A 230,686-nucleotide genomic window follows, 5' to 3' on the forward strand; every position below is an offset into this window, starting at 1 on the left:
TGTTGGAATTATCGAAGGAGATTTTAAGAATACACAACTTACCATTGATGCATTTACGGAAGATAGGATGTTTGTAGTTGCTTCTTCTCATCACCGTTTAGTTCAACAAGATAGTGAAGCGGAAATTTCTGAACTAGAAAAAGAAAGGTGGATCGTCCGCGAAATAGGATCAGGAACGAGGGAGGCAACAGAAAAAGTCTTTCACTCCATGTCAATTGACCCAAAAGACATCATGGAATTCGGTAGCACCCAGTTGATAAAAGAATCAGTTGAATCAGGACTAGGTATTACCCTCCTGTCCCATTTAGCTATTCGAAAAGAATTATCAATGGGCCTATTAAAAATCGTTCAAGTAAAAGGTACCCCTTTTAAAAGGGAATTCTCAATTGTATTGCGAACATCATTTAAAACAAAAGCTTTAGAAGTATTTATCAATCTGTTAAAAGAAGAACGAACTTAATCGACGAGTATGTAAAGGTGGAAAGGTATTTGACATAAGGGTGATTAGTAGAAATAATCAAAAATTCCGCATTATGAGCAATTGCAATGATAAGAAAAATGAATATTTTTTTGAGTATGCCTTTAAAGCCGAATGAGCTTGAAGATTCCCTTCATAAGCTGATGCAAGCACGCCAGATATATAGTCTAAAATCACAAAAAGAACGAGCATATGCAAAAGTGGAGTCATCGAGCCGAATAAATAACTTATCAATCCACCTAAAAAAGCGGTTCCCAACTTATAAACTAATGAGATTTGTTCCATCATGTCCTCCTAGATAATCGTGTGAGGTTTCGTTCTTAATATAATATGGTTTAGACATGAATGGGATTGAGCCAGGGTCTATTGGAGAATAATATTATTTATTTGAACGAATGAACATAAAGTAGCTATGAAAGTTAATTATTTATCCATAAAATGTTTTTAAAAAATCTATTTAAGAATTTGGAGATAAAGGTAACATTATTTACATTCTTTACTAAAATTTTTTTGATTAAGTCTTGATTTATCGATGTGAAGCAATTACTATAAAAGTAACAAAAAACGGAAGGGTGACGATGAAACAATGATCAATTAATCCTATTTTTAAGAAAAATTCGTTAGAAATACGATCTTTTTTTCTGGATAGGATTAGTTTGTACATTTTTCATACAAGCCAATAAGATCATTGTGTTCCTTCTGATAGGGATATTATGCCATTTTGACATTGTATTGTACTGCCTCCTGTCCAGATATTTAACAGGAGGTTTTTATTTTGGAAAATAACATTTCATCGGGCGCGTCACCTAAATTATTTAGTAATCGGGTTTTTCAGGCTATTATCGTTTCGGGGTTGTTTTTACAAATAGGAATTTGGGTAAGGAATTTTGCGGTACTGTTATTTGTCATGGAACAGACAAATGGTGATCCATTTGCGGTATCCATGATTTCTGTAGCGGAATTCGCTCCTATTTTTATTTTTTCATTTATTGGCGGGACGTTTGCTGACCGTTGGAATCCGAAAAAAACAATGGTTTGGTGTGATATTTTAAGTGCTATTTCTATATTTGCCGTACTCTTAACGCTTTTATTCGGAACTTGGCAAGTGGTATTTTTTGTAACGTTAATCTCGGCGATTCTATCCCAATTTTCGCAGCCTTCCGGAATGAAATTATTTAAATTGCATTTGCCAGAAGAACAAGTTCAGGCTGGAATGTCGGTCTATCAAACGATTTTTGCTGTATTTATGGTATTAGGCCCTGTTATTGGGACGTTTACCTTTCAATCCTTTGGAATAGAGATATCAATTATGATGACAGGCATAGCCTTTTTACTTTCAGCTGGTGCACTCGCATTTCTACCAAAGGATTATAAATTGGAAGAGAAAGAAAGAGAATCAACATTATGGCAAGAAATGAAAAGTGGCGTTAAATATGTTTTGAATAAGAAGGAATTAAGCTTGTTAGGTTTATGTTTTCTAGCTACAGGTCTTGGGTTAGGATTTATTCAGCCTCTTTCGATTTTCCTTGTAACTGAACAATTAGGCTTACCGAAGGAAAACCTTCAATGGTTGTTTATGGTCAATGGGATTGGAATGATATTAGGCGGAGCAGTTGTCATGATTTTTGCCAAAACAGTCGCTCCTCAGAGACTAATCACCTTCGGAATGCTTGTAAATGCGATTGGTCTAGCGGTCATGGGATTATCAACAAATCTATGGCTAACATTAACAGCCGAATTTGTAAATGGGTTAATGTTACCTTGTATTCAGATTGGTATTAATACGATGATTTTGAAAAGAACAGAAGGGGCTTATATTGGTAGGGTCAACGGAATCTTAATGCCGCTGTTTACTGGTTCGATGGTTTTAACGATGAGTATGGCTGGTATAGTAAAAGAACAATTTTCCTTGGTTGCTGCTTTTGAACTAGCGGCAGTTTTGTTTATCATCGGCATGTTTTTCATTTTGCCATTATACAATCAGAAAACGGAAGTAAAACCGGAGAAACTAATCTCCCAAGACTAGTTTGCTTATTAATAGAAAAACAAGGGCTGTACCTGTAGTTGGGAAATAACCTGACTAGGGGACAGCTCTTTTCCTATTATTTAGCTATAAATATTACTGAATTAATTATTCAATTCTAGATTAAACAAACTGATTGACTTAACAGAAAAAAAGGAGTAAGTTTTAATAGTTCAGAAATGAACTATTCATAAATAGAAGATTGGTGACGTGAAAATGGAAAGTGAAAATCAACAAAACATGCGTTCAGTACTACTCATGCGTTCATTTTGGAACGTGCAGAAAAACATGATGCGATTTGTTCAAAAGACAGCAGTAGAGAATGGGCTATCTGTTCCACAATATGCGGTTTTGATGTGTATTGCACCTTATAAGGAAATGACGCAAAAGAAACTTGGAGAGCAAACATTTCTACCAAAAAGTACACTTAGTCAGGCAGTTGATGGACTCGTTCAAGCAGGCTGGCTAGGTCGAAAACAAGTAGAAGGCAATCGGAGGGAGATGCAATTAACGCTTAGTGATAAAGGAGAAACCTTTTTAAAAACGATCCATCGGCAAGAAGGTGGTATTCACCAAGTTTTCCAAGCTGCTACTGAAACGCTAACTGAAAAGCAGGTTGAAGAATTACTTAAAACGCATCTTCAAATTACAACTTATTTAGAAGCGCAGGCAAAAGAACAAGGAGAGTGCACGAAATGATTAAAATTCTGAAAAATCTAGCTTTTTATAAGTGGATTGTATTAGCGGTTTTCGGTCTAATCTTTGTTCAATCAATGTCTGACCTCTTTTTACCTACGCTAATGGCAGATATTATCGATAAAGGGGTCGTAGTAGGAGACACGCCTTATATTTGGAAAATTGGTGGGTTTATGATGCTCGTAGCAGCTCTAGGGGCTATTGCCTCTGTTTTTGCAAGCTACTATTCAGCAAAAGCTGCAATGGGGCTTGGGCGCGATCTTCGTCGGAACGTCTTTAATAAAGTTGAACAATTTTCACTACAGGAATTTGATGAAATAGGAACGGCGTCATTAATAACACGGACAACTAATGACATTACACAAGTCCAACAAGTGGTTATTATGATGCTTCGTATGGTTGTTAGTGCACCGATTATGTTAGTCGGTGGAATCATTATGGCTGTATCGAAGGATGCTAAATTATCACTTGTTATGGTTGTTACAATGCCTGTATTGATTGGTTCGGTACTACTTATTCTCTATAAAGGGATGCCACTGTTTCAAATGGTGCAAAAACGATTGGATCGGTTGAATCTTGTTGTACGAGAAAATCTAACTGGGATTCGTGTCATTCGTGCCTTTAATCGTGAAACAGAAGAGAAAGTACGTCTAAATAAAGCGAATAAAGACTTGACTGATGTCTCGATTAAAGTAAATAAAATCATGGCGTTTATGATGCCTGTGATGATGCTCGTTATGAACTTGACTGTTGTTGCTATTATTTGGTTTGGTGGGATTCGTATAGATAACGGCGGCATGATGATTGGAGATTTGATGGCATATATTCAATATGTCATGCAAATTATGTTCGCTTTACTTATGGCATCTATGATGTTTATTATGGTTCCACGTGCTGCAGTATCAGCAAAACGAATTAACGAAGTACTTAACATGAAACCAGTCATCTTAGATGAAGGGACAAAAAGGGCGGATCTTGAACAAGGTACTCTTGAATTTGATCAAGTAACATTTAGTTACCCAGGAGCAGAAGAACCTGCGTTATCGAACATCAGCTTTACCGCAGGCCCTGGTGAAATTACTGCAATTATCGGTGGAACAGGTTCAGGAAAAACAACGCTCGTTAATTTGATTCCGCGTTTTTATGACATAACGAGTGGAACAATTCGTGTCAATGGTGTTGATATACGCGAGCTATCACATGAAGAAGTTCGTTCGAAAATTGGTTACGTGCCACAAAAGGCAGTCCTTTTTACAGGTACGATTGCGGATAATATTCGCTTTGGAAAAGAAAATGCAAGACAGGATGAAATGGAACACGCAGCTCAGGTTGCACAAGCGGCAGATTTTATTGGGCAAATGAAAGACGGCTATCAATCAAATATCGAGCAAGGCGGATCGAACGTATCAGGTGGCCAAAAACAACGTCTGGCGATTGCGAGAGCCCTTGTTAGAAAACCTGATCTTTATATTTTTGACGATAGCTTTTCTGCACTAGATTATAAGACTGATGCTAATCTTCGTGCGGCGCTTAAAGATGAAACAAAAGACGCAACGGTGTTACTCGTTGCTCAACGTGTTAGTACGGTCGTTGACGCAGATCAAATTATCGTTTTAGATAATGGGCACATTGCAGGTATAGGCACACATAAAGAGTTGCTTCAAACAAATGATGTATATCGAGAAATCGTCGAGTCACAGCTTTCAGAGGAGGAGATTGCATGAGTAAACATAAAAAACCTCAAGGTGGCGGACCGATGGGACATGGTCCAGGCGGCGGCAATATGATGATGATGGGACAAAAAGCAAAAGATTTTAAAGGAACGCTCAGACGTCTCTTAATGTATTTAAAACCGCGTCGCAATCAATTAATCGCTGTATTCTTCTTTGCAATCTTAAGTACAATCTTTATGATTGTTGGCCCGAAAATCATGGGGACAGCAATTACAGAATTGTTTGAAGGGGCATATAGAAAGTTTCAAGGAGTACCAGGAGCATCCATTAACTTTGATAAAATTGGTCATATTCTTCTACTATTGGCGGGGCTGTATGTCATAAGTAGCCTGTTCAACTATATACAGCAGTACATTATGTCTAGTGTTGCGCAAAAGACAGTGTATGATCTCAGAGAAGATGTCAATAAAAAGCTTGAGAAACTTCCGCTCAAATATTTTGACGGACGTTCGAATGGAGAAACGCTCAGCCGCGTGACAAATGACATTGATACAGTCGGAAGCACGCTTCAACAAAGTTTGACGCAGTTTATCACATCAATTGTTACGATTATTGGGATTATCATTATGATGCTGTCAATTAGTCCTGTTTTAACTTTAATAGCGATTGTTAGTTTACCGATTTCCATTTTTGCAATTCGACCTATATTAAAAAGATCTCAAAAATATTTTGCTACTCAACAGCGAACACTTGGGCAATTAAATGGGCATATTGAAGAAATGTATACTGGTCATCAAGTCGTTAAAGCATTTGGGCACGAGAAAAAGGCTGGTGCCCAATTTAATACAGTTAATGAAGAATTGTATGAAGCGGGACGGAAAGCTCAGTTCATATCTGGTATTATCATGCCAATGATGATGTTCATCGGGAATCTGAGTTATGTCTTAATTAGTGTTGTCGGTGGGATTTTAGTGACGCAACGTGCGATTTCAATAGGTGATATTCAAGCATTTATCACCTATTCTCGTCAGTTCACACAGCCCATCACACAAACAGCTAATATCGCAAACGTTATTCAGTCAACGGTCGCAGCTGCTGAACGAGTATTTGAATTACTCGATGAAAAAGAAGAAATCGAAGAAAGAACGACAGCTCATTTAGCGAGAGCGCAAGGTGCTGTCACTTTTGAACATGTGGACTTCGGATATGCCGAAGACCTATTAATTAAAGATATGAACATTAATGTTTTACCTGGACAAACGGTCGCGATCGTCGGACCGACTGGCGCTGGCAAAACGACCATGATTAATCTTTTGATGCGCTTTTATGAGCTAAATGGCGGAAAGATTACGATTGATGGTCTTGATATAACAAATATGTCTCGGAACGATCTTCGAAAAACCTTTGGCATGGTGCTTCAAGACACTTGGCTTTTTAATGGAACGATTAAAGATAATATTGCTTACGGAAAAAGTGGTGCAACAGACGAAGAAATTTTCGCAGCCGCTCGTTCGTCCCATGCGGATCACTTTATCCGGACACTGCCCGATGGATACGAGACAATCTTAAATGAAGAAGCTTCGAACATCTCACAAGGACAAAAGCAGCTTTTGACAATCGCAAGAGCCATCCTTGCAGATCCACCAATTATGATTCTAGATGAAGCAACATCGAGCGTAGATACGCGAACCGAAGTCTTTATTCAACAAGCAATGAACCATTTGATGGAGGGACGGACTAGTTTTGTGATCGCCCATCGACTATCAACAATTAGGGAGGCTAATTTGATTCTAGTGATGGAGCAAGGGAAAGTGATTGAGCAAGGGACTCATGTAGAACTATTAGAGGGCAATGGTTTTTACGCAGATCTTTACAACAGTCAGTTCTCTGAAAAAGAAGTAGGATAAGTAAGAAAGGGCTCATTTCGAAAGTGGAAATGGGCCTCTTTTGATCAAAGAGGGATATAGACTCTATGCTGCAGAAGCAGATATTAAATTTTTTATGAATAAAATTGCAAAATGAACTAATAAAAATGAGAGGAAAATAATTGACAATCAGTAATGAAGCAAATCATTTAGATGAAGAGGATGTAGGTCTATTATTCAACAGATTTTATACAGCAGATCAACCACGGTCAGGGAATGGGACCGATTTAGGTCTTTCAATCGCTAAAAGCCTTATGAATAATATGAACGGAAAGCTTTCTGCAGAATTGAAAGGGAATCAATTATTTATGACGTGTGAATGGATGCTAAAAGCGTAAAGAAGCCAGAAAAAGTCTGGCTTCTCTTTTTTTACTGACCAATCGGGCCTGATCGCTCCGGTAGCCATTCTTTATAATAAGTGGGAAGTGTATCATCGGAATGCATCTGGGCATGGCCACTATCTAATAGATGTAATGTTTTATCATGACTTGAAACGGCACCCATAATCGGTGATATCATTGTATTAGGCACGAGGCGGTCATTTTGACTTGCAATGACTAATAAATTCGCTTTTATTTTATTTAGTTTTGCTTTTTTTTCTCGAATTTTAAGTGTTCCTTTAATTAATTTGTTGCCAATTATGAGATCATGCGTCATCTGCTTTACTGTTCCTGCCGTTAGTGGAATATGATCTTTTGTCCATGCATTAAAACGCCGCCATCTTTTCACATATTCTTGATCATCCGCCCGATATAATAAGGAAAATAAAGGAGACACATAAACGGGGGAAGTCATCAGTCGCAAACCGGACTTAACAGCTTTAGCTGGTAAAATTTGAAGTACATCCAATATTTCATCAAATGAAACTCTTCCTTCACGCAGTGCTTCAGTCCATTGATCAAACTGAGGTACTGATTCGAAATCGATTGGAGCAACTGTTAAGATTAAATTTTTTATTGGCTCCTCTGCAATTGCAGTATAGATGGCAGCCAATGTACCGCCTATACAAGATCCAAGCAAGGTAATTTCTGTTGCACCGGAATGTCTAAGAACTCGCTGTACCCCTTTTTGAATATAATCCAATATATACTCATCTAAAGAAATATTTCCATCTTCATATCCAGGAATTCCGAAGTCTAGTAAATAGATGTCATATCCTTCTTTACCAAAAGCTTCTATTAAACTATTACCAGGACCCAAATCAAAGATATAAGGACGATTTATTAATGAATAAATGATAAGAATTGGTACATTATATCGTTTTTTCTTAGCTGGATAATGCCATAATGTAGCCTTATTTTTTTTCCAGACGGCTACTCTTGGAGTCATCCCTATTTGTGGCATGTCTTGATTTTTGATGTCTAAGAAACTTTGCAATCTCGATGCTTTTTTCGGATTAGATTTTCGCTTTTCCAATTAAATTCCCCATCTCATTTGCATTATCTCCAGAAAAGAGGGAAGTTAGTAAAATCTTTTTTAGTCGTTTTCTTCTTTCCTCTGCAGATGTTGTGTTATTAGCCATGTTAATTTGAGGGTTATTTTGAAAAAGGGAAGCCAGCGTTTCATCTAATTTATCGAGTTTTTCTTCAAGTTGAACGGTCATTTTAGCAATATTGGCAATATCTCTTTTTGTTGGGAAATTAAGAGCGACGGACAACATTTCTATATTGTCTTGGTTTTTTTTAATTTGAGGGGCAATTTGATTAGAGTATAAACTTGCGAGTTCAATAATTTCTTTTTTATTCAATGAATCTTGAATTTTCTTATTAATCCTTCGTTCTGCATTGGTTCCATGTTTCTTCAATTCATAATAAGCATCCCTTTTTTTAGCCATTATGATCTTCCTTTCCTTTAATTTACACGAGTGCTGAAATTCCACCATCGACAACCAATATATGTCCAATCATATAATCAGATGCTTTTGATGCAAGGAATATGGCAGCACCTTTTAGATCCTCTTGATTACCGAAACGTCCTGCTGGCATATTTCCAAGAATATCAAAATTTGTTTGCTGGATAATTTTTTGTGTGATTTTTGTAGGGAAGAAACCAGGGGCAATCGCATTTACTTGTATCCCATGTCTTGCAAGTTTGACGCCTAAGTCTTTAGTAAAGGTAATCACTGCTCCTTTACTTGTGTTATAAGCAATAGTGTCTAATAATTCAGGGGCAGTACCTCCAAATCCATTCACAGAGGCTATATTGATAATTTTTCCAGATTGCTGTTTGATCATGACTGCTGCGACTGCTTGAGAAAATAAGAAAGTACCGGTTACGTTAACGTCCATTACTTTTTTCCATTGATGTTCTTTAAGATCAAGCACAGGAGATACCCAGGATGTACCGCTATTGTTCACTAAAATATCGATTGAACCAAACTCTGCAACAGTTTCACTTACTACATGATCAATATCAGCTTTTTTTGTAATATCACATTGAAAAGCAAGCACTTTAACACCGATTTTACTAAGTTCTTCTTTGGCTTCCTCACACGCTGTAATGTCGCGAGAAGCAATTACGATATTGGCACCAGCTTCAGCTAAGGCACTCGCAATCTGTAACCCAAGACCGCGTCCTCCCCCTGTAATAATAGCTGATTTTCCAGTTAAATCGAATCGATTCATCTATAAACCTCCAATCCTTTGCATTTCTTAATAGTATAGACAAGCACACCCCTAAGTGTGTGTATAAATAACCATTTAACCCCCGCCAATTTTTTATCTGGAAATATGTGAAAAAAACTTGATGCAAAGGCAGTAGATGACATTACGCTCTTAAAGATAGATACACAACTATTGCAATATGTGTAGTGAAAGGCTAATGTTAAAGAACGTAGAAGCCAAATATACATCAGTGTTGCACAGACAATTTCAGATGAAAAATATTAGAAACTTTTAGATCCAAAACCAAATCATGTCGACGATTGAAGGTGAGAAGATGAAGGGGATCGTTTTATTTGATGGGGAATGTAATTTTTGTGATAAAAGTGTGCAGTTTATCATCAAACGTGATCCAAAAGGGTATTATAATTTCGCATCACTCGAAAGTACATTAGGGCAAGATCTTTTAAAAAAGTACAAACTTGATTCAAACATGGACAGCTTTGTCCTTATAGAACATAATAAAGCCTATGAAAAGTCCACAGCTGCACTTAGAATCACCAAAAATTTAAGATGGTGCTGGAAATTTCTTTACCCTTTAATTCTTGTTCCTGTACCACTTCGAAATTGGTTATATGGGATGATCGCGAAAAATAGATATAAATGGTTCGGCCAAAAAGATCAATGTGTAATTCCTTCTCCAGAAATTAGGGAGCGATTTTTAGATTAATGGGGATGAGAAAAAGCAGACTAGTCGTGAACCGCACCTCCAATTGTTAGACACAATCTAACAATTGGAGGTGCGGTTTTTTATGACAAAGTTTAAGTTAGAACTAAAATGGATGCTTGTAGTATGCTTTAGAAGCTGAATTGAAAGTGTGATAGAAATCCTCGTTAGTTTTTTTTCAAAATCCCATTCTCGCTTACATCTTTAAACTAAACAATTGTACCTCAAGCTATTTGATTAAGCTCTTCTAAAAAACACCAATCCTTCATTTAAGCAAAAATCTTGAATGTCAAAGAAGGTCAAGGTATAATAAGGTCAAAGATAGTCAAAGTCAATAATTGATATCCTAAGGAGGAGTACAAAATGTACTGTGAAATTTGTCAAGATAAACAAGCTAATATTCAAGTTCATATGGTTGTCAACGGTCAGCAGCATGATGTGAAATTGTGCTCCACTTGTTATAAAAAAGAATCAAGTAAATTATCAGCGATGAATGGGGAAATGCCTCCATTCAATCCAGATTTCTTTAAAGCATTCAATCAACACGCAAATCATATAAATAGTCATAATCAAGCTACGAAACAAACGGAATATAAAGGCGGAGGATTACTGGACGAATATGGCCGAAACTTAACGGATGCAGCAAAAGCTGGTCTTATTGATCCAGTCATCGGTAGGAAAGAAGAAGTGAAACGTGTTATTGAAATATTAAACCGCCGGAATAAGAACAACCCTGTATTGATCGGAGAGCCAGGAGTTGGTAAAACGGCGATTGCTGAAGGATTGGCCTTGGAAATTGTAGTTGGGGATGTTCCGGTAAAATTACGAACGAAAGAAGTGTATACACTTGATGTTGCTTCGCTTGTATCCAACACGGGAATACGTGGACAATTTGAAGAACGCATGAAACAGCTAATTTCTGAATTGCAGGATAGAAAAAATGTCATCTTATTTATTGACGAAATTCATCAAATTGTTGGTGCTGGTTCTGCAGAAGGCTCCATGGATGCTGGTAATATACTAAAACCCGCTTTAGCACGTGGCGAGCTTCAGCTTGTCGGTGCGACAACTCTATCAGAGTATCGAAAAATTGAGAAAGATGGAGCTCTTGAACGTCGTTTCCAACCGATAACTGTTAACGAACCAAGTATTGCTGATGCGATAACGATTTTACAAGGACTAAAATCAAACTATGAAAACTATCATGGAGTTGAATACAGTGAGGCAGCGCTTAAAGCAGCGGTTACGCTATCACATCGTTATATTCAAGATCGTTTTCTTCCAGATAAGGCGATCGATTTAATGGATGAAGCAGGTTCAAAATTGAACTTAAAGATAGAGGTAAGGGATCAAGAGAATATTCAATCCCGTTTGGCGCAAATTTTCCAAGAAAAAGAACAAGCACTTAAAGAGGAAAATTATGAAGATGCTGCTAAATTACGAGACGAGGAAGAAAAACTAGGCAAGCTCCTACAAAAAGAAAATCCGGAAAGACCAATTGTCACAGTAGAGGACATTCAAGCCATTATTGAGCAAAAAACCGGCATTCCTGTCGGAAAATTACAGGAAGATGAACAGCAGAAAATGTTACATTTGCAAGAAGAACTAGCGAAGAAAGTCATTGGTCAGGAAGAAGCTGTGAAAAAAGTAGCCAAAGCAATCCGAAGAAGCCGTGCTGGATTGAAATCAAAAACACGTCCGATTGGTTCCTTCCTTTTTGTAGGGCCTACTGGCGTTGGGAAAACCGAACTTTCAAAATCACTAGCAAGCGAGTTATTCGGTTCTAAAGATGCGATGATACGACTAGACATGAGCGAATTCATGGAAAAACATAGTGTATCAAAACTAATTGGTTCTCCACCAGGTTATGTAGGGCATGAAGAGGCTGGACAATTGACCGAGAGTATTCGCCGTAAACCGTATAGCATCATTCTTCTTGATGAAATTGAAAAAGCTCATCCTGATGTGATGCATATGTTTTTACAAATATTAGAAGATGGACGCCTAACGGATAGTCAAGGGCGAACCGTTAACTTTAAAGATACAGTCATAATCATGACAAGTAACGCGGGTGTTAGTGAAACGCGAAATGTCATGGGCTTTGGAACTGGCACTCCTCTTGAGGAAGCAAGTATTCTGCAATCACTCGGCAGCTTCTTTAAACCTGAATTCTTAAACCGTTTCGACAACATCATTGAATTCGCTGCACTGAAAAAAGATGACCTATTGCAAATTGTTGACATATTGTTACAAGAGCTGTATGAAACAATTGAAGCACAAGGTCTTTCAATAGAAGTGACAGAAGAAGCAAAAGACAAAATTGTTGATCTCGGATATCATCCTGCTTATGGAGCACGCCCTCTTCGCAGAATGATTCAAGAACAACTGGAAGATGGCATTGCAGATTTTATATTTGAACAACCTGAAGTAAAAAGCTTTAAGGCAATTGTAGAAAATAACAAAATAAAAATTGTGGAAAAATAAACAATGAACGAGGATGTCCCATAATGAAAGGGCAGACCCCACACCTCCTATATATCGATTATAAGACATGTAAATGCCAAAATAAGCGGAATATAGAGAGTAAGGTCAAGCCACTTTTGCGGTATCCTCGTTTTTTGATGCAAAAAATTAGTCTTTTATCGCACTTCTAACATCATACAGCTCTAAATCAATATCCAATGGCAACTCGAGTGCAAGTTTTGCCAATTGATACCCAATATAAGGTCCCATTGTCAGTCCTGAAGCTCCCAGGCCATTTGCGATGACCAAACCATCCCAGCCTGGAAAAGGGCCGATAATTGGAAGGAATCCAGGTGTAAACGGACGGAAACCAACCCGTGCTTCCAAAAATGTACTATCCGATAAACCAGGAGCTATATCCAATGCTTTACCGATAACTTCCTGCACCCCTCCTGCTGTCAAGCGTGAATCATACATCTCCATGTTTTCATGTGTAGCACCTACCACAATTTTGTGATGATCAAAAGCAAGCATATATTGGTCATTTGGCGGCATAACGACTGGCCATCTACTTGTATCTGCTTCTAGCAGTTCTAGATGAACAATTTGAGCTTTTTGGAAGCTTACTTGAAAGTGAATCCCTAGAGGCTCTAACAAGTGATTGGCCCATGCACCAGCACAGACAATCACTTTATTTGCTACCATATTCTCACCATTTACTTGAACTCCAATAACTTGCTTTCCTTCAAATTGAAGAACAGCATCTCCAGAAATAAGTTGCGCTCCATTTTTTTTTGCCGCCCGAAGTAATGAATCTCGAAGTGAACGTCCATCTACTCGAGCCGCTCCACTGACATGTAGAGAAGCATATTCCTCAGATAGTGGAGGAAAACGATGATTTGTTTCAGTTTCAGACAGTTTAATGACTTCGCCGATTTCTGGTGCATCCTCTTTTCTTGTTAATGCACGTTTTTCCATGGCATTAATTTTTTCTTCATCCTTATGTATACTAATAGCTCCAACGCGTGCATAACCGGTTTCTGTTTCACCGTCTTTTGTTAGGTCGTCAATTAATTCAGGATAGAAACGCGCTCCTGACTTCGCGAGCTGATACCATGCTTGATTGCGCCGTTGAGATAGCCAAGGACAAACAATTCCTGCAGCCGCATCTGTTGCTTGACCACGATCTTTGCGATCGACAATGATTACTTCTGCACCCATTTTTACCAGTTGATAAGCGGTCGATGCACCTAGAATTCCAGCTCCAACAATAATAAATCTTTGCATATAAACCATCCTTTTCTTACAAATTCAATATTATTATATACCTATTAGTTGGAATCCTGCAGTTTGATTCGAAAATCATTCCGTTTCTCGTGTAAAGTATTGTATAATCAGTTGCAAGGTTACAGCGACACGAGGAGGATTACCATTTTGATAAAAAACAAATTAGAACAATATATAGCGGCAGAATTAAGCAAGGGTGATACAAAGAAGATTGAATTATACAAGGAAGAAAAAGAGTATGCTAAAACACATCAATTGATTGATCCAAATATAATTCAAGTAGAAGAGAAGAATGCTGATTTGCGTTTTATTGACGTTTATATTGAAAGAAGCGATAAAGAAACAGAAGATCTCATTGCAGAAGAAAACCATTCTTTTTTAACTCAAACTATTGATTATCTGAAAATAAATCGGAATGAATTTATGTATGTTGAGTCCACTTCGTTCGATTTCATTGGGGTTGAATCCGTTTCACTTGAACTTGATGATGTTTTTGGTACATACGATGTGATGCTTGGTTTAAAGCAACAGAAAAAAATGGGTCCAGTAATTAAGGATTTATTGGGGAACCATCTTGGTGATTCAACGTCTTTTGATTTACTATTCAACCAAGGTGAAGGTATGTGGGATCTGAATTTTTCATTAAATCATCTATCTGGTTTTAAAGAGTCACTATCTATTGAGAAAGCACTTCAACTTATATACCATTTCTTATTTACATTAGTAGAAGAAGTCGAAATGGCAAAGTAAAAGAAAGATTGGCTATATGGAAAAAGAGGGATTTGTTGATACAATTTTTGTTTTCTATCCCCATTAAATATGAAAAAAACAGCCTCATTTAAGGCTGTTTTTTTCATATTTAAAAAGGTAGGTCAACCTGTTCTTTCTGTTTGCTATCTAAGGAATCAATAAATGTGCGGATAGTTTTCATTGAATATTGAAATACAGGGCTTTGAATAAACGTATAAATAAATGTCATCACAAACACTGGTCCACCTAGAATAAACCCAATAATCAAAACTAAAGTTTCTACAACAATCCTTGCACGACTTACCGATAAGCCAGTTTTATCAGACACCGAAAGCATAAATCCATCCCGCGGACCTGCTCCAAACCTGCAAGCTACATACATCCCGCCACCAATTCCGGTGATTGTAACACCAGACACTAGAATTAGCAGATTCAACCACAAATACTCAGTTGCATGGGGAAGTATATCAAGCCATAAGAAGAAATCCATGATTGGTCCAATAAGTAATGCATTAAAAAATGTACCGACACTAATATATCTTCTATCAACAAGAAAAACAACAAGTACTAGCATAAGACCACAAATTACATTCCACGTTCCAATCGTCAAGCCGAACCGTTGAAACATGGCAACATTAAGTACTTCCCACGGGTGCAAGCCGAGAAATTTGACATTGACTGCAATCGCATTCCCCAATCCAAATAACGTTAAGCCCAGAAAAAAAATGAAATAGCGGAAAAGCCGCAAACCCATTATCTCACCTCTAACTTGTATATATATCTATTTACTTTAAAACATCAGAAGGAAAAGAACAAGAGATTCACGAACTAATATTTGAATTATATAAATAATTGAATTAATTTAAAAATTAACCAAGCTAATTCCACTATTGATAAATCACACTTAGTGCTTAATACTCTTTCTTTAAGATGAAATCTTGTAGCAATATATACCTAGATAAAATGTGAATTGCCGAAAGTCTTTACCTAAAGGTTTACCTTAGAATACCTTGGGGAAATAGGGAAGTAACACATACTTAAGGGGTTGGAATGTTCATGACACTTAAAGTACTTATACTCAATTGTACATTGAAAAAAAGCTCTAAAAAGTCAAATACACTCGCATTGGTTAAAGAAGTGACTACCTATTTCAATGGTAAAGATATTGAAACGGAAATCTTAAGACTTGCTGATTTTAAGATCGGCTATGGAATTACACATGAAGCGGTTGATGCCGATGACCAATGGCCAGAAATTTTCGAAAAAGTGAAGGAAACGGATATCTTAATTATTGCGTCTCCAATATGGCTGGGGGAGCAAAGTAGTATTGCAACTGTAGCAATTGAAAGATTATATGGGGGAAGCAGTTTAACTAACGAAAAGGGACAGTATCTTTATTATAATAAAGTAGGCGGAGTAATTGTAACTGGGAATGAAGATGGTGCTAAGCAAGTTTCCAGATCGATTATTTACGCGCTTTCCCATATAGGTTTTACAATTCCACCAAATGTAGACACTTACTGGGTTGGGGAAGCGGGCCCAGGACCATCATTTATCGAAGCTAAAGGAAATCAAAATGAATTTACCAAACAGCATGCGAAAATCATGGCTTATAATCTTTATCATTTTGCTAACTTGCTAAAAGAACACCCGATACCTGTTGAAGGGAATGTAATAAAGTAAAACTTCAATCAGTGGGGGTTTTACTGCCCGTTAATGCGGGATAAAAGAATAAGAAAGTTTGAATTTTAAACAAATCAGGACAAGCAACCTAAAAAGGAGCCATATGATGATTCAATTTTTAAATGTAACAAAGAAATTTCCAGACGGAACATGTGCGGTCGATAATCTTAATCTTAACATTAAGAAGGGGGAGTTTTTGGTATTAATTGGACCAAGCGGCTGCGGTAAAACTACAACATTGAAAATGATGAATCGACTAATTGATTGTACGAGCGGAACGATTACGATTGGAAACAAGAACATTACGAAGTATGATGTGAATGAACTTCGTTGGAATATTGGATATGTTCTACAACAGATTGCCCTATTTCCACATTTGACTAATGGAGAAAATATTGCCATTGTACCAGAATTAAAAAAGTGGAATAAAGTAAAAATTCAAAATCGTGTGAATGGATTATTAAACATGGTAGGATTAGATCCTAAAGTATATCGAGATCGTAAACCTATGGAATTATCAGGCGGGCAACAGCAGCGGATCGGTGTTGCCCGGGCATTGGCCGCAGATCCAACTATCATACTTATGGATGAGCCATTTAGTGCACTAGATCCGATAAGTAGAGAAAAGCTTCAGGATGATATGATAAATCTTCAAAGAAAGATAAAGAAAACCATCATTTTTGTAACACATGATATGAATGAAGCACTTAAGCTTGGTGACCGGATATGTGTGATGAAAGAAGGGAAAGTGATTCAAATTGGAACACCAAAAGAACTTATCAACAATCCTAACAATAATTTTGTAAGGGAATTCGTTGGAACGAAAAATGAACAAAAAAACGACAGTATCAATCTTGAAAAAATCGCTGTCCCCCTATTTGATGATTTTTTTACAAACTTAGAAGATGCCATACCCGCAATTCATTCTTTACAAGATATACTCGAACGCTTAACTGCCAATGAACAGCTATCTATAGAGAAGGATGGCGAGATAATTGGTATGATAAACAGGAAAATCATCATTGAATATTTGGCAGATAAATTGGGAGAAAGAGGTCAAGGAAATGAATAGATTTATTGATGTTTTTATTGAAAGGAAGGGACAGCTATTACACTCTTTGATTGAACATATGCAAATTTCGTTTATTGCACTCTTTTTCTCCTCCATCATTGCTATACCTCTTGGAATTTACTTGACAAAAAAACAAAAACAAGCTGAAGCGATTATAGGTATATCAGCCGTTCTTCAAACGATACCATCACTCGCTTTACTTGGCCTGTTAATTCCACTGTTCGGAATCGGCAAAGTACCAGCGATTATCGCACTTGTTGTTTATGCATTGCTTCCAATTATCAGAAATACATATACAGGAATTAAAGAGGTTGACTTAACATTACTTGAAGCAGCAAGTGGAATGGGAATGAATAGAAGAAAACGGTTAATTAAAGTGGAGCTTCCACTGGCAATGCCTGTTATTATGGCAGGAATCCGAACAGCAATGGTATTAATAATTGGGACAGCTACACTTGCAGCACTCATTGGAGCAGGTGGTCTTGGTGAAATTATCTTGCTTGGGATTGATCGAAATAATATGTTTCTCATTATATTGGGCGCTGTCCCAGCAGCACTACTGGCGATTTTTTTTGATGTTCTTCTACGTAAGGTTGAAAATCTAACTTTCAAAAAAACAGTTACAGTAGTTGGAGCGATTGTGGCTACGTTTTTCTTATTAACTATTGTACCTTTAGCATTTCAAGAAAAAGAACATACGAAAACAATCGTGATTGCCGGGAAACTAGGTGCTGAGCCAGAGATTTTAATTAATATGTATAAGTTACTAATCGAAAGTGGCACAGATTTACATGTAGAACTACAGCCTGGCCTAGGGAAAACATCTTTTGTCTTCAATGCCTTAAAATCAGGTAGCATTGACATTTATCCGGAGTTTACTGGAACAGCCATTTCTGAGTTTTTAAAAGAAACGACCGTGAGTACGGATAAAACTGAAGTATACAATCAGGCGAAAAAAGGAATGAGTGAATCATTCGATATGGAATTGTTAAAACCGATGAGCTATAACAACACCTATACTCTGGCTGTGCCTAAGAAAACGGCAGATACATATAAGCTTGCCACCATATCTGACTTGAAAGATGTTCAGCAGAAAATCAATGCAGGTTTCACTCTAGAATTTGCAGATCGCGAAGATGGCTATCTTGGTATCCAAAAATTGTATAATATCACATTTGAAAACGTAGTTACAATGGAGCCAAAACTTAGATACAGCGCGATTAAAAAAGGGAATATTAACCTTGTAGATGCCTATTCAACAGATAGCGAATTAAAAGAATATAGCCTTATGGTTTTAGAGGATGACCAACATTTATTTCCACCTTATCAAGGTGCGCCATTATTAAGAAAAGAAACAATGCAAGAGCATCCAGAAGTTGTCAAATTGTTAAATAAGCTCGCAGGGAAAATCACGGATGGCGAAATGAGAGAAATGAATTATAAAGTAAATGTAAATGGCATCACCCCTCAACAAATAGCAAAGGAATATTTGAAAAAACATGGTTTGCTTAAGTGAAATTTTCCAGAAAGGACCTTCATTTTACCATGATGAGAGGTCTCTTTTTATGAAAAAATAGTACGAAACTGAACAGCAATAATAGACTTCCATTTTTAAATTTGAATTAGATTATTAACAATAAGATTTGAAAAATATATTATCTATATTTTCAGAATTATGTTACAATATTGGTAAACATAAATAAAGGAGGAAGTTTAAATGACTGAAAACTATGAAACGTCAATTCTTAATTATGAAAGCGTTCTCAGTGAGATCATTAACAAAATGGAAGAAGTTAGAATAAGATTTAAGAGAGCCGCTGTTCCTTACGTAAAGGAGTGGATGGGACATACAGCGAGAAATGAAATTAAAGAAAATGCAGAATTAGCAGAAAAAATTGGAGAAAAAAGACTAAAAGAATTAAAGTCTGAAGTTAACGCTTTAATTGAAAGTGCTGTTAGTATAGTTGATGTACATCTTGACAATAATTCTATTTGGTGGCATTTAAATGATCAGCAGGATAGATCATATTATGAAAATAACAGAATCCCTGATGATATTGAAAAAGCAATTAAATATATATTTGGGCAATTAGGAGTTGTTCTTTCCAAAGATGGATTTATAAATGTTTCATCTGCTATCGGACAGCATAAATATAAAGCGTGGATTGAAAGTGGAAATAAATATCTGGATGAGAAACCGATATTCCCGTATGCAATAGTTATCCCCCAAGACATGAAAACTATTTTTATTGAATACCAAACGCTGATAAGGTCAGCACAAGAAAAAATAAAAACAATTGAAGCGCTGAAAAAAGAACAAAAACAAACAAAAGTTGCAGCTCTTTGGGATTCACTTTAAAGATATTTAATAAAAAACTACATAGGTAGTGTATAAATGTAGTGTATAAAAAAATATAAAGTGAAAATGCAATCGGGCTTTAACGGGCAGTTTACACTACCTTGATTCCTCTAAGCCTTGAGGTTAGGGAAATACTGCCCGTTAATGCGAGATAAATAACTATATATAATCTATTGAATATGAAAAATTTAGAAACAGCACATTTAAGGTGTTGTTTTTTCTTTTGCAGAAGTCTTTTTGATTGGTTTTCGGTCTTGTTTTATACAAAAATATAAGTATTTTTTAATTTCCGACCCTCTTCGTTTGAATCTTTATTCACTTTTTGTTAAGGTAAACAAGTACTTCCGGGTTACACAATTAGTAAATTATGGACTAACCCAAACCTAGGGAGTAAAAATAACCATTATATATCAGTTGATGTATGCTGTATCTGCTAGTTTCCTCAATTGTGATTGTACCTCTTTTCCCTACTCGAAATGCTCATTTAATCACAAACTTACTTAAAGCAAAAATTGCTTACGGGAATCTTTTTTTCAATTTTGGTGTCTAGCGCAAGCAGCTGACCTCTCGAGTCGCGTCAAGCAAAGCCTTGACGGCAAGCACAGGATCACCTGAGTTCGTCATTCTCAAAGACGCGGTATTCCTTAGTCGAAATATTAATCGAAGCATGTGGGTCAGAACGAAGGAGACATAAGGAGGTGGCACTTAGCGCTTCTTCTATTATCTCGAGTGTGCTGACTTCGACGTCTGAATGGATGTAGCAATTCCTAGTCGAAGTTTCATATAGGCGCTTGCACGTTTTATGATTAATCATCATAAAACGAGAAAAATTCGGCAAAACTGAATACGATATGGGCAACTATTAGAATGAGGTGACTTGATGAATCCGTATGTAGAAGTCAGGAATGTCTCGAAAATATTCGGCAAATCTCCAAAAGCAGCCATTGATTTATTGAAGCAAGGCAAATCAAAAAAGGAAATTTTGAAAGAAACAGGTCAAACTGTCGGGGTTAATAATATTAATTTCGAAATTTACCCCGGTGAAATTTTCGTTATTATGGGGTTATCAGGAAGTGGGAAATCCACTCTAATTCGCATGTTTAATCGATTGATTGATCCAACAATTGGAGAAATCTTGATTGAAAATGAAGATATTGTGAAGATGAATGCAAATCGATTAAGAGAAGTAAGGCAAAAGAAAATAAGCATGGTCTTTCAAAATTTTGCACTATTTCCTCATAAAACGATTTTGGAAAACACCGAATATGGGCTCGAAATTCAAAAAGTAGATCCCAATGTTCGTAAAGAAAAGGCGATGAATGCGCTTGAAGTCGTTGGCTTAAAAGGGTATGAAAATCAGCTTCCATCACAGCTTAGTGGTGGAATGCAACAAAGGGTAGGTCTTGCACGGGCACTAGCTAGTGACACAGATGTTTTATTGATGGATGAAGCTTTTAGTGCACTCGATCCATTAATTCGTAAAGACATGCAAGATGAATTACTCGAAATACAAGAACAATACAAAAAAACGATTATATTTATTACTCATGACCTTGATGAAGCGTTAAGAATAGGTGACAGAATTGCCTTGATGAAAGATGGCAGTGTCATTCAACTCGGTACACCTGAACAAATAATGATGAATCCTGCAAATGAATTTGTTGAAAAATTTGTGGAAGATGTGGACTTATCCAAAGTATTAACGGCATCACATGTTATGAAACGTCCAGAGAAAATCGGTGTAGACCGAGGACCAAGGGTTGCACTGGAAATTATGCGAAAACAAGGATATTCCAGCATATTTGTTGTGGACCGTAAGCAGAAGCTATTAGGGGCGTTGACTGCCGAAGAAGCACGTCAGGCAATTGATCAGAATCAATCCATTTCTGAAGTGATGACAACTGATATCCCAACCGTTACAGAAGATTCATTACTTGTAGATCTTATGGACGTGATGGCAACCTCAAGTCTACCGATATCGGTCATAGATGCAGAGAATAGAATTAAAGGGATTATTATTCGTGGAGCTGTAATAGGTGCTTTAGCGGGTAATAAAGATTCTTTGAACGAGATGGAGAGTGATTGATTAAATGAATATGCCGAAAATTCCCCTAGGAGCTTGGGTAGATTCTCTAGTGGATTGGATAACGATTGCATTTGCTGGATTATTTTCTCTTATAACCAGTGCGATTGAGGGGCTATTAAATTTCCTAGTGGATGTAATGAGTGTAGGACCTTCTATCGTATTAATTATTGTCTTTACCCTTTTGGTTGCATATACAAGTAGATGGCCTTTAGGAATCTTTACGTTAATTAGCTTACTATTGATTGATAACCTTGGTTATTGGGAATCAAGTATTCAAACACTTGCAATCGTAATATTATCAGGATTTCTCACCATACTGATTGGGATACCAATCGGAATATGGTGTGCGCAAAGTAATACAGTGAGAAAAATTATTACACCCATTTTAGATTTTATGCAAACAATGCCTGCATTTGTTTATTTAATTCCATCCATCTTATTTTTTGGAATTGGCGTCGTGCCCGGGATTATCGCTTCGTTCATTTTCGCGATTGCACCGACAATCCGCATGACCAATCTTGGAATTCAAGAAGTACCTAAAGATCTAATAGAAGCATCGGATGCATTTGGTTCGACTAGTAGTCAAAAATTATTTAAGGTCCAATTACCATTGGCAACTCCAACGATTTTAGCAGGGGTTAACCAAAGTATCATGCTTGCTCTATCAATGGTTGTTACTGCTTCATTAGTTGGAGCACCTGGACTTGGAGCAGATGTTTACAGAGCTGTAAGTCAAATAAATGTAGGGCAAGGCTTTGAAGCTGGATTATCCATAGTCTTCATTGCAATTATTCTCGATCGTATTACGCAGAACTTGCGTAAACCAGCGTTTGAGCATATTATTAGCCGAAAAATTGTCATATTAATTTTAGCTGTACTTGTGGTAATCGCAGCATTATTTGGCACCTTTACAAAGGAAAATGCTGTAAAAGGAGATCCAAACAGTATTGGTGGGCAAACGAATTATAAAATTATTGGTATTGAACCTGGGGCTGGAATAATGAATCAGTCTAGGGATGCAATAGAAAAATACGGATTGGATGATTGGCAACTTGTTGAAGGGTCATCGGCGGCAATGGTTGCAGAATTGAAGAAAGCCTATAATAAGAAAGAACCAATCATTGTTACTGGATGGTCACCACATTGGATGTTCTCAACATACGATTTGAAATATCTCGAAGACCCCAATAATTCTTATGGTGGGGCCGAAAACATTAATACAATCGTTAGAAAAGGACTCCAACAAGATGCACCGGGCGCTTATACCATTCTCGATCAATTCGTTTGGAAAACAAGTGATATGGAAGAGGTGATGGTTGATGTTACTGGAGGTATGGACCCATCTAAAGCTGCTGAAAAATGGATCAATGCGAATCAAGATAAAGTAGCTGAATGGACAAAAGGTGCTCAAACAGGAAATAGTGAAAGTATCAAACTTGTCTATGTTGCCTGGGACACAGAAATAGCCAGTACAAATGTGATTGGCAAAGTTCTTGAGCAAAATGGCTACAAGGTTACACTAAGTCAAGTTGAAGTGGGACCAATGTTTGCTGGTATTGCCAATGGCAGTGCCGATGCAACGGTTAGTGCGTGGCTACCAAGTACCCATCTCGAATATTATAATACTTATAAAAATAATTTCGTTGACCTAGGACCCAACCTTAAAGGAACGAAGACGGGCTTAGTTGTACCAAAATATGTCGATATTAATTCTATAGAAGAATTAAAATAAAAAGATCAAAATATCTAATAAGGTAAGAGTCAGACCCGCAATCAAAATATACAGCTCAAATTGGGAGTTAGTACCGCAAGCGCTGTGTATGGAGAACGTGGTCTGACTCTTTTTTTTTGTAAATCATATTAAGAAGGAACAAAGAGGAGAAACCCTTCATTAATACGGATTTTAACTTATTCTAAGAAAGTATATATTTCAATAACTATCTCGACAGAATATACACTATGTCCTTAATCCCTAAATAGAAAAAAATAAATAATTTTATATTTAAGAACATTATTCCAATCCGCTAATATTTAACGCTACGTACATAAATATAAATGTCATTTTTTCACCTTTTCGTAATGAAATTTCCTATGTTAATTACTATATAAATAAGGCATGACATGTGACAGTTTTCAGCAAATAAAAAATAAAGAAAGTGCTAAAGTTGAGCCAATATCTTGTATAAACATTAACTAGAAGCAATTTTATAAGGGGGAATGAAGAAATGAATTCGAAATCAGAAGAAATAATTCAAAAAACTTCTGAATATGGTGCCAATAATTATTATCCGCTGCCAATTGTGATTTCATATGCACAAGGAGTATGGGTAAATGATCCAGAAGGTAAGCGTTACATGGATATGTTGAGTGCTTATTCGGCGGTGAATCAAGGGCACAGACATCCTAAGATTATTCAAGCTCTAAAAAAACAAGCAGATAAATTAACTTTAACATCACGAGCCTTTCATAATGATCAGCTTGCACCGTTTTATGAAAAAGTCGCAAAATTAACTGGAAAAGATATGATTCTACCAATGAACACGGGTGCTGAGGCAGTGGAAACAGCAATTAAAGCAGCAAGACGCTGGGCTTATGATGTGAAGGGAGTTGCAGAAAACCAAGCAGAAATTATTGCTTGTATCGGAAATTTCCACGGAAGGACAATGACAGCTGTTTCGCTTTCTTCAGAGTCAGAATACAAAAGAGGATTCGGCCCTTTACTACAGGGAATTAAACTGATTCCATACGGAGATATCGAGGCACTAAAGGCAGCAATCACCCCGCGAACAGCAGCTTTTATCGTTGAACCAATCCAAGGTGAAGCGGGTATTATCATCCCACCAGATGGTTATTTACAGGAAGTTGGCAAAGTTTGTAATAGAAATGAGGTATTATTTGTCGCAGATGAAATCCAATCTGGTCTTGGCCGGACTGGGAAGATGTTTGCGTGTGATTGGGAAAATGTTACCCCCGATATGTATATTTTAGGAAAAGCACTAGGAGGAGGCGTATGCCCGATTTCATGTGTAGCGGCAAATAAAAATATTCTCGGCGTATTCAATCCGGGATCACACGGTTCAACATTTGGAGGAAATCCACTTGCATGCGCTGTTTCAATAGCTTCACTTGAAGTCTTAGAAGAAGAAAAACTATCTGAGCGTTCATTGGAGTTAGGATTATATTTTAAAGAAAAACTCCAAGAAATTGAAAATCCAATCATTAACGAAGTGCGCGGTAAAGGTTTATTCATTGGACTTGAGTTAACGGAATCTGCACGTCCTTTTTGTGAAAAGTTGATGGAATCGGGACTATTATGCAAAGAAACACATGATACAGTTATACGATTTGCTCCTCCTTTAGTGATTTCACAAGAAGAGCTTGATTGGGCTATTGCCAAAATCCAAAGTGTTCTTTCAAAATAATTGGTTTTCAAGAAGGATTAAACTAGAGTAAAATCGAATAATTTACTAATCAATGAAGTACCATTCCCATTCAATATAACCCTAAAGAAATGGGGGAGAATGCATATATTAATTTCTCCCCCTTTCCTTTCTATTACGAACGATTATGATGGTCTTTATGACTAAGCTTGTTTGATAAGGAGAATTAAAATGAATAAAAAAATTACGATTATTGGGATGCCGATGGATTTGGGACAAATGAGACGGGGAGTAGATATGGGGCCAAGTGCCATTCGCTATGCTGGCGTGGTAGAGAGGCTTAGTGGTTTGAATTACGAAGTCCATGATACTGGAGATATTCATATCGGCCGACCTGAAATGAGCATTGATCAAGATTCAAAACTACGAAACCTAGAATTAATAGCCGAAAAGAATGAACTTTTAGCCAAAGAGGTACATAAAGCAATTGAAAATGGATCTTTTCCATTAGTATTTGGCGGCGATCATAGTATTGCAATTGGAACGCTTGCTGGTGTCTCTAAACATTATGAAAATCTTGGCGTCATCTGGTATGACGCACATGGCGACTTGAATACGGCCGAAACATCACCTTCAGGTAATATTCACGGAATGCCGCTAGCTGCGAGTCTAGGATTTGGACATCCTGCACTAACACATCTTGGAGGGTACGCGCCTAAAATCAAGCCTGAAAACGTTGTGATTATCGGTGCTCGCGCATTGGATGAAGGGGAAAAAGAGTTAATAACAGAAAAGGGGATCAAGGTGTATACGATGCATGAGATAGATCGAATCGGCATGACAAAAGTGATTGAAGAAACAATTGAACACTTTAGAGGTCGAACAAATCATGTTCATCTTTCACTAGATTTAGATGGTCTTGACCCAACCGATGCCCCTGGAGTCGGAACACCAGTTATGGGAGGCATTTCTTATAGGGAAAGCCATTTAGCTATGGAAATTTTGGCGGAAGCAAGCATCATAACGTCAGCAGAATTCGTCGAAGTCAATCCAATTTTAGATGAGAAGAATAAAACTGCGGTTACTGCTGTAGCATTGATGGGTTCGTTATTCGGTGAGAAGCTTCTATAAAGTAAAAATAAGCGAACGACGTTTTTTCATCATACATTCTTAAAAAATAATTACAGAACCTAATTTTCTATGCTGCATAGATTGGAGATAGGCATCAACAGGTATCGCCATGATGAATAATGGCCAATTTTTAAAAGCAAAAGAAACATTGATCGGAAGGCTTTTTACATTGGGAGGTACTGTATTATACCTTATAGGTACTATAATTATGGTAATCGTCGCATATCTAGCTTATGATAAAATCGTATAACAAACATTTTTAATAGTAAATCACCGACCTGTTCCTTAATCGTTATTCTTATGTAAGATACTGTTCTAATCATTTGACAAATCTGCGCACTTACTAATTTGATAACCTAATTTCATTGCAAGCATAAGAGGCTGATTCGTGAGTCAGCCTCTTTATTATTTAAATATAGTCAAACAATCAGTATTTTCTAATGATCATTGGATACATATCTTACAGCTCTCATTTGATTAATAATATGGGTAGTTCGGATCGCCATAGTATTGATACCCACCATCATACGGATAGCCGTACCCACCATCATACGGATAGCCGTACCCACCATAGCCGTACCCACCGTAATAAGGGCCGCTTAATAAGGAACCAGCAACCAATCCTCCGAGAAAAGGAGCTCCGAATCCAAAGCCGAAAGGTCTACCGAATCCAAACCCAAACGGCCTTCTAAATCTTCCAAATCCACCAAACCCGTGTCCAAAACCTCCAAACCCGTGTCCAAAACCTCCAAACCCAAACGGTCTTCTCAAGTCATTTGCATCCATATGATTTATTAATTCAGTATTCATAATGGGCCTCCTTTTTTCTAATTCTCTATAAAATATGTTTTTACCAATAAAGAGTGATAATAATCCTATCCGAGAGAAACTTATTGATTTTATGCAAACTTTATATTATTATGTTTGTTGAGAGGTAAACATATTTTAAATATGTTTACAAATAACCGAAATTCGATTGGGTGTGTTTAAATCATGGATATTTCAGATTATTTTTGGAACGCGTCATTAGAAGAACTTAAACGGGGGTATATTCAAGAGTCTGATTCTTACATATGCCTGTTATGCGGTGAGAATATTGAAAAAGGGATTATTTACCCTCACGAGGGTATTCTTTATGAAGCAAAAAGGTATATGCGTATTCATATCGAAAGTACCCACCAATCAGTATTTAAATACTTAATCGGGCTCGATAAGAAACTGACAGGTCTTACAGACCATCAGAATCATCTCCTTCATCTATTTTATCAGGGAAAAAGTGATAAAGAGGTTCAAGGTGAGATGGGTATTGGAAGTACCTCTACGATTAGGCATCACCGTTTTGCGTTGAAAGAGAAGGAACGTCAAGCAAAGACCTTTTTAGCAATCATGGAATTACTAAAAGAAAAAGATCAATGTGCTCCTGCCTTTATCCCACCACATAAAACAGCCAAAATGGTCGATGATAGATACGCTGTTACGGAAAAGGAACAACAAGAAACCATTAAGAAGTTTTTACCTGAAGGGTTAAGTGGATGTTTAAAGAAATTTCCGCCGAAAGAAAAACAACGACTGATTGTTCTTCGGGAAATCACAAAACGATTCGAAAGTAATGTGATCTATACTGAAAAAGAAATGAATCAGCTTTTAAATGAAATTTATGATGATTATGTCATCATCAGAAGATATTTAATCGAATACGGCTTTTTAGATCGAAAGTCAGATGGAAGCCAATATTGGCTAAAAAAATAACGAAAGAATGCGAGTGAATACAAATGGATCGTAAAAAGGAACTAAAGCAGCTATATAAAGAAACACCAATCGAAGCTGGCATTTATCAAATTAAAAATAGTAAAAATGAAAAGATTTTTATCGGAAGTACTAGAAATTTTAAAACGTTAAATGGGGTAAAATTCACTCTGGAAACAGGTACACATAATAACAAAGTGCTTCAAGAAGAATGGACGCAATTTGGAAACTCCGCTTTCAGTATTGACATATTAGAAACACTCAAAAAGAAAGACGACCCATATTTTAACGAAAAAGAAGCATTGTTAGAATTAGAGAATAAATGGTTAGAACATCTTCAACCGTATGGAGAACGAGGATATAACTCCAAGAAATCTTGTTAATAAAGTACAACTTTCAAATGAAGCTGTTTGTAACAAACAGCTTCATTTACTCATTTAATTATCAAACCTTTACTTTACTACACTTTTTAGGGTATCCCCTTATAAAGCACAAGCAAAATACAAGATTTCAAGTAATTTAATTGCGATTATACAACTTTTTCATTATTTTTGTACTTCTTCCGATATGCATATGTAAGAATTAAACTAAGAACGACAATAAGTATAATAACGTAAATGCTATATTTTGCTAGAAAGAATTCAACCTTTTTCCATTCCTTTCCGAGCTTTGTCCCTAAAGTAATAAAGGTAAAACACCATACAATGGCTCCAGTATAGGCATACACAGCAAATTTTTTGTAGGAAAGGCCGTTTATACCAGCCAGATAAGCGGTAACGTGACGGACTCCGGGAATAAAATAGCCGATAAATAGGAGAAAAGGTCCGTATTTCAAAAATAATAACTTCGTTTTATTAATCCTTTTTTCTGTAAAATGAAATTTAGGTCCGTATCTTCTTAAAAACGGAAAACCCAATTTAATCCCTAATAGATAACTAATCGAAATCCCACCGATTGCACCTGTAACTGCACTTACCAAAGTAGCAATGTAAGACAATTGATCGTTAAAAACTAAATAACCTATATATGTTAAAAGAACCTCATCTGGTATTGGAAGTCCTATTATCCCTCCCATTAAAGCTATTATGATACCCAAGTACCCAAAATGTCCTAGAAGATACATCAAATGCTGCATCATGGATTCACCCACCTAGTATTGATAATAAGGAATTGTTACAAATCAGCTATCGAATACATTCTAAAAATGATAAATTTCATCATCAAACAATAGACAGTCCTGCTTTAGTATTACATTCCGTTTTTGACTTGTAAACAATTAGTTAAATGGTCATACTAAATCCGATTGGGATAATAATGGCTGTTATAAAAAAATTCTTCTTTTTGAGGAATGTTTTCCGGATCTTTGAACAACATCTACAAGTAGAAAAACGAGGCTGTCCAAAATATATTTTTGGCAGCCTCGTTTATTATTCTCTGTAAAAAATAAATAGATATGCTAAAAAGAACGTTCTATTTGACGTAGCAAATAGAAGATATTACGATAAGAAAATAATACAAAGTCTATTTTACTTCCATATAAATAAGGGGAGTAGCGGTTGCAATAAAGAATTTTAATCCCGAATTTATTGATAGCTTACATGAGTTGCTGAGAGATCTTACCGAATTTTTCGGACGTTGTAACTAGGTAATCGGTTATAGCGTCTTTTTGAATATTCTTAGAAACTAGCGATGGAAAGGAGCTGTCTTTTATTCAATATAATGAACTTGCCGCCAGTGTTCAAATAAAATCTGCTAAAAAGATGCAAGTACTCCTCGATTATGATCAAACATTAACGTTAATTGGAAAAGGGAAAAGTGCATACGTATTCAGAATACAACAATCAAATAAAGCAATAAAGATATTTTATCCTAATTACGTACACATCGCTATGGAAGAGGCCAATATATACAGAAAAATTCAACATATTCCTTACTTTCCATCTTTAACTGAAGCTGGTTCCAATTACTTAGTCATTGATTATATAGAAGGGGAAACGTTTTTTGAATGTTTAACAAAGGGTATATCCATTTCTGAAGATCATGTAAAAGAAGTTGACCTTGCTTTGCGATTAGCTAGACAAGAAGGGTTGAATCCATCTGATATACATTTGCGAAACATCTTTCTCACATCGGATAAAGAAATCAAAATAATCGACGTAGCTCGATTTAGACAAAATAAAACATGCAGGCAGTGGGGAGACTTAAAAAGAGCGTTCCACCGCTTTTACAAAAAACGTTATTTTCCAAAGAAAATCCCAGAATTCATTTTGAACACTATCGCTGGTCTTTATAAAAAACTATTATTATAACAATGAATATTTTCAACAGTACTGCTTTTTAGCAAGTGCATGATATCCGCTTATAGGAGGGAAGCATCAAGCAGTTTTACTTAACTTTCATAACTTGAAGAGACCGGCTGTCAATAGATGACACCCTAAATGATCTCTAAAAATGACATATAAACTAAAAAAATGAGCCTTTAGAATCGTTTCTAAGGTTCATTTTTCCTTCTACACATCTTTAGTTTTTCTAAAAAGTCACTTATTCAGCAGTCACCCCTCTAAGTAGGATTTCTTTTTTCCATCATAAGAAGATGTTGAAGCACTCTCTAATTTTCTCAAAACCTTTTTATATTTTTTCAAAGAATAAACCCACCCCGTATAGGAATCCTTGCATTTTAATTCAGTGGAAATAAACACAACAGCTAGATAAGGAAAAAATTTATTGTTGCGAAAACGGAGATCTTTCCAATAAACAAAGGTTCCGTTTTCCTTTTTGTGGATAAAAGGATAGGCGAAATTCGTGCTCGAAAGAAAATCTGATACGAGACTGTCATTCATGCTTTCCAAAATCAATTCAGAGTCTATCTGTTTTTTCTGTAGTGTATGTTCAATAACAAGACTTTTTCTGGAATATTCACCGAATAAAAAATCATCCTCTGTTTCTATTAACAAGTCCCAATAAAGGATCCTTGCTCTTGGCATGAGTTTAATGCGAATTGCATTTTGAAAGTGGTCTTGCAAATATCTTTTGGTGCAGCTGGCATAGACCGTGCGAAGAAATAGATATAAAAACATCAGCAAGTATATGATGATAAAAACTCTTCCTGCTTCATAAAAAGGAAGAAGAAAAAATCCAGTAATATGAAGGTATAAAATATACGGATCTACTAACGGTATCGAATCAAAGGAAATCCATTTTATGGAAAATGGACGGATAACTTGAGTTCCATACACATTAAATAAATCTAAAAAGACATGTAAAATCACAGAGAGAAACGTCCATAAAAACAAATGTGAAAAGGATACTTCTGAAAAAAAGAAATATATAGATCCAGAAACGGTGAGTCCCCAAAGTGGTAGTGCTAGTAGTGAATGCGACCACCCTCTATGATGGCGATAATAGCTGCTATTTCCTTTTAATTTATAAACATAATCAAAATCAGGCGCGTTTGAACCGATCACTGTACCAATAAGAATTGCGTATGATAACGTTGGATTGTCAGCCACCATTGGATCAATATGTGAGAGAGCTCCTAAACCTAAGCCAATGATAATATGTGAAGTTGTATCCATTTTCATACCTCCTCAGCGAAGTATTAAATCTTGCTGTTCGATCTGATTGATAGCAAAATCGGTGATAAGTGTGGAAGATTGTGACTTATGAATTATATGTAGTGCCTTTTTCATCCCTCTCGCCAATTCTTCATTACTTGATAACTCATGTACTTGCTTAACCGTTTCCAATATAGTGTGGGAAACAAGAGCCGCACCATTTTCCTCAAAATGCCGAGCGTTTTCCCCTTCTTGTCCAGGCACAGGATTATAAAGAATTAATGGAATTTGCAATGCTGTGGCTTCAGTAAGGGTTATACCTCCTGGTTTTGTAATAAGGCAATCAGATATTGCCATAAGCTCATGGACCTTTTCTTCATATCCGAATAAACGAAAAGACTTGGGAAACCGAAGAGCAAGCGGCAGAAGCTTTTCGTACAAACTCTTGTTCTTTCCGCAAATTGCCACAATATGATAGGAAGGGTTACACACTAGAAGCTGGCAAAGTTCTTTTACGTTTTTTAAAACGCCTAGGGCTCCTGCAAGCACCGTAATTACTTTTTTATTCTGGTTGAGATGGTATTTTTGATAGAAAACTCTCTTATCAAAAAACATTTCAAATTCTGGACGAATGGGTATCCCGCTTACTGTAATACATTTTTCCTGAATGTTTTGATTTAATAAAGTGCTTTTAACCGATTCGGAAGCTACAAAGTAATGATCAATTAATGGATTTATCCAATAAGGATGAATGCAATAGTCCGTTATGATCGTGTAAGTTGGAATGAGAAATCCAGCTCTTTTGCTAAGAAAAGGTGCCGCATGAAGAGGGAAAGTAGTAATAATAAAATAGGGACGATGTTCGTTAATAAGTTCTTGCAACCTTTTTCGACCTAAATATCGAGAAAATTGAGAGAGTCCTTTAGAATTTACTTTTTTCGTCCCATAATAAAACCATTTGTAAAAAGAGGGTCTATAAGAAACACTTTTGACAAGTAAGGATTGAGTAAATGTAGAGAATGCAGGATAAGACTCACCGAATAAATCAGATACAATAGGATCGAATCCTTTTTGTTTAAGTTTTCTTGCAATGACATTAGCAGCCTGAAGATGGCCATTCCCATAATGGGCTGTAAGGATCAAAGCGGAAGGATGTCGCAAAACTAAAACCCCCTCTTGTTTTTTTTAGAATAACATGGCTTTTTTAAGGAAATATGAAGGGACAAGTAGGTTTTGTAAAGGAAATGAAAATATTTGATTAGATTAATGTGGAAGTTACGGATCAATAGAACTTCGTTGCTAAATCCGTAAAATATGAATGTAGTTCTTCATTCGAATTGATTCTTGATTGTAAAGGATGTCCCATAATGGGTAGAACAAGAAATATAAAGTCATGTAAATATGAGTTTGTATTTCTTGCATAGGGGCTAGATATTTAAATGTTTTTTATGTGAACTCACTTTCAAACCAACAGTGGAATATCCTAGACAACACTTTCGTGGAAGTAAACTTTACTTAAGATTGGGTATAATTAAGATCCCAAATCATACCGAATGAGTCTTTTACTTTTGCAAATTTCGCTCCCCAGAAAGTGTCTTGTAGCTCCATAATGACAGTACCTTTTTGTATTAGTCGTTCATAAATTTTTTGAATTTCTGCTTCATTCTCTAACTCAATTGTCAATGAAATGTGATTTCCGATTTCAACTGAATTACCGGGAAATGTATCCGAAACCATGAAAAATAAATCATCTTTTTTAAATTGAGCATGAATAATGCGATCATCAGCTTCTGGTGGCGTTGGGAAGTCTGCTTCAGCATAGGTTTGAATACCTAAGATTTCACCCTCAAAAATCTCTTTATAATAATCTAATGCTTCTCTAGCATTTCCGCTAAAGTTAAGATATGGCGTTATCTGTTTCATAATGACCGCTCCTTATTTTTGAATTTTTACGTATTCGTTCAATAACGAATCTTTTACACCAGCGTCATCTTAAAAACACTAATGCTTTTTGCTTTTAAAAGTAAATTCAATTCCCAAAGTTAGACTTCCTGGAAAAATAGCACCTTCACCTGTACATTTTTCCCTGCATAATACCATTATAACAACTACAATAACAGAAGCACCAGAATGCACGTTCACGCAGTGCATCTTGCATTAACGTGTAGTAAAACACCAACCGATTGAAGCTTCACTTTATATTGCTCCTTCAGATAGTTAGTAAACCATTATTAATTAATGCTTTAGAATTTACAAAGATCAATGACATTGAGAGGATAGGCATTGGTGTGCAAGAGTAAAATCTCCTTTTGAATATTCCTAGTAACAGAAGATTTGCTTTTGTAATTGAATGAGAAATAAGTAATTTCGAACAATATATTATATTTGATATATTTTTTATACGTAGTATACTAAGTATATAAACATGATGTTTTCAAAAATTAACATTAATGGGGATTTTGATGGTTTAATAATACATCATTTAACCTTTGCTTAAATTGGAAAGCCCATTTTTGGAAATGAGTATTTTTAGTGACTTTCATATAAAAAGGAGATTGGAAAATGGCATACTTATTACAAGTTGATTTTAAACATGAAGGACCTTATGGGGATGAAATGGCAGATGTTTATTCTGATTTAGCTAAAAGTATCAATGAAGAACCAGGTTTTCTTTGGAAAATATGGACAGAGAATCAGCACTCGAATGAAGCAGGCGGAATTTATATTTTTGAGACTAAAGAAGATGCTGAAAAATATGTAGATAAACATACAAAACGATTGAGTGGTTTCGGAATCACAAATGCGAATATGAAAATTTTTGAAATTAATGACAAGCTTTCTCAGATTACTCAATCACCTTTAAAATAACCAACTAAGGCACCAATTAAGGAAGATAGTAACCGAACCCATTTGTGTGAATACAAAGAACTCTAAATAAGATAAGAGGACACTCGCAAAATTATCTAGCTAAGAATTGATAAACAACCTTCATATACTTGATTGCAATGTGAGAGTTGGCCCATTTGCTTTTGATTAGCCATATCACAAAGGTATATAATTATCTAAAAACCTTGGCCTGCACTTCGGACCAAGGTTTTCTGCATAAATGGCAGATTTTCGTTATCTATTTCATATTTAATTAACTCAATAGATTCTTTTTATGTCTTTATCACTAATATAAGGTCGTATTTCATAAATAAAACATAACTGTTACTTCAGGGAGATTTCAAAATGCTTTCTCTCTCTTGAATACCACAAGTTCATATCACTCACTTCTACATAATAATTCCCATAAAAATCACTCATAATTTAATAATTCAAAGGATTTAAGCTGTTATAAAATCTTTATAACGTAATTCGTTTTTGAGGTGAAACGAACAAAAATAGTCCTCCCATGATCCTGCTCTAATTCAACCATACATTCCCTTTCATAACCTCATCATTCCATTATGATACTTACTGTTTATTTTTTAAAAAACTATATGTCGTACAATCAAAGAATCTTGATTATACGATGAGATATATCTTTGTGAATTTTAATAATGGACTTCCAAAATATTAAAAGGTGTACAGTATGTATTGGGTATATATGTAAGATTTATATAATAATAATATTGAAGGGTTTAAAGATTAAATGGCGCGATACCGTGAAAAAAATTTAGAATTATTTATGTTAGCACATTATATTGATGTACAAGCGATATTTTCCGATACAAAGACATATTTACGGAACCAAATACTCAATCTTGGAGGTAATGTAAAATGACATTTGTAATAACTTCACCATGCATAAAAGAGCTTGCAGCGGAATGTGTAGATGTATGTCCAGTAGATTGTATTTCAAAAGGTGATAATCAATATTTTATTGATCCAGATATATGTATTGATTGTGGTGCTTGTGAATCAGTTTGCCCTGTAAAGGCTATATTTTATGAAGATGATGTACCTGAAGAAGAAAGTGAATATATTCAAAAAGCAAAATCATTCTTTGGAACTAAATCATGATAAGTGAATACTCGCGTAACACCAAACATGAAAAATTGACAATAATTTGAAGATCAAATAGTAAATATTAATTAAGAAAGTAGCTGTTTCGAAAAGTAATATTTTTTCGGATCAGTTTTTTTGTATTTTTGGTCTATATCAATAATACCTTATCCTTTTTATGTTTCAATTAAGTTGTTATCCCTTTTTAATAAAACTTATTTGTTATGTAACTTCCTAGAAATAAAACTGAAAAAAATCATTGGTAATATTTTAAGAAGTGGTTTTTTTATGGGATATATTGTGAATATTCGAGGGGGAGAAAGATGGAGTCACACATAAAAAATGCTTTAAGCGAGTGGAAAAAAGAAATTAGTGAATTATTAAATGTGATTGAAAAAGAATATGAAGAAGTTAAACGTGAACTTCAAGTTTATTCTTATAAATTCAATATTACTAAACAAGTAGTACAATCTACTATTAATGATGAAATTATTCGAGACATACGCGATCTCTATCATAAGCCCTTTGAACAAAAAGTAAGCCAATTGAAAGAATCCATAAAAGAACTGGAAGAAAAGAAAAAAGTATTTCAGATGTTTGTTGATAAAATTGAAAAGGTATGTAAAAAAGAAGAAGAAAAGCCTTATGTTTCAGTCATATAAGTAAAGTAGTAGGAATTATTTGTATTACTGAAAAATATTTTTAAATGGGATATCTAATCGTTGAATCTTATCTCCTAAAAAACACGAATTCTTCTTTTGCTCGTATTTGCGAAAACATGTGATAGACAGTTGATTCAACAGTTCTTTTAGTTGAGTGAGGATGTCCCAAAAGGGTCAGTCCCTTTGGGTCATCTTCACTTGGTCTTTTCAAATATTTAGAGGAACATTGATACGGTACAAAAGGGAAGGATTAATCTATTCCTCTTAGTTTGTATTTTGTTTAAATACATAAATATCTTCAGCTCCCAGTGCTTTTGAAATAGCACTCGTCAAACTGTGTGATCCCTCTGCATCATGTCCGGCCTCCCATAGCATCATTCCACCGAAACCATGATCAAGTGCTAACTTTATTTTCTTTTGCACGGTCTTGGCACCATTATAATGGTATGTCGTTCCATTCATATTCACGGTATCGTGTTCAGCATTATCTGGATTATTTTTGATGATTGCCGCATAGGTGATCTGCTTAACGGAAGGATCTTCTGGCTGAGCATAAAAGGGAACGCCCAATACAAGTTTTTCTTTTGAAAGATTATGAGTATCGAACAGGCTAGTCCAATAGTTTACGATATTCTCATTAAACGGGTAAGGAGACAAGTTGGCAGCGTCATACCCACCATCCCACTGACCGTCATAAGCCATAATATTTACATGGTCGACATATTCGAACATTGATGGTTCATACAGGACACTATTGATTTCAGCACCAGTAACACTGTTCACTTTAGCTTGAACTGCAGTGGACAGTTCTTTATTTTTATGATGAAGTTTATCACTTAGTTCTTTGATGAAACTAGCTAGATGTTGAGCATCTTCCAAAGAACGTGGGTGTTCAAAATCGATATCTATGCCATCTAACTTTTCCCGGACCGTTATACTCACAAGCTCATTGACAAGTTTATATCGCGATGTCGGGTTAGCAATCGCCGTCTTAAAATACTCATAGGATTCTCCACCCTGGATGTGAAACCATCCGCCTACGGCTAGCATAATTTTTGTATCATGCTCATGCGCTTTTGTCGCCATTATCCGTAGGTTATTCAAAGCCACTTCTCCATTAAGCAAAAGACCACCGTCCTTTGTCGGATGGGCGAAGGAGAATATAATATGTGTCAAATTGTCGTAATCAACCGCATTTGGATCTCGAAAATCCTGAACATAGCCAATTAACACTTTTGCTTGTTCCATGTCTAATCTGGGCATTTGCTTAGGTTCCGGCTTTATTGCTGATTCGGTTGCTTGTTTCATTTTCAAGTTTTCTTGCTGATTGTTAGTAGAAAATAATATACCTGCAAAAAATCCTCCTGTGAAGGCTATGACCAATACGAGAGCAAGAAGGAATTTAAGATTATTCATAGATGTATACCTCCCCATACTTATTCAACATAAGAATTGTATCAAGAAAGTCGATAAGTAGGGGATGGTAAAATCAAACATAACATATTTTTAGAGTAATAGAAGGAGTGTAAGCGAATAGGAAAAAATGAAATGAATTATACAATATAATAAAATTCGTTTTTAATCTTGCACGTTATTTAAGCAAAGCATCCGCCCACGGAGTATATGCTGCAGATTCAGATACTCATTATCCTAAATATTTAGGTGTTTCTAGTGTTGAACAATGATAAATAGAAATGGACAATAGCATTGTATCTAAGATTGTCTATACCTTCTTAGAACTCATTAATGGGTTGCGCTCAATTTGGTGTATCTGCTATAGAAAAGAGTGTTTCCAATAACTAAACAACACGGTACTACTAATAAGGGGATTTTGCCTAGATTTTAAAATTAGGCTATGTTAAACAATATTGTTGATAAAACGATTTTGGTCTCATTCTTCTGAAACCGCAGTTTCAGAAGAATGAGACCAAAATCAAAAACATTATAAACATAGCCTAAAAATAAATAAGCTCGGTCATATTAAACAGGAGTCCTAGCCTTTTTCTTAAGATTTTAGCTGCCACCATTTTTTCTTCTTTTCTTTAGTTGCTGCGGCATCACGATAGGTTGATATCATCACTTTAAAGACCTCTTCAATTTTTTGTATTTCACCTGTCGATTGTTTTAGTTCATTAAGAGATTCAATTAAATCATCCTGTCTAGTATCGAATGATTGCGTGATATGTCTTATATCATCCTTTGCTTCATTAACTGTTTGAGAAACTTTTTCTAGTACATTCTGATTCTCTATTTCAGCAACTTTTACAGTCAGATCCATTCGCTTTGAAAGCTTTTCGAAAGTAGCTTTCGAATCCTTCACAATGTCACCAGAAAGGGTTGCGAATGTTTCAGAAGTACGTTCCGAAGCTTTCATAACCATTTCCGAAATTGCATGAACTTCCACTTTTCTCTTATCATCAGATCTCTGAATTGATTTAGAAATATCTTCAACAGTTTGAAAGGAGGCGTTTATAAACTCATTTTTGATCTCTTCAATGAGTACATTACGGCTTACCACCATCTCATTTTTGATTTCTGATAATAGATTCTCCTTAAATGTTTCCAAAGCAGTATTAAACTCCAGCATATTGTCTGTCTGACGACTCTGTGATGTCTGAATGGATATCTCTTCTGCTGGCTGAATCGTCATTTCGAACGATTCGGAAGTAGGTTCCGAATCGTTTTTTATATGTTTTTTTAATAATGAACGAATCATCCCTTTACTTACATCTTGTTCACGCATCTCTTTTATTTTATTAAGCAGTGTGATCTCTTTCTCTGTATAATATCTAGCACCTTGCTTCGTACGAGGAATAATAAGAAGACCTTGTAAATCTCTTTCCCACTGTCTAATTGTCCCTGTTGGAATATTTATTTGCTTCGAAACCTCATTAATCGAATAGGCTCTTAAAATCTGACTATTGTTCATATCTCCATTCCTTTCTATTTTGCAACTTAATTTGGGCTAATTTAAGTTATATTCTTTATTGTGGTTCTCTTTTTCCTGCTACATGACAAAAGCTTTCAAAAGAAGGGCAGATTCAACAAAAAGCGTTGATTTAATGCGAAATTCGCCGCTTATTTTCATCAAAAGGGCCCAGATTAGAAAACATTTATAACCAATCAATTCATCAGACATAATAAATTTGACATAATTGACCACCACTTAAACGACCACCTGATTTAAGCAGATGATCGTTTAAGAAGGGGAATATTAAGAAACATTTTTCATAATAATGCAGGAGAATGAGGAATGGAATAAACATTCGTCACACCAAAAATAAAAAAGTGGCCCTCTGTTTTTCGTTTAGCAAATGGGGATCAGCCACGCTTTGACCAACTATAAAAAGAATAGATTAGAGTTAAATAGAGGGTATATCCGATCAATGAATAAATATGCTTCCATGAAACGCTATGAACAAAAAGACCATAGACTTCCGCTTGTTTTTCACCAACAGACATTAACATACTAAAAATGATAATGAGCCCTGCTTTTTTCCATGCGTTCACTTTATTACAGGCATAAAGAAAGACACTAATTAACAAGGGGAGGCCAATCAAAGTAAACACTATATTGATTGAAAAGACCGTTGACATGGGCCTAATAGGAAAGGAATAGAAGCCTTTTCCTATAAAATATAGATCGAGGTACGTTCCTAATAATGAGCCAAGCAGGACTGATGGTAGGAAATTTGAACTATTATTAATCCAAAAGGGAAATCGCCTTTTTTGTGATTGCCGCGAACTCAAGTCTTTCGAGTGTTTTACAATATTCATGTTTAATCTCTCCAACTGTATTTTCTTTAGAATTGATTAAGTAATAGATTATCCGCCAATCTTTGTACCAGTCAGCAATTCCTGCACGTATATGCATTCGATTCTTCCATACAAATATTAGTTTAGGACTATAGAATCTCGTTGAACCTGGTAACAGTTGGCATGATTTTATCCTTGTTTTCAATAGTCTACTTGGAGTTTCTTCATCTACGTGATTAAATATATGGGGCCAATAATCCATTCTAGAACCAGTATGAGGAGTTGAATTCGCCCATTTTTCTGTCATTTTTAAGCGCTGGTCATCACTAAACAAAATGGCATACAATTGTTTCCCTAGTATGATCCGCTTATGTAAATTCTCAAAATGATGTAGCGTTTGGCCAGCTACCTTCACCGTCCCATCCACTACATAAGGAAATAGAATATGATTCAAGGAAAGGAAATCCTGTAATTTAAATTCTAATTTGCTGAAAACTTCTTTTTTAAAAGTAGGATTTTCAAGCACTCTTGATTCTAGATAGCTTTGTTCATTAATGATAAGACTAACAGTTAATATATATGGATCATGTTCACGCCAAAAATGATGCCAAATCGTTTCCATAAAAGTTGACACGTGTAAATGCTTTAACAGATAAAATAAGTTCTGTCCGTTTTTTTTACTTTCTTCATATACCAAAAATTGCGGGAACGCATCTTGAAAAATCAGCCAATTTCCTCGTTCTAAAAATGTGAAAAATGAATCCGCCTCATTTTTTGTCAATAGTCTTGGTAGTAATCCACCTTTTAAATCCGTCATATTCCATCCGCCATTTCGAGAAACCATATGTCCTAAAAAAGCCCAATGGATTTCCGGATGCACATTATAAAAGTCAAGATAGGCTTTCGTTCTTGTGACATTATTTTTATTCAGAATAAATGTTTGAGCTTTGATTTTCTGGACAAGAGCTGTTTCTTTCGGTGAAAGATTTTCATCTTTGAAGGATTTTTTGCTTTTATTCTTCAATTCTTTCTTTAGTTCCATAAGAGGTTCAGGGAGTATTACTTTTTTCTGATTCATGATCTTATTCCAAATGATCATTACCTCCTTGGGCAAATTCACTCGAACATCTATGAATATATAGCTAATGTGGAATGTTTAAAGGTAAGGAATGGATATAGTAGTAACCTGAGGGCTGGCATTCTCCCGATAGATCGTGGAATTAGCCCTTGAAAACCGGAATATCCACTAATTGTTATATGATCATTCTATTAAGGTCATTAGAAATTCATGATGAAAATTTAATGAAATAGCTTACAGAGCGGGATTTAAAGCAAACAAGAACAAATGCTTTTTTATGATGAACTCGCAGGGAACTAACATTAGCTATAGAAATATATTACGCTAGTGATAGCTAAGCATATAGTGATGTTGAACTATTGGTTATCATTGAGTTATAGGGATTCAGACGAATAGATTCGTTTGATTATACGGAAACTCCGGATTTATCTACAGTAAATGAATGAATTTTCTTGGGTACTAGGATAAAAACCGAACGAATTCCCTTTTTTTATAAAAAAAATTCGTTTATAATGATTTAAACTAGACAGAGGGGGAAATTCATTTGTATCAATCAAAAAAAATCCTTTTATTAGGATCAGGTGAATTAGGAAAAGAAGTCATCATTGAAGCGCAAAGGCTTGGCGTTGAGACGATTGCTGTTGACCGATATGAACATGCACCTGCTATGCAAGTGGCTGATCGAAGTTATGTGATTGATATGTTAGACCCACAGCAAGTTCGAAAGATTGTCGAAACTGAAAAACCAGATTTGATTGTACCGGAAATAGAAGCCATTGCTACATCTGAACTTATTAAATTGGAAGATGAAGGCTTTCGTGTAATTCCTACAGCACGAGCGACCATGCTAACGATGGATCGCGAAGGTATTCGTCGCTTAGCTGCTGAAACTCTTAATCTTCCTACTGCTAAATATGAATTTGCCGACACGTATGAAGAATTTGTACAAGGGGCACAAGAAATCGGTTTTCCCTGCGTGATAAAGCCTCTTATGAGTTCTTCAGGGAAAGGGCAAAGTGTTTGCCGCTCTGAAATAGAATTAGAAGGATGCTGGAAGGTCGCGCAGAATGGAGGCAGGGTACAAAACGGAAGGGTGATTATTGAAGAGTTCATTCATTTTGATTCGGAGATTACACTTCTGACTATACGTGCTGCAAATGGGACAATGTTTTGTGCACCGATTGGCCATATTCAGAAAGATGGTGACTATATAGAGTCCTGGCAGCCACATGATATGACGGAACAACAAATCCAAGAAGCTAAAAAGATTGCCAAAACCATTACGGATGAGCTTGGGGGATATGGAATATTTGGGGTAGAACTTTTCCTTTCGGGGGATCATGTTTATTTCAGTGAGGTATCTCCGCGTCCGCATGATACCGGTTTAGTCACTCTTGTTACCCAAAATCTATCGGAATTTTCCCTGCACGTTCGAGCGATTTTAGGATACCCAATCCCTACAATTAATCAGGTTACACCTGGTGCCAGCCGTCCGTTAAAAGCAGCAGAAGAATTAAATACTTACAAAATTGGTGGGTTAGATGAGGCGTTAGCTGTACCTAATACAGAAGTTCGAGTATTTGGAAAACCAGTAACAAAGGTTGGTCGCAGGGTTGCAGTTGCTCTAGCTACTGCAAATAGCACAAAAAAAGCGCGGGAGAACGCGAAACAAGTATTGGATAAGTTGAATGTCCTAAAGTAGTTTGACATTAGAGAAGACACAAAAAACGCGCTAAATAAAAAAGCAAGGTTGTGGCAAGATCCAACTCCTTCAATGAATAACCAATCATTGAAGGAATTAAAATCATATAATATTAATAGAATCCAATAACAAACAAATACTATAGTTTGCTAATACATTAGATATCCCCAAACATGACAGTCAAAGATAATCTGGAGGTCGCCCCCAGAGTGTTGAAAAAAGAGCCATCCAGTATAATCTAACAACGAAGTGCTGAGCTTCTGGAGAAAGTTGGGCTCTTTAATCGGGCAACGGCTTACCCAGCAAATCTTTCGAGCGGCCAAAAACAAAGGATAGCCATTGCCCAAGCTCTTATAATGAACCCCGATATTCTACTGTTTGCTGAGCCACTTCTGCCTTGGATCCGGAATCTATCGGAGAAGTCCTGCAAGTAATGAAGCACTTGGCTGCAGAACCCATGACTATAATTGTAGATATCCATGAGATGGAGTTCGCTAAGGAAGTAGCAAACCGGACCATTTTTATAGATAACGGGGAAATTATCGAATCAGGACATCCAGCCGATTTGTTTACGAATCCTCAGTTCGACCGAACTAAAGCCTTCTTAAACCGTAGTTTGAAATAAGAAGATAATGCTCATCTTGAACTAATTTTTGCTGCTGTATTGGGGATTTAATTATGCCAACTATCCAGCTGTTTTGCCATTTGATTAGATTAATAAAAAATAATGGACTCTTTAGAAAAGTAGAATCTCTTTATTACAGAAATTCTGCGTTTTTCACCTAATAAAGCCTCTAAAATTATTTTTAGTGTAAAAAATAATTGGTGTCTTGTGTTAAAATATATAAATAAAGGAAAAGGGTAGAGATCCTATTTTTTAACTGATATTTGTGTACTACATATAAAGGTGTTTAGATTAATCATATAAAATGTCAGATATTCTTTCAAAAAGATTGAAAGCGCTTTTATTTTTTGATAATCTTTATTAAACATACATAGAGTGAAAATTCAGATAATATTTAAAATTTAATAGCTGGAGGTCATCATACTTGGATGAAATTTTAATTGTTGAAGACGATGCAGATATTCAGAAGATTTTATCAATGAATTTATCACTTGAAGGGTTTGCCTATACGATTGCTTCAACTGGAATGGATGCTATTAAAAAAGTTCGGGAAAAAACACCAGATCTTATTCTTTTAGATATACAATTACCCGATATGAATGGAATTGATTTATGTCAGCAACTGAGAGAAATGACAGCCGTACCCATCCTGTATGTAACCTGTAATAATGAAGATAAGGAAAAAATTCTTGCTTTTGCAATGGGGGGCGATGATTATATTGAAAAACCCTTCAACTCAAGAGTTCTAATCGCCCGCATTAAAGCCCACTTAAGACGAAATTCAATTAATCACAATCAAAATACGTTGAAAAAGCAAATCACTTTTGATGATATCGTCATCGATCTATCAGCTCGGGAAGTAAAGCGAAATGGACAAGTGATTGAATTAACAGCAAAGGAATTTGAATTGCTTACTTTTTTTGCCCAGCATCCAAATCAAGTATTTTCAGCGGAACAGCTTTTAAATCAAATTTGGGGATATGATTCGTTTAGTGAGAAAAGTACGATTATCGTTCATATTTCAAACTTGAGGAAAAAGATTGAGGATTATCCAGTAAACCCAGCCTACATTATTACAATGAGGGGGGTCGGCTACAAGTTTGTTCAAACGTCCATTTAAGTTAAAAAAATCCCACTATTTTAAAATATTAGCATTTACAACAATGATCTCTTTTATTCCCTTTGTTATGATCGCTGCATACAGTATGTATCAAGGAAGCAATCTATCAAATCAAATTATGAAAGATCAAATAGCCAATACCAAAAAAGAAGTTTTATCACAAAAACTCTTGTATTTACAAAAAGAAACTCAAAATTTGAATACAGATTTGCACAATCTCGAAAATACATTAAGATTAATTCAAAAACAAGCTGAAACTATTTATAGTCGGCCTAATCTAGCTCTTTCAAATGAATTACATGTAACGAAGGGAAAAGAGGGTTACTTGTGGGAAACATTTGACGATAAATATGAAAAAACAAATGTTTTTATTAGTTCGAGATCAAGCGATTTGGTTGATACAGTAACAAATGAACTGAAAATAGCAAAGCAACTTGAACCATTGTTCGTTCAAACGATGGAAAATGAAACGATGATCAATGCCGTATACTTAGCGTTACCTAGTTCTTCTTGGTTATATTATCCGTTTTTAGACGTTGAGGCTGCCATTTCTTCAAAAAAATTTGCACCTAATCTGCGTTTTCAAGATTATGAATTTTATACAGTTGCTTTAAATCCACAACGGAAAGTAAAATGGACGAAACCTTATATATGGTCGGCTAAACCTATGGGGGATGTAACGAAAGAGGATTGGCTAATATCAGTCGGGGCACCCGTTTATTTGAATTCCGTCGAATTTAAAGGAATGGTAGGTCTAGATGTACCCATTGAAAACATTACAAACAAATTAATGGACGTCAAATTCAGTGAACCAAACGCCTTTGCCTTTTTAATTGATGATAAAGGTAATTTTATTTCGGGACAAACGAAAGCAGAGGGGATCGAGGAGAACGTACCCCTTATGAATAGCGCTATAAAAAATAAAGAAGGCGTCTTGCCAATAACCTATTCCAATTCAGAAGCGTATCTTTTATCTTCATCATTAAATAACGGATGGCGTCTCAATTTTATCATTTCAGAATCTGATATTGTCGAACCAATTGTCAAAAGTACAGAGGCACAAACGAATAAGCATATGCTGCTTTTTTTATCTCATCTTTTAGTATTTTTACTTTTCGGAATCATTATTCTTTTATATATGACCTACCGTTTTTCACGAACAATCACCCAACCAATTGATCAATTAACTACTGCGCTAAGAGAAAGTGCAGACGGCAATTTTGTGAAAGAACTTCATATTGAGCAAGAAGATGAAATTGGTAACTTGGCGGTAGCGTTTAATTTTATGAACCGAAAAATCCAAGAATTAATTGGGGAATTAAACTTAAAAGCTCATCAACTGGAAGACAAAGTGTTAGAGCGAACGAAAGAGTTGGAAAATGCTAATGAACGGTTAATTAACACAAACCAACAACTTCAAGAATCTGAGAAACGGCGAAAAGAATTTATGTCACAGATTTCTCACGATTTAAAAACGCCATTAACGTCCGTAAGAGAATACACGGAAATCTTAGTTAATCATCAGCTACTTCCTGAAATCCAGAAAAAAGAAATTATGAATTCCATACTACTACGCAGTAATCATATTATCCAATTAATTAATGACTTATTTGATATGAACACGGATGATGATGGAGATTACGTAAAAGAAGTCATTCCGTTTGATTTCTTGATAGAGCAATCGTTAAACATGATTGCGATCCGATCAGAAGGGTCCGATATTGAAATTACTAAAAACTATGAAGTAGGTTCATTGTTCATTTTTGTTGATCCTAAGAAAATGAATCGCGCCTTTATTAACATTTTAGAAAATGCCATTAAGTATTCAAAATCAAAAAGTGGTAAGAAAATTAAAATAGACATTTTTGCCTACCAACAAAATGAAAACTTGATTATTAAGTTCAAAGATTACGGAATTGGTATATCGGAAAATAATAAAGAAAAAATATTTCTTCCATTTTTTAGAGAGAAAAGAACAAGTACCGAAAAAATTCAAGGAAATGGATTAGGTTTGCCTATCGTTCAAAAAATTATTACCCTACACGATGGACATATTTTAGTAGAAAGTAAAGTAAGTGTAGGAACGACGATTACGATTGTGCTGCCATTAGTAGAGCTATCAGACTTTTAAGCAATATAAGTAACTATTTAGCAAATGGAGGGAAATGCCCATTACATTAATACAAAATGTGACTTTAGAACAACATTAAGTTTTTATTCCGACAACAAACGTTGAAACATTTAACAAACTAGATTTCTTGTTTACAATTGACGAATTAAGGGTGCCCAAATAAAAAGGTTAGATTCACATTTCCTATATATCGTTTATTTAACGCGTGATAGCATACTAAACGGTTTATAGAGTGTGAGGACAGGCTTTTTGGGACACCCTATTTTTTTGTTTAAGTGTTCGATATCATTTCATCCGTCGACATGAATCCTGTAAAATAGCGAAAATTCATGAGGAATTTTATATTTTTTGGAATTTATTGAAAATTTATCGTTAGTTTAGATTGACTTTAGGATAACTTTATAAATAAATATTATGATACATGTATAGAAAAAAGTTACAGCCAAGAAGAGATGCACAGTTTGAATGAAACGAACGCTACTATCGTAATTCAGATTATTTGACCGTTCGTTATGTAAACGCTATCACGTATAATCATCATTCATTCTAGAACAATTAGAAATACATTTTGTATGCAGGGAAGAAATGATTGTCGCTAACAAACAAGAGATAAACATAATGCCGGAGCAGTTGATCAATTCGTGTTAAAGACCAACTATAAAGTTATATTTGACGGTGAAAGCACTGGAGTTGCTTATTGTTAGCAAATCGACTGACTTAAACCTTCAATTCTATAAATGAACTGTTAGGAGGCGGATATGTGGAAGTCATTTATGTAAATGAAAGCAACAGGCATTTGTGTCTAGCAGAATCTGAACCAAGTGCAATTGCTTTAGGATTTTTTGATGGGGTTCATCTAGGTCATCAACAAGTTATCAACGAAGCTATAAAAATCGCTGATGAAAAGCAACTACAACTTGCATGTATGAGCTTTTTCCCCCACCCCAAAGAAGTGCTTAAACGAGATAAGAAAAAAATTCAATATTTAATGCCGATGATTGCTAAACAACGGATTTTGAAAAAGTTAGGTGTGCAAAAGTTTTACATCGTGGAATTCGATCAAGATTTTGCTTCATTAACACCAGAGCAATTTGTACAAAAATATCTCCTTGACTTTGGAGTAAAGTATGCAGTTGCTGGATTTGACTTTACTTATGGTCAATTTGGAGAAGGGAATATGGATCGAATAAAAGCGGACTCTAACCACATCATTGAAGGAATAAAAGTAAAGAAAGTGGCAATTAATGGTGAAAAGATAAGTTCTACTTTAATAAGAAAGTTAATTTCTACGGGAAAAATGGACATTGTTCACCGTTACTTAGGGGAGCATTATCAAATCAAAGGGCAGGTTTTTTCAAATAAAAAAAGTGTTGAAATAGTACCGAGTCCTTATTATCTACTTCCTCCCCCTGGAGTATATGAAGTAATTGTTTCAAAAGGGGATGAAACAGACAAACAAGTCGTCTTAGTCACCCAAGATGCTACTAAAATAATTTCTCCTGCTCATAGTAAACGAATATTAGAGAACCAGGAAGAAATTCATATAAGCTGGCTAAAACGTTTGTCTCCTGGATCGTTCACGTTTTTGGAGCAACAGCCTAAACATAATTTGATGAATAAACCGGTTATTACTTCCGGGCTATTATAAAATAAAAATAAAAAATAATGGAGGTACAAAAATGAGCACAGAAACTACATGGTTAGATGAATTGACGTATTTAAACGATAAGCCAGGTGTGAAGGTCATTAAAGCAGGGACATATAAAAAGAAGGAGTTAAATAAAATTCTTGGTGTTCCAAATCTTGAAAGCCAAATTATTGATGTTCCGGTTTGCACAGATAAGCATGGTTTACAAATGGGTTACTTCTCTATGCAAAATTCAGAAGATTTCGAATTCACGTACACATTTTTAGAAATAAAAATCGTCTATAGAGGGAAAATAATTGTTCGTGACGAGCAAGGGAAAAAGTATATCGCTGAAGAAGGAGATGTATTCGTTTTCAGCCCAACTACAACCGTTATATTCGACGGTGAAAGCGATGGAGACGCTTTTTATACCGCACATCGTCAGCCTGAACCCTCGTTTATCTAAGTAATAAAAATAGTGAGTAATAGAATTTGAATATATGATAATAAAAAAACTGATAGGAGTGGATATATATGTCCCAACAAACAACAGAAGCAAAAAACTATGATTATTTGAGCAAAGCACCTGGTTTCCAAATTATTAAAGCAGGCACTTACCAAAAGAAAGAATTAAATGGACTGCTAGGAATCCCAGCACTAAAAAGCCAAATTATTGATGTTCCTGTTACATCAAAAGAAAATGCCATTACAATGGGATACTTCGATATGCAACCAGGTGAAGAATTTGAATTTGTATATGAATTTTTAGAGGTGAAATTCGTCATCAAAGGGCAATTTATCTTACGTGATGAACAAGGGAAAAAATATGTAGCAAAAGCAGGAGATGTCGTCATCTTCACGCCTAATGTACCGGTGATTTTTGATGCTGAGAGCGATGGAGAAGCTTTCTATACAGCCCATCGTATACCTGAACCATCATTTTTGTAAAACATGCTGGAACATAAATAAAAAACAGTATGACCCCAACTGAATAACGTTTAAATATTCTAATTTACCTTAAATGAAAAAAGGGGGGATCCAGCGATGCATACAGTCAATGCCATGAGCTATCAGGACTTTGACTTTGAATTAGAAGGTCAGAAGGTACTGTTAGAAGATATTTTCCCGAATTTCAATGAATATGACCGCGTTGGAGTGGTCGTAAGAGAAACAGGTGGCGGAACTGGTGCGAGTAGTTTACTAATGTCGGCACTTACAAGATTTTATGATTTTTTTCGACCTAATCTTGGTGTTGAGCCTGGGCAACAGTTTATTTATCCCGAGTTTTTTATCTTCCATGTAGGGAAGCTGCATATGACCCATTATTGGATGGATATTTGGCCGCCACATAAAGAAATTGTCGTTGAGGATGATCCTGAACAAATTTTAGAAGCGATTAATGATCGCGGCATTACACGGTTGCTCGTGGAAGACATTACGCCTATCCAACCTATTTTTTTAAAAGAAACATTAAATAGTGCGAAACATCGAATTGTTAGTGCATTGGCCTATTCTCCGACAGGTCGTGTTGAAAATAGCGATATCCAGATCACCAGTTGTGAAGCTGCAGAAAAAAATGTACTTGACACTATCAAAATTTCAGAAGACCTTTCGAATGAAGAAATGGCTCTATTACTAGAACGACGGAACTCACTTAAAACGAATGGGCGTGTAACTGAAACATATCGCCGCATCGAAGTATCCAATGCTTTGAACATGCTTACTCAAAATACTGAACCGGGTCCTACTACACGAAGCTATTTTAAAATGCTTGAAATGGAAGATGAGATTTCGAAAGACAAAGTCATTTAATTGAATCTATACCTGTATTAATCTACATCCATATTAAATCATACGGATATCCTATTAATTTAAATAAAAATTGCTGAGGAGTGAAGAATCATGTCAGTTTCTAACACAGTATTAAATGAAGGTATTATGCAAATTCCAAGCTGGTGGACTTGCCCTCCAGGTTATGAAGAATTACAAGCGAAGGCACACGCACTTGGAAAAAGTGAATTGCTAGAAAGAGCTGCAATTTCTGATCAGGAAAGCCGCTATCCTCGTGAAAGTATAAGTAAAATTGCTGAAGCAGGATTTGGCGCTGTTACCCTTCCGAAAGAGTATGGTGGACTTGGAGCTGGACTTACTGGTTTTGCCGTATTATCTGAAAGTTTCGCACAATATTGTGCATCTTCAACGATGTGTTGGGTTATGCATACAGCTGCTGTTCAAACACTATTTTCAGCTGGTAACGAAGAGCAGCGTCAGCGTTTTATTCCTGATGTTCTTCGAGGAAAAATCGGCGGGTTAGCTTTTAGTGAACCAGCAACTGGAAGTCACTTTTGGAATGTAGTTAGTGAAGCCCCGCGTCTTGGTAATGGCTACTCATTGAATGCCGATAAATCATTTGTTACAAGTGCTGGAGAAGCTGATTGGTATGTCGTGGCGACAACGTATCCAGAAAGTACAAATTCTGATAAATTAATGTTCTTACTTGTAGAAAATGGGCAAGAGGGGATTACGCAATTTCCATTCTCTGCAATGGGACTTCGCGGAAATTCTAGTGGACCAATGAAATTTAGAGATGTATATGTCCCGGCTGAAAACCGTCTCGGCAGTGAAGGCGGGATGAATTATCACAATGATAATACAATCGATCCACTGTTTTTATTAGGAACAGCTGCTTGTTGGACTGGTATTGCACAAGGTGCTCTTAATGCAGCGATTAATGGTGCGAAGAAAAAGGTTCATGCTGATACCGGAAAATCAGTAGCTAGTTATCAAGTCATCCGTCATGAATTGGCGAAAGCTCAAATCATGGTGGACAGTGCAAGAAGTATGCTTTATCGAACAGCCGAAGGTCTGGACAAAGCTATTGCAAATGGGACGCCACTAGGAGAATGCCTATTCCCAATTTGGCAATTAAAAACTCATGCAGCTGATATCGTTATTCAAGTAACGAACCAAGCGCTACAAGTTTCAGGAGGAAGAGGCTATTTGACAGGTCAAGTAGAGAAATATTTACGTGATGGTCGCGCTGGTGCAATAATGGGACCTACAAATGAAATTTTACGTGAGTGGATTGGCAATACATTAATCGATGTTCCATGGTTTGAGTAAATTATAGACGAAATTAAATTTCTATTTATATACCAGGACCGAAACGAAGTGGTTTGGTTCTGGTATATACCTCTTTTGAAAGGGTATGGCCCATTTCATCCTAAAACAATTGACATCATCTCGGTAAAAATGGCACTGGGATTCCGTAAGTTTTTCGTTTATTTGTTATTATGAGTCAAATACTTCCGGAAAAATTTTCTGAATATTTTGTAATTTTAGCTTTTGAATAACCAAAAAATATCAAGAGCATTTGTTATGAAAGTCGAAAGATGGTACAAGTAAATCCTTGTTTCCGCTAACTCGGCATATGCCAACAGGATTATATTAGTATAGGGAGGATATTTAGCATGAAGTTACTAGGGATATCAGGAACAATTACTGGATCGAAACCACGAGTTGTCGTTCAACAAGTATTAGACGAAGTAAAGCGAAACAACCCGGAAATTGAAGTAGAATTGCTTGATTTGAAGGATTATAATATTCAGTTCTGTGATGGCCGTAATCCGTCATCGTATACGGGAGATACGAAGAAAGTGATCGATATTGTTTCCACAGCAGATTTTTATATTATTGGTACTCCAATTTTCCAAGGTTCTATTACTGGCGCTCTTAAAAACTTATTCGACTTAATCCATCCGAAAGATTTTCGCAATAAAGTAATGGGCTTTATTGCTACAGGGGGAACATATCAACATTATTTAGTCATTGAAAATCAATTGAAGCCAATTGCCGGATATTTCCGTGCATTTGTTGCACCAGGATTTGTTTATGCTCATAATGACCATTTTAGTCCTCAAAATGAACTAGTTGATAAAGAAGTATTAGAACGTGTGACCGCTTTAAGTGAAGAAATCGTCCTTATGCAGAAAGCACTAAAAGCTTCAAAGAGTGCTATTCAATATAATTGAATGGCAAGTTGAGGTGATCAAACATTAAACGAATCATTAATGAAAAAAAGAATGAACAACGTGTAGAATAACCTCTTTTTTCTAAGTATTCAACTAGGGAAAAGAGAGTTTTTCTTTTTAGAAACATTAACTATTTAGGAATAGCCGAAACAATGATTTTCTTGATTATTAAAGTGTTAAATGTGCAATTCTTCTCGACTGAACTTAGCCTATGGAAGTTGTTGAATATACGTATAGTTTCTTAGATGATAACGGTAATGAATTTCAGCGAACATTAGGATATGTAAATGAAGCTGGAATCATTTCATTAGGAGGAGCATTTATGAGTTTAGTGGATATTGCTAGAACTAAACACAAAGAGAAGACAGTACGTTTGGGCTTTATGTGGGCTTTATGGGCAGCCATATTGTGGGGAGCATGGTATGTACCTGGATCAGCAATTTGGTATGAGTTTCCTTTCGTTTCCATGCCATTTCAAACAAATTCTGAATACGTGACAGCGGCAGCCGTGATAGCCGGTTTAAATGCAATCGCTGTTTTATTGTTTATGTTTGTGTGGACAGGCGTTTTAGGTAAATGGAAAGATTACGGACGGACGATTGTTCAGTTTAAAAAAGTGACGAAATGGTATTTTGTAGCCGCAATTTTCGGCGGACCGATGGCTATTTTCGGAAGTTTTTTAGCGATCGGCTTTATTGGCGGTGTTTTTGCGGCAGTAGCAGCATTAATGTATCCCATTGTAGGTTCTATACTAGCGTACAAATGGTACGGGGAAAAAATAACTCGAAGGGCTGCTATCGGGATCGCCATGATTATTATCGGCGGGATCGTCGTATTTGCGCCTGGTATTTTAGGTGAGCTGAAAGATAGCTCAGGCGCTTGGTTAGGATACTTGGGCGGATTAATGGCTGCCGTTGGCTGGGGAATTGAAGGCGCCATTGCTGGACGAGCACTGGATGTTACAGATCCTGATATTGGCTTAACACTTAGATTTACGGGTGAAGTTTTCTGGTGGGTAGCAGTAATCTTTCCGCTGTTTATCCTATTTGGTGATGTGCCCATTGTGCCAATGATCGCAAAAACGATGACATTGTTACCGATAACTTGGCTGCTTTTAGCCGGCATTACATTTGGTTTTTGCTACGTATCATGGTACAAGTCCTTCCCATTAATTGGCGTTGGAAGAGGCCAAGCAATCGGAGACTTATATGGAATCTTTGCCATCATTTTTATCAGTATCTTCACACTTACCCCGCCAGAATGGAATTTCGTTTTAGGGGCGCTAGTTGTTATTATAGGCGGGTTTGTCATGTTTACTGAAAAACGGGATGTACTAGAAGTCATCCGTACCGTACCTTCAGACAAGAAAGAAAAAGAGGAGGCGATATAAATGCCGAAAATCCACATTAAAGGAAGGATTCTACAAATCATACGTGAGCATACGATGGAAAGACCAGACAAAGGAATATGGGATTATGATATTGCCAAGCAAATTCTGAAAGAATACGGGTTGGCTGGAGCATATGCCTTAGGGAATGTCCGAGTAACATTAACTGATTTGTTTTCAGGAGCGCTTATAGAAACCATTGATGAAAAGTTAGACAAGGGTGAGCACTTTAGTAAGGGTAAGTTATTATTTAAATATTCTCTTACAAGCTTCGGTGAAGCCAGGATGCGTGATACAGGAATCATTTAACTAACTAAGGAGTGGATTATATGCCTGAAATGAGCGAGTTTTGGGGCTTTGAATTAGCTCCATATATTTCGATATTTGGAATAACTGCCTTGGCGCTATTTTGTCTATTTACAGCAAGGACGTATGTGAAGAAATTATGAATGGTTATTGATGATAGATAGTTAGATGGCTTCGAGTATAAAAACTCGAGGCCATCTTCTTTTTCTGAAAAAATACCTTTTTATTATCTTACTATAAATTGAATAGATATTTTTAAACTGTTTTCTATTTCACTATGGTAACTCCAAATGAATATCCAAAATAATAGTTATGTTTTGTTATTTTAACCACAATTTGATGAAACAGTTCTTACTGGTCAAAAAATACTCATAATAATTTATATTTGTAGCTTTACAAAAAGGTTTGATCATTTAGAATTTAACTATACTAGCTCTACCATGTCGATATTCACAAACGGATTGAAGCGTTAAGGCAGCAACAATCACAAGTACCTACACCAAAAAAAGTTAAGCGAAAAATAAATGGGAGCAACAAGGATGCCCTTATTGAATCATTGAAACGAAAGATTAAGAAATTAGAAGATGATAATAAACAACTTAGAGAGCAATTAAAGTTTGCTTATGCAGAGGTTTATTATGGTGAGAACGGTGCTCTCCATCCCTGCTTGTTCAACAATCGGGTCATTTTTCGGAATAACACTTAATGAATTGGATATTTATGTTAAAATATAGAGAGGCTAGAATATATAAATAAGGGCTGAGCTGAAATTAAAAAAGTTATCTTATGGTTATCGATTGTAAGTAGTTTATTCATAATATTCCTCCAGTTTTTTCAATGGGAACTTATTGAGATATTTACACCATTTATGATGCCAGAAGTAAAAAAGTTGTCCATATTATACATGATGACTAATATGGACAACTTTTTATATTTTAGGTCTTGATAATTTACAAAGGTTATTTTTTAGTCATGCTTTTTATTGAGTTTTTGGTTTCAGCTGATAGTTTTCAAATTTCAATCGTGTATAAGAAATAATGCCGGACAATAAGAAGAAGCTGATAATCGTTCCTTCTCGAATATTGATTGGTAAATTGTATAGTAGTGATATTGTTATTGATAGAAGAATGGAGAATAAATCGACACAATATCTGTATTGAGAGAAAGTGAGTTTTGTTAATTCGGCTATTCGTAAACATAAACTTTCAATAGGAAAAGGAATAATATCTAATGATAAAATAATGCCTATTGTTCCACCGGCTAGTATCGCACCGAATATAAATAGTCCCATTCTTACTAAATAATTCTCTATGTGAATCATACCGAAAATAGTATAGAGGAAAAAATTAATAACCATTCCAAAGAACAAGATGGAAATGAACATCAAAGTAAATTTTCTAAAATCCTTTTTTTCGCATAGGCAGATATAACCGATTAGAAAAATGAGATTTGCAATGAATGTAATTGTGCCAACTTTGATGGAAGTACATTCAGATACGGATAAATTCATCGCATTAAAACTGCTTACTCCAACATCTGCTTTTAATGTAAGACTAATGCCAATAGCACTTACTATATAAAGGAGAATCGATTGAATTACTTTTTTCATGAATATTCCTCTAATAAGTCTATTATTTGCATTAAATTTGGTATCGTATATGTGCTCTTAGGTGAACCTGATTTAGGCATGATTCTCTTAGGATTAAACCATACGCAATCAATTCCGACATTGATAGCTCCCTGAATATCCGATGTTAAACGATCACCTATCATTAAAAATTCTTCTTTACGATTTATATGCAGGGCATCAAAAATATAGTAAAAGAAATGGGGATTCGGTTTTTCATAACCAATTTCTTCGGAGATAAAAAGTTGTTCAAAATATCCTTGTAACTTGGCATCTCCTAATCTTTTTCTTTGAGTCTTTCCTACACCGTTTGTTCCAATATATAATTTATAATCTTGCTTAATTAAAGCATTTAATAATTCATGTGCATGGGTAACGGTCTTATGTCCTTGGTTTAAATGCTCACGGTACATGGCTTCAACTTTTGTTCCGTTTTCATCTATATGAAATTCCTTCAAAAAAAGTGAAAAACGCGTTGTCAGCACGTCTTCACGAGAAATCAAGCCTTCCTCTAATTGATGCCATAATTCATCATTAATGCGCTTATAACATGCTATGGTTTGTTTGTTATCGGGCAACTCGTATTGCGTAATCATTTGTCTTAAAGCCTTTTCTTCTGAATCTTGAAAATCAAGTATCGTATCATCTAAGTCAAAAATAATATGTTTGTATTTGTTCATTCCTATCCACCTCTTGGTAGTAATATATCGAAAGGAAGAATATAATAATAGGAGATATCTCATATTGAGGTGATAAAATGAAAAAAATCAATTTGAAGGATTACGCTGAAAATTTTGTAGATATATATAATGATATTCAAGAAACTTTTCCGAAAGCAGTTTTACATCAGGCTTTTATTTGTAAGTTTTCTTCTAATGAATATATAGTGCGTTTTGATGAAGATATTCAGTACTTATTTTTATTATTGGATGGGCGGGCAAAAATATATATAGTACACGAAAATGGAAAACGTGCGCTGATTCAGTTTCTAAAGAAAGATGATTTTATTGGTGAATTATCCTTGATTGAGGTGGAAAAGAATTTAAAAGATGTTGTGGCTATAAATGACTGCACTTGCTTGGCGGTTCCGTTGGCTTCATCGAAAGAACATCTGTTAAATGACAATCTTTTTCTCCATAATTTATCAAAATATTTAGGTGATAAATTACTAAAAAGAACAGATCATTACACAGAGATGCAAGATTATGAATTCAAAAACCGATTGGCGAAATATATTCTTCAAATAGAAAACGATGGATGCTTTCAAGAGAAGCATACCGAAACAGCAGAATACGTGGGGGTAAGCTATCGACATTTATTATACACACTTAACCAATTCCATGAAGACGGATTATTAGAAAAGAAAGGAAGAAAATATTTTATTATTAATAAAGAAAAGTTAGAACGATTGAGTTCAAAAAAAGATTAATTTAGTTTGATTTGATAACTTGAAATATAAACAAGTTGTTTCACTTCTTTCATTTAAGGTAAGTGAAAATTTAATTTGATGAGAATATCATGGCCTCCTATTTGTAGGATAAGGACGCATTTTTAGATTAAGATTCTAAATTTATCAACCTTTTTTATATAGCCAAAATATTGCCTGAAACTCGAATTGAAAATTCAGAAAATTATTGACATTCATTTTCAGGTGATTTATACTTCAAAACAGATGAACACCCTAATTAAATAATAAATACACTCTTATCGAGAGCGGCGGAGGGAATAGGCCCTGTGAAGCCCGGCAACCATTAAGTGAATGCTTAAAAAGGTGCTAAATCCTGCAGATCATGTGATCTGAAAGATGAGGGAGGTTTTTTTATTAAAACCCTCTTCTTACTAGAAAGAGGGTTTTTTAATGATTATTAAACCAAGTAAACAAATGGGGACTATTTAATTTATGGGTAGAAGAAAAAATAGGGGAAAGTGGAGGTATTAAAATGAAGAATAGGCTTAGAAGTACACTGGTACTAATTGGATTAATATTGCTTTCTGGTTGCTCGAATGATGTAAGTGGTACTGGGACAGATGCTAAACCAAAGAAAATTATCCTCGATTATGCGTATTATTCACCGGTCAGTTTGGTATTAAAGGATCAGGGCATTGCTGAAAAAAAATTCAAAGATGAAGGCATTGAAGTTGAATTTGTACTTAGTCAAGGATCAAATAAAGCGTTAGAATTCCTTAGCTCAGAGAGTGTTGATTTCGGTTCCGCTGCCGGTGCGGCTGCACTATTAGCCAAAGAAAAAGGTACACCAATCCAAACCGTTTATATTTCTTCCAAACCAGAGTGGACAGCACTTATGGCGAAAAAAGGTACAATCAATTCTGTATCTGATTTAAAAGGCAAACGTATTGCAGCTACACTTGGTACTGACCCCTATATTTTTCTGTTGAGAGCCCTGAAGGAAGCTGGTCTTTCCTCAAAAGATGTCGAAATTGTCAACTTACAGCATAGTGACGGTGCCCTAGCCGTACAATCGGGTGATGTTGATGCCTGGGCTGGTCTTGACCCTCATATGGCAAAGGTCGAATTGGAGTCAGACATTCAAATCTTTTATCGTAACCCAGATTTCAATAGCTTTAGCACACTTGATGTTCGCGAGGAATTCGCTGAGAAATACCCCGTTTATGTTGAGAAAGTCCTTGAGGCATATGAAGAAGCACGTCAGTGGACAATTGCCCATCCAGATGAAACGACAGAAATACTTGCTAAAGAAGCTAGCATTTCATTAGAAGTAGCAAAAAAGGAATTGGAACGAAATGACTTTTCAGAACCGATTCCAAGTAATGAACAAAAGGCTATCATTATAGGGTCAGGTGAAGTTCTAAAAGAAAATGGTTTATTAAAAAGTTCGACAGATGTTGAGAAGTTGACTGATAAACTTCTTAATTCTAAATTTGCCGTAAAAGTACTCAAATGATGGATCAGAAGGGATTGAGAAAAGAATGTTGGAGCATAGTGAGCATGCAGTATTAACTAAGGCGAATAAAACAAAACAATCACGATATACAAAACTGAAGACAAATCGTAAAGTATTGCTTGGCAGCATCCTGCCGTTGACACTGTTGATTATCTGGGAAGCTTCCGGCAGGATGGGGATAATCGAATCACACCTTCTTCCTATACCTTCAGTAATAGTAGAAGGGCTGTATCAGATGGCATTGGAAGGAACACTTTGGGGACATATTGGAACAACTTTAATTAGGGTATTTGCCGGTTTTCTTATCGGAACATTCACAGCAGTTATAATCGGATCACTGGTCGGCTATATGAAGATTTTCGAAGAATTAATAGATCCAATTATTCAAGCCTTTCGCTCCATTCCATCTCTTGCTTGGGTTCCATTATTTATCTTATGGATGGGCATCGGGGAATCCTCTAAGGTAATATTGATCGCAGTCGGAGTGTTTTTCCCAGTTTATCTGAATATGGTTGCTGGGATACGGGGTGTAGACAGAAAACTGATTGAAGTCGGTAAAATCTATGGATATACGTCCTTTGAAATTGTCAGCAAAATTATTCTTCCCGCATCGCTTCCTTCATTATTAACAGGAATCCGAAGTGGACTCGGACTTGGTTGGATGTTTGTTGTCGCTGCTGAAATCATGGGAGCCTCAAAAGGACTCGGATACTTGCTAATAGTGGGACAGAATACGTATTCTCCTGATGTTATTATCGGAAGTATTATCTTATTCGCCATTCTTGGGAAATTCACTGATTGGCTTTTAAAATTTATTGAAGAACGCTCACTAAGATGGCAAGATAGTTATGCAAATCAACGTTAGGAGGGACTTAGAATGTTGTCCGTAGAGCAAGTTTCGCGAACATTTAATAATAAACAGGTTGGTTTTACAGATGTTTCGTTCACCGTCAAGGAAGGGGAAGTCATCGGTATCCTAGGCACGAGCGGCTGCGGGAAAAGTACATTGCTTCGAGTTCTAGCAGGGCTTGACAAGGACTATACGGGCAAGTTCACATGGGAAAAGGAGAAGGTCGGGATGATGTTTCAGGAGCCCCGTTTAATGCCGTGGCTAACAGTGGAACAAAATGTCGGTTTTGGAATGAAGGGTGATAGCAACTCTACTATTCAAAAGCTGCTCAAGCTAGTAGGATTAGCGGGATTTGAAAAGCTTTATCCTAAGGATCTTTCAGGGGGGATGGCCCAACGGACAGCACTAGCACGGGCACTTGTAACTGAGCCCAAGGTTATATTACTCGATGAACCATTCAGTGCTGTTGATGCTTTTACAAAAATGCAGCTACAGAAGCTTTTGCTTTCCATCTGGAAACAACAGAATACAACCATGTTGCTTGTTACTCATGATATTGATGAAGCATTATTTCTATGTGACAAGATATTCATCCTTAGAGGCCAACCTGGTGAATTGTATGAGACGATAATAATTTCGGAACCTAAACCGCGAGATCGCGGCGATTATAAATTAACTACTAGGAAGGCTGAAATCCTTTCTTTACTTGATTTAAAACAAACTGTTTAAAATGAATACCTGCATATTAATTTGAGAATAATTAAAAACTTGTGTATTTTGATTTGACGAATAAAGATATCTTTACATGAGAGAATCGGAAGTAAAGTTACATTACCTAAAGTGTCTGAGAACGCTTTAATATCAAGAGATATAGTTTTCTACAGTATGTGTGATTCATATTTTAGTTGCTAACAACCAAGTTGTATTGGAAGGGCATTAGAATTGGATTGAAGTGAATTCTGTTACATGGTTGTTTATCATAAATTGAGTTAAACCATATCAAGTGTAAGAGAAAATTGTACCAAACAATTCATTCAAAAGAACTAAAGTGGATTAATCTTAAAATGATAGTTGAAGATTGCTGAATAATTTGATAAAATATAATAAATGAAAAGACTATATGTAACTGGCGAAACGCGGATAACCGTGAGGGAGCATATAGTGTCGTAGCCGTTCGCCTGGGCAGAGGTAAGGGAAATTCCCCTTGCCTCTTTCTGTATATTAGGAGTAAGTATTGAAGTAGATACTTCTTTTAAATGCTATTATTATAGACAATGCAGCTTTTCATAAAATTTGAATAGTGACAAGTTTCTTTATGGGGAATTTGAAAACTAGCATACATAAAAAGGGGAGTAAATAATATGAGCACATTAATTTTAGACAAAGTGAAAACAATCAAAACTTTAAATAATATTACAGAAAGTGGGCTAAATGTATTTAATAACGATACCTATACTATCGACAATGATACTGAAAACCCTGATGCAATTGTTGTTCGTAGTTTTAATATGCATGCAATCGAATTCGGCAATCAATTAAAAGCAATTGCACGTGCAGGAGCTGGTGTTAATAATATTCCGGTTGACAAATGTACAGAGCAAGGTATTGTTGTTTTTAATACGCCAGGTGCTAATGCTAATGCTGTAAAAGAAATGGTACTAACAACATTAATGGCTTCATCTCGTAACCTTTTTGCCGGTGTGGCTTGGACAAAGACATTAGAAGGTGAAGGCGAAAAAGTTCCAAAGCTTGTAGAAGCAGGAAAGAAACAATTTGTTGGAAAAGAAATTAAAGGGAAAACTCTAGGTGTAATTGGTTTAGGCGCGATTGGTGCACTTGTCGCGAATGATGCGCTTGATTTAGACATGGATGTGATTGGCTTTGATCCATTCATCTCTGTCGATACAGCTTGGAACTTGTCTCGCAATGTACAACGCGCTATGACGATTGAACAATTGTTCGCTAACTCTGATTATATTACTGTACACGTTCCGTTAACAGATGACACTGCAGGAATGTTTAACGAAGAAATATTTAGCATCATGAAGCCAGGAGTTCATATTTTGAACTTCTCACGTGGTGAGCTTGTGAATGAAACAGATATGGAAGCTGCACTTGAAAGTGGGAAAGTCGGAAGATATATTACAGACTTCCCAAATGAAAATGTGTTGAAAATGAAAAATACAATTCCAATCCCACATCTTGGTGCTTCTACCCAAGAATCAGAAGAAAACTGTGCCATTATGGCAGCTCGCCAAGTGAAGGAGTTTCTAGAAACAGGAAATATCAAAAACTCAGTGAATTTTCCAAATACCACCCTTCCTTATACAGGAAAACAACGTGTAGCAGCTTTCCACCAAAACGTTCCAAACATGGTTGGGCAGATTACACAAGCAATATCAAGCCATGATTTAAACATTGCTGACATGGTAAACAGAAGCCGTGGGGGATACGCGTATACGATGATTGATATTGACAATAAAATAAGCGGTGATATCATTCCTGACTTGGAAGAAAAAATCAAGCAAATCGAAGGTATCGTTACAATCCGTGTTATTTAAGCATACTTTAATTGAACAGGGAGTAAGCATGGAAGACCTCTTTGATGATCAATTGAATTAATTTTAGTGAAGCCTCAATTCCTTTTAGGAATTGAGGCCATTTTATTTGAGAAGGAAATGTAACAGTGTGAACAAATCGTAAAACAAGAACAACTTGATTAGTGTTAACAAGTTAGAAGGAGGAGATAGATAAATATGAAAAAGCTTATTTTTACAGTAGGAATAGTGATGTTTTTGCTAGCCGGAGGCATGTATTAAATGATTGATTCTCTTAACTGTGGCTGTCCTGAAGAATTTGAAATGATGGTTTCTTATACAGTAGATAAGGCGATTATATTATTTTAATATAATGTAATCAAAGTAATAACCCGTGATTTTTAACACATTAGTCAAATTTTAATATATTAATATAATTAAAAAGAGGTGTAAATAGAGATATTAGCGACAGTTAGAAAGCTATTCCACATATTGTTAACAAGTCGCTGGTCAGGTAATCTCTACGACTATATAATTGATCGTGAAAGCTTTAACTTTTCTACTACTTTTTCATCTTCAAAATTGCATAGTAAGTCGACAAGATTCGAATTTTAAGTATCCTTACAAATTGGGTAACTACCAACTCTTATTATGTTATTCTGAAGATTGACCACTTATCGAATAAAACAAGCAAAATAATCCATACAAAATAACTGGAAGAACAGTTTATAACGTATGAAGCAGATTGAGGGGGATGGTTTATGGATAATCAACTGCGGTGGCCCGGATTTATATTCGTCATACTCGGCGCAAGTTTTTGGGGAATTGGAGGTACAGTAGCACAGCGCTTATTTCAACAAGAAAGTATAACAGTTGAATGGCTTGTATCCATTCGCTTATTAATAGCAGGCATTCTACTACTTTTTTTATCATTCATCAGAGATCGAAAGCAAGTTTTAAAGATATGGTCAGATAAAACAGCAAGGATACAAATCGTGATATTCGGCTTATTAGGGATGCTTGCCGTTCAATACACATATATGGCTTCCATTCAGTTAGGGAATGCAGCTGTCGCAACATTATTACAATATTTAGCTCCTGTTTTTATTATTCTTTATCTAGTTTTGGCTAAAGTAAGCAAATTGAAGGCTAGAGATCTATTTGCGGTAGTTTTAGCTTTAACAGGTACATTTTTATTGTTAACGAATGGATCATTAGCTAGTCTTTCAGTGCCTGTATCTTCTGTCATATGGGGAATACTATCAGGTATTGCTCTTGCCTTCTATACTTTATATGCAGGGGTGTTATTGAAAAAGTGGGGTTCACTGAACGTTATTGGCTGGGCAATGATTATAGGTGGAATGGGAATGAGTAGCATACAGCCTCCTTGGTCAGTTGACACTAGTAATTGGGCACTTGAGACATATTTATATTTAGGGTTTGTCATTTTCTTTGGAACGATGATTGCTTTTTGGTTTTACATTGAAAGTCTTAAATACTTAAAACCGCAAGAAACGACTTTATTAGGGAGTTTAGAACCTTTAACAGCCATAATCACTTCAGTTTTATGGCTACACATCCCATTCGGAACTTATCAATTTTTAGGAGCTAGCCTTATACTATTTATGGTTCTATATTTATCGTTTTTCAAAGATAAATCCGAAAAAGAAAGATTACGAATTATTCGAACAGAAAAGTTGGGTTCTTAAAAATAGTCCCTTTAAGAATGCGATTTTTATCATTGATGTAAATTCAACAATAACAAAACGGCTACTCCGATGTAGCCGTTTTGTTGTTCCAAATCAATATAATTCAAATGATAAAGCGAGAGGAACAAATCAGTACTCTCATTTGGTTTTAATAGAAATTATGCTAGCCTAAACAAAGCTTGTACACCTGTTAGTAAAATCCCTATTATAAAACCACAAACTGCTCCGTTCACGCGAATCCACTGTAAATCTTTTCCGATATTGTTTTCCATCATATCAATCAGTGTATCATTGTCTAACTTATCTAAATTCTCTTGCACAAGATTGCCAATTTGTTCATGATTATTTTCAACGAGAACTATTATTTGTTTTTGTATCCAATTATCAATGTCCGCGCTATTATCTTTCATATTATCTAGTATGCGATTCATTAATGGAATAAGATGCATATCAATAAAATCATGATCTTCTACGAGATCTATTACATTTTTTTGAATTTGTTGAAGACTCTCGGTTATTGTTTGATCAGGTTCCCATTTATCTAGAAGTTGACCTTTCCATTTTTCAATACTTACTAATACGTCCTTATTATCGTTAATACCTTGTATCTCGTTTCGGATATATAAGATTAAAGCTTCTCGATTCGGCTCTTTCTCATTTTGCAAACTCTTTATTACACTTAATAAAAGATTTTGCACGATATTGCCGAGTTTCTCCTCGGTAAGCAGGCTTTGAATGGATTTAAGTGCAAATTGAAGCATACCATCTGCTTCAATTTTGCTGAGTACATTCATGGAAACTGTTCCTAATCGGTGACTAGTTTGTTCTTGTCTTAACCAATTCTCAGCTTTTTTCAAAATATGATCCAAAGCTTTTTTATCCAGCTGTTCGTTAAGTAGATATGAACTTACAAGTTGAAGTAATTTGCTTATTTCCATCTTAGAAAGAGTCGATATGATTTGTCTTTTAACGAAAGGAGTAATCTTTTCAAGTTCTATATATCCAATCAATTTCGTGATCAGCTTAATAATCCCTTCTCTAAACTTATCTGTGTGTATCTGCTTACCTAAAATGGCGATCAGCTTTTCTGTTAAAGGAATTTGTTTTATTTTTTCCTGAATACTTTCCTTGGAAAGCCAGTCATTTTTCAACATCGAAACAAGCCCATTTGTCATTCTTTTTCGATTATTGGGTAGCAGTGCAGTATGTGGGATTGGTATTCCAAGCGGATGGCGAAATAGTGCAGTCACAGCAAACCAATCGGCTAATCCACCAACAAGTCCCGCTTCAAATCCTCCATGTAATAATTCTACCCAAAATGAACCTTGAAATGGGGCAGTGGCAATAAATCCTACCCCCATAATAATTAGTGAATACCTAGCAATTTTTCTCGATGATTTTGTTTTTGTTTTTGTTGTCATTAAATTCCCTCATTCTTAAATAATGTACGAGTACTTCAACCATATCATAAGCTAATTTTAATAGTACTCATGTTAATAATTAAAATTTAATATCTAAATATGTATTACTACTATTTAGTAGTATAGCAGGTCGATCAACAAAAATTAACCCTCCATAGGTAAAGTGTCATTACTGATCTATTATCCCTTATTAGAACTTCAACATCCATGTCCATAAGATAGTATTATATTTCTCTTAGCCAACATTTTTCATGTTCCTTACGTTACTCTTTTTGAGATGTTTTGCTTGCTTTCTTATCATTTGAGTAGTAAAGTGATAATAAGATTAACGAAGGGGAGGGAAATAAAATGCGGAATAATACGCTAGGTTCATTAATTTGGTTACGTTTAATGCGGTTTACGAATCAAAGTAACCAAATGTCGAATGACTTCTTAAAACGATTTGATCTAACGACTGCTCAATTTGATGTTCTCATGCAAATTCGCATTTATCAGCCACTCACGCAAATGGAGTTAGCCGAGAAGGTGACAGTAACTCAAGGTGGTATTTCGCGTATGCTCGTACGTCTTGAAAAAGAAGATTATATTGTACGTAAGCAAGACTGGAAAACGAAAACGATTAGCCTCACAGATAAAGCGGAAACTATTTTAGAACAAGCAATGCCTGAACAACTTGCCTTTCAATCTTCATTTTTTGACGATATATTAAACGAAGAAGAACAACAAACACTATATACTTTAATGACACGTGTCCATAAATATAGCCAAAAAAGAGAATTACCGCCTGAGTAATTTTTTTTACAGCATCATTTGATTAGTCAAGTTAAAAAAGGAGGAATAAACATGTATACAATTTCTGGACATCATCATGTATCGATGCTTACAAAAAATGCACAAATGAATCATGATTTTTATCAAAATGTATTAGGGCTACGCCGAGTGAAAAAAACGGTGAACCAAGATAACCCTACTATGTATCACTTATTTTATGGAGATTTAACAGGTAGTGCGGGAACAGAGCTGTCGTTTTTTGAAATGCCGATTGCAGGAAGAACAGTTCGCGGCACAAACGCAATTACACAAATTGGTTTACTAGTTCCGTCATTTGACAGTCTTATATTTTGGAAAAAACGGTTCGAGTCATTAGATGTAAATCATGGTGAACTAACGACATATGCCGGTCGAGATGCTTTACATTTTGAAGATTCAGAAGGCTTACGAATGGTTTTGTTAAATAATAACGGTGAGAAGGTTCCTGAACAATGGTCAGGATGGGAAGGCTCCATCATCAAACGAAACAATCGCATTTTAGGAATCGGAACAATTGAAATCACAGTGCGTTACTTAGAACGTTTAGCGAAAACATTAAAGGACATGTTTGGTTATGTAGAAGTGACTCGGTCTGACACAGAAGCCATTTATCAATCTGTTGCTGGACAGTCATTCGGAGAGATTGTCGTCAAACAAAAAGTTGGGCCAAGTGAAAAACCTGGAAGAGGAAGTATTCATCATTTAGCCATTCGTGTGAAAGATGAAGAAGAGTTGCGCTATTGGGATGAGATCGTTAAAGAACGTGGTTTCCAATCAACTGGGGTTGTGGATCGTTTCTATTTCCGAAGTCTCTATTTCCGTGAAGCAAACGGTATTTTATTTGAAATTGCGACAGATGGTCCTGGATTTACCGCCGATTCGACGGTCGAAGAACTTGGTAAAACTTTAGATTTACCACCATTTTTAGAAGAACGACGTGCTGAAATTGAAGCAAAATTAACACCACTTGATTAAAAGGAGAGAGCAAACATGAAGCAATATCGCATTGATACAGAAAAAGGACTTGAATTCGGTTTATATTCAATTGGGGATCATTTATCTAACCCACATACAGGCTCAAAAATTAGTGCACAACAGCGGATTCAGGAATTAATTGAGGCGAGTAAGCTAGCTGATCAAGCAGGACTTGACGTATTTGCTGTTGGTGAAAGCCATCAAACGTTTTTTACAACACAAGCGCATACGGTCATTTTAGGGGCCATCGCTCAAGCTACAACAAATATTAAAATTGCCAGCTCAGCAACGGTGTTAAGTACATCCGATCCTGTACGAGTATATGAAGATTTTGCCACACTTGATTTGATCTCAAAAGGTCGAGCAGAAATTGTTGCAGGCCGTGGTTCACGAGTTGGGGCATATAGTTTACTTGGGTTTGATGTACGTGATTATGAAGAGTTATTTGAAGAAAAAATGGAACTTCTGATGAAGTTAAATAACGAGGAGAAAGTAACATGGGAAGGTCAATACCGCGCATCGTTGAACAATGCATCCATTTTACCGCAACCTCAAAATGGTCATCTGCCAATTTGGCGTGCAGTAGGCGGCCCACCTGCTAGTGCGATCAAGGCTGGATATGCAGGTGTACCGATGATGCTAACAACACTTGGTGGTCCTGCTATTAACTTCAAGGTCTCAGTTGAAGCGTATCGTGAGGCAGCGGAGCGTAGTGGTTTTGATCCAGCAACATTACCAATCGCAACAACGAGTTTATTTTATACAGCAGAAAATTCACAGGATGCACTTCGTGAGTACTATCCACATGCTAATTCTGGTATGCAAGCATTACGTGGAGGCGGCTATCCAAAACAACAATTTGCGCAATCTACAGATTATCGTGATGCATTAATGATTGGTAGTCCGCAACAAATTATTGAAAAGATGCTCTACCAATACGAACTATTTGGTCAACAACGCTTTATGGCACAGATCGATTTTGGTGGCGTGCCATTCGATAAGATTGCAAAAAATATTGAACTGATTGCAACAGAAATTATGCCAGCAATTAAGAAGCATACAGCTAAAAAATAAGGAGTGATTCGGATGAAAATTGTAGGAATCTCAGGTTCTAATGTAGGCTCTAAGACACGAACAGCAATGGATTATACGTTAAAATTAGCAAATGAAAAATATCCCGATGCAGAAATCACATTATTAGATCTTGCAGAATATGAAATGGTGTTTAGCGATGGACGAAATTATTGGGAGTATGAAGGAGATACTAAGTATGTAACAGAAACTATAATGGCAGCAGATGCGATTATTATCGGTACACCCGTATTTCAAGCATCTATTCCAGCGACATTAAAAAATATTTTTGATTTATTACCAATCAATGCTTTCCGAGATAAAGTAGTAAGTATGCTTGTTACAGCTGGAACTGCTAAGCATTATTTAATGGTGGAACAACAGTTAAAACCAATTTTAGCTTATATGAAGGCACATATTGTCCAAACCTACGTATTTATCGAAGAAAAGGATTTCCAACGAAAAGAAATAATCAATGATGATATCCTTTTCCGTATGGAGCGTTTAGTGGAAGACACAGTTTTACTTGTTCAAGCATACTCGAACGTTCGCCAAGCAAAAGATGCGGAATATGATTTTTAAAAAGGTTAAGTCCGTTGAAACTGGGTATTATAGCACCGATGTTGATAACAGTATAGGAACATAGTTATTCAGCTAAAATGATATTTTCCTGTAACATAGATTAGCGTTCATTTTCATTTTAGGTCGCACTTCTTAAAGTCTTCTTCCTTTTTGAATTTGACCATTCATCCCGTGAACTCTGTATGCCATATTCTTTCCTGAAGGAAGATTCTTGTCTCTATTGTCAGTTGTTCATTACCACTACAACAATTAGATGAATCTTGCTTAATTTCATTCGGGTAGGGAAGTGTTACAACAACGAGTCTTTTCTTGAAGTAAAATAGGGTAGGTTAGGGGTAAAAGTAACCACATATTGTTTTTTTACTTATAGCATAAAGGGTTATGTGTGTGTTAAATAATAAGGGAAAAGTAGATTTGACCTTTAACAAAAGCCTACTGCAACGCACATCTTCTTTGTAAGAATACAAAAAAGTACCCTAAAGATAGACTTTTTTAAACGTCTAATCTATAGGGTACTTTTAAAGGTCTTTTTTAACTGTGTAAAAAATAGGTTACAGTTCAATCACTAGACCGCTTTTAAGACTAGATTATTTAGTTAATTAATCTAGTTGGTGATTAAGTCCGAATTTCTCTCGTAATATGCTACTGCCATAACCAATGAATCCTCCAACAATCGCAGGAATAATCCACCCTAGTCCTACGTCATACATAGGAAGAATTGCATTAAAGAAATGATCAATGGACGTAAAGTGTATGCCAACTCCATTTAATCCATCAAATAAACTAATTATAAATGTTAAAAGTAAGCTTCCTTGATAAACTTCTGCTTTCCCTTTAAATAAAGAATGAAAAAATGTTAAGAATATTAATACGATAGCTAAAGGATAAATAGCTGTTAATACAGGTACAGAAATAGCAATTAATTGTGTTAACCCAATATTAGCAACTATTGCACTAAAAATGGATAAACTAATAGCGAGTGTTTTGTAAGATATCTTAGGAAATAGCTTATGGAAATATGTAGAACATGATGAAACTAGCCCTACGCTCGTTGTTAAACAAGCTACTGTTATCATTAATCCTAATAATATCCCACCATAGGAACCAAAATAGTACTCCGAGACTTTTGCTAAGATTATACCTCCATTATCTAAATGTCCAAGTTTTTCTACACTTGAGGCACCCATATAAGATAGAGAAGTATAAAAGGTTGCTAGGATAATGGCAGCAACTCCAGTTGCTTTTCCACAAACAATCATAATTTGTTTTTTTGTTTTTGCACCTTTGTCTTTAATAGCATTAATGATCATGATACCAAAAACAAAAGATGCAAGAGTATCCATTGTTAAATAGCCTTCTCTAAACCCATTAAAAAATGGTTGAACTGAGTAATCCTTAACAGGTGCTTGGAAGTCACCAATTGGATGAATTAAAGCAACTACTACTAAGACTCCAATAAACGTTAACTTGATTGGTGTTAATACCTTCCCAACAATTTCGACAATTTTCGCAGGATTAAGCGAAAAAAGACACGTAATGCTAAAAAATACGATGGTAAAAATAAGTAAAGGTATAGGACCTGAATTTTCGGACAAAAAAGGTTTGACACCTACCTCAAAAGGAACGTTTCCTGTTCTCGGTATAGCGAATAAAGGACCAATTGCTAAATAAAGAATAGTTGTAAATACTATCCCAAACACAGGATGTACACGACTTGCTAACGATTGTAAATCATCTTTCCCCGAAAAACCAAGTGCTAATACACCAAGTAATGGTAATCCAACTCCAGTTATTAAAAACCCTGCATTAGCTGACCAAATATTTATTCCTGCTGATTGACCAAGCATTGGTGGGAAAATTAAATTTCCTGCCCCAAAGAATAAAGCAAATAACATTAAACCAATAACCACTATAAATGAAAATGGTACTTTATCAGACAAATTAAGACCTCCATGAAATATCTAAAATTTACTATTTAGAAAAAATATTAATTTTTCTAATAATTACGTACAAGCAAATATATAAGACCGTATTGTATTATAACCATATAAATTTAATATTTCAATATATTTTTATTATATTCCTTAACCTAAATCCGCTCTATAGCATTCAAGTTCGGAGAGTACGGCGGTAAAAAGAGAAGGGGAAGATGATTTTCGTTCTCCTCCAAAAAAAAGGGTTCAGAAGCTTCAAGATATGTCATTGGAAACTGACCACTTTTTCTTTGTTAATGTGAATAGAAAGGGAATTGGGTTGAATATAATAAGATAGTAAATTTGATCATGCTTACTAAGGGGGGAGTGGAAAATTATGAAGATATTTGAGATATATAAAAGGTATTTAAAAGGGGAGAAATTTAAAAGTATACGTGACATTAATCTTGGATATTTACCTATAAAACGACCAGCTGATTTAGTGGGGCGTTCACCAATTATGCAAGAACTTGCAAAAAAACATTCAAAACATTTAAATAATAAATAAACCCCCCGCTCAATTGTGCAAACGGGGGATAATAATATTAGTTGATTTTTTTGTATTGCGTCATTCTTATTACTAATGGATCCGTTTTACTAACATGAATAGGTCTAACTATACTACCAGTTATTTTTACTTGATTAGTTTGATTAGCATTCCGATTAGTACTTGTTTCACCCAATTTTCTTTTTGCCCGATCTCTAATATCTTGTGTTCTAATTGGAGTTTTAGCGCTTTCCATATAGATCACTCCTTTATTCAATGATATATGAATAACCTTTCATTCGTCAAGACTAGACTCATGTTCCGTTTCCAACGTTACTATCATTACTTGTCAAAGCTACCATATACTCGATATTTTCAATATTCTTACTGATCGTATTATGTAATAGTTCGAAAAGGTATCTATCTAAAATGTCAAAAGGATACGTATAACTGCTAATAACAGTAACATATTCATCTACGCCGTAACAAAAATAGAAAACAAGATAATTCTTTTTAAATAAGTTATCTTGATCATTTTTGTTGAAAATTGCAGATTCCCCTGTTTCTTTAGTTTCTTCGACTAATTCATTTAACTCCTCAGGTACAGATCCATTGTATACACTATATGAAAACGTAGCATGTAGTGGGTGGTTTTTGTATCCCGCTTGAATCTCTGCTAAAAAATAGTCTAATACCTCTTTAAAATCAATCATTGAATCATTCAAAAAGTCTAGCGTTCTTCCAGCTGCATGATCACTAGCTAAATAGGCCATTAGTTTAGCCTTAGTTCCGCTGATTTCAACTGTTTCAATTGCTGCTTGCTCAATATCATCTACCTCAAATTCCATATTGAAAAACTTAAATCGTTTTAGGCGTTTAAAGGCAACAGGAATGATCAAAAATAAAAGCATCCAAATTAAAAGTAAAAAGAGGCCTCGAAAGATAATTTTATTAAAGTTTGATTCTACAATAGGTTTAACTAAAATATTTAACCACGTTTCCTTCTCTTGAGTATTGCTATTTAAAGAATTTTCAACTGCTATAACGTCCGACTTTGTTTCATCGCTTTTTAAAGACGGTGCGTTAGAAGGCGTATGTACAGAGGACACACTCTTTTCTGACTGTAAAAAGAGTTTATCTGGATTCTCATTGATAGTCTTAATGCCAATTAGAAGGGAGGCCACCGTCATCCATATTAAAATCAGAACAATTCCCGTAGTGTATAAATAAGGGATTAAAAAATGAATCCATTGAAAAAATGATCTTCTTTCCGCATTTTTATTATTCATGTAAGGCACAATTCTTCCTTTCCTCTTTTCTATGGAAAAGGGGCGGGGCTTCGCTTCGCAAAACCAGCTCCGCGCCGCCACCTTTATAAGGTGATGCAATTGGAGAACCTAAACCTTTTTCAACGTTTGGTTGCGTGTAGGCGCTCATGGATATTTTTTATTATATCGAAATGCTTTCTATCTAATAATATTGTAAACTATTCAATATTAAAAGTTTATTATTTTGGGTTATTTGTACGGAAGAGTTAGGGTTAAGACCAAATGATGTTTTATCAGTAAATGTTTACAAATCTTCAATCAGGCATATCAATGTCTAAAGGAAAATTCTTCTTCAGTTCGCTGGCCAGCATAACTGAATTAAAACGCGATATCATTAAGCGAAAGAACGAAAGGTAGATTGACGATAGCTAGAGCAACTGGAAGTGGAGGGGACAAACCTAAGCAAATGGTTAAATTATTCTGCCTATATGTTACACTTTATTAGAAGTTATTTAGCATTGGGAAAAAGGGAGAGATAGCAATGTTACAATCATTGATTTTTGATATGGATGGAACTCTATTTCAAACAGATAAAATTTTAGAATTATCACTTGATGATACTTTTAACCATTTACGGTCACTAAATATATGGGATACAGTAACCCCTATTGATAAATACCGTGAAATTATGGGTGTACCTTTACCGAAAGTATGGGAAGCTTTGTTACCTAACCATTCCAATGAAGTAAGGGAACAAACAGATGCTTATTTTCTGGAAAGATTAGTTGAAAACATAAGAAGTGGGAAAGGTGCCTTGTATCCTCATGTAAAAGAAGTTTTCAGTTATTTAAAAGAGAATAATTGTTCCATCTACATAGCTAGTAATGGTTTAACGGAATATTTAAAAGCAATTGTGAGTTATTATAATTTGGATAATTGGGTTACTGAAACATTTAGTATTCAACAAATTCAAACGCTCGATAAAGGAGATTTAGTTAAAACAATTATAAAAAAATATGATATAAAAAAAGCAGCTGTAGTCGGAGACCGTCTATCTGATATTAATGCGGCCAAAGATAATGGTTTAATTGCAATTGGATGTAATTTTGATTTTGCACAGGAAGATGAACTAGCTCAGGCTGATTTAGTAATAGATGACTTAATTGAACTAAAAACAATATTACCTAAAATGAAACAACGGAATTGTATTCTCAAAGAGTAACGGAAGAAGCATTAGAACTTGTACTTATATATGAAAACTTTCAAAAATTAGTGATTACACAGGAGCGGGTTTAAACTGCATGTTTTCTTTTACCATGCAAGAACGATATTTTCTTACGTAATCTGTGGTGAAGCAGGGCTACATGAATGGCTAACAAGGTACTTTAATTCAACATTGGACCACCAAATTGGTGGTCCAGTGTTCGAAAATAATTATAATCATATATCCCTCCCTTCTTTAACGAACTGATTCAACATCCTTTGATCTTCCACAATCAAGCCATATTATTGAATAAGTAGATATTTTTGAAATGACTTTAAAATTGATCTGGTTTTTAATATTTGATAAATAACAACGAAAGGTGAGCAAGCCCATCTACAACTTTTAAAAGAATTAGCTTCTGAACGAGAAATAGCTTGTGCAGTAATGACTAATAAGTTAGATATTCAAGCGAATGCAACGTTAACACACCATTTAAAATTATTAAGCGATTGTGGTCAGTAATATGCTGGAATTCTATTAAAACGTAGTGTAGACCAAGAAAACAGCGAGTTAGTATGCTTTAGATTCGCTCTCAGACGAAATTAAATTTAATTTTGCATACTACTCTTCATTAATTTTGTTCTAGACGTGAATATTGTGAAAAGTATCTTCCTATTTTGTATAATCTTATGCATTATGACCTATGTACCAGACTTATATCCATAGACTTCAAAGTCAATGCAAATTCCCCACATTGTAAGGTTTGCGGGGAATTTATTAATCAGTCACTTAAACACATTCACTTTATTTAAATGAATATACGTATTATCCTGATTCACACGTTCCAAGTATATATTTGTGGTAGAAATATCAGAATGACCGGCCCAATCCTTAACCACAGCAAGCGGAACATCATTTTCAAGTAACATCGTGACAAAGGTATGTCGAAACCAGTGAGGTGAGACTTTAGAATTTTTTCCTGCCAAATGAACGGCTTCCTTGACAATCTTATAAAGGCTTGGATAGGTTAACCGTTTTTTATGTTTACATGGTTCTTTCTTATTATATAAAGCGAAAAATAGCGGGCTGACATCCTCTGGATTTATCTCAACAGATTCTCCAAGACTTTTGCGATAATCGAATAGCAGTTCTATAGTCTCTTCTTTGACGGGAATGGATCGCGGTTTTTTCCCTTTACCAATCACATCCGCATATAAATGACCTTGACGATTGTAACGAAAACTGCCCCAATTCAAACTTACTAGCTCACTGGCACGAAGACCCGTGGTATAGAGAAGATAGCCAATCAATAAATTACGTTTTTCCAACTGTTCACGATTCGTATTTGCTTTTACAATTTTAGGGAAGCAGGAAATCAGATATTCCGCATCTTTCTGATTCAATTCTCTGACTTGGACCCGAGTTTGCTCTGCTGCTGAACGAGTTTCTTCTATTATATAGTGTCCTTTTTTAGATGTTGGCTTGGAGATCCAAGTGGAAAGAAGTGCTTTGTAAAATTGCGTTTCGTATCCAAAGTCTAATAGTCTTCGAAAAAACTCTAGTTTTCTTATAGCAGATTTAGAGGCATACTTTTCTTTAATATATTTATTGTAAGCTTTTACTTCTGGAAAACCTATATTTCGAAAAGTCAGGGAATGCTCCATTAAAAATTGTAGTAACGTTTTAGCATCCGAACGGTAAGCTCTTATCGTGTGGGGGGATAGCGACTTATCTGGAGTAAATATTTTTTCTGAAAAAAATAATTCCAAAAAATCTTGCTCAGAACTATCCGAAAGAGAAAGGTTTCGATGTTCATCAAGTAAGTGTCGATGTTCTAATTTATTTTGCAACTGCGTTAAATAGTGCTCACTCGTCAAATGATCAAGAAGGGTTAAATCATTCATTAGTTAGTCTCCTATATGTATTAGATTTATCATAATTTTATTATGTATAGTAAAGATAAGACCTACTTATCTTTACTTCTATTTTAACATAGAATATTCGTTCTATATAGGGATTCTTTCACAAAAATATCTATTTTTCTAATGTCTGAGATTCGCTCTCAGACGAAATTAGTTTTCTTTTTTAATACCATTGGTCATTCATTTCATTACAGCGGCCCTTAGTGTTTTTGTGAATTATTCCAAAAAAAGTATCCATTTGATAGCGAGGAAGAGTGAATGAACTTCTTTTTTTGAAAGGTTTATGTTAGCCTTGATTAATTAATAGTTAATGGTTATGAAGTATATTCATGTGGACATACGAAGATAGATTTCAAATAGGAGTGAATAACAAAGAAATACAGATGTCTGATCAGGGACTATTGAAGAACTTTCAAATGGCAAATAAAAAAACAAAAACTGTCATTTATGTATGCACAACATTTATTATCATAACGGATTCAACAGAAAATGTAATCCAATTAACCCAAAAGTATATTGATATAATCTATTGTCAGTAATAATCCGTAATTTTTGGCATTTTATCTATATTTAAATATATTGATATAATAATTTAATCATATATATATCTATTTTCTGTAACCTTTTCTAGAACTGTTTTGACCAGATGAAAATAGTTTCAATGCGAATTTACTACGAAAAAATTCTTCTGAAAATCCAGTATACCGTTGAAAATAAACAATTCTATATTCTGATGCTTACCATTTATTTGTACTGTATATGCCCCGAAGGTTGCTGGAATCTTTTTACTAGTCAAGTACTACTAAACACAATTGAGACTAATATAATAACGGAATATTTCTCAATGCTTCATTGTCCAATTACTGTTACTAGCATTTAATTGATGTATGTTTTGGCAGTATGTTTCTAATGCTTTATGAATATTTTAAAAGTGAGTTATTGTATAATCGCTAATTTTTATACCAACTTGTGAAGAAATACTTATTGCACGAACTTAAGTGCAGATCCAGAAAGTTTTATCGATTTTAAGGAGAACTTCTCAGTAGTTAAAGATATGATTGTAGTAAGAGTGATAATAAGCTTTCTAAAAATAACGAAAGGGAAGAATAAAAAAGAAAAGAGGATATGCGATGAAAAAGCTAATAATACTAACTTTTATTATTGTGGTAATGACTGCTTGTGGAAATGAAGACGAAACAAAGTTGCAAACACAAAATCAAGAACAACTAGTAGACGATGTTGAAGCAGATCATGGTCAGACGGAAGAACAAGGGACAAAAAATGAAGAACACGTTGAAACAAATAAAGATGTAACAAGTGAAAGCGATTCAGAACCAATAAGTTTCCAAAGCACTATTCCGAGTGAATGGGACATTACGTTACCTGCAGATTTTTCTGTCACACAAGGAAAATATTTAACTGCTATTGCATCTTTACAACGAAATGTAGTAACTTTTGAATTTTATGAAACAGATAAAGAACTAGCTTTAAACGATCCGAATATAAAAAAAACTGGGCAATTAATTGGACATTTAGTAATTACTAAATATGCAACGGCAGAAGCTGCCAGTGAAGAAATAGATAAAAGCATTTTCACTGATGGTGAAACTGTTAATTTAGGCCATGGCATAACTGGGTATCAAGATGCAGGAGCGGGCTCATTATTTACAAGTTGGAATGAAGGACGCTGGGCCATCATCGCACGTTCAACAACAGAAAAATCAGAAGCAAGCTTAGCGACAGCGAAAGAAACTGTAGAATTTTTGGAAACGCATAGGATGCCAATTCCAAAGCAATATGGGCATTTGCACATTGATGCAGAACATCAAGGTAGCTTTGCAAAATGGCAAAAACAAAACTTAGTTTATACGCTAACAGACTTTGGTGACAAAACACTCAATTGGCTTGTAACTTTTAAATAAAAGAGAGATTTTTCTCATACCTTTTTTGACTTAGAATGACGTGCTATGTGGTTTTTTTGAAAAATCGGGTCCTAATTGCTATATGAAATCGTTAAAAATTAAATTGATCGTATTTATAAAAATGGAAGAATATTTATTTTTCGAACATATGAAACAGAAGCAAAATGAATATGAAAACGGCAATGTGAAAATATCACAACTTTCTCGTTGCTGTGCCCACTTTACATTTCTGTAAGGTGGGGCTTTTTATATTTATTCTACAAAGATAAGAGGGATTTTGATAAATTATCGTTTTTTCTTTTTAGTATCTTTTGATATTGGTTGATTTTTCTTAACTTGTTCAAAAATTACATGTACATGAACTATGTTTTCTTCAATTTTCTTAACACTTAAAACTTTTCCTTTGCGACCTTTAATTTTTATATCCTCATCCACAGAAGGAATATGTTTTAGCAGCTGACTTAATACTATAGAATTATTTTCAAAAAAATGAATGGTAACCATCTTTTGTACTCTCCTTATTATTAGAATTTATTCACAATAGAGAGGCCAAGATACTTTTTTGTAAAAGTATTCATCACCCTTTTATAAAATATTGGGTAAACCTTAAATTTAGACCGAAGTTATAAATTTAAGGTTTTATTATTAAATTTCCTTAATATATTGAAAAAGTCAATCTAAAAACGAAGATATAAAGGATCGATCCAATCGCACTCTTAAAGAGATATTTAAGTAGGAGAATATAAGTTTGCGTAAATCGGCTACGATAGGTTTATTATTAGGTAGTTTAGTTGGATTCATAGCGCTGAGCGGCTGTAGTAAAGAGGTGAGGAATGAGCAACAGTTAGAGCAGCAAACCAAAAAATAAAAATGAACCTTTGAGTTTCGTTGGTGGCCTAAAAAAGACACAATACTATTAGATAATCTAGCTCAAACGGGTGAAGTGTCCTTTCAGCAAAGAACAGATGGAACAAGCTTGTCCTAATCATGTTAATTTAATCCAATTTAAAATTTAAGCCGATGATTCCTTAGTGTAGGAAAATCGGCTTTATTCATGTTATAATTTGCTTAGCGTACGTTTTTTGCGTTTTATTGGCCCTTTATTTTCCTCTGGTTTAAGGAATTCCTCCTGCAGGCATTATTTGCAATCGTACGAAGACCGTCCCTCTTTTCAAGGTGATCATGTAAAAAGGAAGAATTTAAGGCCCGGTTAGAGAAAAATTAATGCAACGCTAGTGAATTAATATATATTTTTAATTGCTGTTCAAATTATGTTGCGATTTAGTAAATTATGTTGTGTTTTCTCCACATTATCTGAACACTTAGAAGTTAGCCATTATCGCACTCTTTTTTATACTATATTTGAAACTTTCAAAAAGAAGCATGATTTAAGAATATAGATGCGATATTATATATGTTAATCAGCAGCAATTCCGGTTTTATGAAGGTTATAAAGTGATATTAAAATGAATAAAAGATTTAGCAGTTTCTGTTTAAATCTCTAAAAAAACTATTTAGTACATGAAAATATTCTATAGCCCAAAACATCCTCATACTTTACTATTATATCAAAATGTCCATACATTACCGCGTAAAGTTCAGGTTCAATATACTCTGAATACTGGAATTCTGGATTTGTATTGTATTGGAGCATAGATTGTTTTTGCATACGAATGTTTATATTTTTAAAATCAGTCTGTTCAAGTAAAGTGATCCAATCCTTTTCCATAAGGACGGAATCTAATCCATAAAATTGTTTAATTTCTTCCTCAATAGTTGGGGAAAGCCGTTTATTAGTGGTAAGTTCATTTGCAATAAAACGACCACCGCTTTTTAATAATCGAAATATTTCTTTAAGAGCTGTTGGCTTATTTACAAAAGAGAGAACAGATTCGGAAATAATAAAATCAAACTTCCCATCCTTTACTGGAAATTTCTCTATTGAGCCTTGAATAATTTCCACCGGTAATTGGTATTTCCTCATTCTGTTTTTTGCTTTTTCCACCATTATAGGGTTAATATCCATCCCCGTTACTTTTGCTCCGTATTGTTCAGCTAGATAGGCAGCTGTTTGGCCAGTACCACACCCTACATCTAAAATACGAGAAGTTTTATTAATTTCTTCAGTCTTAAGTATTTCCTTGGTTAGACCAATGCCACCAGGGTGTGCCCCTCCAACACCAAATTTGGACAAAAAATCTAAATATATTGACCTACCAATTAGAATCACCTTCTTCAATTCTTATTTTTATAAAATATGAAAATACAAATAAGATGTTCATCCGAGAATGGCATAAAGATATTTAAACCCCTCAAAGGTATACAATAAGGAGTGAAAGTATGTCTGGTAAGCTTGTGGTTGTGGTGGATTTTAGTGAAAATAGGACCTCGTTTTTGAAATGATTATTTTATTTCATATTTCTTATATGCACATATTAAAGAACGTAAAAAACACGGTCTTAAAGGCGCACGAAGAACTCCTCAGTTATCAAAACGTTTATATTACTTATATATCAACGTTGTCAAACCCTTTCTTAATCTAATTAACAATTTCCCAAAACTGAGATGCTGCTTTTGAAATTCGTTCGTCTTTTATTTTTACGATGACGGGCTCTACACTAAAATCAAATTTTTTCAGTTCAAAAAGCGTAGTACGTTCTAATAAAGGCGATGTATAATCCATTCTTGGAATAACGGATAAGCCTAATTCTCTACTGACAAACGCTACAATCATCGTTATATCTTTACACTCGATAATGATATTTGGCTTCACGTGATGTTCCTCAAACGCTTTGAGGATGTCTTTATTGAAGCCTAGCATAATGAATGGGAACTGGGCGATCTGTTCAAACGTCGCGTGCTGTGATGGAAAAGAGGAAGACCAGCTAGTCGGGATAATGACGACACATGGTTGTTTTTTTAAGATCTTCATATTATATTGTTCACTATTGTTCGTACGTAAAAGCAATGCAACATCAATTTAAGAAAATTTGTGCTTCAATTAATTATCGCATCTTTATTTGGATTCTTTATGAATGCTACACTATTCATTGTGCAACTTCTCCCAACACCTGAAACAATCATTGTTCGGTGTGTATATGTAATTATTAGTTTATTCGTTGTATCAGTTGGTTTACTCGGTTATTTTACAGCAAAACTTCCATTAATGCCTTACGATGCATTAACGTATGTAGTTAGCGAACGATTTAAGCTAAAATTTAGTAAAGCGAAAATTACAAGTGATTTAATTAATGTTTGTGTGTCTGGGGTAGTTTGTTTAATTTTCATTGAATCATTTGGCTCAATCGGAATTGGAACACTAGTTTCCGCATATTTCATCGGAAATATCTTAGGATGGATGATGAAGCATTACCAACGACCTCTTCAACAGTGGGTATACCAAAATGAAAAATTAAAGCTCTTTAAAAGAGCCTTGCTACATAAAGGTGAGAGTACTGAAGAAGTCTAAATGTTACTTTCGAAACACAAAATATAGATAAGCTAACAACGACGATACGCTACATCTAGTAGTATATCGTCGTTGTTGTATTTGATATTGAAATTTTTCAGCGGCTTCTATGTAAACGTTAAATATGAAATAAGATAAAACAACGTTTATAAAAGAACGTAAAAAAATACAGACTTATAGGTGTACGCCGTGCTCCTTAGTTCTTAACACGTTAATATCTACCTTTCAAGGCTCTCAACCATTTTGGCTGGGAGTTTGTTTATTGCCTGAAAAATACTATGACCACATCTGACTACATAGTACAACTCAATGTACCTTTGAGATTTTGTGTAGCTTGCTCATTTATCGTATCTGTTACAAATATAAATTAAAGGACGCAACCTACTAAGTTACTTTCAACGAGAAATAGGCGCATAATTCAGTAACAACAACCTAAAAAAATCATAATTTGTTGAAGAGAGCACACGTAGTATCTGATGGTCTCAAATATAAAAAACACAATTTATCTTTGTTTAGCTTTCTATTCAGGTACTTAGCCTGATTATTAAATATAAAGGAGAGAATAAAATGTATAATTTTCAAAATGATCTACAAATGTTGGATATGGGTAATTATCAAGTTGGTGAGGTAATGCCTGTAGATTATCGCCAAGATCCGTTCCAGTTTAACGATATCCGTCGTTGTGGTTGTGGCGGTTGTGGTCGCTGCGGTGGTTGTGGCGGTTTTCGTTGTGGCGGTTGTGGCGGTTTTCGTTGTGGCGGTTGTTTTGGTTTCAGCTGTTTTGGCTTCTTTATTTAGCAGTTTGGAGATTGGTGGTAGTTCTTCAAAAAAATTCAGGTTATTTTATGAAAGGGAAAGTGCCCCTGCATGCCGCAGGGACACTTCTTTTTTTAGTTAATCATAATGGACAAATTACAGAACATAAAATGGTAGTGCATAAACAGAAGAGATTAGCAATAAGGAGGAGCTGAATGAAGAAACTGAACTCATACTCACGTCCCAAGGTAAAAAGGGATACATTTTATCTACCTGATCCACAAGGTGGTGTGTATTTTCGGAATAACGAAAGCTCATTCCGTATGGAAGGCGGTACAATCTATCAGTGGATTGAAAAGCTGGTACCGATGTTCAACGGGGAGCATACATTGGGAGAATTAACAGAGGGATTAACAGCCCCGTATCAGAGCAGGGTATATGAGATTGTAGAAACATTGTACAAGAATGGCTTTGTTCGTGATACAAGTCAAGATCGTCCACATCGATTAAAAGCAAAAGTTCTCGAAAAGTATGCTTCACAAATTGAATTTATTGAGAATTTTGTAGATTCAGGTGGATATCGTTTTCAAGAATACCGTCAAGCTAAAGTACTTGCTGTCGGATCTGGTCCCTTTCTGGTTTCATTGGTCTCTGCATTAATTGAATCGGGACTTCCCAAATTCCATTTCATGGTGACGGATTCAGAATCAACAAATTTGGTGAGGATTAATGAGTTGGTACATAATGCCAACAAGGCTGACTCTGAGATAGAGGTAGAACAGGTACCATTTGAACAAAGAGAAGGCAGAGGCTTTTTGCAGGAAGCTGTGCAGCCATATGATTGGATTTTATATGTTTCTCAGGATGGAAATGTAAAAGAACTTATGAATCTAAATATGGTTTGCAAAGAACAGAGTAAGGGATTTCTACCCGCTATCTGTTTAGACCAAGTGGGGCTTGCGGGTCCTTTGGTGAATCCGGAATCGGATGGATGCTGGGAGTCCGCATGGCGCCGCATCCATCAATCTGCATTGCAAGAAGATCGAAAGAATCAAGCCTACTCTTCAACATCGGGAGCAATTTTGGCAAATATTATTGTATTCGAATTTTTCAAGAATACTACAGGAATAACAGGGCAGAGTAATCAAATTTACCTGCTTGATCTTGAAACGCAAAAAGGAGATTGGATTTCATTCATCACACATCCAATGTATAAGAATGAACGTATTTCGCCTAGATTGGTTGAAGATCTTGATCTATTGCTCAAGAAAGAACGGGATAAAAAGGAAACATCTGGAAATCTCTTGGGATACTTCAGTCAATTAACTTCAGAAGAAACAGGGATTTTCCATACTTGGGAGGAACGAAACTTGAAACAACTTCCTCTTTCGCAATGCTATGTTCAAGCAGTTAATCCAGTGTCAGACGGACCGGCAGACCTTCTGACAGAGGTTGTCTGTTCGGGTTTTACACATGAGGAGGTAAAAAGGGAAGCCGGACTGACCGGTATTGAAATGTATGTTTCACAAATGATCAAGGGATTGGGCGATCAGGAAGATAAAGATGATGGGAACATAGTAAAAGGATTTATCGGTATCGGTGCAGGAGAAACAATTGCGGAGGCAGTTTGTCGTGGCCTACAAGCCTATTTAGAGGAGAAATTGAAAAACAGAACGGTTGATAAGCAGCATACGATTTTTCATGTACAACTCGAAAAGATAGAAGATCCTCGCTGTAGGTTTTATTTAAATGCCCTGACTACCTTAAATGGTGCACCAACAATCGGTTTGGATAATGAAAGGCTAGGGCTAGGTTTCCCAGTGATATGGGTAAGGTCTAAGAGCCGATGGTACACTAGCGCTGGTTTAAATACAACGTTGGCCTTACGGAGTGCATTGCAACAAGCACTTATGGATACTCAAAACGAGGTGAATTCAACAAATCGGGAAGTGGAGTCGGCTGTTTTTCTGACAGAAAAGGAAGTTAAACTCGAAATCCCTTCTTGTGAAGAAATATCACAATTGGAACTATTACAATCCGCTGTTCAAATTCTGAACAGAAACAACAAAAGGCTCTTTGTCTATGATCTTGCATTTGAACCTTTTTTAAAAGAGAAACTGGCAGGAGTGTTTGGTGTGCAAGTACGAGAGGAGGAATTCTGATGACCGCCCATATTCTAATTGACGGACATGGTTTATTGGCGGATTATGTCTCTGATCAATTGTCCGGCAACTATCTCGTAACACGTCAAAGCATTTTAGAAGAGGTTCCAAAAGAAACAGAATTAGCTTTGGTGCTGCACGATGCCTGGCATCCTTCGGTTCATCAACAAGCGGAAGAAAAATTAAGGAGCACAGGTATCCCGTGGCTTCGAGGTTTTGTTTCATTTGGCGAAGGAATCATTGGCCCATTCGTACATCCCGATAAGATGGGATGCTCTCGCTGTGCTGACATACGGCGCATTTTAGCTAGTCCTGATCGCCAAGAAATGTGGCAGTTTCAGATGAGTTTAGGATCAGGAGAAGGTATAGAGCGAGATGCATGGTCATCACATATGGGAATGTCGCAAATGGCAACTTTGATATGTAAAGAAGTACAGCAGTTTCTTCAAGGAGAACCCAGCACCTTTGAAGAAAGAGTGTTCATTACTAACCTGAAAACGTTTAAGAACTCAAGTCACCTTTTTTTGCCTGATCCATTGTGCCCGGTGTGCAGTTCAATACCTGATGATTCACCGGAACTAGCTCAAATTAGCTTAGCATCTAGCCCTAAATTGAATGGTGATGATTATCGCTGCCGTTCAATGGATGATTTAAAAACAGTGCTTGTCAAAGATTATCTTGATTATCGTACTGGAATCCTAAATGGAAAAATGCAAGATTTCACGCTGCCCTTTGCTGATGTTTTAATGAATATGCCATTGTTTGAAGCGGATGAGGGAGTAGCAGGAAGGTCTAATTCTTATGAAATGAGTGAGTTAACGGCTATTTTGGAAGGTTTGGAACGATATTGCGGAATTGAGCCTCGAGGCAAAAGAAAGGTAGTCCGGGATAGTTATCATAATTTAGAAAATCAAGCACTAAATCCTGCAACAGTCGGATTACATGAAAAGGATCAATATGAAAAGCCTCATTTTCCGTTTAAACCGTTTCATCCTGATGATCCAATGAATTGGGTCTGGGGCTATTCGTTCTTACAAGAACGCCCTATTTTAGTTCCAGAGTTACTTGCCTATTACAGTTTAGGCTATGGAGAGGGCTTTGTTTATGAAACCTCCAATGGCTGTGCATTAGGGGGGAGTTTAGAGGAAGCCATTTTCCATGCCATTATGGAGGTTGTTGAGCGAGATTCATTCTTATTAACCTGGTATGCCAGACTCCCACTTCCACGTCTTGATCTTAGTTCTGCTAACGATAAAGAATTACAGCTAATGGCCGACCGTATCCGTGAAGTGGCGGGATATGACCTTCATTTTTATAATTCTACGATGGAACATGAAATTCCAAGCGTTTGGGCAGTGGCAAAAAATAAAAAATCTAAAGGTGTAAACCTCATTTGTGCAGCTGGTGCTAACCCAGATCCAGTGCGGGCTGTAAAAAGTGCAATTTATGAGTTGGCAGGAATGATGTTTAGGGATGATGAAAAATTGGAGAAAAACCGGCAGAAATATGAAAGAATGCTAAAAAATCCGTTCGCAGTACAGACCATGGAGGACCATGGCATGTTATTTGGTCTTAAAGAGGCAGAAGAACGACTGAATTTTTTATTGGATGATCATCGTCCATTACGTACGTTTGCTGAGGAATTCAAGCAGCCGCCAGTAAATCCTGATTTAAAGGATGATCTTTTAGATATTCTTAATAGGTTCCACCGCTTAAACCTCGAAGTCATTGTGGTTGACCAAACAACACCTATAATCAAACGCAATGGCTTATTCTGTGTAAAGGTCTTGATTCCCGGCATGTTACCAATGACATTTGGACACCACCTTACCCGTGTGAAAGGGCTGAAGAGAGTACTCAATGTACCGATGCAACTAGGATTTAGGAAGATGCCATTATCGTTTGAACAGTTAAATCCATATCCCCATCCGTTCCCATAATTGAAGCGTAGGAGGACAAAAGATTTGGAGCTAGAAACATTTCTACATCATCTACATTTTGACACGGATAAAATCACTCCACCTGATTGGCAGGTGGACTGGGAAGACGCACCACTTCCCTATAAACTGTACCGCGGCTTACCAGAGATTCCTCTTAACGCAGATGTACCGTTAGCACTTCAAAGAAGAGAAGCTGATCTAAAACCCAGTTTGGTGGAGCTTGGTCATTTCTTATGGTATGTTTACGGTCTTACTCAGTACTCTCAATTCGCTTTAAACGAGGGAAGCAAGGAAAAAGCTGTGAGCTTTGCCCAGTCAGTACGGAGATTTGTTCCTTCTGGAGGGGCGTTATATCCCAATGAATTATATGTTTATATAAAGCTTGCGGAATCTCCAACAGGAATTTACCATTACGATGTGGCACATCATCGCCTCGTTTTAGTGCGAGAAGGAAATTACGATGTCTACTTATCCAAAAGTCTTGGAAATAGCTATCCTATTTCTGACTGTTTCTGCACCGTTTTTGTCTCAACAATTTTTTGGAAAAATTTCTATAAATACAATAATTTTTCCTACAGGCTGCAAGGGTTAGATGCAGGTGTGTTAATTGGGCAATCGTTAGAAGTAGCCAATCAGATGGGTTTCTCTTCAAAGGTCTGCTACCAATTTCTTGATCGGTCTATTAATCATTTGCTTGGGCTATCCGAACAGGATGAAAGTGTATATGCGGTTATCCCATTATCTATTAATCCATCCATCCATGGTATTGGCAACAATCATAATAGAGAAGAAATTGTTTCTGCTACAGAATTGTGCCGGGAAGTGCCATTGTTGAAGCATGTTTCTTATAACCGTTCAAAGAAGACTGTCGATTATCCGATGCTGAAAAAACTTAACGAAGCATCCATGTTTGAAACAACGCAGTCATTTGTAAAGATAAAGAAAAATAATAGTGTGAAACCTTCCTTAGATACGGAGATGATTTTACTACCAGTTATGGAATACTTTTCGTACGATCTCGCAACGATTTGCAGGAAGCGATATTCTCCTGATAGCGATTTTATGATGGGAAAAGTAAGTCAAACACAACTAGCCACTTTGTTAAAAGAGACATGTTCCTTCACGTATCAGAATGACCTAGACGACACACAAGGGAATGTCTGTGCTCGTGTTTCTTTGTATGGCAGTTTATATAATGTAGAGGGAGTTCCAAATGGTGCATATTCTTATGACATTAACACTCATGCACTTCGAGAAATAAACCAAGGAGATTACCGAGAGTTTTTACAATTAGGATTAACAATGCCTAATGTAAATCTGTATCAAGTTCCGCTCTGTATGCATGTCGTTGGAGACAAGAATCACCTCAAAGAGAAATTGGGATATAGAGGATATCGCATTCAACAGATGGAAGTGGGTATTCTCGTACAACGACTGCTCTTGATGTCGTGTGCTTTAGGGATGGGAGGCCATCCACTATTAGGATTTGAAGCGAAGCAATGTGATGAACTTTATGAAATCGAACCGAAAGGAAAAACCAGCTTGATTCAAATCCCGGTAGGTCCATACCGTCCCCGTACCTGGTTAAAAGGGATTTTGCTTAGCTAGGAGAGACAAGGGTACGCTCTATTTTGCTCTCAACCAATTTGGTTGGGGGTCTTTTTATTATTTAGAGCACAAAGTCAAATACAATGGGGCAGAACTAGAGCATGTTACTTTGATTCGCTTTTCTTTATTGATTCCATTGATGTAATCCTTTCATGTCCTAGTAGCTCTTGAAGCGTTTGTAAATCAACGTTCTTTTTATTTTCTTGCAACATCAGCGTCGCAAAGGTATGACGCAAATGATGTAACGAAAAGCGGGAGGGAGGAAATAATGCAAAAAATTCATTATTATTTAAAACTGGATTAAAATAGAATGAAATTCACTTGAAACATTCTAATTATTGTATTAGAATTACATTTAGAATCAGAATAATCAAATAAATCAAATTGTTAAATTGCTAGGGGATCCCTTGATAAGGGCTGAGAAGAAAGTAGTTACTTTTTAAACCCTCAAAACCTGAACAGGTTAGAACCTGCGTAGGAAAGTAGCGAATGTTTGTACTTGTTTGCATGTGAACAAATTTCAAACCAAACCACTTTTCTATTTAGAAGAGTGGTTTTTTTATGAACAAAAAATGCTGAATAGGATTGATACCATATGATTTTAGAAGAAGGTGTTCTAACGGCTTTTTAATTGGATTTAAGGAGAGATAAAGGTGAAGCTAATGGTTGTAACAGATGATATGCAATCAGTTCGTGATCTGGCATCTAAGATCATTGGGATAAAGGATAAGATCGATATGGTCCAAATACGGGAAAAAACAAAAACAGCTCAAGAAATCATTACCTTGCTCCAATATATAGAGGATGGTGGTGTTGAAAAAGATAAAATCATCCTAAATGACCGTTTGGATATTGCTTTGTTAATGGGTATCCCAAGTGTTCATTTACCAGAAAAAGGTCTTCCTGTAAAAATGGTTAAACAAAATTTTCCTCATATAAGGGTTGGACGCTCTGTTCATTCTTATGAGGGAGCAAAGAAAGCGGAAAGAGATGGCGCGGACTATGTTTTATATGGTCATTGTTTTGAGACCAATAGTAAAAAAGGAAAGACTCCAAATGGCATTCAGCCTATTCTCGAAATGAAAGAGGAGCTAAGGATCCCTGTTTATGCTATTGGTGGTATTACATTGAATAAAATAGATACTTTACAACAAGTGAAAGTAGATGGCATAGCGGTGATGTCAGGGATTTTTTCCGCAGAAAAAACAGTCTCTTCAACAAAACAGTATTATGAGGCGATAAATCATGAATCAAAAATTTGAAGTAGCCATAATTGGCGGCGGAATAATTGGTTGCTCAATTGCTTATTATTTAGCAAAGGAAAAGATGAATGTTGCATTGTTTGAAGGCAATCAAATAGGTTCGAAATCGACAAGTGCTGCGGGTGGTATGCTTGGAGCTCACTCTGAATGTGACGGGGATTTTGAAGTATTTTTCCCTTTTGCAAGAAGCAGTCAGCATGCCTATTCCCAACTTAAAGAAGAATTAAATCATTTGAGCGGTTTCGATATAGGGTACAGAAAAGGAGGGATTTTAAAGCTTGCTTACAATGAATCTGATAGAAATGGGCTTCGGTCCATCTTATCTCAACCGACTGTAAAATGGCTCGATAAAGAGTCTGTACAGGAGAGGGAACCTGATGTTTCTTCCAATCTATTAGGAGCAGCCTACATGGAAGACGATGTCAATGTTATGCCAATCGCTGTTTGTCAGGCATTTGCCAAAAGTGCCCAAATACTTGGGGCTTCTCTGTTCGAATTTTCCCCTGTACTAGATATCCAAAAGAAAGATAATAGCTTCTTGATTCAAACGGCAACAAGTCATGTGGAAGCTAAGCATGTTGTGGTTGCCAGCGGGGTTTGGAGTACAACATTTTTTAAACAGCTTGGGTTAGACCATCAATTGACTCCTGTAAAAGGGGAATGCCTTTCTGTAATAGATGAAAAAGCGACTTTAAAATATACAATCTTTCATGATCACTATTATATTGTGCCGAGAAATAACGGAAGGCTTGTGATTGGAGCTACTATGATTGAGAATGACTGGAATGAAAGAGTTAGTCTCAGTGGGATTGACACTTTAATTGCGAAGGCAAAAACGATGCTTCCGACTGTTGCAGATATGAAAATGGATTCTTGTTGGGCTGGATTGCGTCCGCAAACATTTGATCAAAAGCCATTCATCGGGCATCATCCTGAAGAAGAAGGGATTTTATTTGCTACAGGGCATTATCGAAATGGAATTCTACTTGCTCCTGCAACGGGACAAATGATTCGTGATTTGATACTTAAAAGACAAATAAAAAACGAATGGGTGGAGGCCTTTAAAATCGATCGCCGCCAGCCATTGCTGTTAAGTAGGTGAAAAAAATGTCAATTACATTAAATGGAAATAGCGTTGACCTGCAAGAGGGAGTCAATACGGTTGAACAATTACTTTCTAACTATCATTTAGAAAACCGCATTGTAGTAGTTGAGGTCAACAAGGAAATTGTCATGAAAGAAAATTATAAAACAATGAGTCTCTCACATGGGGATGTCGTTGAAATTATTCATTTTGTAGGAGGAGGATGAAACATGTTAAAAATTGCCGATCGTACGTTTCAATCAAGCCTATTATTAGGAACTGGTAAATACCCATCATTTGATATTCAAAAAAAGGCGGTAGAAGTATCGGAAGCAGAAATTTTAACCTTCGCTGTTAGAAGAATGAATATTTTTTCAGAGGAGCAACCCAATTTTCTTGAACAACTAGATTTGTCTAAATATACACTTCTTCCTAATACGGCTGGTGCGAAAACAGCTGAAGAGGCGGTGCGGATTGCGAAGCTGGCAAAAGCTTCTGGATTATGCGACATGATTAAAGTAGAAGTAATTGGAGATGATCGAACACTTTTACCAGATCCTGTTGAAACATTAAAAGCCTCTGAAATGTTATTGGCAGAAGGATTTATTGTTTTGCCTTATACATCCGATGATGTTGTGTTAGCAAGACGTCTTGAAGAACTTGGGGTACACGCTGTTATGCCAGGTGCATCACCGATTGGTTCTGGTAAGGGAATTATCAACCCACTTAACTTAAAGTTTATTATTGAACAGTCGCAGGTTCCGGTGATCATAGATGCGGGTATTGGTTCTCCTAAAGATGTAGCATTTGCGATGGAGCTTGGTGCGGATGGAGTGTTACTAAATACAGCTGTTTCAGGTGCGAAAGATCCTGTTAAAATGGCTCAGGCAATGAAGCTGGCAATAGAAGCTGGTAGATTAGGATTCGAAGCTGGAAGAATAGAAGAAAAAGAGTATGCGGTAGCGAGCAGTCCAACAACTGGGATGGTGACATCTTGACGAATCGGTATTCAAGACAGGAGTTATTTTTAGGTAGTAAGGCACAAGCCAAAATAAAAGAGGCGAGTGTAATCATCATTGGTGCTGGAGCTCTTGGATCTGCAAGTGCTGAAATGTTAGTAAGAGCTGGAATCGGGCGTCTGACGATAGTCGATCGAGATTATGTCGAGCTGAGCAATCTACAAAGGCAGCAATTATATACGGAAGAAGACGTAAGAAATCAATTACCAAAAGCCGTTGCTGCCAAAACAAGACTTGAACAAATCAACAGCGAAAATATTATTAATAGTTTCATAGAGGATGTAAACGGACTGAATATTGAAGAATTGATTAAAGATCATTCAGTGATTGTGGACGCTACTGATAATTTTGAAACTAGTTTAATTGTGAATGATGCAGCTGTGAAACATGGAATTCCATTTCTATTTGGAGCATGTGTTGGAAGTTATGGACTTACATATCCAATTATTCCGGGAGAAACTCCTTGTTTACACTGTTTGTTAAATCATTTGCCAATGGATGGGATGACATGTGATACCGTTGGCGTGATAAGTCCGATCGTTCAAATTACTGCGGCATTACAAGTTACACAAGTTTTACAGATTCTTTCAGGTGAAACACTTTCTCCGATGCTTCAATCAATGGATATTTGGAAAAATGAAAAAGCGGAGATCAATGTGACTCAGTTAAAAAATAAACTTTGTCCAACATGTGGAGAACATCCATCCTATCCTTTTTTACTGTTTGAAAACCAAATGAAAACAGAGGTATTATGTGGAAGAGATGCCGTCCAGCTTCGACCAGGACTGAAGCCGAAAACTTATTCCCTTCCTCACTTGTTGGAGAGGTTGGAAAATCACGTTACTAATCCTGTATTAAACCGTTATTTGCTATCATGTAAATTTGAGGATTATCGAATCGTTTTCTTTAAGGATGGCCGTGCGATTATTCATAGTACGAATGAAGCAAAAAAAGCGCGAGCTGTCTATAACCGATTCATTCAATTTTATTAGGGTTTATTATTTGGTTTACCGTTGGCGTAATGGAACAGCTGGAGAAAGCTTTTTGCCCATGTAGTAAATGGTTGTCACCAGATGAGTTGAAATCATTGGATTGGGCAACGGCAGATATTCCTGCGATTGAAAAATTATCTAGAACATCTATGATCAATGAATGTTTTAGAAAAAGAATTTAGCTACTCACCTGATACGTGTGAATAGCTTTTTTTATTTTATACTATTTGCTACTATAGTGAGGGTGCATTTATAACTCTGAAGAATGCCTATGACCCTTTCATAGACACTCGTTTTATAGGTCAGTAAAATTCGCTTACAATAGGTGTGCCGATATTGATACAGAATTATAATGAAGAATTTTAAAAATGCTGGTAGAATGATAATCATCGAATTTATAGAATGTTTAAAAGGTGGGACTAGTAGTTTGAGCAAAGAAGGAATCATTTCTTTAGGTGAGGCATTTGTTGATCTTATTTCCGCTGATCAGACAAATACAAGGTATCAACAGTTTTTAGGTGGGGCAACAGTGAATGTTGCAGTGAGGGCAAGTAGATTTGGCATTCCTTCTTATTATTTATGTAAATTAGGGACAGATGCAAACAGCTTGTTTGTCGCAAAGGCACTGAAAAAGGAAAGCATCAATATTGACTATTGTGTTTCTTCCCTTGAGAAAAAGGTATGTAGTGTGTACATACATCTTAATGAGGATGGTGACAGATATTTTCATAAATATGTGAACGAGACTCCGGATCAATGGTTAAACGTTGATGAATTAGAGCAAGAACTTTTTCATGCTGGGAAAATCTTTTATTTTAGCTCTGGGACACTTTTCAATGATAAAGCACGAAAAACGACAGAACAGGCGTTAGCATATGCAGAGGAATATCACATGCTGGTGGCGTTTGATGCAAACATTCGCTTAAAGCGTTGGGAAAGTGAAGAAGAATGCAGGGAGCGGGTCTCTTCTTTTATGAAACGAGCTGATCTTGTGAAGGTGACGGAAGATGAATTGCTGTTTCTGACAAAAGCAAACACAATGGAGGAAAGTCTAGTTAACATGTCTAGCCTGAACATTCCGTTTCTGTTCATTACAATGGGGGAAGCGGGAGCATGTGTTTTACATGATGGAAACATAATGGATGTTCCAGGAATCAAAGTTAAGGCTGTAGATACAACTGGTGCGGGAGACGCTTTTTTTGCAGCTATTTTATCTCGTTTTCACAAAGAGGGAGTACCAGTGGACGATAGCCAATTAAAGGAATATGTTCATTTTGCCAATAACATAGGTGCAATTGCGACGACAAAAATTGGTTCATTGTAATTATACTGCTCAAGGAAAAGGAGAATAATTGAAGGTAATTCTTCTACACGACCTATGGTAAAGTATTGTTCTCAAATTAAAGGGCAGCTGTCCTTATAGATCTAGCTGCCAAAAGGATGAAGAAGAAGAAGCTATACCAACAAAGCGAAAAGATGTATTCTTATCAATGAAAATAAATCAAAAACCATCACAACCAAGAAGTCCAAATAAACGCCCTTGCGTTGTAAGTAATATCATATTCACTGTCCAAATGAAAATGAGCATTGGCTACGATTACTCTCGAAGTAACCGTATTACATAGAGAAAAATTGGTCCTAAGCAACTTTCCAGAAACATAAATCTAGATATTGGTGTGAAATGTTCAAATTCAATAACTGTATTATAGGTTATTACTTCTACAAAACGAATTACATAAGGGACTTAAACTGGCTAAAAAAGAATCTCTGTAAACTTTCAAAATTGGTACAAAGTTCGAATGGAGCGGCAATAACCGTTCCTTTTTGTCTTTTCCGTGAATTCAAGTAGTTAAATCTTAATTTGAAACGAGGAATGTTAGCGTCATAAGAAATAGCAGTAAATCACTGATTTTTTATGAATAGATTTTAGAATATAGTTAAATTACTGTGTGATTACAACCAGGTTTCCCTAATTAATATTAATATTGTTAAGTTTGCTTGAAATGAATGATTTTATTTGATTGTTTAACATAGCTTCAAAAGACAAATAACGAATTAAATTCACAATATATAATAATAATATTCGTATTTATATATCAAAAATGCGATTCCTCCACCAGCGGAACACAACATAATTCAGGAAAAACACGAACGTTGTAAATGTTATTAGATATAAAGTAACTAAACAAAAAGTATATCTTTTAATTCTGAATATTCCAAAATAAATATCGGTAGAATACAAATTTTACCTTTACCCATAAATAACATGTATCCCATAAATAATTTTACTAAGGCAAGGGCAAAACCTAGCCCCAATACAATTTGATTCCTAATCTCTCATTTTTTAGAGATAGTTTGGTAAATTAAGCTTTTGGCAATTAATTGATTACCGACTACATTTATTAATAAAACAGAAGAGATTGGTTACCATTAACCAATCGTTTTAAAAGCGGAGATTAATTTCTGCCGCTTTTCTTATTCTAATTTTAAAATTAACTTATAAACTATTTATCGCTTTTTTCTTTTGTTCAAAATCGATATGAGTATATATACTAGTTATAGCAAGGCTTTCATTTCTTAATAACTCTTGTAAGGTTCTCATATCCACTTTACCTTTATTTTCTTGTAACAGTAAGGTAGCAAACGTATGCCTCAAATGATGCAGAGAAAATCGGTGAGCGGGTAGACCAGCTCGATTTAATATCTCTTTAAATATTTTGTGCAAACCACGAGGATTTAAAGGCTTATTTTTTTGATTATAAAAGATCGGTTCACTATAATGTTTTTGCTGTTCTAAAAGAGTTTCCTTATAAATATGAAATAACGGTAAAACTATTGGATGGAGGGGAAGGAGACGTTTTTTTCCTTTTCCTCGAACTAAAATTGTTTGGTTATTTAAATTAATTTGCTCCCATGTTAAATCCACTAATTCTTGATGTCTCATACCAGTGTTGTTGCTAATAATTTAATCATTAATTCATTTCTAATTCTCTGCGGTCGCAGGTCATGTTCTAAATAAGTAAATAATTTGTGAAGCTCCTGTAAGATCATATATTTAGGTAATTTCTTATCAGCTTTAGGTGCTTAGATTCCTGCTGTGAAATCAGACTTCATGTAGTTTTCCTTCAAACAATATTTACTAAATGATTTTAAACACGAAATACGGCGTTGTAGCGTCCTTGGCTTAATATTATGATAAATGGACCTGATCTTGCACAAACCGACGCACACTAGACGATGTGAGTTCATCTAAGTCCAATGATCGGTCGTTAGCAGTTAAAAAGTCACCGTAGAGCTTTAAATCGAACGCGTAACTGGTTAAGGTGTTCACAGAATAATTTTTATCAACTTGTAAATACATAAGATAATCATCCGAAGCTTGAACGTAATCCATAATTATCAAACCTCTTGGGAATTATTCGGTCCAACCCAAGAAATTATGCTCGAAACCATTTATTATGAGAACAAACCGAATTATAGGAAGAAACCTAAGTGTTATCAGAATCAGCTTTGAATATTATAGTCAACTTGAGCCTAGTTAGGGGACTATAATGAATCTTATGGGAACTTGAGACTGCGACCACTTAATACTATTATGTTTTATTCTAGTTTACATAATATATATTATAGGAAGTCATTTTATTTTTTTGTATTTCGTCTCATATACTAAGAATACTTAATGAAATGAGACGAAAGAAGAATTTTTACTATAAGTTACAATGAATTTGTTTTAAATTATTCCTCATTAAGATTATTAATTACTTTTTGTATTGCGTCATTTTTATTACTAATGAATCGAAGTCATTTAATACAATTGCAAAATAAATTAACCGTACAATTGAAAAAAAGTTGAACTCTTATTTAATATAATTCTTTCTTAGTGATCATAATACTTTGTGATTAAATTTGAATCAATTTATATATTGTTCATAATTCCCGATCATTAAATCAGAATTTGAATTACATTATCGAAATTTCATGTTCGTTCAATGATACATATCTTTGAGTCTGCTTAAGTAACTACTACATGTATTTTTTACGTAAAACGTAATTAATACGATTTATTATCCATAACCCACTAAAAAAGCATTTATCAAAAAAAGTCTGCATAAAGGAATTATTTCTCTTATACAGACTTTTTAACTTTATTTATCAAACAATGCCTGTTTGGCTAATGTGATTATTGCCATATCTTCCATTGGCGGGTTATGCAGACCGGCCCGAACGTCGCGATAATAGCGTTGCAGCGGATTCGTTCTTTGTAAGCTGCGTGCTCCTACAACACGCATGGCTAGATCGACAATTCGAATTGCTTTGTTAGTTACAGATACTTTTACAGCTGCTAAGTCAGTTGCTAGCGTTTCTCTATTTTCCGGTTGTGTTTGCCATTTATTCGTTACTGAGTAAAGAAAATGACGAGCTTCTGTTAATTCCAATTCAATTTCACCGATCGTGCGCTGTACGTTGGGTAAGTCTCTGATTGGTCCACTTATACTATTAGGAGCATAAGTTTTGGCAAATTGTACTGCATAGTTTCTTGCTGCAGTTGCAATGCCTATGTAACATGCTGGAATATGTAACATCCAACCGGTTCCAGGTTTATTGGCTGTTTGCTTATGTTCAACAAAATAACGGTCAGGAATTTTCACATGTTCAAGGATTAAATCATGGCTACCGGTTCCTTGCATGGAAATCATATCCCATGTCTCTTCAATTCGAACACCTGTAAGATTTCGCTGGATGAGAAACGTTCCCACACATTCCTCTGAAGGAACCCAAGCGGTAACAAGAAAAATATCAAGTACAGGTGATAATGTCGTAAACGTTTTTCTCCCCGTAATAATCCAGCTATCCCCATCTTTTACAGCGGTTGTTTCAGGTCTCCCTCCTCGCGTTGGGCTTCCCGTTTTTGGTTCAGTTGCTGCGGTATTTACCAATGCTCCATTACCAATTTCTTTTAAAAATTCATCCATTACGACTTCATTCCAAGACTTTTTTTCCATTAAGCTAAGAACCGTTCCAACATGCCAGCCAATAGAAAGCGCAGTAGGTCCACATTCCGTCGCGATCCGCTCCTGTGCCAAAATAAAATCGTATAGCGATCCTCCAAGACCTCCATATTCTTTCCCTAATGTTAGCTTGGTGTAACCAAAATCTTTTAATTTCTGGATATTTTCAAAAGGAAATCCTCTCGTTTCATCTAACGTTCCTGCACGCGAAGCAAAGTCCGAAATCGCTGAGCCTAACTGTTCAATATATGTTTTTTGTTCTTCAGTTTGAAAAAATGACAACGGTATTTCCTCTCCTTTATTATACTTTGCCTCACGTTAGCGCATTGCATTGTATTGATGTTTTTTCCATCCACCTAAGTAAAATCCGTGCATTTTGATTAATCTTCCAACCAAAGTGTTCCACCAATATCCAATACTTGTAATTGTTTTTCCGGTAGCCCTTGTTTTCTCCATTCCCGCTGTAAACGATCCAAAGCTTCTGGACCTGTATCATCAGCAAGACGGTAAGTACCATAGTGCATCGGAATAAAGGTAGTTCCTCCCAGTTCCTGAAAAGCTTTCACTGCCTCTTCCGGATTAATATGAGAATCTTTCATAAACCATTCAGGTTCGTATGCCCCGATTGGCATTAATATATGCTTGAGATTAAATTTAAATCGTTTAGCGATTTCATTAAATCCACGGAAATAACCAGTATCTCCTACAAAATAGATAGAATGATCCGCTTCGATTGCTTCAATAATCCACCCGCCCCAATGTGATGAATTTGTATCGAATAGACTGCGACGTGTCCAATGCTGCGCAGGAACGAAACTAAGTTTCAGATTTTGGTACTGGAACGAGTCCCACCAATTCGCCTCAATGATATTCTTATACCCTTTTTTCAAAAAAAGCTGCTTCAGACCATAAGGAACGTAATAAATCGGATTTCCTGGCAATCGACGAATTGTTCCGAAATCAAGATGATCATAATGACTATGTGAAATAATCACGATATCAATGTCCGGTAACTGGTCAAAAGAAAGGCCAGGCTCTGTCATTCGCTTCTGTGTACCTTGCCATTTTGCCCAAACAGGATCTGTTAAGATATTCACCCCACCTAATTGAAGCAGAAACGTTGAATGTCCAATCCAAGTGATACTAGGTTTGCTTCGATTACTTTTAAGCTCTGTTATTTGTTTGTTGTTTGCTTGAGGTATTAATGTGTTCAAATCCTTCTTCTTCGCGCGTCGTTCTTTACTCCATTGAAGCAATTCTTTAACAGATTTCGTATTCATAACGCCATCTAAATTTTCATATTTGATTTTCACTTGATTAGCCTCTCATATTCGTACTTTCTCGTTCTAAAAAAGAGAGAACACTTCCTAAATATTTCTGAACTTCTTGAACTTGATAAGCAGCAGAATCAGCAATTTGTTTGTAGTGATGCTGTCCCTCATCTGTTATTCTCAAATAACGCTTTGTCCGCTTTTCGCTTTCCCATCGACCAACCATTAGTCCGCCTTCCTCCATTTCATGAGAAAGATCGTACAAATAGCCATTACTAGCAATCCAGCCGTATTTGATTTTCAATAAATCACCGATCTCGCCCATATAAATCGGTCTTTTTGTAAAAGCCGCTTTTAAAGTAACATAGCGAACCAAATCCTTGACGGAAATGATTTTTGAAAAATAAGAGCGATACTCTTCAGGAAGTTCATGGATCACAGGTGGGTTTTCCCCTGACCCCTTCAAATCAAACATGAAACGATCAATCACATGCTTCACTTCACGAAATCGTTCTGAGAAATTATCTTGATACCATTTATAAAGCTCATTACCCTTTTCCGTATTTTGATAATAATGCCTTCCTTTTACTGTGTGAAACTTTAAATGACCGGAACCTACAAGTTGTTTGCATGTTTTACATAAATAATCATAGCTATGAATTTTACCTGTAAATAGCTTTTGCAGTTCCTGATGAATCGCACGTGGGTAATTTGAATGGTTGGATAGCGTTTGCAGCAAATACATCGTTAAAAACTCACGTTGACTTAAACCAACTGTTTCCAGTGTTACAGTAGTAGTATCACTTTTTTTCATGGCAAAGCCCCCTTAATTTATTGGAATACTCGTTCGGTTCTTGTAATCTATTATCCTACATTTACTGGTAAATAGCACGTAAATAGGGTTTTCTTACCTCGCATATGCCTAATACGTTTCAAAGTCAATATGTATCAAGATATGTGCTTTTCAATACTTTCCTATTAAAAATTTATTAAATACTACAAGCAGTTAATTGCATTTTAACATAAAAATAAAAGTAGGAGCTCGATAGTATTCACTTTCAATCAGGGAGATTTATAATTTGTTGATTTTGAAGTTATTTACTGTTTGTGAACCTATTTTATCACCTATAGAACTAATACAATACAGTATTTTTGGAGGGGATGAAGGTTGGATAAGCAAAGTCTATTTTTACATGGCAAAAAAGTATCGTATATTGAGAGGGGGAACGTTAATGACCCACCTGTTCTTCTATTGCATGGGGTGCCTGAATCAAGCCTAGTATGGGGGGAAATGTTCCCATGTATTGTGTCTTGTGGATATAGAACCATTGCACCGGATCTCCCAGGATTCGGTGACAGTGACCCATTTGATGAACCCTCAACATGGGAGCGGTTTGAACAGTTTGTTTCGGATTTCACAACTAAATTAAATTTGGACAAATTCCATTTAATTGTACATGATTGGGGAGGTCTAATTGGTTTGAAATGGGCATGTGATCATCCAGAGAATATTCTAAGTCTGTTTGTTTCCAATACTACATTATCAGAGGAGTATAAATGGCACTCGCTTGCACAGATTTGGCGAACACCTAGGACCGGAGAAAAAGTAATGGAACTGATGGCTAATCGTTTACATTTTCAAAATGAAATGAAAAAGACCATTCCGAACATACCAGACGAAACTGTGGAAGACTTCTATCGTGTCTTTCGAACACCTGAATCAAGCAGAGTAATCTTAGATTTATACCGTTCGGGAAATTTAGACAAAGTAAAAACGTACAATGAAAAACTCAATCATATCAAAATACCAGTCACCATCATTTGGGGAGAAAATGATCCGTATATCCCTAATGAGTTTGCCTACAAACTTCAGAATGAAGGTCTACCACATGCAAACGTTTATATTATTCAACATGTAGGGCATTTCATCCAAATCGAAGTTCCTGATGAAGTAAACTTTTATATTCAACAGCATTTTCAAAACCTATAAAATGAGGTATTTGGTTTCATCTGCTCCTACCCTTCAACTCTTTACAATACCTTTGACACTTCTTCATTTTTTTAGAATAAATAAAATGAAAAAAGGATGCCTTGTTCAGACTTTGTCTCTATTAGGCATCCTTTTTATTATTTACTTGAGGAAATAGGCATTTTATTTAATTTGATCTCTATTTTCAAACTTAGTCCAAGCTTATATACATAATTGTCATAGCATAATAGGAGTATTTCACAAAAGGAGGAAACACTCAATTGGCTGATTCAAATGTTTCACCTAATATTCCACAAGGACCAAAAGGAAGACTATTTACTGGTCATACAAAGGATTTTCAAGCTGACCCGCTTGCCTATTTTACTCATTTAGCAAACGAATATGGAGACGTTGCAAAATTTCGGTTCGGACCTTTTCAGAATGCATATCTGATATCCAATCCGGATTTAATAAAGGAAGCACTTGTAACAAAACAAAAATTCTTCATAAAATCAAAGGCCATGCATTCTTTAGAAGACATTTTGGGCAAGGGCCTTTTCACGAGTGAAAAAGAATTTCATATGAGTCAAAGAAAACTTATTCAACCCGCTTTTAGAAAGTCACATATTACTAATTATGGCCAAAATATGATTGATATTACGACAGACTATCTTTCAACTTGGAAAAATGGGGAAGAACGAATGATTACGCAGGATATGATGAGCATCACTCTCGGAATCATTTGTAAGACGATGTTCAGTATGAATTTTAAACAAGGATATGAACTTCTTGGTAAATCAGTTGAAACAGTAATCAAAATGGCCGTCAAAAGGATGAGGCCAATTTTTCAACTACCATTATGGTTTCCAACGAAAAATAACCGTCAATATAAAAAAGTGATTCAACAACTCGACGAAGTAATTTATAACATGATAGAAAATCGCAGGGAAGATTCCGAGAGCCATGATGATATGCTCAATATTCTTTTAGATGCCAAAGATGATGAAAATAGATTAGGTATGACAAACAAGCAAGTACGTGATGAATTAATGACCACCTTCCTTGCTGGTCATGAAACGACTGCAAACGCGCTATCCTGGACCTTATATTTACTTTCTCAACATCCTGAAGTGGAAAAGAAACTCTTTGATGAAATAGATACCGTGATCGGCAACCGCCCCCCAACACCTGACGATTTTAAAAAATTAACATATGCACAAAATATTATCTGGGAATCTCTACGTGTTTACCCACCTTCTTTTATTATCGAACGAGAAGTAGACGAGGATGTAGTGATAGGAGGTTATCATTTTAAAAAAGGTGATATGATTATGGTAAGTCAGTATGTGATGCACCGCAAACCAGAGTATTTTGATAATCCAGATTCTTTTATTCCTGAGCGATTTGAAAACAACTTTTTAAAAACAATCCCGTCATACGCCTACTTTCCCTTTGGAGGAGGTCCGCGAGTTTGTATTGGGAATCATTTTGCCTTAATGGAAGCGGTACTTGTCCTAGTATGCATTGCCCAACGATACCGAATAAAGCTTGCGCCAGACCATCATGAAGTAATCCCTTTCCCTACTATTACACTCAGGCCAAGGCGTGGATTGCGAATGATAGTAGAAGAAAGAAAATCAAATTGAAACGCCTCCAAGTTCCTCTATTGATTTTTAAAAGTAGAAACATCTATCCCCTTAAATATAATTGTACTTAGTAACAGTCAGCTAACATTTTTTATCCCTTATCAATTAAACGGCTGCCATAAATGGACAGCCGTTTAATTGATAAGTCTGCTTATTACCTGTCAGATATTCAATACTTGCAGCATGCACTCATTTCATTTTGTGTCATTTCACATCGAGATTCATCAATCATCTTTTAAAAATAAACATGAATAGAGGCTGTCCCAAACACAAATCTGACTTTGCTCTTAATAAATAGTAAATTGTGTTACATACACTTGAATGAAAACTATTTATTAGAGCTTAATAGTCTGACTTATTGATTTTAGGACAACCATTTCTTTCTATATGCGATTGTTCGATACACATTATTTACATGATTAACTTCAGAACCTTTTTCTTTAGTTCTACTGCAGGATTAGTGATAAGTTTTGCTTACATTCAGCTCTTAATTATTGCATCATGTGGAAAATCGCTTTCTGAATAATCATCAAGTTCCTTTAGATATACAAAGAAATTGGAATATACAAGTATTCCCATCCCTAGATATTCCAGCACAGGATCGACGTGACTCTTACTCGTTGTATATAGCATATACATGGATCAGCCCTCCTTTTGCTAATTGGCAGAACCTCATCATATATGCCTTAGACTTATTGGCTAATAAATAACAGGCAGCCATTTAGTAATTTGATCAGATACATCACAGGTGTTTCTTAGAGCTGTATAGCCACTTTTAGAAGTCCAATTATTCTTTTATTCCTACGTGTAGATAGGCTTACTGAGGCATAAACACCACGATAACTTGTCCAACTCTATAATCTGAAGTATTCGGCACTAATAACACCTCTACTAAAATATGTTTCCTTATCATATCGGATTGGACAATCATCATAATCTTCAAAATAAATCGATCAGACATGGACATAAATCAGCTGATTAGAGTAAAAACCTTAGATGAAACCTAAGCTCTGACAAGATGGATTCGTTAAACGTAATTAACATAAATAACCTAATGGACACATCCACCAAAAAATAAAAACGCGAAGTCATAATCCCTTCGCGTTTTTCACATTAATCTTGGTTTGTAAAAATAAATGGACCTTCTTTTGTAATGACAATCGTGTGTTCATATTGAGCGGATAGCTTACCATCAGCTGTTCTTGCTGTCCAGCCGTTGCTATCCATTTTACAATGCCATGTTCCAGCATTCAGCATTGGTTCTATCGTAATTGTCATACCTTCCTTTAAACGAGTTCCTTTACCTGGTTTCCCGTAATGAAGTACAGTCGGCTCTTCATGCATTGTTTTTCCGATACCATGACCGGTAAAATCACGTACGACAGAGAACTTTTCACCTTCAGCATACGATTGAATAGCGTGACCGATATCCCCTAATCTGTTGCCGACTACAGCCGCTTCAATACCCTTATATAAAGCCGTTTTTGTCACATCTAATAATTTCTGTGTTTCTTCAGTTACTTCACCAACTGCATAAGTCCAAGCAGAGTCAGCTAATCCACCGTTCAATCGTACAACCATATCAATCGTAACGATATCCCCGTTCTCTAATGGCTTATCTGTAGGGAAACCGTGGCAGACTTCATCATTTACGGAAGCACATGTTGCATACGGGTACCCTTGGTAGCCTTTTTGTTCAGGTGTAGCCCCATTATCAGTTAGGAATTTTTCAACAAATTTTTCAATATCCATAGGTGTAATGCCGGGTTTAATCATTTTTGCAATTTCTTTATGAGTAGCTGCTAATAACTTACCAGCTTCATGCATTTTTTCTATTTCGCGTTCACTTTTTAATGTAATCATGACAATCCTCTTTCATTTAAAATCTTATTTCAGTTGCCGCTCAGGCAATCCCTCCTTATCATATGCCTTTTCCTCTATAAAAAGCAACAAAAAGCCCGGTGAAAATCACAGAGTTAATCATTGAACGGCCTCATCAAACTCTGTGACAGGTTGATCTCAGCTAAAATTCTCACAAATATAAATACCTTCTATCTCGTACCCTTCAGCAATAGGTGCAAATTCACTCAATTTATCGCTTGAATCCCCTGCCAAATATATGACTTCTGGGTAAAAGTCCTGTTGTAGTTTTTTAGAAAAGCTGCTTCTTTATCTCCTGTTAAAATCACAACTTCCTTCATACTCATTTGTGAAGTCAAACAAGCGTCAAAAATACATACAGCGGCCAAACCACCATGTCCTGCTATCACCTGACAAATCAGCCATATGCACCGCACCAATATCCGGCCGCTCCTCACGATCCACTTTGATTGAAATAAATCTTTCATTTAATAGATCAGAGACTTCCTGATCTTCAAAACTTTCTTGTTTAATGACATGACGCCAATAACAAGTACCCAGAATAACCACCAAACTATACTTAAATAATACATACTACGATTTCTATTATATTTGTTGCTTAAGTGCAATTTACTTATTCTATCAAGGTTAATTGTAAAATATGTAATATTATCTTGCTCAAAAAGAATATTCTTAGATGCTGGCTGACAAGACGAAATAAAAAAAGAACGAATTTTGTCCGCTCCTTTCCTTTTAAAAAAACGATATTCAATTTTTATTACGAATATACGTTAAATGAAACAAGCAAGTTTTCTTTTCCTGTTTGATATGAATCTGTTCAAAGTTAACTACAATTCATTAAACAAACATTCACTCCTGTTTATTAAGTAATATCATCTTCATACCTTCTAAAATACTTGGTTTCCTATCTTTTCTACCTTCACTCTGTTAAACTTGATTAAAGCGAGGTGTTATTATTGGCTATTTATAAAGCAAGAAAAAGCAATCTTACGGCCCTTTTAAACAAAAGTGATATAGATTTTAAAACACTTTCTGAAAATACAGGTATCTCTATTGAGAAGTTATCAGACTTTAACAACAAGACAGTGATGAATATTAATACAGCAATGACGATCTCAAAAGAAATCGGCTGCACGATGGAAGATCTATATAAATGGACCAAAACAGAATGATTAATTTCATTCTTTTTTTTGTATAAAACTCTCCTACTAACACAAACTATTCTTGCAACACCATATTCTAAAATTCTAAGGAGATGTACATCATGACAAGTAACAACAGTAATAATTTAGTTGTTCCAGGAGTACAACAAGCATTAGATCAAATGAAATATGAAATTGCGCAAGAATTCGGAGTTACATTAGGAGCTGAAACAACCTCACGCGCCAATGGATCTGTAGGTGGAGAAATTACAAAACGTTTAGTACAAATGGCTGAACAACAACTTGGTGGATATAACCGCTAATATTTAACTGATATAAAATGTTATTGATGAGGAGAGACTTGCTTCTGACCTTCTCTCCTCTTATGTATATACCTATAGAAACACTGGTCTTATTCAGTAAATTTACTAATAAAAATTACCCAATTCTCTTAAAATACTCTGTTATTTCTTTCTCTTCTGTCAAATTAAACACATAAACAGCCCTCTTGCCCTTTAGCATATCTAAAGAGGTTTTCTTTATGTAAAAGAGGCTCTGATTCATTGCAATATTGTAGGGTCGCAAATTTTTAGAATGTGCTAAAATACTTACTATAGTTGTCTTGCTCTTTTGTTTATTCTTGGTATTCTGGATGGTTATGTCGCTTACATCCAAACAAATAGCAAGCCCCAGTTATTGAAGTTTCAAATTCGATCAAAGGGATATGTCCAGATGAAATGAGTTCAACCATATTTTCGTATTTGTTTTTCTCTTCAAGTAATTGTGTAATGTGTGCTTCTTTATCGTTTTTTGTCCAATTTTCTTCACATTCTTCTTCATGAGCATCTTTAATTTCTTCGTCTTTTTGTTTAATGGCTTCATTTACGACTTCATAAATGCGGGTGATATTTCTTGTGTGGAAGAGGGAATAAATAAATCGACTAATCCAATAAGGGTCTTTCCAGTAATCTTTCCACCCTTTTTCAAACTAATACATCGCTTCTTTGAAACAATCCAACTCAACATACAAGTCGGCAATCTCGGTTTCTCTCTCGCTTCTGTTTTCTTTCCAAGCTCGATTAAACATTTGACATGACTGTACATGGCTGAATCAGAATTACCAGCAATTCGTAGGAAATAGTCTGAAGCTTCCTTCACGTCCCTAAGATGATATCTTGCTATAGCTAAATTATGATAAGTTTCATTAGATGGCTGAATCGATATGGACTTCAGGAATGCGTCTGAAGCAAGTTGCCACTTTTTTTGTTTACTATAAATCTCCCCTAATAAGTTATAAGGAAAATAAGAGCGCGGATTCATATGAATGACTTCTTTGATTAATTCAAGGGCCTTTTCATCATCCTCTTCTTCATAGCTGTACATCCAGGCAAGATTATTTAGAGATTGTATGCAAGATTATTTAGAGATTGTATATTTCTCGATTCTTTTACTGCCTTTTGAAAAAAGCTTAAAGCTTCTTCATATTCATTTTTCTCAAAAAAATCAAGAGCCTTTTTGTTGATATTCAATTATGCTCTCCCCTATTTTTGATAATTTCTATTATAGAACATATTAACCAGCTTCGAAGTTGGTTAATCTTTCCCTAATTTGAAACAAAACAAGTCGCAGATTCCCAAAAAAATGTTTAAGAAAAATCCGAAAGGCGATGAAATAGCTCTTTATTCTGTTGGTAAGCCAATTTATAGTATTGATACATGTCGTTGTACATACGAACATCTTCTGGATGTGGGACAACTGGTTCATCACTAAATTGGATAATCGCTTGGCACGCTTCTTGAATAGATGGATAAGCTTGAACACCAACTCCTGCAATGATTGCTGCACCTACACAGGCTTGTTCTTCTTGACTTACTTTGTAAATTTCTTGATTTAAAATATTAGCTTGTATTTGCATCCAAACATCACTACGTGCCCCACCACCAGATGCAATGAAGGTATCCATTTTTGTATCGAGACTTTTGATAATTTCAACCGAATCTCTTAGAGCAAATACTACTCCTTCCATCACTGCACGGATAAGATGTGCTTGAGAATGATTTAGTACTAGCCCTAAAAATGTTCCACGCGCAGAAGAATCCATATGTGGAGTACGTTCACCTGTCAAATATGGCAAGAATAACAACCCTTCACTTCCCGGATTGACGCTTTTCGCTAACTCATTTATTTCCTGATAAGGCATATTCGATAGTATTTTTTCATTTAACCAGCTTAAAGATAAACCAGCAGCCAAACTTGCCCCCATAATGTTCCAGGTCCCAGGGACGGCATTACAGAAGGTATGGGTTCTCATCTGTTTATCATATTTAGGTTCTGCGATCACTGAAAAAACTTGCCCACCGGTACCAATTGTTAAAGAAACTTGACCTGCTTCTACAATACCGTTTCCGACTGATTGCATCGGTTGATCACCTCCCCCATAAACGACTGGTGTTCCTTTGTATAATCCTGTTTCTTTGGCGGTTTCTTCTGTTACTTCACCAGCAATATCATATGGATTGTTCACATTTGGATAGAAATCAAGATTCAACCCTATTGCTGAAATTAGTTCGTCCGACCAAACCAAATTCTTTGTATTAAACGCCAGCGTTGCAGATGCATCAGTCACATCTGTTCCAATTTCCCCAGTCATCATTAGTCGAATATAGTCTTTTGGCAACAGCACTTTATAAATTTTTTCATACGTCTCAGGTTCGTTTTGCTTAATCCATAGTAAGGAAGGTGTTTGGAATCCAGTAGATAGTGGGTTTAAAGTAATTTCCCCTACATTATTTTTCCCTAACAACTCGTAAATCGAGTCTACTTCTCGCTGCGTTCTTTGATCTGACCATATAATAGCTGGGCGAATTACTTGTAACTGTTTATCGATAAGTACCATACCGTGCATTTGCCCAGAGAAGCCTATTCCCTTTAACTCCTGCGATTGAATATGGGCATTGTTCAAAGCCTCCTTTATCGTCTGTACAGTTGACCTCCACCATCTTTTTGGATCTTGTTCCGCATATCCTTTATTTGGTATAGAAATTTCATAGTATGCTTGAGCAGAGCTTTTCATATTTCCATCGATATCGATTATGACCGTTTTTACACTGGATGTCCCCAAATCTATTCCCATTAGATAACTCATTTTATAACTTCACTCCCTAATCTAATATAATTTGAAAGGAATTCTTACAACTGGTAATACTCAGATGAAACTTATTTCTTTCCTATCCATTAGAGTCTATAATAGGATTTTAGCAAGTTTTCTGAAATTACAACACTATCTTAGTTATTTTTGATCTCTAGTCATTTACTTTTCTATATCCAAGATGTCCACTGGTATCCTAAACAAAAAGGGAGTACTGAGATTCTATCTTCTCAGTACTCCCAAGTTATATTAATATGAAATCAAGAATCAGAGTATCGCACCTTGAGCTGTTAGTTTTCAGGTCACTCAGGAGCTTTGTGGTCAAGTGTAATTTTCGGTATCATTCAGGTTATCGTAACATCGTGGGGTTTTGATAACTATGGTTGGAATTCATGGGAAAACTGGATTTCAGTAATTACTGGTGTCTGGTTTGTAATTTTCCCTTTTGTTTATTCATTAATAATTGAATGAAATAGTTTGGTCAAGCGTAATTCTCGGCTTAATCACGATTATATTTAGCTTATGGAATTTGGGGAGCAATTCAAATTCGAAAGCTGTAGATTAAAAAACAAAACGATTAGTATCCAATAAACATCACCACTTTAATATCTATTCTATATGCAAAAAAACTACTGTATGCACATCAGTAGTTTTTTTCTGCCTAAAATTATATATCAAATACATCCTTCTGAATGATTCAGCTTCCCGCTATACCACAGTTGTGTAAGATTATCATCTGGATATGGTCTTAGTGCATTTTTTCTCTGCTTTGTTATTTGTCCCCTTTTGAACAGAATTATAAGCTAACCCTATAAAAATGATTCCACCAACAACATTCCCAAGAAATACAGAAATGAAATTCATAAGAAAATCCATCCAAGTTAAATAACCAGCGAAAATTGCAGCCGGAATAATAAACATATTAGCAACAACGTGTTGGAATCCAATGGAAACAAAACTCATAATCGGTAACCATATCCCTAAAACTTTCCCCGAAAAGCTTTTTGCAGAAAAACATAACCAAACTGCTACGCAAACAAAAATATTACAGCCTATGCCGGATATAAAAGCTACCCAAAAAGAATCCCCTACTTTCACTTCAGCTATATGGATGGTCTTTGATAAAAAGGGTTCTGTATCGGTTAACCCGACAACATGTCCAAAGAAATATGCCACAAACAAGGCTCCCGCTAAATTGGAAAGTGTAATACAGAACCAATTGTTCATTAGTTGAAGGAAATTCACCCTCTTCTCAAATAAAGCGACTGGAATAACCAGCATATTGCTAGTGATAAGTTCACCGCCAACTAGTAAAATACATATAAGACCTACCGGAAAGACTGCACCACCAATAAAATTGGAGAAGGTTCCCCATTGATCTGACAAACCAGCAATTACTCGAATATCGAGCAAATATCCTAAAGAAATAAACAATCCTCCCATAAAACCTAAAATCAATTTTTCTGATAGTGTTTTCTTTACCTTTTTATAGCCAGTTTTAACTACCATGCGATATGTTTTTTCTGGAGAGTACATAATCATGAATCCTTCCTATCGACACGCTTAATATAATACAATTATTGTCCTCAGATATTAACTATAATAAAAATATAGACATCACTTATTGGAACCTGGTTTGGAATTAGCTTGAAAAAGGATCGGATCAAACATTTTTATCTCTGCTTTTTGGCTACAAAATTGGCAGGTACCCTTACATTCTTTGTACTTTTCCACATGAGGAGTTTGAAGACGCTTTAGCCCTTCTTTACCATGCTTTTGACAAACTATGACCATATTATACCCTCCCTTTCCATTCTAATTAGGGTGTGAGATGTTAAAAGATGCAAAGAAAAGCAGCCAAAAATTTCTGAATAAAAACTTGGCTGCTTTGATTACGTCTGTACTATTTAATTGTTAATTTTAGTTAGTATTTTTTCTTCTTTACCTACAGGCAATGGTTCCTCTGACAAGAACCGCTTTAATACATTTTCCGTAAGGCGAGATATATTGTTATCGTAATCGTTGTGAGATAAACTACCACAATAAGCAATAGAACCGGTAGAAAATACAGCACCGCCGTTAGGGGTAGGGTAATAAACCATATCCGCTCTCACTTTTGGATTTTCTTCACCGCCCAGACCGGTAATATTAAAGTACAATTCTTCAGCTACTGGCACATAAACATTTGTGTGATTTTCTGATGAAGCAAGAATAACCGCATGTGAAGGAGTACCCAGCTCTTCATCGAAAATATCTAATTCCAATCCAGCGGCTCCTCCGCCCACTAGACCAAAGTCTCCCAGTATTTCATCCTTTTCAATGCCTTCAAAAATCCAATCTAACTTTGAGCTATAGCTGTCTTCTGTGCGGCGGTAGTAAGAGGAAACTTCAAAACCTTCAGCCATATAGCCGACTCCACATATTTTTTGAGGGGCTCTCCCTCTGTGCTTCCAAATACTCCCTTGCTCTCCTGTGATACTTAAATGAATTTCACCAGGTTTTGATTTCCAGCCTTGATTTCCGTAATTTTTTCTGACTTCCATCAGGCTTGGATTTTCGGGATCAAAGGTAACAACCCAGTAAAACCCATTCGAACCCATATACATAAAACGACCGCCGTTACTTTGGAAGTCCTCAACCGCGTCTAACATAGGTCCTGAGAAATATTCTGGATGGGATCCTGTGATAGCCACCGTATAGTGATTTAGAAGCTCGGCTCCTTCAAAATGAAGATCCTGGTCTGTAATCACATCAAAATCAAATCCTTTTTCAGTCAACCAATCAATTAAATGTAGATCCGCATTGAATTGCCATAAGGATGGGGATAAATTATGACGATATTTCGGTCTCATATTTAAAATAGGACGTAAACTCGATGAGAAGCAGACCCCGGTTCCGTCATTGTGATGATCATAGGTCGACAATCCGTATTCAGCGTGTTCACCAAGATACATATCTTCTTGCTGTACGACTGGAGCCCGACCAAACATTAACTGAGCAAGCGGAATGTCTTGAAATCTATTATTTGCATAAGCTAAGTAACTGGCGGTAGGCAAGATAAGAACCGTTTTCGAAGTCGGCTGCCCTTTTTTAGGTCTGACAAAGAAAGTAATGTAATCTTCATCATCTCCGGCATAAACATGAGCCGCGTACACGCCACTTTTCAAATCATCAGGTACTTTCCATTCAAAATCTACCTCCCATTTTGCATCTGTCATATCATCATCATGGAAATGAATGGCTGCATATTGTTCCGGAGCATGAGTGAAATTTTGTTCCTCTGATGTCCAGTTATATCCTGTGACAGCACGTGTGGGATGATTAACTGTTTCACCGTGTAGTTGATTTCGGGACGCATCATAAACTTTTTCCAGTTCCTTAAACCCTTTGCCCGTAATTCCTGCAGCGAAATCCCACGCGGACACTACTTCGTCACCGGTAGGGTTGTCAATCCATGAAGCCATTTCTTCTTTAGTTAATGCCACATTGGCCATACGCGGACGATCAATCTTTCCATTATAACGCCAAATAACTTTGTGCTTCCCGGTTGACTTTTGATCAAAAAGACTGGCGATCAAAAACGGAGCGTCTGTGAACGTATAAGGTTTAATGGCAGTTACTTTTTCATTTCGTGCATTCATGGTATCAACCCCATAAGGAAGTGAAAATCGTCCATTTGTTTTGCTTATATTTGCATCTTGGAAGATGGTCACTCTTCCATTCTCTGCATCAAATGACCCACCTACAAAATACCAACATTGCGAAACTAATGGCTGATTCGTACTTACTTTTTCAACATTTCCCTCTTTGTCTCCTATCCATAATGCTAGACAGCCTTTTTCATCTATAAATAATCCATATCCTGAATTTTGATCAGGAGACCATTTGGTTAGGATTCCCTGTACGCCTAATTCAGGCGTTGTCGGAAAGATCATGGCTTGTAATGAAAAGCTACGAATGTTTTCAAAATGTGATTGGTCTTCGAATTTGATGTAGGAACCCATATAAATGTCTTGTTTTTGACCATCGTACTCTTTATCCACGTTCGCCTTTATTTTATTGATTTTTAAGCCAGGTCCCTCTGGATCTGAATCTCCATGGATAATGTGTACCATATCCATCTTATATTTCGTATGATCACTACTTACCATAAATTTAATTTTTTCGCCAGGTTGAACACTTAATTGATTCGTATAACCGTTAATAGCCATTACATATCACTCCTTAATAGTTGTTTATTTAATTAACACACCATGTTTTTCAAGTCTTTTGAGGAATAATGCATGTTCTGCTTTTTCCCGAGTATCAAAGCACTCATCTGAAAATACGGTATAGGGGACTCCGCGCTTTCCGGGATGTGTTCCTAAACACCAGGTTTTATGGGGCTCTGTACAGACAATTAAGTCCTTTCCTTCGATTTCTTCATGATTTCTTCTGAAATAGTTCATCACCTGGCTCAATGCCCCGCTATGTCTGCCAACTGGATTTTTCCTATGTTCCTCAATTAGCTCCTTCGTAATAAGGGGCTTAATGTTGTTTTCAAGTATATATTTATCTTTTTCTAAATAAACTTTCTTTGCTTGTTCATTCAAAGTAAATCCTCCTTTTTCAAAATGAGATTCACAAAATAAATGAATCCTCCCCCCCTTGTAATTTTTTATTTTCCTGCCATACTTGATATAGGTCGGACTTTTCTGAATAAACAGTCTATTTTGTTTGGATTTTGAACGACTCCTTTTTAAAAATCTAAAAATAAGTCATGTCCTTTATCCATCGCCCTTACTTTCTAATATGCAACAATCGTGCCAAGATGGAAAATAAGTCAAGAAATTTTTATTTTTATTATGAATAACATTACATTCTTATTATGAAAATAACTACTTATCCACTACATATTGATGTTAGAGAGACGTGACTATGCTCATATTGTGTTTTGATGGAATATAAGCCTTTCACAGATTCTGTATGTTCGCCGTAAAGATAGTTTGTGAGCAATATGTAATATCATTTTTAAAAACCCATACTAATAGTTGGAATATGCAGGCTGAGGTCATTACGTTATTTATTGATTTAACCCTGATAAGACAACTTTTCTTACTCTTATTAATAAGAATTACATTTCTTTCATTAGAAATTGTATATAAATAAACATTTATATTTGTTTCATCGCATTATTGTTTAGTAATTGTTAAAGTGTTCAGATTTTGTATTGGACAAGTATTGAACACTTTTTTAATTTGTATTGTAATGGCGAAGTTTTAAAAATCTTGCACTGAACAAAATTTTATACTTTTTTACTGCTGTTTGGAAAGGAGCCGAATGCGAATGATAGAACAGGAACTGAAAGTTGGTATCCTATTTTCATTAACAGGTACTACAAGTGTTACCGAGAGAGGACAGTATCAAGCCAGCTTATTAGCCATTCAGCATATTAACGAGAGCGGCGGAATCAATGGGAAAACACTTGTTCCGATTGCCGAAGATGCTGCTTCGGATCCTGATGTCGCCTATCAGAAAGCAAAAAAACTCATCATTTCTGACAAAGTAACGGCAATTATCGGATGCTACACCGCTGCCTGTAGGAAGAAGCTAATTCCGATTTTGGAAAAGTATAATATTCTTTTATTCTATCCGACTATAAATGAAGGTGGAGAGCAACATCCCAATATCTTTTACTCCAATTCGTCGCCAAACCAACAGTTACGCGATTTTATTCCTTGGCTAATCCAAAATGTTGGGAATTCCTTTTATCTTCTCGGATCCGATTATATTTTTCCTCGGGAGATAAATCGATATATTCGCCTTTTGGTTCAATCCCACGGAGGATCTATATACGGAGAACAATATGCTCCATTAGGGAATCGAATTTTTGATAATCAAATCAGTGAAATTCGTAGAACGAATCCAGATATCATCTTCTCAACATTAGTCGGCGACAGTACTATCAGCTATTATCAGCAACATGAGAAGCAAGGACTGCATCAGGTGATTGCTAGCAACGTTACGGCAGAAACAGAAATTGAAGCTATCCAATCCCATGCGACCGCTGTACATTATTCCTGTTTCTCCTATTTCAGTTCTATCGATAATAAATTTAACAAGAAATTCCTTACAGAATTCCGACGAGTTTATGGTACAGACACAGTCAGTTCAGTAATGGAAAGTTCCTACAATAGTGTCTTCTTACTGGCAGAAGCCTTGAAAAAAATCAATAAAATTTCTACTGATTCCATCCGCAATGCTTTATCTGGACTATCTTTTGAAGCTCCGCAAGGGAAAATCATGGTTGATAGTTTAAATCAGCACTTATGGCTAAATTCACGAATCGGCAGAGTCAATGAATACGGTCGATTCACTATTGTGTGGGAGTCGGAAAATCTGATCGCACCCATTCCTTTTTGGGAACATGCATTATCTGACAAAACGAAGAATTACAGTCATGTCACTGATACTGACCATCGTTTAAAAGTTAATATTAAACAGCATTTCCCCCTTCTTTCTCGACTGAAAATCGCTCTAGCGTGGGTACCTTTCACGATTGCAATATTTGATGAAGACGATGTGCTGCTAGATCTATTTAACCATGACCCCCCTACAATTCCCTCTCCTCATCAAGAATGGGATTCTGGATATAGGAGGAAACCTTTGGATAAGGCTGGAATCGGTCTCAAACTCAAGATGTGTTCAGCTACCTATGAAGTGACTAAAGAAAGAGACAGTAATTTTAATGACCCATATTCCGTCGAGGAATTTCCTATTATTGGGGAAAATAATGGTTATAGGTGCGTTTTAAAAGTGTATATTCCTGATGACGCCCCAGAATCCACTGAACTCATACTCACAAGTATAGGAAGCATCGTCTATCTATGCGCCAATATGGCAGATAGTGAAGAAGAAAAGACTGTAATGCTCAATACTCTTAATGAAATAACTGACCAAATTCCAGAGAGTTTGTTTATCATAAAAGAAGGTAAGATTCGGTTTCAAAACCAAATGGCTATTAAATTATTCGAACGTAAACGTGAGTTAGTCAACTCCGTACTGAAGGAACTTACTTCAGCAAGAGAAGAAAAACCTAAAAACGGTGTTCGTATTTTAAGGCGAGATGATGCCGACGAAAGCTATGAGATTAAAATCAGTTATAAAAATTACATGTACTTCATAAGTTTTAATGCCCGTCCCAATCATATTCGCCATTTTTCTTCGAGAAATAGGGGTAGCTTAACAACTACTGATTTAATCGGCACAAGTGAATCGTTTTTAAAAACGATTGAGCTTGCCCGTTTCGCTTCAAAAATGATGGCCAACGTTCTTCTACTGGGAGAAAGCGGAACAGGGAAAGAGTTATTCGCACGCGCCATTCACAATGAAAGCAAACGGAAGGATAAACCATTTGTAGCATTAAACTGCGCTTCCATTTCCAAGGAGCTGATTAATGCTGAATTGTTCGGGTATGTAGATGGGGCCTTTACAGGAGCCAAAAAAGGAGGGAGCCCGGGGAAATTCGAAATTGCAAACGGAGGTACACTTTTTCTTGATGAAATAGGAGATATGCCCATCGAGCTTCAGACAACATTATTGAGGGTATTACAAGAGAAGGAAGTTGTGCGTATCGGTGGTCATAAGCCTATCCCGGTAGATGTGCGCATTATTGCTGCAACAAACAAAAATCTGTTTCAGGAAATAGCCTATAATGGCTCTTTTAGGAGTGACTTGTACTATCGCTTGAATGTTTTTACTATCGAACTGGTCCCGTCCCGCTTCGCGAAAGAAGCGAAGATGTTCTCGAGTTAAGTAATTATTATTTGACAGAACTTAGTTCTGAAGTGGGTAATACAAGAAAAGAATTATCAGAGGACGCGGCTAACCTATTGAAAAGATGCAACTGGCCCGGAAATATTCGAGAACTAAGAAATGTCATTGAAAGAGCATTTTATTTGGCAGAAAGATCTTCTACCATTATGGCAGATCATCTTCCTCAATCTATTAATTCCTATCCTAATACATTGGGATCAGACGATCAGAGTACAGTCGCTGATTCTCTTAATGCTGTGAGTAGCATTAAGGAGATTAAACATGTGAGCGATGAAAACGAAAGGAAGTTTTACATTCGAATGTTAATGAATCATAAAGGCAATATTTCGAAAACTGCCCAACACCTTGGTATCTCCCGTACTACTTTATACAATAAACTTAAAGAGTACCGCATTCAAATTGGAAAATTCAAATGACTTAATGAAAAAAGATTTTGGGATTATCAACAAAATTTTACGTTTTGTTGATAATCCCATAAACAACAAACGAATATACATTCTAAATCCGAAGACGCAAGCTTTTAGTGAAAATATCCACTTACCTAAAGAAAATGGTGTCAGGCCGTATTCTCAAATTAGATCTTTCCTAGGTTTCCCATTCATATTATAACAGTGCCATCTTTCGCTTAAATTCTTGTAAATGTTCTTCGCTATCTTTTGTTGATCGTAGCCTCTCATCGAATAGATAAAACGTAGTCTACTTTGACGTTAAATTTCTTGTCCAACTAAGTGTAGCATATCCAATCTTATTCCTTATTATTAAGCACTATAATTACTGTTTTTATCTTTAGAATAAACAAACAATTCAAATAAGCTTATCCCTAGAATTATAAGAAACATATAAGTAGAAATAACGTCCCCTTCTAAATTTAATTCCTCAGCTTAAAACCCATGGTAATAAGATTAATTCCTGAAACAATTATCGAGATGATTGAAAAAAAGCTAATTATGAATCCATTAACAATGTTGCTTCGTTTTCTTTGAACCAATAATGTAATGGTAATAACTATTAAACTAAAAATAAAAGTAATAAAAACTAATCTAAAAAAACAGTATATTTCTAACCCTTCCATATTCAGCCCTCGTATTATCAACTCCTATTTTTCACCACAAAAAAAGCATTTCCGTTGTTCAACTAATTTGCCACATTCTTTGAAGAAGAACATTTTATTGTTTAATACATACAGTTGCATGACTTGAAATATTTTTGCACACTAAAAAAGCAAGAGAATCCAGGATCCATTCTCTTGCCTAGAGGGTATTATTTAGTTTCTTTTTTTGAAGGAAATACCCAATGAAAACAACCCTGCAATTAAGGCTGCAATAGATAGGTATAATGGCGCTGTACTCGACCTTGATGTATTTGCTTCTTCACTAACCTCTTCTTCAACTCCAAGGCCGTTGGCAGAAGAGTCCTTTGAAACTTCACCATGTCCATGATGATCGGCAGATCCTTCATCTCGATTTACTACTGTCACAGAGGCAGGCTTTTCAGCATCCGGTGCCCCAACCCATTCTACTACACTTCCGTCTTTATAAGTTTGATATGCTTTCCAAACAATTTCTGTCGCATCATCGGCTACTTTTCCTTGCATGTTAAACTGTCCGAAATCAGTTGGTGATAAGCCTTCTCCTTCCGTTATCCACGTAACACTCGTAATTTTGTCAGCTTCATCTTTTTGAACTTCATAGACCCAGCCTGGTTTTGGCTCGAAACGAGTGATATCTACATCTTCTGGAAATTTAACTTCTATTTTTGTTGTTGGAATCACTTCGTTTTCAGATGGCACTCGGACCGTAAACACCTCATATTTTCCTTGTGAAGTTTCCTTCGGCTGTACAGTAACATGGGCACTGGCCACACCAACAAAAAGAGAGAATGCACCAATTGTCAATACCGTTAATGTTAATAATTTTTTCATTATAGAATCTCCAATCGTTTTTTAATCATTTTAATAATCTATAAAATCCGAATATGACTTTGAATCTCTAATGTTCTCTTTTAATTAAAATGGTAATCACAGACTACCAACATGTATTGAAATTTCTTCGTGCTTGAATCTGAAGAACATCAGAGTTGTCTCTATATTTTAGAATTAGCTCAATCCGTTTATTATTTACTCCCTCTTTCAGAAACAAAAAATTATAATAATACGCAAATCTCTTTTTGGGGTATCTTTCAAATTTTTCATAATCGGTTGATTTGAATCTTTAGTATTTGATGTTTTACCCACCTCCGTTTTTGTACCATGGTAGACACACCTACCTAAGCATGTTAAAATTTGTTATTTTATTGTTCACTTAGTAATTTGGATTCCACTCTTCATTATTAATACAGATTACATTCGAATCCTAAAATCAGCTAATTCACTTCTCTTTGTAATGAAATATCCATTCTTACAGCGTTTTGCAAAGTACGTTTGAATTACATTCATAGTATCTGAATCACCCATTACAGGATTGTAAAAAACGGTACATAATGATAACTTATAACAAAATTCATCACAATAAGTAATTTTAAGTAGCGTTCTCGATAACTACTTATACGACGCCAAAAGTCGTCAGCCTACTATAAAAAAATAGTTGGTTCGTTCGTATGTTGAAACAGAAGACTATGATCCAGGTACGTGGTGTTCTTCACAAAAACTGAACACTTATAAAATAGATGGCTTCTAAAGCGTCGATATTTTCGCTCTTTCGGAACTTCTCTACAGTTTGTATTTCATGTTTTCCTGCTGCTATTCTACTGTTCTCAGCGAAGAATGATTTAAACAATTCAGAGCCGTTGGATATTGCTATTGTGAGGATTTGTTCGGTGTAGGTACCAAATCTTACTATATCCAATAGATACGAACACTACCTTGTCTTTTTGTTTCTTTTTTAATAGACTTCACATTTTAAATGTCCTATAATAGCAATTATGTTTCCAAAATACGAACAATAAGGTGTAAAAATGAAAAAATATACAAAGATTTTCCAAGGGACTGCTTTTTCCAGCAAGTCACCAAAAGAAGTACAAATTTTAAAAGATTATCTCTTTTGTATTAATGATAAAGGAATGATTGAAAAAGTTGTTGCTCCAAAAGATGCCGACTATCAAATCTTATTAGATACTTATCAGGGCGAAGAAAACTTCCATTGTTTAGCAGAAGGCCAGTACTTCTTACCTGGTTTTGTCGATCTGCATGTTCACGCGCCTCAATGGGCCCAAGCAGGAACCGCTTTAGACATTCCACTTTATGATTGGTTAAACACTTATACTTTCCCGCTTGAGTCTAAATTTTCGGATGTAAATTTTGCAAAAGATGTCTACCAAGATGTAGTTCGTACCCTACTAGCAAACGGGACAACTACGGCACTTTATTTTGCAACTGTTCATAAAGAAGCAAGTTTATTACTTGCCGAAATATGCGCTGAAAAAGGACAACGCGGTTTAGTTGGGAAAGTTGTTATGGATAATCCCGAACAAAACCCGGAATATTATCGTGACATTGATACGCAAACGGCATTAGCGGATACAGAGGAATTTATTTTAGCTGTCAAAGAATTAGCGAAATCATCGAAACAAGGTGTTTACCCAGTAGTTACGCCACGCTTTATTCCGAGTTGTACTGACAGTGCGTTAAAAGGTTTAGGGGAATTAGCGGCTAAGTATGACACTTACGTCCAATCGCACTGCAGTGAAAGTGATTGGGAGCATGGTTATGTGCAAGATCGCTTCAATAAGAACGATGCGTTTGCTTTACATGATTTCGGTCTATTACGTAATAAGTCTGTTATGGCGCATTGTAATTTCTTAGATGATGACGATGCAGAATTATTTGTTGAAACAGGTACTGCTGTTTGCCATTGTCCAATCTCAAATGCATACTTTGCTAATAGTGTCATTCCAATCGCTCATTTGCATTCAAAAGGTGTGGAAATTGGTTTAGGATCCGATATTTCTGGAGGTTTTTCACCTAGTCTTTTCGATAATGCTAGACAGGCTGTGATATCATCAAGAATGTTAGAAGATGGTGTTAATACCGTTCTTCCTACCAATGAACGAGGTGTACCAAATTCACGTATCACCATTAATGAAGCGTTTTATTTCGCAACTGCTGGTGGTGGTGAAAGTTTAAGCTTGCCAATCGGTCGCTTAACAGAAAACTATGCTTGGGATGTACAAATCATCGACACTACATTAGATTCTGCAAAACTACCTATTTTTCATGCGAATGAAGATTTACATGATATCTTCCAGAAGATCATGTATCTTGTTCGACCTGAGAACATTCGTGAAGTCTGGGTACAAGGCGAAAAAGTTCATTCACGTGTGTGAGTTAATTCCATTTTATTTGGGACTTTGCCGCAATTTGTAGAAAAATACTTGATATTGTGAGTAAGAAGTAAGACTTACTGCAACAACTCTCTTGTGCTAAATAAATTCCGAGTGAAAATTTTAGCACATTCTCATTTTGATTGATAACAATTATGTAGGTAATTCATCGAAGAGCCGCCAAGACTAGACTGTCTTAGCGGCTCTTTAGCTTTTATAATTTCTTGTCGTATTTCTATTTTCCAGAAAACCTGTACACGGCCCATTTAAGCTACTGGATTTCTTATTAGTTATGTAAAATATTCTAATTTTGCATTTAGAAAGAGTTTCTAAATATACGTGTAGATGATTTTTTATATCCTCTTCTTCCTCTGTTTGATAGATGTATTTTCCGATTCCATAATTCCTCCACTTATACCTTCTCTAAAATTTTTACTCTAGATCTCAAAAAATACTTTTTTCATATAAATTATTACTTTCTGTATGTCATGTACATAATATGGTATAAAACATTTGACATACTGATGAAAATAAGGTAAATTACCATTTGGACGAACAATTTTATTTTATATAAACTTCAATATTCGTATTTAGGGGTGTAAACCATGGAAAATGTGTTTGATTATGAAGATATTCAATTAATTCCTGCGAAATGTATAGTGAATAGCCGATCTGAATGTGATACAACTGTAACATTAGGTGGACATACATTTAAGTTGCCGGTTGTACCTGCAAATATGCAAACTATTATAGATGAAAACATTGCAATTTACTTAGCGGAAAATGGTTACTTCTATGTTATGCATCGTTTTGAACCAGAGAAACGACGCTCTTTTATTAAAGATATGAAATCACGTGGATTATTCGCATCTATAAGTGTTGGTATTAAAGATGAAGAATACGATTTCATCCAACAACTATCCGATGAACAGCTTTCACCGGAATATATTACGATTGATATCGCACATGGCCATTCCAATGCGGTGATTGAGATGATTCAACATATTAAGAAACACTTACCACAAAGTTTTGTTATTGCTGGAAATGTTGGAACTCCAGAAGCAGTAAGAGAATTGGAAAATGCTGGTGCAGATGCGACAAAAGTGGGAATTGGACCTGGTAAAGTATGTATCACTAAAATTAAAACTGGCTTTGGAACTGGTGGCTGGCAATTAGCGGCACTACGTTGGTGTGCAAAGGCAGCAAGCAAGCCGATTATTGCTGACGGAGGAATTCGTACACATGGTGATATTGCTAAATCAATTAGATTTGGTGCATCGATGGTCATGATTGGCTCATTATTTGCTGGACATGAAGAATCACCAGGACAAACAATTGAGAAAAATGGCAAGCTTTATAAAGAATACTTTGGCTCAGCTTCAGAGTTTCAAAAAGGTGAAAAGAAAAATGTAGAAGGCAAAAAAATGTTAATGGAGCATAAAGGTGCTTTAGAAGATACGCTAAATGAAATGGAACAAGATCTTCAATCCTCTATTTCTTATGCTGGTGGAAATAAGTTAGAAGCAATCCGCAATGTCGATTATGTCATAGTTAAGAATTCAATATTTAACGGCGATAAAGTCTATTAATAATTCAAAATCAATTTGAAATTAATTGAATTTAGAATATTCTATTCCACGAATTGGTGAGCAAGTTACTTTGGTACTTGCTCACCTTTTAGTTTAAAAGGGATCCCTTTCAGTACAGCAATTTCATTTATTCCTGCCGTAGAAGAATTGTTTTTAGTTTTAATCCCTCTTCTCCCCTACGCCTACAATTTCTATAAGATCCAACAGGTGTCAATCCCGTAATTTATCCCCTCTCTATCGACGCTAGGATTCTATCTAACTACCAATAATTCAATATAAGCATGATGAACTATAATAGCTTCTTAAACAACTCTTTTTAGATACATATATTTAGTTATTACTCTTCAAGTAATAACTAGCTCGGATAGCTCGACTCATCGTCGTTGGTACTACAGATACATGGTTTGCATCTAATGCTATATATAATTCTGGACATGTATTAATAGCCGTTAATTGTTGTTGTAAATCGTTTGCATCATCCACCATAAATGTTTCTAACTCTCCTACTGCGATAAATAATTTCTCCGCTATATTCATTAAGTTATTTGGAATACCATCCTTCAAATACTGGACTATTTCATAATTATTCCACCAAATAGATGGATTTATCGCGAGAAAGAAACTAAATAAGTTAGGATCTTTAATTAAAGTATATAATGTGAAATACCCAGCTAGTGAATATCCATAGAGGACTTGTTTCTCGCGATTAACTCGATATTTTTCATTAATATATGGAAGTAATTCTACTTTTAAAAAGTTTAAGAAATCATCTCCTCCTCTATGCGAACCCATATCCTTGCCTTGTAGTCGAACCGGATAGTTATATTCGTCAGCAGGTGCAGTAAAATCATAAAAACGCCGTTTTATTGTATACTGTTCTTGATGACCTATGCCTACAATAATGGCTTGAGAAACTTTTGTTTTAAGAGTATTTCTACTTTGTAGTCTGATTACATCTCTCGCGATATAAAAATAATGAGCACCATCAAGGATGTGAAATACAGGAAAACCTTCTGGAGGTGAATACTTTTTTAGTTAGATATCGCTTAATTTCTTATTTTTTCAAATTGTGGTATAATATTGTGAACAAAATAATTATTTAATAAGAGAAATTCTTCTTAAAAACCATCCCCATTTTTACTAAATTAAAAAAGGAGTCATATATATGATTAATGTCTTATTCGTTTGTCTAGGTAACATTTGTCGTTCACCGATGGCTGAAGCATTATTCCGTGATTTACTTGAAAAAGAGAAACTGCTCGAAAAAGTTACTGTGGATTCCGCTGCGACAAGTTCATGGCATATTGGTGCCCCACCGCATAAAGGCACACTTACCATTTTAGAAAAATACAAAATCTCATCAAAAGGTCTTGCAGGACGTCAGTTGATAAAAGAAGACTTTGAGAAGTTTGACTACATTGTAGGCATGGATAATAGCAATATAAAAAACATATATGAAATGACAGGACAACCTAATCATCCGAAGATTATCCGTCTTCTCGACTTAACAAATCATATAATGGATGTCCCAGACCCATATTATACAGGTGACTTTCAGGAAACATATGACCTCATCACGGACGGTTGCAAAGAATTACTTGTGAAAATTAAGAAAGAGAATCAATTTAACAAAATAAGCGACCACCGAGTGTAATGATCGGGTGGTCGCTGTCCTCTTCCCTATTTGTTTATTTCTCTCTAAACATATTAGTAGCCCCTTTACCTCTCCATCGTGCTAAAATTAAATATTCGATTCCATTTTTGTCTTCCATTTCATCTACTCAGATCCTTTTTAGACTCACGATATATTTTGTTTGTTTTTTACTTGGCTTTTAATCGAATATTGTTGGTTATTTTTTTAGTAAATGGTTTTGTCTTAGCTGTTACGCATCACTTCTAAATTCAACTTTACTAGCTCAAATCCATATCTATTCCTTCCATCAATTATCACTTAGCCACTATGTTCTGCTGTAGTGCTCCTGTTAACATCTACCTAATAATTTTCTCTTTCTTTTACCACTTAACATTTCCAACACTATAAACTTATGGCCTTAATGCAATAGAAAAGCGTTTAAGCAATACAGCAACCACTTTCATTATTCGTCAACTAACTCGGCAAATTCATTAATAGTCGTTGAATACTTCACATAGATTCGGGGTAAAAGAAAAAGTTCGTCTTTTAAACCAATCTCAGTATATGATGTAGGAGTTGTCGTAAGACCAAACGAATAGTACTTTTTCGTTTCTGATACGACCTTATCATTAAAATTTCCATACGGATACGCAAGAGCAATAACTGGCTTTCCTGTTATTTGTTGAATTTTATCTCTGGACCCTTTCAGCTCAAATTCATAATTTTTTATTTTCGTCAAATCAGGATGAGTAGCAGTATGTGATTGAATTGAGATTATACCTGAATCAGTCAACATTTTTAAATCGGATTTCGTTAATCGATGAGGCCGACCGATGAAGTCGGAAATAACAAAAATGGTGCCAGTAGGTTTAAATTTTTCGTTTTCCAGTTTAAGGAATACTTCAAATGCATTAAGATTATTTTTATATCCGTCATCGAAGGTAATAAAAATGGGTTTATTTACTTGAGAAATATCTTGCCACCGATCAAAGGTTAATAATGTGTAGCCTTGATCTCGTAAATACATCATTTGTTTCTCGAAATTCTCCGGGGTTACATATAAATCTTTCGTACCGTTACCTTTATACTCATCGATTGAATGATAAATTAAGATAGGAACTTTCCGCTCTGCAAATATTTGTGATGGAAAAAATAAGATCAGCAGACACAAGTAAATCACTGTAATTTTTTTCATAAAACTCCCTCGCTTTGCATCCTAATTTATACCTTTCTCAACTATTATTCCAAAACAACTTGGTTCTATAATAATTTTACCTAGATTTTATTCCTTCTACTATTTATATCAGTTTTGATCATCACAAAAAATTCAAACCTAGGTTTGAAAAAGAGTTTTTTATCCTCCTTTGATGTAAGGTGCAGAATCCTGGAGCGTATACGGCAATGGAAAAGCTGAAGAAATATTTAATAATATTGAAAATGCAAAAAGACTTCCCAGAATGTAATATAAACCCAAGTAATCGGTTAGCTCTGAAACAAAGATAAAGTGAAACCTCCATCAGCGGCGGTATTGCAGCCTGTTAAACCGGGATAAAATTAAAAAAGGTGTCCAAAACGAAGAGTCAGACCTCACCTCTACTATCTATCGTTTATATGGCGTGCACCTGACACGATAAACGATAGATAGAGTATGAAATACCCTTTTTTGGACACCCTCTTTAGTTCATCACTCGTTATTTACCAACTTCTCTTTAACATTACCTGTATCAAATCTATATTGTTATCAATAAAATTCAATCTTTCACGGGAAACAATTGTCCATTCTGGATTTTGACCCATAGCCGCTAAAATATGCGTAGCATTAAACGTATATTTTTTATAAAGCTCGCTAATGACATAACTTATTCTATCTGTCTCACCCGTCTTTTGCATGATACTTTCAATATCTTGTTTTAACCAAATTGGGGTAAACTCAATGGCTTTTTCAACTAATATTTCATATTCTTTTTCATTATTTTGCATATTCGTCCTCCTTCTGCTGTACATATTATACCACTTGAATCTATATTATTTTAGACCTTTCATTAATTCTACTGTAGCCTCATCCAGCTCTCTTAAATAACTTGCAATATTAGTTCTATTCCCACTATTTACTGCACGAATGACTTCTTTTGAAAGAGAGTGTACTTTTTTATGTGGTTCATAGATTTTTACGACCATATCATCGGTCGGATTAGATCGCTTTATATTCTCCAAATGTTTTCCAAGTGTACACGAAGTATGATCCCCTATACTATTTTCACCAAGTTTTACAAAACCACATACTGCATTATAAGCTTTCCATTTCCATAAGAGATGTTCTGCAGCAACTGGTTTGAATTGTTGATTTCCTTTAAAATCCTTAAAATAAGGAAGTGCAGTATTTCTCAGATTTTCTGCCATCGTACTTATCGTATAAATACCCTGTCCTGTTCTCATACATATGTCACTTAGCATTTGAGTCTGATGATTAATTTCAATTAATCTAGCTGTGACTTCTTGCGTAGTCGCAGATTGTTCTTCTACATTGGCTGTAATATTTTCAAAGACTGAATTAATTCCCTCTAAAGACACTTCCATTTTATCCATTGATTCTACTGCTTGATTGATATGTTCTTTTCCTTTTGAAAACACATTTACGGCTTCAGATATCGCTTGTTCTGAAACACCAATTTCAGTTCTTAACTTCTTTACCATATCTTTTATATAGTTTGCAGAACTTTTCGTACTCTCCGCTAATTTTTTGATTTCATTTGCAACTACTGCAAAACCCCTACCTGCGTCTCCTGACCTAGCCGCTTCTATACTTGCGTTTAAAGATAATAGATTCGTTCGTTCTGCTACTTCGTTAATTATATTAACTACTGTATCAATCTCTTTTGTGTCTTCTACTACTTGTTGCATTTTATCCTGAACTTCATTAATTTGTTCGAATGATTGATTAATATATGTAAATGATTCATGAATCGTTTCAAGAGAATTTGTTGATATTGAAACCGCTTCTTTAGTTGTGATTAATGATGTTTGAACATGGTTTGCTACTTCTTCAATCGCATGGCTCATCTCTTCACTACTAGCCGCTACTTCTTCCACGGATTCTTTTTGAATAGATATATGGTCTACCATATCTTTCACATAGTCCATTTGAGTAACAAATTCTATCAATTCACTATTGAGCAAAAACTGTTCTCTAACTTGAGAATTCTTTAATTCAAGTATTTTATTAATCATGATTTCTACTTCATTATCCCCTTGCAAATATGCATCACCAGATAATTCATAATTTGCATTCATTTCGTAAATTCTTTCTAATTCAACAATCAATTGATTTTCGGAACAGTTCCCCTGAGTAAGTTCTTTACTTTTGCTAAATTTAAACATAATTTCCTCCAAAACGATGTAATCGCTACCATAAATAATTTTAAAAAAATGTTTATAATCCCACCTTTTTCGGTATATCTTATTGAAATTATCAAGCATTAATAGCAAAATAGTGTAAATGTATGTACAGCCTTCCCATAACGAAAGGATCAAACGCTTTTATTACATCCTCCATTTTAGTACTTGGATCATCTACTTATCTTTATATTGAATCTAGATTCACAATTGCATTATTAAATGTTTATTATACATATTTCGACACCTTTCTTCTAGTGATTTTTTTAAATTATTGATTTATAAGAATGATTACTATTTTTAGAACAGGTGCTTACTGATAGTATCGAGCGGATAATAGAATGATTGAAAGGTGTTGAAATAATTCGTTCATATTTATTCCGTTCACTTTACATTCTCCCAATTAAAAACACCTTAAACAGCTAATATCTGTTCAAGGTGTTTATTTTGAGTAATTACTCAAAATATAGTTTATAATCTTCCGCTTTAATCATTTTTAATTTTCTAGCGAATAAATAAATCAGACCGAGATTCAACACAATCGGCAGAATAAAGAATGTGCTAAGCATAATCGTAACATTTTTAGATGTCCAACCGCCCTCAGCTAAATTGATATAATTTAACGGTCCAACTAAACCAGATAAACCGAAGCCAGCACTATAAGGTGTTCCTTGAATATTTAACATACCAGCTAATGCTCCAAGGATCGCTGCTGTAATTAACATTGGAAATGCGATTTTGGGTTTCATAAAAAAATTTCTCATTTGAATTTTTGGCGATCCTAACACATGCGCGAGTGCCGTCCCAAGAGAATTTGCTTTATAGCTTGCAAAGGCAAAACCGACACCTGCTGCAACAATTCCTAGATTAGCTGCACCAGAACCTATACCTGAAAGCATAATCACAGTTGCGACCCCAACCGTGGAAATGGGTGACAGAATAATAAGACAGAAAATAATAGCAATGATTGCGCCCATTAAAACGGGTTGTAAAGTCGTCACATTTGAAACAGCAACACCAAGTAAACCTGTAGAATTTTTCACAAACGGTAGAATCAAATAACCAATCATTCCTGGAACTAAAATACCAAGAGTTGGCATTAAAAGAATAGAATAAGCTTTTAATCGGTCTCCTATAAATTGAACGAAAATTACTGTCAATGCAGCAGTAATTCCAGTGTTAATCACAATTCCTATACCATTCAGGGCAAAGATCCCGTCAGCCGTTTTTTGAATGACACCACTTCCAACCATTGCAGCTATCCCAACACTTGCTGTTTGAATGGGTGTTAATTTAAACGAAACCCCTACCATTACCCCAATCATCACAGGTAACAAACTCATCACAAATACTGTGATATCGAATAGATGCTGTAATGCAGGAAAATGAGGAATCAATAACTTAAGAATTTCCCCCAACAGAGCGTTTGGAATTAATGAAACCACAATCCCAATACTCATACCATTTAACAATTTACTGAAAAACTCTTTCATGTTGTACTCTCCAATCTAATCTATTAATCGTGTTAATTATAAGTAATTTTCTGATAGTAATCAACAAATTTTTTAACACTTTAACGCGAATGTGTATAAAAGCATGACCTTGCTTGCTAAATGAAAAGTTTCCGCTATTTTTCGGAGTGGATATTTTTGTGATTGCACTGGTAAATGATACAATATAAAGTGAAACTTCAATCAGTGGGGGTACTGCCCGTTAATGCGGGATAAAATGGAATCCTTTATCAATGATTAACAAGTAAACACTTAGGAGTGAAGCAAATGTCTGTTGATGTTTATTTTAATTTTAATGGAAACTGTCGTGAAGCAGTAGAATTCTACGCACAGGTTTTTGAAACAGAAAAGCCACAAATTATGACTTTCGGAGAGGCGCCACCTAATCCAGAATATCCTCTTCCAGAAGAAGCAAAAAATTTAGTCATGCATGCACGCCTTAAAATTAGTGGCAGTAATGTTATGTTTTCTGATGTTTTTCCTGGTATGCCTTTTATTGAAGGTAACAACATTAGTCTTGCTATTGTAAGCGAGAACTTGGATGAAATTAAATCTCAGTTTGATAAACTAAAAGAAGGCGGCACTGTTGGGATGGAACTTCAAGAAACATTCTGGAGCAAATGCTACGGCCAATTAACAGATAAATTTGGAATTGGTTGGCAATTTAACAATGGTATGAATGAAATGTAATTTTATTAAAATAACTAAGATATAAAAAAAGGAAATGGAACCCTTCTTCTAAAAGAATAGGTCCATTTCCTTTTTTTATGAAATTTCGGATATAGGTGCTTTCCTACGAGGGGAAATCTTAGGTGGCTGCTTCTTCCCTTCTCCTCTCTCCAGTAAGCTATGAGCATGTTACTGAAGATTAGATGATTTTTCATAATAAGAAATCAATATTATTTCCAAATTTCATTAGCTATTTCGACAACTAGTCCTAACTTGTTCCATTGATCTTGCTCGGTAATTACATTTCCTTCTTCCGTAGAGGAAAATCCGCATTGTGGACTTAAACAAAGTTGATCGATCTTCACATATTTCGCTGCTTCTGCAACACGCTGTTTGATCTCCTCTTTATCTTCGAGTTCACCAGTTTTTGATGTGATTAACCCCAAAACTACATGCTGATCTTTAATAAATCGTAATGGCTTAAAATCACCTGAACGATCATTATCAAACTCTAAAAAGAAGGCATCCACATTTACACGTGAAAACAATTCATCTGCAATTGGCTCATATCCACCTTGATATAACCAAGATGATTTAAAATTCCCTCGACAGATATGAAGAGTAATGGTCATATCTTCTGGTTTATTCGCAACCGCTTCAATGGTAATATCCGCAAATTTTTTCACCAATTCATCGGGTTCAAAACCCTTTTCTTTAATCTTTTCTCTGAAATCATCACTGAATAAAGCGCCCCAACTCGTATCATCTAGTTGTAAATAACGACATCCAGCATCATAGAACGCTTGAATCGCTTCTTTATATACCTTGACAATATCTTGGGCAACCTCATCTAGTGATGAATAAGAAGGTTTATCCAAATAAACTTGACTGTTGATCACACCTGAGTAAAAAATCATATTAGGTCCTGGTATCGTAAATTTGGCAACATGATCTCCTGCAATATTTTTTAAAAATTTAAAGTCCTCCAAAAACGGATGATTTTTAGGGAAGTTTAATTTAGAATCAACAGTATATAACGTCGCTTTCTTCATCGCTCCATGAAATAACCCAGATGCCTCAATTTCATAAACTCTAATACCTTCTAACGCCTCTATAAAATCCAAGTGCCACCATTTCCGTCTAAATTCACCATCCGTCACAGTAGTAAGGCCAACTTCTTTCTGCTTTTCAACAAGCTTTCCAATTTCGATATCCTCAATTGAGCGCAAATCTGTTTTAGAAATTTGACCTTGCTGATATTTTTCTTTTGCATCCTTTAAAACTTGTGGACGAAGATAGCTACCTACCTGATCTGCTCGAAAAAGGGGAATTTTTGTTTTTATTGTATTTACGTTTATCTGATTCATACTACCTCTCCTCGTTTCCCAATGAAGAATTTTCTTATTCCTTTATATAAACAAAATATTTTCAACATCATTTTGCTTATTTACATTTTTATTTTGTATCTACTTTTTTAAAGCTTACATCCTCAGTTAGAACACAACTTACCTTGCATAAGCTTTTAGCCTTGGTAGCACAGGATCCAATACTTCTTTAGCAATATAGTCTGTATCCAAATCGATGCAATGCTGCCCGTCAAATTCTACAGATCGGGCTTTCTCAAGATCATTACAAAAAATAAACGATATAATTCCGTTCTCTTCTATCATTTCAGTATATGTAAATGAAATATCATGATCTAAGAAGTAGCCTTCAAATGCGATGTATAACTCATCAATATTCGTTGCATTTAACGATGTAAGTTTCAAATGAATCATCTCCTATGAATATAGGATAACAAAAGAATAGAATTATGGCAAAATTGAAAAATTTCATAGAACTATTTCTGGATCAACTGAAGTGACCTAACACATTTTTTCTTTAAATAGACGAACAAAAATACATGAGAGTATTACCAAGACTATTCAACTGATTAAAATCAATTCAAATAAATTTACTTTTCTTCTCTTACCAAACATAACATTCGGATTATATTTAGTAGACGAAGATCTTTCTTTAGCTATTGTCAATTCGAAAAGAGAGCAGGGATGATACCTCCTACTCTCTCCTTTCACCAACTATATAATTGGAAAGTTTCCCTTTTATGATTTTCTTTATTTAATTTCAACGATTATTGGATCGAAATGTTCTTCTATGCCCACTACGGTAACAAGCTTCACAAATAGGAAAGCGTGAATCATCCGGCAGCTTTTTCCCGCATCGCTTGCATTTTTTCTGATAATTGATCACTTCATCTTTTAAGTGATCTTGAACACCATCGCTGATTTCTTCACGAACACGTTCCCAATAAACGGCTTCAGTTCCTCTATCCAAACGGTACAAAAATAAAAGATGAAGGCCAATGGCTTTATAAGAAAGTTCATGTTCCTCCAGATTTCTCGTTTTAATGATTGGTTCAGGAAGTTCTCTTTCTTCTGCAATGGCTTTTACTGTGTCTAACCATTGACGAACGAGACCTGATTCTTTTGTTGAAAACGGTAGGTGGAGAAATCCGTATAAATCCATTAAGGAAAAACGTACTTCGATTTCGGTATCGCAAATCAGTTCATAAAGCTCTCGTTCCTCTGAAAGAGACGCTTTTTGCGTTCCTTTTGGCGGGTCAAACTTCTGCCACATTTCAAAAAATGTTCCCATATGCCGGTAATATTTCAAAAAGCGTTCAAATACGGCAGTGGTAGGTGCTATCGCAAAAGTCTGAATTGGATCATCTACTTGTTCAAGTAGCCTTTTCATTATTTTTATGTCAGATGTAAATGCCACTTTTCCTGTATTATAAATTCCTTTTCTTCCCGCTCTACCTGCGATTTGCTTGACTTCCTGGGAAGTCAACCTTCTTCTGCGTGTCCCGTCAAATTTTTCAGTCTCTAGGAAAACAATGCGGCGGATCGGCAAGTTTAGCCCCATACCAATGGCATCTGTTGCAACAACAACGGATGTTTCACCACGATTAAACAGATCCATTTGTTTTTTCCTAGTTTCTGGCGGCATACTTCCATATATCATACTGACTTTATGTCCACTCCGTTGCAGCCTGGACGCTGTTTCAAGTACTTGCCTCCTAGAAAAGCAAACAAGGGCATCCCCTTTTTCCGTATTTTTCAGGCTGAACTCTCTAGTTTCTACTTCCAAAGGGATTTCTCGGCTGTATTCGTGTAATTCAATATCTGCTTCCTCTAGAAGATCGATAAGCATCATTTTGATATTCTGACTCCCGATAACGTGAACCTCTTTTGCATTCGCCTTCGTGATGGCTCTATACCAAGAGAAACCACGGTCTTTATCAGCAATCATTTGCGCTTCATCAATGACGACCACATCATAATAATCCTTCTCATGAAACATTTCGACCGTTGAGGAAATGTGGTTTGCTTCTTCCACAAGCTTTTCTTCCTCACCAGTCTTTAATGAACAACGAACACCGTCTGCATTTAGCTTTTCATAAACTTCAAGTGCAAGAAGTCTGAGCGGAGCAAGATACAGACCACTTTTAGCTTTTTTCATTTTTTGCAGTGCCTGGTGAGTCTTTCCTGTATTTGTCTCACCAATATGTAATACATATTTTTTACTTTGACCTAAGGATGGAGTATAAGCTTTACCAAAAATATCATCAATAATCCGTTCCTCTTCTTCTTTTCTTCGTGCTTGTTCCGCAATTTCTTCGGCTATTTTTCGCTCCCTTGCCGTCTCATCCTTTTCAAAAATTTCTTGATGCAATACTTTGTCAAAAGGAATTTCTGCAAGTTTTAGCAGATCAGCCAAATATTCTTCTTGAAGTTCATCAAAACAAGCTTCCGACAAATCAGCCCATTCATCACGCAGCAACCCTTTAAGAGTTCCAGCGGTCAATTTTTCTCCATAAGTTTTTGAGAAATCCTTAATTAGCTTGTCTGGTAAATGTTCCATTGCTTGTTTAGGTGCAATGTCTGAAATGAATTCCAAAACCACTTTTTCGTAGCGATAGTAATACGTTTCATATTCAAATTCACTTCTCCCCCAAATAAATAGGGAATGAATATCACCTGTCAGTTCTTCAAAAAAATCGGTTGCCATTACATACGCTGCTTTGTCAAATGATCCATGTTCAACCAATCGTTCTTCAAGTAGATAAGGCTCGGTATAATGGTACTTCGGTTTATTTTGAAGATCATCTGCTAAAACTCCAGCAATATGATGACGAACATGCAAATATAAAATCAGTGTATTCTCTTCAAAAAATTGACGAACTGTTTCTTGAAGCTCGACTCTTACTTTCCACCGCTCTTCAGCTTGTTTTTGTTCTTCCTGTCTTTTAAAGTAGGTTTCCCTTGCTTTTCTATATCTTAGCTCCCAGTCTTGCTGATTTTGAGAGAAAGTTTGTTTGATCCAAGGAATTACATCGAATGGTAGAATATTTCGCAACTCGTTACGAAATATATTGTTGATCAACTTATGGGCTACTCCTTCGGTCTCATAGCCCTTATCTTTCAAAAATGCCTTCTTTTCTTTTCTTGGCACATCATTTGAAGCTTTATTCAACCAGACGTTTATCCAGATTTGTTCGATATAGTTCAGTCTGTCAGTTATGTATGTCTCATAAGCAGGAAGCATTTCTTGCACTTCTAAATAGCGTTCAATATCTTGAACAACTTTTTGTTTCGTATGCTCGACTGCAATCGGGTATATCTCTTCTAATTTTCCCATGTTGAACCCCTTTTATAGTTTACAGTATGTTGTTGTCTTCTATTTTACATTGTTTTATATTAATAATCTCCACAATAGACCTTTTATCCAAGTATTGTGGATATTTAGCAGTGAATGAACTTTATCTTATTATAAATCATATTTTTCCTATAATGCTCGATATTAAAGATAATTGGTATTGTTGACCTTAAAGGCTGGTTTTTATGATGGTAAGTGTTAATAAAGTTCTGAAATTCTTCTGGAGATGAATTAATAAAGAAGAAGGTAATGTAATAGTCTTTAGAATTCGAAAATAGGGGCAAATTCGATTTCGATATTATTAATAAACGATTTGTTTTAATAACTAAGTGCCCCTTTGTAGACTAATACTTTGATCTAAACGATATTATGGTTATATTTTTTAGTAAGGTGAAAAGTTTATATCAAAAAATATACAACTGTTAAGTGTAGTATTGTGGATCTACGTCAATATTTTGGACACTAAAAAGTTAAGTTTTAAGCAATTTTTCTAGGTTCTTCTTCAATCGGAGGAAATAAAGAAGCAATAATGTACATATAACTCCAAACTCCTTTTTGTTTTTTTTGAAGTTCGATTTATCCTGTTACTAACACATTAGCACCTAAGAACAACATCATATATACTATAAACTCAAGGTTTTTAGTAATTAGACGATGACCAGATAATGCCAAAACAATTACCGATAAGACTATTCTCAATATTTCCAACATACTTTTCTCCCTTCTTTAAGTTTATAAGAGAAAAGATGCTGTAGCGGACTTTCTTTACTGAACTAACGCACCCCAATAGTACAATAAAAATGTATGCTTATTCTATTTCTTGTTTTAATACATTCTGGATAAAACGAGATTTTGCCTCAGTGTAAGACACTCTATCAAAACGATATTTTTCTGCTAAATCAACTTTTAATTGGTGATATTCTTTTAGTGTATCTGGGTTACTTCTTAAATAATTTCTAAAAAAGATTTGATTATTCCAGTGTTCACTTTGAATCGTATAAAAATGTAAATGATGGGTTCCAGCTCTCCATTTTCCTTTTCTAAAGAACCGTCTTTCAAGAAATTCTTTATGATAAACAAATTCATATCCTATTTGTTTTAGTGGCTCAATAAAATCGTCTACCATCTCTAAATGATTTACCCCAACCGCAATATCTAAAATAGGTTTAGCTCCTAACCCATCAATCGACGTACTTCCTATATGTTCAATTGATATTACTTTGTCAGCCATAACTTTTTTTAATTTACCTTTCTCTACTTCAAATTCTTTGGACCAATTTGGATTATAATTCTCAATGGTAATTTCCTTATCCATTCTCTTCCTCCTAACGCAATTAGAATACTCTGTACCTTCTTCTTTCACTAAACTGCCCCGTTAGCACAATAAGAAAAATGCCTTGCTTCCCTTATTGTGGATTTAAAATAAAGTTCGACCGTTTCGAAAAAAGTTTAACCGTTTTATATAGGATTTTTCTTATTAAGCAATCTTCCTATTGTGGAGTAAACACCTTATTAGTTCTTATGCTAATTTTTTAAGGGTTGTAAGAAATGATACTTGAGTTAACAGACAAGTTAGTTGAGATTAGTTATAGCCATCAAAAGATATTTGAAATATACGTTTTTTGAGAACTAAGAAACAAACCTCTCTAAATTCCTCTTAATTAAGGAATTTCATGAGAGGTTTGTTTTATATGCTACTTTTTGAAAAATATTTTCGAGTATCTTCACGTATTTGTTTGGGCAAGGCACGATCAAGCTCTTCATTTAACCATGAGAGTGTTTGGCTACGTAAATAATCACGCATTTTTTCTTCCGCAGAGAGCATAACTAAATTGATGGTACAAGAGGAGGGAGCTGAACAGCAGTTTTCTCTATACAAATAACCATTATCTTTAATATTTTTACATTGAAAAATAGGTTTAGGACCTTCAACTGCTTCAACTACATCCCAAAAGGAAATATCTTCTGGGGACTTAGATAACCTATATCCTCCCTTTACACCAGGGACAGAACTTACAATGCCAGCCTTAGATAATTTACCGAAAACTTTTGAAAGAAATGTTTCAGAAAGTCCTTGAAATTCTGCTAAATCCTTTATCCCAACACTTTCTTTGGTAGGAACATCTATTAAATAAACCAGACAATGTAAAGCATATTCAACGCCGACACTATATTGCATATAAACTCACCTACTTTTGCTTAAAGATTATACCTTAAAAATATTTAGGGTTCGAGTCAAATAAAAGAAATCCCTTTTGGGAAATTTTATTCATTTGACAGAAATAATTATAACATATATTATGGATTGTGTTAATCGTCGATTAAGTTAGTCCTTAATCGTTACCTTGAATTCATTTTAAAGGAGAAATACAAATGAACAAAACACTTATAATTAACGCACATCCAAAAATAGATGATAATTCTTCAGTTAGCTTGCAAGTTTTTAACCACTTTTTGAATGCTTATAAAGAATTAATTCCTAATAGCGAAGAAATTGAACAGATTAACCTGTACAGTGATGCAGTACCTATGATAGATAAAACGGTTTTAAGTGCATGGGAAAAACAAGGAAAAGGGCAAGATCTAACTAGCCAAGAACAAAAAATAACGGAGCGTATGTCGAAGATTTTAAAACAATTTAAAAGTGCAGATACCTATGTCATCATTTTACCTTTGCATAATTTTAATATTCCATCAAAATTAAAAGATTATATGGATAATATCTTAATCGCACGTGAAACTTTTAAATATACTGAAAATGGTTCAGTGGGATTGCTTAAAGACGGACGAAGAATGCTTATCATACAAGCAAGTGGATCAATCTATACACATGATGACTGGTATACAGAAGTTGATTACTCTCAAAAATATCTGAAGTCAATGTTCAATTTCATTGGTATTGAAGATTACCAAGTCATTCGGGCGCAAGGAACTGCTTTGCTGGAGCCGAATGAAGTATTAGAAAAAGCATATAAAGAAGCTGAAGAAGCTGCTTCAAGATTAGCAGCTAAAGAAAAAATACTAATTTAAAGGAAAGAAAATTATTATTGCAGATATTGATCTGCAATAATAGGCGAGGTTGTTGGGCAACACAGTTAGAAAATGATCAAACTTTTTTTATAAATGAATGATTCAATTGAATATATTAAAGCGTGTTTTGATCGATCTTTTTCAAAACACGCTTTTTCTTTTTGTTCATTTATCAAGGTTATTAGGTATCAATTTGATCAAACATTATTCCAAAGCAACACTTATTGAAGCAAATCACAGGTAGTTAAATAACTTATATCTGTTCTTGATAAATATTTAATCGTAAAGGTTCTAATTTTAATGCTATTTTAAACTCTTCAAGATTTTCGACCAAATGATAAAAATCATCCACATCCCCATTAGTATCAAAATACCATTCCGACGCTTCCAAGCTTCTAAGTTCATTAGTTGGGGTAAAGACAAATTCACAATGGAGTTGTTCCATCCCAGAATATTCGTCATCTTCATAGACAGTAAATTGTCTAACGAAATCAAAATAAAATAATTCTTCTCCTGTAAAATCGTATACTCCACATTGGAAGAGTAAAGCTATTTCCTCTTCCCCTTCAACTGGTTGTCTTCCAAACGATATAAATTCATTCCAAACATTTGCTATATTAGTTGTATGTTCACCAATCTTCTCCTTGAGGAAACCTTCAGCATTTTGGACAGTAATCATACCGTCTCTCCTTTAATCAACTTAGTTTATTGTCCCTTATTATACCAAATTCCCCTTCAACTAACCTGCCCCTATAGTTGAACAAGAAAAGAGCTGCCTTAGCACCCCTCATTCTTTAACTCTTATACCCGTTAGATTAATAAGCAAATGTGATTCCGCAATGACTCCTCTTTTTTAATATTGGCGTCCCGCTCGTTTTGCAGTTACTTTATGTTTTTCTAACTACTTTTTGGCTTTCCTTTTCTATTCAAAAGATAAAAAGAAGTACCAGCTATAAATACCCCCGTACTAAGCCACAATGTTATCCCATTCCACTCATTGTTAAATAATGTGATATTGGCAAGGTTGATAAGGTGTATCAAAACAAAAAGTATGTATAGTCCAGTTATAGCTTTCATTATTTCCCCCCTATTCATCTAATTAAAAATGTAAATTAGCAGCATCTTACCTATTCTAAATTTAGCTTCAAGAATCCTTTATGTTTAACTAAACTGCTTCTTTAGTTGGATATAGAAAATTCCCCCAATTGTATAATATTAGTTATTTCTATACATTGAGAAGACCACCAAAAAGGGTCTTCTTCTTGAACCGATGTCACGCATTAGCTTAATAAGCTAGATTAAAAAACTCCTCTTATTTTATTTCAAGAAGAATTTACATAATAATGAATTTTAGAAAGTATTTTTGTTTGTATTGTAGTAATGATTATAAGAGGTTAGTATGAAAACGTATTAACTGGAAGTATTATGGTACCTATAAAGGTTGATAGGGCTTGATAAAGACTAATGGGATATCGTTCAAACCTTATATATTAAGGGGTTAAAATCACCAAAATTGTTTTGTAAGGTAATAATACCTAATCTTTAATGATCTTAATTGTTGCCTTTAAAAGAAATAAAAAGAACCGATTCTCTTTTCACACTTGAGAATCGGTTGCTGGATCACTTTGATTAAATTGACAAGATAAATTCATTATAACCATCCTTATTTTGTCCTTTTATATTCTTCATAAAATAAGCGTATTCTGGTTGAGATTTCCCGTGTAATTCTGCTGCTTCAACTACTAACTTTATAAATTTTTTCATTTAAGATATCCCCTTCCAATATGTTATGTCCTTATTATCCAATATTGGATACCTTTTTACAAAACTGATGAAAACGAAAACAACGACAATGTAAGCGAACATTATGTATCCTTTTCTCGTAATTTCGTCGTTTTTCTTAACTTTAAGTACAATTTTTCACAATGTGCTTCGTTCGTCGTAATTAGGAACAGGTGATAGTATCTTAAAGTATGGCACCCATTCGTTTAAGAAAATTGAACCTCACTCAATTCTGCCAAATTTCTTCTGTAATCTGTCTTTACACTCATTCCAAGTAGGAATAGCTTCTGCTTCCCAATTAATTAATTCTAATTTATCTGCAATATTTCGTGATATTTTCATTGCTTTTAAATGATTACCATTATTTCGAAAGACCTTCATATGTTCCTTGCTTTCCCATACTTCCAACTCTTTAGCTGGTAAAAAATTCAAATGTTGTTTTAGCTTCAGATGGGCCCTCGATTTTTGTTAACCATAATGGAGCCGAAATGATGATTTTAGGTGGTGTGTTTCTTAATTCTTCAAAAGTTGTATTTTTATTAAAACCATCAACTGAAAGACGCTTGCCTTTTTCAGTGTTAAAAAGCAACTTTAGGGCTTTGATAAGAGTTGTTTTCCTGCATTATTATGGCCAATAATAACATTTGCACCTTCATGAAACTGAATGGCTATTTCCTTTTTAAATGATCGGAAATTCGTTATTTTTAACTCAGATATGTACATGCTATCCCCCTGTTATTTTGTAGAGTACTTCTTAAAGCATATAAATCTCAAATAATCTTAATATCTACTACTATATAAATTTCTTACTTTGTGGAATATTACTTTACCAATGCATCTTGTCCCTCTTTAAAAATTATGATCCAACAAGTACCTTTGTTAGGGCTATAAGCTGAAAAAGAAACATATAAAGAGAATCAATATTGAGTTGTTTAGAACATTTTAGAAATACCTCTTTCTAATTAAGAAGTAGCTTCATCAATCGGTCATAATTATCACCTTTGTATGTTAAATGATAACACTTATTCTTTCTCCTTTTTCTTCAACAATCGTCCAATATACAATTTGGGTAACTGGAGCTCCCCTTTCATCTTGGCTTTGGGTCGCATCCTAATACTTCCAATTTTGAATAAGCATATAATGTCTGATTTATATACCGATCTACAATCCATTGCAGTCCATTAAACTTGCCATATAAGTGAAAGGAGTAAAGAGAATGTTTTCAGACTACATTTCTGATCTTAAGATAAAGGAATAACGCTAAATACAAATATCTCCTATATGAATGTTTTAAATATATAAAAGGTGACATTGTATTATTCTGCCCTGTTACTTGAATATGAAAAATGCTTTACTCCTTATTGAAGTAAAGCACCCGTTAGTTTAAGTTCATTTTTTCACATTATTATGGGTTATACATTAAACATTTAAAGAATCAAACTAATAATATAATGTCTTTTTCACTCTTAATTGAGGATTCGTAATTAATTTAGCTTTAGCAATCCCTCTCTTAAATCTTACATTGTTTAACCATTCAACCATTGCATTTGCGTCATAATTAGGGTGAATTTTTTTTCCATTTTCTAAAGCCCAATATTCTGTATTCTTTTCCTCATCAAAAATCCAATTTAGAAAGCCCTCCTGAATACAGGTCATTTTCCTACCTACTTTTGTTGAACAAGAAATGTATTGAATAAAATCGTCACCAAAGTCGACTTTAATAATCACAAGAGTTTCAACTCCTTTAAAAATTGTTACTACTTATTTCAGAAACGTACCCGTTAATTTTATAATAATTTATTAATCTCTTCCCGTATTTGATTCATTAATCAATTTACTTATATATCCCACTATGTATTCTCTCTGAGTTTTTTCTTCAATATCATTGTTGTCAACAAGGTCTTCAATAGCCTTATTAATGATGTTCCATAATGGAGTATTTTCAAATTGCTTATATGGATGAGACATTGTATATTTCCTCCTTCACTCAAGCCCGGTTAGTTTAGTATTAAACTAATCAGTTGGTTCTTCTGCCTCGAAATAGGAATGCCAATTTTCATAATAATCATTTTCAACTTCTTTCCAAAATGCAACGATTGGAAAACCACGAACAGTCTCAATTTGAACTACTTCGTCAATCATTTCTCTAGCAGATGTTTCTCCCAAATCCCTAACAACTACCTTTTCATCCAAAGGAAAGTCTTGCACTCTAAATTTTTCCATTTCCTCATTGGAATACCCTGTAATATCTCTTAACCAGTAAATAGCAACTTCTTTACTATGACTTATCACAACTTGAGTAACCTGGAATTTAAAATCATCAGTTATTGCATAGGCTTTTAATTCTTTAACCTTTTTCATTGCATTAATACTCCCAAATTAAGATTCTCTAACCTTTTATGCCCATTATATTATATTTTGGTTCTTCCACTAAACTGCCCCGTTAGTTGAAGTAATGGGTTTTTCCGAATGTATGATTTTGTATATTTTCGTACATTGAAAAGACCACCAAATTGGTGGTCACGTTGTTGAATTAAAGCGCCCGTTACTTTAAGTGTAATGTTTCACAATTTTTTTACTTGAATATTCTTAAGAGGCAACTCTTTTTTTAAATTATCAAAAATCATATTCGCAACTTCGGTTACTTGTAATGTACCATCAACAACTAAGTCAGCATTTGGCTTAATCATTTTAAGCATATTAAGATAAGCTCTTCTTCTAGAAATATAATTTTCCATATCAAACAAAATATTATTAGTGGAGCTATCCCTAAAATCTCTAAGTACTCTACGTACCAAAGCAATGTCTAATGGAGTATCAATAAATACGGATAAATCAATATATTTACTTAATTGAGAATGCTTATAAGAAAATGGGAAGTCTATGACGATATTATCGAGTGGTTCAGCTAATAACGCTTTTAAATCGTTGACTAAAGGAGTTAAATCCCATTCGTTAGGGTCTCCTCCTTTATCAATCCAATCCACAATGTCATCTGGACCATTGAAATCATAGTCATCAAATAAAAGAATCTTTGAATTATGTAATTTCTGATTTAAAAGTTTTGTAATTGTTGTTTTTCCTCCACCAGATACAGCAGCAATAGCAATAACAAATGGTGACTTTCCTTTATTCATAGTATCCTCCAATGCAATTTGTTATTAACAATATCTTCTTTAATATTCTATGTTATTCCGACTCTTTCCTTCTTCAACTAAACTGCCCCTTTAGTTCAATAAGAAAAGGAGTTGCCGCGGCAACTCCTACTTGAATTCAGGCACCCATTAATTTAACAAGAACTCTTCTTTAAGGATTGAAAATATCTTGGTATCCTTAAACTCTCCTTTAATAAATTCATTTTTTCTTAGAGTACCTTCATAACACATACCAACTTTTAACATTACTTTCTCAGAACCAACATTATCAATATCACATCTGCCTTGAATACGATTTAATTGAATTGTTTCAAATCCAAACCTGATTAATTCATTAATTGCTTCAGTTGCAATACCTAATCCCCAATAGTTCCGATTCAGCACATAACCTATTTCTGCATTACTGTGTTCATTCGACCACTCAATAAAAGAACACGTCCCGATTACTTTACTGCTTTCTTTATGAATTATCGCTAAGTCACCAGTTTGACCTTTCTCATAATTTCCGATAACAACGTTAACAAAATTATTGAGTGTCTCTTCTTTAGATTTATTAACTTCCCAAGTCATATGATGAGCAACTTCAGGGTCTGAAGAAAACTCAAATATATCCTCAAGGTCATTTAACTCAATTTTTCTTAAAATAAGACGGTCTGTTTCAAAATTAGGTATAGTTTTTAAAAACGCCTCTATTTGCATATAAATATCCCCTTAAATATAGTAAATTTATTACCTATTCTATCGTTTGTATTTATTTTCCTTCTTCCACTAAACTGCCCCGTTTGTTCAATAAGAAAAAAGAGCTGCCTAAGCAGCCCCATGATTTTTAACTAAAGCGCCCGTTAGCAAAATAAGAAAAAGAGTAATTATTCTTTTTGTAAAGTATATTTTGCACCCGATTCGTTAAGCATTTTTGTAATTCCTTCTGGATGATATGGCATTAATCCGTCTGCTTCTTCTAAACTCATCCATTCAACTTTTATGATATTTTCTTCATGGGGAATTTCTTCAGGTCGTTTTGTAATTTGACTATGATAAGTAATAAAATAAACATGATTTTTATCTATAAAAGCCTCGTTCAAAGCAACAATATTGCCAACCTTAATATCGTATCCTGTTTCTTCTTTAACTTCTCTTACAGTTGCTTCTCGTAAGGTTTCTCCTGCTTCAACTGCACCGCCTGGTAAAGACCATGTACCATTCTTGTTGAATACCATTAGGATTTTGTTTGTGTTTGTATCAAATAATAATGCATAGACAACATCAACTCGCTGAAAATCCATTTCTTTATCCCTCCTTCACAACAACATACTTTCTCCACCTCTATACAATTAACCTGCTTCGTTACTTCAATAAGAAAAAGGCTTTACTCATTAATCAAGTAAAGTACCCGTTAGCTAAAGTGAGTTCGCAAATTTTTATTTCTTTACTTTTCTAATAGGGAAAAAACAAGTATCAATATGAATCCGACTACCAAAGTTGCAAATGGAAAAATCAAAGGAAAAAATAATGACGGATAAACTTCAAAAGCGTCTGTATAATAGCCGATCGAACGAGGGACAACGACACCAGCATTCAATAATTCCGTCTGTAATGCGTCTCGTTCGGTAAAGCTAAAAAATTTATTGTTTAAATTTCCTTCTTCATCTAATGCATAGAGGGTATACTTTAACTTCTCCTCTGGAACCCAACCAGTTATATCTCCGTTTGGTATCTCTTTTTGCAATTCTCTTGTTTTCTTTAACAGTATAATAAATTGAGTTTTATCAACTTTATTATCTATTAACATTAAATATGCAATTTCTCCATAGTATCTATTTAAACCTTCTTCTTCCACACGTATTGGATAATCTTTTAACGTATCTATTTCCAATCCATCTAATTTTAGCGATAAATCTGCAATGCCCATTTTATTACTCCAAGGGTCTATATGACTTTCCTCACCTTTTATTGTTTCCTTAATCTCTACAATATGGTCTTTAAAATTAAATGTAGATTCAGTAGGGGGAAACCTTCGTTTACATTTGTAATCCTATAATCTTCATTCATTTTTAATTATGAATGAGTTCCATTACCATTTTTGTGCTTATTGGCAGAGAAATTAAAAATAACTTTGTGCCTATTAAAAAGAATACTAACTTTTTTTCATATTTATTTCACCTCTAACCTAAATTTTAGCACCTTTGTATATCGAAGTATAAGTTCTTCCTTAACTAACCTGCAACGTTAGTACAATAAGGACTGTAAATAATTTATTTATTTCTTCAACACCTTAAAAAGTTTGAATAATAGGCATCCCAAGCCAACTGTTATAGCTAATAATAATAACGGAACCAAGATATTCGAAATCATAAACTCTCCTCCTAATATTATTTATTTCCATTTTTACCACAAAACCCAAAGTGGTTATAAATGCTTATTGTGCTAACCTGCCCCGTTAGTCGAATAAGAAAAAAGCTACCGTAGCAGCCTTTATTAATCTCCTTGAACTAACAGATGCTTTAGTTCAAGGAGATTAATAAAGGCTGCTTTCTAAAGGATTGTTGTTTTAAATTAAATTCCTGGTTTGTTTAATCATCTGTTAAAATAAGGATATATTTAAACAAAATAGAGTAGAGAAGGGGGCTGATTATGTTGAAATTTTTACTAACCTCTAATGGTTTTTATACAGGTGCTATTAAAAACCAATTTTTAAAACTCATTGACGGTAAACTTGGCGAATTGAAGGTTGCTATAATTACAACTGCCTCACCACAAAAGGCGAATAATAAGTTCGCACAAAAGGCGAAAGAAGATTTTAGGGCAATGGGGTTCAAAAACATTAATTTCATTGATTTAGAGTTCGATAATCCAGACAGTCTTTTACAGAAAGATGTAATATATATCAATGGTGGAAATCCGTTTAACTTGTTATTCCACACTAAGCAGAGTGGTGCAGATAAAATCCTAAGAAATTTAAATTCAAGAAATGTAGTTGTTGTTGGAGTTAGCGCTGGTGCTGTTCTACTTGGTCCAAACATCAAAGTCGTTCATTTCTTCACTCCTCAGATGAATACAATATATACAACAGATTTTTCAGCATTAAAATTAACGGACAAACTTGTTTTTCCTGACTACGATAGAGAGGATTTGTTTAAGGATAATACAGCCAAAACAATTGAAGATAGATTAAAAGAATTTGAAAACCTTGAAAAATGCGAAGTTACGAGACTTAAAGATGACGAATATATCTCAATAGACAAGTAAATTATTGACCTCAAAACAGAGTTCTTTCATTATGCAGTTCATAACATTTCAACCGTTGTATAATTTGATTTTTGACACGCCTTTTTCAAACACTAAAGTATTTGTTATTTCTTTTCTTTCTACGAAACCCTGGCCTTCCTTTTCATTGGTTTTAATGAAAAGCTTCATTTCCCCGCATTTTTACTAAACATCCGCAAATACCCCTATTTCTTCTATTCCTTTTACTTCAGTTATTTCTTTATCTTGAAAAATCATTTTAGATATAGCCACAGCTAACGGTCTAGGGGTTCCTGCCTGAAAAATCACATCTTTTTTTGAATTATCAAGATAGAAAATGGAATGAATGATTAATGGGTCTTGATACAACGATTCATTCCAATAAAAATAACTTTCATAGCGTCTCAAAAACTTGTACCAAAAATCTTTATAAATGTATGGTTTTGTATATTTCCGCTCATTGAAAAGACCAAAAAATTGGTGGTCTTACTGTTGAATTAAAGCATCCGTTAGCTGAAAAAAGTAGAAAATTTTCAACTAACCTTTTTATAAAAACTAAGGGTTGTATTTTCATTTAATTTCTTATTAACACCTGTTTTTTCGTATCCCATTTTTTCGTATAAATAACAAGTACGTTCTTCCTCTAAAATTGTAGCTAATTCCCAAGTCATTGCTTTTGGAAACATTTTTTCAACAAAATTTATAGCCTTCTGAGCAATCCCTTTCCCTTGATATTCGGGAAGAACAAACATTGGACTTATCCAAAATTGTACTTCTTCTTTCCAAAACACACAGATTGCACCTACAAGGATGTTATCGTCCAAAATTTTATAAAATCCACCGTTAGGGTTATTTATTCTCTTAATTACTCCTTCTATGGTTTCATTTGCTGGATTTGTATTGTAATCCTTATATTTGTCCAACAGTGGCACAAAAGCCTTTACCTGAATATCAAAAATAATTTGTGCATCTGTATTTGTTGCTTTTTCTAATCTAAGGTCCATTAGAATCAACCACCAATCTATTTGATTGTAGTAATATTCTACAAATTCACGAATTAACCTTCTTCCATTAACCTACTCCTTAGTTGAACAAGAGTTTTTTCTGAAGGTATGATTTTAGTTATTTTCGTACATTGAAAAGACCACCTTAAAGGGTCTTCTTCTTGAACCGATGTCACCCATTATCTTAATAAGCTAGATTAAAAAACTCCTCTTATTTTATTTCAAGAGGAGTTTACATAATCACATGTTATCTGTACTGAAAAGGATCTTCCAAACGAAGATCCTTTTAGCTGCTTGTTTAATTAAAGCGCCCGAAGGATTTAGCAAAATGCGATTTACAGCGTTAAGAGTTATATACCATTTAAAAATGGCCTCCCACCTTAAGTGAGAACAACAATCTCTAGAAGTTACGCGTCCCTCTTTCAAGAACAAAAATATTTTGCTCCTCAAAGTTAAGCCTAAATGTTTTTGCGCTCATTTCTTCCGCCTTAGGTAGTGCCCTTAATGCTGGGTGAACAAGCCATAAAATGGCTATACATAGCACTCCAAATCCTGTAAAGCAGAGAGTCATTTTACTATTAACTATAGTGGCTAAGTAACCACCTAATAAAGATCCTATAGGCATGACGATAACACTCAAACTATACATGACTGAGTTAACTCTTCCTAAAACTCTATTAGGAATCACCGATTGCGAAACCCCTGCAAATAATACATTTACCGCACCAATCGGTATCCATGCTAAACCAAAAAGCAAGGTTGTAAGTATAGGTGATGAAACTAATGCTGCAGATGTCCAGCAGCATGCCCCAAGTGTAAAGCAAACAATGGATAAGATACCGACACGATATTTTCCAAGTAAGGAACCCAATAACGCACCAATTAAAGAACCTGCGGATAACGACGTTAATAATACGCCATACATTGCCACTCCGCCTAATGTATCAGAAAAAGAAGGCAGTATAGCCATGGTCATGCCAATACCAAAGTTAGCAATTGAAGATCCCACTAAAAATACCCACAGTAATGAATTAAAAACGGTCGAAAACCCTTCCGTTAAGTCTTTAAAATAAGCCTTTATGGATAAATTTCTATTTTTCTCTTCTTTAGAACTTTTATCTGTATCCTGGGTAACTTTTAGTAAACTAAAAAAGATAGCTGCCATAGCAAAAGTTATAGAGTCAACGACGTACAAACTTATTGCTCCTACAGCTGCTACCAAAATTCCGGCTAAGGCATTAAATACAAGATCCACTCCTTGATAAGCAAAGGAAAAAAGCGAGTTCCCTTTTATTAAATCTGATTTACTAAGGATTAAAGGAAGTGCTTTTGTCTGAGTTGGATAAGCAAATTCCTCTATAAATGCAATAATAGGCATAACGATTAAAATTAGTTGAATGGAGAGAAATCCAAATAAATAGGAGATTGGTATAATTAAAATGAGTACAGATTGTAGAATTTGAGTAATCACTAAGGTCTTTTTGATACTCCACCTATCCACAAACGGTCCTGAAAGAAACTGCATTGCTTTGGGCAGTAATATTAAGAAGCCCGCCAGACCAGTGTAAAAAGAGCTTTTACCCAGTTCATACACAAGCCACATGGATGCAACATAATAAAGACTATCCCCCATATTAGTAACTATTCTACCTAAAAATAAGTGAAGAAAGTTTTTGTTTTGTAGTAATAAATTCATTATTTACCCCCTAGTTAAATTTAGTTGAATCGGTTAATTTTTTTTAACATAGTTATAAAAAGAAAAAGGAGTAGTGTTACTCCTCGACTTTATTACTTTTCATATCATCCATTATTGGCTCATCAATTTGGAAAGCCATTGTAGAAATATAATAGATTTTGCTATCAGGGTGGCTTGTATGGGTCTCTTTTGTTATCTCGCTAAATTCTTGCATTAAGGCGAAGTACTTTTTTATCCAATCTTTAAAGTGATCTTCTTTTGCGGAAAATTGCCACAAGGATCCTACATAATTCCATTCAGAAGGGTCCTCGCTAGCTTTATTCAATTTAAAAGCGTTCTCGGGTGCTGAAAGAATAACACTTTTGGTTCTTTCAGCCATTTGCAGAAGCATTTGTCTGGAAGTTTCACTAATATCTGCAAGGTTTGGTAGTAATTCTGCAGAAGGTGTAAAACCTCTGGCAACAGATTGATAAAACTTCTGAATGATACCGTTCTTCTCCTCTTTCTTTACAATTGAAATGAGTTGATTTTTTTCTAGTTCTTTAAGATGATAGTGAATTTTTGCCCGGGATAAATTAAAGTACTCAGATAACTGTTGACCTGTATATGGTTTTTCTAACAAACGCATCATCATCTCTGCCCGTAACGGATCACTAAGTGCTTTTAATTGACTGTACTCTGTTAAGGTTAACATTGGTTTCATAAAATCAACTCCGTATTATTAATTTACACGGTAAAATTTATTTAACTAAATGATATCATTTAGTTATTCTTCAAACAAGATGAAATGTACTATATTGGATGATAATCTCTTTTTAGAGTTTTTCTCTCTATACAGTCCACGCTTGGGAGTTTTTTGAATATTTTTGAATTAGCGCTTAAAACCTGTTAAAGGAGGGTATCAAAACCTCACTATTCCTAGCGTTAAGGCTTCTAAGGAACATATGAATGCTCTATACATTATTAGTTAACATAAAGTCTCTTATAAGCATAAAAAGAACCTTCACAATTGAATATCCTTTTTAGCCTTTTTATTTTGATTTTCAACTAATGTTGAAAATCAGTTTAAGATAAATGGTTGATGTGTGGTATAATTAGAAATAATAGGAAATTATACTTTGTTTTTAGGGGGATGATTCTTTGAAAATAAAGTCTATGGTACTTATTTTCTTAAGTGTGCTTTTTTGGGTTGTAGGTTGCTCTACAAATGAAACAGTTGAAAGTAAGTTGACTTTGCCTGAAGATATACCCGATTTTGTGCAAATAAGTGATTTTGAAAAGGTAGATTGGGATAGAACCGTTACCGAATTTGACACAGGGACACGAAATGATATGGTTGGTAATAAAAATAAACTTGGAATTATAGGACCGGAATTAAAACCTAATGAAGTAGAAAAGTGGTTGTGGCATTTTTGGGGAATTGATAAAGGTAAATTTACAGTCGTAGGTTATAATCAAAACACTTCAAAAATAACCCCCGTTTTAAGTGATCCTACTTGGTCGAGAAACGGTGTTGGTGGAGGAAAGATTGAAGGAGCAGATGCGAGTATGCCATCAAATGTTGTTTTACCAGAAGCAGGGACATGGGCACTTTTAGTTTATATTGATGGTAACTTATTTGATACGTTGATTATGGATGTTAAGGATAAATAAATGAATTAGCACCGTCCGAATAATAGGAACGGTGTTTTTAGTTTATATAAATACGGCCATAGTCTTTGCAAAAGGAAGTTCGGTCACATTTGGCTATTATCAATGTTCCCAAAGGACTGAAGGAATACTATATACAAATCTAGTTAACATAATAGCAATATTTCGGTACTTCCGAAATATAAACCCCCTTGGTGCTCAAGGGGTTCCGAATTGTCCATTTTACTCGTTTATGCATGTTTTTATACAAATTTTCTTTCACTAAACACCTGTTAGTTTAATGATTTTTGCATTCTAAATCTCGTAATTGTATCCTCCTCTTCTATTCTTAACAACTCAAATCCGTGTTTTTGATAAAAGCTTATTGCCCTGCTGTTTGTTTTAGATACTCTTAGTTGATATTCATCCACATTATATTTGCGAAAGAAATTCTCCACATATTCTATTAGTTTAGCACCGTAACCTTTTCCTCGATATTCTGGGATTAAATAAAATAGATTAACATATCCAACTTCTTTATTCTCAAACGACTTAACCTGCAACTCAATTTGACCTACTGGTTCCCCGTCTATTTCGACTAACACAAGCCCATTTGGATATTTTATAAGCCTTTCCGATATCTTCTTCAAATAACTGTCATTATCCCCAAATAAACTCACATCACTAAAACTAATAATGTAAGAATCTCTTCTAAATGTAATAATAGTTTTACTGTCTTTTGATATGTCGATACTACGAAATGAAAACAAATTTGATTCCTCCACTTTTTATCCCATTTATTCGCAATTATTATACACCATCGATGCCATCCATCTTAAACTCCCAGTGAGTTGAATAAGGTGTTTTTACAAATGTATGATTTTGCATATTTTCGTACATTGACTGTGATTTAGCCACGATAATTGACCTTATAGGCAATAAAAAAGATCTTTCAATAGGATCCTTTTATACTTTCTTATTCCACTTAAGCACCCGTTAGTTGAGTAATTTTATTCACCTTCTAAACAAACATCGAAATCTTTAACATGAACTGCATTACCAGTAATTTCAACATCATACGATTCATTGCTTTTCCAAATCTGCACCATAACTCGACCATCTTTTTGAATTTCATGACCTTGCTCTACTATAAGATTTAAATACTCTTCAATATTGTTGTTTTTTATGTATTTTGCAAAAAATGCTCCCATTACCCCCGAAGCAGTTCCCGTAACCGCATCTTCAATTGTGCCAGAGGATGGTGAAGAAAAGTGTCTCGCGTGCATATCAGCACTAGTATCATAGGTTTCCATACAAAAAGGATGAATAGATGATTTGGGCATTTCCTTCAAAATAGCAGGGAATTCCTTATTATTTGGTTTCATCTTTTTAAAAGCATCAAGTTCTTTTACTGGGATTAATAGTGTCCAAGTACCTGTACTTCCATATAGAATCGGTAGGTCGTCATGAATATCTGATTCTTTTAATCCTATCGAATTAGCTAAATCTTCTTTTGAACCATTGAATTTTTCGAATTGGGGGGAAGCTTGTTTCATTGTTATAAATATTTCGCTTTCAATAGTTGATTTAATTTTTATCGGCAAAATTCCTGCTCTTGTTTCAATTGTAAAATCCGTTTTATTCCCCAATAACCCTTTTGTCTTTAACGCATAAACAGTTGCCATTGTTGCGTGACCACATAAGTTCATTTCGTGCCCCGGTGTAAAAAAACGTATTCTAAGGTCAGCTATTTCTGATTGAACTGGAAAAGCAGTCTCATTAAATCCTACTTTGAAGGCTATTTCTTGCATTTCTTTATCACTTAGCTCATCTCCGTTTAAAACTACTCCAGCTGGATTCCCTTTATTAGGTTCTTTACTAAACGCATCATAATGATGAACCTTTATGGTTTTCACATTACATTCCCCCATAGTTCTATTAAAAAAAGTCTTCATTATTTTACCATTAGTTACTACGTGCTTGTTGAACTATCCTGCACCGTTAGTTTCAGTACATTTTTTCACAATCTTAATTGTTATTTTAACATAAATATCCAAATAATCTTTTAAAAAAACTAAAGGATCATGTGATTTTAATCAAACTTTTTTACAAATTATCAATCTTTAATATAAATTATCAAATTTTATTACATAGCAACAGTATGGTGTATGTAGCATTTTAATAAAGTTTAATTAAAATAAAATCACATACCCTGATTTATCAGCAAACACAAAAAACTCCTTTTTGAACAAAGATTGATCAAAATGGAGTTAATCGCTCTAACCAAGTATAAGATTTTTATAAAAGGTTTGGTCATATTCTACCTGTGTTGCTCAACAATCGCGCCCAATTGTGGAAGAACATAAGTACATTTTTTGTTAGACTAACGCCCCCCCGTTAGTTTAATTTCAAAGTTTCACAATATCTTAATAAATAAAAGTCCTTCAAGTTAATGATCTCATAGGACTCCTTAAGAACTCGATTCCAGAAGAAAATCATTCTTCCCCACGACAACCTCAATAAAATTTAATTGGTTCACATAGAACTCTTAATACTTTTTTATATAACTTAGTAACAGCGTCATCACTTAGGTAAGTTTCTAATAATTCCTTTTCGCCGTTTATAGCTTCCCCTCTTGCTTTTATAACGTTCTGTGTAATCTCAGCTGCTTGGTCGTAAATTGTCTTGTACATAGTAATCACCTCCACAACTCTATGGATGACAAAATGCTCAAATGTGTCGGATGGAGAAGGTCGGTTTACTGGACACGACAATCTCAACACAACATTCAATCTAATTCATAGGTTGTCTTGCGGAATGGTACTTTCAATTAAAAAGCTAACTGAAATTTTTTATAAAATAAAAAAAACGTAGTTTAACCCAAAGGAATATCATAAAATACGTCAATAAAATCAACTCTTATCTACTTGTTTTTAGGGTAGTAGGAAGACCCGGGGTATTTCACAACAGGCCATTTCTCCTTGCGAAGAGAATCGAGAAATTCTGATCCAACATTTAGGTTGCTTTGAACTAATTCTTTAGGCGTCAGTGCCATCCATTGATTCAGCGACACGCTTTCAAAGCGGTTGCTTTTGAACATCTCTAAAAACCATAACGTTTCGGGACCGGTGTTTTGAATATAGTGTCCAGTAGCAAAAGGGACATATCCGACATCACCAGCTCTATAATCAAATGTACGAGCTGCACCGTTTCCAGTAAATACAGTCATTCGCCCTTGTCCGGTAAGGTAATACTGCCACTCGTCATTATTGGGATGCCAATGAAGTTCTCTCATTGCACCCGGTTCAATCTCAACGAGTGCTGCTGCAATTGTTTTTGAAATTGGAAAGTTAGAAGCGTCCACAATTCGTACACTACCACCGGGCGTTTTAATTGGTGTTTGTTTCACCAGCTCGTGCTTGAAGGTTAAAGGAACTTCTTCAAAAGGTGACTGGACTTCTTGACTTTCCAGTGAACCGGGTACCTCCTCTTGATAGATATATACCTGTTCAGAAGGAATGGAGCTAAAAGCACTCTCTGGTACTCCGAAATTGGCCGACAAAACATCTTTTGGGGTATGTGCAAACCAATCAGAGATGGATAAGGTGGAAAGATCAGAAAAGTTTCCGTCATCGAAGACGAGCAGAAATTCACAATGTTCCAACCCTTGAATCGAATGTGGGATACCAGGGGGGAAGTACCAAATATCTCCCGGTCCGATGTCGGCAATAAAATTTCGTCCTTGTTGATCAACCGAAGTTATACGTGCCTTTCCTAAAAGCATATAAGACCATTCGGCTTGTTTATGCCAATGGAGTTCACGTATTCCGCCAGCCGTTAAACTCATATTTACTCCTGCAAGGGTGGTGGCGATAGGAAGTTCCCTCACCGTGATCTCGCGGGACCATCCACCATGATCTAATTTCATAGAAGTATCTGAGAATGAAAATTTCAAGTTAGGGAGCAAGCCTGCATCCGTAATAGGTGGGACGAGCATATTTGGATTTTGAAGATCCCGCATAATATTACGTGGTCCGGAGTCAATCCCTCCAGCTCCATCACTTCGGATAGGTTGAGGCACATTCCCACCCACTTGATTCATGGTTCGTTTTTCCATCACTACTCTCCTCTTTTATGGATTATTAAGGGAAAATTCTTTTTCATAGTATATGACTTGGGCTTAAAATAGTTACTGTGCCTATTGATAAAAAAACAGGGGATCTTATTTTCTTTAAAGGTTTTGTTCACAATCTGGCTCTTTAGTTGAACAAGGTCCCAAAGTATCAGATGAATACTCTATACAAATCTAGTTAACATAAAGTCAATTTTTCGGAACTTCGGAAACATAAAACCCCTTTGGCGCTCAAAGGGGTTCCGAATTGTCTATTTCTATCGTTTATACATGACATTGTTAATGAATCACCATTTTCGGCTTCTGAAAAAGCCTGGTAGCTGCATAAAAAAGGGGTGTTTTATGCAAATTATTCTTTCGCTAAAGCACCCGTTTGTTTAAGTACATTTGTTCACAATCATCTTAGTTCAAGATAGATACTTTTTAGAAGCTGATTCCCACGCTAAGTAGAATTCTTCTACTGTTGAATATCTGTCTTTTTTATCTTTCTCAACTGCCTTCATCGCTACTTCGTAAAGTTCTTGACCTGCACCCCACTTTAAAATTGAACGGTCAAGTTCTCCACCTAACAATCCAAATGCGATTGCACCCATATTAAATACATTAGTTCTTTCATCAATCTCAGCATCCAATTCAAATTCTTCAGGCGACATAAATCTTGATGAACCCCATAGTCTCCCCATCGTATTTATAAATGGTTTCTTCTTATAAAAATCAATATCACAAATCTTTGTGCTATTATTCTCGAAATTATATAAAATACTTCCATCATAAAAATCAATAGCTACATAGTTCTGCTTCTCCACATATACATGGAATTCAAAAATACATTTCAGTGATACTAAACGAAATTCAATAGGTAATTGTTTAAATCGAAAAAATGGTGAATCAGGATGTGTATATTTCTGTGGCGGAGGAAACGACCAATGAGAATGAAGACATTCCCCATCAAACCAATCGAATTCTAATGCATATCCCTCAGCAACTTGAAAATGATTTATTAATTTTATTAAATGTGGATGTTTCAACTTTTCATAAAGAGGAATTGACTGCTTTAATCTTGCTATTGCATCTTCAGGTTGTCCTGAATATTCTAAAGTCTTTGCCCCTGCATACTTCACAAACCTTTTAATACCACTTTTTTCGATGCCGAAACATATATTTCCAGAATCTTGTTCATCAAAGACACAAAACACTTCACCAAGACTTCTAAGCCATTCGAAATCATGTTTATCTTTTAATTGGAATGAAACACTATCTAAACTTATTATTTGTGTATCGTTCATTTAATACCTCCAAAAATATACTTGTTTTCTACATTAATGTTCTATACCATTTAATAAAACCTTCCGTTTTACTAACCTGCCCCATTAGTTGAATAAGTTTTTTTCGAATGTATGATTTGAGTTATATTCATACATTCAAAATACTACTAATTGTGGTCTTTCCCTCTCTCTCCGAACAATATTCTTTCCTCATGATTATTTATCATCTATATCAAATTCATACATATTTTCTTCTTGTTTAATATCTACTTTCCAAGTATCCTTTTCCTTATCATAAGTTATATTTCTAATGGCAGCTATCCAATTTGATGTAGATTCTGACTCAAGTTCTTTTAATGCTTTACGAACTACTTGCGATTCTGATAAATCGGCTTTATCCGGTTTATATTCTGGGAGAATCGTCACCTTTTTTGCTTTTCCTTGACCAGGATAGGATTCCAATATTGGGCCATCGGCTTCAACAAGTACTCTTTGACCGACCTCTAGCTCCTCTGAAGCTTTCGGATAATGATAACTAATTGCATCAAAATATTCTTTTTCTCCACCATTCGAACTAAAGTCGTTAGGGATAGCGTTTACCACCATCATTCCTTGTTCTTCTATGCTTAGAACATAAAGCCCTTTCTTGGAAGCTTTATCACTTGTATCCGCATTTGAGTCCGTCTTTTCTGTATGGCCATTTAATGAGCAACCCATCAAAAACAATAACACTATGAGCGATACTATAAGAAAACCTTTGCCTTTTTTCATTTATCGGACACCTCCCCTTTTTTTCTATATAATTCCACTTTATCATTTCCTTGTCCAACAATCCTACCTTTAGATAAATAAGGAGTTTTTCTGAATTTATTATTTTGTATATTTACGTACATTGAAAAGACCACCAATTTGGTGGTCACGTTGTTGAATTAAAGCACCCCGTTAGTTCAATAAGGTTTAACTTTATTTAGTTCTATTTCGGTACGATATAACATTGTCTTAACCCAATTATGAAACATTTCATAGTCTTCTTGGTCTGTTTGAACATTACCTAAGAATACGCCCTTAAATTCATTGCAATAATGTTCCTTATCACTAAATGGTTCTCTTAACTCTTTGTTATCTTAAAAAAATCATTAAAGAACACATCCATAATTTTATTTAAAAGTTTGTAACACAGTACCTTGACCATTATCTGATTCAACTTCAGCGTATGCTCCATTTATAAAAGTCATTTGTGGTGGAACATGACCGCAATCAATATCGTACAAAATAGGAATTTGAAGCTCTTTTGAAAGTTCTTTATAAACATCTTCAACTGTATAATTTGTAATAGCTGTATTAGCTGAACTTCTCCCAAACATAATGCCACTACAATCCTCAAACCAACCAGCTAATTTCATTTGCACGAGGGACCTACGCAAGTCAGTTGTTGATAACTCACAATTTTCGAGATACCAAATGACAGAATCTCCTTCAATATAATTCTCTTTAAAATTATGTACATTCCCATATGGTGTACCAATCAAATGTCTAATTGTATCAATACAACCACCAAGTAATCGCCCCTGTATCTTAACTTTTTCGTTTACAGCTGATTTCCAGTAAGTTTGTTCTGTTAGATTGAAAATATAAGGAGTAGGGGTATCATGTTGCCATTCTTTTTGATATTTTTCTGATGAATGTTGGAGAATTGATTCATTCATTTTGGTAGACAATACTGTTCGCCACATTGCTGTCGTATCATCAGAATACTCTCCTCTTAAATCCACTAAGTTGGTTCCGTGGGCTGTAGCAGTACCCGTTTTCAATGTAATTGCTAACAGTAGCAGACTAATATCAGAATAACCTAATATCCACTTACTTTGTATATTTTCAAAGTCAATATATTCAAGTGTCTCAATAAGTAGCTCTCCGCCCCAAGGAGGAATAATAAGTTGAATATTATCACTAAGCATCATTTTATTAAACTCTTCTGCACGCTTTTTAGCAGATGCAGACTTTTCCTTATCTTGAGTCCATGCAGTTTCTCCACAAATGAAGTTAAAACCTTTCTTTTCCACACTTTTGAATGCAGATTTTAACAAGGGATGTAATTCACTTGGGACTCCAGATGATGGTGCAGTTACTCCTATTGTTGCACCTTTTTCTAAGGTTGGATATTTTATCATGTTTAGCCACTCTCCCAACGCTTTTAGTAATAATAACATTTTAAATGTTATTAAAAAACACTTCTTTTATTACACTAACCTGCCAGTTATTCGAATAAAAAAAGCTGCCGTAGCAGACTTTCTTTACTGAACTAAAGCACTCTTTAGTTCAACAACAAAATTTATTATTATCCTATTACTTCTCCCAAAGCTCTATACGTCTTCCCTCCGGATCTTCAATCCAAATAAACTTTCCAAATTCATTAATCGTCTTTTCCATAACAAGGGGAACACCCATTTTTTCTAGATGTTTGATACTGTCATCCAAATTTTCAACTTGAAAGTTTAACATCACTTGTTGTTCTGTTGGAAAATAGCGGTCATCTTCAGAAAAGAAGGAAAAGATAGTTTCATTGCCTGATTGTGGTGTAATAATGGTACCATTCCAATTTTCAATTTCAATTTTTAGGACTTTACTGTACCATTTTTTTATATCCTCTAGATTTTTAGTCCTCCAAAAAATTCCTCCAAAACCCTTTATTATCATAAGAATCTCCTTCCTATCCCATTAGTTATTAATTTAAATTCTAGTTTTGAAAGCGAATTCCTTCTTTCACTAACCTGCCCCGTTAACTTAATACGCTAGATTAAAAAACTCTTCTTATTTTATTAAGAGGAGTTTACATAATCACCCTTATAGGTACTGAAAAAGGATCTTCGGTTGGAAGATCCTTTTAGCTGCTAGTTCAATTAAAGCGCCCGATTACTGAAGATCGAAAAATTTAAAAGAACTCTAAAAATTGTTCTTAGTTATGTGTTAAAGTACTCGTTAGCCAATAAAGAAATAGCTTTTACATTAACTTTTTACAAGCTTCTCCTTCAATTCAACCAACTTTTTCTTAATGAAAGGATCTGTATCTTCAGGTAATTGGTCCAACTTGAAAAATTCAGCTTCAATTGCTTGATTCTCATCGGATATTAATTCTCCTTCATAGTCCGTACATAAATAACCTATTGCAACAGTATGATATTCATCTTCACCGTTCTTAGGTTTTGTATTTAATTCCTGACCAGAGTAAACACCAATAATCTTAGAGAATTTAACATCAAACCTAAATCTTCTCTTACATTTCTTTTAATACAATGCTCAACTGACTCATTTAACTGCAATATTCCACCTGAAATTCCCCAAGGTGCACCTAAATATCTATACAATAATATTTCGCCTTTATTATTTATAATAGCTACGCTTGGTCGGACTATTATCAGTGGAGCATTTCCGAGCATTTCTCTTATATCTTCACAATAACCCATAAAATCCTACCTATGTTAATTGATTAATAAACTTTGTAACGTTTCCTAGGCAGCAACTACCTTGAGGGTTATTCACTTCACAACCACATCGGTTTTCCTTTATGTTCTCTCGAATATGTTCTACTGGATTAGCAGTAATACCTTTTTCAACATATTTCTTTATTTTCTCTTTTGTCCAGTTAAAACAATAACAAATCGGTGTAAGAGGCGAATCATCTTTTTGATAGACAGCTACCTTTATATCAGATAAAAGATACATGTTATTATTCGTATCAAAATACACTACATCACAATCTTTGGTTAGACAAAAATAGTGATTTTCTTTAGCATTTAATGTTTCTAAAGCAGATGGTTTAAGCATTGATTTTAATGTTATCAACTTTATATTTTTAACTTTATTTTTACAGGATGGACAAATTACAACATTTTCAATATTTATCTCTTTAGTGTTATTACAACAATTTGACATTATTCTCCCACCTTATTTTTATATTCTTTTTCTGCTCTAATTCATCAATGTTTCGATAATAGGACATTCGAAAATATTTTTGTTTTCAGGACATCTTTCTTTAAGGTCTGTCAACATTTGTTCAATTTTTTTAAGATCTTCAATTTTACGCTGGATGTCTTCTAATTTTAGAACAGTGAAATCATATATGTCACAGCACTTTGTTTCGTTACGATCGACAACCCCTAGTAATTTATCAATTTCATTTAAGGTAAATCCCAATTCCTGCATCCGTTTTATGAAATTCAATCGATCGACCGTTTGTAGAGAATACATTCGGTATCCTTTTTCGTTACGATCAGTTTCTTGAATCAAACCTAAACGCTCATAATAACGAATGGTCTCCTTGTTAACGCCACACCTTTCAGCCAATTCCCCAATACGATATTGCATCTATCTCACCTCATATAAAGTATAAACCCTGTACCATAGTACAGGGTCAAGAGATGTATTATTTACTAAGATCTACTTTCTTAAAATAAACTACCATTTTTCAATAAGCCTTAATCAACAATATGGCCCTTTAGTTGAATAAGATCTCAAAGAATCGAATGAATACTGTATACAAAACTAGTTAACATAATAGCAATTTTGCGGAACTTCCGAAATATAAAACCCCTTGGTGCTCAAGGGGTTCCGTATTGTTCATTTTCATCGTTTATACATGGTTGATGAATCAACATTTTCGGCTTCTGAAGAAGCCTGGTAGCTACATAACAAAGGGGGATATGCAAATTCTTCTTTCACTAAAGCTACCCGTTAGCTTAATAAGGAAAAAGTTTACTTGGAGAATAATTGTTTTAATGTTTATTGATTTCCTCTCCTAAAATTTTAAATCTATTATGTCTATTTTTTAGAAATTACAGTAAACATCCCTGTCATGTTGGGTGAGAAATCTTTAAAATCATATTTTTCATAGAACGATTCTTTACCTTGTGATGCAAACAAACCAACAAACGCCTTATCTGGGGCATTCGTATTTAAGTATTTAACCAAAAGATTCATTATTTCCTTTCCAATACCATTTTTCTGATAATCTGGATGAACCACTATATCTTGAATATAGAAATAAATAGCCCCATCGCCAACAATTCTCCCCATACCAACAATTTGTTCATTATCCTTGACTGTGATGCAGTGAATAGAATTACTTAGTGATGTTTCCACCACTTCAAAATTCATATAATTAGTCCATCCCACAGACTCACACAAATATTTGTATTCTTCCAATGTTGGTATATTATTATCAATCTTATATTTTTCCAATGTATTTCCTCCAATACCTCAAATTTCACCATAAATATATTCGACACCGTTTTATTTACTCCTCTACCTCAGCTAACCTGCTTCTTAGTTGAAGATGGGGTCTTTTCAAATGTATAATTTTGTATAGTTTCGTACATTGAAAAGACCACCAAATTGGTGGTCACGTTGTTGAATTAAAGCACCCCGTTAGCTTAAGTGCATTATTTCACAAACTCTAGATATCCTTTCAGATATTACAGGAATGCTGCCTCATTAGTTCAAAAAGTTCAAGAAAACAAGCATCAATTTTTCTTGAATCTTAGGTGTACGCTTTCCGTTCCATGCGCGTACATATAGCGGGGGTTATTTTAAGTCAAGTACATGTTTTGGATATGACCCATCATTTTGTTGGCTTAAGCCTTGGCATTATTTCATCAACTAAAAGTATATTAGAGATTAAATATTCAAGCGAAAAAGATTAATCAACAAATTCGAGGTTTATATCACCATTATTAGTGCTGACGTTTAATGTCTTATCACCTCTACTTTTATTTGCAGGCAAATTACTCTCTCCTTTTTTTGCCTCGCTTAATATAGCGAAATCATCATAAGAACCTACAATTGAGCCACTAATATCACCATTTTTTGTTTCTAAAGTTACTGTAGTACCTGCGTTCAACTTGTCCAGTTGGATATTACCGTTGTTTATCTTAATATTCACTGCACCTGCAAATGAAAGTGGGGGCAATTCAATCTTTTCGTTTGATGTTTTTAAAATCAGATTTTCTATAGACGCATCAGGTATCCATACCTGAATAGTCCTGTATTCTTGAGCAGCTTTCCCACCAATGTAATCGTCCCAATCTTTTTGACTTACATACACCATGGATAATTCTTTTCCGTCAGATAAATCAATTTTATAAAATTCTTTTTCACTTTCATTATAAGAAATATGAATTTTTTCATCTTCAGACTGAAAAATTTCTATTTTTCTATCTTTAACGTCAATTGTAATAGTATCAACTTCTGCAGCTGAAGTGACATAACTTTTTTCCTCATATGTTATAGGTTCAGAGGAACAGCCAGTTAGTATTACTGACAATGTAATTAGTACACTCATAGCAAGTTTTTTTGTAGCATTTCTCATTTTTAAACTCTCCTTTTTTAAATCGATCTTATTTTTAATACAGCTAACCCTACAAGCGCCAATACCATACTGATGGAAAGACAAACACTGATGTGCAACAAAGCGTTTCCATTAAACATAATGAGCTTGAAAAAGCCTACCAAAATTTGTCGCAAAGGCTGGATCGGAACAAACACACAGATGATCGCCACTAGAACAGCGTCCGTCAGCCAACCGTACCAATACGATTGCATAGAAAGCAGCACATGTAAGATCAACGCCAGCATCAATAAAAAAGAAAACTGCTGAAAAAATGCAACGAATACACCATTTTCCCACCAACCGCATAGCTTCAACAAATTAATCACGATTTGTGTTTGATTCATTGGGTCTATTACTAGATGGACAAAAGTATTAACCATTGATATTGACGCTGCGGCGATGATATAGGTAAGGATACTACCCCAAAAGTAATCTTTTTTCGTTGCGTTTAAATGAATTAGCTTACTAAAGTTAAAATACACAATGAAAAATGGAATCATGAGCATATAAAGATAAGTGTAGTTTCCTCGGCTTATGGATATGCTTGCATCCGAAGATGTGGTAGACAAAAGAACGACTAAAATCGTAATAACAAGTGCAATTAAATTACTTGCAAAGTTTCGTTTTATAACAGTTAGAACTGGTTTCATGATAAATTCCCGCCCTTCTTCTCAACCATACGAATGAAGAAATTTTGAAGGGACAATTTTTCAATTTCGAGATGATCTCTTTGACTGATTGGTAAATCAAAAATAAAGCGTGTTAATAAACCTCCAGCTTGTATCTCTCCAATTGTATGCAGATCTTTTGTGACTTTTTCTCTACTTCCTGTTTTAATCCACTTACGCTATATGCCTTTGTCTCAATTTCCTGTAAGGTATCATAAAAACGCAGGGTACCCTTGTCAATGATAATCAGCTTTTGCATGACCTTTGCAATTTCATCAACGATATGGGTGGAAACAATAATAATACGTGGATTCCTTGAAAAACTCTCTACTAGCAAATCGTAAAACTCCGTACGCATAATTGCATCAAACCCCAGCACCGGCTCGTCTAAAAGAACAACTGATTTGTTACTCGCAAGGCAGATGATGGTGGAAACCATTGTTTTCATACCTAATGAAAGCGCATTAAATTTTTTTACCGGCATCTAGCTCAAACCGTTCCATCATTTCCATTGCAAATTCATAATCAAAGCGTGGATTTAAATCTCCAGCAACCCTAATTAGTTTTGTTACTGGAAGATTAAAATGTTTGGCAAAATTTTCAATATGACTAACACCAGTATCCATCGTTGCAGTGCTAATAGAGTGCCCGTTAACACGTATGGTTCCACTTGAAATATTCTGATAACCTGCAATAGATTTTAAAAGCGTTGTTTTTCCCGCTCCGTTTCGTCCTAATAGACAATAGATACCATTATTGTCTATAGTTAATGTGAAATTTTTTAGGACAGTTGCACTTTGATATTGTTTTGATACTTGATTTAATTCAATCATAGCTTGCTACCTCTCTTCTTTTACTTTTTCATGCCATTGCGATTTTCTCACTACATGATATAATTTCACAATAAACCTTTGTGTTACAAATAGGTCAAGGGGGGATTTATGGATATTTTATACACAATTAAACAAGCAGCAGAAAAAGTAAGCATGACTAGTGAAACCTTGAGGCATTATGATCGAATAGGTTTAGTAAAGCCATGTCATAAAGATGAACAAACTGGATATCGGTACTATTCTGAGCAGGAGCTCGTACAACTGCAAACAATTGAACTGCTCAAAACAATGGATTTAACTTTGATGGAGATAAAAGACATTTTGCAGCAGAATGAACTCCCCAGAATTATTGCACTTTTAAAACAGGCAGAAAAAAAGGCAGATGAGAAAATCGCTCGCCTGCAATACGCAAAATCAAGAATTAAACGTGCCTATACACATTATGAAAATAAGTTAAACAGTGTAGATAACCAAAATGGGGAATTCTTTGTCAAATATCTATCAGAAAGGGTAATCATGCTTTCTGATAAATTGGAATACCCTACGATAAAAAATTTATGGAATTATCACAATCATTTTTATAAGCAAATTGAAGAAGCGTTGCAACCACAATTTTTGTTCGAAGAAATGGCAGGAATGTTTACAACACCAGAAAAAACCCGGTTGTTTGCCATTTGCTTAAAATATCCTTCAATAGAGAGGTTAACAATACTACCAGAGGGTAATTATTTATGTGCCAATTGCACCGAAGAGAATAAGGATATGGTATTGCAGAAATTACTTCAAAAGGCAAAGACAGAATTTGGTGTGTGTCCAGATGTCGTTCTTCACTGCATTGTGATAAATGGGGTTTTGCAATGGAATTATCAGATACAACTGCTCATACAGTGAGGCATACTCATACACAAAGTGCAAAATAAGTAAATGTAACAATTATCATAAGGTATTCTTTTATTGATGTTTAGTGTAGCTAATTATCTTAATAGTTATACAAAAAATCGGAAGATCACAACTAGTGATACATCCGATTTTTTGATTTATATGTATAGCGATAATAAAGTTGTTTTCTCCTTATTAGAACTAACACGCCTGTAGTTCAACAAAAATCTCTATAATGCAAGCAACTTTGAAAGAAAATTACAGCTTGTACATCGTCTGGTACAACTTCTCTTGTAGCTTTGGAATAAAGATTGATTAAAAATATCCCTCAATCTTTATCTAAAAGCAACTACAAGAACTCCATTTTAAAAAAGGATTGATCAAAATGGAGTTACTCTTTTTAAATAGGTATGAGATTTTTATAAAAAAGTTTGATAATTTTAATAAGCCTTATTCTGCAAACGCGCCCGATTGTGGAAGATAGTTTTCAAATAAAGCCACTGTAATTGAAGTATAGGAACGATTAAAAAATGCAGGTTTAAAGCGTCAAATTTACAGGTTTTTATTCAAATAATAAACTCTGAATAATTTTGAAAAGTACTATCGTAGCCATGTTTATGTATTTGCATAAAAAGCTGTATAGACAATATTCAAAGGAAAATCCAAGAAATGTTGGTTTAACAGCATTTCTTGGATTTTGGTTTCTTTCCAAACTTTCATTTGGGAACGTTATTAACGTTTACTAATGTATAAAAATTATTAATCTTGAGATAGATGTAACCAATCGAGTTAACGAAAAGGACTATTTAACATATGTCTTCGTTGAAGAAGTATCAGTTAAATGAAATGATTTAATTACTTTTTAACATTTATTACTTTGTATCCAACAAATAAGATTAAAAACCAAACTGGTGCGACATATAGGGCAACACGCATATCTGGAATAAACGCCATTAACACAATAACCATTAATAAGAATGCAATAGCAATGTACGTAGAAAGTGGATAAAGCGGAATTTTGAATTTCAGTTCGGCTACTTCCTCTTTCGTTTTTGACTTTCTAAATTTCAATTGCGCTAATAAAATAATCATCCAGCTTGTAATGACTGCAACAGTCGCAACAGCAGAAATATAGATGAACACTTTTTCAGGTACTACATAGTTTAAGACAACCGCAATTAATAACACCGCTGAAGAAAATAAAATCCCTCTACGCGGACTACCGTTTTTGCTTACTGTTTTAAAATATTTTGTAACATTTTTTTGTACCGATAAGTTGTGTAGCATACGTCCTGAACCGTATAAACCACTATTAAATGCAGACATTGCTGCTGTAATTACAACAAAGTTAATAATGTGAGCCGCAGCAGGGATGCCGACGTGATCGAAAATTTGAACGAACGGGCTACCTTCTGAACCAACTTCGTTCCAAGGATAAATAACCATCATAACGCCTAATGCACCAATGTAGAAAATTAAAATACGCCAAACGATGTTGTTAATAGCTGAAGGAATTGACTTGCTAGGATTTTTTGCTTCTCCTGCAGAAATACCAACTAATTCAACCCCACCGAATGAGAACATAACTAATACTAGTGACATTAAAATACCATGGAAACCGTTTGGCATGAAGCCACCGTGAGCCCATAAATTATCGAAGCCAATTGCTTCACCGTGGTTGCCAACACCGAAGAAAATAATGGCTAATCCTAGAACGATCATACCGATAATCGCAACAACTTTAATCATCGCAAACCAGAATTCGAATTCTCCGTAAGCTTTTACATTTGCTAAGTTTACAAGCGTCATAATAACAAGTACTACAAGGGCAGTTACCCATTGTGGAATATCAGGGAACCAGTAGTTAATGTATACACCGACTACTGTTAATTCTGCCATGCCAACGACAATCCACATGAACCAATACGTCCAACCAGATAAGAACCCAGCAAAGCTTCCTAAATATTTATTCGCGTACGTACTGAACGAGCCTGATACAGGTTCCTCTACTGCCATTTCGCCTAATGCACGCATAATTGTGAAAATAACTAATCCGCCAATTAAATAAGCTAGTAAAATAGATGGCCCAGCCATTTGAATTGTGGAACTAGAGCCATAAAATAAACCGACCCCAATGGATCCGCCAAGTGCAATTAATTGCATGTGACGAGTACTTAATCCGCGCTTTAGCTGTGAATCTTGATGATTGTTTTTCATAATGTCTTACTCCTAATACGTTTAGATTTTCAAATACTTTGCTCAAAAAAGGAATAAAAAAAAACGCCCTTTTGGATTAACCAAAAGGACGATTCAACTCGTGTTACCACCTTTAATTTATAAGCAATTCACATTACTTACCTTAAGAAGTACGGTCATTTGACGATACTCTCGCACATGATTACGGGTGCTTACCGGCGTAGCCTACTTAGAATGATCTTTTCGGTACACAGCTCCAAGATGAATTCTCAATCGTTTTACTTGCACCTCTCATCAACCGGTAACTTTCTGTTCGTAAAAATAATTGATACTATTTCTTTTCATAGCCTTTGTTCTATACAAATATTTTTGAATTGTTTTTCATTTTACAGAAAAAAAATATTTTGTCAATATAATTTTTAAAATTTCTTCATAACCCGCTTAAATTATATATGACATTTTACTATATAAATACAACTCACCACTTAAATATAAAAACTAAAGGAAATATTTCAACAAATGTTAGTAAAGTTCATTTAAGATTGTTATTCAACAATCTGGCCCGATTGCGGAACAAGGTCCCAAAGGATCACATGAATGCTCTATACAAATCTAGTTAACATAAAGTCAATTATAGGAAATTAAAGAGGTTGAGTGCCCTTTAGGTACTCAACCTCTTTTGATTATCTTTTTCAAGTTTTTTAAATTCTATAAATGCTTTAAAATCTTCTTTAGATACTCCAGATTCTATTAACTCTTTGACTAATCGAAGCCATTTTTCATCTAATTGTTTATTTTCCATGATTAACCTCCCTGGAATTAGAAGTGTTTTACTTTACAATTCCATTTATATAAAAAGTAACAGTTATTTCTTATAATCCATAACGGAAATACTTGGGTTATAAGGTAAATTACTCCTAATAATTAAAATTGCATATCCTATTTATTTCTAGTTAACATAAAATTCCTTATAGGTACTGAAAAAGGATCTTCGGTTGGAAGATCCTTTTTACTGCTTGTTCAATTAAAGCGCCCGTTTGTGGATTAGCGTTAAATTAAGGATTTTAAACTGACACATTCGATTATGAATAACACTATCTATCATCAATCAGCAATGTCATTTTTCTACTTATACTTTTCATTCCATTCTTACTATAAAAGGAAATTGCTTTTTGGTTAAATTCCCATACATTCAGTTCTAAGGAAGATGCGCCTTGATTTTTAGACCAATTTACGCAAGCGTCAAATAAGTCTTTTCCAATTCCTCTTTTTTGGTGGGAACCTTTTACTCCAAAGTCACTCATATAGGCATATTTTCTTGGCACCACTGAATCGAATGGGGGAGATTCTTTAAGTTCCATCACTGCAAAACCAACCACTTTTTCATTTTCTCTAGCCACTAAAATTTCGGTATTAGAATCTTCAAGAAGTTCTTTGAAGTAACTCTTTGGCATTACAATCCGCACTTTATTAAAGATGTTAGGCAAAGCATCTGCGTGCTCATCTTGTCCTTCTTTAACAATAACGTTTAATGTGTCATAATCCTCAAATACTGCAGAGTTAATTACCAAATTCATTTATACCACTTCCCTTTTTACTTTTTTTCCTAATTCACCTATTTAATACTTTTCCCATATTCCTCAATCTGGCCCTTTAATTGAATAAGGCCTTAATGTATCACATGAATACTCTATACAAAACTAGTTAACATAAAATTGCTTATCGGTATTGAAAACGGATCTTCAACTGGAAGATCCGTTTATACTGCCTATTCAATTAACTTACATAGGAATATATCCTTTTGTTAAGTAAACATAAATAACTACAGGGATAACACTGAATAACATAGCTAAATTGCTTAATGCTAAAAGTCTATTATTTGCTAAGTAACCAAAATAAAAGCCTATTGGGCCAAAGACAAATGTTAACATTCCATAGGATTCTTGTATATTAAGAACCAAATAAGGAACCCATGAAATAACACCAACAAGAAAAAGAGTTAAGGATAGATAATAGAATATCTTTTTTCTTAAAATAATTGTACTCATTTCTTCTAATCTCCATTTTTACCATTAATCTATCATAAAAAAGGACTGTATAGTCTATACATTTCTAGTCAACATAAAGTCAATTTCCGGAACTTCCGAACTATAAAACCCCTTGAGCACCAAGGGGTTTTATAGTTCGTTTTTATTGGTTATACATGATTTTATACAATGTTGATGAATCAACAATTTCGGCTTCTGAAGAAGCCTGGTAACTGTATAAAAAAGGGGTGTTTTATGCAAATTCTTCTTTCACTGTAGCACTCTTTACTTCAAGAAGGTTGTTGTTGTTTTTTCTTGCCTTTTGCAATGAAAACAGCTCCCAAATTACATCCAGCCCCTATTACATGCATAATAATATTACCTGTCTTACCAAATCCATCAATTGTTAATCCAATTAAAAAACTCCCAAATAAAATAAGTGAAATAACAAAAATTAATTTCAAATTCTTTTCAATCCTCCAAGCCCTACCACAAAATCAATTCGACCTTCTTCTTGAATTAACCTTTTTCGCTAGTTGAACAAAATATACAGTTGGTAACTATCCTTCTATTTGAAAATTATCATCATTTAAATCAATATACCAACTTGATGTCTTATCATCGTAATTAACACTTTTCACTATAATAATAGAGTTCTCAATAGCATCTGTGTCTAACTGATTGATTGCTTCTTGAATAGCTTCAGTCTCAGAAATTTTAGAGTTTTTTTGTGTTTCGGTTGATTGAACTGATATATCTTTTGCAGTTCCTCGACGAGGATAAGGTAAGAATACGGAACCTTCAAACAAAACTTTTATTCGCTGGCCTACTAATATATCTTCTGTAATGCTGGAAGTAGAAATCCAGACAGCATCATAATGTTCACTCTCGCCACCATTAGCACTATAATCTTCTGGTTCAGGACTTACTACAAGAATTTTATTTTCATCTTTTTTTGTAACATATCCCACCAATTGAGTAAAATTTGTTGTTGTTTCTTTCGTCTCACTGATTTGATTTATTTCCTCATCTTCTTTCACGCTAACATTTACATTATTTGAAGTACACCCCATCAAAGATACACCTAATAATAAAACCAAAATATAGAAGTTAAATGTTGCTTTCATGATTACCCTCCCAATTTTCAACTTACGAATAACTTCTTTATTTATAAGTTAAACCCTTTTTAATTCCTCATTTTCTTCAAGTAAACTGCACCGTTAGTTGAATATGGTTTTTCGAATGTATGATTTTAGATAAATTCGTACATTAAAAAGGCCGTCATTTGGCAGCCTTTTTATGGCGCTATTGCTACCCGTTACTTTAAGTGTATTCCTTCACAATCTTTAGTTAGAATAAAAATTATTCCTTCCATCCTACTGCTATATCGTTTGAGGGGAATTCAATGACTAGTTTTATTTGAGGACAATAAATATACCTATCCCAAGTTCTAACTTCTTCAACTCTGTAAATGATATTAGTCAATTTCGTTTTAATAACATATCGATAGTTAAAGTCGATAATATAACATATTTCATTATTTAGCTTATGATTTTTATTTATTAACTCAGCTAATGCACTTTCATAGTCAATAAAGTTACAAAATATAGTTTTGTAAAACATAAGCCTCCACTCAATTCCACTATTATGAAATGGAAAAACTTCAAATAATTCATCTTTGATTTTTTCAGAGTCTTCTTTAGATAAAATTTCTACTTCCTCTTTATAATCCATATGATTCGGAAATAACTCATTAACTTCCTCTAATAAAAATTCATACTCTCTTTTTCCCTCTTCTTTTTCCTCTTCTTCAATTCTTTTTTGTTTTTGCTTGTCTAACAATTCTTTTAAACGTTCTTTTCTATCCTTACTCACTTTATTCACCCCAAGAGATATTTCTATTTTTTTAATTATATTATGCTGGTGTGGTATATCAATTCTATCTATCACTAACCTGCCCCGATAGTTCAATACCTTACGTCTCCAATTCTACAATCAAGGCAATAATTCCTCCAATACGAAAAGGAGGAGATTTTTTTGTTAGTATCAAGAACTTGGGAATTATATGAATCGGATAAAAAGATCGAAGGATTCTCCCCTCAGACATTAAAAGCATATAAGCTCCAATCTAAGCTACTTATCCAATACTTTGACGATGTGAATATTGAATCATTGACTACTGATCGGCTTAAAGAATACTTGGCAAAATCCAGTGAACACCTCAAGCCATCAAGTTTGGCTCATCGAATTCGATTTATTAAATCAATATTTCGTTGGTCACACGAAGAAGGGCATATACCGAAGAATCCTGCTGCAAAAATCAAAGAACCTAAACAAGGAAAACGGATTCCAAAATTTTTAACAGAGAGAGAAATAGAACATTTGAGGGAAGCATGTATTACGCCAATGGAAAAGGCGTTATTTGAATTTATGTTTTCAACAGGTTGTAGAATAGGGGAAATTGTTTCTCTTGATAAAAATTGTATTAATTGGTCAAATCGTTCCGCCATTGTGCTTGGGAAAGGTGATAAGGAAAGGGAGGTCTACTTTAATATACGGTGTGAAATCTGGCTCAAACGATACTTGGATCTTCGTCAGGATAAAGACCCAGCTATTTTTGTTACTGAACGGCACCCACATAGTATGAGTATTGGACAAATGAGATATATCATAAAACGAATATCAAGTCGAGCAGGGATCAACAAAGAAATTCATCCACATCAACTACGCCACAGCTATGCGACACACCTATTGAACAACGGAGCTCCTATTGATGTTATTCAAAGTTTACTGGAACACGAAAAAAGCGAGACCACTAGGATTTATGCTCAGCTAAGTGGAAGTGTTAGAAGAGAATTTTACAGAAAATATTTTTAAAAGTGTATGGCAAAAGGCAACGGATTCTCCGCTGCCTTTTCACTATCGCACCCGTTAGTTTAAGTAGGATTCTTCACAAACTAATATAAAATACCTAAATATCAATATCTGCCTCCTTAAAGGCATTTTTATATAAATCACTTGACCATTGTATTTCAACATCAAACAAGTGCTTTCTAATTATCTTAAAAATTTCGATATTGGTATTTGGAAAAGTCTCCTCAAAACCATCTCTTTTATCTAGTAGCATTAATGAATGAATAATCACTTTATAAATATGAGGGAATTGTTCCTTTATTTTTGAAGAATACTTCAAAAATTCTTCTATATACTTATCAAAATGATGACTGTTATTTATATCAAACCCCACAGTAAAAAAAGGAAATCCACTCTCATCCTCCCACTCTGTTAGCAACCCCCAAAATGCAATAAGTGAACCTGTTCTATATCTTTTATCATTATCTTTAAAATGTTTATAGAAAGGATATAGAAACTCTCCACACCAATTCAAATCTATCATTCCAGAATCTTCAATAATGTACTCTTGTAATAAATCGTATAATTCGTTAAATGACTTTTCCATCATTTTCAACTCCAATGCTTGATCCTTTCGTTCCACTAAACTGCCCCGTTAGTAGAATAAGGAGTTACCTTTTATTCCTCGTTTAATTGCTTTAACCACTCTTTAAACCAATCTTGAGGTAACTTTACTTTTGAGAGGTCTAAGTTCTGCAATTCTTTTAATGAGTAAGAATTTACCAAAAATAAATCCCATTGACATTCAATATCTCGTGCTATCCCAAAAGCTATTTCATCAAGTTCATTAGATGCTTCAGCCTCATCTTCCTCAAAAGCCATTGTGAGGTTATCACACCACTTAATAAACTCAAATTGTGAAAATCTGTTTTCTTTTCTACAAACGCTATTTAACAAGTTCTTTAAGTTTTCGGACGAGAATGGAAAATCTATAGTGGTTTCATTCCAGTTCCAATTCATATAAACATCCCCTATTATCAACTGTAATTACTTACTATCCTCATCACCTTCTACTCTCTAATTTAACATTTTCTTATAGAACTAACCTGCTCCTTTAGTTCAATAGGAAATAGCGATTGCACTCTAGTCGGCAATCGCACATGTTAGTTTAATAAAAGAGTTATTCTACTCTCAATCCAAATTGGTTCTCAAAGAAACTCTTTAGGCTATTCCAAGCTTCATTAGTCACAAAGTAATGTTGGGTAGCTGTAAATACTTGTCCTTCCCCTGTTTTAAAACGTGTCATCCAAGAAAGATGGTCTTGTGAGAATGGAGAATCAGGGTCTTTAAATCCATCCAAATAATAAACAGATTCACCAATCTTAAAATCTCTGGCTTCCTCCCAATTAAATTCAATACCATCTCTACAAGTAGTAAAAGGCTCTATAATGATAATTTTGTCATTTACTTGCGATTCAGAAATAACCGACATTGACGACCACCTTCCTCTAAGCTATTAAAAAAACCTCATTAACGAGAAGGTAATTTAATTTACAAATACCTAAAATAATCTTTACATGACTAAACTCTTGAAAACTAGAACATTTGTCCAAATATAAGTAGAACAATAAAGGTGAGAAGGGTATCAAGAATGGCCATTAATGAAACAGGATTGTGGTGCGAAAAACGGTTCTGGTGCAAAAACTGCAAGATCATTGCAATGAATCTCTAAATCTTGGACATACTGATACTATCAATCTAGAAAAGGGATGGTATTCAGTATGGAAAAGCAAAATTTATTCAAGTGGAAACATTATCAACCCGATATTATTCTTCTTACTGTCAGATGGTACCTACAATACAACTTGAGCTTTCGTAATCTTGTGGAAATGATGGAGGAACGAGGATTATCGATGGCTCACACGACCATTATGCGTTGGTTTCATCAGTATAGTCCTGAATTAGACAAGCGACTTCGCCGTCATCTAAAACGTACAAATGATTCATGGAGAGTGGACGAAACGTATATCAAAGTAAAAGGACAATGGATGTATCTGTATCGTGCAGTGGATTCTGAAGGAAACACCATTGACTTTTACCTAAGCAAAACAAGAGAGCAAAAGGCTGCAAAGTGCTTCTTCAAGAAAGCTTTACGTTCTTTTCATGTTTCGAAGCCTCGTGTCATAACCGTCGATAAAAATCCAGCGTAACCTGTAGTCATTCAACAGGTCATGTAGGGCTAAAATATACCCCCTACTTTCTCGTTATCTATTTAATGTGCAGTAACAATAAAGTCATTTAATTTTGAAGTGTCAAACTCGCATAAAATCGTTCTAAATTTAGATCAAACAAAAAATAAGTTGGTTAATTTCGAACATAACAAGAAGATAAATTTCGAAAATAATGGTAATAAAATTGGTTAAAATGTTAATATTCAAACGACTTTATTGTCATTCAACAACATATTTCTATTTTTTCATAAGAAAGTTTTTGATAAATCGTGATAAGTTGGTCTATTTTCTGGCTGCAACAAATGGTCTCATGGCTATTTAAGCCAGTTGCTTCAGCAATCAGAATCAATTCTTTTTTCAGTTGATTGATCCTGTAATCTAATTCATCAATCTCTATAAATATCATACAAAATCCCCTAATTACCCTTTATCTTTAACTGTTTTTTGTAATTCTTAATCCCAAATAAGGCTTACCAGGCAACTCAATTCTGCTAGTGTCTGTGTAACTTCCTGCTGCCATTCATTGAGTCATCCTCTTTTACTGATTAACCCCAACAATTCGGATTTTTACACCTTTCTCCTCTAATGCCCTACTATAGGCTTCATCGATATTGGAATCTGTAAGTACACAACCAACTTGCCCGATTTCAGTAATATGAGCAAAGGTACGAACACCAAACTTAGTAGAATCAGCCATTAGAATGGTTTGATCAGATATTAACATCATTTGTCTTTTCAGTAGTGCCTGCCATTCATTTGAGTCACTTAATCCACCTTCAATGTGTACTCCTTTACAGGAAATAAACGCTTTGTTCACATGATACATGTTTAGTGATCTTTCTGCTAAAGGACCAACATATGATAATGATTTTGGTAGAAGTATGCCTCCTGTTGATATTACTTTTACCTGCTCTTTTTTACTGAGTTCAACTGCCACTTTTATTGAGTTAGTGATAACAGTTAATGGTACATCAGGCATTGCCTTTGCCATATACCATGCAGTTGTACTTGCATCTAAAACAATTTGCTCACCAGGTTGAATGAGTTTTACCGCTTCTATTGCAATAGATTTCTTTTCCAGCGAGTTTGTTGTTTCTCTTTCTGTATAAGAAACCTCTGATTGCTCATCTTGAATACTAACTGCACCACCATGGCTTCGGCGCAGTAAATTCTCTTTTTCTAATTTCTCGAGATCACGTCTAATCGTTTCTTCGGTTACTTTAAATGTCTTACTTAACTCAGTTACTCTTACACTTAGTTTTTCATTTACAACTTCAACAATTTTACGATGTCTTTCTGCCACAAGCATCTGTATTCATACCCTCCCAGTTACTCACAATGAGGAAATTATATTATGAGATTTGAGCTTACGTGCTAAAAGTTATTTCTTACGCTTGTAGGCTCTAAATAAATATTATGACATAGTACACAATTAACGCATAGCCCCTTGTCAACGTCCTAAGTAAATCATTTTCACATTTTTGGTTATATTCATTTTCATCTCTTAATTATAGATCAAGGTGTAATAGCATTTTAACCTATTACGCCTTGATCTTTTAGTTACTTACTAGGAATTTATTAATTTCTTGAAATCTGATTTTAGTGCCTCGGCATCCAGCTCCAGTGCTAAAGCAGAAGTGATCTTTATACTCCTTATATGTCGCTAAACGGGCGCTTTCGCTTTTGTTATTATCTAGTAAATGCTGCCGGTACTCCACCGTCAACTGTTAGCATACATCCTGTAGTTCTATCTGATTTTGAAGAAGCAAAAAATAAAATCGATTGTGCGATATCTTTTGGATAGATGTTTACTAATAAAGTCGTACGTTTACGATAGTGATCTTCTAATTGGTCTGGCTGAATTCCGTACGCTACTGCACGTTCTTCTCTCCATCTTGATCCCCAAATTGCTGATCCTTGAAGTACTGCGTCTGGAAGTACAGAGTTTACGCGAATTCCGAATTCTCCACCTTCTGCTGCAATACATCTTGCAAGGTGAGTCTCCATAGCTTTAACAGAGCTGTAAGCTGCTGCATTTTTACCAGCATATACAGAGTTTTTAGAGCCAATGAATACCATGTTTCCACCAACGCCTTGCGATTTCATTTGTTTAAAGGCTTCACGAGCAACTAAGAAATATCCTGTTCCAAGTACATTCATGTTAAGGTTCCATTCTTTTAAAGAAGTTTCATCAAATGGACTTGATGTAGCAAGACCTGCGTTGTTTACGATTATGTCTACACCACCGTAAGATAACGCAGTTTGTACAAAGGCTGCTTGAACTGCTTCTTCACTAGTTACATCCATTTTCACAGCAATTGCACGACCTTCGCCGTATTGTTCATTAATTTCTGCTGCAACCTTTTCCGCACCTTCAAAGTTAAGGTCAGCTATGACAACATGTGCACCTTCTGTAACAAATTGACGGCAAGTTTCACTTCCGATTCCACCTGCACCACCAGTTACAAATGCTACTTGTCTTGAAAATTCAGCTTCTGCAGGAGCTAATGATAATTTGTAAAGCTCTAGTGGCCAATATTCAACATTAAAAGATTCATTTTCGTTCAGAGAAACGAAGCTTCCTAAAGTAGTAGACCCTTTCATAACTGCAATTGCACGGTGGTATAATGCGCCACTCACGTTTGCATTCGCAACATTCTTCCCAGTGTTAACCATACCGATTCCTGGGATTAAAATAACACGTGGAGCTGCTTCAGAAATTTGATCACCTTCGTTTTTATTTTTTTCAAAATATGCTTTGTACTCTTCTTTAAAGCCTTTAATACCAGCTTTTACTTTTTCTACTAAGCTAGCAACATCCTCTGTTTGTGGATTCCACTCGATGTATAATGGTGTCATCTTTGTGTGAACTAAATGGTCAGGGCATCCAGCTCCAACTTGTGATAGTTCTGGTGCATTGTTGCTGTTTACAAATTGCAGGACATCTTCAGCATCGTCATATGTTAATAACATTTTCTTTTCGTCACTAACAGCACCGCGGATAACTGGCATTACTTGTGCTAAAACATTTTTGCGGTCTTCTTCTGAAAGTGATTCGTATTTTTGTCCGCCAAATACGTTTTCCTCTACAACTCTAGCTTGAATATATTGTTCTGCTTCATTGATAATTGAAATTGTTTTTTCATAGCTTTCTTCTGCTGTTTCTCCCCAAACAACTAGACCATGTTTTTCCATTAGAACTAGCTCTGCATTCGGATTATTTTTCACACCTTCAGCGATCATTTTTGATAATGTAAATCCTGGGCGTACATATGGTACCCATACGAAGCGGTCCCCGTAAATTTCTTCTGCAATTTGTCGGCCATTATTTGCACAGCAAACGCTAATAATCGCATCAGGATGTGTGTGGTCAACATGTTTAAAAGGTAAGAATGCATGTAAAAGTGTTTCAATTGATGCTCGAGGGTGCTTGCTGTCGATCATGCAGTATGCTAGGTAAGCAACCATTTGTTCGTCAGGCATTTCATCACGCTCGATTAACGGGCGTATGTCTTCCATTTTTAAGCCTGTAAAGTTATGAGCTTTCATTGTTGCTAAATCTGACCCGCTACCTTTCACCCACATAACTTCTACGTCACGGCCACGGAAATCCTTTTCAATTGTTTTCATTGATGTATTTCCGCCACCCCAGTTACATACTGCGCGATCTGTACCGATTAGGTTAGAGCGGTAAACTAATTCCTCTACCCCTTGAGGTAATGTTGCAGCTTGCTCTTTATTCCATAAACTTTGAACCATTTTTGTTTCCTCCTCTAAATTGTTTGTTTATTTGTTTTATGATCTGATTATCTGTTTTTCATTATACAATACCTTTGTTTGTTTTTGAATATGTTTTTTGTTTGTTTTTGAATTAATTTTCATTTGTCATTTACAAGAATATAAGTTGTTCTAATTGGTCAATGAACTCCAACGCTTAAGTTCAGTTCAATGTCTGTAATATTACTTGGACCAGTAATGAAATCATAACAAGATGAAAATTTTTTCCCTTCTTGGACTTGTTTATTGATGATTGATACAGCTTGAGTCATTCTTGATACAAGCGTACTGTTTGGCACAATCGCGATATATGTTTTAGGTAATAAGCTTACAGATCTTCCCTTGTTTTCATTACTAAATAACACGACTGTACCTGATTCAGCAAGGGTGATATCACTGAAGGTTATCCCAATGTGGACATCGATATCCTCATTTATTAATAAATCCTGTTCCAATCCAAACTCTTTATAGCGCTCATCTTTCCAAGTTACAACACTACCAACCTCATACTGTTTAAAGACATGACATATTTGCTGTGAAAGCTCATCTGAACTCGTTTCAATAAACTGAGTATGAATAACCTCACAGTGCTTTTTCAATACTTCTACTAGTTCATCTTGAGTTACATCTTTTAGTACATCGAACTGAGGGGGAGTAGTCCACGCAGGCTTCGTGACATTCGTTTTTCTTGGTCATTTTAATTTTTCTGCAACTGTATTTAGAAATGAATCTCGATTAAAGACTTGTCCTTCTCCCATATCTATTCCCCTCCTATAACTGGCGACCCGTAGTCTTTTGGATTGGGTTGGGCTATGTGATAGGATTTCTTGCCGATAGGCGCAATTGTTTGAGCGAGGTACAAGCGAGCCGGTAGCGACTTGGAATCACATAGTCCTGGGGACCCTCGAGCCAAAAGGAACAGGAAACGCTGGGCTCTGGATCCTTTGTCCGTAAGCGATAGCTGGAGGCAGTTGCGGAAGAGACAAATGATAATTATGTGTCATTACTTTCAAATCTCATCGGGGTAACGTCAGGAAAATGCATATATCCAACTTTAAGAATAAACAGTAATAAAAATCCCAATCTCTCAGTATATACGTGAGAAATTGGGATTAATTTTTTCAACAATTGCTCCCTTTAGTCATAATGAACGAAAGGGCTCCACCACAGAGAATAAAAATGGCTTAGTTTTATGAACACTGACTCATCATAGAAGTCTTCCGAACACACGCCTAAAATGACTTCTTTATTGACATATCCCCTTGCCCACGTAATATCCTCATTCATCATTGGGCAATGAATCTACTAATGCGATTATCGTTATACTCAACCGTTCGATTTGGAATGAAGTTTTTCATGACATAGTTTAGTACGTTTTTGTTAATTGCTTTTAGGTTTTTGTGTATCTTTTCTCTGCCGTTGACCGTGTAATTACAAATGTCTTGAGAAAAGCATAGATTTGTTTTATGCCGTTGGGCATGAATCGGGACAAATGCCATGTTTCTAATCTTATATAGCCTTGATTTACAGCCTTAATAACGTTTTTGTAATGAACTTGTCATTAGCATCAACATAGGTACCTCTTCATATGGATAGATCATAAGAGCCTCCCTCTTATGATTTAATTAAGAAGTTTTTGTTGCTATAATTTTTCCAAATATCCATCCTATAACAATACCATTCTAATTAATATCTAAACAAAAATATACAGCTGTCAACTGGAAACTGACAACTGACAACTGACAACTGTACAATTTTATTTCCTGCTATTCTTTCCGTTCTCCATTTTTTTAACAAGACTAAAGTTTAGTATCCCATCTTCCGCAGAAAGGATCGATTGGATTGATCCCCTTGAATTCTGATCTTCCTAGGAGTTTCTCAACTATTAACTCTAAAACCACCTCAGACGAAGCATAGGCATTAATAAATGTTTTCACACGAGGTACATCTAAAAGATGATACGGGTTCTCCACTGAGATAAAAATGGTTGGAATAGATGTTATATAAATTGGGACGTTGATACCCAAAGGTTGGGCCCATTCGATTCGAACGGTAGTCTGATTGCTTTTCGTTGCCATATTGGCAAGATATATGATCAAGTCATAATTATCTAAAATAACACTATTAGGTGCCATCATTCCTTCAAAACCTGTCTTAGGATCAAATTGATTTACTTCGAATCCTTCTTTTTCTAACATAGCTTTAAAGGTGCCGACAGCATCAAAAGAGGAATGAAAAAACCCCTCACCTGTTTCAATGCTGTAAAGTAATACTCTTTTATGCTTAATCGAAGAAAGAGGCAATACGTTCTCTTCTTCTTTCACTAACGTTACAGAATTATCTGCACATTCAATGGACCATGCTTTATGCTCTTCTACTCCGATTGTCTCTAAAGCTTTTTCAAACGTTGGTAAAAGGCTGCCGTTTTCTTTTTTCTTATGCAGGCCAAGTGCCGCCTTTAATCCAAGAATTTTCGATAGAGCTTCATACAGTCTTCCTTCGGTAATGATTCCCTTTTCGATTCCTTCTCTCATGAAGTTATAATCTTCTTGCAGGTTTTTTGTAAAGAGGAACATGTCACACCCGGCAGCGATTGCTTGGGGAACTGCCTGTTCCCTCGGCATCGGGATAGTCAATCCTGCCATTGTGGAGGCATCTGTAACGACCAATCCATTGAATCCCAGTTCCTCCTTTAACAGCTTAGTTGTCAGTTCATAAGATAAGGATGCCGGTAATAGATCTTTATCACTTAGTTCTGGAGCTAACTTACGACTGTAAGCAGGCTGCATTATATGTCCCACCATAACTGTCATTGCACCTTCATCAATACATGCCTTATAAACAGAACCAAATGTTGCATCCCATTCTTCACAGCTAAGGTCGTTAATTGAAGTGACAAGATGCTGATCCAGCTCGTCTACGCCATCTCCTGGAAAATGCTTGATTGAAGCTGCCACTCCGTGTTCTTGAACCCCTTTTACATAGTTAATGCCCATTTGGCGTACTCTCTCAGGCTCTGATCCGAACGTACGTGTATTGGTTATTGGATTGCGAAAATTATAGTCAATATCAATAATGGGTGCAAACGCCCAGTTGGCACCAACTGAAGATCCTTCCCTTCCGCATACAACTCCTAGTTTATAAGCCATCTTTTCATCATTCGTTGCAGCGATTTGCATGGGAGAACCGATTTTTGTTCCTTCTTTTACGAAGCCATTGCCGCCAGCCTCCAAATTTGCAGAAATCAACATAGGAATTTTAGAGTTTTCTTGAAAAAGACGAACTGTTTCCACCGCTGATTTTGTGGACATTGGACGCAACATGACACCACCTGGTTTAGTAGCAACCATCCCCTTTAAAATGTTAGTGTCATCAGTAAAAGCTACAAGACAAAATAACTGTCCGACCTTCTCTTCAAACGACATATCGGCTATTGATTTTTCTACCCACTGTATATCTTCATCATTTAAATTAAATGGTTTTTTTCGTAGATTATTCAAACTATTAGATATCACTTGTTCCTGTGTGTCTACCATTTCTTTGTTCACTCCCTATTAATCTTCTAACATTTTTAAGATATTCAAATTTACTAAGTCTTCTACTCTAATATGGGCCTTGGAATATAAGGATGCGGAACCAACTCCCACGGTTTTCATACCTGCTGTCAAACCTGCATCAATCCCTGCCTCTGCATCCTCTACAACTACACACGCATGTGGGTCAATTCCTAACTGTCTTGCAGCGAGTAAAAAGACCTCGGGATTCGGCTTACTTTTTTGGATGCTGTTCCCATCAGCAATAGCATCAAAATGATTGGCTAGTTTGATTTTATCGAGGATAAAACGAGCATTTTTACTAGAAGAACCTATTGCAATTCTCACATTTTGCTCTTGTAATTCTTTCAACAAAATGAGTACGCCTGGAAGAATATCCTCAGGGCTCAAATTGTCAAGCAGCCTCCTGTACACTTCATTCTTCCAACTTGTAAGGAGCTCTTTCTCCTCTGTACTATATACCTTATTTGCTTTCTTCAAGATTATTTCTAGGCTTTCCATCCTACTCACTCCACGAAGCCTTTCATTGATACTTTTATCGAAATAGATGTTCTCTTTATCACTGATTTCCTTCCAGGCAAGGTAATGAAATTCATCAGTAGAAACAATTACTCCGTCGAGATCGAATATTACTGCTTGTTTACTCATCGATTATTCATCCAATCATAAAGATTTTTTTTTCTTATAATAAATTCGGCTATTTCTGTCATCGCCTGATCTGCTTCTTCAAAAAGGCCAGTCATGGCAGTAAAACAATGAGGCATATTATCCACTACTCTAATCGTCACCTCTACACCGGCCTGTGTAGCTCTTTCTGCTAGTGAGATGGAATCATTCAAAAGGATTTCATTCGTTCCAGCGTAAATCAACAAAGGTGGAACGTTACTGAAATCAGCGAATATCGGGGAAATGTACGGATTGGTAAGACTTTCTCCCCCTGCGTACATGAACGCCTGTCCATTTAAGTCCTCCGTGGTCAAAGTAAAATCCTTATTTTCGATTTCCCAAGTATGGCTTCCACCACTATTTGTTAAGTCAGCCCACGGTGAGGAGCAGATAACAGCAGCAGGTTGATCTTTTCCAAAGTCTCTTAGCATCAAGATTACCGCTAGAACCAGCCCACCCCCCGCTGATTCTCCGTACAGGACTATCTTCGATGAAGAAATTCCTTTATCTAATAGAGCACGGTATACGGCTAAAACATCGTCTAGAGCCGCAGGAAATGGGTTTTCTGGGGCTAATCTATAATCAATTGATATTACTCTTGATCGTGAAAGGGTTGCCAGGGTGATGGCAGTTCCACGTGCAGCATAGGCCGATCCCATGACATACGCTCCACCATGAATATTAATGACCACACTATCAGATGAGGCATCTTTCAAAGAAATCCACTCACAATTCACTTCACCTATTGTCTCTTCAGTGACCTCAATATTTACTGGAATTTGAATTCTATCACCCAAGAACTGAATGGCCTCACGTCTTTCTTCGAGTGAAGAAGAAATCATTTTTGACTTATTTTTTTTCATAAATTCAATGAAAGAAATTGTTTGCTCATTCATTTTCTCTGTTACCTCCCAGGTTATTAAAAATAAAATAGGTTAAGAACCTTGCTTCGATTGCCTCTATAACTTGAAAACAACTATTTCTTCAACCATTTTGTTCAATAGAAGCTAGCTCTTCGAGAAGTGTATCAAGTTTCTCAGATGGAAGGGAGTATTCAGGAAAGCTTGTTATCGTTAATAATGGCGATGCTTTTAGGTATTCAAAAAATGGGTGAAACTCCAATTCTGGAAGATACTTCTGAATGATCCTCTTCGTTCTTTCATTACTAAATAACTCGTCAATCGTGCTGTACCCCGAGTAGTGTGGTTGGCTAGAGAGAAAACATCTACTCTTGAGCCAAGCTTCACAAAGGGCAGGCCACACTTCTGCTTCTCGATGCCCTTTTGCTAATCCCATTCCATGAGAACCAGACTCAAAAATATGAAATGCATATGGGACCTCAAATTTTCGGAGTCCTTCCGCGAATAAAATACTATTCTCAACCGGAACCGCACGGTCATCTCTTGTATGCCAAATAAAAGTAGCTGGAGTATCCTCTGAAATCTGTGTTTCATCCGATAAAAATGAAATAAGCTCCTCGTCATCTTGCCTTATTCCAAGTAATGCAGCTTTGCTTCCGTTATGAGTGAATCTTCCCAAGGTGATAACCGGATAACCAAGCACCATTATGTTCGGGCGGCAACTCCAACGGTCAATCGGATCATTGGCACTGGGTTCTCCATCATCAAAGTGGGTTCCAACTGTGGAAGCAAGATGTCCTCCGGCAGAAAAGCCCATTACGCCAACGCGCTTTGCATCGAGCTTCCATTCTGACGCTCGATGTCTAATCAAGCGAATGGCTCTCTAAGCCTCTATAAATTGGGCAGGATACTCAGCAGGTGCCACTTGATAGTTCAAAACGTATGCGGAAACGCCAATTCCGTTCAGCCATTGAGCAACAAGTTCTCCTTCATGATAAGAACGTGAATGATACCCTCCACCAGGCATCACAATCATCACTGGGTATGGACCGTTCCCATCGAGCAGGTAGGGAGTCAAACTTGGACTTTCTTTTTTTCCTTCTCCCAATTCATCTTGTATACCTAGCCATAAAGAAATATTTTTATTCATACTATCTTTCCTTCCATTTTGAATGGTCTGAAGTAAATCCGAGTTACAAGGAATGTATAAAAATTCAGCTAAGTATACCGTCCCTCCAATAATTAGAACAGTTCTTTTAGTAACTTTTCTGTACTTCCCTACCTTCGCAAATAGGAGAATTCATAGTTCCCTGCTATAACTTCCAAAACTACCCCATTAATTACTTCTTGGTGACTGGAAATACCCTCCACTTCCAGAACCGGTAATCCACTTTCTAAAATATCATTCAGAAAGGCTCCCTGAAGCTTCACACTAGCGGTTGTATTGGCAGGAACAGATATCCTGAACGTTATCTGATTGTCCTCCACTGACCAATGGCTTTTAATTAGACCATGTACTGATTGAAACTCTCCCTTTGCCCAAGTAATACGATCTGAGCTTGTTCCGGCTTTGGGATCTATGGTTGGTTGTAAAATAAAATGCTTGAATCCTGGTGAACTCGAATCCGTCTGAATCCCAAGCATATAGTTATACAACCATTCTCCTACTGCACCAAATGCATAATGGTTAAAGGAGTTCATACTTACATCACCAAATCCGTTTTCCAAGGTGTAGGAATTCCAGCGTTCCCACATGGTGGTTGCACCTTGTTCAACCGTATAGAGCCAGGATGGATAGGACTTATTTAAAATAAGATCATAGGCAGCTTCATGTTTACCTGATTTGGATAATGCCGGACATAAATCACGTGTCCCTAGGAAACCGGTTGTCATAGCAAGAGAACCATCTGTATGAAAATCGTAGCCTAGTTCAACTAAACGCTGAGATGCATCGGAAATCTTGTCTTCCGGCAGCAAATTAAAATTAAGAGCTAAGGCATAAGCGGTCTGTGTATCAAACTCAGCCCTTTCTTCGTTCAGTAGGATAGTGCCGTCCTCTTGCAAAAAAGTTTCACAAAAGGCTGATTTAATCTTTTTATACAACTGTTCAAAATGCGCTGCATCCTCATACCTGCTAATCCCCTTAGCCATTAAATACATTAGCTGGGCTGTATATGCGTAGTAAGCAGTTGCAACAAGTTGAACGGATGTAGGGACCAAGCTTACATGATCGCCCACCCCCACAAAAGGACGAGGGTCAATAAGATAACCCTGTGGAATAGTCCTGGTTGACACATAGTTCATATATGTTTTAAGGTTTTCGAAATTCTCCTCAATCAAACGTGTATCTCCATAAACCTGCCAAATTTGGAATGGCAATTCGATCCCTACATCTGACCAAGCAGTCCACCATCCTGAGAATGAATTGGCAAATTCAGAATTAAATGGTGCATATAACCCTGTATAAAATCCTAATTTTTGTAAAGTGTCATTTAAATCTACCATCCATTTTTTTAAAAACATCTGTACATCCATAGAGAAAACCGCAGTCCTTGCAAACAGCTGCGCATCTCCTGTCCATCCCATTCTTTCATCACGTTGTGGGCAATCAGTGGGTACACTAAAGAAATTCCCCTTCATTCCCCATTCAATATTTCTTTGTAAACGATTTACTTCTGGATTTGAACATTCAAAAAAGAACGTTTCCTCAGTAGCCGAGCTAATGACAATGCCGAGGATATCTTCAGCTTGAAGCTTACCAGGATAACCGGTTATTTCTACATATCGAAAACCGTGAAAGGTAAATCTTGGCGAAAATACTTCTTCCGCTTTGCCAGAAAGAATAAAGTAATCGGTAGATTTAGCTGTACGGTAGTTTTCAGTATAGAGTGTTCCTTTTGGTCCATCGCCTGTTCGGAACCCAGTGACATCGTTTAACATTTCGGCGAAACGAATGCAAACTACTTGGCCTTTTATTCCTCCACGTAACGTAAGTTTTATATTTCCTACCATATTTTGACCAAAGTCAATGATGGTCCTGGTTGAATCAGCTGGATTTGGAGTAAGACCTATAGGCGTAAGTGTATCAATTTGACGTGGAAGAGATGCGTTATCAGAAATAACCTTGACTCCATAAATATCATTACTTGGTGCAGGTAGCAGGCTAGCATTCTTCTTCCATTTTTCATCTAAAAAGGAGGCAGTAGACCAACCTTCAATAGCTTCTTCACGTCTTGCGTCATGTGTAACCCCATCCATCGTTACGTTTCGTGTAATAGGTCCTAGCCCATAATATTGCCATGATTCATCGGTGACGATGTTTTCTATTGCTCCATCGGTATATTGAACTGCTAGTCTAGCCATTACTTTGGGCTGTGTACCATAGGGTTTATAATGAACATCCTCACTACCTGAATACCATCCATTACCAAGCATGACCCCAATCGTATTATCCTGCATACTGTTTAACAAGGCCGTTACATCGTAAGTCTGATAAGCATAGGTCATACTGTAATCGGTATATCCCGGAGCGAAATAGTCATCTCCCACCATGCTACCATTTATATAGAATTCAGTTACCCCTCCACCGGTGGAATACAATCTTGCCTGTTTCACTTGCTTAGATACCCTAAAATCTTTCCGAAACATTGGAGCACCCGGAGTAGGTCCTTCTATTACAATTTCATCCGTTAAGGTGATTGATTGATTTAAAATCTTTACCTCCGCATGTACATCAGATCCTATCTTGACAAATGTTTCTGACTCCCCATCCAATCTAAAATCAGCAAGAGTAATATATGATAACTGGGTCGGCGGACCAAAGATATTTACTTTTTCTATTTCAGGTTGCTCGATCTTAATGGAGCTATATTCCGCACTAGAATTAGGATTGTAAAAACCAATACTCCCTCCTTTAAGCGAACCCCCATATCGAGCAACACTAGTACTAAGGATCGGTGTTAACCCGCCGTCCATAAAAATTTCAATTCTACCAGGAATATTGCATACGGGTGAACCTTCTCTAACACATATTTTTATAGAATGGAAAATTTCCGGATTAAAATTAGAAAGTTCTACAGGTTGAACTCTTACAAGACCTCTATTGTCTGTATACTGTTCACCCTCCAAATACGTATATGGTTCAATCCCATAAGGTGTGCCATGATACAACCCCATTTGGTAAAGAGATCCCTCAATCGTAGAAGGTTCTATACGAACAAGCATGAATTCATTATCTGAATATGAAAATATAAGTCCCGCCGAGTGATTAATAATTCTTACATTAGTTGATATATCGTAGGTTTTGAGCAATTTACGGTCTGATTTAGCCGGAACTTCCTCTTGACCAGGCTTTGTAATCCATCGGGCTCCTCCCCAATTGGTCATTCCATCTGAACTCATCAAACCTGTTTCGAAGAAAGCAATATTAGAATCAATTGATCGACCTTTGTGGTCCCAAATTGTAACCTTCCAGTAATAGCGAGTGGAGGGCTCCAACTTTACTCCCTGATAAGCAATACCTATAGCGAGATCGGAATCCATCTTCTTTGTATCCCAGGTATATATTCCATCAATAAGATCCTGAGAAGTTTTAGAAACAAGAATCCTATATGCAGTCTGTCTAGCACCTTTGTCTTCAGAAACCATGTTCCAACTAAACCGTGGGGATTTAATATCAATACCGACAGGATTTTTCAAATATTCGGTCTTCAATCTGTTAATCGTTGTCTTTGTTTCTTTTAATCGCTTTGTTAACATAATCTGTTCCCTCTCTTTTTAACTAATACACTTTTATAAAAGCCTTATTTTTCTGCCTACAAATTGTACTTCTATTATTTATTGATAAAGACATTTTCGGGAAACGTTTTCTTCCATTTTAGTATAAAATAGTTTACGACTCCTTCCCTCATTTATCCTAAATAAGGGCGTTTTTTATTCTTATTTATTTCTTTATTGATAGATTAGAAATAAAGAATTAAAACAGCCAAACCATGTCGGCTTGGCTGTTTTACAACTTCTATTCCATTAATTCACCAATTTTAAGATTAAAAATTGCTTCTTCTAACGCTCGAGTAGCTTCAACTTCCTGTTCACCATTAGCAATAATCGTAAATTGATCCCCAAATTGCACATGTAAAGATAAGACACCCAGAATTGAATGTAAGGTTGCTTTTCTATTTCTTACCTCTGCAAAAATTTCGGTATCTAAAAATCTATTAGCTGCCATTACTAAATCATTGGCAGGTCGTGCGTGAAATCCATTTTCATCTACTATTTTATATGTTTTTCTTATCATATAAATCAATTCCTCCCATAATACATTATCTAACATGTGACTTTTCTATTGTTTTTGCTCCCGTAATGCTTCTAACTCAGCGAAAATCATTGGTCTCTTTTTCTCAAGATTAAACATAATTAGAAAAACTAACATAATTAGTGAAATTCCCATTGGTATATGGATGTACATCATTTTGATTGAGGTAATCACACCACTGTGTTGAGCCCCACCGCCAGCTACATACCCAGCAAACCCTAGTATCCAGCCTATCAATCCAGCGCCTAGGCTAGAACCTATTTTACCTCCAACACTTGCTGCGCTAAAAATCAAACCATCTGTTCTTATACCGGTTTTCCATTCCCCATACTCAACAGTTTCTGCAAGCATTGATACGGCTGGAGCTATTGATGCAGCGGTTCCTAGACTCCGTATACACATACCAATCATAAGTATAGGAATACTCGTAGGATTTATCATCATGATTGCCCCTCCGACAATTTGGACAATTGTCCCAATGATGGCGGTATTACGGTTACCAAAATGTTTAATTAATGGAGACATGAAAAACATGCCGATTATTGTTGGTAACATTGCCCCCGTTGCTAAAAGACCTACAAGTCCCATATTGTGTAAGACATTTTGAGCGTAATATGCACTTAATCCTAATAGTAGAGCTAGAAAAGCGGCATTACAAACGTTCACTAATAACATAATAAACCAATATTTATTACGAAATAGTGCAATAATTCCCTGTTTTAATGGGATTTCCTTCGTTACAACAGAGGGTACAACTCTTTCTTTAGTACTTTTATAAGAAACAAAGATAAGTATTGGCGAAACAATACTTAGAATCCCTATCAACTTTATCCAAGCAAATTTGTCTCCACCCATAGAATTTGCAAGTGGCATGATAAAGATAGAAATAACCATAACTGTTGTTAAACCAAAGAAAGTTCTAAAAACAGTTAACATTGATCTTTCAAACGGATCCTGTGAGATAGTAGAATTCATTACATTTAAGGGTATAGAAACCCCTGAATATGCAATGTTAAACAATAGAAAAGTTATTCCCGCATACCAAATAGTTCCTGTTGGTCCTAAATTAGGAAAAGTAAACACTGCTAATCCTAATAGGGCATAAGGAATACATAGTCTTAGTAACCATGTTCGACCCTTACCGTCTTTAGTATTAGTTTTATCTACAACAATACCCATGCCTAAATCAGAAAACGCATCAAGTAATCGAACAATAAACATGATATTTCCTACTACTAATGCAGATATTCCAATTTTATCGGTATAAAAGTAAGTGATAAAGGCACCTACAGTTGCCCATAGGATAGAAATCCCCACATCCCCCATCGCAAACCCAATCTTTTCTTTAAATCCAACCTTCACATGAGCGGTACTGCTAGAAGTATTCTTTTCTTGTTTTAACGCACTGTTCATATTTGTTTCTCCTTTTAATGTAATAAATGCTGTTCTTGTCTAAAACAACGATTCCTTTTAAATAATTCCTTTCCCCCTTTTAGTCATTTTCACTGCTATTCAAGAAAGCGCTTGCTTTCATTTTATTATGTAAGGGCTTTAACAGCCTCCCCGTTTTTATGGTAAATAAGGGCATTTTTTATTATTAGCTTTCTTTTTAGTCACGACTTTAGTCCTGACTAAATTAAAAAATGCCACACCAAAAGGTATGGCTTTAAATCATAATTTCAAAAAGTCGTACTTCATGTGGAGTCATTTCGGCATTTAAAACTAAATCTTCTGCATCTGCTAGTATGATTTCTTGAACAACACGGTCGGGAATACTCTTACTTCTCAAGTATTCAACATCCTCCAAAGAAAGTTTGCTAGGTGCACCCATTTTAACCCACTGATCATATGCACTTCCGTGTTGTCTATTCAATATATGCTGCTTTACTAGGTATTTACCTGGTTCCATTCCTTTAATCTTGACTTGTTTATCTTTAATATATTGATTGCTAAAAACGTTATACCGGTTTACTAAATCGATGTTGGTATTAAATCTCATACTATATAACTTATCAAAGTGACAATAATGATAGAGCATAACTTGGTAGCCGGAAGAACTCTTCGTTATAAAATATCCATCCCCCTTTGCTACAAGCTGGCTTCCTAATTTATTAAGAAGTTCAAATGCACGGAATCCTGATTTAGGTATACCATTATTGGTCATTAAACCCAGTCCGCCATGAAATAGTTTTGGTTCAGCACTGAATTCTTCTATTAAATCAGTACTTGTCCAATAACCAAAACTGTAAAGTTCATCCATATTATCTAATATATTCTTTACTATATATGCAGCTTTGAAGCTGGTATCATTAGTCAAATCACGATGGACTGCTGTTGAGTTCCATTCGGTTAAGTGAATCTCAAGATCTTTAAGGCCGAAATTCCTAACTAACGACTTAATATACTGAATCGAATCCTGTAAGTAGTTCTCGTTATATATTAGATAAGTATCATAATTCAAATCCTGTTCTTCCTCCAATGGGTGTATCTTAGAAGATAACCCTTTGGTTGGCAACCTATTATGAGGGTATGAATGAAAAGAAATAAAATCAGGCAAACAATCCTGATTTTCACAAAATGATAAAAAACGTTGAAACCAATCTGTATTGAGGAGATAGGTTGTTGTAAGGGCAGGCCCTCCAACACGTAACTGGTTTAGTACATCCTTGACCGCTGTATATGAATTCTTATAAAAATAACAATATTCCTCAAATGTTCCTCTCCAAAAAACAGAATAATCAGGCTCGTTCCACACCTCGAAGTACCATTGTTTGACCTCAGTCCAACCGTATCTTGCTCCGCAATGCTCAATAAATCGACGAATTAGTTCTTTCCAATGATTTATGTCTTTAGGGCTGCTCACGTTGCTTTTGGTGTAAAACACAGTATCAGGACCTGAAGCCAGTGCAGCAGGCATGAATCCAAGCTCCACAAAAGGTTTTACCCCAATACTTATCAAAAAATCAATAACCATATCTGTATAGACGAAATTGTATACAGGTTCACCTTGTTCGTTTTCAGTATAAACCATCATTTCATCATCAAATATCCCATGAAAGCGTATATATCTGAAATTGATTTTCTTTTGTATTTCGATTAGCTGCTGTTGAACAGGAGCAAATAAAATTTCCTTTGCTTTTCCGACAGTCATTAATTGCTTCCATCGATGTTCTAGAGGTATTGCCGTACTCGTGACAGAAACTTCGTAAACTTCTTTGACTCTCCGCTTCTTTTCACTGAATTCTTCTGCGTTATGCGGCAAATAGACGAAAAGAAGGTTAAATGCACTCTCCTTATCCACCTCCACGTAATTGGCCAGTTGTGATCGGACTTCCTTGTCTTTAGAAGGGGAGCCCATTCTACCACGAAACTCTCCAGGCGTTAATTTGTATACGTCTTTAAACACCCGATTGAAAGATTTAACGTTTGGGAACCCATTTTCGATTGCTATCTGGATAATAGGTAAATCAGTTCGTTGCAGATCGGTTACTGCGTGCTCTAATCTTACACTGTCAACATACTCCAAAAATGTCATACCTAAATAATCTTTAATAAATTTTGATAAATATGGTACCGATAAAAATTCTCTCTCGGAGAGTTCTTTCAAAGACAATTTTTGACGAAAATTCTCTTTCACATAATTTGTTATACGTAGAAGACGAGTAATATATTTATCGCTTAATGATTGTTTAGTATTACTTGTCTCCATATATTGTGTGGTTAATAAGTGCAAAAGCTGATAAAACAATGCTTGAATTTGCAGCATGAAACCATTTTCTTCTTTGTTGACAGCCCACATCATTTGAGCGATTAAAGAGCGTAATTTATCAAATTCACTTTGTTTGTCTATATCATGTTGAAATGATTTACAGTTAAAAACAATCTTTTCTAATTCTTTTATATGGACCTCTAATAATGACACCGGAATTTGGAGAGCAATCAATAAGTTGTCTTCCATAGACTGAAGTGAGTGTATGTCATTAGCGTTAATTAGCATTATATCTTTTTCCGTCAAATTATACTGGTTATTTTGAACCCATACGGTCACTTGACCTTTTAATACAAAAAGCAACTCGATGCTGTCATGCCAATGTTTGTTTACAAATTCAACATGATGAAGAAATATATGTACCGGAAGATCTTTAGTATTAATCACTTCATAAATGTAATCCATATAAAGTCACACCTCACAATGAATCTAAATTGAAAATAGAAATTGGATTGTCAACACTAAACTAGACAACTTTTTTAAGGTGTTCAAGTTTATATTGAATTGGACTCATGTAGCTAAGAGTCCAATGGATTCTAATATGATTGTACCAATGGATATAATCCATCAATTCCAGTTCCAAAACTTCTAAACTATCAAAATGGCGGCCTTTGACAAACTCCGTCTTAAAGACTTTAAAGGTAGCCTCTGCGACCGTATTATCGTAAGGATAGCCTTTCAAGCTTAGTGATCGTTTGATATTAAATATCTCTAAAGCTTCATCAATTAACTTGTTTTTGAACTCATTTCCTCGGTCTGTATGGAAGAGATTGATTCGTTCCAAATTGCCGTGAATGGAAGATAATGCTCGATAGACTAGTTTTGCATCTTTGTTTGGACCAGCACTGAAACCAATTATTTCTCGATTAAAGCGATCAACAAATTTACCATTTATACCAAAATCCTGAAATCCTTTTCTCGCCCTGGCTTCCATAAGATCCCAATACTCTGAATTTAGACCTTTTAAAACAACAGTTACATTTGGTTTTTCAGCTGATAATGTTTTAGATATATATCCTATTAAGGACAAAGACAATATGAATATAATTAGTAGAAAAAAGATAACTTATTTACCATTAGATACCCCATTATTTCGTATTTTTATACTACTCACTCTATAACATGACGGATCCATTTAGGTATGGCAATTTTTTTTCTCATTACATGGACTTTTTCAGTGCCCTCCAAATGGCAGTCCTATTTTTTATACGAGACATGAAAATTACACAATTACATAAAAGGCTTTTAACGGACCATGAACACCTACGACTAGATTCATTTCAATATCAGCAGAATTACTTGGCCCTGAGATAAAGTTAATACAAGAAGCAACCGTTTCTCCCTTTTCAACACGTCGATTTAAATCATAAACCGCCTGTGTAATGCGAGGTACAATTGTTTCTCGAGGAATGATTGCTAAATAAATGGTCGGTAAAAAATGAAGGGCACGCCCTTGTCCTTGATGTGTTTCTACGACAATTGTCCCTGACTCAGCCAATGCATAATCACTAAACACAACGGCGAAATTTGATTGTTCAGCAAGAGAGTGGTTTTTCTCGCGCCCTCTTTCTACATCCCATACGTTCACTTCCACGTTTTCCATGGGCCATTGCTCATCGAGTAAGTTTTGCAATCCATATTCCGCAAAACGCAAGTCTTGAGACGTCATAATTGGCCCTCCGCCGTTTTCAGAGATGATTTTTTTTAATATAGAAGCCAATTCTTCCTTCGTGGTCTCAAGAACCGTTGAATGAATTCTGTTACAATGCTCTTTAAAGGCAGTTACTAACTCTGATTGTGAATAATTTTTCATCACTTCCCAATTCACATTATGCTTCCATTCCGGACGTGTGACATCATTGATTCGTCTGTCGCGTCCAAACTGTTTCGCCAGATTATTTAAGAATGCTTCTTGATTTCGAACCGTTCCTTCCATTATTTATCCCCACCTTTCTTATGCTCGTCAAACCAATCTCGGAAGCGTTCTTTGCTTGGAGCTGGAAATTCCCGAATGTCCGTCCAATTTTTTAGTGGACCAATGCCTTTCGATACTCGATCTCCTGATACAATAGGCATCATAGCTATTGGAGCTACTTTGGTGCCTAATTTGTACAAAGCAGCAGAGGAAGCACCCATTCCAAACATCTTCATCGCAAGCTTTTCTGCAAGTGGTGCTCGTCCTTCTTGTTCAACAATGACTTGTCGATGTTTTAAAAGCATCTCGTGGAGAGGAATTTTTACTGGGCAAGCATCTGTACATGCCGCACAAAGGCTAGATGCATATGGAAGCTCTTTATAATCATCATAACCGCCTAATAATGGAGACAGTACTGCTCCAATTGGCCCTGGATAGATTGATCCATAAGAATGCCCTCCAATATGACGATACACCGGACAAACATTAATACAAGCTGCGCAACGGATACATTGTAAAACTTGTTGGAACTCGGAACCTAAGATTTCAGAGCGACCGTTATCCACGATAACAAGGTGGAATTCTTCCGGACCATCTGCCTCTCCTTCATGTTTGGGTCCGACCATCGTAATATAGCTCGTTAGTTTTTGACCCACTGCACTTCGGCAAAGCAAACCAACCAGCACATCTAGTTCCTCCATTGTTGGCACAAGACGCTCCATTCCCATCACTACAATTTGAGTTTTGGGAATTGCGGTCACAAGATCTGCATTCCCTTCGTTCGTGACTAAACAGATTGATCCTGTATTCGCAACAGCAAAGTTACAGCCTGTTACACCAATTTCTGCTTCTAGAAATTTTTGACGAAGAATTTTACGAACAAACTTTGTCATTTCATAAGGATTTTCTGACTGTTTATAGTCTAATTTTTCTTGGAATACATCACGGATTTGTTCTTTTGTCATATGAAGAGCCGGTGCTACGATGTGTGAAGGTGGTTCATGATTATCTACTTGCAGAATATATTCACCAAGATCACTCTCTACAACCTCACAACCGATGCCTTCAAGTGTTTTATTCATCTCAATTTCTTCGGTTACCATGGATTTTGACTTGACTACTTTTTTAGCTTGTTTTTTTTCCGCGACTTCCTTTATATATTGAGCTGCTTCTTCTTTCGTTTTCGCAAAGAATACGTGTCCGCCGCGTTTTGTTACATTTTCGCTCAATTGCATTAAATAATAATCTAAATTCTCTAATGTATGTTGACGGATTTGTTCTCCTAAATCTCGCCATTCTTCCCAGTTTCCGAGCTCATCACTAGCTGTCAAACGACGTGTGTATAAGCGTTCTTGAGCTGTAGAGACAGCTCCTCTCATCGTAGGGTCCTGAATCCCTTCACCGACACGGTCATTAAATTTTTTATCGCTGATTTTCATGCTCATCTCTTGTTCCCCCTTGGATTAACGACTATTTAACACTTCTGCAATATGCAGCACTTGCACCGGTTTCCCTAACCGTTCAATTCGCCCACCAATATTCATTAAGCACCCACAATCTGCGCCAATTAAATAGTCTGCATCTGTTTTCTCTATACTATTTACCTTTTCATCTACCATTTGCTCAGATATTGGCATCATTTTAACTGAGAAGGTTCCACCAAATCCGCAGCAATTCTGTGAATTCGAAAGCTCCTCAATCTCTAATCCTTTTACATTTGAAAGCAACGTAAATGGTGCCTCTTTTACACCCAGCAGACGTGTCATATGACAAGATGTATGGTACGTTGCTTTCCCATTTAAACTTGCTCCTACATCGGTTATCTGTAAAACATCGACAATAAACTGTGTCAGTTCATATGTTTTCTCCGCCAAGCGCTTTGCCCGCTCCTCCCATTGAACATCTCCCTTGAACATATGTGGATACTCATGGAACATTGTTCCGCAAGAACCAGAAGGTGTGACAACATATTCTGCGTTTTCAAATGCGCCAATCATGTTCTTCGCTGATTGCTTCGCCTCTGTCACATAACCGCTATTGTAAGCAGGCTGCCCACAACATACTTGTGATGCAGGAAATGAGACCTCACAGCCAAGGCGTTCAAGTAACTCGACTGTTGCTTTCCCGACGGTTGGTTGGAAGATATCTATTAAACATGTAATAAATAAGCTCACTTTCATTTTACAAATCTCCTTTTAAAACATATTTAAAGTTATCTGATTACTGGAAATAAAAAACAACCAAAGGACATATACAAGTCACGAATATTCTTTATATGGCTCTATACTCACTTGATTGTTTTTAAAGAATAGATTGTATGTTTTCGACTTCTATTAAATATTTTTATGTACAAATTTTGTTGATATAAAATAGGGGGAAGTCGATCTTATAGACCCTTCCCCCTTAAAATCCCTATCTGCAAATTTACTGTTCAACCTCTAATTAGACACCGCTACTGTTTCTAGGCTAAGACTGAGTATCTTTTTGCTAAAACTTCCTGTTCATATTGTTTAACTTCCTCTAACCATGTTTCTTGTACCGGCACTCCCATTTTCTCGCAGTAATAATCCCAGATAGCACCAAAAGGATACGTTTTGAACTCCTCCATTAATGCCAGCCTTTCCGTAAAATTCCCGTCTTCTTGCAACTGTTTCAAATACTCATTTGGTACTAGCAACGCATAAAGTAATGCTTTAATCATGTTTCTTGTACCAATTGTCCATGCTGCAACGCGATTAATACTTGCATCAAAGAAATCAAGTCCAATCATCACTTTATCTAATGCGTTATTGCGAACAATTTCAAGGCCAATTTCACGTAATTCATCATCTAAGATAACAACATGATCGCTATCCCAACGAACCGGTCTAGAAACATGTAAAGCAAGTTTATCACTGTAAAGTAACATAGATGAGATTTTATTAGACACTGTTTCAGTTGGATGGAAATGTCCTGTATCTAGTGAACATACTTTATTATTTTTCAATGCATATCCAAGATAAAACTCATGTGAACCAACAACATAAGACTCAGAACCAATACCGAATAACTTACTTTCAACCGCATCCACATTATATGCTTCATCGATTTCTTCTTCAAAAATTTTATCTAATGACTCTTTTAATCTTTGTCTTGGTGTAAGTCTATCGCTCGGAATATCCTTATAGCCATCCGGAATCCAAATGTTTGTCAAAGATGGTGTACCTAATTCTTTACCAAAATACTCACCGATTTTACGGCTACTGATACAATGATTGATCCAAAATTCTCTGATTTCCTCATTAGGATGAGATAACGTCAGACCTTCTGCTGCTTTTTCATGTGAAAAGAGTGTTGGATTAAAATCTAATCCCAGTCCTTGTTCTTTTGCCCATTTCACCCAGTTCTCAAAGTGTTTAGGTTCTAACGCATCTCTTTCGATAACTTCACCATTCGTTTCAGCGTAAATAGCATGTAAATTTACACGATGTTTTCCAGGAATAAAAGATAACGCTTTCTCTAAATCCATTCTTAATTCCTCAGGTGTTGTTGCTTTACCAGGATAATTTCCTGTTACATCAATACCGCCTGATAATTCACCTTTATTCGCTTCAAAACCAGCTATGTCATCACCTTGCCAGCAGTGAATAGAAATTGGTACATTTTTTAATTTTTCCAATACTTTATCAACATTAATTCCCCATTTTTCATAGTCCTTTTTTGCGATTTCATAATTCTCTCTAATTGTCATTTGATATTCTTCCTTTCCCTCTTTTAATGTGTAATTATCGGTGTGGGTAAGAACTTTTTCACTTCAAACGAATGCTTAATGATGGTTCTTGCTTCGTTTATATCTTCAATTTCACCAAGTGCCATTAACTGTGAAACAATATTTCCGATGGCAGTTGCTTCAATGGGTCCTGCATATACTTCTTTCTTCGTTGCATCAGCAATGAACTGGTTTAACATTTTGTTTTGACAGCCTCCACCGATGACATTAATTTTTTCGAAATTTCTTTCAAAAATTTCTTCAATTTCAGTAATTGCTTGCTGATAGCTGCATACTAAACTATCAAATATACATTTTGCCACTTCTCCAGGTGTATATGGTACCGCTTGATTTGTTTCTTGACAGTATGATTGAATTTCTTCAATCATATTTTCCGGCTTTAAAAATCTTGGATCATCCACGTTCACTGTAGAGGTAAATCCTTGAACCTGGCGAACTAAATCTACTAACTCAGCAAAAGAATAGTGATCATGATAATTTCTTTTCACTTCCTGTATCATCCAAAGACCCATAATATTCTTTAAAAATCGATAGCGATAATCAATACCGCCTTCATTTGTGAAATTATAATCTAAAGCCTTTGTAATACAAATTGGAAAATGATTTTCAACACCTATTAAAGACCATGTACCTGAACTGATGTAGATTGTCTCCTCGAGTTCAGGAACCGAAATCACCGCTGAACCTGTATCATGTGTTGCCGGTAGAATCACCTTCATATCAAATCCAAATTCAGCTATTAAATTCTCTGTTAAATTTCCTAATACCGTTTTAGGTGTGTGAATTTCTTGAAATATCTCTTTATTAATTTCTAATTGATCTAATATTTCATGATCCCACTTTTTTGTAAAAGCATTAACCAACTGGGTTGAGGTTGCATTTGTATATTCGTTTGCTTTCTTTCCTGTCAATAAATAATTGAAATAATCAGGAATCATCAGAAAAGATTTTGCTTTTTCTAAAATCTCTGGATTTTTTTGTTTGATTGAATACAGTTGATAGATAGTATTAAACTTTTGAAATTGAATACCCGTCTCAAAATATAGACGTTCTTTCATAATGCTCTTAAAGACTTCTTCCATCATTCCATCCGTCCTAGAATCACGATAAGCAACGGAATTGGTTAGAGGGTTGTCATATTCGTCGAGTAAAACAAAGTCAACTGCCCATGTATCAATACCGATACTCTCTGGCTTTAAATCCATATCCCTGCATTTTTTAATTCCTTTTTTTATTTCTGCAAACAATCGATCAAGTTCCCAGCAAAACTGGTTATCTTTTTGTACAATTCCATTTTTAAAACGGTGTATTTCATTTAATTTTAATAACCCATCTTCAAGGTGACTGGCTATTAATCTTCCACTTGACGCACCAATGTCCACTGCTAAATAACATTTCTTCATTTTCATCACCCTTTAATTGAAAACGTTCGCCTTTTTATCATAAGGTAGATGAGGGTGTAAAAAAATGACGCGAATTATCTTTTTATTGTCCTTATTTGCAAAAATCGAAAATATCTATACGATCATTTCCTACTTGTATCTACCTTTAATTATCTTAAATAACCTCAGTGAAAGAGGGATAAATGGCCTTATAAGCACATAATAGTGACAAAGATTTCTTTATGGCTATTATTTTCATTGGAATAAATACCAAAAAAAGAACATTTAGCTACTTATTTTTCCACTAAATGTTCTCTGAATTGTTTCGGAGTTTTATTGTATTTGTTTTTAAAAATGCGATAAAAATAACTAATATTTTCATAACCGACTTGATCTATAACAGACGTTATTGATAGATCCGTACTTTCCAATAGTTCTTTTGCTTTAATTAGACGTTTTTCCTGCAGCAGCTCTTTAAATGTATAATTGGTTACTTTTTTAATATTTTTACTTAAAAAATAATGTGGTTGATTTAATTTCGTGGCTAACTCATATAACGAGGCATCTTTGAAATGTTCATCAATATATTTTAAAGATTCAACAATTAAAAAATGCTGTGCAAGATATTCTTCGGTATGTTCGACCTTATCAGCATGTTTAATTAAATCAATAATTAAAAGTCCCATGTACAATTTAATTGTTGATTCTGATAAAAAAGAAGGATTCATTATCTCAAAAATAATCTTTTTGATTAATTCTTGAATGCTAGTTATAGCCGCCACTTTAAAATATAGAAATTGCCCATTTTGAGTGCTATTATACAAACTGCTGATTAAAAAATTACTAACTCTATTTTCAGTTGTTAAAAAGGAAAGAACAAAATCAAAAAATTTGGGCTGGATAATGAAATTAATAATAATATCCTTTTTTGCACATGCTTCAATTTCATGATCAATGTGCTGATTTAAAAATAACAACTCTCCTTGTTGTAAGCTTATTTTTTGATTACCTACATTTTGATTCAGTTCTCCGTTATAAACGTAATTGATTTCAATATAATTGTGTTTATGTTTAGGAAAATCAACAAATCGTGTATGTTGGCGAACCATAATCATGTTATCTTTGCCAAGAAATTTTTCACTTTCAATGATAAAATTAGACTGATTTGAGTAAATATCTTTTTTTATCTCTCTTCTGTTTTGTAGTATCTCTTCCTCTTCTTCTGTAATTTTTAATAATTCACTCAGAAAATCATATTGCATAAGTATTCTCCTTTATTTAAAATTTTCATGTTTTATACACTCATTTCAAAGTAAATATTGTTTGAAACAATAAAAAAACTACTTAAAAACATTAAGGTATGGATCTACGTCAATATTTTGGACACTAAAAAGTTAAGTTTTAAGCAATTTTTCTAGATTCTTCTTCCATAGTTTGAGGTGTTTTATACCCTATGCTACCGTGAATTCGTTTTCTATTGTACCAGCCTTCAATATATTGAAAGATGGCTTGATTGGCTTGATCAAACGTCACATATTTCGTTTGATATACATCTTCTTTTTTTAATGTTGCGTGAAACGATTCCATACAAGCATTGTCGTAAGGGCAGCCTTTTTTACTAAAGATTGAATAATATTAAGATTGTCCAGTAAATCTTGAAATTCCTGACTTGTGTATTGCGATCCTAAATCCGTATGTAAAATGAGTTCTTTGGATGGGTTCTGTGTAGAGTAAGCGTTCTCTAATGCTTTTGTTACTAGATCCGTTGTCATTTTTCGTGAAAAAGAATACCCAATAATTTTCTTTGAATGCAGATCCATAACCGAGGCTAAATAACACCAACCATCCCTTAAAACGTGAATATACGTAATATCTGCCACCCATTTTTCATTAATTGTTGTCGTAGTAAAATCCTGTTTCAATACGTTTTCGCGTTCCTCCACTTTGTTTTTAGAAGAGGAATAGGGTTTATATTTCTTTTGGATATTTGACTGGATACCAGCCTTTTTCATTAATCGTTGAACACGATTAAGGCTCGGTTCAAACCCATTGGTTAAAAGGGTTTGGTGTATCTTCGGGGGCCCCATAACGTCCTTTACTATCTGCATGGATTTGGCTAATTTGTTGGGTAAGTACTTTATTTTCACGTGCTACATTTGATTCCACTTTGTGATGGGACTGGTAAAATGAGCTTCTTGCCACTCCAAGCACCTTACAAAGTAATTGAACAGGAAAGACATTTTTTTGTTCATTCATGAACTCAAACAGTTCTGCATCGTTTATTTTCTCGCAAATATGGCCATAGCCTTTTTTAAGATTTCGTTCTCTTCTTGTAGACGAAGCATTTCCTTCTGCATCTGCTTCAAATCATTTGGAGTAACTTCCTTTTCATCTATTGATGCAATAGGAGAATATTTCTTAATCCATTTATAAATAGTTACTTCAGATACGCCATATTCGCTACTTAACTCTTTAACGGGTTGTCCAGAACGATACAACTCGACCACCATCGCTTTAAATTCATCATTAAAATTTTGTTTCATCTTACGGACACTCCTTCTTTAAGCACATTTTACTGACTTAACTTAGTCGTGTCCACAAGACTATACTAGCACCACTATTCTTACTAAAAAGAGAGCTCAACATAACTTGAGTCAAACACTTTGAAACTTTATCTTAATCATTTAAACACGGAACTTTTCAGAGATACTCTAAAAACTACTCTTCACCCCCTCAATCTGTATCATTCTCATAAATAAAAAAGTCTCTTACTGATTTAAAATAAACATCCAAATCAGTAAAGAGACTCTTTTTATCAGTTTAGCAATATTAGTAAACTAATCTTTTAAGCAGTGCTAGAGTATTCTTTCATTAGACTGCCAAACAAGATCTTTGATTATTTACTTTGACAATGGAACATCATCTGTTTTCTTAAATCCCCAAACATATGTGATTACAAAAGCAATGATTAATCCGGCAAATTGAGAAGCAACGCCTCCATAGAAACCACTATCAATTCCAGCTTTATCAATAATTAGTGGGATTGAAAAGAATCCTGATGCTCCAAATGCAAACTGTTTTGTTAGGAAGGCACCAGCCAGTACTGCTCCTAAACTACCACCAATAATAGAAGCGATTAATGGTTTTTTATAAGGAAGTAATACACCATATAATGCAGGTTCACTAACACCTAACAAGCAGGTTACACCTGTTGGTATAGATAAGGCTTTTAACTTTTGTTGTTTTGTTTTGAAACCTACAGCTAGAGCAGCTCCAGCCATTGCAAATTGATTAGCTAATAATAGCCCCATTACAGGATCATATCCTTGTGTAGCAATGTTGTTGATAAAAATCGGAATAAACGCCCAATGCAAACCAAACATTACTAAGATAATCCAAGGTCCACCTATTACCAAAGCTGCTAAAATTGGACTAAAGTTATAAACAGCACTAACTATATCTGCTAAAATATTACTTAAAAATGTAATAGCCGGCCCAATAATCATTAATGCTATTGGTATACTGATAATTAACACAATCATTGGTGTTAAGAAAAATTTTACGCTCTCTGGAACAAATTTGTTAGATACATTATTAACCTTCGATGCAAACCATACTGCAACAATGGCAGGAAATATAGATGAAGTATAATCCATCATGTTAACTGGTAAACTTAAAAATGTTAATGAACCTTCAGTTGCAAACGGAATTAGCGTTGGGTACATAAGCGCCCCACCAATTATCATACCGACATATATATTCAACTTAAAATAATTTGCTGAAGATGCCCCGATTAGTATTGGCATAAAGTAGAAAAACGTATTCGAAATAGCAAATAATACTATATAGGTTCCTGATTTCTCTGTTAATACATCCGTAATAAGTAAGATTGTTAAAAGCCCTTTAAGCATACCTGCTGCAGCTAAAGCACCCAAAACTGGAACAAAAATACCTGAAATCGTAGATGTAAACATTTCAAAAGGTCTTTGTTTCTTTTTCATCCCTTGAGAATTTTCTTGTTCTAAACTATTTATATTAAGCATTCCCGTTACTTCTTTATGCACCTTGGCTACTTGGTTACCAATTACAACTTGAAATTGACCACCTTGCTCAACCACTGAAATAACCCCATCTATGTTTTGCACTTCTTCTTTATTTGGAATACTACTATCCTTTAAAGTAAATCTTAAACGAGTCATACAATGTGCCACTGCACTAATATTACCTTTTCCCCCTACTGCAGCAACAATTTGTTTTGCAACTTGGTTATGGTTCATAAGACTCTCTCCTCATCTTTTTACTTTCAACAAAACTTCTCCATTTATTCCAATCGGTTCAACATACATAAATTGAGATAAATAGTCTTTTTTACTGTTACCTAGAGTATTTGTCACTTCAATCCTTAATGAATTTTGCCCCTCTTTAGTTGCATTAGTTAGTTCAAATGTATAAGGATTTGAGATTTTTGTTCCTATATATATGTCATTTACATATACTGAAACTGTTTCTTGGGCGTCCTCAATAAATAACTCTACCTTTTTATTCTCTGTTTCAAATTGAGTTTCATATCTAACAGTACCTGAAAAGCTTGAGTACTCATCTCCTGCCCCTAACAATGGTAATTCATTGAAAATTTGATATTTTTCAATTTTTGGATATTTTTCCGAATCAGCAAACGATAGATTCCATTTAAACGCGTTCAACGGAATTACACTTTCATTAGTCAAAATATCAACTTCGCCAATTCCTTCATTATCTTCAAAAAGAATTATGCTTTCACCTTGAGCTAATGTTAATTCTAGTGTTTCAGAAGCTACAAGTTTCGTTACTTTATTTTCAATAGGATTGTACAAAGAGAATTTCTCTAAATCAGGAATAGCTATATTAGTTTGTATTTTTCGAATAGTACTTTCATTAAAAAACATATATATATGACCATCTTCATGTTTGTAGTGGTAGTACCTCAAACTTGGCTCAAAATTTGAACTCTCAATCTCGTGTAAATTCTTCGATTTTAAATAATCTGCTAAATTATCAAGACTAATTACTGATGAACTTTGTTTTAATATGGCTAACTCCGTTTGTATAATTTCATTTTCACTTGAGAAACTTGGATAGTTTTCAAGAAAAATTATTTCTGTGCCTGCTTCAGCTAATTGAACTATTTTGTGAATAAGTTCTTTAGGTAATGCCTCAGAAAATGGAATAATAACAGTATTAAATTCTTCATTAGCAATTTTCATTTTATTTTTTTGAATTGTAGAATTAATAATTAATTCGGCTGATACGATATCAAAATCTATTTGGTTCTGCGTCAGGATCTTTGCTGGTTTTTGGAGGAGCATATAATCTCCAGACCACTCTGATTCAGCATGGTATAAAACTGCCACTGGTGCAATGTGCTTTCCATCTGATAACAAATGGCTGACACGATTCATATAATGAATAAGATTGTCCATATATTTAAATTGAGGATTATGTCCATGTGCATAAAAGTGTGGTGGACAATCTGCGTCAGGATAATTTTTCATTGAAAATGCATGAGGAACAAAATAGTTAACACCACGTACTAACATGTGATTTGCAATCCAATTCATTAATTTTAAACCTTCTGCCCAACCATAAGCTCCAAATACCTCACACATTGTTCTTCCTTGTTTCCTTAAATCTAAATGACCTAATGAAGAACCCATTTTAGCTAAAGCATAATGGAAGAACTCTCCATCCCACCCAGTAGAAGTAAAGGACTTAAAATACCCTTGGTCTTGCTCTGGTACAAGTTGATGTAATACTACATCAATACCAGACATGTCCTGACCTTTCATCGATTTAAAAAAATGACCTGAACCATATCCTAGTCTAGCATGTGCATTATTATCCTCAATTACATGACCGATATATTCAACACCATGTTTTTTACACCAAGCACCTATACGTTCCGAAAAGTTTTTCGAATAAAGATTACTTACTAATTCCATATACTGAAATCTAATTTTGTAAGCTATTCGACTATCTCCTCTAAATAATAGTGGAAGATATTTGCTACAATCCTCTCCAAATGAATCAGAAAGTAACTCTAGCAAATCATTACACCATGGTAATGGCATATCAATTCGTCCAATCGAGGCTTCAGGTCCCTTAATATTTCCGAATCTAGGTTCATCTGAAAAGAAACCCTTAATCGTGTTTCCGAATTCTTCCCTATACTTTCGATAATGGCTTTCATATACAGTGTTAATTAAGACATCTGTTGCTTCTGGAACTAATGGATTCAAATAACCTTCTGTAGCAATCTCTCCTCCATCTTGAGTTTCTATAAAACAGAAAAAGCTCCATGCACCCTCAGGCACGTCCCAATAAAGTACAGAGTCTTTAATATAAGAAGTGACATCAACAAGGGAGGTTTCATCAATTTGTTCATAATCTAACTTTTTTGCTGCAATCACCTTTTTAATTTTAGACCTAAACTTTAGTTCTACATCAGAATCTGTTTCTTCTGATACATCCTTTTCAACACCGACACTCATAATATTTGGCTTTCCGTTATATAACATCCAATCTAATAAAATGCCTGCTCGTTTTTTAGGTCCAACAAAGTCTAACTGCTGCATTTTTAAGTAGACTTTTTGTAAATGAGGATACTCATTTTTAATTTTCCCTGCTGCATAACCTGTTGGAAAATGTTCATCATCCAATATCCAAACTGACATGCCAAGTTTTTTAGATTCATCGAGGATAATATCAACATCTTCCCACCACTTTGCTCCTAAAAAATCCGGATGTGGTCTTGATTCAATACATGTTGCTTTAATCCCAGTAGAAGAAATTTGTTGAAGATAATGTCTCGTCGTTTCTTCATCTTCACCATGCATCCATAAAAAAGGAAGTATATGATTGCCCTCTTTATTTGATAAAACTTCCTTAATTTTTTTCAATTTAACCCGCCTCACTATCATAAATAATTAAGTTGCAACTACTATATTCACATGATATCTTGAAGTGTAACCGCATTCAATGTCATAAAATCTATAGTTGACTATCATATTCTACGAACATATTTTAATGGTATAGGAGATGTTAAAAATGGTTTTAAATAGGATCGATAAATGGCTAAAAGATTTAACACCAAAAGAGAAAAGAAATAAGGAAACCTCTCAACTATCCGACTACTACACTCATCTTGAAACCAAAAATATAGACGGAAAAGAAGTGTACATTTTTGATTCTCTTATCCCAGAAAATCAAGAATTTCATATATCAAGACATAATCGATTTGCTATCGTACCGGCACATATCCATACATTTATAGAAATTAATTATGTTTATTCAGGACAATGTAAACAAGTAATTGATGGAAAAGAAGTTACTTTATCTAGAGGACAAATTTGCTTAGTTGATACAGATGTACCACACTCAATCTTAGAAACAACCGAAGATGACATCATTATTAATATTTTGATTCGAAAAGAATATTTTATTAAAACACTTTCGAATAAATGATTTGATGGGGGTATTGTAGTCAATTTTATTTTAAATGCTTTATCTGAAACAAAAGCTCATAATCAATACATTATTTTTCTATCAAACAATTCAGATCAAATTGATTTACTTATTAAACAGATTCTACAGGAGTACAATTTTTCTTCACTTGGGTATATACAAATTATCGAAAATTACATAAATATATTATTCATCTTACTTGTTCGAAGCTTTCATTATGAAACAAATAAAAAGGTTCAGTCTGAAAAGCACAACGAAATTATTAATATTCTTCAGTATATTGATCAAAATTATTTAACTTGTACATTACAATCAGTAGGAAAACAGTTTAACTATACACCCAATTATTTGAGCTCATTAATAAAAAAAAGTACTGGAAAGAAATTCAGCCATCTAATTTTGGAAAAAAGGTTACAACAAGCAAAATTCTTGCTAACTAATACAAATGAAACAGTATATACTATTGCTTCTGACTGTGGTTTCAGCAATTTAACTTTCTTTTATAAAAAATTTAAAGACCGATACGGTTGCCTTCCTTCAGAAATACTATAATAAAAAAGTTCCCTTGTGCTTTCTGCCAGGGAACTTTTTATTTACGGTTCTGGTGCAAATACTTGAAGAAAATATAAAAAAGCGAAAGTTTTCTAGTGACCCCTGATCCTAAGCAATTAGTCCAAACAGTTGATGGATGAATTCTTTTTGATTTTGGACAGACTTCTCCCTTTGGAGAGTCTGTCCTTTTTTGATCATGTGCATATCCCCGCAATAACTCGTTTGGCAGTCCGTAAGGACTTTAATCCAAGCATCGGGCGAATTCGTTTTTTAATAAAACGGTGATCCTGCTCCACGATATTGTTGAGATATTTAACTTGCCTTAGTTGGATGCCTTCAGGCATCTGCTTTTCTTCTTTTAACTCTTGGATAGCGATTGGATAAGCTGGGTTTTTGTCTACTGTTATCACACGAGGCTTAGAAACGTGCGAAAAAGCCAAGGCTTTCTTAAAAAAGCGTTTGGCTGCTTGTTTATCTCTTGATTCGCTTAGACAAAAATCAATGGTATTCCCTTCTGAATCAACGGCACGATACAGATACATCCATTGACCTTTGACTTTCACATAGGTTTCATCTACTCTCCAGGAGTCATTGGTTGACTTAAGATGACGCCATACTCTTTCATCTAATTCAGGCCCATATTGATGTACCCAACGCATAATCGTTGTGTGAGCCATGGATAAGCCTCGTTCCTCCATTAATTCCACCAAATCACGAAAACTGAGGCTGTACCATAGGTACCATCTAACCGTTAATAAAATAATGTCAGGCTGATAATGTTTCCATTTGAATTCTACTGGTTTTTTCATACCGATACACGTCCTTTTTAGTTTAGTAGTATCAGTATGTCCAAGATTTAGAGTTTAGTTTCAAGTTAGCTGAAATTTTTGCACCAGAACCAATAATACCACAATTAACCAAATGGATATGAATCTTTCTTTAACTATTCTGACCCATTAGTTAAAGAAGTAGTTTTGAATGTATGATCTTAGTTATTTTCGTACATTCAGAAGACCACAAATTGTGGTCTTCTCCTCTCTCTCCGAACAAACTTCTTGCCTCATGATTATTTATCATCTATATCAAATTCGTACATACTTTCATCTTGTTTAATATCTACTATCCAAGTATCCTTTTCCTTATCATAAGTTACATTTCTAATAGCAGCTATCCAATTTGATGTAGATTCTGACTCAAGTTCTTTTAATGCTTTACGAACTACTTGCGATTCTGATAAATCGGCTGTATCTGGTTTATATTCTGGGAGAATTGTCACCTTGTTTGCTTTTCCTTTACCAGGATAGGATTGAAATATTGGGCCATCGGCTTCAACAAGCACTCTTTGACCGACTTTTAGCTCCTCTGAAGCTTTCGGATAATGGTAACTAACTGCACCAAAAAATTCTTTTTCTCCACCATTCGAACTATAATCGCTAGGGATAGCGTTTACCACCATCATTCCTTGTTCTTCTATACTTAGAACATAAAGCCCTTCCTTGGAAGATTTATCACTTGTATCCGCATTTGAATCCGTCTTTTCTGTATGGCCATTTAATGAGCAACCCATCAATAACACTGTGAGCGATACTATAAGAAAACCTTTACCTTTTTTCATTTATCGGACAACTCCCATTTTTTTCTATATAATTTCACTTTATCATTTCCTTGTTCAACAATCCTGCCTTTGTTGAAGAAGAGGGCTTCTTCTTGAACTGATGTCACCCATTTGAATAAGCTAGATTAAAAAACTCTCTTATTTTTTTCAAGAAAAGTTTACATAATCATCTTTATCGGCATTAAAAATGATCTTCAATTTTAAATACATTTTCTAAGTATTATTTTTCTCTTTATTTGGGAACTTATAAATAAAGGAGGTTTTTTGAGTTGAAGAGAATAATTCCCATTGCTTTCATAGGAATATTAACTGCTATTTTTGCTATCAATATTCAATTGGTACAAGCAACACAAAATCAGGAACCTTGGAGCAAGTATCCAGATAACTCCGCCAAAAGTTTCAAAGACGCTGATTCGTTTTATAAATCACTCAATAAAAAGCAATATGTTGAATTTGAAAATGCGAAGCTAAATATTCAAGAAAAAACCTATTTTAAAGACGTTAATAGCGTTCTTTCTCGTGCTGATCAATATGGAAAATCAAGGGTCGGCGGAGTTGGTTACCATCCTAAAAGGCAAGTATATGTATTTGTGACCGTTTCTCAAGAAGGAAAAATGTGGACGGCCGTTTTTGACGCTGAAACAGGAAGAAAAAGCAACGAATCGCGTGACCTAACTGAATAAGCAAAGCAGTTCATCGAAAGCTACTTTTCTGTTTTTATTTAATTAACCTGCTCCGTTTTTGAACAAGGTTTCTAAGGATCATATGCATACTCTATACAAATCTAGTTTACATAAAGTGAATTTTCGGAACTTCCGAAACATAAAACCCCTTGGTACTCAAGGGGTTCCGAATGGTCCATTTTTATCGTTTATACATGGTTGATGAATCAACATTTTCGGCTTCTAAAGAAGCCTGGTAACTGCATAAAAAGGGGTGTTTTATGCAAATTCTTCTTTCACTAAACACCCGTTCGTTGAATAACATTTATCATTTTACTTAAAATGCTTACTCTTTATTTATTGGTGTACTTACATGTTTAATTTCACCACCAAAAGACCATCCCTTACTTTCAAGAAAATTAGTAAATTCATCTATAAATTCATTAATTTGCATAGATTCTTTGAACCCACTTACCAAAACATTTCCTTCAATTTGTATTTCTACAACTTTAGTTTCACTGAGTTTTGCTTCCCTTTCCCAAACTGGTTTCCATAATGGATCTTTTTCATAAAATTCCCTAACTAATTTACCTATAAATCTTTTTTCACTAGCCCCAAATTCAATATAGTTTCTTTGTGCCTGCCTTAAACATACCTCATTAGCACCACCCCAGTAATCTGGGTTATCATTCATTACACCATCATCTTGCCAAGAACACACCGTACAGATTTCGTCACTACCATTTTCTTCTGAATATGTTTTAAAACCACAACAAGGACAAGTATACTTTTTCATCATTCTCTCCTAAATTACTAATTGTTTTATGCCTTTATTTTATCATCACCTTATTCAACTAACTGCCCCGTTCGTTGAATAAGGTGTTTTTATGAATGTATGATATTAGATAAATTCATACATTAAAAAGGCCGTCATTTGGCAGCCTTTTTATGGCGCTATCGCACCCGTTAGTTTAAGTACATTTATTCACATACTTAGTTCGTTTTCCATAATTATTGCTTCATCTATTAAAGGATTCCTGCCCGGTTAGCCCTTCATGTAGCGAAAAATCTATACTACACCACAGAAAATGAAAGATTATTACGTTTTTTCATTGGAGTTCAATAACCTTTAAGTAAATCCACCAATAAATCTATTCACCAAATGGCTAAGAATTCACTCCACTAGTCAAAGTGTACTTGATGCTTGAACAAGTAAGCGAGACAGTAAATCATAATCAGGAGAAGCACCCTCATGAATTTTCAGCCATTTTTGTTCAGCAGGACCTTCAAAGTCTTTAGGAACTTCTAGTTCAGTAGTATTCATAATCATAAACGCCATAGCATCCTTAGAAGGAGAAATCACCGCAGCAAATTTCCCATTTTTTAAGAAATGTGGCTTTTTATATTGAATCCGCTCTTCCACATCAGGTATAGATTTATGGACAAGTTCACGAAGCTGATTGCATATCTCAATCTTCCATTGTTGATTGAGATTTTCGATAAAAGAAGAGACCTCTTGATTCACTTTTATAATTCTCCTTTAAAATCTTCATCTTTGGAAAGTTCGCTATATTTCTTGAAATTTTCTAAAAATGCTTGCCAACCTTCTTTTTGCTGCTCAGCGGAATGGGTAGTTTCTGCGTCAAAAACCTCAATTACCTTCGTGTCTCTGCCTTGACTAGTAAAAGTGATCGTAACTTTTCTTCCATCTCCAAGAGTATAAGAAATCAATTCGTTTATTTTAATTTCATCATATACTCCACCAAAGTCAAAACCAAAACTTCCATCTTTCGCTTCCATTCTTGTAAGAAATGTTCCACCTACTCTTAGATCATTTTCAGCAAATGGTGCATGCCAGTCATCTGAAGCAAAAGACCATTTCGTAATATGCTGTGGTTCTGTCCAATATTCCCACACTTTTTCAACTGGCGCATGAACTGTGGTCTCTACCTTTATTGTTTCTTTATTATCTGTATTCATTTAATATCCCTACCTCACTTTATCTAATTCATATCCCTGTTTTACTATATGATTAACTGGAAGACCGTTATTTATATGGTAGCCTTAAATAAGACTCAGTAGCACCATACCCTAAAGATTTATATTGATGCACAATTGTTTTTATAATCAATGAGTATTGATTAACTAAAGAATTAACCCTGCTATTTAAGTATTCCACCATTCACTAAGTAACCCTTCAAACCAATTAACATATACATAAAACGAAACATATGTTCTCATAAGGATTTTAACCTAATCTAAAAGAAAATACAACAAAAATTATTGAACTAACCTGCCCCTTTGGTTCCTTAAGGAAAAAAGAGCTGCTGATAAGCTCCTAATAAGTAAAGAACCCGTTAGTGGAACATCAATTTAGAAAAACTCATATAGACCTTCAAAATACCGAAGTTCTTCCTTTGTAACTTTATAACGTCTATATCCTTCATAAAAGGCATGTATGTATGCAGGATTATTAATAAATTTCCCAATCGCTAAGGATTCATCATATCGAGGATCTCCGACTGTCATACCAGATACATCAATAAAAAGTTTTACCTTCCCGTTGATGACAAGCACATTATCTGTTGTGCAATCACCATGTATCATAGTCTGTTGAACTGGTATAGGTTTGTCGGACTTCAACTGATTTAACAACTCTAAGTTACCCTCCGTTTGTCCGTTTTCCACATAACTTTGTGCCTTGGCAAGTCGCTCCTCAAACCAATTATTCTCTCGTCTAAAATATTGCAATTGTTTTTTTTCATGAAAATGATGAAGAAATTGTCCAAAACTCCTAATTAATGATTTCTTTTCTGTTGTACTTTTCGCTTGGTTTAAAGCAGAAGTTAACGTTATTCCGTCCTCAAATGACATTATTAAATGGCTTCCAATCTTCTCCTCGAAAAAACCATAGTATTTAGGAACTGGAATCTGATTATTGTTATTTAACTTTTCTAATACTAGAGCCTCAGTCTTCAACCATTCCTTATATTTTTCCTTAAAAGAACTTTTAAGTACATAGGAACCATTGTTTGTTATGATCTGATGTACTTCTGAAGTACAACCCTGTTCATCCATTTTGATAAATCTATTTGTTTCACCTACTATTTTTTCAACCTTCTCTATTAATTCTGTATTCACTTTATATACACCACATTTTTTTTAAGATAATACTTTATAATTCGCTCTTTTATTCAACTATCCTGCTTCGTTAGTCGAATAAGAGAAAGGTTGCCAAAGCAACCTGCTTATCGTACTAAAGCACTCCTTTAGTTTAATTACGCTCGTGTGGAAAGTGGTGCAATGCCTTATCGGATTCCCCGGCCTAATTTGGTACTAATAGACGGTTCTAATCATATTCTTATAAGAAAACAATAAGAAGGAGTGCAAAGTCAGTTGATAAAAGTTAAGGTTGGTTTACAGCCCATTGTAAGTAATATAAATTTACCTACTGTTTTAAAGACAACCATACTTCCGGGTGACTCAATTGAAAGATTATTTATTGCAACTCAGGTAGGAGAGATCTTTTACATAGGAAACGGGGTTATAAGGACTTTTTTAGATATTCGCCCGCGAATCATAAAACTTGGTGATTCTGAACCAGGTGTTTCTCGTGGTGGATATGATGAACGGGGATTGCTAGGGCTAGCGTTTCATCCAGAATTTTATTATAACGGTCTGTTTTATCTTCATTATTCAGTAGCTGGAACACAAGGTCCAGGTGCTCTTTCTGAACCTTTTAAGCCTAACCCGTGTGATCCCAGAGCTTTAAACCTAAGATGGATAAATAGAGAAACTCAATATGATCATATTGATACAGTTGAAGAATGGATTTTACAATCGAATGATCAACCTCAAAAACGACGAACCTTACTAAACTTAAGAAGACCATTTTTTAATCATAATGGTGTCAATAGCTTAAACTTTTCACCTGAATCAGGAAACCTTGTTTTAACAACCGGGGATGGTGGATCAGGCTATGATCCATTCAATTTAAGCCAGAATGATATGGAAATCGCCGGTAAAATAATTGAAATTGATGTAGTTAAGAATACATTTATCCAGAATCCACCCGTAGTCACACGGTTTAATGAACTTCCCGTACCTATTCAGGAAACGCTTACGGTAATTGCCAAAGGGGTTCGCAATATACCAGGCATTTCATTTCAAAGGTTTTATAATCAGTATATTAAATATGCGGGAAATGTCGGTCAAGATTTGGTAGAGTCGATTTTTTCATTCGTTCATTATAAACCAATACCGGTTACTCAGCTTATTCAAGCTTCTTTAATGAAATCTGAACCTGACCAAGAAGGATTCATTAACTTTGGCTGGCGAGGTTGGGAAGGTGCTTTTCCTACTTCGATTATAAGTGGCTGCACTGAAAATCAGACTTTGGATGAGAAAACAATTGCCTATTACAATGAAGCAATAACACTTTCAGCGAGTCGCCTTCAGTCTTTAACCAGTTATTTCCACAAAGATACCAGACCCGATAAGTTTGGAGGAACTGCACTTACAGGAGTGCAAGTCTATATGGGGAATACAATCCCTGGTTTAACAGGAAGCGTTGTGTTTATCGATCTTGCCCGGAAAGAATCTCAACCTCAGGTTAGAGGAGCTTTAGCTTATACCACCGTAAGACCAAATGGTGAACAAAATGATTTTAGTGTGATACAAACCGATTATGATTTTGGGTCTCAATCAGCCTATTATGTTAGTTTGGGAACGAATCTGAATCAAACCAGCTTATATTTAGCAGTTTATAGCTCTATGAAAGTGACTGATTTTAACCAAGGCACTGTTTTTGAAATAGTTCCATGAACCAAAACACTAAATTTCCACTTAATCTTGATAAATCTCTTACATGGATGTAATGAATCGAAATTAAAACCAAGTGATGGAGAATCACTAAATTATAATCATTTTTAATCATTTAAAAATGATTAAAGCAATTTCAACCCATAACCAGCTATAAATGAACGCAAATAAAAAGCCAATTGTAAGAAATGAAAAGGAAACAGAGACGGCTGAACCTAAAACTGGAAAGTGAAAAATAAATATTAGACTCATAATTCCTAACATTAAAAGAATGGCACCAGTAGTCATAATACTTAACCCCTTCCTGAAAAGGTGAAAGGATGCCCCTATTCCAAGTCCTAACAATCCTGTTGTAAAAGAAAATACAATTAGTTCAGTTGGCTGTAGGATGAATAACAGCATAATTGTCAGAAAGTAGGATATTTCTCCAAGTGGAATGGAAAACATGGAACATAACAGAATAAGTACAGTGGCCAGAGGACTTATAAAATATCCTATCCCTGGTAAAAATCCAGCAGCCTGCAGAATAGTTGCCATACAGGCTAAAATAGACACTAAAATGAGCTTCATCGTTTTTTTATGTTTATTGAATATTATTTGAGATAAACGAACCTCATCAGAAATAGGTTTAAAAAACACACCTTTCCACCTCATTCTAAATGGTTTATACGTTACCTTACATTATACTTACCATTTATTAGAGGTGGAACAATTACTAATAATCCAAGCATCAATATCCTCTGTAATGAAAAATAAGCTTAATAAAAAATCTCTCTAAACCTTAATCGATAATACAAAGTAGAGAAGTCCGTTCGGGGAGGAAGTAAGTTATTTCCTTTACCTATAAAAAAACAAGGCCTTATTGGTCCTGCATTTTATTCGACTATTACTTTCCCAACCATTCCTTCCTGGAAATGGTACCGACATATCAGTTCATATGTACCGGGCTGTTTCGGATTCACGGTAATATTTTTTTCTTCACCCGGCTGGACCTCGACGTCAATGCCGAGCTTTTCAACTGTGAAGGTGTGCTCTTTACTGCCTTTGTTTTTCAATATCAACGTTGTGGCTGTTCCATTCGGAATAGTGATGACTTTCGGATTAAAGAAATTATCGTTCAACTCGACCTCAATCGATTTCCCCGTCTCCATAGGCTGATTTACAACACCGGATTCGGCAAATACGCCGAGTGAACCTAGTGTTGTCACGACTACAACCATTGCAAGCGCACCGACCAATCCTGTTACCCACTTTTTCACAGACATTTGCAATCCCTCCTTTCCTCTATTTTTTTCTAATTCATAAAATATTATTACAATAACTTTGGTTGCGTGCTTTCAGATAGTAAGTTTTTTATCTGAAACAGTGAAAAGAAAAAGATCGACTCTAATGACGATCTTCTGGAATCTATTCTTATGCAACTAAACTGCCCCGTTTGTTTAATAAAATTATAAGAGGTTTTATGTTCAATTATGTTTGTTATTGTCCCGAACCCAGGCCGTGAATGCTTCGATGCCATGCACGACTGCTTCAGTACGTATGGAGTGAAACTCTAATTTCGACTTTCTAGAGAATTAGTACATTTTTGAAAAAAATACAGTGATGTATTTTGAAATAAACAAAAGTGTTGCACCTCTAATTATGCATTCAAAACCCTGTGCTTTTTCAATAGACTAAAAGGTATTTATGTACTAGGAATTTTACATACAAAAATTTCAATCTATAAAAACTCTAATGCTGGATAAAACATTAATTTATTTCTATATTTCCCACTAAAACGGATATATTTAGTTTTTTCGTACTATTAGGTACATTTTGAATTAGTTCTTTTCCCGGTCCTTTATTTGAGATAGTATAATTACTGTCTTTGGATATTATTTTCCCATTCTTAGTTGAAATATTTAAACCTATATCATCAGTTTTTATCCCTTTAGGTAGCTCAACTTTTACATTTCCATTAGAAATTTTAATATTATTTTCTCCTTTAACACTTTTGAGAACTAGACTCTTTAAACTTCCTACTTTATTTTTAATATTGATTTGTCCATTTACTTCCCCTAAGTTAATGGAACCATTTCCCGATTTAATATTTAAAAATTCTCCTTGAAAGCCACTCAATCTTATAGTACCCACATCCGAGATAAGGGATAGCCGACTAACTTCAGCAATGTAATCTATATCAATGTCTCCATTTTTTGTTTCTAAGTGAAGCTCATCTAACAAACGTGGTGGTATGTTCAGCAGTATTTTTCCTCTATTCTTTTTACCAGGTAACATCTTTTTCCAGGTTTTATTAAATGTTAGTACATTAATAATTGCTTTATCATTAGTGTAGGTAATATCAATGGTTGGCTTTCCTACACCCTGGGATTCAAGATAAAAATCGGAATCCTTACTTATCAATTTAATGTTAGAAAAATCCGAATTAATCTGTACCTTATTGACATTTTTAATGTTTGATCTGTATTCATAATGTTTTTTATAGCTGTTCAATGAACCCAAAACTAATAATGACATTAAAATGATTCCTCCAATAAATAAGATTTTTTTCCTCAAATTGCTAATCCCCCTACAAAATAATATTTTAACAACTAAAACATTTAATAATTATAATATATAACAGCTCTATTTTTAATTCAATATTTTCAAATAAAAAAACAGATCGTGTTATGATCTGTTTCGAATGGTTTCTTCAATATTTTTAAATAAGTGATTTATCTCCGATAAGGAATGTGTTATAGATTCTAACTGTTTAATTGAGAACTTTAAAAATATTTCATCAACCCTTTCTTCTCCTTTTTCTGTTAGAGTAACTCTTACAACTCTACGGTCCTCTTTTAACCTTATTCGTTCAATATAATTTAGTTGTTCAAGTTTATCGCACATATTCGTTGCTGCTCCAGGTGTTAAAAGAAAAGCATCTGAAATATCTGTAATTTTTAAAAAACCAAACAATTTCAGTCTTAATAATAAGAGTACTAAATTCTCAGAGATTTCTTCATCATTTGTAAGAAATTTCATAAAGTTATTTGATTTAACTTGAATATTAAACATTTCCAACGTTAAAGATCGAACAGATTCATCCTTAATCTTATTCATCGTAAACACCCTTTACAGTTATTTGATAAATTAAAATATATAATAATTATATATTTTAATTTATCATGGAAACAATGTGAAGTGACTAATCTTCTTCGACTGCTCATAAATTTGGGTAATCCTTCACAATCTCAATTATTATTCTACATGAATATGTGAAAGCGTTCCTCAACAATCTGACCCGATTGTGGAATCAGAAAAAACCCTGCATATCAACACAGGATTTTTAATCAAACTTTAAAATAAATTATCAATCTTTATTTTAAATAATCGAACTTTATTTCATTATCAAGACCTAAATTAAAAAAGTATAGATAAATTAAAGGACATAACATATTTTATATGACTAATATGTTATGTCCTTTCTCATACAACTAATTGGCAGTTAATTGAATTAGAAAGAGACACCTATTCCACAATCGCGCCCGATTGTTGAACATCGTTATTCAACTAAAGTCCCTGGAAGTAGTCTTATTGTAGCTATGTTTATATACCTTTGCATAAAAAGCTGTATAAACAATATTAAAAGGGAAAGCCAAGAAATGTTGGTTTCACAGCATTTCTTGGCTTTTTGTGTATTTTCAAACCTTCATTTGGGAACGTTTATTAGGTTTATTTTGTATGCTTTATAAATCCTTTTTTCACATAAGCTCACGTTAAATCCCAAAGGCTTGTATAGCTTCTTTGCTGAGCTATTTTCAGATAAAGCTGTTTGCTCAAACCATCGCATTTTTTTGTCTTTTCTAACAGAATAAAGCCACGTGATTTTTCACAATCCTTGCATAAAAAAGTTACAATGTGTCTTTTTCTTTATTATCTATTAAAAGTAGCTTAATTTCCATTAGTTCATTTTCTATTCGGTGAATATGTTTTTGCATATCGTCAATTTCCTGCTCTGCTTTATAGTTAATAGCAAAGTCAATAATTGACTCGTGCTTATCACGTGCTGCCTGTCTGTTTTGGCTCATCATTATTACAGGAGCCTGAAAGGCCGCAATAAAAGATAGACATAGATTCAATAAAATAAACGGCGGTTCATCAAAATGGAATCGAGTAATTGACAACGTGTTCCATACTATCCAAATGAACAAAAAAATCGCAAAACAAACGATAAATTTCCAGCTACCTCCGAAGGATGAGATTTGATCTGCCACATGATCAGGCCATCTTGTTTTTCTTTGGTATTCTTCATTTAAATTGTTTAGAATGCTTTTTTCATAGCTATCTACTAATCGATCAATTCGGAGAGTATTTTCTTGATTTAACTCAATATCAAAACCCTGAATTTGAGATACTTCCTTATTTTGCATTCTTGACATTCTAACTACCTCCCTAATAGGCAGTCTGATTCAGTTTTAACACATAGGAGCGAATTCATTTTATTATGTTTATTAAAATCCGACTGCCAATAGTTTAAATTCTCATTACTCCTATTTAAATGAACTTTGACTATCTATTAATTCATAAAAAAAAGCCTAAATAGATGAACAGTTAGAATCAATGCCCTACTGTTTGCTGCTCCTGAACGTAAAACATCTTTTTATAGAGCAAGAAGCGTCGGGGTTTCTCCCGACGCATTTTTGTAAGTTTTATTTTTTCTAATGTACTAAACTATCCAAATCCGGCTGCAATTTGTTCCGTAAAACATACAGCATGATAGCACCTACAAGGAATGAAACGGCATCTGCAATGACAAGCGACCAGATTACTCCGTGGAATCCGTATATATGATTGGCGATAAACAACACAGGAATTAGTGTAATTCCTTGAATAATTGACATAATAAACGCTGCAGTTCCTTGTGCTGTTGCTTGAAATATACCCATAAACAACGTGGTCATTCCAGTAATAAACAAGGATAAGAACGTTACATGCAGAATGTAACTTCCCATTTCAATTAAGTACGGGTCATTCGTAAATAAACCAATTAAGTTATCAGATATCAGATAGACGATAACGCCGAATACGAAGGCTAAAGCCACAATCATTTTAATTGTAAATCCGATTGTATGCTTCATGCGCATTTTATTCGCTGTAAAAGAAAAGGCAATGAGCGGTACTACTCCCTCGCATAAGCCCATCAGAATAAACTCAGGAAATTGCAATAAACGTGATGATATTCCGTAAGCAGCTACTGCCTGATCCCCATACTCTACAAGAAAGTGGTTTAAGATGAGAGACATTGCCCCCAAAAAGATACTCATAATAAAGACAGGAACTCCGATTTTAAATACATTACTCAGAATCTCTTTAGAAGCTTTGAACCATTTTACTGAAACGGTTAAGAATTGGCTTTTATATCCTATATGAAAGGCGTAGAATGCACTCGCAACAACGTTAGAAATTACCGTAGCGGACGCAACCCCAGTTACGCCCCAATGGAAGACGAAAATGACTAGTGCATCTAGCATAATATTCACGACAACGCTGAGAATCATACCAATCATAGACGTGATTGCTGCACCTTCTGAGCGCACGATATTCTCCAGTGTGAAGAACAATATGACAAATGGTGAGCCTAAAATCATAATTGTGACATAGTCCTTTGTAAATTCGAAGGAGTCAGATGTTGCCCCAAGACCATAAACGATTTGATTAATCAATGGGAGGCCTACAGCTATCACGATAAGACCGAGAACTAAGCTGCTGTAAAAGGCGAATGAAGACACATGCTTTACATCATCATATTTTTTCTCTCCTAGTAAACGTGAGATGAATGTACCACTCCCCATGCCAACCAAATTTCCTAGCGCCATAATGATTGCAAATAATGGCAAGGTTAATGCGAGTGCGGTTAACATGGCAGTACTGTGGAGCGTACCAAGGAAATAGGCATTCAATATTGAATATATGACACTCATTGACGTGCCTAGCATCATTGGTACAGCGAAATGGGCTACAGCTTTACTGACCGGTGCTTTTTCAAAGTAATAGAGGTTTTCTGCATCCATGTGGATCACTTCTTTCTTTTGAATAATTATCTAACAGTGTTAGTTTGAATCTTACAGTGTTAGATGTTATCATGAACTTATGAATCTGTAAAGCATAAACTTACAGTGTTAGATGAAATGGAGGATACCGATGAAAAAACAGCAGCCTCAGATTTCGGAGGATAAGATTTTAGAAGCCTCATGGGAGCTTCTTGGAGAGAAGGGTATTGAGAAACTCAGTATGAGAAAATTGGCAGACAGGCTTGGGATTCAGGCTCCCTCTTTGTATTGGTACTTCAAGAGCAAACAAAATCTATACCAGCGTCTAGCCAACCAGGTATCGAAAATAATTTTGGAGAAATTTCACTCCGAAGGGGATTGGAAAGAACAGTTGACTGAGCTTGCGGTAACGGTACGGAGCGTACTCAGCCGCTATCCATGCTCTACGCAGATTATGATGATGACACTGCCCCACGAACCAGATATTATCCGGTTCACCAACCGGATGCTGCTATGCGTGGAATCAACACCGCTTGAGCAAGAGCAGAAAATGCAAGTGGTTACTACACTCGTTAACTATGTCTATTACTTTGTTCTAGATGATTATCAACATCAACGTAATGTCTCAGCTATCCTTAAGGCCAATGAAATGCTTCCAGGAGAAGAGATGATTCGTCTTTTAGACTCTATGAATGAGACGGATGCGGGACTGTTCCGGAGGATGTTCAAGAACGAATTATTTGAGCTGATGGGGACTGACAGAGCATTTGAATTTGGTTTGAAGTTAATTTTGCTCGGGATCGAGCAGGTGATAAAGGAACAGGTGGAGTAAATGTAAAAAAACGCCCATCCTGTTATCGGATGGGCTGATAAGCTATGTATTATAACCAGGTAGAAGGGCTTCTACAATCTATAGAAGTCCTAACTAAACTGCTTCGTTCGTTGAAGAAAAAATGCACCCAAAGTGTCGTTTGGTGATATTTTACAAAAGAATGTTATTCAATAATCTGGCCCGATTATGGAATAGCACCGTTCCTTGTTTCAGAAAAGAGCCCGTTTTCGGAAGATCGTTTCAAGGACCTTATTAAAGTAAAGCACCTGATAGTTTAAGTGAATTACATCATAAAATTAATCCTTTTAAACATATTATTATTTTCTTTTAAGTGAATTAGTCATTGAGAAAAAGTTCATATCTTTTGCAGATCCAATGTATATATAAGTTCACCGTTATCATCTTTGGAAAGATAAGTAAATTTAAGCTTTTTAAGTAAGTTGATTGAAGCAAGATTTCCAGGTGAAACACCTGCATTTATACTGATACAGCCTTTTTGCTTGAGCCAAGCGATAATTATTACAAGTACTTCATATGCATAGCCTTGCTTGGCGTGAATAGGACTTATAGTGTATCCAATCCAAAAAGTGTGATTTTCCCTTTTTAAATAAACATCACCAATCAATCGATTAGTTGTATTGTTGATTATGGCAAGCTGTCCCCCCTTTAAAAAAGAAAGTTCGCTAAGTAATTCTTTAGCATACATTTGCTTTGTCAATCCTTTGAAACCCTGATATCGCATCCAGTTTTCATCATTTCTATATTGCATAAAATCGTCAAGGTCTTTTTCTTCAAATCGACGTACAGTACATCGTTCAGTCTTTATCTCCATAAAACTTACCTTCCTTTTTGTTTGTAAATAAATCTCAAACAGAACTAGTGTTATGTTATCGTAATTTTCTTTCTAGAACCAACAAAAAATTTTTTCGCACTCGTAAATTTAACTAAGATGCTATAACTACTTATTAAAAAAATGTTAATTCAACTATACTGATACTGCCTGTTGTGTAAGTAAATTTGTTCACAATCTCAATTGCATTATATAGGTATAGGTGATTACTTTCCTCAACATTCCGGCCCTTTAATTTAATATCAATTATTTTAAAATTCCATGATTTGAGCAATCACTTTATTCCAAAATATGGACCTTTAATAAAAAAAGCGATCTTCTTTATTGAAGAATCGCGCCCGATTACTGATTAAAATGATTAGATATACTCCCATAAGCCATAGTAATTATTAAGTTTTATCATGATTAAAGATAATATAATGGAAAGTGGTAAAATAATCAAAAACTGCATTTTATGTTTCGGTATGATAAGTAACAAAACAACTATCATTATTAGATATATTCCCATAAACCATGGTATTAAATAGTAATGATGGTGAATGGGTAAGTAAGCGTTACGGTATTCAAACCCTTCTAACAGCAATATTGTGATTGGAAGGGACAAAATAATATTAGAAAACAATCCGCTTCCACGCGCATACCACATAATATAAGCACAAATAGGACTAATCACTGCACATATACTCCAAAAAATAATCGCTCTTTCTGGGAAAAAATTTAGAAAAAGGATTGTGTACACATAATAAACAGTCATCATCGATCCAAAAAAGGCGAATACTTTTACAGCCGCTAATTTGGGCGAATAGCTGAAAACCGATAAAATCGTTGCAACAAATACCCATATACCAAGACGACTACCTATATCAGTGAATATTAGGTTGAAATAATAAGGGTTATCCACAATCTTTGCCAATGAACCCAGAATAACCCCGATAATAATTGCATTCACTATTGAAAAGACTTTTTGTTTTGTAGTTGTTTTGTTCGCAACTCTAATCCCTATCAACTTATTATACATTTCCATTATACCTTCCTATTTTCCAAACTTATTTTTATATTCTTAAGAAAAGTGGGAACGGATTCCTTTAATCCAAATCTCCCCCATTAAGATGCCGCATTGCAGCCAGAATTTGTAACAGTGTTATACCAGAAAATGGCCCTATTACTGAAAAAGGCATAATTCCTTTTCAAGAATAGCGCCCTTATATGGAAGACTTGATTTCAAGATAATACAATTACAATTTCCATTGTTCCCCTGTTACTTAAAAATAAGAAAAAGGGGTTGGTGTTGGTTTAAAAAATAAAGTTTGTCGATCACCCGACAAACTGAATTAGACTGACTCGTAAAAAAAGCAGTGACGGACTAGAACTCGAAAGACCTAGACTGCCGCTGCTTTTATTGTGCTAACGTAATCCGGTTAGCGTAATCTATTTTAGGTGACAAGGTCATCTACCCGTCTGGTAAACGAGACCTATGGCTCCAGAATCAAATGTCTTGTTTTCGATAAGTTTAAGATTGATCTTCTCCTTGAGGCCTTGGAATAACGGCAACCCGCTGCCGACCAGGACGGGAGAAACCGTAATTTTATACTCATCAATTAAATCAAGCTGCATAAGGTAGTGTGCGAATCTAGGACTGCCTAGGATGACCATATCCTTGCCTGGCTGCTGTTTGAGGTTCTTGATCTCTTCCTCGACATCTTCTTTCACCAGTCTGGAATTGTTCCATTCGACTTTCTCCAGCGTCGTGGAAAAAACGATTTTGGCTGTCTTTTCGATCCACTCGGCATGATTCCGTTCATACTGCGAAGCTGATGGGTTCGAAGGCACAGATGGCCAGTAACTGTGCATCATCTGATAAGTCCCACGTCCCCAAATGACAGTGTCGGCAGTACTCAGAATTTCTTTCGCGTGTTTCTCCAAATCAGAATCGTAGGAAACCCAGCCAATGTCCATTTCACCGTTTGGCCCTTCTACAAAACCGTCAAGCGATGCGTGCAGAAATAGAACGAGTTTTCTCATTTTCAGTTCTCCTTTGTTCATGAGGGATGTCACATTATACTTTGCAGTTTTCATTAATGTTATGTGCAGAATCAAGTTTAGCACACATAACAATCAATAATTTCTTCTAGATTGCTAAATTTCTTTATTAAACAATTTGGCCCGATAACGAAAAGACACGCATTTTTACATGGGTGTCTTAATATAAGTTTATTTTATTTACTTTCAAAAGTATTTACTATAAAAATCCTGTCTTAGTTTTCCGCTTAGCTGAGCATATATTTTTGTAGTCTCACTCTTTTCATGACCCAGTAAACTTTGGATCACATCAATTGGCGCACCGTTATTAATCATATGTGTAGCATAGCTGTGTCGCAATTGGTGGGGATGTATATTCTTTTTTATCCCAGCCCGATTTGATATGCGTTTGATAATGTATCTAAGATTATCAATACTCATACACCTTTTCGGCCTTCTGTCCGTGATAAACAAACAAAACTCTTCGTCATCTCGTTCGTCTAAATACCTTTTTAACCAAATGGAGCAACGAGTATTAAAGTATACTTCCCTTTCTTTATCACCTTTTCCGTGTACAATAACTGAATTTGTACGAAAATCAATATCATCACGATTCAATTTTGCAACTTCTCCAATACGGCAACCGGTCGAATACATAAACTCAAATAGTGCATTCTCCATCGTTGTTTGACAAGCTTCTCTTAGATGTTCTATCTCTAATTCTGTAAGAAACTTTGGAATTCTTTTACCCAATTTCGGCTCTTTTAATTTAGCTGCAGGATTCTTTGGAATATACCCTTCTTCATGAGTCCATTTGAATAGTGATTTAACGCAACGAATCCTGTGTCCTAAACTGGATGGCTTTAGGTGATCTCCTGACTGTATTAGATATTCTTTTAATTTCTCAGTACTAATTCCACTCATATCAATATCACCAAAAAATCTTAATAAGAGATTATATTGAAAACAGTATGTTTTTAATGTAAGTGCTGAATAACCCTCTATTTTTTTATCTTGTTGATATTTTTTCCACGCTTCGGATAGTAACATAATTCTTACACTCTCCCACTATAAATCTATTAATCTAGATTCTATTATGTTCACTGAGAGCCTTATTTATACGAACCTATTTAAAAATCTAAGACAATAACAAAGTGCCTAACATGAGTAACCCTTGAAATACAAGAAATAGGACACTCTCCTTTTTACAGGAAAGCGCCCGATTATTGAACAAGAAAACATATATATGGATGATCAAGGGTACAGACATTTCGCACCAGAACCAAAAAAATAGAAGGCATAATGGTAAAACTCATAAAGTATAAATATATTAGGTTTTTGTGTTTTTAGATTAGGTTAAAATAATTAAAAGTTTGGTCCCTAGTTATAATCAATAGGGGGCAAATGCTTATCTAGAACATATCTAAACAATCATTTGAATAACATACTCACTAGTGAAGGCAAAATAAAATAAGTCAATTTCAAATGGATAGTGGAACGTTCATAAAAAAGTATTTGAGAGGAGATTTCAATTGAATTCAAATGAGTCAACTAATAACACTTTATTTACGAAGGAATTCACAAAGAATCCATACCCTACATATGCAAAATTGAGAGAAACGGAACCTGTTTACAGAATCCTCCTTCCGGATGGTCAGTACGGCTGGATGATTACACGATATGAAGATGCCATTGAAGCTCTGAAGGACTTAAGGCTTATTAAGAATTTTTCAAAGTTAACTGGCGAAAATGAGGGATACGATAGCATTTTTACCCACAATATGCTTTTTTCTGATCCGCCAGATCATAAAAGATTACGGGGGCTTGTTCAAAAGGCATTTACGCCACGAATGATAGCAGAAATGAGGGATCGAATTCAGGAGATAACAGATGATCTTTTAGACGAAATTGCCAAAAAGGATAGTATGAATTTAATCGATGATCTTGCTTTTCCTTTACCGATTATCGTAATATGTGAGATTTTAGGTGTTCCATCAGAAGACCGTGACAAGTTTCGCATATGGTCAAATTCATTAATTGAAGGAACCAACGGTGAACATGCGAAAGATATGGCAGTTCATATGCAGGAATTCACCAAATATCTGGGAGACCGGTTTTCAAAGGTCCGGGAAAGTCCAGGGGAAGATTTAATTAGCCAACTGATTATGGCCGAAGAGGAGGGTGACAAATTAACAGAGAAAGAGTTATATGGGGTGGTCTCACTTTTGATTATCGCAGGACATGAAACGACGGTAAATCTGATTGGCAATAGTATTCTCTCTTTCTTGGAACACCCTGATCAGTTGCAGCTCTTGCAGGATCATCCTGAAATGATTCATACAGCACTTGAAGAATCACTCCGGTATAATGGCCCAGTCGAATCTAGCACATCCCGATGGGCACGTGAAGATTTTGAATTCAAAGGGAAAGAAATAAGTAAGGGAGATTTAGTGATTATCGCTCTGAATTCCGCTAACCATGATCCTAATCAATTTACAGACCCGGAGGTTTTTGATATTACCCGTGAGAAAAGTCCTCATCTCGCTTTCGGGAAAGGAATTCATCTTTGCCTGGGTGCCCCACTTGCCCGTCTAGAAGGCGAAATTGCTATCAGCAGTCTCTTGCAGCGCTTTCCACAAATCAAATTAAGCGTTGATACGAATGAACTTGAATGGAGACCCGGTATGGTTGTAAGAGGGGTAAAAGAAATACCTCTTTCCTTTTAAATTTTTAATCCTATTAAAGCTGTAAAATTATAATTTAATTGAGGCCATGTTATTCCATTAAAGGGCGCGATTATAGGCAACACAGGTAGAAAATGATCAAACTTTTTAAAAACCACATTTGAAATGATAAAGAAAGAATCCATTTTGAACAAACTTTTTTCAAAATGGATTCTTTTGATTTGCCGTAAAATGCAGGCTCATAAGATATTTTTGATCAAACTTTATTATAAAGTTACAAAATGCTTCTATAGTTGAGGAAGCGTAAATAACCAGTTTTAATATCCACAGTATATTTACCGTAGCAAAATAATAGGAATTTAATTATTCAACAAAATGGCCCTATAACGGAAAAAAGCGATCTTCTTTATTGAAGAATCGCGCCCGATTGTTGAACAACATTTTATTCCTTAAAAGCTACCATTAATGGAATACCCTTTTAGATGAAACAACAAAAGCCCAAGAACACAGCTCAAGGGCTTTTGAATTTCAGCTTTTTTATTTTTATTTATTCAGAGACTTTTATAACAACTTTACCAAATGCCCCTTTATATAGATGTTCATAAGCATCAAGGGCTTGATTAAATGAATAGACAGTATCGATGACTGGTTTAATATTTAATTCATCAAATGCTCTCATCATGTCATCAAACGCTCTACGATGCCCTACATTAACCCCATGAAGCTGAGCTTGCTTGGCTAAAAGTGAGAATAGATTCACTTCTGCCATCATACTTTCCAAGAAACCAATAACATAAATATGACCTTGAAGAGCAAGAGCTTCAATTGAACGGTTAATACTTTGGCCACCGACTACTTCTAGAATATGCTGTACACCTTTTCCTTCAGTAATTTCTAATACTTCTTTTTCCCATTCTGGAGTCTCGACATAATTTATAACATCTTTTGCACCGAGTGCTTTTACTTTTTCTAACTTTTCGTTGCTGCTACTTGTCACAATGACTCTTGCGCCCAGTGCTGAAGCAATCTGAACAGCATATACAGATACTCCTCCAGTTCCTAGTACAAGTACACTGTCTCCTGCTTTAATTTTCCCATATTCAACTAATGAGAACCAAACAGTAAGTGCAGCAACTGGAAGTGTTGAAGCTTCCTCATCTGTCAAGCTAGATGGGGTCATTACAGTTGCCTCCTCATTGAGCAGCATGTACTCTGCTAACCCACCATCTATCGGCCCTCCTAGAGCATTAGCACCATCATCTTTTTTTGGACTACCATCAATCCATTTAGTAAACATATGGGAAGTTACACGATCACCTTTTTTAAACTGTGTAACCTCTGAACCTACTTTTACAACTTCACCCGATGCGTCAGATACAGGTACAAATGGTTCAGTCATTATTTCTGGCAAATAAACACCATCAACTATTGCTTTGTCACGGAAGTTAAGTGAAACAGCCTTTACACGCACTAGAAGTTGTTTTGGTCCAGGTTCGGGTATAGGTAAATCCATCAATCTTAAGTTTTCTAAACCAACACCTTGTCTTTGCCACGCTTTCATGTGATTAACTCCTCCATCTTAAATAATATTTTATTCTTCAACTGTAATCGGAATAAATAAACTACCTAATATCTAATTGCTTGATAATGCGGGAAAATTCGGAAGTACTTCTTCACCTAGTTCTTGAATCACTTCTTCAACCGGACGCTTTCCATATTTCAAATTGAATGCCACATGATTAACCCCAATATCTTTTAGAGTATTAAGATAAGAGATTAAATATTTATGTCCAGTTCTGAATCCTAAGTGGATAGGAGTCGGATCTTCATTTGGGTTATCTGATAAATCTATATATAAGGATTGTGCAAAAGGTTTAAATTCATTAGTTAATGTACGCCATTCGTTAATTAGTTTTGCTTGGAACTCTAAATTCCGTGGATAATAAAACCAGCCATCACTATGCTGTGCTATCCATCCAGGTGTTTGTGAAGAATGTCCCGTTACTAAAACCGGAATATCCTTTAATTCTGGTTTAGGTAGTAAATCACCATATTGCAGACTTACGTTCGCTGAATGAATTGCTGGAAACTCTTCCTGCCAGATTTGTCTCATGACATGCAACGACTCTTGAAATAATTGACTACGTTGCTCTCTTTCAACTGAAAACGCTGAAAACTCAATAGGACGGTCACCAGTGGCAATTCCTAGCACAATCCTGTTTCTGGAAATACGGTCAACAGAAGCGGCTGCTTTTACCGCATGTAATGGATGGCGTAATGTTGTAACAATACTCCCAGTTCCCAAAGCAATCTGTTTCGTATGAGCAGCTAAGAAACCAAGAAAAACCCATGGGTCATAGATTTGTCCTACATCGCCAAAAGTCGGATCATGTAATGGGACATCTCTAACGAATAGAGAAGCAAAGCCGGCTTCCTCTGCCTTTATTGCTAAAGTCATTTGTTGTTCTAAATTCATTACTGGGATACTTCCCTGATAGGACTCAATAGGAAAGAACAACCCTAAGGTCAAGTTATTCTCTTTAAACATGTACGAATAGCCTTGATGTGATTTAAATTTATTCAATTCCCTGTCCTCCAATAAAGTAATTATTTGTTTTAATAAAGTTGAGGAAAGAACTGTTCTAAACACTAAAAGTTCTCTAATACAATTTTTCCAATAGTTGTTCTTGATTCTACTTTTTTGTGCGCCTTTTTTAAGTTTTCTGCATTAATAGGAGAAAGACGCTCTGACAAAGTTGTTCTTATTTTGCCTTGATCAACTAAATCAGCTACTTTATTCAATAAGTGATGTTGTTCAATTATATCGCTTGTTTCAAACATAGAGCGTGTGAAAACCATCTCCCAAACAAATGTCACACTTTTATTTTTCATCAAGGTAATATCAAGCTTCTCGTCTGTTTCAACAATAGAGCAAATTTTACCTTGAGGAACAATTACTTTCTCCATCGTTTCCCAGTACTTTTCAGTTTTGCTTAGACACAGAATATAATCCACGGTATCAAGACCTAGTTCTTTTAATTGTGGAATAAATTCCTCGTAGTGGTTAATAACATGGTCGGCTCCAAGATTTTTGGCCCATTTTGTTGTTTCTGGACGAGATACTGTTCCAATAATTGTTAGTCCTGCTAATTTTGCTAATTGAATAGCGATTGATCCTACTCCACCCGCAGCACCTATGATAAGAATAGTTTTATTTTTATCTTGGTTTACATCACGGCTGATTTGAAGTCTGTCAAACAAGCTTTCATATGCAGTAGTTGTTGTCAATGGAAGAGCAGCAGCTTCCGCGAAGTCAAGTGTTCTAGGTTTTTTACCGACAATTCTTTCATCAACTAGATGATATTCACTGTTCCCACCTTGTCGAGTAATACTTCCTGAATAATAAACTTCTTCACCCGGCTTAAACAGCGTACAATCAGGGCCTACTTCTTCTACAACACCCGCAACATCCCAACCTAAGATTTTTGGACCTTCTTCTACATCTGGTTTTGGAGAACGAACGATAGCATCAACAGGATTAACTGCAATAGCTTTTACTTTTACAAGAAGATCTCGTCCAGTTGCTATTGGTTTTGGAACCTCAACATCTAGTAAACTTTCCGGATGATCAATTGGTAGATATTTATATAAACCCACTGCTTTCATATTTGGCATTATGCATCTTCCTTTTTAAATTTCAATTCTAATTCTAATGTGGATTATTTCAATTGCTAGAAAGGGGTCCTAAAGGAAACCCTTTCTAGCTTTTTAAATTAACCTTCTTTAACTTTTTAACCAGTCAGAGCCATAACGTGTGTATTGCACAGGCGCTTCAATATCGGCACCTAATTCCTCTGCAGCTGCACGTGGCCAAAATGGATTCTTAAGGAATTCTCGTCCAATGAATACTAAGTCTGCACGATTATTTCTTAAAATTTCTTCTGCTTGTCTACCTGTTTTAATTAAACCAACTGCTCCAGTTGCTATTTCAACCTTGTTTCGGATTCTATCTGCAGCAGGGACCTGATAATTTGGATATGAGTTGACTTTTACAGGAGCGATACCACCTGAGCTACAATCAACTAAATCAACACCTTGTTCTTTCATTTTTTTTGCATATTCAACATAAGTTTCAGGTGTGTTTCCGCCTTCTTTATAGTCAGTACTAGAGATACGCACGAATAGTGGTCCAGTCCATTCTATTTTCACAGCGTCAATGACTTCTCCTATCATACGATAGCGATTTTCCAAGCTTCCACCGTATTCGTCAGTACGTTGATTTGAAAGTGGAGAAAGAAATTCATTTAATAAGTAGCCGTGTGCACAGTGGACTTCAAGAATATCAAAACCAGCTTCTCGTGCCCTGCGTGCAGCTTCTTTAAATTTATGAACCATTTTCTGAATATCCTCTTTAGTCATTTCTATTGGTGTTTGAGTATTTTCACTAAATGGAATTGGAGAAGGGCCAATTGGCGTAACTCCCTCCTTATTTGTAACTCTGCCGGCATGACCAATTTGAGCACCCACTTTTGCTCCAAATTCATGGATTCGATCAACAAGGTTTTTCAACCCTTTAATATGATAATCATCCCAAATGCCTAAATCCCCAGGTCCTATTAATCCATCTGAGTCAACAACAAGCGTTTCAGGAATAATTAATCCAGCTTGTCCTAAAGCACGGGCTGTATAATGTGTTAAGTGGAAATCTTTCACTTCCCCAGATTCATCTGAACTATGCATACACATCGGAGACATGACAATCCGATTCTTAAACGTAATATCTTTAATCGTATATGGTGAAAATAGTTTTGTATTCATATTAGCACTCCTCTATTTCGAATATTAAGTGTTCACTTGCAAAATCAATGGTACAGTATATAATTCATAGATAAAAGTACGCACAATTTTGTTGTGTAGGATACAATTTGTTGTATAGTATACATTTTTATACTTAAATTCATGGAGGACATTATGAAAAACATAAAAAATGAAATCTGTCCAAACCCCTATGCTTGTCCAGTTGCAGTTACAGTAGATGTGATAGGTGGAAAATGGAAGGGACTTATCTTATATCACTTAATTTCTGAACCAAGGCGTTTTAACGAGTTACGGAGACTAATGCCTGAAATCACGCAACGTATGTTAACGCTGCAACTTCGGGAATTGGAGCAAGATGGCATTGTCCATCGTGAAATATATCAGCAGATTCCTCCAAAAGTAGAATACTCTCTTACAGATTTTGGAGAAACATTAAAACCCATTGTCTTACTTATGAGGGATTGGGGAGAGGTGTACGAAAACGAAATTTTAATGAAACGAAAGCTTAAAGAAAATGAATAAACAAACTAGATATCAGATATTTTTTATGATTATATAAATTACTTCATTCTAATTAAAAAGGCTGGATAAAGAGAAAAAAGTCGATTTCTTTAAGGAATCGACTTTTTTAGATTAAAATTTACCAATAGTTTAGGTTATTGAAGTTCTCATCCAAAATTTAATTTGAAACTTTCTTAAATTAACTATACATTTGTTGTTGCTTTAGAATAATGTTTGATCAAATTGATACTAATAAACATTGATAAACGAGCAAAAGAAAGAGCGTGTTTTGAAACAAAGATTGATCAAAACACGCTTTTTATGTATTCAAATGGATCATTCTTTTATAAAAAAGATTGATCATTTTCGGGTATTACTCTCATAAATTCTTGAACTACTTCCCCAAGGATGATATCCGACACCTATATAAGCGAAACCATATTTTTCATAGTATCCAA

210 protein-coding genes, 16 pseudogenes, 3 riboswitches and 1 other annotated feature (2 of these 230 running past the window's edge) are annotated in these 230,686 nt (G+C 35.3%); of the genes and pseudogenes, 87 read left to right on the plus strand and 139 right to left on the minus strand.

The window, feature by feature from the left end; all coding sequences use genetic code 11:
• Window positions 1-460, plus strand: the 3' portion of a protein-coding gene (locus ACIQZI_RS07770) for a LysR family transcriptional regulator (RefSeq protein ID WP_403071272.1). 422 nt of this gene lie to the left of the window's left edge; only the last 460 of its 882 coding nucleotides appear in the window; the start codon falls outside the window, past its left edge; it ends in the stop codon at window positions 458-460.
• Here the strand turns inward: ACIQZI_RS07770 and ACIQZI_RS07775 are convergent.
• Window positions 432-766 (minus strand): annotated as a pseudogene (locus ACIQZI_RS07775) (phage holin family protein). The gene ACIQZI_RS07770 and the pseudogene ACIQZI_RS07775 sit on opposite strands and share 29 nt — an antisense overlap.
• Before the next feature lie 487 nt (window positions 767-1,253).
• On the opposite strand from ACIQZI_RS07775, the gene ACIQZI_RS07780 reads away from it, so the two are divergent.
• The 5 genes from ACIQZI_RS07780 (at window position 1,254) to ACIQZI_RS07800 (ending at window position 7,133) form a co-directional block, all read left to right on the plus strand.
• Entirely contained in the window at window positions 1,254-2,504 is a 1,251-nt protein-coding gene (locus ACIQZI_RS07780) for an MFS transporter (protein ID WP_403071275.1), read from the plus strand.
• A 213-nt stretch (window positions 2,505-2,717) separates the two neighbouring features.
• Window positions 2,718-3,200 (plus strand): MarR family winged helix-turn-helix transcriptional regulator, encoded by a 483-nt coding sequence (locus ACIQZI_RS07785; protein ID WP_062179413.1) that lies wholly within the window; start codon window positions 2,718-2,720, stop codon window positions 3,198-3,200.
• Complete coding sequence (locus tag ACIQZI_RS07790) at window positions 3,197-4,921, plus strand: ABC transporter ATP-binding protein (RefSeq protein WP_403071279.1); 1,725 nt, start codon at window positions 3,197-3,199, stop codon at window positions 4,919-4,921. The genes ACIQZI_RS07785 and ACIQZI_RS07790 overlap by 4 nt, the downstream gene beginning before the upstream one ends.
• The gene (locus ACIQZI_RS07795) at window positions 4,918-6,777 is read left to right on the plus strand and encodes an ABC transporter ATP-binding protein (protein WP_403071282.1); all 1,860 of its coding nucleotides are present in this window, start codon (window positions 4,918-4,920) and stop codon (window positions 6,775-6,777) included. Before ACIQZI_RS07790 ends, ACIQZI_RS07795 begins: the two co-directional genes overlap by 4 nt.
• A 140-nt stretch (window positions 6,778-6,917) precedes the next feature.
• Window positions 6,918-7,133: an ATP-binding protein gene (locus ACIQZI_RS07800; RefSeq protein ID WP_403071285.1), complete on the plus strand. Its 216-nt coding sequence runs from the start codon at window positions 6,918-6,920 to the stop codon at window positions 7,131-7,133.
• 31 nt (window positions 7,134-7,164) lie between these two features.
• Here ACIQZI_RS07800 and ACIQZI_RS07805 read toward each other — a convergent pair whose 3' ends face one another.
• Genes ACIQZI_RS07805 through ACIQZI_RS07815 form a run of 3 tightly spaced genes read right to left on the minus strand, consistent with a single transcriptional unit; the run spans window position 7,165 to window position 9,419 of the window.
• Complete coding sequence (locus tag ACIQZI_RS07805) at window positions 7,165-8,211, minus strand: alpha/beta fold hydrolase (protein ID WP_403071288.1); 1,047 nt, start codon at window positions 8,209-8,211, stop codon at window positions 7,165-7,167.
• Entirely contained in the window at window positions 8,192-8,629 is a 438-nt protein-coding gene (locus tag ACIQZI_RS07810) for a hypothetical protein (RefSeq protein ID WP_062179425.1), read from the minus strand. Before ACIQZI_RS07810 ends, ACIQZI_RS07805 begins: the two co-directional genes overlap by 20 nt.
• 22 nt (window positions 8,630-8,651) lie before the next feature.
• Complete coding sequence (locus ACIQZI_RS07815; protein WP_062179428.1) at window positions 8,652-9,419, minus strand: SDR family oxidoreductase; 768 nt, start codon at window positions 9,417-9,419, stop codon at window positions 8,652-8,654.
• A gap of 313 nt (window positions 9,420-9,732) precedes the next feature.
• Between ACIQZI_RS07815 and ACIQZI_RS07820 the strand changes: the two genes are divergently transcribed.
• Together ACIQZI_RS07820 and ACIQZI_RS07825 are read left to right on the plus strand one after the other, a co-directional pair.
• Complete coding sequence (locus ACIQZI_RS07820) at window positions 9,733-10,125, plus strand: thiol-disulfide oxidoreductase DCC family protein (RefSeq protein WP_403072157.1); 393 nt, start codon at window positions 9,733-9,735, stop codon at window positions 10,123-10,125.
• A 360-nt stretch (window positions 10,126-10,485) separates the two neighbouring features.
• Window positions 10,486-12,606 carry an ATP-dependent Clp protease ATP-binding subunit gene (locus ACIQZI_RS07825; protein ID WP_403071293.1) on the plus strand — a complete coding sequence of 707 codons (2,121 nt, stop codon included), beginning with the start codon at window positions 10,486-10,488 and terminating at the stop codon, window positions 12,604-12,606.
• Between the two features lie 147 nt (window positions 12,607-12,753).
• On the opposite strand, the gene ACIQZI_RS07830 is transcribed toward ACIQZI_RS07825, so the two are convergent.
• The gene (locus ACIQZI_RS07830) at window positions 12,754-13,872 is read right to left on the minus strand and encodes an NAD(P)/FAD-dependent oxidoreductase (RefSeq protein ID WP_403071296.1); all 1,119 of its coding nucleotides are present in this window, start codon (window positions 13,870-13,872) and stop codon (window positions 12,754-12,756) included.
• A gap of 147 nt (window positions 13,873-14,019) precedes the next feature.
• Here ACIQZI_RS07830 and ACIQZI_RS07835 point away from each other — a divergent pair, with 147 nt between their 5' ends.
• Window positions 14,020-14,622: a branched-chain amino acid aminotransferase gene (locus tag ACIQZI_RS07835; protein ID WP_403071299.1), complete on the plus strand. Its 603-nt coding sequence runs from the start codon at window positions 14,020-14,022 to the stop codon at window positions 14,620-14,622.
• Window positions 14,623-14,731: 109 nt separating this feature from the next.
• Here the strand turns inward: ACIQZI_RS07835 and ACIQZI_RS07840 are convergent, their stop codons facing one another.
• The gene (locus tag ACIQZI_RS07840; protein ID WP_403071302.1) at window positions 14,732-15,376 is read right to left on the minus strand and encodes a YczE/YyaS/YitT family protein; all 645 of its coding nucleotides are present in this window, start codon (window positions 15,374-15,376) and stop codon (window positions 14,732-14,734) included.
• 302 nt (window positions 15,377-15,678) lie between these two features.
• On the opposite strand from ACIQZI_RS07840, the gene ACIQZI_RS07845 reads away from it, so the two are divergent.
• The 8 genes from ACIQZI_RS07845 to rocF all read left to right on the plus strand — a co-directional run bounded on the left by ACIQZI_RS07845 (window position 15,679) and on the right by rocF (window position 26,333).
• Window positions 15,679-16,305, plus strand: coding sequence for a flavodoxin family protein (locus ACIQZI_RS07845; RefSeq protein ID WP_062179446.1), 627 nt, complete (start codon window positions 15,679-15,681; stop codon window positions 16,303-16,305).
• 106 nt (window positions 16,306-16,411) lie between these two features.
• A complete protein-coding gene (locus ACIQZI_RS07850; RefSeq protein ID WP_403072160.1) occupies window positions 16,412-17,377 on the plus strand; it encodes an ABC transporter ATP-binding protein in 966 nt (321 codons plus the stop codon).
• Window positions 17,370-18,893 (plus strand): osmoprotectant update ABC transporter permease/substrate-binding subunit OpuFB, encoded by a 1,524-nt coding sequence (opuFB, locus tag ACIQZI_RS07855; protein WP_403071306.1) that lies wholly within the window; start codon window positions 17,370-17,372, stop codon window positions 18,891-18,893. Before ACIQZI_RS07850 ends, opuFB begins: the two co-directional genes overlap by 8 nt.
• A gap of 201 nt (window positions 18,894-19,094) precedes the next feature.
• Entirely contained in the window at window positions 19,095-19,736 is a 642-nt protein-coding gene (locus tag ACIQZI_RS07860; RefSeq protein ID WP_403071309.1) for a hypothetical protein, read from the plus strand.
• Between the two features lie 880 nt (window positions 19,737-20,616).
• Entirely contained in the window at window positions 20,617-21,822 is a 1,206-nt protein-coding gene (locus ACIQZI_RS07865; protein ID WP_049681641.1) for a quaternary amine ABC transporter ATP-binding protein, read from the plus strand.
• A 4-nt stretch (window positions 21,823-21,826) separates the two neighbouring features.
• Entirely contained in the window at window positions 21,827-23,554 is a 1,728-nt protein-coding gene (locus ACIQZI_RS07870; RefSeq protein ID WP_403071313.1) for a glycine betaine ABC transporter substrate-binding protein, read from the plus strand.
• 493 nt (window positions 23,555-24,047) lie between these two features.
• A complete protein-coding gene (locus ACIQZI_RS07875) occupies window positions 24,048-25,244 on the plus strand; it encodes an ornithine--oxo-acid transaminase (RefSeq protein ID WP_403071316.1) in 1,197 nt (398 codons plus the stop codon).
• 189 nt (window positions 25,245-25,433) lie between these two features.
• Window positions 25,434-26,333: an arginase gene (gene rocF, locus ACIQZI_RS07880; RefSeq protein ID WP_403071319.1), complete on the plus strand. Its 900-nt coding sequence runs from the start codon at window positions 25,434-25,436 to the stop codon at window positions 26,331-26,333.
• Between the two features lie 477 nt (window positions 26,334-26,810).
• On the opposite strand, the gene ACIQZI_RS07885 is transcribed toward rocF, so the two are convergent.
• A complete protein-coding gene (locus tag ACIQZI_RS07885) occupies window positions 26,811-27,143 on the minus strand; it encodes a hypothetical protein (RefSeq protein WP_403071322.1) in 333 nt (110 codons plus the stop codon).
• A 183-nt stretch (window positions 27,144-27,326) separates the two neighbouring features.
• On the opposite strand from ACIQZI_RS07885, the gene ACIQZI_RS07890 reads away from it, so the two are divergent.
• Together ACIQZI_RS07890 and ACIQZI_RS07895 are read left to right on the plus strand one after the other, a co-directional pair.
• The gene (locus ACIQZI_RS07890; protein WP_403071325.1) at window positions 27,327-28,082 is read left to right on the plus strand and encodes a DUF2087 domain-containing protein; all 756 of its coding nucleotides are present in this window, start codon (window positions 27,327-27,329) and stop codon (window positions 28,080-28,082) included.
• Window positions 28,083-28,105: 23 nt separating this feature from the next.
• Window positions 28,106-28,462, plus strand: coding sequence for a GIY-YIG nuclease family protein (locus ACIQZI_RS07895; RefSeq protein WP_062179473.1), 357 nt, complete (start codon window positions 28,106-28,108; stop codon window positions 28,460-28,462).
• A 146-nt stretch (window positions 28,463-28,608) separates the two neighbouring features.
• Here ACIQZI_RS07895 and ACIQZI_RS07900 read toward each other — a convergent pair whose 3' ends face one another.
• Window positions 28,609-29,217: a DedA family protein gene (locus ACIQZI_RS07900; protein WP_403071330.1), complete on the minus strand. Its 609-nt coding sequence runs from the start codon at window positions 29,215-29,217 to the stop codon at window positions 28,609-28,611.
• Between the two features lie 622 nt (window positions 29,218-29,839).
• On the opposite strand from ACIQZI_RS07900, the gene ACIQZI_RS07905 reads away from it, so the two are divergent.
• Complete coding sequence (locus tag ACIQZI_RS07905) at window positions 29,840-30,388, plus strand: protein kinase family protein (protein ID WP_403071333.1); 549 nt, start codon at window positions 29,840-29,842, stop codon at window positions 30,386-30,388.
• A 243-nt stretch (window positions 30,389-30,631) separates the two neighbouring features.
• On the opposite strand, the gene ACIQZI_RS07910 is transcribed toward ACIQZI_RS07905, so the two are convergent.
• The 3 genes from ACIQZI_RS07910 to ACIQZI_RS07920 all read right to left on the minus strand — a co-directional run bounded on the left by ACIQZI_RS07910 (window position 30,632) and on the right by ACIQZI_RS07920 (window position 33,556).
• Window positions 30,632-31,654, minus strand: a complete 1,023-nt coding sequence (locus ACIQZI_RS07910; protein ID WP_403071337.1) for a metal-dependent hydrolase — start codon at window positions 31,652-31,654, stop codon at window positions 30,632-30,634.
• 12 nt (window positions 31,655-31,666) lie between these two features.
• Entirely contained in the window at window positions 31,667-32,794 is a 1,128-nt protein-coding gene (locus ACIQZI_RS07915; protein ID WP_403071340.1) for an MGDG synthase family glycosyltransferase, read from the minus strand.
• A 354-nt stretch (window positions 32,795-33,148) separates the two neighbouring features.
• Entirely contained in the window at window positions 33,149-33,556 is a 408-nt protein-coding gene (locus ACIQZI_RS07920) for a VOC family protein (protein WP_062179484.1), read from the minus strand.
• 639 nt (window positions 33,557-34,195) lie between these two features.
• Here ACIQZI_RS07920 and ACIQZI_RS07925 point away from each other — a divergent pair.
• The 3 genes from ACIQZI_RS07925 to ACIQZI_RS07935 all read left to right on the plus strand — a co-directional run bounded on the left by ACIQZI_RS07925 (window position 34,196) and on the right by ACIQZI_RS07935 (window position 36,282).
• A complete protein-coding gene (locus tag ACIQZI_RS07925) occupies window positions 34,196-34,501 on the plus strand; it encodes a monooxygenase (protein ID WP_062179487.1) in 306 nt (101 codons plus the stop codon).
• 894 nt (window positions 34,502-35,395) lie between these two features.
• Window positions 35,396-35,638, plus strand: coding sequence for a ferredoxin family protein (locus ACIQZI_RS07930; RefSeq protein WP_062179489.1), 243 nt, complete (start codon window positions 35,396-35,398; stop codon window positions 35,636-35,638).
• Between the two features lie 305 nt (window positions 35,639-35,943).
• The gene (locus tag ACIQZI_RS07935; RefSeq protein WP_403071345.1) at window positions 35,944-36,282 is read left to right on the plus strand and encodes a hypothetical protein; all 339 of its coding nucleotides are present in this window, start codon (window positions 35,944-35,946) and stop codon (window positions 36,280-36,282) included.
• Window positions 36,283-36,546: 264 nt separating this feature from the next.
• On the opposite strand, the gene ACIQZI_RS07940 is transcribed toward ACIQZI_RS07935, so the two are convergent.
• The 4 genes from ACIQZI_RS07940 to ACIQZI_RS07955 all read right to left on the minus strand — a co-directional run bounded on the left by ACIQZI_RS07940 (window position 36,547) and on the right by ACIQZI_RS07955 (window position 41,137).
• Window positions 36,547-37,698: a glycoside hydrolase family 18 protein gene (locus ACIQZI_RS07940; RefSeq protein WP_403071348.1), complete on the minus strand. Its 1,152-nt coding sequence runs from the start codon at window positions 37,696-37,698 to the stop codon at window positions 36,547-36,549.
• 589 nt (window positions 37,699-38,287) lie between these two features.
• The gene (locus ACIQZI_RS07945) at window positions 38,288-39,211 is read right to left on the minus strand and encodes a MerR family transcriptional regulator (RefSeq protein WP_403071351.1); all 924 of its coding nucleotides are present in this window, start codon (window positions 39,209-39,211) and stop codon (window positions 38,288-38,290) included.
• 392 nt (window positions 39,212-39,603) lie between these two features.
• On the minus strand, window positions 39,604-40,059 hold the full coding sequence (locus ACIQZI_RS07950; protein WP_403071354.1) for a CBO0543 family protein: 456 nt from the start codon (window positions 40,057-40,059) through the stop codon (window positions 39,604-39,606).
• Complete coding sequence (locus ACIQZI_RS07955) at window positions 39,986-41,137, minus strand: DUF2515 family protein (RefSeq protein ID WP_403071357.1); 1,152 nt, start codon at window positions 41,135-41,137, stop codon at window positions 39,986-39,988. Before ACIQZI_RS07955 ends, ACIQZI_RS07950 begins: the two co-directional genes overlap by 74 nt.
• Window positions 41,138-41,660: 523 nt before the next feature.
• On the opposite strand from ACIQZI_RS07955, the gene purT reads away from it, so the two are divergent.
• The 13 genes and pseudogenes from purT to ACIQZI_RS08020 all read left to right on the plus strand — a co-directional run.
• Window positions 41,661-42,818: a phosphoribosylglycinamide formyltransferase 2 gene (gene purT, locus ACIQZI_RS07960; RefSeq protein ID WP_403071361.1), complete on the plus strand. Its 1,158-nt coding sequence runs from the start codon at window positions 41,661-41,663 to the stop codon at window positions 42,816-42,818.
• A gap of 167 nt (window positions 42,819-42,985) precedes the next feature.
• A pseudogene (locus ACIQZI_RS07965) lies at window positions 42,986-43,443 on the plus strand (ATP-binding cassette domain-containing protein); the annotation flags it as partial.
• Window positions 43,444-43,867: 424 nt separating this feature from the next.
• Complete coding sequence (locus ACIQZI_RS07970) at window positions 43,868-44,563, plus strand: response regulator transcription factor (protein WP_403071364.1); 696 nt, start codon at window positions 43,868-43,870, stop codon at window positions 44,561-44,563.
• Window positions 44,564-44,630: 67 nt separating this feature from the next.
• On the plus strand, window positions 44,631-46,694 hold the full coding sequence (locus ACIQZI_RS07975) for an ATP-binding protein (RefSeq protein WP_403071367.1): 2,064 nt from the start codon (window positions 44,631-44,633) through the stop codon (window positions 46,692-46,694).
• A gap of 760 nt (window positions 46,695-47,454) precedes the next feature.
• Window positions 47,455-48,342, plus strand: a complete 888-nt coding sequence (locus tag ACIQZI_RS07980; RefSeq protein ID WP_403071370.1) for an adenylyltransferase/cytidyltransferase family protein — start codon at window positions 47,455-47,457, stop codon at window positions 48,340-48,342.
• Between the two features lie 31 nt (window positions 48,343-48,373).
• Window positions 48,374-48,787 carry a cupin domain-containing protein gene (locus ACIQZI_RS07985; RefSeq protein ID WP_403071373.1) on the plus strand — a complete coding sequence of 138 codons (414 nt, stop codon included), beginning with the start codon at window positions 48,374-48,376 and terminating at the stop codon, window positions 48,785-48,787.
• A 68-nt stretch (window positions 48,788-48,855) separates the two neighbouring features.
• Entirely contained in the window at window positions 48,856-49,269 is a 414-nt protein-coding gene (locus tag ACIQZI_RS07990; RefSeq protein WP_062179516.1) for a cupin domain-containing protein, read from the plus strand.
• Window positions 49,270-49,365: 96 nt separating this feature from the next.
• The gene (locus tag ACIQZI_RS07995; RefSeq protein ID WP_403071377.1) at window positions 49,366-50,133 is read left to right on the plus strand and encodes a hypothetical protein; all 768 of its coding nucleotides are present in this window, start codon (window positions 49,366-49,368) and stop codon (window positions 50,131-50,133) included.
• A 90-nt stretch (window positions 50,134-50,223) separates the two neighbouring features.
• Window positions 50,224-51,444, plus strand: coding sequence for an acyl-CoA dehydrogenase family protein (locus tag ACIQZI_RS08000; protein WP_062179520.1), 1,221 nt, complete (start codon window positions 50,224-50,226; stop codon window positions 51,442-51,444).
• A gap of 347 nt (window positions 51,445-51,791) precedes the next feature.
• Entirely contained in the window at window positions 51,792-52,352 is a 561-nt protein-coding gene (locus ACIQZI_RS08005; RefSeq protein ID WP_403071381.1) for an NADPH-dependent FMN reductase, read from the plus strand.
• 211 nt (window positions 52,353-52,563) lie between these two features.
• The gene (locus ACIQZI_RS08010; RefSeq protein ID WP_253722418.1) at window positions 52,564-53,742 is read left to right on the plus strand and encodes an EamA family transporter; all 1,179 of its coding nucleotides are present in this window, start codon (window positions 52,564-52,566) and stop codon (window positions 53,740-53,742) included.
• On the plus strand, window positions 53,743-54,048 hold the full coding sequence (locus tag ACIQZI_RS08015; protein ID WP_062179528.1) for a hypothetical protein: 306 nt from the start codon (window positions 53,743-53,745) through the stop codon (window positions 54,046-54,048).
• Window positions 54,049-54,499: 451 nt separating this feature from the next.
• Window positions 54,500-54,682, plus strand: a pseudogene (locus ACIQZI_RS08020) (DUF6262 family protein); the annotation flags it as partial.
• Window positions 54,683-55,024: 342 nt separating this feature from the next.
• Here ACIQZI_RS08020 and ACIQZI_RS08025 read toward each other — a convergent pair.
• Window positions 55,025-55,654, minus strand: coding sequence for a YczE/YyaS/YitT family protein (locus ACIQZI_RS08025; RefSeq protein ID WP_403071386.1), 630 nt, complete (start codon window positions 55,652-55,654; stop codon window positions 55,025-55,027).
• Window positions 55,651-56,352, minus strand: a complete 702-nt coding sequence (locus ACIQZI_RS08030) for a YjjG family noncanonical pyrimidine nucleotidase (protein WP_403071389.1) — start codon at window positions 56,350-56,352, stop codon at window positions 55,651-55,653. The genes ACIQZI_RS08025 and ACIQZI_RS08030 overlap by 4 nt, the downstream gene beginning before the upstream one ends.
• 77 nt (window positions 56,353-56,429) lie before the next feature.
• On the opposite strand from ACIQZI_RS08030, the gene yeiL reads away from it, so the two are divergent.
• The 6 genes from yeiL (at window position 56,430) to ACIQZI_RS08060 (ending at window position 63,692) form a co-directional block, all read left to right on the plus strand.
• Window positions 56,430-57,101 carry a transcriptional regulator YeiL gene (gene yeiL / locus ACIQZI_RS08035; RefSeq protein WP_403071392.1) on the plus strand — a complete coding sequence of 224 codons (672 nt, stop codon included), beginning with the start codon at window positions 56,430-56,432 and terminating at the stop codon, window positions 57,099-57,101.
• A 272-nt stretch (window positions 57,102-57,373) separates the two neighbouring features.
• A riboswitch (SAM riboswitch) is annotated at window positions 57,374-57,483 on the plus strand.
• 129 nt (window positions 57,484-57,612) lie between these two features.
• Window positions 57,613-58,596: an aliphatic sulfonate ABC transporter substrate-binding protein gene (locus tag ACIQZI_RS08040; protein ID WP_062179530.1), complete on the plus strand. Its 984-nt coding sequence runs from the start codon at window positions 57,613-57,615 to the stop codon at window positions 58,594-58,596.
• Between the two features lie 25 nt (window positions 58,597-58,621).
• A complete protein-coding gene (locus ACIQZI_RS08045) occupies window positions 58,622-59,461 on the plus strand; it encodes an ABC transporter permease (RefSeq protein WP_403071395.1) in 840 nt (279 codons plus the stop codon).
• 12 nt (window positions 59,462-59,473) lie between these two features.
• On the plus strand, window positions 59,474-60,175 hold the full coding sequence (locus ACIQZI_RS08050) for an ABC transporter ATP-binding protein (RefSeq protein ID WP_403071398.1): 702 nt from the start codon (window positions 59,474-59,476) through the stop codon (window positions 60,173-60,175).
• A gap of 383 nt (window positions 60,176-60,558) precedes the next feature.
• Window positions 60,559-60,637, plus strand: a riboswitch (ZMP/ZTP riboswitch).
• A 170-nt stretch (window positions 60,638-60,807) separates the two neighbouring features.
• Window positions 60,808-62,007, plus strand: a complete 1,200-nt coding sequence (locus ACIQZI_RS08055; RefSeq protein ID WP_062179538.1) for a phosphoglycerate dehydrogenase — start codon at window positions 60,808-60,810, stop codon at window positions 62,005-62,007.
• A gap of 737 nt (window positions 62,008-62,744) precedes the next feature.
• Window positions 62,745-63,692, plus strand: a complete 948-nt coding sequence (locus ACIQZI_RS08060; protein WP_403071403.1) for a DMT family transporter — start codon at window positions 62,745-62,747, stop codon at window positions 63,690-63,692.
• A gap of 158 nt (window positions 63,693-63,850) precedes the next feature.
• Here the strand turns inward: ACIQZI_RS08060 and ACIQZI_RS08065 are convergent, their stop codons facing one another.
• Window positions 63,851-65,113, minus strand: a complete 1,263-nt coding sequence (locus tag ACIQZI_RS08065; protein WP_403071406.1) for a DUF445 domain-containing protein — start codon at window positions 65,111-65,113, stop codon at window positions 63,851-63,853.
• Window positions 65,114-65,461: 348 nt separating this feature from the next.
• Between ACIQZI_RS08065 and ACIQZI_RS08070 the strand changes: the two genes are divergently transcribed.
• Genes ACIQZI_RS08070 through ACIQZI_RS08085 form a run of 4 tightly spaced genes read left to right on the plus strand, consistent with a single transcriptional unit; the run spans window position 65,462 to window position 68,551 of the window.
• Window positions 65,462-65,905: a MarR family winged helix-turn-helix transcriptional regulator gene (locus tag ACIQZI_RS08070; protein ID WP_403071409.1), complete on the plus strand. Its 444-nt coding sequence runs from the start codon at window positions 65,462-65,464 to the stop codon at window positions 65,903-65,905.
• 51 nt (window positions 65,906-65,956) lie between these two features.
• Window positions 65,957-66,898 (plus strand): ring-cleaving dioxygenase, encoded by a 942-nt coding sequence (locus ACIQZI_RS08075; RefSeq protein ID WP_403071412.1) that lies wholly within the window; start codon window positions 65,957-65,959, stop codon window positions 66,896-66,898.
• A 15-nt stretch (window positions 66,899-66,913) separates the two neighbouring features.
• The gene (locus ACIQZI_RS08080; RefSeq protein ID WP_403071415.1) at window positions 66,914-67,972 is read left to right on the plus strand and encodes an LLM class flavin-dependent oxidoreductase; all 1,059 of its coding nucleotides are present in this window, start codon (window positions 66,914-66,916) and stop codon (window positions 67,970-67,972) included.
• A 12-nt stretch (window positions 67,973-67,984) separates the two neighbouring features.
• Complete coding sequence (locus ACIQZI_RS08085; RefSeq protein ID WP_403071420.1) at window positions 67,985-68,551, plus strand: NADPH-dependent FMN reductase; 567 nt, start codon at window positions 67,985-67,987, stop codon at window positions 68,549-68,551.
• A gap of 599 nt (window positions 68,552-69,150) precedes the next feature.
• Here ACIQZI_RS08085 and brnQ read toward each other — a convergent pair.
• Window positions 69,151-70,491, minus strand: coding sequence for a branched-chain amino acid transport system II carrier protein (gene brnQ, locus ACIQZI_RS08090; protein WP_403071423.1), 1,341 nt, complete (start codon window positions 70,489-70,491; stop codon window positions 69,151-69,153).
• A 370-nt stretch (window positions 70,492-70,861) separates the two neighbouring features.
• On the opposite strand from brnQ, the gene ACIQZI_RS08095 reads away from it, so the two are divergent.
• Window positions 70,862-71,032: a hypothetical protein gene (locus tag ACIQZI_RS08095; RefSeq protein WP_403071426.1), complete on the plus strand. Its 171-nt coding sequence runs from the start codon at window positions 70,862-70,864 to the stop codon at window positions 71,030-71,032.
• Window positions 71,033-71,069: 37 nt separating this feature from the next.
• On the opposite strand, the gene ACIQZI_RS08100 is transcribed toward ACIQZI_RS08095, so the two are convergent.
• Together ACIQZI_RS08100 and ACIQZI_RS08105 are read right to left on the minus strand one after the other, a co-directional pair.
• Window positions 71,070-71,267: a hypothetical protein gene (locus ACIQZI_RS08100; protein ID WP_403071429.1), complete on the minus strand. Its 198-nt coding sequence runs from the start codon at window positions 71,265-71,267 to the stop codon at window positions 71,070-71,072.
• A 58-nt stretch (window positions 71,268-71,325) separates the two neighbouring features.
• Entirely contained in the window at window positions 71,326-72,300 is a 975-nt protein-coding gene (locus tag ACIQZI_RS08105) for a hypothetical protein (RefSeq protein WP_403071432.1), read from the minus strand.
• Window positions 72,301-72,820: 520 nt separating this feature from the next.
• On the opposite strand from ACIQZI_RS08105, the gene ACIQZI_RS08110 reads away from it, so the two are divergent.
• Window positions 72,821-73,501 carry an HAD family hydrolase gene (locus tag ACIQZI_RS08110; RefSeq protein ID WP_403071434.1) on the plus strand — a complete coding sequence of 227 codons (681 nt, stop codon included), beginning with the start codon at window positions 72,821-72,823 and terminating at the stop codon, window positions 73,499-73,501.
• A 767-nt stretch (window positions 73,502-74,268) separates the two neighbouring features.
• Here the strand turns inward: ACIQZI_RS08110 and ACIQZI_RS08115 are convergent.
• Entirely contained in the window at window positions 74,269-75,387 is a 1,119-nt protein-coding gene (locus tag ACIQZI_RS08115) for a tyrosine-type recombinase/integrase (protein ID WP_403071437.1), read from the minus strand.
• A 1,148-nt stretch (window positions 75,388-76,535) separates the two neighbouring features.
• On the opposite strand from ACIQZI_RS08115, the gene ACIQZI_RS08120 reads away from it, so the two are divergent.
• Both ACIQZI_RS08120 and ACIQZI_RS08125 read left to right on the plus strand, forming a co-directional pair.
• Window positions 76,536-77,327 carry a hypothetical protein gene (locus ACIQZI_RS08120; protein WP_403071440.1) on the plus strand — a complete coding sequence of 264 codons (792 nt, stop codon included), beginning with the start codon at window positions 76,536-76,538 and terminating at the stop codon, window positions 77,325-77,327.
• 82 nt (window positions 77,328-77,409) lie between these two features.
• Window positions 77,410-77,562: a hypothetical protein gene (locus ACIQZI_RS08125; RefSeq protein ID WP_403071443.1), complete on the plus strand. Its 153-nt coding sequence runs from the start codon at window positions 77,410-77,412 to the stop codon at window positions 77,560-77,562.
• Window positions 77,563-77,612: 50 nt separating this feature from the next.
• Here the strand turns inward: ACIQZI_RS08125 and ACIQZI_RS08130 are convergent, their stop codons facing one another.
• The 3 genes and pseudogenes from ACIQZI_RS08130 to ACIQZI_RS08140 form a co-directional block, all read right to left on the minus strand.
• Window positions 77,613-77,831, minus strand: a complete 219-nt coding sequence (locus ACIQZI_RS08130; protein ID WP_403071446.1) for a hypothetical protein — start codon at window positions 77,829-77,831, stop codon at window positions 77,613-77,615.
• 1,006 nt (window positions 77,832-78,837) lie between these two features.
• Window positions 78,838-79,557, minus strand: a complete 720-nt coding sequence (locus tag ACIQZI_RS08135) for a class I SAM-dependent methyltransferase (protein ID WP_403072163.1) — start codon at window positions 79,555-79,557, stop codon at window positions 78,838-78,840.
• 309 nt (window positions 79,558-79,866) lie between these two features.
• Window positions 79,867-80,307 (minus strand): annotated as a pseudogene (locus tag ACIQZI_RS08140) (LysR family transcriptional regulator substrate-binding protein); the annotation flags it as partial.
• On the opposite strand from ACIQZI_RS08140, the pseudogene ACIQZI_RS08145 reads away from it, so the two are divergent.
• The 5 genes and pseudogenes from ACIQZI_RS08145 to ACIQZI_RS08165 all read left to right on the plus strand — a co-directional run.
• Window positions 80,302-80,796 (plus strand): annotated as a pseudogene (locus ACIQZI_RS08145) (DUF6198 family protein); the annotation flags it as partial. The pseudogenes ACIQZI_RS08140 and ACIQZI_RS08145 overlap by 6 nt on opposite strands.
• Window positions 80,797-81,363: 567 nt before the next feature.
• Window positions 81,364-81,594 carry a heterocycloanthracin/sonorensin family bacteriocin gene (locus tag ACIQZI_RS08150; protein WP_403071449.1) on the plus strand — a complete coding sequence of 77 codons (231 nt, stop codon included), beginning with the start codon at window positions 81,364-81,366 and terminating at the stop codon, window positions 81,592-81,594.
• Window positions 81,595-81,767: 173 nt separating this feature from the next.
• Complete coding sequence (locus ACIQZI_RS08155; protein WP_403071452.1) at window positions 81,768-83,714, plus strand: putative thiazole-containing bacteriocin maturation protein; 1,947 nt, start codon at window positions 81,768-81,770, stop codon at window positions 83,712-83,714.
• Window positions 83,714-85,654 (plus strand): TOMM precursor leader peptide-binding protein, encoded by a 1,941-nt coding sequence (locus ACIQZI_RS08160; protein WP_403071455.1) that lies wholly within the window; start codon window positions 83,714-83,716, stop codon window positions 85,652-85,654. The genes ACIQZI_RS08155 and ACIQZI_RS08160 overlap by 1 nt, the downstream gene beginning before the upstream one ends.
• 24 nt (window positions 85,655-85,678) lie before the next feature.
• Window positions 85,679-87,262 carry a SagB family peptide dehydrogenase gene (locus ACIQZI_RS08165; RefSeq protein ID WP_403071458.1) on the plus strand — a complete coding sequence of 528 codons (1,584 nt, stop codon included), beginning with the start codon at window positions 85,679-85,681 and terminating at the stop codon, window positions 87,260-87,262.
• Between the two features lie 104 nt (window positions 87,263-87,366).
• Here ACIQZI_RS08165 and ACIQZI_RS08170 read toward each other — a convergent pair.
• Window positions 87,367-87,525: pseudogene (locus tag ACIQZI_RS08170) on the minus strand (tyrosine-type recombinase/integrase); the annotation flags it as partial.
• Window positions 87,526-87,649: 124 nt separating this feature from the next.
• A riboswitch (TPP riboswitch) is annotated at window positions 87,650-87,760 on the plus strand.
• A gap of 164 nt (window positions 87,761-87,924) precedes the next feature.
• Here ACIQZI_RS08170 and ACIQZI_RS08175 point away from each other — a divergent pair.
• The 7 genes from ACIQZI_RS08175 to ACIQZI_RS08205 all read left to right on the plus strand — a co-directional run bounded on the left by ACIQZI_RS08175 (window position 87,925) and on the right by ACIQZI_RS08205 (window position 92,943).
• The gene (locus ACIQZI_RS08175; protein WP_403072166.1) at window positions 87,925-88,524 is read left to right on the plus strand and encodes a thiamine phosphate synthase; all 600 of its coding nucleotides are present in this window, start codon (window positions 87,925-87,927) and stop codon (window positions 88,522-88,524) included.
• On the plus strand, window positions 88,508-89,626 hold the full coding sequence (gene thiO / locus ACIQZI_RS08180; RefSeq protein ID WP_403071461.1) for a glycine oxidase ThiO: 1,119 nt from the start codon (window positions 88,508-88,510) through the stop codon (window positions 89,624-89,626). The genes ACIQZI_RS08175 and thiO overlap by 17 nt, the downstream gene beginning before the upstream one ends.
• Window positions 89,627-89,631: 5 nt before the next feature.
• Window positions 89,632-89,835, plus strand: a complete 204-nt coding sequence (gene thiS / locus ACIQZI_RS08185; protein WP_403071463.1) for a sulfur carrier protein ThiS — start codon at window positions 89,632-89,634, stop codon at window positions 89,833-89,835.
• Between the two features lie 3 nt (window positions 89,836-89,838).
• Window positions 89,839-90,606 carry a thiazole synthase gene (locus tag ACIQZI_RS08190; RefSeq protein WP_403071465.1) on the plus strand — a complete coding sequence of 256 codons (768 nt, stop codon included), beginning with the start codon at window positions 89,839-89,841 and terminating at the stop codon, window positions 90,604-90,606.
• Window positions 90,603-91,619 (plus strand): ThiF family adenylyltransferase, encoded by a 1,017-nt coding sequence (locus tag ACIQZI_RS08195; protein ID WP_403071468.1) that lies wholly within the window; start codon window positions 90,603-90,605, stop codon window positions 91,617-91,619. Before ACIQZI_RS08190 ends, ACIQZI_RS08195 begins: the two co-directional genes overlap by 4 nt.
• 29 nt (window positions 91,620-91,648) lie before the next feature.
• The gene (locus ACIQZI_RS08200) at window positions 91,649-91,801 is read left to right on the plus strand and encodes a hypothetical protein (RefSeq protein ID WP_403071471.1); all 153 of its coding nucleotides are present in this window, start codon (window positions 91,649-91,651) and stop codon (window positions 91,799-91,801) included.
• 245 nt (window positions 91,802-92,046) lie between these two features.
• Window positions 92,047-92,943: a carbohydrate kinase family protein gene (locus tag ACIQZI_RS08205; RefSeq protein WP_403071474.1), complete on the plus strand. Its 897-nt coding sequence runs from the start codon at window positions 92,047-92,049 to the stop codon at window positions 92,941-92,943.
• Between the two features lie 1,173 nt (window positions 92,944-94,116).
• Here the strand turns inward: ACIQZI_RS08205 and ACIQZI_RS08210 are convergent.
• From ACIQZI_RS08210 to ACIQZI_RS08230, 5 genes are all read right to left on the minus strand, one after another.
• Complete coding sequence (locus ACIQZI_RS08210; RefSeq protein ID WP_403071477.1) at window positions 94,117-94,563, minus strand: tyrosine-type recombinase/integrase; 447 nt, start codon at window positions 94,561-94,563, stop codon at window positions 94,117-94,119.
• 246 nt (window positions 94,564-94,809) lie between these two features.
• Window positions 94,810-95,013 carry a site-specific integrase gene (locus ACIQZI_RS08215; RefSeq protein ID WP_403071480.1) on the minus strand — a complete coding sequence of 68 codons (204 nt, stop codon included), beginning with the start codon at window positions 95,011-95,013 and terminating at the stop codon, window positions 94,810-94,812.
• A gap of 751 nt (window positions 95,014-95,764) precedes the next feature.
• Window positions 95,765-96,916 carry an acyl-CoA dehydrogenase family protein gene (locus ACIQZI_RS08220; RefSeq protein ID WP_403072169.1) on the minus strand — a complete coding sequence of 384 codons (1,152 nt, stop codon included), beginning with the start codon at window positions 96,914-96,916 and terminating at the stop codon, window positions 95,765-95,767.
• A gap of 92 nt (window positions 96,917-97,008) precedes the next feature.
• Complete coding sequence (locus ACIQZI_RS08225; RefSeq protein ID WP_403071483.1) at window positions 97,009-97,941, minus strand: MBL fold metallo-hydrolase; 933 nt, start codon at window positions 97,939-97,941, stop codon at window positions 97,009-97,011.
• Between the two features lie 4 nt (window positions 97,942-97,945).
• Complete coding sequence (locus tag ACIQZI_RS08230) at window positions 97,946-98,713, minus strand: helix-turn-helix transcriptional regulator (protein ID WP_062179619.1); 768 nt, start codon at window positions 98,711-98,713, stop codon at window positions 97,946-97,948.
• A gap of 354 nt (window positions 98,714-99,067) precedes the next feature.
• Here ACIQZI_RS08230 and ACIQZI_RS08235 point away from each other — a divergent pair, with 354 nt between their 5' ends.
• A complete protein-coding gene (locus tag ACIQZI_RS08235; RefSeq protein WP_403071487.1) occupies window positions 99,068-99,889 on the plus strand; it encodes an alpha/beta fold hydrolase in 822 nt (273 codons plus the stop codon).
• Between the two features lie 260 nt (window positions 99,890-100,149).
• Window positions 100,150-101,514, plus strand: coding sequence for a cytochrome P450 (locus ACIQZI_RS08240; RefSeq protein WP_403071490.1), 1,365 nt, complete (start codon window positions 100,150-100,152; stop codon window positions 101,512-101,514).
• Between the two features lie 480 nt (window positions 101,515-101,994).
• On the opposite strand, the gene ACIQZI_RS08245 is transcribed toward ACIQZI_RS08240, so the two are convergent.
• From ACIQZI_RS08245 to ACIQZI_RS08260, 4 genes and pseudogenes are all read right to left on the minus strand, one after another.
• Window positions 101,995-102,153: a hypothetical protein gene (locus ACIQZI_RS08245; protein WP_403071493.1), complete on the minus strand. Its 159-nt coding sequence runs from the start codon at window positions 102,151-102,153 to the stop codon at window positions 101,995-101,997.
• A 178-nt stretch (window positions 102,154-102,331) separates the two neighbouring features.
• Window positions 102,332-102,475 (minus strand): hypothetical protein, encoded by a 144-nt coding sequence (locus tag ACIQZI_RS08250; RefSeq protein ID WP_403071496.1) that lies wholly within the window; start codon window positions 102,473-102,475, stop codon window positions 102,332-102,334.
• Window positions 102,476-102,627: 152 nt separating this feature from the next.
• Complete coding sequence (gene map / locus ACIQZI_RS08255; protein WP_403071499.1) at window positions 102,628-103,377, minus strand: type I methionyl aminopeptidase; 750 nt, start codon at window positions 103,375-103,377, stop codon at window positions 102,628-102,630.
• A gap of 361 nt (window positions 103,378-103,738) precedes the next feature.
• Window positions 103,739-103,947 (minus strand): annotated as a pseudogene (locus tag ACIQZI_RS08260) (DUF255 domain-containing protein); the annotation flags it as partial.
• 404 nt (window positions 103,948-104,351) lie between these two features.
• Between ACIQZI_RS08260 and ACIQZI_RS08265 the strand changes: the two are divergent.
• Together ACIQZI_RS08265 and ACIQZI_RS08270 are read left to right on the plus strand one after the other, a co-directional pair.
• Window positions 104,352-104,567: a helix-turn-helix domain-containing protein gene (locus tag ACIQZI_RS08265; protein ID WP_062179633.1), complete on the plus strand. Its 216-nt coding sequence runs from the start codon at window positions 104,352-104,354 to the stop codon at window positions 104,565-104,567.
• Between the two features lie 92 nt (window positions 104,568-104,659).
• The gene (locus ACIQZI_RS08270) at window positions 104,660-104,860 is read left to right on the plus strand and encodes an alpha/beta-type small acid-soluble spore protein (protein ID WP_062180592.1); all 201 of its coding nucleotides are present in this window, start codon (window positions 104,660-104,662) and stop codon (window positions 104,858-104,860) included.
• Window positions 104,861-105,171: 311 nt separating this feature from the next.
• Here the strand turns inward: ACIQZI_RS08270 and ACIQZI_RS08275 are convergent.
• Window positions 105,172-106,066, minus strand: a pseudogene (locus tag ACIQZI_RS08275) (tetratricopeptide repeat protein).
• A gap of 116 nt (window positions 106,067-106,182) precedes the next feature.
• The gene (gene xylB, locus ACIQZI_RS08280) at window positions 106,183-107,682 is read right to left on the minus strand and encodes a xylulokinase (protein ID WP_403071504.1); all 1,500 of its coding nucleotides are present in this window, start codon (window positions 107,680-107,682) and stop codon (window positions 106,183-106,185) included.
• 318 nt (window positions 107,683-108,000) lie between these two features.
• On the opposite strand from xylB, the gene ACIQZI_RS24285 reads away from it, so the two are divergent.
• A complete protein-coding gene (locus ACIQZI_RS24285) occupies window positions 108,001-108,156 on the plus strand; it encodes a hypothetical protein (RefSeq protein ID WP_483878414.1) in 156 nt (51 codons plus the stop codon).
• A gap of 261 nt (window positions 108,157-108,417) precedes the next feature.
• Here ACIQZI_RS24285 and ACIQZI_RS08285 read toward each other — a convergent pair whose 3' ends face one another.
• The 4 genes from ACIQZI_RS08285 to ACIQZI_RS08300 form a co-directional block, all read right to left on the minus strand.
• Window positions 108,418-109,227: a formate/nitrite transporter family protein gene (locus ACIQZI_RS08285; protein ID WP_403071507.1), complete on the minus strand. Its 810-nt coding sequence runs from the start codon at window positions 109,225-109,227 to the stop codon at window positions 108,418-108,420.
• Window positions 109,228-109,302: 75 nt separating this feature from the next.
• Window positions 109,303-109,479 carry a hypothetical protein gene (locus tag ACIQZI_RS08290; protein WP_403071510.1) on the minus strand — a complete coding sequence of 59 codons (177 nt, stop codon included), beginning with the start codon at window positions 109,477-109,479 and terminating at the stop codon, window positions 109,303-109,305.
• Window positions 109,480-109,592: 113 nt separating this feature from the next.
• Entirely contained in the window at window positions 109,593-111,896 is a 2,304-nt protein-coding gene (locus ACIQZI_RS08295) for a N,N-dimethylformamidase beta subunit family domain-containing protein (RefSeq protein ID WP_403071513.1), read from the minus strand.
• Window positions 111,897-111,920: 24 nt separating this feature from the next.
• Window positions 111,921-112,277 carry a N,N-dimethylformamidase alpha subunit family protein gene (locus ACIQZI_RS08300; protein ID WP_403071516.1) on the minus strand — a complete coding sequence of 119 codons (357 nt, stop codon included), beginning with the start codon at window positions 112,275-112,277 and terminating at the stop codon, window positions 111,921-111,923.
• Between the two features lie 733 nt (window positions 112,278-113,010).
• Between ACIQZI_RS08300 and ACIQZI_RS08305 the strand changes: the two genes are divergently transcribed.
• Together ACIQZI_RS08305 and ACIQZI_RS08310 are read left to right on the plus strand one after the other, a co-directional pair.
• A complete protein-coding gene (locus ACIQZI_RS08305; RefSeq protein WP_403071519.1) occupies window positions 113,011-115,479 on the plus strand; it encodes a transporter substrate-binding protein in 2,469 nt (822 codons plus the stop codon).
• A gap of 11 nt (window positions 115,480-115,490) precedes the next feature.
• Complete coding sequence (locus ACIQZI_RS08310; RefSeq protein WP_403071522.1) at window positions 115,491-115,916, plus strand: AAA-type ATPase lid domain-containing protein; 426 nt, start codon at window positions 115,491-115,493, stop codon at window positions 115,914-115,916.
• A gap of 848 nt (window positions 115,917-116,764) precedes the next feature.
• Here the strand turns inward: ACIQZI_RS08310 and ACIQZI_RS08315 are convergent.
• Window positions 116,765-117,421: a YcnI family copper-binding membrane protein gene (locus ACIQZI_RS08315; RefSeq protein ID WP_403071525.1), complete on the minus strand. Its 657-nt coding sequence runs from the start codon at window positions 117,419-117,421 to the stop codon at window positions 116,765-116,767.
• Window positions 117,422-118,452: 1,031 nt separating this feature from the next.
• Here ACIQZI_RS08315 and guaD point away from each other — a divergent pair.
• Window positions 118,453-119,820 carry a guanine deaminase gene (gene guaD / locus ACIQZI_RS08320; RefSeq protein ID WP_403071528.1) on the plus strand — a complete coding sequence of 456 codons (1,368 nt, stop codon included), beginning with the start codon at window positions 118,453-118,455 and terminating at the stop codon, window positions 119,818-119,820.
• A gap of 287 nt (window positions 119,821-120,107) precedes the next feature.
• Here guaD and ACIQZI_RS08325 read toward each other — a convergent pair.
• Window positions 120,108-120,240, minus strand: a pseudogene (locus tag ACIQZI_RS08325) (spore photoproduct lyase family protein); the annotation flags it as partial.
• A 182-nt stretch (window positions 120,241-120,422) separates the two neighbouring features.
• Here ACIQZI_RS08325 and guaC point away from each other — a divergent pair.
• Window positions 120,423-121,406, plus strand: a complete 984-nt coding sequence (gene guaC / locus ACIQZI_RS08330; protein ID WP_403071530.1) for a GMP reductase — start codon at window positions 120,423-120,425, stop codon at window positions 121,404-121,406.
• Between the two features lie 330 nt (window positions 121,407-121,736).
• Here the strand turns inward: guaC and ACIQZI_RS08335 are convergent.
• Window positions 121,737-122,423 (minus strand): annotated as a pseudogene (locus tag ACIQZI_RS08335) (alpha/beta hydrolase); the annotation flags it as partial.
• A 148-nt stretch (window positions 122,424-122,571) separates the two neighbouring features.
• Between ACIQZI_RS08335 and ACIQZI_RS08340 the strand changes: the two are divergent.
• Window positions 122,572-123,060: a low molecular weight protein-tyrosine-phosphatase gene (locus tag ACIQZI_RS08340; protein ID WP_403071533.1), complete on the plus strand. Its 489-nt coding sequence runs from the start codon at window positions 122,572-122,574 to the stop codon at window positions 123,058-123,060.
• A gap of 442 nt (window positions 123,061-123,502) precedes the next feature.
• Here the strand turns inward: ACIQZI_RS08340 and ACIQZI_RS08345 are convergent, their stop codons facing one another.
• The 4 genes from ACIQZI_RS08345 to ACIQZI_RS08360 form a co-directional block, all read right to left on the minus strand.
• Window positions 123,503-124,234 carry a polysaccharide deacetylase family protein gene (locus tag ACIQZI_RS08345; RefSeq protein ID WP_403071536.1) on the minus strand — a complete coding sequence of 244 codons (732 nt, stop codon included), beginning with the start codon at window positions 124,232-124,234 and terminating at the stop codon, window positions 123,503-123,505.
• 500 nt (window positions 124,235-124,734) lie between these two features.
• Window positions 124,735-125,019, minus strand: a complete 285-nt coding sequence (locus tag ACIQZI_RS08350) for a hypothetical protein (RefSeq protein ID WP_403071539.1) — start codon at window positions 125,017-125,019, stop codon at window positions 124,735-124,737.
• 45 nt (window positions 125,020-125,064) lie between these two features.
• Window positions 125,065-126,417, minus strand: a complete 1,353-nt coding sequence (locus ACIQZI_RS08355) for a methyl-accepting chemotaxis protein (RefSeq protein ID WP_403071542.1) — start codon at window positions 126,415-126,417, stop codon at window positions 125,065-125,067.
• 470 nt (window positions 126,418-126,887) lie between these two features.
• Entirely contained in the window at window positions 126,888-127,925 is a 1,038-nt protein-coding gene (locus ACIQZI_RS08360; protein ID WP_403071545.1) for a PTS sugar transporter subunit IIC, read from the minus strand.
• Between the two features lie 285 nt (window positions 127,926-128,210).
• Between ACIQZI_RS08360 and ACIQZI_RS08365 the strand changes: the two genes are divergently transcribed.
• Window positions 128,211-128,633 (plus strand): VOC family protein, encoded by a 423-nt coding sequence (locus ACIQZI_RS08365; protein WP_062179698.1) that lies wholly within the window; start codon window positions 128,211-128,213, stop codon window positions 128,631-128,633.
• 209 nt (window positions 128,634-128,842) lie between these two features.
• On the opposite strand, the gene ACIQZI_RS08370 is transcribed toward ACIQZI_RS08365, so the two are convergent.
• The 5 genes from ACIQZI_RS08370 to ACIQZI_RS08390 form a co-directional block, all read right to left on the minus strand.
• Complete coding sequence (locus ACIQZI_RS08370) at window positions 128,843-129,979, minus strand: 5-methyltetrahydropteroyltriglutamate--homocysteine S-methyltransferase (RefSeq protein WP_403071549.1); 1,137 nt, start codon at window positions 129,977-129,979, stop codon at window positions 128,843-128,845.
• A 138-nt stretch (window positions 129,980-130,117) separates the two neighbouring features.
• Entirely contained in the window at window positions 130,118-130,381 is a 264-nt protein-coding gene (locus ACIQZI_RS08375; protein ID WP_062179705.1) for a hypothetical protein, read from the minus strand.
• A 355-nt stretch (window positions 130,382-130,736) separates the two neighbouring features.
• Window positions 130,737-133,313, minus strand: a complete 2,577-nt coding sequence (locus tag ACIQZI_RS08380; RefSeq protein ID WP_062179708.1) for a DEAD/DEAH box helicase — start codon at window positions 133,311-133,313, stop codon at window positions 130,737-130,739.
• Between the two features lie 826 nt (window positions 133,314-134,139).
• Entirely contained in the window at window positions 134,140-134,646 is a 507-nt protein-coding gene (locus tag ACIQZI_RS08385; protein ID WP_403071554.1) for a GrpB family protein, read from the minus strand.
• Between the two features lie 372 nt (window positions 134,647-135,018).
• Complete coding sequence (locus tag ACIQZI_RS08390) at window positions 135,019-135,510, minus strand: RrF2 family transcriptional regulator (protein WP_403071557.1); 492 nt, start codon at window positions 135,508-135,510, stop codon at window positions 135,019-135,021.
• 194 nt (window positions 135,511-135,704) lie between these two features.
• On the opposite strand from ACIQZI_RS08390, the gene ACIQZI_RS08395 reads away from it, so the two are divergent.
• Window positions 135,705-136,361 carry an FMN-dependent NADH-azoreductase gene (locus tag ACIQZI_RS08395; protein ID WP_403071560.1) on the plus strand — a complete coding sequence of 219 codons (657 nt, stop codon included), beginning with the start codon at window positions 135,705-135,707 and terminating at the stop codon, window positions 136,359-136,361.
• A gap of 253 nt (window positions 136,362-136,614) precedes the next feature.
• Here the strand turns inward: ACIQZI_RS08395 and ACIQZI_RS08400 are convergent, their stop codons facing one another.
• The 11 genes from ACIQZI_RS08400 to ACIQZI_RS08450 all read right to left on the minus strand — a co-directional run bounded on the left by ACIQZI_RS08400 (window position 136,615) and on the right by ACIQZI_RS08450 (window position 143,207).
• Window positions 136,615-137,040 (minus strand): hypothetical protein, encoded by a 426-nt coding sequence (locus ACIQZI_RS08400; protein ID WP_403071563.1) that lies wholly within the window; start codon window positions 137,038-137,040, stop codon window positions 136,615-136,617.
• Between the two features lie 950 nt (window positions 137,041-137,990).
• Entirely contained in the window at window positions 137,991-138,125 is a 135-nt protein-coding gene (locus ACIQZI_RS08405; protein ID WP_403071565.1) for a hypothetical protein, read from the minus strand.
• 240 nt (window positions 138,126-138,365) lie between these two features.
• Window positions 138,366-138,551: a hypothetical protein gene (locus ACIQZI_RS08410; protein WP_403071568.1), complete on the minus strand. Its 186-nt coding sequence runs from the start codon at window positions 138,549-138,551 to the stop codon at window positions 138,366-138,368.
• Between the two features lie 183 nt (window positions 138,552-138,734).
• A complete protein-coding gene (locus ACIQZI_RS08415) occupies window positions 138,735-138,866 on the minus strand; it encodes an AAA family ATPase (RefSeq protein ID WP_403071571.1) in 132 nt (43 codons plus the stop codon).
• A 717-nt stretch (window positions 138,867-139,583) separates the two neighbouring features.
• Entirely contained in the window at window positions 139,584-139,871 is a 288-nt protein-coding gene (locus ACIQZI_RS08420; protein WP_403071574.1) for a hypothetical protein, read from the minus strand.
• Between the two features lie 72 nt (window positions 139,872-139,943).
• On the minus strand, window positions 139,944-140,111 hold the full coding sequence (locus tag ACIQZI_RS08425) for a hypothetical protein (protein ID WP_403071577.1): 168 nt from the start codon (window positions 140,109-140,111) through the stop codon (window positions 139,944-139,946).
• A gap of 45 nt (window positions 140,112-140,156) precedes the next feature.
• Window positions 140,157-140,504 (minus strand): hypothetical protein, encoded by a 348-nt coding sequence (locus ACIQZI_RS08430; protein ID WP_403071580.1) that lies wholly within the window; start codon window positions 140,502-140,504, stop codon window positions 140,157-140,159.
• Window positions 140,505-140,707: 203 nt separating this feature from the next.
• The gene (locus ACIQZI_RS08435; protein WP_403071583.1) at window positions 140,708-141,280 is read right to left on the minus strand and encodes a nucleoside/nucleotide kinase family protein; all 573 of its coding nucleotides are present in this window, start codon (window positions 141,278-141,280) and stop codon (window positions 140,708-140,710) included.
• A 147-nt stretch (window positions 141,281-141,427) separates the two neighbouring features.
• Window positions 141,428-141,997, minus strand: coding sequence for a GNAT family N-acetyltransferase (locus ACIQZI_RS08440; RefSeq protein WP_403071586.1), 570 nt, complete (start codon window positions 141,995-141,997; stop codon window positions 141,428-141,430).
• 167 nt (window positions 141,998-142,164) lie between these two features.
• Window positions 142,165-142,581: an NUDIX hydrolase gene (locus ACIQZI_RS08445; protein ID WP_403071589.1), complete on the minus strand. Its 417-nt coding sequence runs from the start codon at window positions 142,579-142,581 to the stop codon at window positions 142,165-142,167.
• A 143-nt stretch (window positions 142,582-142,724) separates the two neighbouring features.
• Window positions 142,725-143,207: a hypothetical protein gene (locus ACIQZI_RS08450; protein ID WP_403071592.1), complete on the minus strand. Its 483-nt coding sequence runs from the start codon at window positions 143,205-143,207 to the stop codon at window positions 142,725-142,727.
• A 722-nt stretch (window positions 143,208-143,929) separates the two neighbouring features.
• On the opposite strand from ACIQZI_RS08450, the gene ACIQZI_RS08455 reads away from it, so the two are divergent.
• Window positions 143,930-144,544, plus strand: coding sequence for a Type 1 glutamine amidotransferase-like domain-containing protein (locus tag ACIQZI_RS08455; protein WP_403071595.1), 615 nt, complete (start codon window positions 143,930-143,932; stop codon window positions 144,542-144,544).
• A gap of 183 nt (window positions 144,545-144,727) precedes the next feature.
• Here ACIQZI_RS08455 and ACIQZI_RS08460 read toward each other — a convergent pair whose 3' ends face one another.
• The 4 genes from ACIQZI_RS08460 to ACIQZI_RS08475 form a co-directional block, all read right to left on the minus strand.
• Window positions 144,728-144,949: a hypothetical protein gene (locus ACIQZI_RS08460; RefSeq protein WP_403071597.1), complete on the minus strand. Its 222-nt coding sequence runs from the start codon at window positions 144,947-144,949 to the stop codon at window positions 144,728-144,730.
• Window positions 144,950-145,074: 125 nt separating this feature from the next.
• A complete protein-coding gene (locus ACIQZI_RS08465) occupies window positions 145,075-145,545 on the minus strand; it encodes a GNAT family N-acetyltransferase (protein ID WP_403071599.1) in 471 nt (156 codons plus the stop codon).
• A gap of 400 nt (window positions 145,546-145,945) precedes the next feature.
• Entirely contained in the window at window positions 145,946-147,241 is a 1,296-nt protein-coding gene (locus ACIQZI_RS08470; protein ID WP_403071601.1) for an MFS transporter, read from the minus strand.
• Window positions 147,242-147,317: 76 nt separating this feature from the next.
• A complete protein-coding gene (locus tag ACIQZI_RS08475; protein ID WP_403071603.1) occupies window positions 147,318-147,944 on the minus strand; it encodes an ArsR/SmtB family transcription factor in 627 nt (208 codons plus the stop codon).
• 437 nt (window positions 147,945-148,381) lie between these two features.
• On the opposite strand from ACIQZI_RS08475, the gene ACIQZI_RS08480 reads away from it, so the two are divergent.
• Window positions 148,382-148,894 carry a DUF4871 domain-containing protein gene (locus tag ACIQZI_RS08480; protein ID WP_403071605.1) on the plus strand — a complete coding sequence of 171 codons (513 nt, stop codon included), beginning with the start codon at window positions 148,382-148,384 and terminating at the stop codon, window positions 148,892-148,894.
• Window positions 148,895-149,163: 269 nt separating this feature from the next.
• Here ACIQZI_RS08480 and ACIQZI_RS08485 read toward each other — a convergent pair whose 3' ends face one another.
• The 12 genes from ACIQZI_RS08485 to ACIQZI_RS08540 form a co-directional block, all read right to left on the minus strand.
• On the minus strand, window positions 149,164-149,640 hold the full coding sequence (locus tag ACIQZI_RS08485; protein WP_403071607.1) for a GNAT family N-acetyltransferase: 477 nt from the start codon (window positions 149,638-149,640) through the stop codon (window positions 149,164-149,166).
• A gap of 240 nt (window positions 149,641-149,880) precedes the next feature.
• Window positions 149,881-150,786: a PhzF family phenazine biosynthesis isomerase gene (locus ACIQZI_RS08490; RefSeq protein ID WP_403071610.1), complete on the minus strand. Its 906-nt coding sequence runs from the start codon at window positions 150,784-150,786 to the stop codon at window positions 149,881-149,883.
• A gap of 600 nt (window positions 150,787-151,386) precedes the next feature.
• Complete coding sequence (locus ACIQZI_RS08495) at window positions 151,387-151,563, minus strand: hypothetical protein (RefSeq protein ID WP_157279481.1); 177 nt, start codon at window positions 151,561-151,563, stop codon at window positions 151,387-151,389.
• A 230-nt stretch (window positions 151,564-151,793) separates the two neighbouring features.
• Complete coding sequence (locus ACIQZI_RS08500) at window positions 151,794-152,987, minus strand: oxalate decarboxylase family bicupin (RefSeq protein ID WP_403071614.1); 1,194 nt, start codon at window positions 152,985-152,987, stop codon at window positions 151,794-151,796.
• 422 nt (window positions 152,988-153,409) lie between these two features.
• Window positions 153,410-154,288 carry a serine/threonine-protein kinase gene (locus ACIQZI_RS08505; RefSeq protein ID WP_403071616.1) on the minus strand — a complete coding sequence of 293 codons (879 nt, stop codon included), beginning with the start codon at window positions 154,286-154,288 and terminating at the stop codon, window positions 153,410-153,412.
• Between the two features lie 195 nt (window positions 154,289-154,483).
• On the minus strand, window positions 154,484-155,038 hold the full coding sequence (locus ACIQZI_RS08510) for a DUF3221 domain-containing protein (protein WP_403071619.1): 555 nt from the start codon (window positions 155,036-155,038) through the stop codon (window positions 154,484-154,486).
• A gap of 386 nt (window positions 155,039-155,424) precedes the next feature.
• The gene (locus ACIQZI_RS08515) at window positions 155,425-156,438 is read right to left on the minus strand and encodes a S66 family peptidase (RefSeq protein WP_403071622.1); all 1,014 of its coding nucleotides are present in this window, start codon (window positions 156,436-156,438) and stop codon (window positions 155,425-155,427) included.
• Between the two features lie 175 nt (window positions 156,439-156,613).
• A complete protein-coding gene (locus ACIQZI_RS08520) occupies window positions 156,614-156,961 on the minus strand; it encodes a VOC family protein (RefSeq protein ID WP_062183203.1) in 348 nt (115 codons plus the stop codon).
• 515 nt (window positions 156,962-157,476) lie between these two features.
• Window positions 157,477-157,731 (minus strand): NUDIX domain-containing protein, encoded by a 255-nt coding sequence (locus ACIQZI_RS08525; RefSeq protein ID WP_403071625.1) that lies wholly within the window; start codon window positions 157,729-157,731, stop codon window positions 157,477-157,479.
• A 10-nt stretch (window positions 157,732-157,741) separates the two neighbouring features.
• On the minus strand, window positions 157,742-158,200 hold the full coding sequence (locus ACIQZI_RS08530; RefSeq protein ID WP_403071628.1) for a putative iron-sulfur cluster-binding metallochaperone: 459 nt from the start codon (window positions 158,198-158,200) through the stop codon (window positions 157,742-157,744).
• A gap of 36 nt (window positions 158,201-158,236) precedes the next feature.
• Window positions 158,237-158,632, minus strand: coding sequence for a mercury resistance transcriptional regulator MerR1 (gene merR1, locus ACIQZI_RS08535; protein WP_403071633.1), 396 nt, complete (start codon window positions 158,630-158,632; stop codon window positions 158,237-158,239).
• Window positions 158,633-159,085: 453 nt separating this feature from the next.
• Window positions 159,086-159,505 carry a GNAT family N-acetyltransferase gene (locus ACIQZI_RS08540; RefSeq protein WP_403071636.1) on the minus strand — a complete coding sequence of 140 codons (420 nt, stop codon included), beginning with the start codon at window positions 159,503-159,505 and terminating at the stop codon, window positions 159,086-159,088.
• Window positions 159,506-159,825: 320 nt separating this feature from the next.
• On the opposite strand from ACIQZI_RS08540, the gene ACIQZI_RS08545 reads away from it, so the two are divergent.
• On the plus strand, window positions 159,826-159,966 hold the full coding sequence (locus tag ACIQZI_RS08545; RefSeq protein WP_403071639.1) for a hypothetical protein: 141 nt from the start codon (window positions 159,826-159,828) through the stop codon (window positions 159,964-159,966).
• Here the strand turns inward: ACIQZI_RS08545 and ACIQZI_RS08550 are convergent.
• From ACIQZI_RS08550 to ACIQZI_RS08565, 4 genes are all read right to left on the minus strand, one after another.
• A complete protein-coding gene (locus ACIQZI_RS08550) occupies window positions 159,963-160,631 on the minus strand; it encodes a DUF4097 family beta strand repeat-containing protein (protein WP_403071642.1) in 669 nt (222 codons plus the stop codon). The genes ACIQZI_RS08545 and ACIQZI_RS08550 overlap by 4 nt on opposite strands.
• A 17-nt stretch (window positions 160,632-160,648) precedes the next feature.
• Window positions 160,649-161,302: a hypothetical protein gene (locus tag ACIQZI_RS08555; protein ID WP_403071645.1), complete on the minus strand. Its 654-nt coding sequence runs from the start codon at window positions 161,300-161,302 to the stop codon at window positions 160,649-160,651.
• Window positions 161,303-161,414: 112 nt separating this feature from the next.
• The gene (locus ACIQZI_RS08560; protein ID WP_403071648.1) at window positions 161,415-161,804 is read right to left on the minus strand and encodes an ATP-binding cassette domain-containing protein; all 390 of its coding nucleotides are present in this window, start codon (window positions 161,802-161,804) and stop codon (window positions 161,415-161,417) included.
• Entirely contained in the window at window positions 161,785-162,153 is a 369-nt protein-coding gene (locus ACIQZI_RS08565) for an ATP-binding cassette domain-containing protein (RefSeq protein ID WP_403071651.1), read from the minus strand. The genes ACIQZI_RS08560 and ACIQZI_RS08565 overlap by 20 nt, the downstream gene beginning before the upstream one ends.
• Window positions 162,154-162,261: 108 nt before the next feature.
• Here ACIQZI_RS08565 and ACIQZI_RS08570 point away from each other — a divergent pair, with 108 nt between their 5' ends.
• A complete protein-coding gene (locus ACIQZI_RS08570) occupies window positions 162,262-163,044 on the plus strand; it encodes a MerR family transcriptional regulator (protein ID WP_403071654.1) in 783 nt (260 codons plus the stop codon).
• An 843-nt stretch (window positions 163,045-163,887) separates the two neighbouring features.
• Here the strand turns inward: ACIQZI_RS08570 and ACIQZI_RS08575 are convergent.
• From ACIQZI_RS08575 to ACIQZI_RS08605, 7 genes are all read right to left on the minus strand, one after another.
• Window positions 163,888-165,249 (minus strand): amino acid permease, encoded by a 1,362-nt coding sequence (locus ACIQZI_RS08575; RefSeq protein WP_403071657.1) that lies wholly within the window; start codon window positions 165,247-165,249, stop codon window positions 163,888-163,890.
• A gap of 81 nt (window positions 165,250-165,330) precedes the next feature.
• Window positions 165,331-165,582 (minus strand) — a binding site (T-box leader).
• 307 nt (window positions 165,583-165,889) lie between these two features.
• Window positions 165,890-166,030 (minus strand): DNA-binding anti-repressor SinI, encoded by a 141-nt coding sequence (sinI, locus tag ACIQZI_RS08580; protein ID WP_403071660.1) that lies wholly within the window; start codon window positions 166,028-166,030, stop codon window positions 165,890-165,892.
• Window positions 166,031-166,322: 292 nt separating this feature from the next.
• Window positions 166,323-166,805, minus strand: coding sequence for a GNAT family N-acetyltransferase (locus ACIQZI_RS08585; protein WP_403071663.1), 483 nt, complete (start codon window positions 166,803-166,805; stop codon window positions 166,323-166,325).
• A 204-nt stretch (window positions 166,806-167,009) separates the two neighbouring features.
• Window positions 167,010-167,276, minus strand: coding sequence for a hypothetical protein (locus tag ACIQZI_RS08590; RefSeq protein WP_403071666.1), 267 nt, complete (start codon window positions 167,274-167,276; stop codon window positions 167,010-167,012).
• Window positions 167,277-167,545: 269 nt separating this feature from the next.
• Window positions 167,546-167,719: a serine kinase gene (locus tag ACIQZI_RS08595; protein ID WP_182503610.1), complete on the minus strand. Its 174-nt coding sequence runs from the start codon at window positions 167,717-167,719 to the stop codon at window positions 167,546-167,548.
• 96 nt (window positions 167,720-167,815) lie between these two features.
• Window positions 167,816-168,382: a DUF3221 domain-containing protein gene (locus ACIQZI_RS08600; RefSeq protein WP_403071669.1), complete on the minus strand. Its 567-nt coding sequence runs from the start codon at window positions 168,380-168,382 to the stop codon at window positions 167,816-167,818.
• A gap of 235 nt (window positions 168,383-168,617) precedes the next feature.
• Window positions 168,618-169,205, minus strand: a complete 588-nt coding sequence (locus ACIQZI_RS08605) for a CDI toxin immunity protein (protein ID WP_403071672.1) — start codon at window positions 169,203-169,205, stop codon at window positions 168,618-168,620.
• An 87-nt stretch (window positions 169,206-169,292) separates the two neighbouring features.
• On the opposite strand from ACIQZI_RS08605, the gene ACIQZI_RS08610 reads away from it, so the two are divergent.
• Window positions 169,293-170,132 (plus strand): tyrosine-type recombinase/integrase, encoded by an 840-nt coding sequence (locus ACIQZI_RS08610; RefSeq protein ID WP_403071675.1) that lies wholly within the window; start codon window positions 169,293-169,295, stop codon window positions 170,130-170,132.
• A 94-nt stretch (window positions 170,133-170,226) separates the two neighbouring features.
• Here ACIQZI_RS08610 and ACIQZI_RS08615 read toward each other — a convergent pair whose 3' ends face one another.
• From ACIQZI_RS08615 to ACIQZI_RS08625, 3 genes are all read right to left on the minus strand, one after another.
• Window positions 170,227-170,751 carry a hypothetical protein gene (locus ACIQZI_RS08615; protein ID WP_403071678.1) on the minus strand — a complete coding sequence of 175 codons (525 nt, stop codon included), beginning with the start codon at window positions 170,749-170,751 and terminating at the stop codon, window positions 170,227-170,229.
• A 35-nt stretch (window positions 170,752-170,786) separates the two neighbouring features.
• Window positions 170,787-171,128: a hypothetical protein gene (locus ACIQZI_RS08620; protein ID WP_403071681.1), complete on the minus strand. Its 342-nt coding sequence runs from the start codon at window positions 171,126-171,128 to the stop codon at window positions 170,787-170,789.
• 160 nt (window positions 171,129-171,288) lie between these two features.
• Window positions 171,289-171,600 (minus strand): hypothetical protein, encoded by a 312-nt coding sequence (locus tag ACIQZI_RS08625; protein ID WP_403071684.1) that lies wholly within the window; start codon window positions 171,598-171,600, stop codon window positions 171,289-171,291.
• Window positions 171,601-171,889: 289 nt separating this feature from the next.
• On the opposite strand from ACIQZI_RS08625, the pseudogene ACIQZI_RS08630 reads away from it, so the two are divergent.
• A pseudogene (locus ACIQZI_RS08630) lies at window positions 171,890-172,315 on the plus strand (IS6 family transposase); the annotation flags it as partial.
• 247 nt (window positions 172,316-172,562) lie between these two features.
• Here the strand turns inward: ACIQZI_RS08630 and ACIQZI_RS08635 are convergent.
• The 24 genes and pseudogenes from ACIQZI_RS08635 to ACIQZI_RS08745 all read right to left on the minus strand — a co-directional run bounded on the left by ACIQZI_RS08635 (window position 172,563) and on the right by ACIQZI_RS08745 (window position 204,280).
• Window positions 172,563-172,745, minus strand: a complete 183-nt coding sequence (locus ACIQZI_RS08635) for a Spo0E family sporulation regulatory protein-aspartic acid phosphatase (RefSeq protein ID WP_403071687.1) — start codon at window positions 172,743-172,745, stop codon at window positions 172,563-172,565.
• A gap of 132 nt (window positions 172,746-172,877) precedes the next feature.
• Window positions 172,878-173,648, minus strand: a complete 771-nt coding sequence (locus tag ACIQZI_RS08640) for a DeoR/GlpR family DNA-binding transcription regulator (protein ID WP_403071690.1) — start codon at window positions 173,646-173,648, stop codon at window positions 172,878-172,880.
• 380 nt (window positions 173,649-174,028) lie between these two features.
• Window positions 174,029-176,098 (minus strand): bifunctional aldolase/short-chain dehydrogenase, encoded by a 2,070-nt coding sequence (locus ACIQZI_RS08645; protein WP_403071695.1) that lies wholly within the window; start codon window positions 176,096-176,098, stop codon window positions 174,029-174,031.
• A 158-nt stretch (window positions 176,099-176,256) separates the two neighbouring features.
• Window positions 176,257-176,715, minus strand: coding sequence for a LutC/YkgG family protein (locus ACIQZI_RS08650; protein ID WP_403071698.1), 459 nt, complete (start codon window positions 176,713-176,715; stop codon window positions 176,257-176,259).
• Between the two features lie 690 nt (window positions 176,716-177,405).
• A pseudogene (locus ACIQZI_RS24290) lies at window positions 177,406-177,678 on the minus strand (group II intron reverse transcriptase/maturase); the annotation flags it as partial.
• Between the two features lie 237 nt (window positions 177,679-177,915).
• Complete coding sequence (locus tag ACIQZI_RS08655) at window positions 177,916-179,652, minus strand: glycoside hydrolase family 3 N-terminal domain-containing protein (RefSeq protein WP_403071701.1); 1,737 nt, start codon at window positions 179,650-179,652, stop codon at window positions 177,916-177,918.
• 18 nt (window positions 179,653-179,670) lie between these two features.
• Entirely contained in the window at window positions 179,671-180,318 is a 648-nt protein-coding gene (pgmB, locus tag ACIQZI_RS08660) for a beta-phosphoglucomutase (protein ID WP_403071704.1), read from the minus strand.
• The gene (locus ACIQZI_RS08665; protein ID WP_403071707.1) at window positions 180,315-181,232 is read right to left on the minus strand and encodes an alpha/beta hydrolase; all 918 of its coding nucleotides are present in this window, start codon (window positions 181,230-181,232) and stop codon (window positions 180,315-180,317) included. The genes pgmB and ACIQZI_RS08665 overlap by 4 nt, the downstream gene beginning before the upstream one ends.
• 88 nt (window positions 181,233-181,320) lie before the next feature.
• Window positions 181,321-182,067, minus strand: coding sequence for an alpha/beta hydrolase (locus tag ACIQZI_RS08670; protein WP_403071710.1), 747 nt, complete (start codon window positions 182,065-182,067; stop codon window positions 181,321-181,323).
• Window positions 182,068-182,079: 12 nt separating this feature from the next.
• A complete protein-coding gene (locus ACIQZI_RS08675) occupies window positions 182,080-182,346 on the minus strand; it encodes an alpha/beta hydrolase family protein (RefSeq protein ID WP_403071713.1) in 267 nt (88 codons plus the stop codon).
• A gap of 128 nt (window positions 182,347-182,474) precedes the next feature.
• Window positions 182,475-185,954: an alpha-L-rhamnosidase gene (locus ACIQZI_RS08680; protein ID WP_403071716.1), complete on the minus strand. Its 3,480-nt coding sequence runs from the start codon at window positions 185,952-185,954 to the stop codon at window positions 182,475-182,477.
• 259 nt (window positions 185,955-186,213) lie between these two features.
• On the minus strand, window positions 186,214-186,489 hold the full coding sequence (locus ACIQZI_RS08685; RefSeq protein ID WP_403072172.1) for an HPr family phosphocarrier protein: 276 nt from the start codon (window positions 186,487-186,489) through the stop codon (window positions 186,214-186,216).
• Between the two features lie 48 nt (window positions 186,490-186,537).
• Window positions 186,538-187,923: an MFS transporter gene (locus ACIQZI_RS08690; protein ID WP_403071719.1), complete on the minus strand. Its 1,386-nt coding sequence runs from the start codon at window positions 187,921-187,923 to the stop codon at window positions 186,538-186,540.
• Between the two features lie 253 nt (window positions 187,924-188,176).
• Entirely contained in the window at window positions 188,177-190,684 is a 2,508-nt protein-coding gene (locus ACIQZI_RS08695) for a GH39 family glycosyl hydrolase (RefSeq protein ID WP_403071722.1), read from the minus strand.
• Window positions 190,685-190,745: 61 nt separating this feature from the next.
• A pseudogene (locus ACIQZI_RS08700) lies at window positions 190,746-191,159 on the minus strand (IS3 family transposase); the annotation flags it as partial.
• Window positions 191,160-191,501: 342 nt separating this feature from the next.
• Window positions 191,502-192,215, minus strand: coding sequence for a LutC/YkgG family protein (locus tag ACIQZI_RS08705; RefSeq protein WP_403071725.1), 714 nt, complete (start codon window positions 192,213-192,215; stop codon window positions 191,502-191,504).
• On the minus strand, window positions 192,215-193,639 hold the full coding sequence (locus tag ACIQZI_RS08710) for a LutB/LldF family L-lactate oxidation iron-sulfur protein (RefSeq protein ID WP_403071728.1): 1,425 nt from the start codon (window positions 193,637-193,639) through the stop codon (window positions 192,215-192,217). Before ACIQZI_RS08710 ends, ACIQZI_RS08705 begins: the two co-directional genes overlap by 1 nt.
• 18 nt (window positions 193,640-193,657) lie before the next feature.
• The gene (locus ACIQZI_RS08715; protein ID WP_403071731.1) at window positions 193,658-194,374 is read right to left on the minus strand and encodes a (Fe-S)-binding protein; all 717 of its coding nucleotides are present in this window, start codon (window positions 194,372-194,374) and stop codon (window positions 193,658-193,660) included.
• Between the two features lie 281 nt (window positions 194,375-194,655).
• Window positions 194,656-195,924 (minus strand): L-rhamnose isomerase, encoded by a 1,269-nt coding sequence (gene rhaA / locus ACIQZI_RS08720; protein ID WP_403071734.1) that lies wholly within the window; start codon window positions 195,922-195,924, stop codon window positions 194,656-194,658.
• A 23-nt stretch (window positions 195,925-195,947) separates the two neighbouring features.
• Window positions 195,948-197,366, minus strand: coding sequence for a rhamnulokinase (gene rhaB / locus ACIQZI_RS08725; protein ID WP_403071738.1), 1,419 nt, complete (start codon window positions 197,364-197,366; stop codon window positions 195,948-195,950).
• A 272-nt stretch (window positions 197,367-197,638) separates the two neighbouring features.
• Window positions 197,639-198,607: an AraC family transcriptional regulator gene (locus tag ACIQZI_RS08730; RefSeq protein WP_403071741.1), complete on the minus strand. Its 969-nt coding sequence runs from the start codon at window positions 198,605-198,607 to the stop codon at window positions 197,639-197,641.
• A gap of 139 nt (window positions 198,608-198,746) precedes the next feature.
• Window positions 198,747-199,888 (minus strand): annotated as a pseudogene (locus ACIQZI_RS08735) (IS3 family transposase).
• Between the two features lie 357 nt (window positions 199,889-200,245).
• Window positions 200,246-201,622: a PTS transporter subunit EIIC gene (locus tag ACIQZI_RS08740; protein ID WP_403071744.1), complete on the minus strand. Its 1,377-nt coding sequence runs from the start codon at window positions 201,620-201,622 to the stop codon at window positions 200,246-200,248.
• Between the two features lie 12 nt (window positions 201,623-201,634).
• Window positions 201,635-204,280: a glycosyl hydrolase gene (locus ACIQZI_RS08745; RefSeq protein WP_403071747.1), complete on the minus strand. Its 2,646-nt coding sequence runs from the start codon at window positions 204,278-204,280 to the stop codon at window positions 201,635-201,637.
• Window positions 204,281-204,428: 148 nt separating this feature from the next.
• On the opposite strand from ACIQZI_RS08745, the gene ACIQZI_RS08750 reads away from it, so the two are divergent.
• Together ACIQZI_RS08750 and ACIQZI_RS08755 are read left to right on the plus strand one after the other, a co-directional pair.
• A complete protein-coding gene (locus tag ACIQZI_RS08750; RefSeq protein WP_403071750.1) occupies window positions 204,429-204,845 on the plus strand; it encodes an AraC family ligand binding domain-containing protein in 417 nt (138 codons plus the stop codon).
• Between the two features lie 279 nt (window positions 204,846-205,124).
• On the plus strand, window positions 205,125-205,397 hold the full coding sequence (locus ACIQZI_RS08755) for a helix-turn-helix transcriptional regulator (protein WP_403072175.1): 273 nt from the start codon (window positions 205,125-205,127) through the stop codon (window positions 205,395-205,397).
• Window positions 205,398-205,505: 108 nt separating this feature from the next.
• Here the strand turns inward: ACIQZI_RS08755 and ACIQZI_RS08760 are convergent.
• A pseudogene (locus tag ACIQZI_RS08760) lies at window positions 205,506-206,206 on the minus strand (IS6 family transposase).
• 257 nt (window positions 206,207-206,463) lie between these two features.
• Entirely contained in the window at window positions 206,464-207,012 is a 549-nt protein-coding gene (locus tag ACIQZI_RS08765) for a DUF3221 domain-containing protein (protein ID WP_403071753.1), read from the minus strand.
• Between the two features lie 269 nt (window positions 207,013-207,281).
• Here ACIQZI_RS08765 and ACIQZI_RS08770 point away from each other — a divergent pair, with 269 nt between their 5' ends.
• Window positions 207,282-207,695 carry a hypothetical protein gene (locus ACIQZI_RS08770; RefSeq protein ID WP_403071756.1) on the plus strand — a complete coding sequence of 138 codons (414 nt, stop codon included), beginning with the start codon at window positions 207,282-207,284 and terminating at the stop codon, window positions 207,693-207,695.
• 520 nt (window positions 207,696-208,215) lie between these two features.
• Here the strand turns inward: ACIQZI_RS08770 and ACIQZI_RS08775 are convergent.
• From ACIQZI_RS08775 to ACIQZI_RS08790, 4 genes and pseudogenes are all read right to left on the minus strand, one after another.
• Window positions 208,216-208,470 (minus strand): annotated as a pseudogene (locus ACIQZI_RS08775) (CPCC family cysteine-rich protein); the annotation flags it as partial.
• 390 nt (window positions 208,471-208,860) lie between these two features.
• A complete protein-coding gene (locus ACIQZI_RS08780; protein ID WP_403071759.1) occupies window positions 208,861-209,199 on the minus strand; it encodes a DUF1801 domain-containing protein in 339 nt (112 codons plus the stop codon).
• Window positions 209,200-209,201: 2 nt separating this feature from the next.
• Window positions 209,202-209,654, minus strand: a complete 453-nt coding sequence (locus ACIQZI_RS08785) for an SRPBCC family protein (protein ID WP_403071762.1) — start codon at window positions 209,652-209,654, stop codon at window positions 209,202-209,204.
• Window positions 209,655-210,047: 393 nt separating this feature from the next.
• Window positions 210,048-210,815, minus strand: a complete 768-nt coding sequence (locus tag ACIQZI_RS08790) for a phosphotransferase (protein WP_403071765.1) — start codon at window positions 210,813-210,815, stop codon at window positions 210,048-210,050.
• Window positions 210,816-211,070: 255 nt separating this feature from the next.
• Here ACIQZI_RS08790 and ACIQZI_RS08795 point away from each other — a divergent pair, with 255 nt between their 5' ends.
• Window positions 211,071-212,498 carry a PQQ-dependent sugar dehydrogenase gene (locus ACIQZI_RS08795; protein ID WP_403071768.1) on the plus strand — a complete coding sequence of 476 codons (1,428 nt, stop codon included), beginning with the start codon at window positions 211,071-211,073 and terminating at the stop codon, window positions 212,496-212,498.
• Window positions 212,499-212,606: 108 nt separating this feature from the next.
• Here ACIQZI_RS08795 and ACIQZI_RS08800 read toward each other — a convergent pair whose 3' ends face one another.
• The 6 genes from ACIQZI_RS08800 to ACIQZI_RS08825 form a co-directional block, all read right to left on the minus strand.
• Window positions 212,607-213,134, minus strand: a complete 528-nt coding sequence (locus ACIQZI_RS08800) for a hypothetical protein (protein ID WP_403071771.1) — start codon at window positions 213,132-213,134, stop codon at window positions 212,607-212,609.
• Window positions 213,135-213,370: 236 nt separating this feature from the next.
• On the minus strand, window positions 213,371-213,760 hold the full coding sequence (locus ACIQZI_RS08805) for a cupredoxin domain-containing protein (protein ID WP_403071774.1): 390 nt from the start codon (window positions 213,758-213,760) through the stop codon (window positions 213,371-213,373).
• 484 nt (window positions 213,761-214,244) lie between these two features.
• Window positions 214,245-215,051 carry a DUF4097 family beta strand repeat-containing protein gene (locus tag ACIQZI_RS08810; RefSeq protein ID WP_403071777.1) on the minus strand — a complete coding sequence of 269 codons (807 nt, stop codon included), beginning with the start codon at window positions 215,049-215,051 and terminating at the stop codon, window positions 214,245-214,247.
• 111 nt (window positions 215,052-215,162) lie between these two features.
• Entirely contained in the window at window positions 215,163-215,594 is a 432-nt protein-coding gene (locus ACIQZI_RS08815; RefSeq protein WP_403071780.1) for a MarR family winged helix-turn-helix transcriptional regulator, read from the minus strand.
• A gap of 791 nt (window positions 215,595-216,385) precedes the next feature.
• Complete coding sequence (locus ACIQZI_RS08820; RefSeq protein ID WP_403071783.1) at window positions 216,386-216,913, minus strand: DUF1003 domain-containing protein; 528 nt, start codon at window positions 216,911-216,913, stop codon at window positions 216,386-216,388.
• A gap of 279 nt (window positions 216,914-217,192) precedes the next feature.
• Window positions 217,193-218,545: an MATE family efflux transporter gene (locus ACIQZI_RS08825; RefSeq protein WP_062179851.1), complete on the minus strand. Its 1,353-nt coding sequence runs from the start codon at window positions 218,543-218,545 to the stop codon at window positions 217,193-217,195.
• 130 nt (window positions 218,546-218,675) lie between these two features.
• Here ACIQZI_RS08825 and ACIQZI_RS08830 point away from each other — a divergent pair, with 130 nt between their 5' ends.
• Window positions 218,676-219,356 carry a TetR/AcrR family transcriptional regulator gene (locus ACIQZI_RS08830; protein WP_403071788.1) on the plus strand — a complete coding sequence of 227 codons (681 nt, stop codon included), beginning with the start codon at window positions 218,676-218,678 and terminating at the stop codon, window positions 219,354-219,356.
• Window positions 219,357-219,711: 355 nt separating this feature from the next.
• On the opposite strand, the gene ACIQZI_RS08835 is transcribed toward ACIQZI_RS08830, so the two are convergent.
• The 4 genes from ACIQZI_RS08835 to ACIQZI_RS08850 form a co-directional block, all read right to left on the minus strand.
• On the minus strand, window positions 219,712-220,188 hold the full coding sequence (locus tag ACIQZI_RS08835) for a GNAT family N-acetyltransferase (protein WP_403071791.1): 477 nt from the start codon (window positions 220,186-220,188) through the stop codon (window positions 219,712-219,714).
• A gap of 376 nt (window positions 220,189-220,564) precedes the next feature.
• Window positions 220,565-221,230, minus strand: a complete 666-nt coding sequence (locus ACIQZI_RS08840) for a hypothetical protein (protein ID WP_062179860.1) — start codon at window positions 221,228-221,230, stop codon at window positions 220,565-220,567.
• 422 nt (window positions 221,231-221,652) lie between these two features.
• The gene (locus tag ACIQZI_RS08845; RefSeq protein WP_028390183.1) at window positions 221,653-222,228 is read right to left on the minus strand and encodes a dihydrofolate reductase family protein; all 576 of its coding nucleotides are present in this window, start codon (window positions 222,226-222,228) and stop codon (window positions 221,653-221,655) included.
• A 204-nt stretch (window positions 222,229-222,432) separates the two neighbouring features.
• A complete protein-coding gene (locus ACIQZI_RS08850; protein WP_403071796.1) occupies window positions 222,433-223,275 on the minus strand; it encodes a tyrosine-type recombinase/integrase in 843 nt (280 codons plus the stop codon).
• Between the two features lie 482 nt (window positions 223,276-223,757).
• On the opposite strand from ACIQZI_RS08850, the gene ACIQZI_RS08855 reads away from it, so the two are divergent.
• Window positions 223,758-224,951: a cytochrome P450 family protein gene (locus ACIQZI_RS08855; RefSeq protein ID WP_403071799.1), complete on the plus strand. Its 1,194-nt coding sequence runs from the start codon at window positions 223,758-223,760 to the stop codon at window positions 224,949-224,951.
• A 505-nt stretch (window positions 224,952-225,456) separates the two neighbouring features.
• On the opposite strand, the gene ACIQZI_RS08860 is transcribed toward ACIQZI_RS08855, so the two are convergent.
• From ACIQZI_RS08860 to namA, 4 genes are all read right to left on the minus strand, one after another.
• The gene (locus tag ACIQZI_RS08860) at window positions 225,457-226,470 is read right to left on the minus strand and encodes a zinc-dependent alcohol dehydrogenase family protein (RefSeq protein ID WP_403071803.1); all 1,014 of its coding nucleotides are present in this window, start codon (window positions 226,468-226,470) and stop codon (window positions 225,457-225,459) included.
• A gap of 72 nt (window positions 226,471-226,542) precedes the next feature.
• Window positions 226,543-227,493: an LLM class oxidoreductase gene (locus tag ACIQZI_RS08865; protein WP_403071806.1), complete on the minus strand. Its 951-nt coding sequence runs from the start codon at window positions 227,491-227,493 to the stop codon at window positions 226,543-226,545.
• Between the two features lie 65 nt (window positions 227,494-227,558).
• Window positions 227,559-228,584, minus strand: a complete 1,026-nt coding sequence (locus tag ACIQZI_RS08870; RefSeq protein WP_403071809.1) for a zinc-binding alcohol dehydrogenase family protein — start codon at window positions 228,582-228,584, stop codon at window positions 227,559-227,561.
• Window positions 228,585-228,692: 108 nt separating this feature from the next.
• Window positions 228,693-229,727, minus strand: a complete 1,035-nt coding sequence (namA, locus tag ACIQZI_RS08875; protein WP_403071812.1) for an NADPH dehydrogenase NamA — start codon at window positions 229,725-229,727, stop codon at window positions 228,693-228,695.
• A gap of 153 nt (window positions 229,728-229,880) precedes the next feature.
• Between namA and ACIQZI_RS08880 the strand changes: the two genes are divergently transcribed.
• A complete protein-coding gene (locus ACIQZI_RS08880; RefSeq protein WP_403071815.1) occupies window positions 229,881-230,249 on the plus strand; it encodes a winged helix-turn-helix transcriptional regulator in 369 nt (122 codons plus the stop codon).
• 339 nt (window positions 230,250-230,588) lie between these two features.
• Here ACIQZI_RS08880 and ACIQZI_RS08885 read toward each other — a convergent pair whose 3' ends face one another.
• Window positions 230,589-230,686 carry the end of a GNAT family N-acetyltransferase gene (locus tag ACIQZI_RS08885; protein WP_403071819.1) on the minus strand. 361 nt of this gene lie beyond the right edge of the window, so the window shows 98 of its 459 coding nt (coding positions 362-459); its start codon lies off the right edge, out of view; it ends in the stop codon at window positions 230,589-230,591.

Origin of the sequence: Peribacillus sp. NPDC096379 (assembly GCF_044762875.1) — a bacterium.
GTDB lineage: Bacteria > Bacillota > Bacilli > Bacillales > DSM-1321 > Peribacillus.

Excerpts from the sequence above, each read along its gene's own strand:
- ACIQZI_RS08560 (WP_403071648.1), bottom strand. The coding sequence starts at position 161,804 with ATGCCGGTAAAAAAATTTAATGCGCTTTCATTAGGTATGAAAACAATG.
- ACIQZI_RS08820 (WP_403071783.1), bottom strand. The coding sequence starts at position 216,913 with ATGTCAAGAATGCAAAATAAGGAAGTATCTCAAATTCAGGGTTTTGAT.
- ACIQZI_RS08570 (WP_403071654.1), top strand. The coding sequence starts at position 162,262 with ATGGATATTTTATACACAATTAAACAAGCAGCAGAAAAAGTAAGCATG.
- ACIQZI_RS08620 (WP_403071681.1), bottom strand. The coding sequence starts at position 171,128 with ATGAATTGGAACTGGAATGAAACCACTATAGATTTTCCATTCTCGTCC.
- ACIQZI_RS08370 (WP_403071549.1), bottom strand. The coding sequence starts at position 129,979 with ATGAATCAGATAAACGTAAATACAATAAAAACAAAAATTCCCCTTTTT.
- ACIQZI_RS08075 (WP_403071412.1), top strand. The coding sequence starts at position 65,957 with ATGTATACAATTTCTGGACATCATCATGTATCGATGCTTACAAAAAAT.
- thiO (WP_403071461.1), top strand. The coding sequence starts at position 88,508 with ATGAATCAAAAATTTGAAGTAGCCATAATTGGCGGCGGAATAATTGGT.
- ACIQZI_RS08425 (WP_403071577.1), bottom strand. The coding sequence starts at position 140,111 with ATGTCTCATCCATATAAGCAATTTGAAAATACTCCATTATGGAACATC.
- ACIQZI_RS07910 (WP_403071337.1), bottom strand. The coding sequence starts at position 31,654 with ATGGATACAACTTCACATATTATCATTGGCTTAGGTTTAGGAGCTCTC.
- ACIQZI_RS08680 (WP_403071716.1), bottom strand. The coding sequence starts at position 185,954 with ATGTTAACAAAGCGATTAAAAGAAACAAAGACAACGATTAACAGATTG.
- ACIQZI_RS08060 (WP_403071403.1), top strand. The coding sequence starts at position 62,745 with ATGGATAATCAACTGCGGTGGCCCGGATTTATATTCGTCATACTCGGC.
- ACIQZI_RS08530 (WP_403071628.1), bottom strand. The coding sequence starts at position 158,200 with ATGTCAAATTGTTGTAATAACACTAAAGAGATAAATATTGAAAATGTT.
- ACIQZI_RS08025 (WP_403071386.1), bottom strand. The coding sequence starts at position 55,654 with ATGAAAAAAGTAATTCAATCGATTCTCCTTTATATAGTAAGTGCTATT.
- ACIQZI_RS08065 (WP_403071406.1), bottom strand. The coding sequence starts at position 65,113 with ATGACAACAAAAACAAAAACAAAATCATCGAGAAAAATTGCTAGGTAT.
- ACIQZI_RS08285 (WP_403071507.1), bottom strand. The coding sequence starts at position 109,227 with ATGATTATGTACTCTCCAGAAAAAACATATCGCATGGTAGTTAAAACT.
- ACIQZI_RS08105 (WP_403071432.1), bottom strand. The coding sequence starts at position 72,300 with ATGAATAATAAAAATGCGGAAAGAAGATCATTTTTTCAATGGATTCAT.
- ACIQZI_RS08125 (WP_403071443.1), top strand. The coding sequence starts at position 77,410 with ATGAAATCGTTAAAAATTAAATTGATCGTATTTATAAAAATGGAAGAA.
- ACIQZI_RS08750 (WP_403071750.1), top strand. The coding sequence starts at position 204,429 with ATGGTTTTAAATAGGATCGATAAATGGCTAAAAGATTTAACACCAAAA.
- ACIQZI_RS08050 (WP_403071398.1), top strand. The coding sequence starts at position 59,474 with ATGTTGTCCGTAGAGCAAGTTTCGCGAACATTTAATAATAAACAGGTT.
- ACIQZI_RS08445 (WP_403071589.1), bottom strand. The coding sequence starts at position 142,581 with ATGGATTTTCAGCGAGTTGATGTTGTCTATGCATTATTATTTGATACA.
- ACIQZI_RS08585 (WP_403071663.1), bottom strand. The coding sequence starts at position 166,805 with ATGAATTTGGTAATTAACTCTGCAGTATTTGAGGATTATGACACATTA.
- ACIQZI_RS07990 (WP_062179516.1), top strand. The coding sequence starts at position 48,856 with ATGTCCCAACAAACAACAGAAGCAAAAAACTATGATTATTTGAGCAAA.
- ACIQZI_RS07930 (WP_062179489.1), top strand. The coding sequence starts at position 35,396 with ATGACATTTGTAATAACTTCACCATGCATAAAAGAGCTTGCAGCGGAA.
- opuFB (WP_403071306.1), top strand. The coding sequence starts at position 17,370 with ATGAATAGATTTATTGATGTTTTTATTGAAAGGAAGGGACAGCTATTA.
- ACIQZI_RS08120 (WP_403071440.1), top strand. The coding sequence starts at position 76,536 with ATGAAAAAGCTAATAATACTAACTTTTATTATTGTGGTAATGACTGCT.
- ACIQZI_RS08355 (WP_403071542.1), bottom strand. The coding sequence starts at position 126,417 with ATGTTTAAATTTAGCAAAAGTAAAGAACTTACTCAGGGGAACTGTTCC.
- ACIQZI_RS08350 (WP_403071539.1), bottom strand. The coding sequence starts at position 125,019 with ATGCAAAATAATGAAAAAGAATATGAAATATTAGTTGAAAAAGCCATT.
- ACIQZI_RS07955 (WP_403071357.1), bottom strand. The coding sequence starts at position 41,137 with ATGATCATTTGGAATAAGATCATGAATCAGAAAAAAGTAATACTCCCT.
- ACIQZI_RS08510 (WP_403071619.1), bottom strand. The coding sequence starts at position 155,038 with ATGAAAAAAGGCAAAGGTTTTCTTATAGTATCGCTCATAGTGTTATTG.
- ACIQZI_RS08110 (WP_403071434.1), top strand. The coding sequence starts at position 72,821 with ATGTTACAATCATTGATTTTTGATATGGATGGAACTCTATTTCAAACA.
- thiS (WP_403071463.1), top strand. The coding sequence starts at position 89,632 with ATGTCAATTACATTAAATGGAAATAGCGTTGACCTGCAAGAGGGAGTC.
- ACIQZI_RS07875 (WP_403071316.1), top strand. The coding sequence starts at position 24,048 with ATGAATTCGAAATCAGAAGAAATAATTCAAAAAACTTCTGAATATGGT.
- rhaA (WP_403071734.1), bottom strand. The coding sequence starts at position 195,924 with ATGACAATTAGAGAGAATTATGAAATCGCAAAAAAGGACTATGAAAAA.
- ACIQZI_RS08270 (WP_062180592.1), top strand. The coding sequence starts at position 104,660 with ATGACAAGTAACAACAGTAATAATTTAGTTGTTCCAGGAGTACAACAA.
- ACIQZI_RS07840 (WP_403071302.1), bottom strand. The coding sequence starts at position 15,376 with ATGGGTTTGCGGCTTTTCCGCTATTTCATTTTTTTTCTGGGCTTAACG.
- ACIQZI_RS08435 (WP_403071583.1), bottom strand. The coding sequence starts at position 141,280 with ATGAATAAAGGAAAGTCACCATTTGTTATTGCTATTGCTGCTGTATCT.
- ACIQZI_RS08645 (WP_403071695.1), bottom strand. The coding sequence starts at position 176,098 with ATGGTTCAAAGTTTATGGAATAAAGAGCAAGCTGCAACATTACCTCAA.
- ACIQZI_RS08405 (WP_403071565.1), bottom strand. The coding sequence starts at position 138,125 with ATGAAAAAATTTATAAAGTTAGTAGTTGAAGCAGCAGAATTACACGGG.
- ACIQZI_RS08575 (WP_403071657.1), bottom strand. The coding sequence starts at position 165,249 with ATGAAAAACAATCATCAAGATTCACAGCTAAAGCGCGGATTAAGTACT.
- ACIQZI_RS08625 (WP_403071684.1), bottom strand. The coding sequence starts at position 171,600 with ATGTCGGTTATTTCTGAATCGCAAGTAAATGACAAAATTATCATTATA.
- ACIQZI_RS07920 (WP_062179484.1), bottom strand. The coding sequence starts at position 33,556 with ATGAAACAGATAACGCCATATCTTAACTTTAGCGGAAATGCTAGAGAA.
- ACIQZI_RS08305 (WP_403071519.1), top strand. The coding sequence starts at position 113,011 with ATGATAGAACAGGAACTGAAAGTTGGTATCCTATTTTCATTAACAGGT.
- ACIQZI_RS08400 (WP_403071563.1), bottom strand. The coding sequence starts at position 137,040 with ATGATTACTGTCCAAAATGCTGAAGGTTTCCTCAAGGAGAAGATTGGT.
- ACIQZI_RS07810 (WP_062179425.1), bottom strand. The coding sequence starts at position 8,629 with ATGGCTAAAAAAAGGGATGCTTATTATGAATTGAAGAAACATGGAACC.
- ACIQZI_RS08200 (WP_403071471.1), top strand. The coding sequence starts at position 91,649 with ATGGAACAGCTGGAGAAAGCTTTTTGCCCATGTAGTAAATGGTTGTCA.
- ACIQZI_RS08295 (WP_403071513.1), bottom strand. The coding sequence starts at position 111,896 with ATGGCTATTAACGGTTATACGAATCAATTAAGTGTTCAACCTGGCGAA.
- ACIQZI_RS08250 (WP_403071496.1), bottom strand. The coding sequence starts at position 102,475 with ATGTCTGATCGATTTATTTTGAAGATTATGATGATTGTCCAATCCGAT.
- ACIQZI_RS08365 (WP_062179698.1), top strand. The coding sequence starts at position 128,211 with ATGTCTGTTGATGTTTATTTTAATTTTAATGGAAACTGTCGTGAAGCA.
- ACIQZI_RS07860 (WP_403071309.1), top strand. The coding sequence starts at position 19,095 with ATGACTGAAAACTATGAAACGTCAATTCTTAATTATGAAAGCGTTCTC.
- ACIQZI_RS08590 (WP_403071666.1), bottom strand. The coding sequence starts at position 167,276 with ATGAGTACAATTATTTTAAGAAAAAAGATATTCTATTATCTATCCTTA.
- ACIQZI_RS07905 (WP_403071333.1), top strand. The coding sequence starts at position 29,840 with ATGCAAGTACTCCTCGATTATGATCAAACATTAACGTTAATTGGAAAA.
- ACIQZI_RS08715 (WP_403071731.1), bottom strand. The coding sequence starts at position 194,374 with ATGAAAGTGAGCTTATTTATTACATGTTTAATAGATATCTTCCAACCA.
- ACIQZI_RS08850 (WP_403071796.1), bottom strand. The coding sequence starts at position 223,275 with ATGTTACTATCCGAAGCGTGGAAAAAATATCAACAAGATAAAAAAATA.
- ACIQZI_RS08675 (WP_403071713.1), bottom strand. The coding sequence starts at position 182,346 with ATGAATAAAAATATTTCTTTATGGCTAGGTATACAAGATGAATTGGGA.
- ACIQZI_RS08345 (WP_403071536.1), bottom strand. The coding sequence starts at position 124,234 with ATGAAAAAAATTACAGTGATTTACTTGTGTCTGCTGATCTTATTTTTT.
- ACIQZI_RS08785 (WP_403071762.1), bottom strand. The coding sequence starts at position 209,654 with ATGAATACAGATAATAAAGAAACAATAAAGGTAGAGACCACAGTTCAT.
- ACIQZI_RS08085 (WP_403071420.1), top strand. The coding sequence starts at position 67,985 with ATGAAAATTGTAGGAATCTCAGGTTCTAATGTAGGCTCTAAGACACGA.
- ACIQZI_RS08710 (WP_403071728.1), bottom strand. The coding sequence starts at position 193,639 with ATGAGCATGAAAATCAGCGATAAAAAATTTAATGACCGTGTCGGTGAA.
- ACIQZI_RS08830 (WP_403071788.1), top strand. The coding sequence starts at position 218,676 with ATGAAAAAACAGCAGCCTCAGATTTCGGAGGATAAGATTTTAGAAGCC.
- rhaB (WP_403071738.1), bottom strand. The coding sequence starts at position 197,366 with ATGAAGAAATGTTATTTAGCAGTGGACATTGGTGCGTCAAGTGGAAGA.
- ACIQZI_RS08870 (WP_403071809.1), bottom strand. The coding sequence starts at position 228,584 with ATGCCAAATATGAAAGCAGTGGGTTTATATAAATATCTACCAATTGAT.
- ACIQZI_RS07830 (WP_403071296.1), bottom strand. The coding sequence starts at position 13,872 with ATGCAAAGATTTATTATTGTTGGAGCTGGAATTCTAGGTGCATCGACC.
- ACIQZI_RS08475 (WP_403071603.1), bottom strand. The coding sequence starts at position 147,944 with ATGAAACCAATGTTAACCTTAACAGAGTACAGTCAATTAAAAGCACTT.
- ACIQZI_RS08860 (WP_403071803.1), bottom strand. The coding sequence starts at position 226,470 with ATGAAAGCGTGGCAAAGACAAGGTGTTGGTTTAGAAAACTTAAGATTG.
- ACIQZI_RS08500 (WP_403071614.1), bottom strand. The coding sequence starts at position 152,987 with ATGGAAAAACGAACCATGAATCAAGTGGGTGGGAATGTGCCTCAACCT.
- ACIQZI_RS08635 (WP_403071687.1), bottom strand. The coding sequence starts at position 172,745 with ATGATATTTATAGAGATTGATGAATTAGATTACAGGATCAATCAACTG.
- ACIQZI_RS08390 (WP_403071557.1), bottom strand. The coding sequence starts at position 135,510 with ATGCAATATAGTGTCGGCGTTGAATATGCTTTACATTGTCTGGTTTAT.
- ACIQZI_RS08840 (WP_062179860.1), bottom strand. The coding sequence starts at position 221,230 with ATGGAAATGTATAATAAGTTGATAGGGATTAGAGTTGCGAACAAAACA.
- ACIQZI_RS08000 (WP_062179520.1), top strand. The coding sequence starts at position 50,224 with ATGTCAGTTTCTAACACAGTATTAAATGAAGGTATTATGCAAATTCCA.
- ACIQZI_RS08100 (WP_403071429.1), bottom strand. The coding sequence starts at position 71,267 with ATGGAAAGCGCTAAAACTCCAATTAGAACACAAGATATTAGAGATCGG.
- ACIQZI_RS08525 (WP_403071625.1), bottom strand. The coding sequence starts at position 157,731 with ATGGGTTATTGTGAAGATATAAGAGAAATGCTCGGAAATGCTCCACTG.
- xylB (WP_403071504.1), bottom strand. The coding sequence starts at position 107,682 with ATGAGTTATCTAATGGGAATAGATTTGGGGACATCCAGTGTAAAAACG.
- ACIQZI_RS08175 (WP_403072166.1), top strand. The coding sequence starts at position 87,925 with ATGGTTGTAACAGATGATATGCAATCAGTTCGTGATCTGGCATCTAAG.
- ACIQZI_RS08705 (WP_403071725.1), bottom strand. The coding sequence starts at position 192,215 with ATGGAAGGAACGGTTCGAAATCAAGAAGCATTCTTAAATAATCTGGCG.
- ACIQZI_RS08070 (WP_403071409.1), top strand. The coding sequence starts at position 65,462 with ATGCGGAATAATACGCTAGGTTCATTAATTTGGTTACGTTTAATGCGG.
- ACIQZI_RS07865 (WP_049681641.1), top strand. The coding sequence starts at position 20,617 with ATGAATCCGTATGTAGAAGTCAGGAATGTCTCGAAAATATTCGGCAAA.
- ACIQZI_RS08415 (WP_403071571.1), bottom strand. The coding sequence starts at position 138,866 with ATGTACATATCTGAGTTAAAAATAACGAATTTCCGATCATTTAAAAAG.
- ACIQZI_RS07850 (WP_403072160.1), top strand. The coding sequence starts at position 16,412 with ATGATTCAATTTTTAAATGTAACAAAGAAATTTCCAGACGGAACATGT.
- ACIQZI_RS07995 (WP_403071377.1), top strand. The coding sequence starts at position 49,366 with ATGCATACAGTCAATGCCATGAGCTATCAGGACTTTGACTTTGAATTA.
- ACIQZI_RS08055 (WP_062179538.1), top strand. The coding sequence starts at position 60,808 with ATGAGCACATTAATTTTAGACAAAGTGAAAACAATCAAAACTTTAAAT.
- ACIQZI_RS08045 (WP_403071395.1), top strand. The coding sequence starts at position 58,622 with ATGTTGGAGCATAGTGAGCATGCAGTATTAACTAAGGCGAATAAAACA.
- ACIQZI_RS08550 (WP_403071642.1), bottom strand. The coding sequence starts at position 160,631 with ATGAGAAATGCTACAAAAAAACTTGCTATGAGTGTACTAATTACATTG.
- guaD (WP_403071528.1), top strand. The coding sequence starts at position 118,453 with ATGAAAAAATATACAAAGATTTTCCAAGGGACTGCTTTTTCCAGCAAG.
- rocF (WP_403071319.1), top strand. The coding sequence starts at position 25,434 with ATGAATAAAAAAATTACGATTATTGGGATGCCGATGGATTTGGGACAA.
- ACIQZI_RS08210 (WP_403071477.1), bottom strand. The coding sequence starts at position 94,563 with ATGAGACATCAAGAATTAGTGGATTTAACATGGGAGCAAATTAATTTA.
- merR1 (WP_403071633.1), bottom strand. The coding sequence starts at position 158,632 with ATGCAATATCGTATTGGGGAATTGGCTGAAAGGTGTGGCGTTAACAAG.
- ACIQZI_RS08765 (WP_403071753.1), bottom strand. The coding sequence starts at position 207,012 with ATGAAAAAAGGTAAAGGTTTTCTTATAGTATCGCTCACAGTGTTATTG.
- ACIQZI_RS08730 (WP_403071741.1), bottom strand. The coding sequence starts at position 198,607 with ATGCAATATGATTTTCTGAGTGAATTATTAAAAATTACAGAAGAAGAG.
- ACIQZI_RS07945 (WP_403071351.1), bottom strand. The coding sequence starts at position 39,211 with ATGAACAATAGTCAGATTTTAAGAGCCTATTCGATTAATGAGGTTTCG.
- ACIQZI_RS08470 (WP_403071601.1), bottom strand. The coding sequence starts at position 147,241 with ATGAATTTATTACTACAAAACAAAAACTTTCTTCACTTATTTTTAGGT.
- ACIQZI_RS08245 (WP_403071493.1), bottom strand. The coding sequence starts at position 102,153 with ATGTATATGCTATATACAACGAGTAAGAGTCACGTCGATCCTGTGCTG.
- map (WP_403071499.1), bottom strand. The coding sequence starts at position 103,377 with ATGATTACATTAAAAAGTGAACGCGAAATAGAAAAAATGCATGAAGCT.
- ACIQZI_RS08655 (WP_403071701.1), bottom strand. The coding sequence starts at position 179,652 with ATGGTAGACACACAGGAACAAGTGATATCTAATAGTTTGAATAATCTA.
- ACIQZI_RS08380 (WP_062179708.1), bottom strand. The coding sequence starts at position 133,313 with ATGGGAAAATTAGAAGAGATATACCCGATTGCAGTCGAGCATACGAAA.
- ACIQZI_RS08040 (WP_062179530.1), top strand. The coding sequence starts at position 57,613 with ATGAAGAATAGGCTTAGAAGTACACTGGTACTAATTGGATTAATATTG.
- ACIQZI_RS07950 (WP_403071354.1), bottom strand. The coding sequence starts at position 40,059 with ATGAATATTGTAAAACACTCGAAAGACTTGAGTTCGCGGCAATCACAA.
- ACIQZI_RS08455 (WP_403071595.1), top strand. The coding sequence starts at position 143,930 with ATGTTGAAATTTTTACTAACCTCTAATGGTTTTTATACAGGTGCTATT.
- ACIQZI_RS08395 (WP_403071560.1), top strand. The coding sequence starts at position 135,705 with ATGAACAAAACACTTATAATTAACGCACATCCAAAAATAGATGATAAT.
- ACIQZI_RS08565 (WP_403071651.1), bottom strand. The coding sequence starts at position 162,153 with ATGATTGAATTAAATCAAGTATCAAAACAATATCAAAGTGCAACTGTC.
- ACIQZI_RS08600 (WP_403071669.1), bottom strand. The coding sequence starts at position 168,382 with ATGAAAGCAACATTTAACTTCTATATTTTGGTTTTATTATTAGGTGTA.
- ACIQZI_RS07940 (WP_403071348.1), bottom strand. The coding sequence starts at position 37,698 with ATGAATAATCTTAAATTCCTTCTTGCTCTCGTATTGGTCATAGCCTTC.
- ACIQZI_RS07935 (WP_403071345.1), top strand. The coding sequence starts at position 35,944 with ATGGAGTCACACATAAAAAATGCTTTAAGCGAGTGGAAAAAAGAAATT.
- ACIQZI_RS07785 (WP_062179413.1), top strand. The coding sequence starts at position 2,718 with ATGGAAAGTGAAAATCAACAAAACATGCGTTCAGTACTACTCATGCGT.
- ACIQZI_RS08450 (WP_403071592.1), bottom strand. The coding sequence starts at position 143,207 with ATGGGCATTGCAGATTTATCGCTAAAATTAGATGGATTGGAAATAGAT.
- ACIQZI_RS08825 (WP_062179851.1), bottom strand. The coding sequence starts at position 218,545 with ATGGATGCAGAAAACCTCTATTACTTTGAAAAAGCACCGGTCAGTAAA.
- ACIQZI_RS08665 (WP_403071707.1), bottom strand. The coding sequence starts at position 181,232 with ATGAATGAGCAAACAATTTCTTTCATTGAATTTATGAAAAAAAATAAG.
- ACIQZI_RS07815 (WP_062179428.1), bottom strand. The coding sequence starts at position 9,419 with ATGAATCGATTCGATTTAACTGGAAAATCAGCTATTATTACAGGGGGA.
- ACIQZI_RS08805 (WP_403071774.1), bottom strand. The coding sequence starts at position 213,760 with ATGTCTGTGAAAAAGTGGGTAACAGGATTGGTCGGTGCGCTTGCAATG.
- ACIQZI_RS08515 (WP_403071622.1), bottom strand. The coding sequence starts at position 156,438 with ATGATAAAATATCCAACCTTAGAAAAAGGTGCAACAATAGGAGTAACT.
- ACIQZI_RS08835 (WP_403071791.1), bottom strand. The coding sequence starts at position 220,188 with ATGGAGATAAAGACTGAACGATGTACTGTACGTCGATTTGAAGAAAAA.
- ACIQZI_RS08360 (WP_403071545.1), bottom strand. The coding sequence starts at position 127,925 with ATGAAAGAGTTTTTCAGTAAATTGTTAAATGGTATGAGTATTGGGATT.
- ACIQZI_RS08150 (WP_403071449.1), top strand. The coding sequence starts at position 81,364 with ATGTATAATTTTCAAAATGATCTACAAATGTTGGATATGGGTAATTAT.
- ACIQZI_RS08115 (WP_403071437.1), bottom strand. The coding sequence starts at position 75,387 with ATGAATGATTTAACCCTTCTTGATCATTTGACGAGTGAGCACTATTTA.
- yeiL (WP_403071392.1), top strand. The coding sequence starts at position 56,430 with ATGAAAAAAATCAATTTGAAGGATTACGCTGAAAATTTTGTAGATATA.
- sinI (WP_403071660.1), bottom strand. The coding sequence starts at position 166,030 with ATGGAAAATAAACAATTAGATGAAAAATGGCTTCGATTAGTCAAAGAG.
- ACIQZI_RS08740 (WP_403071744.1), bottom strand. The coding sequence starts at position 201,622 with ATGAACCATAACCAAGTTGCAAAACAAATTGTTGCTGCAGTAGGGGGA.
- ACIQZI_RS08190 (WP_403071465.1), top strand. The coding sequence starts at position 89,839 with ATGTTAAAAATTGCCGATCGTACGTTTCAATCAAGCCTATTATTAGGA.
- ACIQZI_RS07870 (WP_403071313.1), top strand. The coding sequence starts at position 21,827 with ATGAATATGCCGAAAATTCCCCTAGGAGCTTGGGTAGATTCTCTAGTG.
- ACIQZI_RS08815 (WP_403071780.1), bottom strand. The coding sequence starts at position 215,594 with ATGAATAAGATTAAGGATGAATCTGTTCGATCTTTAACGTTGGAAATG.
- ACIQZI_RS08010 (WP_253722418.1), top strand. The coding sequence starts at position 52,564 with ATGGAAGTTGTTGAATATACGTATAGTTTCTTAGATGATAACGGTAAT.
- ACIQZI_RS08385 (WP_403071554.1), bottom strand. The coding sequence starts at position 134,646 with ATGGATAAGGAAATTACCATTGAGAATTATAATCCAAATTGGTCCAAA.
- ACIQZI_RS07890 (WP_403071325.1), top strand. The coding sequence starts at position 27,327 with ATGGATATTTCAGATTATTTTTGGAACGCGTCATTAGAAGAACTTAAA.
- ACIQZI_RS08640 (WP_403071690.1), bottom strand. The coding sequence starts at position 173,648 with ATGCTTGTGGCAGAAAGACATCGTAAAATTGTTGAAGTTGTAAATGAA.
- ACIQZI_RS07975 (WP_403071367.1), top strand. The coding sequence starts at position 44,631 with ATGATCGCTGCATACAGTATGTATCAAGGAAGCAATCTATCAAATCAA.
- ACIQZI_RS07845 (WP_062179446.1), top strand. The coding sequence starts at position 15,679 with ATGACACTTAAAGTACTTATACTCAATTGTACATTGAAAAAAAGCTCT.
- ACIQZI_RS07900 (WP_403071330.1), bottom strand. The coding sequence starts at position 29,217 with ATGATGCAGCATTTGATGTATCTTCTAGGACATTTTGGGTACTTGGGT.
- ACIQZI_RS07790 (WP_403071279.1), top strand. The coding sequence starts at position 3,197 with ATGATTAAAATTCTGAAAAATCTAGCTTTTTATAAGTGGATTGTATTA.
- ACIQZI_RS08440 (WP_403071586.1), bottom strand. The coding sequence starts at position 141,997 with ATGCAAATAGAGGCGTTTTTAAAAACTATACCTAATTTTGAAACAGAC.
- ACIQZI_RS08845 (WP_028390183.1), bottom strand. The coding sequence starts at position 222,228 with ATGAGAAAACTCGTTCTATTTCTGCACGCATCGCTTGACGGTTTTGTA.
- ACIQZI_RS08290 (WP_403071510.1), bottom strand. The coding sequence starts at position 109,479 with ATGGTCATAGTTTGTCAAAAGCATGGTAAAGAAGGGCTAAAGCGTCTT.
- ACIQZI_RS07895 (WP_062179473.1), top strand. The coding sequence starts at position 28,106 with ATGGATCGTAAAAAGGAACTAAAGCAGCTATATAAAGAAACACCAATC.
- ACIQZI_RS08160 (WP_403071455.1), top strand. The coding sequence starts at position 83,714 with ATGACCGCCCATATTCTAATTGACGGACATGGTTTATTGGCGGATTAT.
- ACIQZI_RS08315 (WP_403071525.1), bottom strand. The coding sequence starts at position 117,421 with ATGAAAAAATTATTAACATTAACGGTATTGACAATTGGTGCATTCTCT.
- ACIQZI_RS07925 (WP_062179487.1), top strand. The coding sequence starts at position 34,196 with ATGGCATACTTATTACAAGTTGATTTTAAACATGAAGGACCTTATGGG.
- ACIQZI_RS08015 (WP_062179528.1), top strand. The coding sequence starts at position 53,743 with ATGCCGAAAATCCACATTAAAGGAAGGATTCTACAAATCATACGTGAG.
- ACIQZI_RS08495 (WP_157279481.1), bottom strand. The coding sequence starts at position 151,563 with ATGTACAAGACAATTTACGACCAAGCAGCTGAGATTACACAGAACGTT.
- pgmB (WP_403071704.1), bottom strand. The coding sequence starts at position 180,318 with ATGAGTAAACAAGCAGTAATATTCGATCTCGACGGAGTAATTGTTTCT.
- ACIQZI_RS07985 (WP_403071373.1), top strand. The coding sequence starts at position 48,374 with ATGAGCACAGAAACTACATGGTTAGATGAATTGACGTATTTAAACGAT.
- ACIQZI_RS08505 (WP_403071616.1), bottom strand. The coding sequence starts at position 154,288 with ATGAACGATACACAAATAATAAGTTTAGATAGTGTTTCATTCCAATTA.
- ACIQZI_RS07825 (WP_403071293.1), top strand. The coding sequence starts at position 10,486 with ATGTACTGTGAAATTTGTCAAGATAAACAAGCTAATATTCAAGTTCAT.
- ACIQZI_RS08340 (WP_403071533.1), top strand. The coding sequence starts at position 122,572 with ATGATTAATGTCTTATTCGTTTGTCTAGGTAACATTTGTCGTTCACCG.
- ACIQZI_RS08215 (WP_403071480.1), bottom strand. The coding sequence starts at position 95,013 with ATGGATTACGTTCAAGCTTCGGATGATTATCTTATGTATTTACAAGTT.
- ACIQZI_RS07820 (WP_403072157.1), top strand. The coding sequence starts at position 9,733 with ATGAAGGGGATCGTTTTATTTGATGGGGAATGTAATTTTTGTGATAAA.
- ACIQZI_RS08130 (WP_403071446.1), bottom strand. The coding sequence starts at position 77,831 with ATGGTTACCATTCATTTTTTTGAAAATAATTCTATAGTATTAAGTCAG.
- ACIQZI_RS08230 (WP_062179619.1), bottom strand. The coding sequence starts at position 98,713 with ATGAAAAAAAGTGATACTACTACTGTAACACTGGAAACAGTTGGTTTA.
- namA (WP_403071812.1), bottom strand. The coding sequence starts at position 229,727 with ATGAATACAAAACTATTTTCACCATATACGATTAAAGATATTACGTTT.
- ACIQZI_RS08545 (WP_403071639.1), top strand. The coding sequence starts at position 159,826 with ATGCGCGTACATATAGCGGGGGTTATTTTAAGTCAAGTACATGTTTTG.
- guaC (WP_403071530.1), top strand. The coding sequence starts at position 120,423 with ATGGAAAATGTGTTTGATTATGAAGATATTCAATTAATTCCTGCGAAA.
- ACIQZI_RS08430 (WP_403071580.1), bottom strand. The coding sequence starts at position 140,504 with ATGAAAAAGGTTAAAGAATTAAAAGCCTATGCAATAACTGATGATTTT.
- ACIQZI_RS08155 (WP_403071452.1), top strand. The coding sequence starts at position 81,768 with ATGAAGAAACTGAACTCATACTCACGTCCCAAGGTAAAAAGGGATACA.
- ACIQZI_RS08695 (WP_403071722.1), bottom strand. The coding sequence starts at position 190,684 with ATGGATTACATTTATGAAGTGATTAATACTAAAGATCTTCCGGTACAT.
- ACIQZI_RS08080 (WP_403071415.1), top strand. The coding sequence starts at position 66,914 with ATGAAGCAATATCGCATTGATACAGAAAAAGGACTTGAATTCGGTTTA.
- ACIQZI_RS08030 (WP_403071389.1), bottom strand. The coding sequence starts at position 56,352 with ATGAACAAATACAAACATATTATTTTTGACTTAGATGATACGATACTT.
- ACIQZI_RS08095 (WP_403071426.1), top strand. The coding sequence starts at position 70,862 with ATGAAGATATTTGAGATATATAAAAGGTATTTAAAAGGGGAGAAATTT.
- ACIQZI_RS07885 (WP_403071322.1), bottom strand. The coding sequence starts at position 27,143 with ATGAATACTGAATTAATAAATCATATGGATGCAAATGACTTGAGAAGA.
- ACIQZI_RS08005 (WP_403071381.1), top strand. The coding sequence starts at position 51,792 with ATGAAGTTACTAGGGATATCAGGAACAATTACTGGATCGAAACCACGA.
- ACIQZI_RS08690 (WP_403071719.1), bottom strand. The coding sequence starts at position 187,923 with ATGAACAGTGCGTTAAAACAAGAAAAGAATACTTCTAGCAGTACCGCT.
- ACIQZI_RS08555 (WP_403071645.1), bottom strand. The coding sequence starts at position 161,302 with ATGAAACCAGTTCTAACTGTTATAAAACGAAACTTTGCAAGTAATTTA.
- ACIQZI_RS07795 (WP_403071282.1), top strand. The coding sequence starts at position 4,918 with ATGAGTAAACATAAAAAACCTCAAGGTGGCGGACCGATGGGACATGGT.
- ACIQZI_RS08465 (WP_403071599.1), bottom strand. The coding sequence starts at position 145,545 with ATGGACCTTAGATTAGAAAAAGCAACAAATACAGATGCACAAATTATT.
- ACIQZI_RS08880 (WP_403071815.1), top strand. The coding sequence starts at position 229,881 with ATGAAAAACATAAAAAATGAAATCTGTCCAAACCCCTATGCTTGTCCA.